The organism is Oceanobacillus sp. CFH 90083 (assembly GCF_009389585.1).
Lineage (GTDB): Bacteria > Bacillota > Bacilli > Bacillales > Amphibacillaceae > Oceanobacillus.
Genome location: NZ_VIYG01000007.1, coordinates 1 through 230,686, shown reverse-complemented (window position 1 = coordinate 230,686; position 230,686 = coordinate 1). Strand labels below are relative to the sequence as shown.

Below are 230,686 nucleotides of genomic sequence, written 5' to 3'. Positions count from 1 at the left end.
CAACTATAAGGTGGTAAGGAAAGTTATCCTCAGGCTGTATCTCCAGATGCACCTTATATCTCTCTGGGTCATTCTCTAAAAAGAAGGAGATGGGAACGGTAAAAATATGATCCACTTCATCAGGGTTGGGTGTAATGCTTTCTATGTTCTGAAGCTTTCCGATAAAAGGGTAAATAATCCTCCCTAAATCATTCACAATATAATCCAGAGGGATCGGTTCGGATATATCCTGTTCCGTAATGCCCAGTTCTTCAGCCGTTTCCCGGATAGCAGTATCATTTGGGCTTTTATCTTCCGGATCTACACGCCCTCCAGGAAAACAAACATCTCCTGGCTGGTTTCTTAACGTCATGGAGCGCACTTCAAAGAGTATATGTGTTTCCCCGCTTATTTCAACCAAAGGAATTAGAACAGAAGATCGTTTAAAGTGCTGATGTCCCATTAGTGCAGGAGTACGATCTTTTAATTCGTTTAGAATATTTTCTATCTGCATGCCGTATCCTCCCTTATAATCGTTCGTAACAAATGCTAATTCCATTCTAGTATGCTTTTGTCTTACTGTCATGTATATCGGCTGGAATCTATCATATATATATGTGTGCCAGTTGACACCTGTTCTGATACATAAGATGATAAAATGAAGAATAAAAAGAAAGGTGTGTATAAAAATGAAGCATGCTATTTATCAAATGGATATTATTCCTGGTGATCCGGAAAGTAATCGCAGGCGGATAAAGGAATGGCTGAAAAAGCAGGTGAAGGAAGACAAACCTGATATGATTGTTCTCCCGGAGATGTGGACGACATCCTACACCTTGGATCAATTAGATCAAATTGCCGATTTGAACGGAGAACCTACGAGAGGTTTTTTGAAAGAGTTGGCTAAAACCTATCATGTGCATATTATTGGCGGTTCATTTGCTAATAAAGTAGATGGTGCCATCTATAATACAGCACTGGTTGTTAATAACGAGGGGGAAGAGGTCTATGCGTATGATAAAATTCATCTGGTCCCCATGTTAAATGAACCGGCGTATTTAACAGGAGGAAAAGAGCAGGCGCGTGTCTTTGAAATAGATGGTATCAAAATGGGATTGTTTATTTGCTATGATCTGCGTTTCCCGGAGATAGCCCGGGAATTAGCTCTGGCCGGAGCAGAAGTGATTTACATTGTGGCAGAATGGCCTTCAGCACGTAAGGATCATTGGAAGGCACTTCAATTGGCGAGAGCGATTGAAAATCAATGCTACGTGATATCCAGTAATCGGGTAGGAGCTTATGATGGGGTGGAATTTTGCGGTACATCGTTAGTTGTTGATCCATGGGGAACAATTGTCAAAGAAGGATCAGAAAAGCAGGAAGAAACACTTGTTGAGACAATAACCACTTCAAACGTAGCACGCATACGCAAGGACGTTCCTGTATTTACAACCAGGGTGCCGGAAATGTATCGGGGCTGGAAATAAATAAGAAAACGTACAAGTCAAGTCTGAAAGGGGCGGATTGATTAACTTCATTAGGACTGGGACTGCGATTACTCGTCCCACCAAAGAGCTTTTGCGATTACTCGTCCCGCTGGAAATCATTGCGCTTATCCTTTTTAATGAAAAAAAGACTCCATTGTCAGTGTTACCCTCGAAAAGCCGATTTTCTTGCGGTTTTTCGAAGGGGCACCGTCGCAGGGAGTCTATTTTTTAATGAAGGGACTTATTAATATTTGGCGGTTCTTTTAATTCACCTGTACAAACATTTTCTGTAATATGCACTTGGGAAGTCTTTCCTTTGCTGTTAATAAATTTGAATACCCCATTATTAAAATCTGTACCAATTTCTTTGTAGAAAATTCCCTCGTACAGATTATGCTTGGATCGGGTGAATTTCAAACGATATTGTCCAGGTACTTCGCTGTCTTCTTGAATAAATGCACGTACTCCTTTTTCATAAATCGTATCATCTGCACTTTTCAATGTTCGATCAACGGAAACAATGTGAAGATCGATAAATGAAATCTCGCGCAGAAGTACGTTGACAAAAGAGCCTTTTGTAATCTCTTCCCAGCGATTTTGTGCACTTTGTCCGATAATGATTTGTGTAATATTATGCGTATGTGCTACTTCTTTAATAGCTTTTACAGAGCGTTTCTCATTATCACGAATAATAAATTCCTCTACATCTAATTCTTCACATAGCTCCTTCCAATGTTCGACAAAACCTGATTTATCTGCATCAAATTCATCATAAGGAAGGGCATCAACTGTTAAAACATATAATGGGCAATCCATGATTTGTGCTAATTTATGACCACGACGGATAAGGCGTTCACCGTTAGGGCCATAATAAACACATACTAAAATACTTTCGTCCATGCGACCTCTGATTTTTTTCATCGTATCTACCGCACCTTTCTTTTATAATCATTTACTTTTTATTCCACTTTTGAAGTATCTATAATTTATCCGAGTAGAAACCGAATTGTTTTTATTCTTAATCTAACCTAGAAGCAGGGAGGATAAACCTTCCTGCAACAGTTTTTTAGATAGTCATATCCTTTAAACCGTATCATTTTAACATGTATTTATAGATTCGTATAGTGCTAAATGAAAAATATTTAATATCATTATGAATGTACTAAAAAATGAATCTGTAAAGACCTTTATACTAGTATTTGTGAAAAGTTGCAAGTAAATATAGGGATTATATTTTTATTTGCTAAAAAGGCATGAGAATACTTCAAAATAAAATTTTATCAGGGTATCGCAACGTCATACATGCAAACGAAGATAAATTCTTGTATAATATCTATGTGTGATTATGTAGACTTCATGCTTTAGTGTGTGTGTTCCAATAAGATTTTTTAAGATACCCAGATGAAAGATGATGTAGCGCTGTGTTGTTTTTCAGACTCTTTGAATAACCATTTTAACACCTCATTACGCCTTTATTTTTTACTACAGGAAAGGCTTATCATTTTACCACGATTTACCGCAGTGTAACTGGCTGTAAGACTCCTGCTTCAAGAATAGTGGGAAATCGAAATTTCTAAGTGGGAGATATAAACAGCCAGTAACGGCCCGATTGGTTTAGGCCTGCAGGATGTAGTTTCACTTTATCACAGCATGAGTGTCCGTAAATTCCCCTATTTGGGTAAAGAAAGGCTTATAGATACGCTGAGGAAAAACGGTCACTGTATTTCCTGATTGCCTAAGGCTGGATTTAGTGGAGAAAAGTACCTCGCTAAATGAAGCTACGATTTATCAAAATAAGTTTATCCCTTTTTAATTGTATTGGTTCCACCATGTTACCGTCTTTGATTCGGTACAGTAATAATATACTGAAGGCGTTTTTCGTACATATGGATGTTACGACGAAAAAGCGTAGATAAGTGATTTTTACCAAAGTTTCTTAATAATAGTATGTTCTCTATTAATTAGATTAGCATTTTACGGACAAAATAACCATTGTATTTGCTGTAAATTTACAAATTATATCTGCGTTTTTTTATTCATCATAAGGGGTAGTTAGTAAATAACATACTTACCTGAAATAGAATATGTGCGAATTTTTTAGCATAATCACCAAAAAAGAAAATTAATGAAATGATAGGAGGTTCTCGTTTGTCGACTTTAGTACTTGCTATTTTTATCCCATTTTTAGCTGCTGCACTTATACCCTTCTTATATAAGTATTTGAAAAACATCCATGTTGGCTGGTTTGTCATCCTGGTGCCGACTGGTTTATTTATTTATCTTGCTTCACTTATTCCAACGATTTCCAGCGGTGAAGCTATTGTACAGACAATGAATTGGATTCCCAGCTATGGAATCGATATAACAGCTTATTTGGATGGACTCAGTTTGACATTTGCATTATTAATTTCCGGGGTTGGGGCACTTGTCATTCTTTATTCTATCTACTACCTTTCATCCAAAGAGCCAATAGGTACGTTCTATACATACCTGATGCTTTTTATGGGAGCAATGTTAGGTGTTGTGATGTCCGACAACATGCTTGTTTTGTATGTTTTTTGGGAATTGACAAGTATTTCTTCCTTCTTGTTAATCGCGTTTTGGTATCAAAGAAAACGCTCCAGAGAAGGGGCAAAGAAGTCATTGATTATTACCGTTTCCGGTGGTATCTCGATGCTGGTTGGTTTTATCATGGTTGGTACGATGGCAAACACATGGAGCATTCGTGAAGTAATTGCTAATGTAAGTGCGATTAGTGAGCACGCATTATTTATACCGGCAATGCTGCTTGTCCTGCTTGGGGCTTTTACGAAATCAGCACAATTTCCGTTTCATATCTGGCTTCCGGATGCAATGGAAGCACCAACGCCGGTCAGTGCTTATCTGCACTCAGCAACCATGGTAAAAGCGGGTATTTACCTGGTTGCCCGCTTTACACCTGTTTTTGGCGGTGAAGCGGTCTGGTTCTGGGCTGTCACAGGTGTTGGGATATTTACGCTCTTCTGGGGCTCCTTTAATGCTGTCCGTCAAACGGATTTAAAAGCATTGCTGGCTTATTCTACGATTAGTCAGCTTGGAATGATTATGAGTATGTTTGGGATGGGATCTGCTGCGCTTCACCTGGGATATTCCAATGAATCAATGGTATATACAGGGGCAACCTTTGCAGCATTATTCCATTTAGTGAATCATTCGACGTTTAAAGGCGCTTTGTTTATGGTTGTTGGTGTGGTGGATCACAGTGTAGGGACACGGGATATTCGCCGGCTGGGTGGATTAATTACCCTGATGCCGATTACGTTTACGATTGGCACAATTGGCAGTATGTCTATGGCCGGACTACCGCCATTTAATGGTTTCTTAAGTAAAGAAATGTTTTTTGTATCCACTTTAGAGATTACAGAAGCAAGTTTCTTTGGTCTGGGAACATGGGGAATTATCATTCCGATTATTGCTTGGGTAGCAAGTGTCTTTACATTTGTTTATTCAACAATATTTGTTGTGAAAACATTCCTTGGACCGTATAAAGAGGAGAAATTAGAGCATCCGGCACATGAACCAAAACCGGGCATGCTTGTTTCCCCGATTGTATTAGGCTTACTTGTTATTGCATTTTTCTTTATGCCGAATGTAGTTGGAAATCATTTGATTACGCCTGCTATGAGCGGAATTTTTCCTACATTCGCTGCGGGAGGCGCAGATTTTGGGACGTACATTCATGCCTGGCATGGTTTTGAGCCTGAATTATTTATGACCATCGGTGTTGTTCTGTTTGGGGTCTTCTTGTACTTTACAAGAAAATACTGGTCAGGTGTATATAATCTGTTTCCCGAGAAACGATCTATTAATGTATTTTATGGCTTTGTATTGGATCAGATTGAAGATAAATCAACCGTTGTTACAAATAAATATATGACACGTTATTTACGTGATTATATGGTGTACATTTTTGCTTTCTTTATTTTAGTAATCGGCGGGACTTTTATTCTTACAGGAGCGTATCGATTTACATTGCCGGAGAATGCACCTGTTTCCGGATTTGAATGGTTTGTTGTACTGGCTATGGCAGTAGCTGCGATAACGATTTTATTTGCAAAATCAAGGCTGACAGCAATTGTATTAAATAGTATTTTGGGCTTTGGTATTGTGATTCTGTTTGTTCTGTTCCGTGCGCCGGATTTGGCGTTAACACAAACAATTATTGAAGCAGTAACAACGGTCTTATTCCTTGTTGCTTATTATTTCCTGCCTGAGATGGAAAAAGAAGATGCACCGAAGAAACAGAAAAGTGTTAACCTGCTTATCGCGATTGGTGTAGGTGTCGTGTTTACTGCTGTAGCATTAGGAGTTCAGGGGAATAAAGTATTTGATACCATATCCACTTTCTTTGAAAATTCCTATGAACTTGCTGGAGGAAAAAATATGGTTAACGCTATCTTAGGTGATTTCCGGGCATTTGATACGATGCTGGAGGTTGTTGTTCTGTTAATTGCGGGTATTGGTGTCTACACGATGATTCGGGTGAAAGCGAAGAAGGAGAGTGATCAGGTTGAAGATAAATAATGTCATTCTTCGTACAGTAGCTAAGCTTGTTTTCTTTATCATTCTGACCCTGGCGGTATATTTATTCTTTGCAGGTCATAATAGTCCGGGCGGTGGATTCAGCGGCGGCCTGGTACTTGCATCTGCTCTGGTATTATTGTTTATTGTATTTGATATTGAAACCATACAAAAGGGGATACCTATTGATTTTAAATTAGTGGCTGCTTTTGGAGCATTTTTATCAGTAGGTACAGGGTTTGGAGCATTAGTATTTGGAGAAAACTTTTTAACACAAGCCTTTGATTACTTTAATCTACCCTTTTTTGGAGAAATAGAACTGACAACTGTGACGATCTTTGAAGCGGGCGTTGCCTTAGTCGTTGTCGGTGTTGTTGTAACAATCTTATTAAGTATTAGTGAGGATGAGTAATTATGGAAACGTTAGTAACCATCCTGGCAGGTGTATTAGTAACCGTAGCAACGTACCTTTTACTGTCAAAAAACTTAATTCGGGTTATTATTGGTACTGCAATTTTAACTCACGCTGCGCATCTTATCATTATGGTAGTTTCCGGATTAAAGACGGGGTCTGTACCGATTGTTGGTGAAGGAGATCCGGTAGATCCACTTCCGCAGGCGTTGATTTTAACTTCTATCGTTATCGGTTTTGCAGTAACTGCAGTTTCCCTCGTTCTTGCTTATCGAACGTATCAAGAAGTCGGGACAGATAAATTAGATGAGTTACGGGGGGATCCAGATGAATAATTTAATTGTTATGCCAATGGCACTCCCGGTCTTAATGGGGATCATCCTTTTATTTTTAAGGCCTTATGTGAAAGTGCAGCGGTCACTTTCATTACTGGTGTTCGTTGCAAATATTGGTATCAGTGTCTACCTGCTGCACTTGATTCAGCAAAATGGTGTGATACGTCTTGATTTTGGCGGTTGGGAGCCTCCGTTTGGAATCCTGTTTGTTGCAGATAGTTTTTCGATGCTGCTTGTGCTGGCTTCCAGTATCGTTGCTGCCGCATGTTTAATCTATTCCTTTTCTTCTGTGGAACCATCTTTTGAAAAGAACTTTTACTATTCCTTCGTACTGTTACTTATAGCAGGAGTAAATGGTTCCTTTCTGACCGGGGATATTTTTAACCTGTTTGTCTGTTTTGAAATTATGCTTCTTTCATCTTATGTGTTAATTACCTTTGGCGGAAAGAAGGGGCAGCTTCGTGAGTCCATAAAGTATGTGATTGTTAATGTTGTTTCTTCCTGGATTTTTCTTGTAGCTATCGCTTATTTATATGGAACAGTCGGTACTTTAAATATGGCACATATAGCAGATCGTATTGCAGAAAGTGGCCAGACACCGACATTGACCGTTATCAGTGTGGTATTTCTAACTGTATTTGCCTTAAAAGCAGGTCTGTTTTTATATTTCTGGCTGCCGGGCTCTTATTCTGTTCCGGTTACCCCGGTTGCAGCTATGTTTGGAGCGTTGCTGACAAAGGTCGGAATTTATGCGATGTTCCGCGTATTTACGTTAATGTTCTATCATGAACAACAAATCACGCATACGATTATTGGAATCTTGGCGGGCTTGACTTTAATTGGCGGAAGTATCGGAGCAGTTGCTTATAAGGATTTGAGAATGGTCGCTGCTTATAACGTAGTGATTGCAGTCGGTTTTATTCTGGTCGGTTTGGCTGTTGCGACACCAGCTGCTATAGAAGGGTCCATTTACTATTTGATTCACGATATTATTATAAAAGCATTACTCTTTTTACTTGCGGGTACAATGATTGCTGTGACTGGGCAAACGAAAATGGATGAAATAAGCGGACTTATTAAAAACCACCCGCTGCTTGGCTGGCTCTTTTTCTTAACAACATTGTCTTTAGCAGGGATACCGCCGCTAAGCGGTTTTATCGGCAAGGTGCTTATCGGTGAAGGGGCTGTAGGATCTGGATCTTATGTTTTATTAGCTCTTGCATTTATTTCCAGTATCTTTGTTCTTTACTCTCTCATGCGTATTTTCCTTACAAGCTTCTGGGGAGAAACGATTATCAGTAAGGATGAAGAAATACCAGCGAAGAAAGGCTGGATCGTTTCGACTTGTATTTTGGCTTTAGGAACAATTGCATTAGGGTTAGGTGCGGAGCCTATGTCTGTTTATATTCAGGATGCAGCAGAAACACTATTAAATCCGCAAATTTATATTGATGCAGTATTTGGAGATAATTAATCTGCTGTTTCATCGATATCATATTTTCGGCTTGTATAATCCAATAATATAAGTATCTTGCTTGAGGCGATTTTTCTAAGAAACAAAAGTAAGCATAAATTTCTAAAGTTTGGCACTGGACACGGCTATTCCTGAATAAGCTTGAATTCATGAAACTTTTTAAAACTTGCTTATCTAATAACAAGGTGGTGAACGCAGAATGCCGGCGCAGTTTTTATTAAATGTTTTTATTGCTGTATTATGGACGCTGATTAGCGATGAATCAGAACTTCGATTTACAACATTTGTAGCAGGTTATCTTGTTGGTATCGGTATCGTATTTTTAATGCATCGATTTTTTGGAGAACGTTTTTATTTATCACGCTTTTTTGCGTTAATAAAGCTTATCTTTATTTTTACAAGAGAGCTTATTTTATCTTCAAAGCTCGTTCTGGGGCAAATTTTAAAACCAAAGCTTAGTATTAAGCCGGGACTGTTTAAATACGAAACAGTGCTGCAGGGAGATTGGGAAATTACAGCATTAGCAATTTTATTAACATTGACTCCAGGTTCTGTTGTTATTGAAGTGACAGATGACGGAGATGCTTTTTACATTCATGCGATGGATGTGGAAGAGTCAAAAGATGTCCTGTTAAAGTCAATTGATACTTTTGAAAGAGCGATTATGGAGGTGACGCGCTAATGATTCAGGGAATGCTGACAGCCGCTTTAGTATTATATGGTATATCAATTTGTATCAGTGTTTTTCGGATTATTATTGGTCCAAGTCTGCCTGATCGCATTGTTGCATTAGATATGGTTGGTGTAATGCTTGTTTCTTCTATAGCTATTGTATCTGTTATGTTGACAACAACGGCATTTTTAGAGGTTATCTTGATTTTGGCTATTTTGGCTTTTATTAGTACGATTGCCTTCTCGAAATATATTGAGAGGGGGACTATTCTTGAGTATCGACGCGACGATTGAGTTTATTGCTGCTTTATTTATGCTTGGCGGAGCAATGATGGCGTTCATCAGTGCGATAGGAATCATTCGTCTGCCGGATGTTTTTACGCGATCTCACGCAGGTACGAAGAGTTCTACCCTTGCTGTTTTATTAACCCTTATGGGAGCATTTATTTATTTCGCTGCTAATCAGGGTTTCTACAGTGTCAGGCTGCTGCTCGGAATTGCTTTTGTATTCCTGACTGCTCCGGTTGCAGGACATGTGATTATACGTGCTGCTTACCGTGCAAATGTGAAAATGGCAGATACAACGGTGGAGGATGAACTAAAAGATGTAATGGACAAAGTCAGAGAAGAAGCGAAAAAAGAGCGCAGTGAATCTGGTGAAGTCATTATAGAAGATGAGAAAGTATCAGACAAAGAGCATTCTTAAATGAGAGTGCTCTTTGTTTTAGCATATAATAGGGTTAGATAGGTTTTTAAGTATGTCTTGAAGGGTATGATAGAGAAGTACATAGGGGGTTAGAAAATGGTAAAACCAATTGTACAAGATAAAGGAATAGATCATACAATAGATTTTTTAAGAGAGGGTTATTTTTATTTTTCGAAGCGAATGGATGAATACCATGAAGATATTGTCAGATCCCGTATATTCGGACGAAAGCTGGTGATGTTACGAGGGGATGAAGCATTAGATTTAGTAAAGGATACAGCAATGTTTCAAACTGAAAAGTATATTCCTGAACTGTCTACCAGTTTACTGGCGAAGGAAAATGGTGTATCTTATCTGGCTGATATAGATTATTTTCACAGGAAAGAGTGGTTTGCACAGACCTTCAACGCTGAAAAAAGAGAAGAATTAGAGTTGATTATCAGGCAGCGGTGGGAAGAAAGGATAGAGGCGTGGAAAACAAATCCTTCCATTCATTTTGTGGCTGAAATAGAAGAGATATGGGTTATTGTGGTCTGTAACTGGTTGGGAATACCGATTCGTGCGAGTAATCTGAAGCAGCGTACAACGGATATTCATGAATTTGTTCAATTATTTTCAAAGTATGGATTCAATCGCTGGAAAAGGAACCAGGCGAGAAATCGAATCGAGAAGTGGCTTGTATTTCTAATTCGCCAATTGAGAGCAGGGAGAGTGCAGGTTGATGAAGAGAAAATACTCTATAAGCTGTCTTGGCATGAGGATAAATCTGGCCAAATTTTACCGATTAAAACAGTAGTTCAGGAGTTATTATTACTCATCCGGACTTTTGTGGCATCGGGCAGATGGGTCGTCTTCAGCCAGTTAGCACTGCTGGAGAATCCAGAGTTAAAAGAACGGCTGCAAGCTGACCAGACATATGTCCATTGCTTTATTCTTGAGGTTATTCGTTATTATTCTATAATACCTTTTTCCATTGCAAAGACACAACAGCAATTTTTTTGGAAGGATATGCTCTTTGACAAGAATCAGCTTGTTTTGTTTGATATACATGGAACGAACCATCATTCTGAAAAGTGGACTCAGCCCGCATTATTTCAGCCTGATCGATTTTTGGATAGTATATATCAGTCCAAGAAAGCAATAGCGTCTGACTCTGTGATGCTGCAATTAATAAAGGTGAGTTTATCTTATCTTTTACGGACGGATTGGATTGTGCCAAAACAGGAACTGAGCTGTCCGGTTACGGAAATTCCTGCAAGACCAAAGAAGGGGATCCGCCTGGAGTTTTACCATGAAGATTTTCTTAAGGATATATAAAAGCATTCGCATGGATGAGGGGATTTGAAATATATAGAGACTCCTTAAGAGATTATTCTATTTCTTAAGGAGACTCTGTTCACTTATCTATTCACTCATTAATTCACCTACAATAGAGTAGGAGCGTAATCTTGCTTTGATATCATATATTTGTGAGGTGATAATAATCTCATCCGCATCTGTTTCTTTACGGAATGCTTCTAAACCTTTACGGACCGTTTCTTTAGTGCCGATAATCGTTGTTTTTGGATCTAAAGACTCTTGAACAGCAGCTTTTTCTGCTGGTGACCAGATAGCATCCATGCTGTCCACAGGCGGCTGCAGCTTGGACTCTTTACCTTTACGCAGATTTAAAAATTGCATCTGATGAGAGGTGGCCAGTCGAGTCGCTTCTTCATCCGTATCTGCGGCAATAACGTTGACTGCAACCATCGCATATGGTTTATCGAGTGCCTCAGATGGCTGGAAGCGGTCACGGTAGAGTTTCAGTGCCGGCACTGTATATGCAGGTGCAAAATGACTGGCAAATGAAAATGGCAAGCCTTTTTCAGCTGCTAATCGTGTACTGAAGTCGCTGGAGCCAAGCAGCCAAATCGGGATATCGAGTCCTTGACCAGGCACAGCTTTCACACGGGATACAGGGTTAGTTGAAAAGTAGTCCTGTAATTCATTGACCTGCATTGGAAATTCCTCCGGGCCGGCGTGCAGTGTGCGACGCAGAGCAAAAGCAGTTGCCTGATCGCTCCCTGGTGCACGGCCTAATCCTAAATCGATCCGATTGGGATATAGAGACTCCAGTGTACCGAATTGTTCTGCGATAACCAGGCTGGCATGGTTGGGCAGCATAATTCCGCCTGAACCTACACGGATCGAATTGGTATGCCCGGCAATATGTCCGATTAATAAAGAAGTGGCTGAGCTTGAGATTCCTTTCATATTATGGTGTTCTGCAAACCAATAACGGTGAAATCCCAGTTTCTCAACATGCTGTGCCAAGCGGACACTTTCCTGAAATGCCTGTCTGGCATCTCCGCCTTCAATGATTGGTGCGAGATCGAGAACAGATAAAGGTATATTTTGAAATGTTTTATATGATTGTGTAACCATTCAATCCCTCCTTCACTTAATGAAAATGATAAAGGTTTCTTACGATAGCGTCCAATGTTTGACCTTGTGATCTAAAAAAGAAGGTTAACCAGCTATTTAGGTGAATAGCTAAAAAAACTATGTGAAAACTATTTGCTAACCTTGCCTGAATCAAGTAATATAGGGAAAGTAGAAAACATGGAAATGAGGGTATATTGATGAGTCATTCATCTATCTACGGATTAACATATGAACAATTGAAGTTGTGGTTAATGGAACATGGTGAAAAACGATTTCGCGCTGATCAAGTGTGGAATTGGTTATATAAAAAGCGAATTGACCGCTTTGAAGATATGAATAATGTCAATCAGTCAACCATCAATCTGTTGAAGGAAAACTTTGTCCTGCATACAATGGGTGAAGAGATTCGCCAGGAATCAAAAGATGGCACAATTAAATTTTTATTCAAGCTGGCGGATGGTAATGTGATTGAAACAGTTCTTATGCGCTTTAATTACGGGCTGTCCGTCTGTGTTACGACACAAGTGGGATGTAACATCGGCTGTTCTTTTTGTGCGAGTGGACTATTGCGTAAAAGTCGTGATTTAAACAGTGGTGAAATCGTTGAGCAGATTATGAACGTACAAAAGCATTTGGACGAGCGCGGGGAAGAGGATCGCGTCAGCCATATTGTTGTTATGGGGATCGGTGAGCCTTTAGATAACTATAAGAACTTAATGGATTTCTTATACATCGTTAATGATGATGGCGGACTAAATATTGGCGCACGTCATATTACGGTTTCAACAAGTGGATTAGCACATAAAATGTATGAATTTGCTGATGAACCAATCCAGGTGAATCTTGCTATTTCTTTACATGCGCCGAATAATGAATTACGCACACAAATTATGAAGATTAATCGTGCCTTCCCAATTGAAAAACTGATGAAGGCTGTAGATTATTATTTAGAGAAAAAGAATCGCCGTATTACGTACGAATACATCATGCTTCATGATGTCAATGATCATAAGAAGGAAGCGCGTGAACTGGCTAAATTAATCAGTAATCACCGTCATTTAGCTTATGTGAACCTGATTCCTTATAATACGGTAGATGAGCATATTGCCTACCGCCGCAGCAGCTCAGAAAACATTCAAGCCTTCTATGAAACCTTAAAAGCAGAAGGTATTCAATGTGGTGTCCGCTGGGAAAACGGTGCAGATATCGATGCAGCCTGCGGTCAACTGCGCAGTAAGCAAATCAAAAAGGAAAAAGCAGTTTAATTTAAGCGATAAAAGGGGCTTGCTCAGGAATGAGTTAGCTTCTTTCTTTAGATAAGGGAGGGGTTTTTGTTGCATAAATCTGTCGTCATCAGAGAAATGGAAGCAAAGGATGATAAGGTAATAGAAGCCATCATTAAGCGTTCATTAGAAAAGCATCATTTAAATCATGAGGGAACAGCCTATACAGATCCCCAGCTCGCACAGCTTAGTACATACTATAACGGGCGGCCAAAGGATAAATATTGGGTTATCGAGATGAATGGAGAAGTAGTTGGTGGAATCGGTATAGGAGTGTATGACGAAAAGCACTCAATTTGTGAGCTGCAGAAGCTCTATTTAGCGCAAAAAGCACAAGGAAAGGGTTTATCCAGGGAATTGATGAAAACAGCTCTGGACTATGCTTCTATGCATTTTAAGCAGTGCTATTTAGAAACAAGACATGAATTGGAAGCAGCAGCGTACTTATATGAAGAATATGGCTTCCGTTTATTGGATAAACCATTGGAAGGAAGCGGACATACTGCGATGGACCGTTGGTATATGAAAGATTTGTCGAAGCAGCTGACATAGGATGGAATTCTAAAGCTTCATTTTGATAGTGGAATATAAAAAGAAAACTACGAATTCATAGATGATTTTAATGAATTCGTAGTTTTTTAGTATGCACCGTATATAAATAGCGATGCTTTACTGGTTATCCAGACTGCTATTGAATGAGATGATTTTATTCTTTCCGTCATGTTTCGCCTGCAGCAGCAATTCATCAGCTTTTAAATAAGCACCTTTAAGGTCTATTTGATTATTGTGATGAATATAGTACATTCCAAATGAAACGGTGTAGGGGATACTAACTGCTTTAGAACGAAATTCCGTTTGGACAGGATTATCCAGGATAGTATCTCTTAAGTTATCCATAAAATGTTGACATTCTTCATAGGCTTTGTTTCTCAGAATCATAGTAAATTCCTCTCCGCCAGTGCGGAATACGTAATCACTTGAATCTATATTTTCCTGCAGGAGCTGGGCAAATTGTTTAATCACATGATCACCGATAACATGATTAAATGTATCATTGATCGATTTAAAAGAATCAATATCGCCAATGATTAATGCAATATCTTCCCTATTCTGATTTAACTCCTGCATTACCTTATTCATATAGGTCCTATTATTAATATTTGTTAAAAAATCTGTATAGGCCATTTTTTTAAAGCGTTCACTCTCTTGCTTTTGCAATAAGAGCCTTGTGTGAAATAAACCTGCACGTCCAACGATATAGCTCAATAGAAAGATAGCGATAACTGCTTCCCATTGACCCATAGAGATAAAAATGAAAAGTAAGCCGTTTGTTAAAGCTGTTTTTAGTAGATCAAGAATACTTCTTCCAGTTATAAATTCAATGGCTTCCTGCTTTGAATTTATATTTTTAGTGATGAGCATGATGAATAGCAAAAAGCAGGATGAAATAGCATCCATAAAAATAATCAGGAAGAAAATGAGTAACCAGAGAGCGAAAGGCAGCTCTGCAATCATAGGATATATAAATTGAAAACAAAAGAATCCGATAGAATTGTAGAGGGTAGGGCTGCCAATGTTATAAAAAGTATGTAATAGCTCGTCTTCGTCTGCCGTCCCAGTCATTTTCCGATGGAAGAAAACATAAAATCGACTGACTATTTCAATAAGAAATAAACCCAATGGTCCTGTCAGTAAAACAAAGGAGAAACTATAAGAAATACTATAATCAATATTCATTGTTCCCGTTCTGACAAGTGTTCGTAAGTGTATAAACAGGATAGAAAAGAGTAAGTATAGTGAAAAAATCATGATATAAGTGTTTACATCAACAAGTAATGTCCCATATTTAATTGCTAACACAGCAGCTGCGGTAAAAATTAATAGGATAACTAAACGCAGGTATACCCGGACCATAAATAAGAACCTCCCCATTTTGAGAAACAATAACTAGAGCTTGCCATCTTCTATAAGTTTGAGTGAGAAGAACCTGATTCATTAGACCTAATGTCTGGCAAGTAAAATATAGCTGAACTGTCTATTTTAGTTTAGCAGTCACAGCCTTTTAGCAGAAAGTATATACATTTTAACTTTATAAGTACAGAAGTTTTATGGATCTGGCATAGGTATTGAAACCAAAAATTAACAAATTATAAGTTAGTAAGATATATATTTCAATCATAGTCTAAAGGAAGCTGTGGTATTTAACAAATATTTATTCTATACAAATTATGTATAAATGTAGTTTCCAGAAATATAAAGGTATATTTCATCATTCTGTGTCTTTTTTGGGTGAAATAGGGAGTTGTAATAATATGTCGGAAAAAGAAAATACCTGTTATGTACACAAGAAAACAATTATGTTTACAATAAACACATAATTGTTTTCTTGTGTACAAATACGTATAAACACTGTTAAATTAGTGTTTTTTAAAGTATACAAAAAAACAAACATGTAAACATTTTGTTGAAAGACTTGAGAAAATAAGTAAATACGTTTATTCTAGAAACATAGATTTTTTTATAATATATGCATTCTGTTAGAGATAGTTTGATAGAATGTTCATATTCGTGTCCTGTACTTTTAGGTGACACATGATAAGATCTTGATTTCGAAAGGAGTATGAAAATGACAAAGTCGAGAATTGCAGCAATTGATGTTGGAAATGATGCCTTAAAAGGTAATTTTGGTAAATTAGAAAATGAATACTACATACCTAATGTAGTAGCACCGGATTTAGAGGATAGACCTGTAATTGGAATTGAGGAGTTAGATACCAAGGAAGTGCTGGATAATATCCATATCCGTATCCACTCCCCTGCCCTATCTGAAAATAACATTATATATAGAGTAGGAAATCTGGCCACAAAAACAACAAACTCCCAGGAACTGGATCCGGGAAGCAGTAAATCAGAAGAGGACCAGACATTAGTGATGTTATTCGCTGCTTTAGCATTAGATACTGTATCGAGTGACGCATTCAAAGAGAAGAACGGCGTTTATGATGCGCTTTATACATTAGGAACCGGATTACCGCTCAGAGAAGTAAAAGAAGGAAAAGATGTAGGCTATCGTTCCAGGTTATTAGGATCTGTACATCAGGTAGAATTTTTAGTTACACCAAAACACCAGGGTAAGAAAGTAAATATAAAATTTGATGAGGTAAAAATATACCCGGAAGGATTTGCCGCTTACGTCAATTTAATTATGGATAATGACTTAAAAGTTATCAACAAGGAATTAATTGACAAACAAATTTTAATTCAGGATATTGGCGGATTATCCACAGATATTGCTGTTATCCGCAATAGAAATGTGGATGACGATAAGGCACAGGGATTTAATATCGGTGTTTCCGAATCATTGGAACAAATTCGTGAGGAAATAAGATCAAAGCATGGCGTAGAGCTGGACAGCAGAAGAGATGTCGTGGATATTATCACAAGAAAAAATGACCGTAATCACATTATGGTAAAAGGAAGCCGTACCAATGTCCATGATATAACAGATCATATTCTATTAGAGCTCGCCAAGAAAGAATACCGCTACTTGCGAAATGTGTGGAGCAGAAATTCACAGACAGAAATTTGCTATTTTGTCGGCGGGGGTTCTGCAGTTCTGAAGGATTATATCAAAGCTCTAAACAATAAATTAGACGGCTACAATATTGAATTCTTTGAGGATGAGAGTGAAAGCATCTGGATGATGGCCAATGCATATTATAAATTGATTACTGATTTTGTACAGAAGAATGAAAAGGCTGAGAAGAAGGAAGAGAAGACTACGAAAGCAAAGTAAGGTGATCCTATGGGAAAGAATATCGAAAGAGGACAAACAATTACATTTCGAATTCCTTCAGATACTCCTGAATACTTAATGAGACAGCTGCAGCAATTGAAGGATACCGAACGGAGGAACTTTTCAAGTAAAATTGCAAGTTTCGTGTTAAAAGGTGTCAATGATATGAGTGTGAAAGAAAGGGAAACTGTTACAATCCCTTTGCCCAGGCCACTTACAAAGGAACAAAAGAGCTGGTTGAAGCATGAGCACTCTGAAGCCCTGATTGGAACGATTTTATATCAATTATTAACTGATCCAATGCGTGCAACCGCACTTTTAACTTCCATGAATAACAGTACAGCTAATATATTCAAAGACATGGAAGAACCGAACAGCTATGCCTTAAAGCAAGAGCAGGAAGCCTCTCAAGATAATTGGAATATGGATGATTTAAATGCAGATGAACTGAACATTCATGGTTCCGCCGAAGATGATGAAGACGAGGAAGAGCTTGATCCACTAGGTGATTTCTTCTCAAGTATGAATAAATAATAAAAGAAAAGCAGCTCCAAGCGTTTCATTGGAGCTGCTTTTCTTTTATGATGAAATTATGGGAGTTTGTATTAATGTATTTGGGGATAATTCTGTGGAAATGTATTGAATAACTTTTTAATTATCCACGCAATATCCACAAGGATAATTGTGGATAAAAAAAGCTATTAAAAATCGTTTCTAAATACTTTTATTTCTATTAAATTAAGCTATAATGAGAACTTGAGTTGAAAAAAACAGAATGAAATTTTTCTTTCTTAAAATATAGTTAACCTGAATGATGGAATCTTCCTTCTATGCAAGTTTGTTCCATAGTATTAATCGCTGCAGTCAGCATATTGCATTTTGGAGCAGGTATTGGAAGATGCAATCTTTATTTCAACAACAATAAGTAAGATGTTTAAAAAGTGCCGAAATACTAAGCAGTGAATGAATCTTTATTAAAAACATCTACGTCGTGTGAGCAACACTGAAGTCCCCACAGCACGTGAAAGTCTTGTTGATGCAATTTTGGACACGTACGATAAAGTTAAATGTGTGAAAATAACCCCATTTTTTCATTCGGCCTGGATATAGTTAAAACAGACTATCTTGAATTTAAAATCTTGCGTAGTTGAATAATCTATGATAGTGTTTAATACAAGATATGGGCGAAAGTGAAAACTTGTAATACTACATATGGTGTCTTACCGAGGTAATATCATAATCGCTGAAATGGTGAAACCCAGTATGAATCTGGTGTGTTCCACCAACTGATTGTATATGAAATGGAGTAATCTACTACATATAGTATGGAGAGTAGATTTTAATATAATTCAGCCGGTTTGCCTTGCAGGACGCTTATTATTTTTGGGAAATGAGCAATAAAACCATGTGAATACAGGTATTTATATTAACTATTTATAAATGATTGATCTTATGAAGTTATAGATATATTTATTACAGGAGGCTTAAAAATGACCATTATTATTAATCCGACATCTATTCAAGAGAAAATTAATAATGCATCCAAAGGCTTGAAAGTAGATGCTGATGCTTGGTTTCAAAAAGCAGAGAAGCAGACACAGGGTGTTATTTCCAGCAAAAAGGTGAATGACACTATTATTCAGACAGCTCTGGAAAATATAGATGAGGCAAATCCAGATTGGACGTATGCAGCTGCACGGGTTTACGTGGAGAATTTATATAAAGAAGCTGCGGCAAATCGCGGCTACGACGAAAGTGAAAAATATGGCTCTTTTTATTATTTAATTAAAGCACTGACAGATGAAGGAATCTATACACCATCCTTTTTGGAAAAGTATACGAAAGAAGAAATTAACCAAATTGGCAGCCTGATTGTACCGGAAAGAGACTTATTATTTAATTATTTAGGTATTTATACAGTTGCAACGCGTTATTTAGCAACAGATCATCAGAAGCGTGTATTTGAGCTTCCTCAGGAACGCTGGTTAATTATTGCCATGCACTTAATGCAGGATGAACCAAAAAACAAACGAGTGGAATATATTCAAGAAGCATATTGGGCTTTAAGTAATTTATATATGACTGTGGCAACACCGACATTGACCAATGCCGGGAAAACACATGGCCAGCTTTCCAGCTGCTTTATCGATACGGTGGATGACAGCCTGCAGGCAATTTATGATAGTAATACCGATATTGCCAAATTGTCTAAAAATGGCGGCGGAATCGGTGTTTATATGGGCAAGATCCGTGCCAGAGGAAGCTCTATTAAAGGATTTAAAGGGATGTCCAGCGGGGTTGTCCCATGGATTAAGCAATTAAATAATACAGCGGTCAGTGTGGATCAGCTTGGTACTCGTAAAGGTGCGATCGCAATCTATTTAGATGTATGGCATCGTGATATTGAATCATTCCTGGATTTAAAGCTTAATAATGGGGATGACCGCATGCGTGCGCATGATATCTTTACGGGTGTATGTTTACCTGATTACTTTATGGAGCAGGTTGAAAATCGCGGGGACTGGTATTTATTCGATCCGCATGAAGTGCGTCAGGTAATGGGCTATTCGTTAGAGGATTTTTATGATGAAGAAAAAGGTAATGGGACATGGCGTCAGAAATATGAAGAGTGTGTAGCCAACGAAGACTTAACAAAAGAAACAGTCCCGGCAATTGAAATTATGAAGCGTCTGATGCGTTCACAATTGGAATCTGGAACACCATTCATGTTCTATCGTGATGAAGTAAACCGTCAAAATGCAAATTCACATGAAGGTATTATCTATTGCTCTAACTTATGTACTGAAATCACACAAAATCAGTCGCCAACTGCTTTTGTGGAAGAGTTTTTAGAAAGTGAAAATACCATTGTTAGAAAATATCAGGCCGGAGATTATGTGGTTTGTAATTTAAGCTCGATTAATCTTGGCAGAGCTGTTCCGAATGATGTATTAGAACGCCTTATCCCAATTCAGGTCAGAATGCTGGATAACGTGATTGACATTAACACATTGCCAATCATGCAAGCATCTCTGACAAACCAAAAATATCGTGCAATTGGACTCGGAACATTTGGATGGCATCATCTTTTAGCATTAAAAGGCATCAGCTGGGAGACAGAAGAGGCGGTGCAATATGCTGATGAGCTTTATGAAAAAGTTGCTTATTTAACGATTAAAAGCAGTATGGAGTTAAGTAAGGAAAAAGGATCTTATCCCGTTTACGAAGGCAGTAAATGGAGTACAGGAGCTTATTTCGATCAAAAGGGCTATACCGGTCCGGAGTGGACGGTATTAAAAGAAGAAGTGAAAGAGAATGGAATCCGTAATGGCTATTTAATGGCTGTTGCACCTAACTCTACAACAGCAATGATTGCCGGGTCTACAGCAAGTATCGACCCAATCTTCCAGGTATTTTATCATGAAGAGAAGAAAGACTTTAAAATACCTGTAACAGCTCCGGCATTGGATCATAATACGTATAATGTATATCGTCGTTCTGCGTATATTGTAGATCAGCGTTATTCTGTCAGCCAGAACGCAAAACGTCAGCGTCATATTGACCAGAGCTTATCATTTAACCTTTATGTTCCAAATACGATTCGCGCATCTGTATTACTGGACTTACACTTACAGGCATGGAGAGAAGGATTAAAGACAACATATTATGTCCGTTCCACTTCCAATGATGTCGAAGAGTGTGAGTGGTGTCAGAGTTGAGGGTACTCATCGCATATTTGAGTTATAGCGGTAATACAGAAGAAGTCGCTGCGTATATTGGAGACTATTTCAATAGAGAAGGGATAACTGTTGAGTGGCATCGTATCGGGATCGATGCCCTTAACGACCCTGCATATTACGATCTTATCTTTTTAGGAACATTCACTTGGGAGAGAGGATCTACACCAGATGAAGTAAAGGATTTTGTTTTAGAGGTAGGGTATAAGCCTGAAAATATGGCTATTTTCGGAACTGGTGACACACAATTTGGCGGAGATGATTTATTTTGCAGGGCTGCTGATAAATTAGCTAAATTTTACGGGAGCAGCTATCCAGTTCTTAAAATTGAACAGTCCCCACGAGGGTCACAGGAGAGTAAGATTGAACAGTGGCTAGAAGGAGTGCTAGATAATGCAAAAAGTTATGCTTGAACGGGCTAAAACATTAGAGCCGCGTTTTCCAAATAAATCAACAGGCCTTTTCGGAGGCAAATCCAGTGGAATTCTAAATTGGAATGATATTGCTTATCCACATTGGCATAAAATGTATAAAAGACTTGTCGGAAACTACTGGCAGGCAGATGAAATAAACATGTCCAGCGATGTAAAGCAATTCGCCTCACTAAGCAAAGAGGAGCAGGATGCTTATTTGAAGATAATTGGATTGTTATCCACATTGGATGCGCCGCAAACAAGAACAGCATTGTTAATTTCACTCTATGCAACAGATCCTTCTGTTCAATCTATTATGGCAGTTATTGCCCAGCAGGAAGCAGTGCATAATGAAAGCTATTCTTATGTATTGTCTTCTGTTGTTTCTTGGAATGAACAGAATAAATCCTTCCAATTAGGCAGAACAGATGAACTGTTGATGAAACGGAATGAACTGCTGACAGAGCAATACAATGCGTTTGTAGAAAATCCAACTATGGAAAACATTCTTAAAACGTTAGTATATACCTCTTTATTAGAAGGAATGTTTTTCTATTCTGGATTTGCTTTCTTCTATCATTTGGCCAGACAGAATAAAATGGTGGGAACATCAACTATGATCAGCTATATTAACCGTGATGAACTGGAGCATGGCCGTTTTATTACAGAACTGTTCCGGGCTGCACTGGCCGAGAATCCAGAATACAATAATAAAGAATTCATTCAGTGGATTTACGACCATTTCCGTCAGTCTGTTGATTTGGAAATAGAATGGTCACATTATGTTCTTGCAGGCATTGATGGGATTGATATGGAAGAGCTGGACGGATATGTTAAATACCGTGCCAATAAAATGCTGCGCATGATGGGATTAGAAGAACTTTATCCAGAACATGTGGATAATCCAATGAAATGGATTCGTGCCTATGTGGATAATGTGGATGGAACTAAAACAGATTTCTTTGAACAGAGATCACGTCAATATACGAAAACAAGTGATTTGAATGGTTTTGATGACTTGTAAAAGAAAAAAGCGCAGCTCGCGCTTTTTTTCTTTGTTTAAAGAATAAGAAAGTATAAAAAATGCTGGAGATAGCCGCTCCAACGGTTTTCATGGGGTGAGTAATCGCAACCCCAGAAATACACTCCGCTTTCCGTGGGCCCCGAGCTCATCTCCTCGAAAAAAAGAAGTGCACTTTTTTTCTGTNCCAACGGTTTTCATGGGGTGAGTAATCGCAACCCCAGAAATACACTCCGCTTTCCGTGGGCCCCGAGCTCATCTCCTCGAAAAAAAGAAGTGCACTTTTTTTCTGTGGAGGCATACAGGATGTATGTCAGTTCGGTGTTGCGACAGGACGTCGCGAACTTAACCGAACTTCCTTTTCGATTTTGCGCATTCCCACAGGAGTCTCCGTGTATTTCTTCTGGGACTGCGATTACTCGCCCCATCAAAAAGAGTCGCTAGAATTAGCTTCATATCTTTGTATAGAAAGCAAAAGAAACATATTTCTTCTAAGATGGGAGCGGATGTTGTCGACTCCTACGGGAAAAGCAACAGGTAGACCTGAGCAGGAAGTGGTCTTCTTCCGAGGAGGCTGAGGCGTTGCCCGTGGAAAGCGACTTCTCGTAGCGGACATCCCCTTGGCAAGAACGTTTAAGGTTTTAAAGACTAAGTGCTCTTCTTAGTTTTTCTTATATACATGTCATAGTTAATCTGAAATAATAGGATTCTTTGTGGATAAAGATAGCATTCACATATAAAATGCATAATTAATGTGGACGAGTTACCAGTTTATGCACAAGATTAACCATCTAATGTGGATAACTCCCCAGTGACAGCATCAACAGCATAAGCACCGCTCGTTACTTTTCCGTGTAGCTGATACATTTTCGTTTGCTGATCATAAACATACACAGGCTCTAATTCAATATATTCGTATAAACGCTCAGCGGCCGTTTCTGCATCTATTTTCACTGCTTCAGCCTCTGCAAAGAAATCAAAAGCTTCTAATAACGTTGTCTGATCCATATAATTATCAACCTTTAATGTCTCTGCGTGAATCCACAATATCAAGGATGGATAAAGAACCTTTGGTGTAGCTTTCGCAGGATCTAATTTTGCGACTAGATAGTCTTTCTCACGTTTTATAGCAGTTAAACGCCAAAGACCGCTGTCATTTGGGAACTCCCTCTGCAGCATATTCGTAATTTCTGCTACAGCCTGCTCTACTACATCATTCGAGATAGGCTTGTTATTATCCCATGTCACCCTGTTTTCAAAAACCTCTTTTTCTGTAAACGTAAATTGTAAATCAAGCTCCTTCTTCTTAAATTTCTCTGTAGAAGGCTTCTCCCAGGTTATAATAGTATCAAGAGACTGATAAGAAAGATTATTTTCTGCTTCATCGAAATAGATAATAGAATCGGGGTGTTGATTTGGAACAAGAAAGCTGGAGATGACATAATAGGGCTTCCAGGACTCAGTTGCTTCATCAGGCACTTCAATGACTTTACAATGCTGTTTTGCCAATGGATGTATAACTTCATCTACTAAATTAAAAGGCTCCCATTGAATTTGTGATTCATCAGCAAATTGCCCATGCGCAAAAAATCCTGCTAATCGCCCTTCTTTATTAAAAGAAATCGAGATCGCTCCCCCAGGAAAGAGCTTGATATTATCCACTGCTGCGTGAAAGATTATTTTTTCTTTTGTTTCGCTTACAAGCTTGAACTGTCTGCCGTATTCTAGTTGTATCTGATCCTCAATCCAATCAATAATGTCTTCCATGTTATCCACTTGTGGAAATAAATCAGCAGGTAGTTCATTTTTTTCATCTATAAAGATCAGATGGCTTAATTTTTTGTTATCGATATCCACGGCTATATCTACTGTCCCGGCTGGGAGTACATCATTATTTTTCATGGTTTCGTTCGGAAGCCAAGTCATATTTAAGTGAATCTGATTCTCATTGTGTGGAACTAAATCATAGCTTTCTAAATAAAAATTGTTGAGTTGAAATTTTTCACGTGTTATTTCCACTATTTCTTCTATCGTCGGATGCATGTCCATACCTCGCTTTTAACCTAAAGAATGATTAAAGTATAACATGTCGTATAATCTTTCTAAAGAAATGAAGTGTCTCCTCATTTCTGGTTCTTTTAAGTTTAAAAAGAAAAAAAGCTTCGTGTATGGTCCGAAGCTTTTTTTCTTTCATATTAATTACTTAAGTGATTAATAAGTCCATTAGTAATTGCACGGGCAACACTAGATTGATAGTCAGCTGTTTGTACGACCGTCAGATCATGCGGGTTTGTAATGTATCCAAGCTCGATCAATACAGATGGAGCATTTGTTTCCGCCAGCACTTTATATCCTGCCGGTTGTGTGCCTCTTGACGGCAAGGAAACGGTAGAAGACAGTGTGCTGTTAAGTGAGCCCGCCAAAGCAGCGTCTGCATTAGAATTATAATAAGTAGTCACACCGCTCACTGGTACAGCAGAGAAGCTGTCATAATGTAAACTGATAAAAGCATCTGTATTATAGCTATTACTAATTCGTACTCTTTCTTCTAATGAAACAAAATAATCTCCACTTCTAGTCATGATAACATTTGCTCCAGCTTCTTCCAGCTGTTGGACAACATAATTTGCTGTTGAGGTCACAACATCTTTTTCATAGACGTTATTTAATCCGATTGCTCCTGGATCTTTACCGCCGTGACCAGGATCAATGACGATATTGTATCCGGATAAAGAGCCGGAACTGCTGGATTGTGTTTGGGCAGCCTCTACAGTTGGAGCTGAATCCTCTGTAGTTTCTGCTGCATTGGCATTCCCATCCGTAGTCAGCCAAGCTGCAATCCAGCCTGTTCCTCCATCGCTTAAGGAAATTTTAAGCCAATCTCCGGAAGTAGAGACGACATCGAAGGAATCCCCTTTATATGCATAAGATACAATGGTGTCTTCTGTACTTGGACCGGAACGGACGTAGATGCTGTCGGCGGAAACAGTCACTGACCCGGAAGCCTCTCCAGCTGATTCCGCCGCTGGTGCTTCTGCTTGATTCGAATCCCCAGTTGGAATAAGATGATGCTTCGCTACCCAAACAGGTTCTCCGCCATAATAAGTCTGAACCCAACCATACTGTTCATTAAAAACACTCACTTTATCTCCTTTGGTAAACTGGCCGACAAGGGAAGCACTATTAGATGGTTCGCTCCGAATGTTTAAGACGGAAGAACTTACCTCATAGCTGTCACCATTTGCCAAGCTTACATTTGGCGAGAGAATAGTAATTATAAATAAAAGTGCTGCCAATAGACAAATCTTTTTTGTATTCTTCTCCATCAAATCCTCCTCTAGATGACTAAAATTAATTACATGACTGGATATTAATAGAATAGCCTAAATATAGAAGAGTTTAAACCTTGGACGGAAAAAATAATCAAAAAAGACTAGCATTTTTTAATTCTTTCAGGATAAACTAGTTATTTTGGGAAAATAGCAATAATTCTTGAACTTAGAATAATTTTAGAAATTAAATGCATTTTCTTTCTGACATATTATGAAGATGGTGCAACCATTAATCCTCTGGAGAAAGTAATGTCGAAGCGGATTTAAAAGCTCTCCTGTCATTTAATATATCTCCTGGTTTACTGGCTTTTCCAATAACATAGCCTGCAAAATGCATTTTATAAAAATCACATATATATTGAAATTGTTGAATAAGCGGGAGCCCTTTAATAAAGGGGTTATCACCGCCAACAATAATGACATATACTTTTTTTTGAGATAACTGTTCTCTGAAATCAGGATAATTCGAATCTCTTAAGACTTGCGACCAGCGATCAATAAACAGCTTCATGCGTGCAGACATACTATACCAATAAATAGGTGTAGCAAAAACAATCGTATCATGCGCTAAAAGCAGATCGATCAATGCTGTATGATCGTCGTTTACTGGCGTGAATCCATTTATGTCATGTCTTTGGTCGATGATTGGATGAATGGTATAGTCACGTAAATAAATGTGCGTGCCCTGATTTTTAGGCACAGCTTCATAGGTCAGCATTTCTGTGTTACTATTTTTGCGTGTTGATCCATGAAAAACAATAATGCTCATAAACATCCTCCTTCTATCATGAAGAAACGGGTGAGAGGGAATAAAAATAGCGGCTTGCGTCTGTCTAACATCTGCTCTAATTGAAAAATCAATATGATAAAGGATATGTACGCTGTTGGTCATGTATGCATGAACGTGAGCTGCTTACCACTTCGGTATACTTGGATTGAGCGAAGAAAAAGGGTAGAAACAAGTTGCTCTGTCTCTACCCCCGGTTCAAATTTATATACGAATCCATTTCCAAATTTCTTTCGGTGTTGCGTTTTTTCCATATAATAAAATGCCTACTTTAAAAATCTTTCCGGCAATCTTCATGAATATAAAGATACTTAGAACAATGACGACAAGTGAAATAACAATCTCTAACCATGGCCAGCTGTCTAAGAGGCTCAGCCGCATGAGCAATACAGAAGGTGCTGTAAATGGAATATATGTGCTCACAGTAGCGATAACTCCATCTGGATTGCTGATGACCGGTCCGGCAATGACGAATGGCACAAATGGAAGCATCATGACAAATCCTTGCAGATTACCGGCACTGGAAACATCAGACATGGTTGCCCCCACCCCTACGAAAATTGCTGCAAACATCAGATAACTCAACAGCGCGATAAATACGAACAAAATGGTTCTTGGAACAAACAGATATTCTAAGATCGGGATATCTGTCTGCCAAATAATAAAAGGCAGTAAGATAGTGACAAAGACAGCAACTTGAATCAGGCCTAACACAAAATAACCAATAATTTTTCCTTGCATCAGCTCGGAGGGGGTTAAAGAAGATAGAATAATTTCAGCAATTTTATCTTTTTTCTCCTGGGAAGCACTTTGAAAAATAGCCATCCCTGTAAAGGTGATGGAAAGTAAAATCACACCGGCGAAAATGCCTGGCAACAAGCTTTCCCAAGAATTTTCCAAAGCAGTAACCGTATTGTCTTCGCCTACAGCAGCTCCCTGATTCGTACCTTCCACAAAAACAATTGGCTCCATTAGCTGATTGATTTCATGTTCATTGAGACCAGAGCCTTTAGCTTTCAGCATTTGCAGGGGAGCAGTTAATGCCTGCAATTGCCCGGGAAATAATGGGTCTGATTCATCACTCGTGTAAGTGGCAATTCGATTCTCTTCCAAGGATTGTTCATTAATAAACAGGTAGGCTGTATAAGCTTCATTTACTTCTGTTACTTCGGTTTTTAGCACATCTGTAGAATGAAGGTCCCAGCCAAAGTCATATTCCGCGTTCAGCGCTTCAATTTCTTCAAATATTCCTAAGTCTTCATTTATATAGACAGTCATATTTTCCGTATCATCTGAATCTGACGAAAATAAGGAACTTAGAAAGAAAAACAAAATAAATAAAGCTGGTGTAATAAATAACCCGATCACAAAGGTTTTGTTTTTTAAATTACGTTTCATTTCCCATTTTGCTACCTTCAAGGAATTCTGCATCCTGTGAGCCTCCTTTCTGAGAAATAAGATGCTTATCCGTGGCAATATCAATAAAAATCTCATGAAGAGAGATACGGTTAATATGTAGCTCCTGTACATCTAATTCATCAGGCAGTTGCTTTAACCAATAATGCGGGATAACTCCTTTTGGCAGGTGGAGAATCGAGCGTGTTCCATTATATTCAATCCGGTCAACGTCAGGAATTTTTCTTAACAGAGCAGGTGGATTCTGGCCATGCAGAATGCACTTAAAGCTGGCATATTGCTTCTTTACATCATCCAATGTGCCATAAATTACTTTTTGACCATGCTGTATCATAAAAAGACGGTCACACATCTGTTCCACAAGATTCATTTGGTGTGACGAAAGCAGAATGGCAGTTCCGTTGGCTGCTAGAGAAGAGATCTCTTCTTTAAAAATTTCTTGACTGACCGGATCCAGGCCAGAAAAAGGCTCATCAAGAATAAGGAGCTCCGGTTCATGGAGGATAGCACCGATAAATTGAACTTTTTGGCTCATTCCTTTGGAGAGTTCTTCTACAGAGGTATTTTCCTTTCCTTCTAAATCAAACTTCTTTAAGTACATGAAGATACGTCGCTTTGCTTTATCTAAGGGATAATTTTTTAAGTCAGCCAGGTATAAAAGGATATCCATCACCTTTACATCTTTATAGAGGCCTCTTTCTTCGGGGAGATAACCAATTTTAGATTTGGGAATGCCTTCTCCTGACTGTTGATGAAAATGAACTTCCCCGCTGTCTGGATACATAATTCCCATAATATTGCGGATGGTCGTTGATTTTCCTGCTCCATTCGGCCCCAGGATAGCCATGATTTCCCCCCGGTATACTTCAAAGGAAATTCCTTTTAAAGCTTCTTTATCCTTAAAAGACTTCTTAAGGTTCTGAACCGTTAATAAAGTTTTCACGTAAACAGCTCCTTCATCATTCCATTAAAAACGGAAAATTCTTCTTATTTTATTGTACGAAAATACCGTTTATATGGTTTCAAAAAGTTTGATATATAAATTGAATTAAAGACTTAAAGCTACCGCATCAACGGTTTTTCATAGAGTGAGTAATCTTCGGCTCCGGAAAACGACGCTTTCCAACGGCCCTGACCCATCTCCTCGAAAAAAAGAAGTTCGCTTTTTTTCTGCGGGATCTTCTCACTGGGACTGGAGCTTCGATTACTCGTCTGCCAAAAAACGTCGCTAGTTACTGCATACAATCATCATTTAATCATTTTTATAATGATTAATAAGAAAATGTAATTTATTATTTCAACTTATATAAATCAATAAAATATGCTAAAGCTTTCAAAAAAGCTTTAGCAATCATACTAGCGCTCTATATTTCACAGTATCCAGTTATTCCCTTCAAACTTTGTTCAGGTTTTGTGAAATAATTCACAAAATATATTTACATATAATGATATGAATGGTATTATAAAAGTGTAATAAAGGATATCCTATATAAATAAATGTGAAATACTGAACAAATATTAAATAAATATATTAAATAAAGGAGAGATTAACATGATGAACTTTTTAAGAACGAACAAATACATTGCGGGGCTTTGGGTAATCCTTCGACTGTATCTTGGGTTTAGATGGTTAACATCTGGCTGGGGCAAAGTTGTAGGTGGAGAATTTGATGCAGGTGGTTATTTACAAGGCGCTATTGCACAAGCATCTGGGGAAAACCCGGCTGTACAAGGCTGGTGGGCAGCATTTCTGGAAGCTGTAGCAATTCCGAATGCCGGACTATTCTCAATTGTTGTGATGTGGGGAGAGGTACTTGTTGGACTTGGACTTATTTTAGGCATTTTTACAAATCTTGCTGCACTGATGGGTGTTGTGATGAACTTCTCTTTCTTACTAAGTGGAACATTCTCTACCAATCCCCAGATGGCTATTTTAGGAATTTTCCTTGCTATCGCAGGTGCGAATGCTGGAAGATACGGTTTAGACCGCTGGGTAATGCCTTACCTTAAAGAAACCTGGAACCAGCGTGTAAGAAAAGGAAAACAGAAAGCATCTATGGCTGCCTGAAACAGCTATTAAATATTTAGATAAAAAACAGGAGAGCGAAATAACCAGTTCTCCTGTTTCTTTGAATCATTGCCAGAAGTGTCTTATTCCGCCGTTTTATTCTTTGAACATCCTCTTTTACAAACAACCCTTCTAAATCCTTTTCATGTTATTTACTGAAAAACTCCTGTATAATAGCTTAGGAATGACAAAATGAAAGAAGGATGTATATTATGTCCGTTCAAGTACAGACAGAATCGCGGAATGATAAGATTTTTTCGCGAGATTTTCTATATATTTGGGTAGCAAACTTTTTTATCTTCTTAGGCTTTCAAATGACTATCCCTACAATACCGCTATTTGTGAAAGATCTCGGTGGCAGTGATCAAATGGTTGGAGTGATTGTAGGAATTTTTACTTTTTCCGCTCTGCTGATACGACCTTACGCCGGTCATGCCTTAGAAAGTAAGGGAAGGGGATTTGTTTATTTAATTGGATTAGGAATTTTTGTCCTCTCTGTAGGGGCATTTGCATTTACAGCAAGTATTTTATTTTTAATTATTATCCGAATTATTCAAGGTGTTGGCTGGGGATTCTCAACCACAGCCGGAGGAACTATAGCAACAGATTTAATTCCGCCCAGAAAAAGAGGAGAGGGGATGGGCTATTTCGGTTTATCCGGAAATATCGCCTTATCCTTTGGTCCGAGCTTGGGTTTAACCCTCGTTGTACTTATTTCTTATCAGCAGCTGTTCCTATTGAGTGCACTATGTGGTGTGCTGGCATTTCTTTTTGCCATGCGCATACGCTATAAAAAAGTAGATCCGGCGCATCAAACGAGAGTAGCACGCTTTGATGTATTGGAAAAAAGTGCATTGCAGCCATCGATTTTACTATTTTTTATTACGTTTGCTTTTGGAGGAATATCTACTTTTCTGCCCCTGCACGCCATTGAAAGGGGCGTAGAGGGCATTCAGCTCTATTTCTTTATTTTTGCCGTATTTATTATGGTTTCCCGGCTGTTTTCGGGCAGACTGTATGATAGAAAAGGTCATAAATTGATTTTCCTGCCGGCTGTTTCGCTTGTATTAATCTCGATGATTCTGTTAGCGTGGCTGCCAAACATGACCGTTTTGTTAACGGCGGCAGCTTTGTTTGGGCTCGGATTTGGAGCTGTCCAGCCGGCATTACAGGCTTGGGCTGTTAATCGGGCACCAGCTGACCGTAAAGGGATGGCGAATGCTACATTTTTTTCCAGCTTTGACCTGGGAGTTGGTATTGGTGCAATTCTGTTTGGGCAAATTGCAGCCGCACTTAACTATACATCGATTTATTTAACAGCAGCAGTGTCCATCGCTATTTCGATGCTGATTTATGTATTTACTATCCTTGGAAAATCATCTGACAACGTAAAGGTGGGTTAACAGGTTTGAAGCAAATAAAGGATATCAATATTAAAAATGCGTTTCCTGATAATTTTTATCGTCGTGGTTTAACTTATTTTAAAAATAATAAAGTACATGATCTGATGTATGATTATAATCATGTAACGTGGTCGGCAACCGTACAAGGAACAGAGGATTATTTAGTAGAAGTAAATACAAAGGATTTGCAGCAAGGTTCTATTGATACCCATTGTGATTGTCCTGCATTTGAGGTGTATGGTTATTGCAAACATATTGTAGCGACCTTGCTGGCGATTCAAAGCTATGAAAAGCAGGATGTACAGCCTAAGGTCAATCATTATCGTCTGAACCGGTTTATGGAAGCTATTCGGGGGACGAGAAATGTAATGGAAAATCCTGCTTACCAGCAGCCGGTAAAAGTAGAGTATATTTTAAGCTGGTCTTATTTGAAGTATCTGCAAATAGAACTAAAAGTTGGCGAGAAGCATTGTTATGTTGTCAAAAATGCAACGGAATTCTTAGAAAATTATTTTAGAAAACGAGATCATTATTTCTCTAAAAAATTTATGTTTCAAGCGGAGAAGCATGTTATAGATGAAGCAGATCAGGAGATTTTGGAGTTATTGTATCAAGTAAGCAAAAGTGCGGAGATGTATGATTCCTATAGTTACGCGGGAAAGAACAGTGACAGATATCTTCTGATTCCGCCAGTACTTGCCAAAAATTTATTATATAAATTAATGAAGCGGGAGATCTCTGTGAAAACAGGTCGTGAGGAATACAATGCGGTACAAATTGTGGAGGGGGAGCTGCCTTTTCAATTTGACGTTATGAAAAATGAACAGCACATTTCCCTCAGCCTGCAGCAGGGAAATGTAATGACTTTCTTCCCAAACTATGATTTATTGTTTTTAGATGGTGTTTTTTACTTTCCTGGAAAAGAACAAATTCCCGTTTTAAAGGAATTAGAAATGTTTCGTTTAGAGAATATTTACTTTGATGTTCCTGTGGAGCAGACAGATACTTTTCTCTCTGAGATTATGCCTGCACTGGAAACAGTTGGTGAGGTGCAGCTGGATGAACGTATTGCTGAGGAAATTATTAAGGAGCCTTTAAAAGCAAGATGTTACTTGGAACTACGGGAAGACCTGATCATTGGGCGTTTGGAATATCATTATGGGACGCATGTAATTGATCCATTTCAAGGGAAAAAGGGTTCTGATGGAATGCTGATTCGTGATGTGGATAAGGAGCGTCTTATTATGCAGCATATCGAAGAAGCAAACTTCCGCTATAATGGCAGAGAACTTTATATGTCTGTGGATGAAGAGGATTTATATTATTTCCTCTATAAGATTTTACCTTCCTTGGATCAGGATGTGGAATTGTTTTTATCTACGGAGTTTAAGCGGCTGTTTTTTGATTACGAACCGCAGCCAAGCACTAGTGTGCGGATGGAAGGACAAAATAATTTATTAGAGATTGGTTTTTCTATTGATGGCGTAGATGATAATGAAATTAATCGAGTACTTCAGGCAGTGATTGAAAAAAAACGTTATTTCCGCTTGAATTCCGGACAGATGATGAATTTGGATACAGAAGAATTTGCTTCTATTCAAAGGTTTTTTGATGGATTAGGAATGGATAAGGATGCCGTACAGGATGGGCAGGTGCAAATGCCGGTATACCGCGGTGCCCAGCTGGATGAGCTGCTTGATACGAAAAAACAGTATGATTCGAATTTCAGGGATTTATTAAGTCACTTGAAGTCACCGGAGGAACAGGTATATGAGCTTCCTGATCGACTCCAAGCATCTCTTCGTACGTATCAAAAGGTCGGTTATCAATGGTTTAAATCATTAAGTCAGTATCAGCTTGGCGGTATTTTGGCAGATGATATGGGGCTGGGAAAGACATTACAAGCAATAGCTTATATTACTTCTGAATCGGAAGGTAATCCAGTTGGACCGCATCTGATCATTGTGCCGTCGTCTGTTGTGTATAATTGGAAAAGTGAGCTGGAGAAATTTGCACCTCATTTAACTGCTGTTATTTTAACGGGACAGCCGGCTGAGCGACATGAGCGTATGAAGGATTCCTTGAATAAGGATGTCTGGATTACCTCTTATACTACCATGCGTCAGGATATTGACTATTATCAGGATATAACGTTTCAAACATTATTATTAGATGAGGCGCAATATATCAAGAACTACCAGACAAAAACATCGAAAGCCATTCGCATGCTCCAGGCTACACGCCGATTTGCTTTAAGCGGCACACCGATTGAAAATTCTATTGAAGAACTATGGTCTATTTTTCAGGTCGTTTTGCCTGGTCTGATGCCGGATCAGAAAACATTTAAACAGCTTGATTCAGGAAAGGTGGCGGCTATTACAAAACCATTCATTTTACGGCGTCTGAAGCGGGATGTGTTAAAAGAGCTTCCAGATAAAATTGAGTCTGTGCATATTTCTGAATTAACGAGTGACCAGAAAGATTTATATGTCGGTTATCTCAGAAGGCTGCAGGAGGAAGCAGCTATATCTATGCAAGAAGATGCTTTCCAGCAAAATAGAATGAAAATTTTAGCCGGCTTGACAAGGCTGCGTCAGATTTGCTGTCATCCTTCAACATTTGTGGAGAACTATGAAGGGAAATCCGGTAAACTGGAGCAATTGATGGAAACAGTAGAAGCTGCTATCAATAATGGAAAGAGACTGCTTATTTTTTCCCAGTTCACCAGTATGTTAGAAATCATTCGCAAGCGATTAGAGTCAGCTGATTATGAGTATTTTTACTTGCATGGAGAAACGCCTTCCAAAAGTCGTGTTGAAATGAGCGAGCGATTTAATCATGGAGAAAAAGGAATATTCCTTATTTCTTTAAAAGCCGGAGGGACTGGTCTCAATCTGACTGGAGCAGATACCGTTATTTTATATGATTTATGGTGGAACCCGGCTGTAGAAGATCAGGCTGCCGGAAGAGCACATCGATTTGGTCAAAAAAATGTTGTACAGGTGATCCGTCTGGTAACAGAAGGAACGATTGAAGAAAAAATATACGAGCTGCAGCAGAAGAAGAGAGAATTAATTGATCAGGTTATTCAGCCGGGTGAAACAATGCTTTCTTCGTTAAGTGAGGAAGATATTAAAGAATTGTTGAGCCTGTAGAATACAGCTTACGCCTAATAAAAAGACGGTTCTATTCCGTCTTTTTATTAGGCGTTTTTACTGGTTTTCCAAACGGGAAAGCGCACTTTTTTAGAGGTGGGAGTTGTCACTGATTTAAAATAAACAGCTTTCTGGGTCTCCCTTTGGAATAGGGACTTTCCTTCCCCGAAACTTTAATAATATCGCCAGACAGCAATTTTTTCACCGTCCGCTCGGCACTGCGCTTGCTGACCTGATAAAAGTTAGCTATATCATTCGATGAAAACGGCTCATTATTTCGCTCGATGATAAATTGAATAAAAAGATAAGATAATTCATTGTTCAGACGAGCTTGATGAACAAGGGTATGAAACAATTTATTCGTGTCAATATTTTTACGCTGACCGAGGGGGCCAATTTTTTCTTGACATTCATTAACCAGATAGCTGAGGCTGTTTTGATTACTTCGACAAGCTTCCAGGGCTATATAAGCATTGTTTTGGGAGGAAAGCGGATTCAGGCCAAGTCCAAATGCCAGACCAACCGGGCCGCCGGCAAGCTCTTCTACCTCACGAAGAAGTGGAAAGTCACGATAGGATGATTGAATGGCTTTCATCAGCTTGCTTGTTCCAATGATAAAATAATGATTATCTTTACTTGGCAAAAGAATGGCATCATATTTTTGACAAAAATCACTTAAATATTTTCTGATTTCTGTATGTATTTGATGATGTATATGGATAGGAAGGCTTTCCTTTAAAAATAAAATGCCTGTGACGACAGGATTCGTTGAATAATTCTTTACTTCCAGTGTTTGTACAGCTTTTTTTAATGCCTGGAAAATGCACTTATCCGAAATTGAAATACAATGGACGGGTAATCCTTCCTGTAAGAGTTTATGATAAACATATCTTCTGGAAGTTAAAATCAAATCTGTTTTTTTCTCAAAAAAATTTCTCTTATGAAAATCAATCAGCTTCTGTACGTCTATAGGCTCTTGCTGGTTATAGCTGGTTGAAATCAATGCGTATTCTGTCACCGCTATGTCATGTGTGAAATCAGCCTGCTTCAGAGCTTCCGGATAATCAATGGAGATGCATTTTTTCTTAGACAGCTTTGCGTTGTGTAGAATAGATGATAGCATACTGTATTCATCATATTCGATATAAACCATCGTTTGTCTGTACTTTTGCTTTAAAGCTTCCTGATAAGAACAATGATCGGTAAAAAGGAGTACATCACACATCATAGCTCCCTCTATTCGCTCGACTGCATTGTATGGCTCAGGCAATATAAAAGGGAGAAATTCGATAGATGGGAACTGTTTGGCTATTTCTTGTACGCGGTGAACGATTGTTTTTTCTCCTAAAACTCCTAATTTAATATTCATTTGTTTCCCCCTTGCCCAACTGATCTGAAATAAAAGTACGTTGTTTTATTCTTTTAAATATTGATAGATACGGGCCCCCGCTGCCTGATGAAATTGCTGTCCTTCTCCATTATTCGTCCAGCCTTCTGTAAGCATAACAGCTTTGAGCAGCTTGTCAGCTGTTTGAAATATAGCAGCATCATGCTCCGCTCCAGTCAGTTCCCCTGTTTTATGAAACGTCCTGATAGTGGAGTCATAGGCAGAAAAGGCAGTCAGTTTACTGTTAAATTGCTGGTTTTCCAGGATAGTTAGAATCTGGTCTTGACGATACGTCGGCAGAATGTTATTTTGTTCTGTAAATAAATTAAGCAGAAGCATCACATCGTAGCAGGTTGTCCTGTTTTCCAGCCCAAGCTTCATTGCTTCTTCATCCATCAGCTTTCTCTCTAATTTCGTATTGTTACAATGAATCTTTTGAATAAATGCATGAATGTTATCCAGGCCAATGAAATCAATAAGTTCGTTTGTTGCCGTATTATCAGAGACAATAATCATTAATTCAAGCAGCTGTTGATATGTGTACGTCTGCTTACCGGACAAATAGGCGATCACTCCGGCACCGCCTGCTATATTGGAAGAAGGGATACATATCTGCTTTGACAAATCAAGATTTCCTCTCTCTTCCTCATAATAGGCAGCTGCGAGAATAAATAGTTTTATAATGCTGGCAGAACGAAGCTGTTCCTGTTCATTAAAAGCAATCTGATTTTCCCCGGATTGAATAAGGTAACAAACCTTGACTGGCGGTAATGGTTTTATGGAATACATCGCCTGCTTTAGAGGTTTTAGTGACAACGTTTCATCACCTCGCTTAAAAGTGGATTATCCTAATCTTATGGAATATTCAAAAAGTAGTCAAGTAATACTATAGATAATGAAAGTTGGCATAAAAATGAGAATATCGTATGTTTTTATATTGTCTGACATACAGTTATAAAAGGAGTGTTAAAATAACTGAATTTTTATATATTTAAAAATGTAATCGCTGCCTATATTGTGAATAATTTGACGCTTTTGCCAATAATATTGTAAACTTAACTTCAAGAACGATACTTTTTTGGAAAAAGGGGGACTTTTAGATGAAAAAGAAATGGTTAAGCCCACTGGCACTTATTTTGGCATTATTGTTACTATTGGCAGCCTGTGGGGGAGACGATAACGGTGGAGATGCTGGCGGCGATACCAGTACGGATCCGGAGATGATTCAGATTGCTACTGGTGGAACAAGTGGAACGTACTATCCGCTTGGAGGAGAGATGGCATCTATTATATCGGCAAATACAGATGTGTCAGCTGATGCAATATCCTCTAACGCTTCAGCAGAAAATGTGATGTCTATTGAAAATGGTGATATAGATGTTGCTTTTGTACAAACAGATGTAGTGGCACATGCCGTAGAAGGAATTAATGCTTTTGATGAGCCTGTTGAACATGTTTTAGCATTAGGCTCTTTATACCCTGAGACAGTTCAAATCGTAACGACAGAGGGCTCCGGGATTGAGTCTGTAGAAGATCTTGAAGGACGAACGGTTTCAGTTGGTGCTCCTGGTTCAGGGACATATATTAACGCAGAACAAATTTTGGAAGTCCATGGCATGACGATGGATGATATTAATGCTCAAAACCTGGATTTCGGTGAATCTACCGGTGGTATTCAAGATGGTAATATTGATGCAGCATTTATAACAGCGGGAACACCAACAGGTGCTGTAGAAGGCCTGTCTGCAACGGTGGATGTTGCTATTGTGCCGATTACTCAAGATAAGATTGATGAGCTTGTTGAGGCGTATCCTTACTATGCCTCTGACACGGTGGAGGAAGGTACCTATGGATTGAGTGAAGATGTAGAAACGGTTGCTGTCTTAGCAATGCTGGCAGTGAGCGATTCCTTATCTGAAGACCTTGTCTACGATATGACTAAGGCTCTTTATGAAAATGCAGAAGGAATGGCACATGAAAAAGCTTCCTTTATTAGGTTGGAAAATGCTTTAGATGGTATCGGAATTGATTTACATCCAGGTGCAGAAAAGTATTTTAATGAAGAAGGAATTGAATTGGAGAATTAATCTGAATAAGCCGGCTCCACTCTGGTATACAGGGATAGGCTGCCGGCTTTTTTTACACTGTAAGAAAATATAAAGAATGGAAGGAATAAAGTAGGGCGGACACGATATTCCAGTATCGACGCCCGCCACTTGACGTGACCGTACTTCGTCGATGAAAGTGTAACGAAGGCAATCCTGCGCCTTTCAGGCTCGGCTTGCCAAATTTTCTTTAGAAAAGGATATTGATAGAAGATGAGCGACGGGGAAAGAGATACATATCTTTTATTAATATTTGTTAATTGGGTGATACCGTGATGAAAAGGAAGAAGAGAATGGTTCTCTGCTTATTAATTATTATTGTATTAGTAGGGATTGGTGTGAATTATCCGATTCAGACAGCTTTAATTTTTCATGATGGTGAATCTGGAGAGTTAACGGCTTTTTTACCTTTAAATAAAAATGATTCCTTTTCGATCACCTTCACGCATTCCATTCATTTATCGGATGTTGTGGAGAAATATAGAGTGACAGATGATTTACAGATTGAGCAATACGAGATTATTTATGAGGAATTTGGAATCGGTATGCCCCATAATGCTTTAGAGAATGAAGAATTTATCTATGAGGATGGTAAATATCATATTAGAAATATGGAGCATCAGTTTGGATCATTAAATATACGTAATGGAGAAGTTGTGTCCAATCATCGCTTGGCCTGGGATAATATCGACAGTGCTCAGACATACTGTGAAGTGCCCTTTAACGATTACTTTGAGCCTGGTACCTGGTATAAAGTAGAAGTAGATTGGATCACATTACTAGATTATTGGGAAGGGGAGAGGATTCATGAGTGAGAAAAATAATGAAAATCTCTCAGAAAAAGAGCAACAGGAGCTATTAGAAAAATATGATACAGAATCGAAAACAAGAAATTTAAAAGGGATTATTGCGGGCGTTGTCTTTCTCCTGCTCATTGCGTTTTCGATCTTTCAATTGTATACCGGTATTTTTGGACAATTTACAGCTTATATTCAGCGTACCGTGCACTTAGGCTTTGCGCTTGCTCTGATATTTTTATTATTTCCGGCTGCACGCGGAATAAAAAAAGATACAGTTCCATGGTATGATTATGTATTAATGGTGCTGGCAATTGCTGTCTGTGGCTACTGGCCGGTATATTATGATACACTTGTACAGCAATTTGGCGGGATTTCACCGATGCAAATGGTTATTGGCGGGTTAGCTATTTTGCTTGTACTTGAAGCAGCCAGGCGGGCGGTTGGACTTCCAATCATAATTATCGCACTGTTGTTTCTCGGCTATGCGCTGTTCGGACCATATATGCCCGGAGCATTTGCACACAGAGGGTTATCACTTGAGCAGTTAATTCAATCGATGTTCTTTACAACAGAAGGGATATTGGGAACACCATTACAAGTATCGTCAACAATTATCTTCTTGTTCCTTTTATTTGGTGCTTTCTTAGTGCAGACGGGTATTGGAAATTATTTTAATGATTTAGCCATCTCCATTGCGGGAAAAAGAGTCGGTGGACCTGCAAAGGTAGCTATCTTCTCCAGTGCTTTAAATGGAACGATTTCCGGAAGCTCTGTGGCGAATACGGTAACAACTGGATCATATACGATTCCGATGATGAAAAAGCTCGGTTATCGAAAGAACTTTGCCGGTGCTGTTGAGGCAGCCGCTTCAACTGGCGGGCAGATCATGCCGCCGATTATGGGTGCAGCCGCCTTTTTAATGATTGAGTTTGCCGGGGAAAGCTATTGGAATATTGCCAAGGCCGCTATTATTCCTGCCATTCTCTACTTTTCCGGGATTTGGATCATGACACACTTTGAAGCAAAACGGACCGGTTTAATTGGATTGCCGGATGAAGAAATACCTAGTAAACGTGCCGTAATGAAAAAAATCCATTTATTATTACCAATCCTGGCAATCGTTTATTTCTTATTTGCCGGAATGAGTGTAGAGCGTGCTGCTGTGTACGGTATCTTGTCTATTGTTCTTGTCAGTCTATTTCGAAAGGATACCAGGATTACACCAACAAAGTTTCTTGTAGCATTGGAGCAAGGAGCCAGAACTGCACTTGGGGTTGCGGCAGCGACAGCCTGTGCCGGGATTATTGTCGGCGTAGTTACGAAAACGGGGCTTGGATTGAAGCTTGGTAACAGCTTGGTCTCTATTGCAGGTACCATTGCAAGCTCACCTGAAATTCAGTTAATGCTGACACTTGTGTTTACCATGATTACATCAATTATTCTGGGTATGGGCTCTCCAACAACAGCGAATTATATTATTACATCTACTATTGCTTTGCCGGCTATTGTTGCACTTAATGGTCAGTTAGATGTAGCTATACCAATCCTGGCTGCACACATGTTTGTGTTCTACTTCGGTATTGTTGCCGATATTACACCGCCAGTAGCATTAGCTGCCTTTGCAGCAAGCGGTATATCCGGCGGGGAACCGATTCGTACAGGAGCAAATGCAACCAGGCTGGCCATCGCTGCATTTATCATTCCATATATGTTTGTGTTAAACCCGACATTGTTAATGATTGATTCGACTGCTTTTGAAGTCATTATTTCATTGATTACAGCGATGCTGGGGATGATTGCAATTGGTGCCGGAATGATTGGCTATTGGTATCGACATGTGAAGTGGTATGAACGGATTATAGCAATTATTGCCGGACTGCTATTAATCTATCCAGAAGGGTATTCTGATACAATCGGCTTTGTTATATTTGCTATTATGTTTGTTATCCAGTATATGTCGAGGGATAAAACGGATCGAAACAGTAGAATGCAAGCGAGCTGATAAAGAATTTTCCGAAAGGAGCACTTATTATGTCACTTGATAATGAGCGCTTCTTTCTTTTTTTGTGCCTTTCCCGTTATAATAAAATAATGAGCTAAGAAAAGAGCAGGAGTGCAAATAAATGGCTAAGAAATATGATTTTACAAAAGGCAGTATTGGGAAAAGTCTTTTTTATTTTTCAGGTCCCATTCTTCTGGCGAACCTGCTGCAAACATCGTATCAATTTGTAGACAGCTTGTGGGTCGGAAACCTGCTTGGTGCAAATGCTTTGGGTGCAGTCGCCATTTCCGGGAGCATCTTATTTGTGGTGCTCTCGTTTATTATCGGCTTAAATAATGCTGCCTTAACGATTTTGTCCCAGCAAAAAGGGAAGCAGAATGAAGAGGGGTTAAAGCGTTATTTGAATGCGTTTGTTGTCCTGATGACATGTATCGCATTACTTCTTGGAATTTCAGGTTATATGTTTGCCGAGGTGCTGTTGCATTTACTCGGAACGCCCGAAGCGATGGTGGCAGATGCGGCTATTTACTTACGGATTAACTTTATGGGGATTCTATTATTATTTGGTTATAATTTTATCAGTACAGTGCTGCGTTCGATTGGAGATAGTAAAACACCGCTTTATTTTGTGACAACAGCAGTTCTATTAAATGCTGTTCTGGATCCATTATTTATTGATGTTTTTGAATGGGGCATTACTGGTGCAGGGTATGCTACTGTAGTATCACAGGGTTTTTCCTTTTTTATCGGCTTCTTTTATATTTTGAAAAAGGATTTAGCTCCATTTACCATACCCAGTCTGCCTAAATGGCAGGAAATTAAATTAATTCTGCATATCGGTATCCCATCCAGCCTGCAAATGGCGGTTATCTCTGCTGGGGCAGCTGCCATTATTGGTGTTGTAGCCACGCAGGGAGAAGCAGTTGTTTCGGGATATAGTGCGGCACAGCGTTTAGACAGTTTATTGATGCTTCCTGCACATGCTTTAAGTATTGCTGTATCCAGTATGGCCGGTCAGAATATTGGTGCAGGGGATTGGGACAGGGTCAGGGCTGTTGCGAAATATGGTGTGATTTATAATTTTGTTATTATGTTTCTGATCGGTGTGATTGTCGCCATTTTTGCTGAATATGGTGTCAGATTATTTATTCAAGATGAAGCATCTGTCCGATTTGGAACGGTATATCTCCAGATTGTTGCACTTTGCTATCCATTTTTGGGGATTAATTTTATCTTGAATGGTGTTGTCCGTGCAGCAGGGGCGATGTATCCAATTCTTGTATTGAATATCATTTCCTTCTGGGTTCTGCGATATCCGCTGGCAGCATTGTTTTCCCGTCTGCTTGGTGAAATCGGTATTGCAGTTGGTGTAGGAGCAAGCTTCATCTTAAGCAGCGCTGTTGCTATTATGTATTATCGCTATGGAAAATGGCGGGAGAAGAAATTATTTGCAGATGCTTAGGATAGGGAGGATAGTAGATGCTGTTGCTGGTTGGTTTACTGTCAGGCTTTGTACTCGGAGGATTCTTCTATTTTTTTCAACAATGGACAGAAATACCTGTCTATACATTGCTGATGAATGTTGATTATTTTCCTGTGCTGGGTAGCATGTATTTACCGGGCTGGGTGGAATTTTCTTTGCATTTGCTTGTTTCAATAGGCATTGTATGGATTCTGTACCTTCTCCTCCAAAAGAAAAGTATGGAACAGAAGCTTATTCCTTACTTATTTTGCAATAGCCTCATTGGGCTGGTTATTTTTCCTGTTACAATGTTATCGGAGCGGACACCGGAAATAGACAATTCATGGGCGTGGCTTATCTGGCTGTCAGGGCATATGGTATATGGATTTTCGGTATGGGGGATGCTGAGGATAGGTGAAGGGATAAAGGAGAAAACATCATGAAACGAAAGACATGGAGACAGCTGAAAGATTTACTGAAATATTTAATCATTATTGGGGTAATATTTTTCTTTGGTTTAGCCTTCCTTTCCCTGGTAGTCAATTATATTGCCGAGGGGCCCGGGCAGGAATTTGAAGAGTCCACTCATGTTCCGGCGCTAAGCGAGCAAATCTGGGAATATAAGCCGCTTGTTGAAAAGTATGCAAAACAGCACGGGATAGAAGAGCAAACGAATACTATTCTGGCAATGATGATGCAGGAGTCTGGGGGACGCGGTCCGGACCCGATGCAATCCTCTGAAAGTCTGTGTGGGGAAAGGGGCTGTATTGATAATCCGGAGCATTCGATTGAGCAGGGGGTATCCTTTTTTGCACAGATTTATGAACAAGCGGAAGGAGATATAGATTTAGCTGTCCAGGCTTATAATTTTGGACCTGGCTTTATTGCCTATATACAGGAAACAGAAAAAAGATATTCGGAAGAGGCTGCCATTGCCTACTCACAATATATGTATGAACAGGCAGGAAAAGAAGATTCAATTTATGCCTGCCGGAGAGAAGAAGCGGAAGAATTAGATGCGTGTTATGGTGATATTTATTATGTATCCTCTGTCATGTCTTATAAGGAAGCAATAGAAATAGAGCTGGAAAACTGATATGATAACAGTATATGAATGAAATGCTCTTGATGAAGAGCAATTTCTGCATACTATGCTGTTGTCATATCTTTCTATGTCCGAAAGAGGCTTTTTTCTCCTGCAGTTTTTCGGAGAATTAACAGATGATTATGATAACATTATGTATTTAAAAATCAAGGTGGAGGATGATATTTTATGAAAGCAATTCAAACAAACAATGCACCAGCAGCAATTGGACCATATTCTCAAGCGATCGAGGCAGGAGATTTCCTGTACATTTCCGGACAAATTCCGATTGATCCGGCAACAGGTGAAGTGGTGGAAGGAATTGAAGCACAAACTAAACAAGTGTTGGCAAATTTACAAGCTATTTTAGAGGAAGCAGGTTTGAGCTTCGCAAATGCAGTAAAATTTACCATTTTTTTAAATTCCATGGAGGATTTTGCAACAGTCAATGAAATTTATGGTGCTGCATTGGAAGAGCCATATCCGGCACGTGCTTGTGTGGAAGTAAGCCGCTTACCGAAGGATGTGCTTGTGGAAATGGATATTGTTGCATACCGTAAAGGATAAGGAGGTATAATATGGAGAATTTTATCTTTCACAATCCAACGAAGCTCATATTTGGAAAAGGGCAAATCGAAAAGCTGTCTGGTGAAATTCAGCCTTATGGAAGCCGTATCCTGATTGTATATGGTGGAGGAAGTATTAAACGAAATGGCATTTACGATCGTGTACTGGAGGAATTGCAAAAAATCAATGCCGAGGTTTTTGAGCTTTCTGGAGTAGAGCCTAATCCACGCGTCTCTACAGTACGGGAGGGTGTCCGTATGTGCCGTGAGCAGAAAATTGATTTTATCTTAGCTGTAGGCGGAGGCAGTACGATTGATTGTACGAAAGCAATCGCTGTCGGTGCGGTAACGGATGCAGATATGTGGGATGTTGTGACGAAAAAGGAAAAGCCTGCAGGTGCACTGCCATTTGGGACTATACTTACTTTAGCTGCTACGGGTTCTGAGATGAATTCGGGCTCTGTGATTACCAACTGGGAAACGAATGAAAAGCATGGATGGGGTTCACCATTTACCTATCCAAAATTTTCTATCTTAGATCCTGTGCATACTTTTTCCGTTCCGCGCGACCAGACGATTTATGGACTGGTAGATATGATGTCGCATGTGCTGGAGCATTATTTTCATCATGAAGAAAATACACCGATCCAGGACAGATGGTGTGAAGGTATTCTGTTAACATTAATGGATGTGGGACCAAAGCTGTTAGCAGATCCTGAAAACTATGCATACAGGTCTACCGCAATGCTTGGTGGGACACTTGCCTTAAATAATATGTTAAATTTAGGGTATCGCGGCGACTGGGCAACACATAATTTGGAGCATGCTGTATCGGCTGTTCATGATATTCCGCATGGCGGCGGTTTAGCTATTTTGTTTCCTAACTGGATGAGGCATGTGTTGGATGAGAGCAATGTACATCGCTTTAAACAGTTGGCTGTCCGTGTCTTTGGAGTGGATACAAGAGGAAAATCAGATAAAGTCGTTGCCTTAGAAGGAATTGATCGCCTGCGCGAATTTTGGAATGAAATTGGAGCACCTTCCCGGCTGGCAGATTATGATATAGATAGATCCACTATGGAAGAAATGGCGGAGAAAACGGTTGTAGCGAATGCCACATTTGGTAATTATCGCACCTTAACTAAGAAAGACTCGCTGGAGATTTTTGAAGCAAGCTTATAATTTCCCGGGAAATATTGTCGGAATATGTAGAAGAGCTTGCAGTTATTCATAAACTGCAAGCTCTTCTTTAATTTGTAAACGTATTTTATCCAGACATTCTTCCGGTGTCTTTCCAAATACACGTTTGTTATTTACTAAGGCATATGGACGAACAGCACATAGCCCACAGAATGACAAGCATTCATTCATCAGAACCGCAACCTCAGGAAATTCTTTCTCCAGAATGGATTCTATATCTATTGTAGTGATGGCGTTTCCGTCACATATTTCTACGATGACAATACCCATTGCAATCACTTTCTTTCTATCAATGTTTGATACGTTAGCCCCCAACTTCAAATTTTTATTCGAAAATGAAGTGAAGGAAGTATTCATATCGATTTTTTATTTAATCTATAGCAAACTATCCTTGCTTCGTTAGTTTTAGCATAATTATCAAAACAAATCAATATTTTTACCTGAATCAGAAAGTATGTGAATGCGAATGTTTTGTGTTGGGCTCATGTTCATATCGTAGCCAGGTAATAAGCATCACAAAGCCGCAAAGAATGAGCAGCAGGCCTGTTGTTAAAAAGACTGCGGAGAATCCCCAGGTTGCTGCAATGGTACCGCCGAGCATTGGTCCGACAATATTGCCGAAAAAGCGTAAGCTGGTATCATAGCCAAGCACTTCCCCCTGGGTAGACAGAGGTGCTTCTTGGCGAATATAAGCAACACGAATTGGAATAATCCCGCCTAGAAATAGACCAAGTAAGAATCGTAAAATGACCAATTGCCAAATATCTGTAATGAACATACCCGGCAAGTATACCAAGCCGGATGCAAACAGCATGACAATCAATACTTTGGTATAGCCATGATTATCTCCAATGATTCCCCAGCGCCTGGTCATTAACAGGTTTCCAACTCCGGTCGCTGAAAAGGCTATCCCTGCAAAGAATGCGAGATTGACGGGTCCATGAATTTCTTCTACAAATAATGATAAAATTGGCTGGACACTGAAGTGTGCAATCTGTACAAGAGCAGACATCAATAAAACTATTAATAAGATTGGCTTATTTAGAATATATTGCAGCACTTCTTTTCTGGTGTAATTTTTGGTGTCTTCTTCTTTTGAAAATTTAACCTGCATTTCTTTTACACCAAATATAACAAGCAGTCCGGATATAAGGATCGTTACAGCAACCCATTTGAAGGTGCTGGAATAACCAAATGCATCTGCCAGCGCCCCTCCCAGCAGCGGTCCCATCAGTGAACCGGTAATCGTTCCGGTTTGCAGAGTCCCTAATACCTTTCCTGCAACTTCTTTAGGTGTCTGCGTTGCAATAAATGCTTGCGACATCGGGATAAAGCCTGTTACAATCCCCATTAAAAAGCGCAAAAGAAATAATTGCCATACGGTCGTGGCAAAGCCCATTAAAAATACGGAAATGCCAATCCCTAAGGCTGACATAACCATCAGACGTTTTCTTCCAAAGCGATCGCCGACTCTTCCCCAAATCGGTGCAAAAATAAATGCACTGATGAAAGTAACGGCAAAGGTTAACCCTGACCATGTTTGCACATAAGCTTCAGAGAAATTCCCCATTGACTGAATGTACAAGGAAATAAAAGGCACAACCATTGTCATGCTTCCGCTAATAAAGAAATTAGCCAGCCACATAATCACTAAGTTACGTTTTACTCCTGGATGTGTATGAATAACACTCAAACCTTCTTTCCATTTATTAAAAAAACTGCAGATTAAACTATTCATTTTTTATGGTATAAGCGCGCTCTGTTCATATGAAAAAGGCATAAGTTCCAATGACCCATACCTTCTCTACAACAATCTGCAGCCGTCCGTTTAGTTTCATGAATTTGTCGCACTATAACCATTTGTAAAATTCCTGTGATGGAGAGAAACAAAGTTGTCAGAACCCTTTTAGATTCTCCTGTTGTTTATTTCGCTACTCCAAATATACACAAACACGAACTAAATGAAAAGTTATTTGCTCAAGATCATTACATTTAAAAGAAGTGTTTCAAATGCGAAAATTTAATCTTTTTCGTCTTACCTTTTCTGTTAATTCTCGGTATACTAATTGATACAGGGAGGAACAGAGATGAAGTGGTCGTTAGAGAGAAAGTTTCCTTATTTATGGTTGTATACTTGTAACCGTTATCATGTTGATGGTTATGATCCTCTATATTATTTTTGAACGAGAGCAAACGAAACAGTTAATAGGGCAGCAAGCATTAACCACTGCAATCGCTGTGTCAGAAATTCCGGAGGTGCAGGCGGTTATCGCTGAAAAAGGCGATGCTCATGATCTTTGGGAATTGATTGAGCGGATACGACATCAATCAGGAGCCGAATTTATCGTAATTGGAGACAACGACTCTATTCGTTATACACATCCAGATCCAGATAAGATCGGTATGGAGATGGTTGGTGAAGATAATGAACAGGCATTAGTTCACGGTGAAAACTATGTTTCGGTTGCACAGGGAAGTTTAGGAGTTTCTGTTCGCGGTAAGTCGCCAATATTCAATGATAATGGTGAAATTATTGGCGTTGTCTCTGTAGGATTTATGGTTTCTTCTATTGATTCATTATTTGCACAGGGATTTATCGGATTCTTAATATGGTTGTCTTTAATTTTTATCATTGGCGTTGTTGGCAGCTATTTTCTGGCACGCAGTATTCGAAAAGATACCTTTGGCTTAGAGCCGTATCAGATTGCCCGTATGTATAAAGAACGGGGTGCCATTCTGGAATCAATAAACGAGGGGCTGATTGCAACAGATCAGTATGGACATATTACATTAATCAACCAATCTGCAAAGAATATTCTGCATATGCAGCAGAATGTGATTGGGAAATCGGTAAAAAAAGTATTGCCGCATACGGAGCTTGCCCATGTTTTGAGCGAAGAAAAGGCTGAAGGGTCATATGAGACAACCATTCATCAGCAAGTACTCTTGGTTCATTACAAACTTATTGATGATGATGGTCAGTATCGGGGGAAAGTCGCCAGTTTCCAAGTACGTTCAAATTTACAAGAGTTGATTCATACTTTGTCAGAGGTGCAGCAATATTCCCAGGATCTCCGTGCGCAGACACATGAGTATACGAACAAGCTTTATGCTATCTCAGGCTGGCTCCAGCTTGGTCATACAGAGAAGGCCCGAAAATTTATTCATGAAGAGATCGGTCAGCAACAGAGCTATGAGAAAGTGCTTTTTGATCAAGGAGCTGACCCTACTATTCAGGCTGTATTAATCGGAAAGCTCTCGAAGGCATCAGAGAAAAAGGTAGATTTTACATTAAATGAAGAGAGTTACGTGACCTATCGATGGCCGACACATTTGACTGCACATCTGGTGACAATCATTGGGAATATTATTGATAATGCCTTTGATGCAGTGGCTTTATCGGAAAAACCGAGAATAGATATTTTTTTGACCGATATGGGCAAGGACTTAGTCATTGAAGTTGCTGACAACGGCGAAGGTATTCAGCCGGATGATTATGATCGAATAATGGAGCAGGGATTCACTACAAAAGAAGGAGTACACCGCGGCTTTGGCTTGGCACTAGTACAAGCAGCATTAAAGGAAATGGGAGGTTCCTTTGAAATCGCATCGAATGATCCACAGGGAACGATATTTACCATTTATATTCCAAAAGAAGGAGGAATAGAATCATGAATATACTTGTTGCAGAGGATGATTATCGTGTGGCGGATATACATTGTCAATACTTAGAGGAATCCTTAGGAGTCAACCATATTGAACGGACTGCCAATGCAAAGGAAACGCTCGAAAAATTGAGAGAACGTCCATTTGATCTATTGTTATTAGATGTGTACTTACCAGATGAGCTTGGAACGAATATGATTGAAGTTTATAAGAAGGAAAATCCATCGTTACAAATCATTTTAATTACAGCAGCAACCGATAAGAAGATTTTGGAAAAAGCATATTTGTCTGGTGTTATAGATTATTTAGTTAAACCAATTGCATTAGAACGATTAGCCGAAGCTGTAAAAAATGCAATAGATAATATCAATTTGATTCAATCCAGTGAAGAAATTACCCAGCAGCTTGCTGATCAGTTGTTTCAATCCAAGCATAAGGGAAATGGAAAACAGCAGGAATACCCTAAAGGAATTGATGAATTGACATTGAAAAAGGTAAAAGATGTATTACAAAAATCATCGGAGGGAATGACTGCTGAAAAGGTAGGAAAAAAACTTGGTGTCTCCCGGACAACGGCAAGACGTTATCTGGAATATTTAATATCTGTAGAATATGTACGGGCAGAATTGGAATATGGTGTCGGACGACCAGAAAGAAAATATGTCATTTAAGTCATTCATTGAAAATGTCGACTGAGAAGAATGAGGGGATTATTCCTCTCTTTTTTTGATGAAAATGTTTTTTTAGCCAGATTTTGTTGAAGAATAGACAAGGTAGCTTATAATGCAGTCGGATAACAGAAAATCCCGTGAACAAAATGAACAAAACGAATAGAAGTTTTTTAATAAACATTAATTTGAAAACGGTTACAACAACTGAAAAATTAACTAAAATGAAAAAGTAATAAAAGAGGATGTTCAAAAAGTCCAATAAAAGTGACATGGCGTGAAAAGGAACTTCTACTAAGAACACCAACATCATGTGGGCAACGTGGCAATCACCATATTCTGCGGGAGTCCGTACGAAAAAATTTCGTCGCCTTGAACTTCTTGGTCCTTTTTATCGATTTTTTGAACAGGCACTAAAAAGGAGGCGTTTTCATTGTTAAAAAGAATTATATTGATCCTGATTTTACCTCTTTTTCTAATTGCGGGATGTTCCATGCCTGTGCAAAGCGGTTCGATCAATGAACAGGGGCAGTGGGTTCCTGACCGGTCTATTGAAATTATCGCTCCAGCTGCAGCAGGGGGAGGCTGGGATACAACTGCCCGTATGCTGGCAAGAACAATTGATGAAGAGGGATTAGCTGATCAAAGCTTTGGTGTTGTAAATAAGCCAGGTGGTGGTGGTGCGGTGGCATGGTCGTATATACATAAAAGAAATGATCCGCACAATATTTTTATAAGCTCTCCACCATTACATTTTGTGTATTTAAACGGACAATCTCCATTCGGTTATGAAGACTTTACACCAATAGCCAATTTGATTGCCGATTACGGAGCCTTTGCAGTTCGTGAGGATGCAGAGTGGAATTCGTTAGAAGATTTATTTACAGATATGCGGGAGGATCCAGAGAGTATCACAGTAGTTGGTGCGTCTTCTCCAGGAAGTATGGATCATATCCAGTTTATGATGTTTGCAGATAAAGCCGGAGTAGATATTACGAAGATTCGTTATATCTCTGATCAGGATAGTGGAGGAATGACCTCTGTTCTTAATGGGAGTGTCGATGTCATTTCTACAGGAGTAATGGATGCAGCAGATCAGGCACGTGCTGGAAAATTGAAAATTCTAGGTATTACAGCTCCAGAAAGGCTGGAGGGGGATGAATACTTAAGCACGCTTCCAACGGCAAAAGAACAAGGAATTGATGCGGAGTTCATCGTATGGCGAGGAATGTTTGGACCACCAGATATGACAGAAGAACAGCTTGCCTATTATGAGGATATATATAAAGAAGTATCTGAATCAGATGCCTTTGCAGAGGTTCGGGATATGTATGGCTGGGATGAACAGTTTATGGGCAGTGATGAGTTCAGGGAATTCTTAGATGAGCAATCTGATGATCTGGAGAACATATTAATAGAACTTGGTTTTATCGAGGAGGATGAAGATGAAAATATCGGTCAATAAAGGGTTGTCTATTGTATTAATAATAATTGCTGCCGGCTATTTAATCATGGCCTACCAGCTGCCGGAATACATTTTTGTCCCGGTCGATGCGGACTTGGTTCCTAAGCTGCTGGGATACGCACTGCTTATTCTATCTATTTTCTTCTTTTTTAGTAAAGATATTGACACGGACGAACAAAAAGCGAAAAGAGTCATTCCCAAGAATGATTTCTTCATACTGCTTGGGATTTTAGCAATGATATTACTGTATATAACCGTTTTGGAGGTCATTGGTTTTGTTATTATGACAGCTTTATTTATTATCGCCAGCTCCCGATTTTTAGGATACAAAAATTGGACTGTGTTACTTTTGACAAGTTTGCTGTTTGCTGGAAGTGCATACAGCTTATTCAATTATGGATTAGCCATTCGATTACCGGCAGGAATTCTGCCGTTTTAGGATACGGAAGGAGTGACAAATAGATGTTTGATGGAATTTTACAAGGTTTTCAAGTAGCTTTCAGCTGGGAAGCAATTATGTTTGTTTTTCTGGGAGTGTTGTTGGGAACAATCATTGGCATGATTCCGGGGTTAGGGCCGATCAGTGCGATAGCAATCATGATTCCAATAACCTATGGAATGGATCCGACAATTGCCCTAGTAATGATGGCAGGGGTGTATTATGGTTCCATGTATGGAGGGTCGACCTCTTCTATTTTGTTAAATGCACCAGGTGTAGCTGGAACAGTAGCAGCTTCCTTTGACGGTTACCCAATGGCACAGCAGGGGAAAGCTGGAAAAGCCTTGGCAATTTCGGCAATTGCTTCCTTTGTCGGCGGAACGGTTAGTGTTATTTTATTAATGTTATTTGCTCCGATGCTGGCCAGCGTTGCTATTCTGTTTGGACCACCAGAATATTTTGCATTAATGCTATTAGGATTGACTGCCATTGCCAGTTTATCCGAGGGTTCAACGATTAAGGCGCTTATATCTGCGGTATTAGGATTTATGATCGTTACGATAGGAATTGATTCACAAACTGGAACAAGCCGTTTTACCTTTGGGAGTGTAAATTTATTAGATGGCATTGATTTCTTAATTATAGCACTTGGAGTATTTGCGCTTGCAGAAGTATGCTTCTTAATTTTAAATCGAAAGCAAAAAATGAAAGGACTATCAAATATCGGAAGTCTGAAACTGTCTAAACAGGATATTAAGGAAATGAAAGGGCCATTAACCCGGCAATCCTTTCTTGGGTTCATTTTAGGGGTACTTCCGGGAGCAGGAGCAACGATATCTTCATTTGTGGCATATATTAGTGAAAAGAAACTTGCAAAAAATCCAGATGAATTTGGTAAAGGCTCTATCAAAGGACTGACCGGACCGGAAACAGCAAATAATGCAGCGACAAGTGGTGCATTTGTGCCTCTACTCAGCTTAGGTATTCCCGGGTCAGGTACTACAGCGGTTATGCTGGGGGCTTTTCTTGTTTTAGGTGTTCAGCCGGGCCCGTTACTGATGACAGAAAACCCTACTGTATTTTGGGGGGTTATCGCTAGTATGTATATAGGGAATATTTTCCTGTTAATTTTGAACCTTCCGTTAATTCCCTACTTTGTTAAAATACTAAAGGTACCACGTCCATTACTAATCTCATTAGTTATTGTTTCAAGCTTAGTGGGGGTATATGCGGTCAGCTTCAGCACCTTTGATTTATATTTACTCGTGATCTTTGGCATTTTGGGATATCTGATGCGGATCTTTGCGTTCCCGGCAGCACCTTTTATTCTGGCATTTATCCTGGGAGGAATGATGGAGCAGGCATTACGTCAATCTTTAACTATTTCCGGCGGCTCCTGGAGCATTTTTTATACGAGTCCGTTAACGATGTTCCTATTCATTATCATGATAATCGCATTAGTTGTACCTGCTTGGAGAGATCGTATACGACGTAAGAAAGAGGAGGCAAAAGTAAAGAAATACTAATCATTTTTCTACTTAAACATTTTTATAAGAGCAGTCCTGTTTATCTGAAAAGAAATCCGGGGAATAGCCGGCTCTAAAGAAAGAAAAAGATTTTCGTTTCGAAGCAAAAGAGATACGGAGGTCTTTTTTTTCATGCCAAGATTATAAATTAATTGTTTAAAAACATGTAATCATTTTTTCTTCAGGTTATAATAGATGACGATAGTTGCTCATCACAAATATCAAAAGTAAGAGGAGAGCTCTTGCGAAGAAAAGGAGTAAACAAAATGAATAAGAAGTTAGTATCCATGTTGAAATACGTTGCACTAAGCTGCATATTATTTTTCAGTATCTTATTGCCAGTTTCAGCAGCTTCTAATACAACGATTATCTATGGGGAAAAACTTAGTGACAGCCAGCGGGCAGAAGTCAAGGAGATGCTGGAGATATCAGATGATGACACATATGAGGAACATGATGTGACAGGACAGGACTACGCTGATTTTATAAATGGAAATCCAAATGCCAATATGTACTCCTCCGCAGGGATTACATTAGAGTCAAGTGGAACAGGACTGGACGTGAATATTTTAACACCGGATAATATAACGGAAGTAACACGGGAGATGTATATGAACGCTCTATTAACAGCAGGAGCGGAAAATGCAACAGTAGATGTTGTTTCCCCCGTCAAGGTATCGGGTCATTCTGCATTAACAGGAATTTATAAAGCCTATGATGTGGAAGGAGTAGAATTAGATCAGGACCGAATGGAATTAGCTAACGATGAGTTAGAACTGGCAACAGATTTAGCTGATAATGAAAATATTAGCGATGAAGATGTAAGTACGCTTTTAACAGAAATCAAAAAAATGATTGCTGAACAGAATCCAGTGACAAGAGAAGAAGTAGAGCAAATCGTTAATGAGCAACTAAACAATCTGGATATTCAGCTTAATGATGCTGATCGGCAAATGCTGATTGATTTAGTAAACAGAATGAGGGATTTAGAAATTGATTTTGGATCGATGAGAGATCAATTAGAGGATATTACAAACAACCTTGTCGAAAGAGCGGAAGATTTAGGCTTGGACAGAGGATTTTGGGAGAGAGTAGCGAATTTCTTTAGTGATATATTCCGTTCCATTGCAAACTTTTTTAGCAGCTAATTGAATACTGGCAAGCATTTGACAAAGGGTTCTCTATCAAAGAGAGCTCTTTTTTTATTATTACAAAGCCTCTTATTTGACGTTGATTTGTCATAAAACATGGACGACACCTCTCTACTATAACAATCATGTTACAAATGTAATAGTAGCTGAATGATATGTAATCATTGTAATTTACACTTAACTGTCCTGTAACTGTATTCTCTGGGATCCTGTGATAGGATAGTCATTGTGAAAAACAAAGGAGGTTATCAGATGAGAAAACTAGTAGCAGCATTATCTGCTGGATTTATTATTACCGGTGCAGCTGCAACAACAGTTTCCGCTGACGCAAATGAACACAAGGTCGAATTAGGAGAGAGCTTATGGGAGATTGCAGCCCAACATGATACAAGCGTACAAAACTTACTTGATATAAATAATCTTAAAACAACGGTAATCCATCCGAAAGATATTATTTTGGTAAGTGAACCTAATGAAAATGGTGAAGAAACACGATATACAATAGAAAAAGGTGACACCTTATCAGAGATAGCTAAGAAATTCGGTGTATCTATAAATGATATTAAAGAATGGAATAACCTTTCTTCTGATACAATCGTTATCGGATACCAATTATCAATAAATGGTGCAGCAGCTGAGCCTGCAGCAGAAACAGTAACAGAAGAACCAGCTGAAGAAGCAACAGAAGAGCAAGCAGAAGAAAGTGCTCCAGTTGAAGAGGAAAGCGAGCCCGCACAAGAAGAAGCTCCTGCAGAGCAAACTTCAAATGAAGAAGCATCTGCTTCTGAACCAGCAGAACAATCTTCAAACAACGATTCTCCACAAGGGGAAACAATTTCCGTAGAAGCAACTGCATATACAGCAGGATGTGATGGATGCTCCGGAGTTACTGCAACAGGTGTAGATTTAAATGCAAATCCTAATGCAAAAGTAATTGCAGTAGATCCTAGCGTTATTCCATTGGGAAGTAAAGTATACGTTGAGGGTTATGGCTATGCAACTGCTGCCGATACCGGCGGTGCAATCAATGGAAACAAAATCGACCTGCATGTACCAACTAAACAAGAAGCATTAAACTTTGGAAGACAACAAGTTAACGTAACAATCGTAGAGTAAATTTATAAAGATAGCTTAAGAGTCAATGAAACTCTTAAGCTATTTTTCTGCGCTTTAAAAAAGTACAAAGAATCTAAAGAAAAACTTGTTTTCTTTACAGATTTTCCGAACTAGAAAGCCCACTGCTTTAAATGTAGGAGTTGTCAAAATAAAAAAGGCACCATACTTCTAAAAAATAAGCATGAAACCTTATCAAACGATGCTATCTGGCTGTTTAACATTGTAGTTATGACGCAAAATGGTTCTTAAACATCTGCGTTTTATCTATAATCAATAATAAGCTGATTTTTCCTTCACATTTTTCAAAAAGACGAATAATAAATGATTATTTTATCTTTAACGGACTTTTTGAATATCCTTTTTAATTCTGAAATTCGGTAGTCGTGGAAGCCGGGCTTTGTTCAATTTCTTCATTATTATCGTTATGAGCACTTGAATAGCCTAAAGCTCCTACTGCGGCAATGACAAAAATGAACAAAGTAAGTAGAACTTTTCGCATGTTTCTTTTCAACCCTCCATTTTATTCTTCAATAATATTCAACTCTCTAAGTATAGGACATTGTAAGCCGCTTGGCTAGCAGGAAAAACAATAAATTTTCTTATATATTCGCTAATTCTGTAAATGACTGATATGGAAAATTTCTGTGTTATAATTGTAAGGGATTTCATAGATGACTATTTCAGGGAGGATGATATGTATGACAAGCCGAAATTTAGATCAGTTTTTAGAATCGAATATCGCTGATTTAAAGGAAAATGGTCTGTATAACGAAATTGATATCGTAGAAGGTGCGAATGGACCGGAGATTATGATTGAAGGGAAAAAGTTAATCAATCTTTCTTCCAACAACTATTTAGGTCTTGCAACGCACCCGGAACTAAAAGATGCGGCAAAACAAGCCATTGATTCTCATGGTGTTGGAGCCGGTGCCGTTCGTACGATTAATGGTACACTTGATTTGCATATGGAACTGGAAAAAAGAATTGCTGCATTTAAAGGCACCGAAGCAGCTATCGCTTACCAATCTGGATTTAACTGTAATATGGCAGCTATTTCAGCTGTAATGGATAAAAATGATGCTATTTTATCGGATGCGTTAAACCATGCCTCCATTATTGACGGCTGCCGTCTGTCAAAAGCGAAAATTATCCGGTTTGCGCATTCAGATATGGATGATTTACGTGCAAAAGCAAAAGAAGCGGCAGAGTCAGGCGAATATAACAAAATTATGGTTATTACTGATGGTGTGTTTTCAATGGATGGAGATATCGCCAAGCTGCCGGAGATTGTAAAAGTTGCCGAAGAATTTGATTTAATAACCTATGTAGATGATGCACATGGTTCTGGTGTAACGGGAGATGGGGCAGGTACGGTAAAACATTTTGGATTACAGGACAAAGTAGATTTTCAAATGGGTACGCTATCAAAAGCAATTGGTGTGATCGGTGGATATGTTGCCGGGAAACAAGCGCTGATTGATTGGCTGAAGGTCCGTTCCCGTCCATTCCTGTTTTCTACAGCTGTATCCCCGGCAGATGCGATAGCAAGTACAAGAGCTATTGAAATGTTAATGGAGAGTACCGAGCTGAATGAGAAGCTCTGGGAGAATGGCGATTACTTGAAAAAAGGGTTAAAAGATCTGGGCTTTGATATCGGAGAGAGTGAGACACCGATTACCCCTTGTATTATCGACGATGAAAAGCAGGCACAGACGTTCAGCAAAAGGTTGTATGAGGAAGGCGTTTATGCAAAAGCAATTGTGTTTCCAACTGTCCCAAGGGGTACTGGGCGTGTTCGGAATATGCCGACAGCAGCTCATACGAAAGAAATGCTGGATCATGCTATCCGTATCTATGAAAAAATTGGTAAAGAAATGAACTTGATTTAAAAAAGGAAGGGTTCATGTTCAAAAGGGTTGATAAAAATTCAAAATGTTATTTTTAGCGGACTTTTTGAACAGCCTTTAAGGGGTGTTTTCCGAGATGAAAAAAATTTTAGTGACCGGTGCATTAGGACAAATCGGGTCAGAATTAACGGAGAAGCTTCGTAGTACATACGGTGAGGAGAATATCATTGCTTCTGATATCCGGAGACCTGAGAGTCCGACAGGAATATTTGAAGAGATCGATGTGACGAAAGAAAAGGATATTTATGAGATTGCTAAAAAATATAATGTGGATACCATTATCCATTTAGCCGCGCTCTTATCAGCGAAGGCAGAGGCTTTTCCAAAAGTGGCATGGGAAATTAATATGGGCGGGCTGGTAAATGCTTTAGAAGCAGCGAAGGAGTTAAAATTAAAATTTTTTACACCCAGCTCGATTGGTGCATTTGGACCAAGTACACCAAAAGACAATACACCTCAGGATACACTGCAGCGGCCGACAACGATGTATGGGGTAAATAAAGTAGCAGGAGAATTACTATGTGATTACTATTATTCCAGATTTGGAGTCGATACCAGAGGGGTTCGCTTCCCCGGTTTAATTTCTTATGTAACAGCTCCGGGAGGCGGTACAACAGACTACGCAGTAGAAGTGTATTACGAAGCAATTCGAAAAGGAAGGTATACTTCCTATATTGCCCAGGGTACGCATATGGATATGATGTATATGCCGGATGCTTTAAATGCGATTATTCAGCTGATGGAAGCAGACCCTGATCGATTAAAGCACCGCAATGCCTTCAATATTACCGCAATGTCTGCAGCGCCGGAGCATTTTGCAGAAGCGATCGGCAGGCAGATTCCGGATTTTGAAATGAATTATCAGGTGGACCCTGTCAGACAGGGGATTGCAGAGAGCTGGCCAGATTCTATTAATGCAGACGCTGCGAAAGAAGAATGGGGTTTTGAGGCAGCACATGATATTGACAGTATGACAATAGATATGCTGGAAAAGATTCGGGAAAAAATAAAGCGAGATAGCGCTTGATAAATTGGAGAAAAAAGGCTTGGCAAGTCAGGCCTTAAAAGCACAGGTTCCTTTCGTTGGGGGTGAGATTACTCGCCCCATGAAAATCGTTGCACTTATATTATTGTCTTAAGGCTTTATAGGAAAGAAAGAGACTCTGATAAAGGATATACTTATCAGAGTCTCTATTTTATAGCCGGTAAGTCTGTATTATGCTGTTGTATACATTTCCTTCACTTGCTTTTGCAGCTTTTTATCCTGAACATATTCATCATAAGAGATTTCTTTATCAACAATACCGTTTGGCGTGATTTCGATAATGCGGTTCGCAATACTGTTGATAAATTCATGGTCATGTGATGTGAAGACAATCGATCCTTTGAATTTAACCAGACCATTATTTAATGCCTGAATTGATTCCAGGTCCAGATGGTTGGTGGGCTCGTCTAAAATAAGGACATTCGATTTGGAAAGCATCATTTTAGAAAGCATACAGCGGACCTTTTCTCCACCGGACAGGACATTTGCTTTTTTCTTCGCTTCTTCTCCGGAGAATAACATTCTTCCTAAGAAACCGCGTAAGAAGGTTTCTGTTTCATCCTCAGGGGAGTATTGACGCAGCCATTCCACCAAGGATAAGTCCACACCATCAAAGAACTCGGAATTATCTTTCGGGAAATAGGACTGTGATGTTGTAATTCCCCATTTATAAGAGCCTTCGTCCGGCTCTAATTCACCGGCCAGAATTTGCAATAAAGTAGTATTGGCAATATCATCTTTGCCGACCAATGCCACTTTATCATTCGAATTTAGTGTGAAGTTCACCTTATCCAATACTTTCACACCATTAATGGTTTTCGATAAATCCTTCACCTGTAATAAATCATTTCCAATTTCACGTTCAGGCGTAAAGGCGATATACGGATATTTTCTGGATGATGGCTTAATATCATCCAACGTAATGTTATCCAGCATTTTCTTACGCGACGTTGCCTGTTTGGACTTTGAAGCATTTGCGCTAAAACGGGCGATAAAGTCTTTTAACTCTTTAATTTTCTCTTCTTTTTTCTTATTCGATTCTTGAGCCATCCGGGAAGCAAGCTGACTGGACTCATACCAGAAATCATAGTTTCCGACATAGAGCTGAATTTTTCCGTAGTCGACATCCGCAATTTGCGTACAAACTTTATTTAAAAAGTGACGGTCATGGGATACAACGATAACGGTATTTTCAAATTGAATAAGGAATTCCTCCAGCCATTGAATTGCCTGAATATCCAATCCGTTTGTCGGCTCATCGAGAAGAAGAATATCCGGATTGCCGAATAATGCCTGGGCAAGTAATACTTTTACCTTCTGCTCTTCAGGAATCTCTGCCATTTTTAAATCATGAACAGATTCGTCCACGCCAAGCCCTTTAAGAAGTACAGCAGCGTCAGATTCTGCTTCCCAGCCATTCATCTCTGCGAATTCCCCTTCAAGCTCTGCAGCGCGGATTCCGTCTTCTTCGTTAAAGTCTGCCTTCATATAAATCGCGTCTTTTTCCTGTTTGACTTTGTATAAACGTTCATGACCCATTAATACAGTCTCCAGCACTGGATGCTCTTCATAAGCATAGTGATCCTGTTTTAAAACAGTCAGACGCTGTCCCGGTGTCAGGGACACATTGCCGGATTGCGGTTCGATTTCACCAGAAAGAATTTTCAGGAACGTAGATTTCCCTGCACCATTTGCGCCAATCACTCCGTAGCAGTTTCCCGGTGTAAATTTTAAGTTGACATCTTCAAAAAGCTTCTTATCACCATATCGTAAACTAACATTAGTTACTGTTAACATTTTATTAATTGCCTCCAATAAATCGTTATCAAAGTAAGCTTACGTTATTTGTGGCAACAATGCAAGATAAGACCGCTATATCTCTAAAAATATCTCGTCATCCAGGGAATTATCAGATTGTTTGCTTGTGGATAACTATTTGTAGCTAAACGGCCGCTTTGCGCTTTTGGTTCTTTCCAGTTCTATAAAGCTATAGACCGGAAGGCTTAGTTGAAAATATGACGCTGGGTTATTACGAATGAATAAACTAACCGCTAGAATAAAAGTAGCTTAAAAATAAAGCTGAAAAGAGCATGCTTCCTTATTATTTAATTTCTGAATCCAGCTATGAAGGAGGAATGTAAATGACACTAAAAATCTTTCCGCATATGAAGGATACCATTTCAGATAATGTTCATATAATGATAAATAAGAACGAGCTGAAGAAACGCTATGCTATGACAGTTTACTATATAAAGAAAAGCGAACAGGAAAAAGAAGAGATAAGAAAGTTAATGAAGATACAAGCTAAGCTTGGGGAAATATATCAGCAGGGGTATATAAATGCGCAAGAAAATGCAGAAATGCAATTTACACAAATGAAAATAGCTGAGCAGAAGTCGGAAAAAGAGGCATATGATTTTTCATATAGAGCGTACAAGGTATTTAAAAACCGGATGCAGAAAATGCAAATTTTAATGGAAGAAGCTTTGAAACAGCTGGGCTCATTGAAAAAGGTCTACCAGAATATGACCGATCAGTTACAGAAAATGCAAAGCATTCTGAACAAGCAGTTACACGATAATAAAAATAATGACAAATTAGAGGATACATTGAAACTTTTTGTCATTTAATACGTAAATAAATGGTATAACTGGACGAGATGGACCACCATTATCATACCCTTTTTAAGATAGAAGTGGAGCAGTGAAAAGGCAGTAAGGAATACAACTATCTATTTTTGCACCAGCTATTGTATATTAAAATACTTTTGTATATATTAATAAAAAAGGGTATGTCCGAAGAGGGGGAACAAGTAGATGAAAAGCAAGACGGTTTATTTGCTGTTTACTGATACAGGAAGCTATCTTTCACGATTGATTCATCTGTATACTCAGGAGCCTTTAAACCATGTTTCTATTGCTTTAGATAGAGAATTAACAGAAGTTTATAGCTTTGGGAGGAAACAGCCTAATAATCCATTTATTGGTGGGTTTGTAAAAGAGGATATTTTTTCGCCATACTTAAATCACTCTATGTGTGAAATTTATGCACTGAAAGTGACTGAAAAAGAATATGAATATATTAAATCCTTTATTCAAAATATAGAAATTGACAAAGAAAAATACCGTTATAACTTTATTGGGCTATTTGGAGTCATGATGAAAATCAAAATTACACGGCAGACAGCCTTTTTCTGTTCACAGTTTGTGGCAACCATTTTACAGGATGTAACGAGTCTTTCTTTAACAAAGGACCCTTACTTTACAACACCGGAGGATATTCGAACTGCTCCGGATTTAAAGCTTGTTTATGAAGGAGTATTGTTACATTATAAAGATGCAGATTCTTTATCAGCAGCAGAACAGCCATCATTATCTTATATTTCTAACGTATAAATGCTGGGGTGAAAATCTAATAATCTAAAATGGCATACTAATACAAGGTTTAAAATTTTTATTGAAAAAGCACAGAGCTTCGGACGAGGCTCTGTGCTTTTTGACAGGTTATTCAAATAGACTCTGCATTGCTTCCCGGGAGAGATCTTGAATTCCCAGTGTTTCATATGGTACAACGAGCTTCATGGTGATATTATTTGCTTCTAAATCCATATGCTGTACAGCCACATCAAAGTTTCCTTGTAAATTCATATCAGTCACAGCTACATAAATCTCTTGGCTGTCCGGGTCGATAGTCACCCAGTCAGGCATTGGCAGAAATCGATCCATATATTCCATGATTTTTTTGTTCGGCAGCTCTAGCAGCCCAACGGAGATTGACTTTTGCTGTAAAATAAGATCGCCATTAGCCTGTTCAATCGGTTCAAACCGGACGGATAGAGGCACGGTAGATGAGAAGACAGGCAGCTCTCCCATCAAATGCACATCATCCTCAAGTAAAATACGATAATGATGATCTGTTCCCTCAAGTAATTTTTCAACATATGCATTGATTAAATTATTTAAGTTTTGCTTGGTTGTCTGAATATAAAACTCAGAGCTTTCCTGTTCATTTATCACAGCGTTTTGAGGGAATGCATTATCAGAAACCGGCCAAAAAATCAATGCCAGCAAAAGGAGCAGAATTATCCCATTCAAAATAAGGAGACCAATAAAACCGGCTTTCCATTTATTATTTATTTTTAGTTGTCTGTTCTTTACTCTCATTATCGTTTTCATCCCAACTTAATTAAAATATTCCAGAATACGTTCAGCCATTAAATAGTATCCATCATAATTAGGATGGAAGTTATCTTCTGCAAATAAATTTACCGTTGTATCATTAAATAAATCATCAATAGGTACAAACGTGCTGTTTTCGTTTTGATGAACAACTTCTCTTCCTGTATCATTCCAATTATGGATAATTTGATCTAATTCTGGAATGTCTTCAAAATAATTTTTAAAAGGATTAAATACACCTAGTAGATAAATAGAAGCATCCGTATTTATAGAACGGATTTTATCAAATATCTCATGCAATCTTGCTTCATAAGAAGATTGTTCATCATTGAAATAGCTAATTTCTAAATCCATTATATTTTCCTTCAGCACCTGCATAATATCGTTTGCGCCGATGGTAATAATAATAATATCTGCTTCTTCTAAAGCCGCAGCTATTTCCGGCTCTTCATTCAGCCGATTAAGCAGCTGATCAGAGCGATTTCCCCGTTTTCCAAAATTATCAAAGTGGAAATTAGTATCAAGAATTTGAAGTGTTCTGTCCAATATCCCGACATAGCCTCCCTGGTTTGTATCATCCCCCACACCTTGAGTCAGTGAGTCACCGAGTGCTACAATATTTACGTCGTCCTCCGGGGTAAATTCAAACGTGTTTTCCAGTGTTTCGTTAACAGCCAAAGGTTCATTTTCCTGCTCCTCCGCATCACCCATGACCTCTTCGCTCTCATGATCTTCTGTATCTTCCTCATTCTCACCTGCTTTAGGCGTAATTTGTTCTCTCAGCGCTTCTTCTCTTTCCCGTTGTTCAGAGCTTAACTGAAAATAGGGCAGTTGTAAAATCGAAAAAACGGCTACAACGATAATAAGAAGGAAGCTAATGAGAATAAGCCATCTCTTTTTTGTCATCTTCATCACACCTACGTGTTCTTTTCTTCTAGTTTATGTTGGAACAAATAAAATTACCTAAGGATACGAAAGGAAATATTATTTGCTGCATTTATTTTTGTAAAATACACTGGTTCATTTTCATAGATAAATGTTTTTCTTTATAATCTTATTTTAATCAAGGTTAATACATAATAAACCAAGGATAATAAATAGTAAACAAATTAAATGAAAAACGTCTCCTAAATTTGTGTTAGAAGACGTAACAGACCTTTATTATATCATAAATGTACCCGTTTTTCTTTTCATAAAACATCAAATGTGCGATCAAAAGAAAAACGGGTCTGGGATTCTATTTTACAACGGGCGTTCAGAACTCCGCAGCTCAAGAGCATGCTCTGCTGGATGAAGGCCTGAAAGAATAAATACTTCAGAGGTTACCTCAGGATCTGTCTTTGTGAATAAAATGGTCCCTTGATAAGCAGTATTCTCTTCCGGTATCGGCTTCCCTTCCTGCAGCCAAACGGCATCAGCTCCTGTTAATAGATCTGTTGTAAGCTCATCTGTATCTGCTGTTGGAATAACCTCATAGCCTAATTTATACAGGGGAGCAATCGCTTCATCTGCAATGCCGACAGTGACAATCCGTTTTTTACGGACACCTTCACGGCGGTCAAATGGAGATTGCAGTAAGTTTCTTACCGCTATTTCTTCAGCGGATTTCTGATTGCTCTGTGATTTTCCAGTCGCCTGATAAATCGCCTGCTCCAAATCAGCCACAATATCATCAAATGCCTCCAGCCCGACAGATAAGCGAATCAATTCTTCTGTCGTTCCGCTTGTTGCTAATTCCTCAGCAGTTAATTGCTGATGGGTTGTCGAAGCAGGATGGATAATGAGTGATTTTGCATCCCCAACGTTGGCAACATGCGACCAAAGCTTTACATTATCAATTAATGTGCGCCCTGCCTCGCGTCCACCTTCAATACCAAACGTAATAACAGAGCCAAAACCACCTTTTAAGTATTTCTTAGCAAGTTGGTGGGGCGGATGTGACGCTAAGCCGGGATAATTAATCCATTCTACAGCAGGATGCTTTTCTAAATAAGCAGCCAGTTTTTCGGCATTTTCACTATGCTTCCTGATGCGTAAATGCAGGGTTTCCAAGCCCTGAAGTAATAGAAAGGCATTTTGTGGACTAAGAGCCGGCCCGATATCACGTAATAATTGGACGCGCAGCTTTGTAATAAAAGCAGCTGGGCCTAAGTCAGCATATTTTAAGCCGTTATAGCTTACATCCGGCTCAATAAAATCAGGGAATTTCGCGTTATTCCAGTCAAATCTTCCACTGTCAACAACAACACCGCCAATGGTTGTCCCATGTCCGCCAATCCATTTTGTGGCAGAATGAACAACAATATCCGCACCCCACGTCAGCGGTTTGGCAACATAAGGGGTAGCAAATGTATTATCAATAATTAAAGGGATGCCATGATTATGGGCAATATCAGCAACCGTTTCTACATCAAAAACATACAGGCTCGGATTCGTGATAATCTCACCAAAGATGGCTTTTGTTTTATCTGTAATCGCAGCTTCAATTGCTTTTGGATCTGTTCCGTCTACAAATTTCACATTAATTCCATAGCGGGGGAGTGTGTTGGCAAATAGATTATACGTACCGCCATATAAATTGCTGTCTGCGACAATTTCATCACCGGCGCGTGTAATATTTAAAATTGCCATAGTAATCGCAGCCATTCCTGATGATACACCTAAAGCACCAATACCATCTTCTAATTGCGCAATCCGCTGTTCAAACGTATCTACCGTGGGATTCATTATTCGTGTATAAATGTTTCCCGGCTCTGCCAGGCCGAATAAGTTTTGTGCATGCTCTGTGTCCCGGAATACATAAGAGGTAGTTTGATAGATTGGAACTGCACGTGATCCTGTTGCCGGATCTGGAGCCTGACCTCCGTGTAATAAGATCGTCTCGTCTTGCTGAACTGGATAATTTGACATTTTATTTCCTCCCTTTTTTTAAACACTCTCTTATCAAAAAGAGCTCCCTTCTTAAAAGAAGAGAGCCCTTATGACTGACCTGGAACTCTCTCTTATCTTTCAGATGATGTATCTGTAGGATTTAGCACCTGCATTTGCAGGTTGCCGGGCTTCGCAGGGCCTATTCCCTCCACCGCTCTTAATAAGAGATGCTGCTAAATATTTTGAAATTACTTGAGATTATAAAGTTATAGAGGTTAAAAGTCAAGTGTTTTACTGGGGATTGTCAAAGGAATAATTATTTGGGGTGGAGCGGGTGCTTTAAAGTATATTGTCTTAGTTTGATTATGCGCATAGAGAACAAAAAGCGGATATATTACATAGTGACATATCATTCAGGTGTTATCTAACATAATAATTGAACAACATGCTAATGTAGTAAAAATAAAAAATTCGCAAGTTACAACTCCACTTTCTAGTAAAACAATTGATTTAGTCTGCACTTATAAAATGGTCAGCAGAGACGCTATCAGAGAGATAATCTAAAATACCAGCCCTGATAGCGTCAAACTGCTGACTGTTTGATAACTTTAACCAATAAAATGGTTATAAGCTATGTTGCTATATTTTTTCTTCTCTTTCTCCGCGGTGTATCCCGATAAATACTAGCCATATAGATCACAAGAGCTATCCAGATTAATGCAAAAGTAATCATATGGTGCACCGTAAATGTCTCATTATATAAGAACACACCCAGGAAAAACATAATGGTCGGTGCGACATACTGTAAGAACCCAACCATTGCCAATGGAATCCGTTTGGCACCTGCAGCGAATAGCAGTAAAGGTACAGCAGTAACGACCCCGCTGCCAATCAGTAAAAGATTATCCGGTACAAATAAAGGAGAAAAAGTAAATGATTGTTCTGCCGGGACAAAGATTAGATATAAGAGTGCAACGGGTGCAATCACCAGCGTTTCAATCGTCAGTCCATACATGGCATGCAGGTTGAGTGTTTTTTTGATAAGTCCATAAAAACCGAAGCTCATCGCCAGTAAAAGAGAAATCCATGGAAACACGCCATAGCTCAGCGTTAAATAAAGCACACCGAAACCAGCGAGAATAAAGGATAAGATCTGTCCTTTGCTTGTCTTTTCTTTCAATACAAAGACCGCCAATAAAATGCTGATTAAAGGATTGATATAATATCCTAGGCTGGCCTGGAGCACATGCCCATGCTGTACCGAGAAAATAAACAAAAACCAGTTGATCGATATGACAATAGAAGCCGTAACCACAGCCAACGTTTTCTTTCTATCTTTCTTCAGTAAATGAACGGTCTCGATTAAATGCCGCCAATTGCCTGTAACCAATACTAAAACTATCATAAAGATTAAGCTCCAGACAATTCGATGAGCAAGGACTTCACCAGCCGGGATGTGTTCAAGAAGCTTCCAGTATATCGGAAATATCCCCCATAATAAATAAGCAATAAAGGTAATGACTGCCCCTTGCTGTATAGATTTATCCTCCATTTTTCATTCCTGCTTTCTGAAAATTAAACTAATAGTGTGTGTTCAAATCGCCACTTATCATATAGTGATTTTTTCGAACATCCTCTAATATTAAAACTTTATCAGAAAGGAAGCAATGGTTTTTCAAATTAATTAAAGTGCGTGTTAAAAAAGTTCGATGAAAAGGACTAAGAAGTTCAAGGCGGCGCAGCTTTGAGGGACGAGCTTCCACAGAGGGTGGTGATTTCTGTGTTTTCCCATACGGACGTGGACGGTCTTAATAGAAGTTCCTGTTCTCGATGTGTCACTTTTATTGGAACTTTTGAACATTCTCTTAAACAGAAACATTTCCAACAGCCCAGGAATACTTTATCATAGGGGTATAGACTCATCATAATTTATTAAAGATGGGAGAGGTATAAATGGGGAAAAAGTTTAAGCATATAGAAACCGAATTGATTCATAAGGGGTACGATTCGAAAGAATTGCTTGGCAGTTTAACACCGCCAATTTTTCAAACGACTACATTCACCTTTGAGACAGCGGAGCAGGGAGCGGCCCGTTTTGCTGGAGAAGAAGAGGGGCATGTCTATACCCGCATCAGCAACCCGACTGTGCAAGTTCTGGAGCAGAAGCTGGCGGCATTGGAAAAGGCGGAAAAGGGACTCGCATTTGCTTCAGGAATGGCGGCAATATCTGCCGTTTTAATTGCACTTACCAAAGCAAATGACCATATTATCTGCTCTTCCGGGTTATATGGCTGCACCTTTGGACTGTTGTCTATGATGGATGAAAAATATAATATCCAAACAGACTATGTAGCAATGACCGATGCTAAAAATATAGAGGATAAAATCAGGCCGGAAACAAAGGTTTTTTATATTGAAACACCGATTAATCCAACTATGGAAGTGATTGATCTTGAGCTGGTGAGCAGTATTGCTAAGAAGCATAATATTTTAGTTGTGGTAGATAATACATTTTCAACACCATATTTACAGCGACCGCTGGAACTGGGAGCGGATGTTGTTGTGCATAGTGCGACAAAATATTTAGGCGGGCATGGTGATGTGATTGCTGGAATAGCAGCGGGCAAAAAAGAATTAATGGAGCAAATCGCAGCAACCACGCAGAAGGATATTGGTGGTATTTTATCGCCCTTTGATGCCTGGCTTGTGATTCGTGGAATGAAGACATTACCGCTCAGAATGGATAAACATTCTGAAAATGCCTTACAGATTGCAGAAAAACTAAAACAGCATCCAAAGGTGAAGCACATATTCTATCCAGGAGATCCAGATGCTGGCGGGTATTCTATTATGAAAAAACAAATGAAATCTGGCGGAGGTACGCTTTCTTTTGAAATCGATGGAGGGAAGGAAGAGGTCCAGGAATTTCTAAATAAACTGCAATTCATAAAAATTGCTGTCAGCCTTGGTGATACTGAAACCTTGATTCAACATCCAGCTACTATGACACATGCAGTAGTTCCGTATGAACAGCGTCAAAAAATGGGAATAACAGACGCTTTGATCCGCTTATCTGTTGGGATAGAAGCATGGCAGGATATTTGGGAGGATTTGAATCAGGCTTTGGATCGTTTCAAATAGTTTCATCTGAGGGCTTTTTGAATATCCCCTGTAAAGTAGAACGGTTTTAATAGACCGGGTAATCGCAACGCTTTTGATGGGGCGAGTAGTCCCAGTTCCGGCGATGTGGTCAGATAAATATGATCGATACAATGGGAGTTGATGAGGAGGAATAATCATAACTCCAGTTAAGGCATTCAGTATCTTTTCAGACCTGGCTTGCTGCAATTGCTTTCAACATGCTGTGGTGAAACGAAACTCCATTCGTCTCCGCTGAATGAAGTTTCGTTTTGTGCTATGATAAAATCATAACTTCCTTTTTAGTGGAGAAGAACTGATAGGAGCAGGATATATGGGCATATATTCAATTATTATTGGATTAATTTTTGTTATAAATATTGCATTGGCTATATCGATTATTTTTCTGGAGCGGAAAGATCCGACTTCTTCCTGGGCATGGGTAATGGTTCTGTTGTTTATTCCTGTTTTAGGATTTATTCTTTATTTAATTTTTGGACGGCCTATCAGCAATCGCCGGATATTCAAATGGGATCAGCGGAGCAGAATGGATGTGCAAAAGGCTGTACAACAGCAGATAAATGCTATAGAGGATGACACATTCCAATTAAATCATGAGGACTTAAAAAAGCATCAGGATTTAGTTTATCTCCATCTGCGTAATGACGATTCCATTTATTCACAGAATAATGGCGTAGATATTTTTACGGACGGGCATAAGAAATTTGATGCACTTTTAGAAGACATCAGCCGGGCGAAACATCATATTCATGTGCAATATTATATTATGCGGAGTGACGGACTGGGAACCAGACTTGCCAACGCACTGATAAAAAAAGCAAGAGAAGGTGTATGTGTCAGGCTCTTGTATGATGATATGGGCTCCAGATCACTTAAGAAAAGCTACATAAAAAAATTAAAAGAAGCGGGCGTTTTTGTCGAAGCATTTTTCCCGTCGAATTTTATCATAAATTTTAAAATTAATTACCGGAACCATCGAAAGCTAGCGATTATTGATGGAGAAATTGGTTATATTGGCGGTTTCAATGTTGGAGATGAATATTTGGGGATGAAAAGTAAATTCGGTTATTGGCGTGATACGCATCTGCGGATAATTGGAGATGCTGTGCAAAGCATGCAGACACGCTTTGTATTGGACTGGAATCAAGCTTCTAAGCTGAAGATTTCTTATGAAGAGGAGCATTTCAAAACGATTTCTGGAGGTAATATAGGAATGCAGATTGTTTCCAGCGGTCCAGATTCAGAGTATGAGCAAATCAAAAATGGATACATTAAAATGATTATGGAAGCTGAAGAGTACATCTATATTCAGACACCCTATTTTATACCGGATGAAAGCTTGCGTGATGCCTTGCGTATTGCTGTGTTATCAGGAGTAGATGTAAAAATAATGATTCCTAATAAACCGGACCATCCCTTTGTTTATTGGGCGACCATGTATTATTGCGGTGACTTGCTGGGTGCCGGTGCAGAGATTTTTATTTACCAAAATGGCTTCTTGCATGCAAAAACAATTATTGTTGATGGAAGAATAGCTTCCGTTGGTACGGCAAATATTGATGTGAGAAGCTTCCGGCTTAATTTTGAGGTCAATGCCTTCTTATACGATATTGATGTGGTCGGCCGATTAATAGAAAAGTTCAGTCAGGATTTAATCCACTCTACGCAAATGACCAAAAAGCTCTATGATAAGCGTTCTATCGGAATTCGTTTAAAGGAGTCTGTTTCACGTTTAATTTCACCAGTTTTGTAATGGATGAACAAGTACCTAAAAGTAAACATACCAGGAGGAAATAAAGATGAATGCAAAACCTTGTTCCGCATCATTAGCTTTAAAAACAACACATGTACTTCCGCCAGATACCAATCATTATGGAACCTTATTTGGGGGACAATTGATGGCGCATCTTGATGATATTGGCGGCATTGCAGCAGTAAAGCATGCAAATAGCCCGGTTGTTACGGCATCAACGGATTCCGTTGATTTTTTAGCTCCTGTAAAAGTTGGGCAATATATTTCGATTGAAGCCTTTGTAACCTGGACACGCCATACCTCTATGGAGGTATTTATCCGGGCTATTACAGAAGATCTCCGGACGGGAGAAAGAACAGCATGTACCACAGCATTTATGACCTTTGTAGCGGTGGATGAAAACGGCAGACCAGTTGAAGTGCCGCCTGTTTATCCAGAGACAGAGGATGAAAAAATGCTTCATGAAAGTGCGCCGCTCCGTGCTAACCGCCGTGCAGAGCGGAGAAAGCAGTCTAAGCAGCTGGCAGAAACTTTTGGAACAGTCTATCGGACAGAAAAATAAGGCTATATTATATTAAAAAACCAGTTAAAATCGAAACAGTCGATTTTAACTGGTTTTTTAGGCAGATAAGGAAGTATAAAACGAAACTTCATTCAGTGGGAGTTTTTGACGCACAAATGTTTCCAGTGGAGCGAGTAATCGCAGTCCCATTCCCGGCCAGTTACACTGCGATAAATTTATTTTTACGCTTTATTTTGAGGCGGGAGTTTCACGGACAGTTCTCCGTGATAAATATATTTGCATCTAGATAGTAGGATTTATCTTATCATTTGTATTAGATTTCTATTTTATCCTTTATACCAAACTTGTAAAATTCCATAAAATATGAATTAGAATTGGACCATATAATGAGTCTGTTTTTTTATAAACGAAGCATGTGATAATACTTACCATAAATATAAAAAGTCTCTGCGGCAGAGGAACATTATGCATTAAAGCGAAAATTAGTGAAGTAATCATCATTCCCAGCCAAAACGGAAGATAAATGCGTGAAAAATCCAAAATGACTCGTTTCATGAATAACTCCTCCCAAACGGGAACAAATATACCAGTTGCTATTATAAACAAGATGATAATCGGTATAGAAGTGATCTGTACGGTTTCTACCTCATAATCCTGACTGTTGACAGGAAGATATGAAACTGCCCCCGACGAAACAGCTACGAGTAAATAACCCACAAAGACATAAATATAATTCTTTATACTTCGAAAAAAATCAAATCTCAGTTTCTCAGAAAAGAAAGCACGGTTTTGTTTTAATGATAAGAATATAATGATAAAGAAAAAACCGATGACGACTGAATCCCCAATATAATCGAGGATAATAGAATCAAATAAAGCTTGAAAAATAATAAATAGGAAAATAATGATAGTTAATAGCAAAGTACAAAAAATAAGACTCCACTGTTGTCTTTTCTCCATAGGCAGTTTAATCCCTTTCAATATATTAAAAATAAACATGGAACTATTATACCTCCATTTAGTAAGTTAGTCTATTAGCATCTGATTCTTTTGGCACATAAAATTAACATTTTTATATAGAAATAAATAATTAGACGTGGTATTGTTTGATTATAAGTTTTTCCTGATTTTACACATTACTTAAAAGGAGGTGAATACAATGTATAAAAAAATGACAGTACTTAATCTTCCAATCTTATTACTTTTAATTATTTTATTATTTAGCTTTTCAACAAACGTTTCCGCTGAAGAAAGCAATCAGAATACTTATGAAATTGAAGTGATTGATGAAAGCGTCCAACAAAATGAAAGTAATGAAGGCCCTAGCATAGCATGTGCTTCATGTAATCAATATAAGAGTAGCATAGTTTCTCAAACATTAATTTCAAGAAAATATACAGGCACAGTCACACTTTCAAGAAGCACAACTCTATCTATGAAACTTGAATTTAAGTATAAAGGTATTAACATTTCATTTGGTGGTAAGACGGTTAGCTCCTCTAGTAAAAAGTTTAAGGAATACAAAGTAACTAAAAATTATAAAATCCGAGTAAAAACTTATAACCCTATGGGGCGATTACTTTCAAATGAAGTGGTAACTAAAAAGATTACATCTACTGAAAGAGTTCCAATATAAAGTAAACATATAAAAACTCTGATTAAATGGCTTTTACGCTATATTTAATCAGAGTTTTTATGATGCCATAATTAGATGAAAGATTCTTTTTTCTATATCACCTTTCACCAAGTACCATTAATGGGTCATATCTCTCCCATTCCGCTTTCTAATGGTTTATGTCAGAGGAAGTTTTCTCCTGATAGGAATACCAGTCGGCAATGTAATAACTATCCATTGTACGAAGCTCCTTGATCACAAAATGCCGGCCACTGCCTTTATTTAAAATAGCGATATCCAGGGTAGCAAGGGACTGCTTTCGATGAAGCGGATGTTGTTTTTGTTGCAAAGCTTGAACTCTGCGATGCTGAATGATAGCTGTATCCTTGCTGAATATTCGTGCCTGAACAATTATTTGCTGTTCATCAATAATATATCCGGCTGATTTAAATGCGGTAAATCCTATAATTCCTGCAGCCAGCATAATAATGGCAGGTATCCAGATATAGGATAAAAAGAAGGTTCCCACCGCAATAACAGCCAGCAATGGAATACTCATAGAACGCCATAGGTAGTACGGTAATGCTTTTTTGGGTGGATGAACCAGGCTTTCTGTATGATAATTATACTCTGGCAGGAATTCGCCCAGAAAAGCTGTAAATTCTTTCTTACGCAATAGCGGGAAAATAATTGTATTTACTTCCTGGCTATTATTTGTCTCGCCACTGGCAATTTCAACATAAGGTCGGGCAAAGCCGAAAAGCTGATGAACAGGAGATTCCTTGATCCCGACTGCTTGTATTCTTTTTAGCGGAATGGTTGTTTGTTTTTTCTCCAATAAACCCCTTGTAATAAACAATTCCTTTTCATAACGTGTAATCGTGAAATTCCAATCCCTGATTACGGTGTAAAGAATACTAAATAACCATAAAAATAGGACAACGATTATTGCTAAAGCAATGATAATTTGCATCCCGAGAGATAGAATCCATCGGGTTGCATCATCGTAAAATTGATCCGGAATCAATGTTTCTACCTGTGAGAAGGCAACACCGAAAAGCCCAATTAAAATTCCGAAGCTTGCTGAAGTAGAGCCGGTAATTAGAAGAGCTTGAATCGTTATTTTCCGCTTAGGGACACTGCCTTCATCCGGTTCATCCCGTTCTGTGTTTGCTGCTTCTGCTGCTTCCAATTGCTCTGCTTCGGGCAGTTGTTTTTTATATTTCAATTCATCATGAAGCATGGTTCCATCCTGCATGATGACAGCAGACAATGCTGCATCCGTAGAGGAGTCATTTCCAGCTGTTTCAATAGCTACTTTAGTTAGACCAAAGATGCGGTGAATAACGTTCTGTGATAAATCAATCGATTGAATCCGATGCTTGGATAGGGTGCGTTTTTTTCGAATGAGAATACCCCGCTCAATCCGTAATTGGTCTTCTTCTAATTGATAGGTGAAACGAAACCATGATAAAAAACTGAATAAAAGAATCAATCCAATAATAATGGGGACAGCAATCATCACAATATAACCGAGACCACCGCTAATCAAAGCAATAGCAGCAGGTAAGATCCCGAGAATGGACTGCTTTAATGTCTGAATAATGTCAAATATAATTGCAGCAGGGTGTAATCGCTTCGGTTTAGACATCATCTTGTTCCACCCTCGCTAATTCAGAGATTTGGTCACGTAAATCGGATGCATCCTCTTCGGGTAGAGCAGGTATCTGATGGGTAGTTGCTGCAGTTGATATTTCCAGGGTTGCCAGCTTATATTTTTTCAAGATGGGACCCTGCTGTGTATCGACATGCTGGACACGAATCATTGGAACAATCGTCCGTGTTACAATCAGTATCCCATGCTGTATGTATATTTCCTGATCATACACCTGATAACGCCATCTGCGCCATCTTAATTTTGGAATAATAAAAGCTGTAATAATCCATTCTAACATGGTAAGGCCAGCTGCTATAAAAACAATCCAAATCGGCAGAAAATCGAAAATAATATAAGCTACAAATGCACCAATTGTAATAAGTAAAAAGATAAGACCATAAATATGTGCTGTGAGCTGCCACGCTTTGATCGCATCTGTGGCAATTTTGACATTAGGCTGTTCCCGCATGTATTTTCTCTCCTTGCATTTAACGGTAGCTCTATTATACAAAAATAGAGGAAGTTTAGAAAAGATTTAAGAAAATCCAAATATATCAGCAAGCCTAATATCCATATTTCATTATTCTTCTGAAGTATATATTAGGGTTTTACCATACATTTGGATTTTTCATCATGTCAAAGCTATCTTATTTCAGATGAAAGAGCGGGTTACTCTGCTTCTTTGCCATGGATGTCATCTGCTATGACATATTCTTCCGCCCAGCGCTGAATATCTTTAATAACAGGTTCAAGTGCTTTTCCTTTTTCTGATAATGTATACTCAATCCGAACTGGAAATTCCGAATAGATATTTCGCTCGACAATTCCTTCTTTTTCCAAAAGCTTCAAACGATCAGAAAGCAAGCGGCCGCTAATTGGGAGGTCTGCTTCCATCTCTGAAAAACGTTTTGCTCCCTTTAATAATTCAAATAAAATTAGACCGACCCAGCGTGTACTTAATAAGACCATTGCTTTTTCAAAGCGTGGACATAATTGATTCATGTTGCTACCTCCGTAGAATTAACCGTTATATTTGACGTGTGTAATATATGCATTAGTTACAAAAAGTAATCTAATTATAGCGTATCATAAATAGGGGGAGTAGTAAATGAACGCAAGGAGGATGGAAATGATAAAAAATTTTTTGGCAGTTAAGACAGCTTTCTTACTGCATAAGTGTAACGAAGGCGATTAATCCTGTGCCTTTCTGACTTGGCTTGCCAAGTTTTCTTTAGAAATATTTCGGGGAATATGGAATAATAATAAGGTGTGATACAAAGAACATTTAAATTTGTGAATATGGAGGTATACATCTATGGTTCAAATACAGGTACAAGAAAAGTATGCTGAATTAACACTGAAAAAAGGGGTAAATTTACAAAAAGGGCAAGCGCTAATGATTAATGCACCAATTGAAGGAGCAGAATTTACACGTATTGTAGCGCGTAAAGCCTACGAAATGGGGGCAAAGGATGTTCATATTAACTGGGTAGACGATGAGCTGACTTTGCTAAAATATGAGCATGCACCGGACGAGGTAATTGCAAGCTATCCGGAATGGAAAGTGAAATTACATGATACATTTGCCGAGGATGGAGCAGCAGTTGTAAACATTCGTTCCACAAATCCAGATTTGTTAAAAGATATTGCCCCATCGCGTGTAGCAAAAGCAAATAAAGCAGCTGCAGAAGCAATGGTGAATTTTCGTAAATATACGATGAATGACCGCATTCCCTGGACGATTATTTCTATCCCGTCAAAGGACTGGGCAAAAAAAATCTTCCCTGATAAATCCGAAGAGGATGCTGTTTCCAGCCTATGGGAAGCTATTTTAAAAATTGTCCGTGTTGACCAGGATGATCCTGTTGCGGCATGGGATAAACATAATGAAACGCTCAAAACAGCTAGAGAAGTGTTAAATAAGAAAAGCTATAAAAAGTTAATTTTCAAAGCACCTGGCACAGATTTGGAAATGGAGCTGCCGGAAGGACATATTTGGAAGGGGGGATCGGCAGTAGCAGAAACCGGTGTTACGTTTAATCCGAATATGCCGACAGAAGAAGTTTTCTCTGTACCGCATAAATATGGCATCAATGGAACGGTATCCAGTACAAAACCATTGAATTATGGAGGTAGCCTGATTGATAATTTCTCCTTAACCTTTGAAGATGGAAAGGTAGTTGATTTTCAGGCAGAGCAGGGAGAAGAGGTTTTAAAGCATTTACTTGATTCGGATGAAGGTGCCCGCCGCCTGGGAGAAATAGCTCTGGTACCAGATGAGTCTCCCGTATCACAATCAGGGCTTATTTTCTACAACACATTATTTGATGAGAATGCTTCCTGTCATATTGCCTTAGGGAAGGCTTATCCAACAAATTTAGAAGGTGGAGCTTCCATGGATTTAGACGAACTGAATAAACATGGTGTAAATGACAGCTTGGTTCATGTTGATTTTATGATCGGATCTGACAAAATGGATATTGACGGTATTACTGCAGATGGTAAATCAGAGCCGGTTTTCCGTAACGGAACGTGGGCACTGGATGTAAAGTGAAACTTAATGAATTGAGGGTTTTACAGCAAGTTATACTGATAAAGTGAACGATTTTAAAAAAACGGCAGCGAGACTATCTATGTCTTGCTGCCGTTTTTTTTATTTTTGAGGCAGGAACACATTTTTAGTCCGTGTTCTTGTTGAACATTCTTTCTATGAACTTTCCCTAACCACAAATTTATCATTTTTAACAAGCACAGCTTTAATTTTTCGATAGGTGTAGTCTTCCGGCAAAGCCTCTTTCAGCTCTTTTAATCCAGTTGCATCTGTTTCCTCATGCTTTGATAAAATGACATCCTCTTCCTGGCTATTAAAGAATAAGCTCCAATTAAGTGTATATCCTTTTTGGGAGGCCTGGAAGATATGTGCTTCGATCGTCTGCTCTTTTAAATCGCGGATAGAGGCAATTTCCCGAATCGTTTTCCCTTTTTGCAGAAGCTCATACGATTTTTGGTAAGATGGCCGGTCATCTGTATCTTTAGCTTTAGCTGATTTTTGATAATGAATAGCTGTAGGTGCTTTGTAATCCGGATTTTGTTCTTTCCATTCGGCAATAGCTTCCAGAAATGGTTCTCCATATAAATCATATTTCTTTTGTCCTATCCCTTTTAAGCGTAAGAATTCGTCCTTATCTTCCGGAAGGTAACGGGCCATTTCCTTTAATGTCATGTCTGAAAATAGCACATAAGGCGGCAGTCCCAGCTCTTGCGACATGGATCTTCTTAACTGTCGCAGTACTTCAAACAAATCTGTACTGTAGTCCGTTTCCTGAACGGTAGGGACATCCTGAATGAACATCGTTACATGTTCTTTCCCTGTCAGGATATCCATCGATTTTCGATTTAACTTTAAAGTAGGAAATTGCCCTTCTTCTGTTGATAGACAGGCTTCAGCAATTAAGAAGTAGATTCTTTCTGTAATTTCTTTCTCGGTATATTTTGACAGAATCCCGTAAGTCGATAATTTTGTTAAACCGAATTGAATCAGCTTTTTATCTTTTGAGCCTTTTAAGACTTTGGCTGTCATGGAAACACCAAAGCGTTCACGCATCCGCTTCACACAGGATAAAATCATCTGTGCTTCCTCAGTAATATCCTCCAATTCTCCCTGCTTCAGGCAATTACTACAACGACCGCAGGATGCAGAGGCAGATCCCATCTGAAAGTAGTTCAGAATATAACTGTTTAAGCAGCTCTGAGTACGGCAATAATTCACCATTTTATTTAATTTTTGATACTCACGCTGTACCCCTTCCTCATCCATCTCTGATTTCTCAATCAAGAACTTTTGTGTATGAATATCTTGAGGGGAAAATAGTAAAACGCAATTGCTCGGTTCGCCATCCCGGCCGGCTCTTCCAGCTTCCTGATAATATGATTCCATATTCATCGGGATCGCGTAATGGATAATAAAGCGGACATTTGATTTATCAATTCCCATTCCAAACGCAGTAGTAGCAACCATTAATTCTGTCTGATCAAAAATAAATGCTGTTTGTGCGGCTTGTCTTTCCTGCTCCGATAATCCGCCATGATATTTGGAGACAGCATAGCCTTTCTCTTTTAGGACATCATAGATATGCTCGACCTGTTTCCGTGTAGCTGCATAAATAATACCGACTTCTCCTCGATGCTTTTTTAAATAGGAAAAAATATAGTCTAATTTATTTACGCCTTTTTCGATAAAAAAGGATAGATTTTTTCGCTCAAAGCCTGTATGCACGGTATGTGCAGGAGTAATATGCAGAAGCTCCTGAATATCTTCAATTACTTCGGGGGTAGCTGTAGCCGTAAGTCCCATAATAATTGGATTGCCGCCAATCTCCTGCAGAATAGGAACAATTGAGCGGTAGCTGGGACGAAAATCATGCCCCCATTGGGAAATGCAATGCGCTTCATCAAAGGCAATCAATGAAATATTCGTTTGCTGTAAGGCATGAATAAAAGAACCCGATTCAAATCGCTCCGGAGCAACATAAACAAATTGATACCGGTTTTGCTGCATTGCTATCAGCCGCTGGCGCTGTTCAGCTGCAGAAATAGAGCTGTTAATACAGGTTGCAGCCACCCCAAGTGCGTGTAATCCGTCAACTTGATCCTTCATCAATGAAATAAGCGGTGAAATAATAATTGCTGTTCCATTCAATGCAAGTCCAGGAACTTGATAGCAGAGCGATTTTCCGCCACCGGTCGGCATGACAGCAAGGGCATTTTTACCTTGATCAATATGATTAATAACCTCAGCCTGTCCAGGACGGAAGCTGGCATAGCCGAAGTAATTCTGTAAAATATGTAAATGACTTTCCATAGATAAATCTCCCTTTTAGCAGTTGGTTGGAGCTGGAACGGCGCTTACTTAGCCTTTGTTCTTAGTCAGCGGGGGCTGAAAAGAAAAACCCTGCTGAATGAAGTTTCACTTTATATCCTAGAACGTTTTATCTGAAAAGTAAAGGGAAGGAAAATGAGAATTGATAACTGAAAATACCGGGAAAAAGCAAATATTGTATAGAGAAAGGTAATTTTTTCAGCAGATAACATCATATGAATTTACATTTTCCTGTTTCATCTATAAAATGTGCTATATCTTTTAGAAAAGGGGGAGGTATAGATGGTTCCTTCTTTGTTATTTGAATTAATGTTAATTGGTTTGTTAGGAGTCGCATCTCAATGGATTGCCTGGCGCTTTCGTATGCCGGCTATCGTTGTAATGGCGGCCACCGGACTGATGATTGGCCCTATTTTCGGATTAATTAACCCAGAACAGGATTTTGGGGACTTGTACAGCCCGCTTATCTCTGTTGCTGTAGCAATTATATTATTTGAAGGAAGTTTAAATTTAAGCTTTAAAGAATTACGTGGTGTCGGGAAGCCTATTTTTCGGATATCTACAGCAGGTGCATTGATTGCCTGGATTTTGGGGTCGCTGACAGCTCATTATATTGCCGGATTATCGTGGGCAGTTGCCTTTGTAATTGGCGGTTTATTTGTTGTGACAGGACCGACAGTGATTATGCCCCTCCTCCGTCAGGCCAAGTTAAAAGCACGGCCGGCGAAGGTTTTAAAATGGGAAGGAATTATTGTGGACCCTATCGGGGCATTGCTTGCTGTTTTTGCTTTTGAGATTATCACTTTTATGACAGCATCTGACCCGGAAGTAAGCCAGATTTTATTATTCTTTGCAGGCTCTATTTTTGCCGTTTTTTTAGGCTGGATTTTAGGACGCGGACTTGGGTGGATGTTCGAGATGGGGCATGTACCTGAATTTTTAAAATCTCCGACAGTTGTCGTTGTTGTCTTATTCTGCTTTACCATAGCAGATGTAGTCATGCATGAGACGGGTCTTTTATCTGTAACAGCAATGGGAATTACCCTGGCAAATATGGGGATTCGCTCTGTATCGGATATGCGTCATTTTAAGGAAAACATTTCCGTACTATTGATTTCAACGATTTTTATTATGCTGACTGCCTCGCTTGATGTGACAACAATTATGCAGATCTTTAATCCGCATATTATTGGCTATGTATTACTGATGATGTTTGCTGTCCGTCCGTTATCCATTTTCTTATCAACGATTGGAACCGGACTAAGTCTTAATGAAAAGGTGCTGATTGGCTGGATTGCACCGCGGGGAATTGTTGCATTAACCGTTTCTGGTTATTTTGCAGGGGTCTTAACAGATGCAGGTTATGAAGATGCTTCGATTTTAACCGCATTGACCTTTGCGTTGGTTATTTTTACTGTCATTGCGCACGGTTTTTCTATCGGCTGGCTTTCTAAAAAACTGAATCTGTCGAATAAAGGAAACCCTGGAGCGCTCATTGTCGGCAGCAATCCTTTTACGGTTCAATTAGCAAAGTCATTAAAAGAAGCAAATTATCCGTCTATACTTGTTGATTCTTCATGGGAAAATCTTGCTTTAGCCAGAAGAGAAGGACTGGAATCCTATCATGGAAGTATGTTGTCTGAACAAACGGAGCATCATTTGGATACCATTCCATATGAATATTTATTGTCATTAACACATGATAAGGCTTATAATTCACTGCTTTGCACAACATTCCTCCCTGAATATGGAAGAACAAATGTGTTTAAGGTCAGCCCCTATACCGTATTCAAGGATAATGGCTATTCAACAGGTATGGTATCGCAGGTTGGCGGACGTATTTTATTTGATAAAAAGTTCTCTTTGGAAGATTTAATTGATAAAGTGGAGAATGGTTTTACTGTTCGCCAGACAACACTGACAGATCAATTTACATTTGAAGATTATAAGCAGACAAAGGACCCGGAGACAGTGTTTTTATTCTTGATTAAACCTTCTGGACAGCTGAAATTTTTCTCTGAGGAGATGCGCACCATACCAGCGGCAGGAGACAAAATTGTCAGTTTAACCAGAGAAAAAGAAGCGGAGAGGGGTTCCTCTGAAGCTTTATTCCGTTAAGGGGTTCTTATCATCATCCCCCACGGACTATCAGGTGCACTGCGACTGCTGTAAATAATAAAAGAAAAAGCTGACTCATTGTGAGTCAGCTTTTAAAATCGCTAATTATATTGCTCCAATTCTTTTCTTACCTCAGCAATTTCCCCTTCCAAACGGATAAGCTGCTCTTCCGCAGAGGAGACACGTCCTTTAACGAACTCAAGCTTATCTAAATCACCTTGAATACGGACATAATCAGACTTTAATTCATCTAATTTTTGTTCCAATTCTGCTTTGGTTGCCAAGAAAATCCCTCCTAAATTAATGCATCATCCTTGTTTTTTCTGGAATCCACAAAGGTTTGATAAAAGTGGATAACAATGGTCCGAATTACTGCATACACAGGAATAGCGAATAAAATTCCTAAAAATCCGGCAATGCTTCCTGCAGCGAGAATAACAGTAATAACGGTTAATGGATGCAGACTCAGTGCCTGTCCCATGACATTTGGAGAAATAAAGGTACTTTCCAGCTGCTGTGCAGCAAACATGATAATTGCAACCCAGATGAGGTTCATCGGATCCTGGAATCCGCCAACCAACAGGGCCGGGGCTACAGCAATATAAGGCCCTAAGAACGGGATAACGTTCATCATCATACCGAATAATGCAAGTACAAAAGCATATTCCAAGCCTATAATTAAATAACCAATTAATAATAAGATACCGACAGCAAAGCTGACTAACAGCTGTCCCTGGATAAAGGAGGACAATACATTATCAATTTTACTTAAAAGGCTGTGAAGGTTGTCCGCTTTCTTTTTGCTGAAAAATTGCAGGATGAAAGGAATCAGCCTGTCTCCATCCTTTAGCATAAAGAAAAGGAAGAATGGAATTAATACAATTCCGGCTATAATACTCACCAGCTGACCAATAAAGCTTCCTAAAAATCCAAAAACATTATTCAGTACACTTTCAATATGTCCAGGAATATCATTGGCAAAATTATTGATTGCATCAATCACCTGGTCTGGAACTAAAGCAATATTTTCCTGCCAGTAATGAATAAAATCATCCACCATCTGAACCATTCCAGGAATGCTGTCCATTAACCGGTCAAACTGATCGCGGGCGATCGGCCAAATAAATACGATAAATAATGTTATTACACCGATAAGAACCAGAAATACAATAATAATCGCCAAAATCCGCGGTACTTTATATTTGACGAGCAGATTCATCAGCGGTCTGGTTAAATAATAAAGAATGCCTGCACCGATAATTGGAAGAGCCACCGCACCAATTAACTGCAAAACCGGTGTAAAGATAAAATGTGTTATCGAAATGAGAAAAATTAATGCAAATAGACAGATAAAAAAGATAAAAAATTGGAACCAGCGTTTCTGCGTCATTTAATCACACTACTTTCTTTCTATGGGTATGATATAATTTATTTTACATTAACCTAAGAGATAAAGCCATTAACTTCCTGAAAGATTTCAAAATCTGCTTTCCTATGCTTGTATCGCATAAAAAAATGAATAAATATTAAGTTATTGTAAAAGATATTGACAAAGGTCATAAAAAAGGTTTTAATAAGTAGTACTTAAATAAATGATTAATAAGGACATGCAGAAAAAATTGCTGCAGTCGCACATCATCATATTATAAAATTTAAATGAACATTTATTCCTAAAGGGGAGTAGCTGTACACGTAAAGTCGTCATTACGGGATAATCCTTATCTCCGGCTTTATGTGGCAACCAGAAAAGTTGTTAGCGAGACCTTTACCGATTGCAGGTAAAGGTCTATTTTTATGACCTTTTCTGCAAAATATATGTAGAAAAGGAGAAATCATCATGGGAACAGAGTTACTACTGGAGTATTTATGGGTCGTACTTGTGTTGGTTGCATTAGAGGGTTTGCTGGCAGCCGATAATGCACTTGTACTGGCTATCATGGTAAGACATCTTCCTGAAAAACAACGGAAGAGAGCATTATTTTATGGGTTAGCAGGAGCGTTTGTGATGCGCTTTGCCTCCTTATTTGTTATTTCGTTCTTAGTCGATTTTTGGATCGTACAGGCACTTGGAGCCGCATATCTTTTATTTATATCAGGTAAGAATTTGTACGACAGGATGAAGAAAAAAGAGCCGGATAAATCAGAAGATCCGGAGAGGATGGAGCAAACAGCTGGTGCGATAAGCAATCAGGAGCCTGAAGAAGTTTCGAAAAAGGATTTTTGGCTGACAGTTTTAAAGGTAGAATTTGCTGATTTAGCCTTTGCTGTAGATTCCATTTTAGCAGCTGTTGCCTTGGCAGTAGCGCTGCCTCCAACCGGTTTGGGGCAGATTGGAAGTCTGGATGCCGGTCAATTTGCAGTTGTGTTTGCCGGAGGAATGATTGGTATCATTATTATGCGATTTGCTGCTAATATATTTGTAGATCTCCTGCACAAACGCCCAACATTGGAAATTGCCGCATTTCTGATTGTCGGCTGGGTAGGGGTAAAACTGGCAGTAATGGTATTAGCAAATCCGGATTTAGCCGTTCTTCCAGAGCACTTCCCGCATTCCACAGCATGGAAGGCTTCCTTCTATATCATCCTTGTAGGTATTGCGGTTGCCGGCTGGTTTGCGTCTAGTCCGAAACTAAAAAGAAATAAAGAACAAGTAAGATAGACCGAAGTTTGATGTAATAACGGGATCTTGTAAAAATCGTGCTGATTTGAAAATAGTTAGCACGATTTTTCTAATGGAAAGACTTTATAATGCTATTTTTTGTAAAATGCTTTTCTATACGTCATAATTATGAGAAAAGAATATGGTAAGGAGTGATTTGAGTGGCATTACACCATTTTCATTTAGAAGCAGAATGGCCAGGCGGACGTAATAGTGAAGGGTATATAAGTGCAGGAAATTTACAAACAAAAATATCGATCCCGCCGGAAATGGATGGACCTGGGGTTGGTACGAATCCGGATGAAATGCTGCTTGGAGCAGCTGCAACATGCTATATTATTTCATTGGCAGCCATGTTTGAACGTGCAGAGCTTCCAGTTGCCAGGATAAGCATGACCTCAGAAGGAATGGTAGATGTAACGGAAGGAATTTTCACATACAAAAAAATCATCCATCGTCCGAATGTGGTATTAAAAAAAGAGGCAACAGATCAACAAATTCGTTTAACCGGCAAGCTGATTGAAAAGGCAGAGAAAACATGCATGATTTCAAAAGCAATCAGAGGAAATGTTGAATTAGGACTGGAACCAGCTTTACAAATAGCAGAATAAGAGTGAATAGCAGTCATATGAACAAGGAGAGTCTAAGCTTAAATTGTTTTCATATGACTTTTTAGTAATTATATTACATTTTTTCGGCTAACTAACAAATTGATTACAAAACGATAAAAATTCGGTTTTTTGCGAGATTTTTTTAATATAAGTAGGTAAAGTAGAATATGCGACTTTTAAATAAAGTGTATAAGAGGGATGAGCTATGGAGCGAAATGCATTTTTTGATAATGCGAAAGTATTTTTAATTTTTCTTGTTGTTTTCGGTCATATGATTCAGCCTTTTATCAGTGATTCGAAACCGACGGAAGCAATTTACATGTGGATATATACCTTCCATATGCCGGCATTTATTTTATTAGCCGGTTTTTTTGCAAAAGGTTCTGGAAACAAAAAATATATATGGAACTTAATGAAAAAGTTAATTATTCCTTATTTTATTTTTCAAACACTATATACGATGTATTATTTTTTTATAGGAAAAGCAGATTGGCAGACAGGAGTTTTCCATCCGCAATGGTCATTATGGTTTCTGTTCAGTTTGTTCAGCTGGCATATTCTGCTCGTATTATTTAAAAGAATACCAGCAGGCTGGAGTATTGCGTTATCTATATTTATAGGTGTCTTTGTAGGTTATTTTGGAGAAATTGGACATTCCTTCAGCTTATCGAGAACATTTGTATTCTTTCCATTCTTTTTAATTGGCTACTGGTTAACCGTAGATCAAATAATGCTGGTGAAAACGCGAAAAGTAAAGGCGGCATCTATTGCTGTGATGGTAACCTTGTTTGCATTAGCGTATACACTGCCCGCAGTGGATACTGGCTGGCTGCTCGCTTCACAGTCTTACAGTAATTTAGGTGTGGAGAGCTTTGGCGGCATTGTGCGGCTTCTTGTTTATGTGGTTGCAGCTGTAATGACAGTCAGTATATTAGCCTGGATTCCTAAAAGAAATCTGGGTTGGATATCGAAGCTTGGCACAAGAACATTATATGTTTATCTGTTACATGGTTTTATTGTGCAGTTCCTGCGCCAATTTGATTTATTATCCGTTAACCACTGGTTTGATGTAGTCGGGATTGCCGGACTGTCAGCGCTGATTGTCATTGTATTATCCAGTAAGCCGATTTTAACCATATCACAACCATTAATTGAAGGGCGTTTGGCAAAGGTTCCTTCTTTATTTAATCATCACCATAAAGGAACATCTTCTTAAAAGATGTTTAGACTTTCACCATAGTCATAAGTGCGGCGGTTTTGATGGGGCGAGTAATCGCAAAAGCTCTTCGGTGGGGCGAGTAATCGCAGTCCCAGTCCCAACTTTAGCTCTGTTTGCACTTGCTTGGCTTGCCAATCACTAAGTCATCTTTATCGTAGGGCGTGACGTGAAATCTCTAGAGCTTGGCGCTGGACGTAGCTGTTATTCTATAAATAGTTATCTCAACGCAAACAATTTGATAATTTCCTGACCATAAAAAATGGCGGAGCTCCTGAGAAGGGACTCCGCCATTTTTTACTGTAAGAAAGTATAAAGAATTTAAGGAAAAAGGTTAAAGTGCAACGCTTTACTTTGGGGTGAGTAATTGCAAAAGCACTTCGATGTAGCGAGTAATCACAGCCCCAGTCTCCAACTCAGGCAATCCTGCGCCCTTCAGGCTTGGATTGCCGGGTTTTCTTTAAAATAATATATGGGCAATGATAGTGATAATCGGTAGTGTAATAACAGTACGCAGTAAAAAGATAATAACTAAATGACGGAAGGATACCGGAATTTTCGTACCTAGAATCAGACCGCCGACCTCGGACATGAAAATAAGCTGTGTCACAGATAAAGCAGCAATAATAAAGCGTGTTATTTCTGCTTCTACACCAGTAATTAAAATAGCTGGCAGGAACATATCGGCGAAACCAATTAGCAATGTTTCAGAAGCTTCCTGGGCAAACGGGATTTGCATCAGCTCTAAAATAGGGACGAATGGCATCCCGAGCCATTGGAATAAAGGTGTGTATTCTGCAATAATGACAGCAGTTGTCCCAAACCCCATGACGACAGGTGTTACAGCGAACCACATATCAAGGATATTTTTTCCGCCATCTATAAAAAATGTACGGAAGCTGGTTTCTTTTTCAGCACGTTTTAAGGCATTTTTAAAACCATAGGTTAATGCATTTTCAGAATCAGGGATGACTTCAACATCCGCTCTTTCCTCTCCATTAACATAGGTGTCTGCCATTCTGGAAAGCGGAGGGATACGCGGCATAATGAAAGCGGCAGCCCCTCCCGCGATAAGAATGGTCAGGTAAAAAGGTAAAAACATATGCTCTAAATTTACTTGCTGTAAAATAACTAATGTGAATGTAATCGAAACGACGGAAAAGGTGGTACTGATGATAGCTGCTTCCCGTTTCGTATAATAGCCTTCTTCATATTGCTTATTTGTCAGCAGTACCCCAATAGTAGCATCTCCAACCCAGGAAGCTAAGCTATCAACAGAAGCTCTGCCGGGCAGCCGGAATAGCGGGCGCATCACATTTCTCATAATACCCCCAAAAAACTCCAGCAGACCAAAGTTTGTTAAGAAAGGTAAGAAGAGACCCGCAAACAGGAAGACAACAAACAATGTATGCAATAAGCTGTCAAGCAGCATTCCGCCTGTTTCTTCGTTATAAACAAATTCCGGTCCAATTTGAAAATAAACCATCACTGCAAAAACAGCTGCTAAAATACGGGTGATTGTCCAAAACCATGATGTATAAAATAATTGATGCAGAAAAGGAAATCTGCCAAAGACTGATTTATCAGCTATTCTGGCAAAAGTGGTAAAGATGGCAGTCAATGTAATAATCAGCATCATAATCAGAGATAGATTGCTTTCCATTGCATCTTGCAGTAATCCTGCTAAAAAAGCAATTGGGATGGTGAATCCTTCCTCTGTTGGTAATGGGTATAAGAACAGGAATAAACCTAATAAAGACGGGATAATAAATTTAATAATATTGCCTAAGGAATAAGGGCGCATTTATTTTCCTCCTAATCATAGACTAAAAAATGCAACTGTATGATTATACAATTAAATGGAATTTTATTCAATAGATAACCAGAAATAATGATTAATTATAGTATCTTGCGGGAATATAAAAATATAGCGGTTAAAATTGGCGCCAAAATGATTTACGTGACAGCAGGATATTTTATATAATAATATTGTAGAAAGCTTTATTTTATTCTCTCTACCCAAAAAATGTATAGCATAATCCTGTTTCACGTATTGTAAGGATGACAGGCTGCAAGGGTGAGGTTCATCCAATTTTAAACGAACCATCATACAGACTTACTATAGGAGGAAAAATGATGAGTGAATATTTACGTAAAGGATTTTTACTGGGGCTGGGTGCTGCAGTAAGCGGAAAAGAGAAATTTGAACAAAAAGTGAAGGAATTAGTGGAAAAGAATGAGTTGACACAGGAGCAGGCAAAAACTGTTTTAGATAATTTTATTGAAAAAGGCAGCAGTAAAAAAGATGAGTGGGATGAGAAAAGTAGAGAGAGAAAGAAAGACTGGGCCAGAGAATCTGGGCTGGCAACGACAGATGACATCGATGAGCTGCGTGCGAGAATAACTGTATTGGAAGAGAAATTAGGTGTCTCCTTAGAGGCAGAAGCTGAAGAGGAAACAGCAGAAGAAAATCAGGACTAATATTTAAGAGCAAGATACTTTCGATCGGATGAAGGTGTGTTGCTCTTTTTTTGCAGGAAGTAAAACAAGAGGAGAATGAAAAAAATGGTGACAGTTTACGGACCAGTTATTGATAACCAAACAAGGTGTAAGCATTATAAAACGCAAAAAGATATTATTGCGATTAAATTTAAATGCTGTCATAAATATTATCCATGCTATCGGTGTCATGAGGAATGTGAAGATCATCCAATCTCCGTGTGGGGAAAAGATGAATTTGATAAATTAGCAATTCTATGCGGTGTTTGCAAAACAGAACATACCATTAATCAATACTTGAATACGGATCAGTGTCTGAATTGCAGATCAGCATTTAATGAAGGCTGTCAAAAGCATTATCACCTATATTTTGATTATGCAGCTGTTTGTAAAAGGTCATAGTATTTCACTTTATTTTCATAAACACCTTGTAATTTACTGTTGTTTCTATTAGTATCTTATATAAGTATCAGGTACTAAAAACGAGAAAAGGAAGAGAACAACATGTATTATTTTGCTGCATACGCATTAAAGGTGATATTAAGTTTATTTGGGCGTGTAAAAGTATTTCAAAAAGAAAAACTGCCAGAATCAGGTGGATATATTATTGCATGTACACATACAGGGTGGGTTGATATTTTGTGGCTGGGCGTCAGCTTATTGCCCACGAAAATTCACTATATGGCAAAGAAGGAATTATTTCAATCTGGTCCTTTAAGATGGCTGATGAAAAACCTGAATGCCTTTCCTGTTGACAGAGATAATCCAGGTCCCAGCACGATTAAAGTACCTCGTAAGCTGTTAAAAGAAGAAAAGGTTATTGGTATTTTTCCTAGCGGCACAAGAACAACCAATCAGGTTCCATTAAAAAGAGGGGCTGTTACGATTGCTGCTTATAGCAAAGCGCCTATTGTTCCGGCAGCTTATATAGGACCTAATAATTTTAAGGAGCTCCTCAAGTTTAAAAAGCCGAAAATTATCTTTGGTGATCCTATCTATTTGCCGGAGAATACTTCCCGAAAAGAGGCAATGGATGAGATGATGAAAGTAATGAATGAGGAATTATATGCATTACAGTCAGCAATAGAAGAAAAATAAGCAATATCTGAATAAGAAAAAAGGATTTTCCTTGTATTTTTGAACATCCTCTTTTTAGGAATAAAGTACGACGGCACGAGGTCCCGGTAGCAACGTCTGCTACAATGTGACATGAAAGCTTAACTAAGGCAATCCGCCCCTTACAGGCAAGGATTGCCAAGTTTTCTTTAGCTTATCCAACAAGATAGATGAAAATCTATGTCGGGAAAAAATTTCATCGTGGTGAAATTTGCTGTAATAAATTAAATGATTGTTTTCTTTATTGAACAGAAAATTGAAAAATTCTCCTATTGAAGATAAAAATAGACAGTGCTATAATATTTTTATGTTTCAGTACACAGTATAGGGGGAGTTTTCGAGAATGAAAAGCTTTTTTCATCTATATCATCAAACTTCAACACAATTGGGAAGAGAACTGGAAGAATCTGAGGTTACGCTTTTGAAATGGATGTATGAGCGCTATACGGTGGAGGAAATATCTAGAAGAAAACTAAGTAAAAAGTATATATTACGTTAAAGAGCAGCGAGACGATACCGTCTAAAGCTCTTTTTTTATGCACTTGTTACGACTGGTTTATAGAGGATGTTCAAAATCGTCCCGTCCCAAACTGTTGCCTACTTTATGAACATCCTCTTATAGGAGTGATTTCTATGCTATAATGCATAGGGAATGTTATATAAAGGAGGGGTTACATGGCTGTAAGTAATGAGATCATCATCAATAAAATGATACGTGAGCTGGAAGAAGCCAAAAGAAAAGCCCATCAGCAAGAGCAAGTAAAAAAACATATGGAAAATATTCATTTATTAAGTGAGCTGTTTATCTCGGCAAGTCCCGATATAAATACAACTTTCGCTAATCAGGTGCAAGGGAATATAGAAGATACAGAAGAGCGTATTTCAGAAGCAGAGATGAAAGCGATGCTGGGCAAGCAGACCAGTGTCAAAGTAATTAATCCGGGGCAGAAAAAGCTAAATGACGAAGATGCTAATGGAGACTCTATTTTTGAATTTTAAGGATATATGGTCAGGGAGATTTTACCCGTTTTTAAATATGATTTTATATAAGGGTTAAGGATTGGAGTTGGAAAAGATGAAACTATTTTTAATAATTGGAGCTGTCCTTGGATTTTTTGCAGTCGCCCTGGGGGCATTTGGAGCACATGGGCTGGAAGGAAGATTATCGGAAAGAGCCCTGACAAATTGGGGGAAGGCAGTAGATTATCAGATGTTCCATACAGTAGCCATTGTTGCAGTAGCTCTGCTTTTAGGAAAGTTTGAAGGAAGTAATCTCTTTGCATCAAGCGGCTGGCTGTTTTTAGCTGGCATTATTTTGTTTTCAGGAAGTTTATATCTCTATGCTCTAACAGGTGTCAAAACACTTGCCATGATTACCCCGTTTGGTGGATTATCCTTTTTAGCTGGATGGGTATTGTTAGGTATTGGTGCGATGAAATTATTGTAAAAAGATACGTTTTAGCCTTTTGTATTTTGAAGGTTAAAACGTTTTTTTATTAAAGGTAAAAGAAAAGCGAAGTAAGGAATAAAAACAATAAAGCGGCCCGGATAACTTGTTTCAACGCCTCAGATGCTCTGCGTGTATGCAATAAAACCAAAGCATTGCAAATCAGGCTAAATATAAAAAGGTAGCAAGCAAAGAATAAAAAGAGCATCCAGCCTGATATCCAGGCAACGATTCCAATAAATAACCCGATTATGATTAAGAGCATTTCCATACGTATAAATTTTTCCAGAGGATGCCTCATTTTTAATCTCCTCACCATACAGTTATTCGTTGAAGTATGGAAAAGCGTAGACATCACTTCTGTCTACGCTTTATTCCGTGCTGAAAATTGCTTATCTGGGGTTGTAGGTGGATAACTGCTCCTGACTATCAAATGGATAAGAATAATTAATTCGCTCGTCAAATAATACATAATCTAAATAAACCATTAATAATAAGAAACGCCGTTCGGAGTCTTCCTCGCGAATTAAAATATGATCCCGTCCAGCCTCCTCAATATAGCCGCGAAATGACGTTGGCTGCTGACCTTCAAATGTCAGATAAAAGGTACCTAGCTTTCCACGGTTCAAGCGTAAAATGTTCTCGATATAGGATTGCTGGACAGGTAATTGACCGCCATTTCCGTTACTTGGCTGTGCGAACTGCCGATAGGAATAAGCTGGATAAAAGCTGCTGGCCGCTGAAGGATAATAATAGTATGGGTTAGCGTAAGAAACGGGATGATGTGCCATTGGCTGATTTTGATTCATTTGATCACTCATAATTTCACTCTCCTTATCGATAAAGAAATAAGCTATACATTAAATAAACATTTTTCTACCGATATACGGCAGGACATACATTTTCAGCTGGAGCGAAAAAGCAATGTGATTTGTATCTTCCTGTATTCCATTGCCCATACCACTGTGCAGGGCAGGGGCCTTCAGGCATAAAAAACCAAAGGGAATTAGAAGCGGGGTGCTGCATTTCACCTTGAAGCGCTCTTCTTGCAAGGCGCTTTTCTGATTCCCTTGCCCGTTGATAAAAGTAGCCTTTCTGCGTTGCTTCAAATCCTCCGGGACTTTGAAAAACCATATTCGATATTGTCCGGATATCTGTGAAATCTAAACAATCTGCAAGTACACGGTTGACCCCTGTATTACCTACCATCAGCATACCGAGATCGCCGTCTCCTTCTGCTTCAGCACGCATTAGCCGGGCGAGTAAATCAACGTCCGCTTCATTATGAGCAACAACTGCCATAGACCGACCTCATTTCTCGAAAAATCTTCAGTGTAAGCTCATTAATGATATGTATGTGGGAAAGTGTCTCTTCATGATAATTTCATGAAAAAAAAAGAGACTCTCAAGTCTCTTTTTAATAACCATGATTATAATGCAAGATAATCAGCCAATTTATCAGGTGCTAAATAATTACCCATGATGAAATCACCGAACTCTGCATATTTTGTTGTTACTTCGTCAAAGCGCATTTCATAAACGATTTTCTTAAATTGCAACGGGTCATGTGCAAATAGTGTTACGCCCCACTCCCATTCGTCAAGTCCAATCGATCCGGTAATGATTTCTTTCACTTTACCAGCGTATTTACGTCCGGTCATGCCGTGCTCATAAAGTAATCTTGTCCGTTCTTCTTTATCAATGGTAAACCAGTTTGCTTCCGGCTCACGGCGTCTTGCCATTGGATAGAAGCATGCATGCTCCCATTTTGGCATAGTTGGTCTTAAGCGTTCTTTGACGTATGGAGAAAGCTCACGGTCATTACCAGCCTTCATTGGATCATGCATCGTCATTTCGATGATAGATACATATGAGTAGGCAGGGATTAAGAAATCACCTAATACCGATTTATTGATAGCTGTTTTAATTTCCTCCAGTTCATCCATTGTTTCACGCAGAAAAATAAACATTAGATCTGCTTTATTTCCGACAACTTTGAATATACTATGACTGCCTTCTTTATTTTCTTCTACTGTTTCCCACTGTTTGATCAGTGCTTCAAACTCTTTGATTGCTTTATTTCGTTCGTCTTCAGAAATTGATTTCCAAGATGTCCAATCAAAATGACGAGTATCATGTAATGCGGACCAGCCATCTACAGTTACTACTGCTTCTGCCATCGTTCATACACTCCTTCATATAAATTAAATACTGATGCAATATTAACTATAGCATAACCAAAGGGCGGGAATCATATAAAAAGGGTACAAAATCATGTCATTTCAAGTATTGTCAAGGCTTTGTCAAAATTGGAAAGTACTGAGAAGCTGCTTGGCTAAAAAATTGCATTTTCCGTTACTGGCAAAAGGAGGGGATATTGCAATGAAAATAAAAACAGATGTAATCCTTTTCATTGATTTTACAGGGTCCAAGGCTTTATTTGTGCGGTTAAATGGTATATCATTAAAGAGAATTTGAAGGTAAAAGGAAGCTTTTTTCGAGCGAAAGTCACAACTATCATTTTCACGTGCTAACGATTTTAGGAGGTTTAATCATGGGTTTATTTGAACAATTAACAGAAAAAGTAAAGGGGAATGGAAAACGTATCGTATTTCCGGAAGGATTAGATGAACGGGTATTAAAAGCAGCAGTCCGCCTGGCTGAAGAAGCTGTTCTTACACCGGTTGTTATCGGTAATAAAGAAGAGGTAGAGAGTAAAGCAGCAGAGCTTGGTGTACAAGTATCTGAACTTGAAATTGTTGACCCTGCAAATTATGAAGGCTTCCAAGACATGGTGGATGCTTTTGTAGAACGAAGAAAAGGGAAGGCAACAGAAGAGGATGCCAAGAAAATTCTTTTAGATGAGAATTATTTTGGTACGATGCTCATTTATTTGAATAAAGCAGATGGCCTTGTAAGTGGTGCTGCTCACTCCACAGCAGATACAGTACGTCCGGCATTACAAATTATTAAAACAAAAGAAGGCGTGAAGAAAACCTCTGGCGTGTTCATTATGGTAAGAGATGAAGAAAAATATGTATTTGCTGATTGTGCAATCAATATTGCTCCGGACAGCAATGACTTAGCGGAAATTGCTGTAGAAAGTGCTAAAACAGGTGCATTATTTGATGTGGATCCGCGTGTTGCAATGCTCAGCTTTTCTACTGCCGGCTCTGCAAAATCTCCAGAAACAGAAAAGGTGACAGATGCTTTAACCATTGCAAAAGAAAAAGATCCTTCTCTTGTTATTGACGGCGAATTTCAATTTGATGCTGCATTCGTTCCAAGTGTTGCAGAGAAAAAAGCGCCTGACTCTGTCATTAAAGGAGATGCAAACGTCTTTGTATTCCCAAGCCTGGAAGCTGGAAATATCGGCTATAAAATTGCACAGCGTTTAGGCGGCTTTGAAGCTGTTGGTCCGATTCTTCAAGGGTTAAACAAACCGGTAAATGATTTATCCAGAGGCTGCAGCACGGAAGATGTGTACAATCTTGCGCTTATTACAGCAGCTCAAGCAGTGGCAGAATAATCGATAATGAAAAACAGCCTGACCATCATTAATCTGGTCAGGCTGTTTTCATGCTGTGTTATGCCATTTATATATTTTCATTCCGTTTTATCATTTGCTGATAACGTTTATCAAAAGTTTCCTGCTCAGAATTCTGAAGCGGAATGGAAATGATTTCCTCTGTTAATTCTTCTAAGGTATCCATAACACGCTGCTTCACCTCTTCAACAGTTAACGAGATCCCTAATAATTCAGAGAGAGAAGCCATGACATCAGGATTTACCTCGGGATAGGTGAAGGCTGTCTCTTCGTCATGTTTCGCAATATGATAAAATTCCCGGATTAAAGAAGCACGTGCTTTACTGTTTCCTTCGATGTCTAAATAAATTTGTACGGAAATACCGCTTTTTACGCGGCGCTGTGAAATACCTGCAAACTTTTTTCTGTTAATACTTAAATCATAATCTCCAGGACAGTAGGAACCGATAATTTCATAGGCTTCAATAGCATCCGTTATATCTGCAAACATTGCCTGAACAAAACGGACCATTGCTTCATAGCAATCATAGATAGATAAATGATTTGCTCCAGGGATAATGAGGGAAATATTCAGAACACCTTCGTCGAGAGCAACGGCAAGCCCGCCGGAATTACGGACAATGCCCTGATAATTCTTTTCTGCAAGAAATGCCATTCCGGCTTCAATATGGGGTAATCGCGAATCCGGGATGCCTAAAACAATGGTATCTGAGTGTACCCATAAACGGATTACAGGAGGAGAGACAGCTTCAATAACAGAAATAGCCAGCGCATCATCAATAGCAAAGGATGCAAGGGCTGTGTTAGGCTTGTCTGCAATCATATTCTCTGTGGAATGGTCTATATAACGAAATGTTTTATGGCGAATAATTTCTTTCCAATTTTTCATCGTGTTTATCCTAAACCTTTCATCAGCTGATTAACTATATTATAATATATTAAAAGCATATGTGGAAAAGAAGTTTACAGCACTTTATTAAAATAAACAGACGGAACCTTTTTTCTGAAAAGTATGCTGAAATTTTTCAGAAAGTACGGATGGAGACAAAGAAATGGCATATAAAGATGAACAATTAATAGAAGAGAAGGTATTTAAAGACCCGGTTCACCGATATATTCATGTCCGTGACCGGGCCGTTTGGGATTTGATTGCTACACCGGAATTTCAGAGACTGCGCCGGATAAAGCAACTGGGGACGACCAATCTGACTTTTCATGGTGCGGAACATAGCCGTTTTAACCATTCCTTAGGAGTTTATGAGATTGTAAGAAGGATTACAAATAATTTTGCAGACCGCGCAAGATGGGATAGAGAACAGCGGCTGCTGTGTCTTTGTGCGGCATTATTGCATGATTTGGGACACGGTCCATTCTCACATTCGTTTGAGAAAGTATTTAAGCTGGATCACGAGCAGTTTACACAAAAAATTATCCTGGGGGATACGAAGGTAAATCAGATTTTGAAGAAAGTCTCTGCCGATTTTCCTGAGAAGGTAGCGGATGTGATTGCCAAAACGTATTCGGACAAGCTTGTTGTCAGTCTGATATCCAGTCAAATTGATGCGGACCGAATGGACTATCTGCAGCGTGATGCTTATTTTACCGGAGTAAGCTACGGTCATTTTGATATGGAGCGTATTTTACGTGTTATGCGGCCGATGGATGATCAGGTTGTGATTAAATCAACCGGTATGCATGCGGTGGAGGACTATATTATGAGCCGTTATCAAATGTACTGGCAGGTTTATTTTCATCCTGTCACACGAAGTGCAGAGGTTATTTTATCCAAAATCTTTCAGCGGGCAAAAATGCTATATGAAGATGATTCGTATCAATTTCAGCTGGAGCCGACACACTTTGTTTCATTTTTTGAAGAGAAAGTAAAGCTGTCAGATTATTTAAAGCTGGATGACATGATTGTATACTATTATTTTCAGCAATGGCAGGAAGAAAAGGATGATATTTTAGCTGATTTAAGCTGCCGGTTTATTAACCGCCATTTATTTAAGTATGTGGAATACAATCCGGATCCGCAGATTAATGCGGGAATGGAGCTGTATCAGCTGTTTAAAGAAGCAGGTATTAATCCGGACTATTATTTAGTAGTGGATTCCTCCTCAGATTTGCCGTACGATTTTTATCGTCCGGGTGAAGAGGAAGAGCGCCTGCCGATACATCTTTTGATGCCCGATGGCGGTTTGAAGGAATTATCCCGTCACTCTGATATTGTTGAGGCAATTTCAGGTAAAAAACGGACCGATCATAAGCTGTATTTTCCTAGGGATCGTATTCAGCGAATAGAAGATCCGGATTTGAAGAAAAGAATTTTAGATATATTGTACGGGAAGGAATGACCATTTGTGCTAGACAACCATGCAAAACTGCTCTATTTTTTCTCTAAAGCCCAGCAAGTGCCTGGAAGAAAGAAATTACAAAAAATGATTTATATTTTACAGCAATGCCATGTTCCTTTTGAAGAAAAATACCAATTCCATTTTTATGGACCATATTCAGAGGAATTAACCTTACGCGTGGAGGAACTTTGTAACCTAAACTTTTTGACTGAAAAAAAAGAAGAGAAAAGTCATTATCATCAATACCGCTACGCCATCACAGAAAAAGGCATCACGTTTCTAAATCAATTTGAAGTAAATATGCCGGATATTGAAGATGGAATCCGTATTTTACAAGACTGCAGTGCCCGCTTTTTAGAGCTTGTTTCTACGGTGTTATATTTTTCTTATTTATCAAGAGAAGAAATAATTGACAAGGTGTATACCGTAAAGGCAAAGCTGAAATATACAGATGAGGAAATAGATGAAGCATTCCGATTTATTGATGAATTGCGGAATAGGTCTTCTCACTAAAAAAGCTTTTTAGAACGTGATAGAATAAGACAAAGGTCAGAATGAAAGCTGGGAGGGGAATACATTGACTGATGGAAATAAAAAGAAGAATACATTTACGATTATAAAAGATGACTCTACAGACGGTCATGGCGGTTATGGAGCAGGAACAATCAGCCTTGAAAATATGTCATCAATTATTGTAGATCCAAATGAAGGTAAAGCATATGTTGATATGGATGCAATGCATGCAAGAAGTGCTGTAGAACGCCGGGTGAAATGGATAAGGGACCGTGATGAAGTACAGGGCGGAAAGCTTTATTGGATTGTCTGGGTAACGGTGGAAAAAGGTGAAAACGGCCCTTACTATGCTGGTGTTGCCGGCAGTGAAATCCGTGTTAACCGGGAAATTAAACGAGCTTATAAATCCATGGCAGAGCATGTGAAGCATATGGAAAAATCATTGAAAGGCCAGATTATTGTGGAGCATATGGATGAGCCTTCCAAGAAATTATTAGGTGACTTCCTGAGAGAATTCAAGCCTGAAATGTGGGAAAATTCATCTTCAGAGCTGAAAGAGCAATTAGGAACCGGAAACTGAACTGTGACAAAAATGTGAATGAATTATGAACATAATTAGAAATTCTTGTACTTTTCTTAAATCCTTTGTAAACTATGAGTACATGGGCTAACTCATGTTTACTAGGACAAAAAAGCAGTCCGTATTGATTCTGTCGATACGGACTGCTTTTTTGTCCTGTTTTTCACCAGGAAAATATAATAATGCTAGCTCATGTCTTTCAGTAGAGTGAGTAAGTGCAGCAGGCTCCAGTCCTGTGAAGTTATTCGACATAGTAAAATGTTAAAGCATCAAGTATAAGAAAAACTGCCGATTCACTTATCCTTTAACGAATCGGCAGTTTTTCCAACTGGTCAAAATGAGCAATAAAATACATACAAATTCAAAATAATTCAGGTTAATTTTCAAAAAGTATTGAAATAGATGTCATATTCCTTTAAAATACACTAAAATGATATGAATTATCAAGTTAGTTTGAAAAGAGAGGATTAAGAATATAAATGGGATCACATGTTATTGATTTACGAATGCTTCAAAATAATTTTAGTACCGACGAAATGCGTCAAGTATGGAATGATGAAAATAGATTACAGAAAATTCTTGATGCAGAAGCTGCACTTGCGCTTTCCCAAAGTGAACTTGGAGTGATTCCTGATAAAGCAGGAAAAACCATAGCGGAAGCTGCAAAAATAGAGCATTTTCATGTAGAAGATATTGCCCAGGAGGCTGTGAAGTTAAAACATTCACTGATGGCTACGGTCAATCACCTGCAAAAGCTGTCTGGCGACTATGGGGAGTATGTTCATTTTGGTGTTACCACACAGGATATTACAGACACAGGAACCATTCTGCAATTAAAAGAGGCGCATCAGATTTTATATAGAGATATGAAAGAAACAGCTCAATTACTGATTAAGCTTTCGGATAAATACAAAGATACACCAATGGCTGCACGGACACACGGCATGCAGGGACTTCCTACAACGTTTGGATTTAAGCTGGCAGTAATCTTAAGTGAATTTGACCGTCACCTGCAGCGTTTGCAGGAAGTGGAATCACGAACATTTACAGGCGTTCTTGCAGGAGGAGTCGGAACATATGCAGCGCTTGGCAGTATTGGACCTGAAGTGGAGGCAAGGGCGCTGGATAAGCTGGGCTTAAATACACCGGATATTTGCTGGCATTCCTCTCGCGACCGTCTTTCCGAATATGGTTCTATTCTTGGACTGGTCAGCGGATCACTAGGTAAGCTGGGGAATGAATTTTATAACTTAATGCGAACAGAGATTGACGAGCTGGAAGAGCCATTTCAAGCCGGAAATGTAGGTTCAACAACCATGCCGCATAAACGGAACCCGGCTTTGTTTGAAGGGATTGCAAGCCTGACAAAACCTGTATTGCACAGTGTGAGCTTGCTCCATGAATCTTTAATTATGGATCATGAGCGGGATGCAAAGAGCTGGAGAAGTGAATGGGTAGCTTTGCCGGAAATTTGTTTATACTTATCTTCCCAGTTAAAAACAACCATTAACGTATTAAAAGGATTAATTGTGAAGCCGGAAAACATGCTTCGTAATCTGAATATGCAAGGCGGGCTGTTGTTATCAGAACGAATTATGTTTGCTTTATCAGAAAAAGTTGGAAAGCAGACAGCACATCATCTGGTATACGAATTAGCAATGAAATCCTATGAGAAAAATATTCCGTTTAAAACAACGCTGATAGAAAACGAAGAAGTAAGCAGCGTATTATCGGAAGAACAAATTGAACAACTACTGGACCCAAGTCAATATACAGGCCTGGCAAGTGCAAAAGTGGAAGAAGTAATTGCGCAATTTAAAAAGGGAGCTTTTTTCAATGAGTAATCTAACATTCTATCAAGCTACCGAGGATAATATATCAGAAATATTGGAGCTTACTTTAAAAGCTTATGCATCGATTCGCGAGCTTGGCATCCATTTTGCTGCTGCAACAGCGGATGAGGCGCTGGTTAAGAAAAATATAAATGAAAATATTTGTTTTTATATGAAAGATGGCGATATAACCGTGGCGACTGCATCGATTCGCATGCCCTGGAGTCCACATCATGGACCATATGAAATTCCGCATATTTGGTGGGTGGCAGTGGATCCGCAATATAAACGAAAAGGGTATGCATCGAAAATACTTGATTTTGTAGAACAAGATTATTTGGCTGATCAATTACATTGTCCATCGGTCAGTCTTGGAACAGCAAAAGAGCATCCCTGGCTGGCAGATATGTATATAAAGCGTGGTTATCAGCCGGTGGGAGAAGCTGATTTAGGAAAGGGTCATCAGACTGTTTATCTGGAAAAATTATTACTAAGCAAAGAATATAAACAAAGGTAGGAAAGCAGGTTATATAAAATGAAAAAGTTAGTATTACTTTTAGGAAGTATTGTTTTATTGACAGCTCTGGCTGCATGCGGAGGAGGGGCTGACGGTTCCACAGAAGAAGCAAATGGTGATAATAGAGTATTGCGGGCAGGATCAACCGCACAAAGCTATCCCAATGGATATGAAGAAGACGGGAAATTAGTTGGATATGATGTGGAAGTATTAGAAAAGGTTGCTGAAAATTTAGGCTATGAGGTCGAATGGGTAACGACGGATTTTTCGGGACTTATGGGTCAATTAGAAACAGGACGAATTGATACGGTTGCGAATTTTGTGGCTGTAACAGAGGAACGATCCGAAGCATATCATTTCTCGGTGCCATATGCCTATGCAGGTGCAACAATTGTGACACATGAGGACAATGATTTTACAGACTTGGAACAGTTTAAAGGAAGAACGGTTTCTGGTGTATTAGGTTCAAATAATATTAAAAATTTGGAAGAATTTGATCCGGAAATTGAAACAAGAACGTATGAAACACGTGATGGTGCGATGAATGATGCTATTAATAACCGTGTCGATGGATATGTGAACTCCAGATCCGCATTAATTGCGGAAATCGAATTAGGTGATTTGCCACTTAAATTTGTTGGAGATCCATTTGTATATGAAGATATTTCATTCCCATTTCAGCAAAATGAAGAAGGGGAAGCATTACGTGATGAATTTAACGAAGAAATAGAAAACCTGCGTGAAGACGGCACATTAAGAGAAATCTCAGAGAAGTACTTTGCCGGAGAAGATATAAGTGTGCAAGAATAACTTTCTTTGCCTGGCATAGAAACACTACCGCAGCAACGGTTTTGATGGGGCGAGTAACCGCAGTCCCAACGATCTTGATGGGGCGAGTAATCGCAGACCCCAACGATCTTGATGGGGCGAGTAATCGCAGTCCCCAACGATCTTGATGGGGCGAGTAATCGCAGTCCCCAACGATCTTGATGGGGCGAGTAATCGCAAGGCTTTTCGGTAAGTTTACTGGAAGGTAAATTTCCGAAACTTCGATTGTTCCCTTCGTTGAAGCTTGTTGCAGCGGCATCTTCTCGGCAATAATTTAGCTATTTTTAAGACCAAGTACTTTCTTGGCTGTTTGACTGGAGGATAACAGATGGATTTGAATATAGACTTTGGTTATTTAATAAGTTTAATTCCAGACTTATTACCGTTTATACCACTAACATTATTTTTAGCAATTGTTACTATGGTGATTGCAGTTGTTCTGGGAATGGGTATTGCCCTAGTATTGCGTTCCGGCTTACCTGTCCTTACACACTTAGCTTTTACCTATGTTTCTTTTTTCAGGGCAATTCCATCGCTGGTTCAGCTTTTTTTAATTTATTATGGATTGCCACAAATCTTTCCTGCTTTAAGTGGAATGACAGCAATTGCTGCTGCTATTCTTGGCTTAAGTTTGAAGCAGGCAGCATATTTAGCAGAGATATTTCGTGCTGCACTCGGCTCTGTTGATAAAGGTCAAATGGAAGCCTGCCTGTCTGTTGGAATGACAAGGGTCCAGGCTTTTCGCAGGGTTATTTTGCCCCAGGCGATCAGAAATGCAATTCCAGCTACAGGGAATCAGTTTATTGGATTGATTAAAGAAACATCTCTGGCATTTACATTAGGGGTTGTGGAGCTGTTCGCACAAGGGAGAATACTTGCCGCTTCCTCCCTGCGCTTTTTCGAGACGTATTTAGCACTGGCGCTCTTATATTGGGCGATGATTATTATTTATACATTTATTCAGCAGGCAATTGAAAAAAAGATCGAACGGCCATATCAGTCATAAGGGGTTACGAAAATGATTACGGTAAAAAACTTAAAGAAGCGATTTGGAGATAATGTCGTATTAGATGGGATTAATCTGGAAGTGAAAGAAGGAGAGGTTCTGGCTATTATAGGACCGTCCGGATCGGGAAAATCAACGTTGCTGCGCTGTTTGAATTTATTAGAGAAACCCGATGAAGGGGAGCTGATTATTGGTGATAAACAGCTGGATGTTCATAAGATGTCCTCAAAGAAGATCTATCAATTAAGACAACAAACAGCGATGGTTTTTCAGCATTATAATCTGTTTAAAAATAAGACTGCATTGGAAAATGTGACAGAAGCACTGATTATTGCGAAGAAAATAAAGAAGCCAGAAGCTGAGAAAATTGCAATGAAGATATTGAATCAAGTTGGTTTAGAAGATAAAGTGCATCAATATCCAGTAACATTGTCCGGGGGGCAGCAGCAGCGTGTAGGAATTGCACGTGCACTTGCCGTTAATCCGTATGCAATTCTATTTGATGAACCGACATCTGCGCTCGACCCGGAATGGGTTTCTGAAGTGCTTCAGGTTATTAAAAAAATTGCAGAGCAGAACTCAACGATGATTATTGTGACACATGAGATGCAATTTGCGGAGGAAGTAGCGGATCGCGTTATTTTTATGGCAGATGGAAATATTGTAGAGGAAAACACACCTAAAGAAATTTTCCATAATCCACAGTCACCAAGAACAAAACAATTTCTAAGAAGAGTAGGGTCAGGTGAAGAAGATGTTTAAAGTAACGGAAGAACTTGTGAATGATTTAATTGAAAAACGCAGATACTTACATCAGAATCCAGAGCTTGCGTTTGAAGAGTTTCATACAACATCTCATTTAAAACAATGGCTGGAGGATAATGAGATTACTATTCTTCCTTTTGATATACAGACAGGTGTAATTGCCGAAGTAAAAGGGGAGCACGATGGTCCGACGATTGCTATCCGCTCAGATATTGATGCTTTGCCGGTTAAAGAAGAGACAGATGTGCCTTTCAAATCCAAAGTGGATGGAAAAATGCATGCATGCGGACATGATTTCCATATGGTTTCTATTCTGGGTGCAGCGATTTTGTTGAATGAACAAAAGCATCAATTACAAGGGACCGTCCGTTTTATTTTTCAACCGGCAGAGGAAATCGCACAAGGCGCAAAATACTTCGTAGAACAAGGTGTCTTAGAAGGTGTTGATGCTATATTCGGCATGCATAATAAGCCTGATCTTCCAGTAGGAACAATTGGCGTAAAATCAGAAGGGCTAATGGCTAGTGTAGATAAGTTTGAAATTACGTTTAAAGGGGTTGGCGGACATGCAGGAATTCCGCATAATGCCATTGATCCAATTGTGATTGCATCGCAGTATGTAACGAATGTACAGTCGATTATTGCCAGAAGAATAGACCTTTTCCATAATGCGGTGATTAGCATTACGAGTATTAATGGAGGCAATACATGGAATGTGATACCGGATCAGGTAAAACTGCAAGGGACAGTCCGGACCTTTCAGCCGGAAGCACGTCAGGCAATCCCTGAATTTATGCAGCATTTAGCAGAAACAACTGCTCAAGGAAATGGCGGCGAAGTAGATTTCAAATGGGAAAGCTACCTGCCTGTAGTGAATAATGCTTCCCGATATGAACAAGTGGTGCGGGAAGCTGCGGCAGAAGCAGGCTATAAAGCTGTCGATGCTATACCAAGCTCTGGCGGAGAAGATTTTGCTTACTATCAAAATTATATTCCGGGATTCTTTGTTTGGGTGGGAGTAGATGGTCCAAAGGAATGGCATCATCCAGAGTTTGATTTGCAGGAGAATGCGATTGAAGTAGCGGCGGCCTTTTTTGCCACATTAGCTGTGAAGGTATTAAGAAATGAATAATATGACAAATGCCCTCGTTCAGAGGGTTTTTTCCGCTCCAAAATGGGAAGCTTTAAAAGCGGATACGAGAGAAAATTTACAAAAAGGCTTATTGGATTATCTCGTCTGCTGCTATACAACGGTTGCGTATGATACACATTTTCACCATGTCTGGAGTGCACGGTTATTTCCGGGTGTGACGGACGGGACTGCTCTGGTTATTGGCAGAAGTGAAAAAGTCCATCCCTATGATGCTTGTTTTTTGAATGGATATGCCGCGCATGCTTTAGATTTAGATGATGTTCATTCTGATATTCGAGGACATCCGTCTGCTGTTATTCTTAGCTTATTAATGGCATTATTGGAGCAAAAACAACATACTGCCCGTTTCTTTGAAGCCTACTTAATTGGTGTGGAAGTGATGACACGTGTTTCCAAAACGTTAGGGAAAGTACATTATGAAAAAGGATTTCATACAACAGCAACAGCAGGTCTGTATGGAGCTGTTGCAGCTGGAGCTTATTATATGACATTCCAGGAAGAGGAATATAATCAGGCGCTTGACTTATGTGTTTCGCAAATCAGCGGTTCCAGAAGTCATTTTGGAACACTTATCAAGCCATTACATGCAGGATTGACAGCGCAAAAAGCTTGGCAGATTTTGCATTTTGTAAAAAATAATGTGGTTGGTAATGCCAATACGCTGGCAGATGATAATGGGCTGTTATCGATGTTTGGAAATGAAGATAGCAGCTTAGAAGGTCTGCTGGATGGCTGGGGCTTGGAATGGGCTGTCGATAAACCGGGATTTTGGTTTAAGCTGTATCCTTGCTGCTCGGCGAATGCACATTCCATTGATGCAGTAAAAGAATTGATAGAAAATGATATGATTGATGCAAAACAGATTGCAGCTATTCAACTATATTTTCCAGAAAACGGAGATGCCGCGCTTATTTACAAAGATCCAATAAATGGAGAGCAGGGGCGCTTCAGTGCAGAATATTGTGTTGCCTTGCTGTTAACTGGCAGGGAGCTCTCCATGGATGCTTTTTTATTGGAAGAGATTCCTGAGGAGATAAAAGAGCTAATGGAAAAAACAACAAGGGTCTATGATGAGAATATTGAATTTGCATCCGTAAGTTATCCCGCAAACAGATATAGTATTGTAGAAATGACAATGCTTAATGGGGATAAAAAGCGAGCCCGCTGTGATATTCCGCACGGCTCGCCAGGTAATCCGTTAAATTGGGAAGACTTGCTGGAAAAAGCAAAAAATCTCTTGCATCAAGACGCTATTCCGCTGATAGAAATCTTTCAGCAAGGCAAAGCTGTTACATTAGAGAAGCTGATCAATCTGCTGGAAGCAGAAGCATAGGAAGTATAAACAGGAAAAGAACAGCTGTCAAAACATTTTTAGAGACCTTGACAGCTGTTCTTTTTTACGTGCTTAGAATAATAAGTCGAACCAACGCTCAAGAATTCCTGTATCCTCAAGGTCATCATCCCGATGGTCTATTTCATCGCTATGACAGTATCCGAGCGGCTCTGTGCCTTTTTCATAAAACATAATTCTGCTTTTTTCGCAGCTGGTATCTGCCCGTAATCCGCTGACAGGATCAATTGGCAGCCCGACAACCCCGGAAGGCATCGGAAAAACATTTTTTCCATCCTCATCAATTTTCTCCATATAATTTGCCCATATCTCCTTTGAAAAAGCTGTCTCGGCTACATTTGTCATTTCCCGATGGTCATCATATCCCACCCAGATACCGGTAGAGATAGCGGGTCTATACCCGATCATCCAGCTGTCAAAGTCTGTTGTACCGGATTTGCCGGCATAAATATCAGACAGTTGATTTTGCAGGCTTGCTCCAGTGACGCTGGTATAACTGTTTAAAGTTTCATCAAACATCCCGGTAAGCAGCTGTGTTAGAATAAAAGCTTTTTTTTCATCCAGAACCTGCTCCTCTTCTTGCGGGTGATGCGAGTATAGCGTTTTCCCATCAGCATCGGTAATTTTTTCAATAAGATACGGAGTGACCGATTTTCCGCTATTGGCAAGACGGGCATAGGCGCTTGTCAGTTCAATGACAGAAACAGAAGAAGTACCGAGTGCCAGCGAAGGGACGTTTTTTAAATCACTTTTAATCCCAAACTTTTCTGCTGTTTCAATGAATCGGTCTCCACCAACATAAAGCGCTGTTTTTACAGCATAAATATTATCTGATAAAGCAATTGCCTCTGCGAGAGTTATTGGCGCATCTGCATAATATCCATTAAAGTTACTTGGCTGGTATGTAGAACCATCTGCAAGCTCAAAGGTGGTTGCTTCACTGGTTAAAGTAGTACTGGCTGTATAACCGTTTTCCAGGGCAGCATAGTATAAGATCGGTTTAAAGGTCGAGCCGGGCATCCGTTTGGCATGGATAGCCCGGTTGTAGCTGCTTGTTTGATAATCGGTTCCACCTATCATTGCTGCTATTTCACCAGTTTGCGGCACAATGGAAATGCCGGCAGTCTCTAAGTCACTCGCTTCATTGATAACTTGGGCAGCTGCAGCCTCCATTTCCTGCTGATAATCCTTGTTTAATGTAGTATGCAGCTGGTAACCGCCGAGCTTGACCTCTTCTACATCCTTATTTAAAATCTGTGCAGCTTCCTTTAATGCCTGATCCTTAAAAAAGGATGCTTCCTCTTCAGTTGGAGCTTGCTGTTCGTAGGTTAACACTTCATTCAGCGCATCGGTATATTCTGTTTCGGTAATCATTTCTTTTTCGAGCATTCTTGTCAGAATAAGCTGTTGTCTATCGGTTGCATTTTCTAAATGATTCAGCGGTGAATAATAGGTTGGCCCCTTAGGAATTCCCGCCAGCATACTCGCTTCAGCCAAGGTCAATTGATGAGCTGATTTTCCAAAAAAATAATTGCTCGCTGCTTCAATACCGTGCGCTCCATGTCCATAATAAATGGTGTTCATATACCCTTCCAGGATTTCTTCCTTGGAATAAAACATTTCTAAACGAATCGCGTAGAAAGCTTCCTGAAGCTTACGCGACCAGGTTTTTTCCGGAGACAGGTAGAGATTTCGGGCATATTGTTGTGTAATAGTACTGGCTCCTTCTTTCAAAGATCCGGAAACAAAATTATTCCACAATGATTTGGCGATACGAAAGAAATCAAGCCCGCTATGATCAAAGAAACGATTGTCTTCAATAACCATAGTTGCCTGAATAGCAGAAGGATCTATATTTTCTAAAGGGACCCATTCATAAGAATCCCCAAACGTATCTTCAATTATTTCTCCTTCCCGATCATAGAAGACGGCAGGGGATTGATTACTGAGACTTGGAGGTCCCATGAGATAAGCCAGTAAATAGATAGCTAATATTCCGGTTATCATCAGCAAAATTATACTGCCAATCAGTTTATGCGTTAAACGCAGCTCTTTAAATGGTTTCATTCTTTATCGTCTCCAAAAAATAAATATGTCGATTCTAAGAGTGGTGCTACTGGAGTGGTTTGTATATCCTTTATATTTATTATGGAAAAAGAACAGTGTTTATAAACGTATAAAGTTTTCTGCTGTTAAGAGTATTGCTTATCATGGGGTTTTATAGATATAATAAATACACTGTAAATATAAATTTGTAAACAAGATTAAAGGAGTGCCTATGCAACAAAATTCCGAGCAGGTCCATATTACATTGAAAACAGTGATTGATGATTTAGATTCAGGCGAGCAGGAGACGCAGGAACAATCCTTTACGGGAGAATGGATGAAGAAAGGCAGCATCGATGTACTCAAATACGAGGAAGTGATGGAAGAAGCCGGAAAGATTCAAAATATCATTATGATTCGTCCAGAGCGTGTTTCCATTAAGCGGACAGGTGCCATCCAAATGAATCAGCAATTTCAATCAGGGCAAAAAACAGAAAACATTTATCAGCATATGCATGGTAATATTCATATGGAAACATATTCTGAATCTATTACCTTTACAGAGGATATAATGCCGCGTGTGCTTGAGATCAATTATACAATGAAGCTGAATGAACAAATGGAACGCAAGCATCAGCTGAAGCTTCAATTTTCAACAAAATAAGCAAGGATTCTCCCACCTTCAAGGAGTGCAAAGCAAGTAAGTGGGGGAGGAATTGCCAAAAGTAAAGCCAAGGCAGGAGGGGCGGAACGTTAGTGGTATCCCCTTCTGGCATGAGAGCAATCCACCTATATTGTCGTGTTCCTTAAACTACCTATGGGGATTGAAACAAGGAGGAAGTAAGAAATGAATGTATTAGCACAAACAGAAGAAACGTTAAAGGAGCAAATTCATACAGCGGTCATTGCTGCTGAACTTGCAACAGAGGATACCATTCCCGATATTATTTTGGAAAAACCGAAAGATAAAGCACATGGCGATTTTGCGACAAATATTGCCATGCAGCTGGCCCGGATTGCCAAAAAAGCCCCGCGTCAAATTGCAGAGGCTATTGCAGCAAAATTAGATAAGCAGAAAGCATCTGTTGAAAAAGTAGATATCGCTGGACCCGGGTTTATTAACTTTTATATGAGGCAGGATTTCTTAGGGGAAGTCATAGAAACGGTACTTGAGGCAGGTGATGCTTATGGAACTTCACAAGACGGTAACGGGGAAAAGGTTCAAGTCGAATTTGTTTCTGTCAATCCAACTGGCGATCTTCACTTAGGTCACGCACGAAATGCTGCATTTGGCGATGTATTATGTAATCTCTTTGCAGCTGCCGGCTATGAAGTGGAGAGAGAATACTATATTAATGATGCAGGCAACCAGATTAACAATCTCGGCTTATCCGTTGAGGCACGTTATTTACAAGAATTAGGGCAGTCTGTAAGCATGCCGGAAGACGGTTATCATGGGCAGGCAATCATTGATATTGCGAAGACACTTGTGAAAGAGGAAGGAGATACCTGGGGAGAAAAATCACATGAAGAACGTCTTGATTATTTTAAAGAATACGGCTTAAAGGCTTCTTTACGTAATATTGAACATGACTTAAAGGATTTTCGAGTCGAATTTGACAGCTGGTTCTCCGAGCGTTCTCTGTTTAAAGACAATCAGATTGATGATGCTTTAAAGGTGCTGGAGGACGGCGGCTATACGTATGAAAAAGACGGAGCTTTATGGTTTAAGACAACCGCATTTGGAGATGATAAGGACCGTGTACTTATCAAACAGGACGGAGCGTATACGTATCTGACACCAGATATTGCTTACCATAAAAATAAATTAGACCGCGGCTTTGACCAGATTATTAATGTATGGGGCGCAGATCACCATGGATATATTCCAAGAATGCGTGCGGCTCTTCAGGCTTTAGGCTATCCAGTTGATAAATTCTCCGTGAAAATAATTCAAATGGTCAATCTGTTTGAAGGCGGCGAAAAGGTGAAAATGAGTAAGCGTACCGGTAAAGCTGTCTCGTTAAGAGAGCTGATGGATGAGGTAGGGATTGATGCGGTGCGGTATTATTTCGTAGCACGTTCCAATGATTCGCAGTTAGACTTTGATATGGACCTTGCCAAATCACAATCCAATGATAACCCGGTTTACTATGTACAGTATGCACACGCGCGTATTTGCACGATGCTCGAACAGGCGAAGAATAAAGGGTTTGCAACAGATGAAGCTTTTGATGCATCTTTATTAAAAGCTGAAAAAGAGCTGGATCTCCTTAAAAAAGTAGGCGAGCTGCCTCAAGTGATTGCGGAAGCGGCAGATAAACAAATGCCGCATAAAGTAACCCAGTATGTATTTGACCTTGCATCGACCCTGCACAGCTTCTACAATGCAGAAAAGGTATTGGATGGAGATGATCTGCAGCGTACCGGCGCACGTATTGCTTTAATGAAAGCAGTGCGTCAAACATTGGCGAATGGCTTAGGTATTTTAGGTGTGGCTGCGCCAGAAAGAATGTAAGATAGGAAATGATATAAAATCCTGCAGAGAGACGGTTTGATCGCTTTGCGGGATTTTTTAATATATAATACTTTCGATCTGCAATGGTTTATTCTAATTGTTTCATTTTTGTTAGAATACAATGATGTGCTGCTTTATAAAGTAAAATGGTATAATACATGTTTTTTGTAGCTAAATTGAATGAAAGATTTAAAGCTGCTCTTACACTTTTGGGATACGCACTATCAGGTTGATTGCAAATATAGAGTACGATTTTTTATTGAGTATGAACATTTGAACAAGTAAAAGCAATGTTGATACACCCCTGAAAATTATTATTTCTCCCAAATTGGTTGACTGAATGCTCATTCATGTTTTAAAGTAGAAGCATAGTTATTTTTAAAATAAATATGAAAACGCTAACAACATATATTATAATAATTAAAGAGGGGGAAGTCGTTTTGGATACATTTCTGATTATTAATTGGATCTTATTTTTAGCTGTGACCGGCTACGCACTGTTTCTATTTGCCAAAGTCATCGCAACAAGGGTGGCCTATATCAAACTGGGGAAAAAATCAGAGTTTGACGGCGAGATAAAGCTGCGAATCCAGCGCATTATAAAGAATGTATTTGGGCAATCAAAGCTGTTAAAGGATAAAAAGTCCGGTACTATTCACGTCATGATGTTTTATGGCTTTATTCTGGTGCAATTTGGAGCAATTGATATGTTTATCAAAGGGCTCTCGCCGGGGAATCACTTGCCATTTGGTATATTCTACCCTGGATTTGTTTTTTTTCAGGAGCTCGTTACATTAATGATTTTAGTAGCTGTTGTATGGGCATTTTATCGCCGTTATATGGAGAAGCTTGTCCGTTTGAAAAGAGGTCTGAAAGCTGGTCTTGTTCTTATTTTTATCGGAACGTTAATGATTTCAGTGCTGTTTGGAAATGGAATGGCTCTTGTCTGGCATGGACATGAATTAACATGGACAGAGCCGGTTGCCAGTGTTTTTGCCGGATTATTTGGCGGCATTTCAGCAAGTGCAGCAATGGTATTATTCTACATTGCGTGGTGGGTACATACCTTAACATTGCTTACTTTCTTAGTGTATGTGCCACAGTCCAAACACGCACATTTAATTGCTGCACCAATCAATGTTTTCTTAACGAAAAAAGTGCCTGGTAAATTAGAAAAGATAGATTTTGAATTAGAAGATATGGACGAAGAAAGTGAAGAAGAAATCGCTTTTGGTGTCGGCAAGGTAGAGGATTTTAAACAGCATCAGATGGTTGATTTCTATGCCTGTGTAGAATGCGGTCGCTGTACGGATGTATGTCCGGCAGCCGGAACCGGAAAAATGCTTTCGCCAATGGATATTATGGTGAAGGTCCGGGACCATCTGACTGAAAAAGGGGCAGCGGTTACCGGCAGGTCTGCGTGGGTTCCTTCTTATGCATTTTCTGGAACTGCCGGCAATCAAGCTTCTGCAAATAAGGAAGCAGCTGCTTCTATTCAAAGTATGAGCTTGATTGGTGATGTGATTACAGAGGAAGAATTATCTGGATGTACAACCTGCCGGAATTGTGAGGATGCCTGCCCGGTAAATAATGAGCATGTCGGTACCATTATTGATATGCGTCGTTATCTGGTCATGACAGAGGGAAAGATGGATTCTGAAATTCAGCGTGCTGTCATGAATATTGAACGTCAGGGGAATCCGTGGGGATTATCAAAGAAGGACCGGATCAAATGGCGTGATGAGGATGAATCTGTTTATATCCCGACAGTGAAAGAGCTGAAGAAGGAGGATAAATCCTTTGAGTATTTATTCTGGGTCAGCTCGATGGGCTCCTTTGACAGCCGCAGCCAAAAAATTGCGCTCAGTTTTGCGAAGTTAATGAATCAGGCTGGCATCAGTTTTGCAATTTTAGGAAATACCGAAGCGAACTCCGGTGATACGGCAAGACGGATTGGAAATGAATTTTTATTCCAGGAAATCGCCGAGAAAAATATCAAGCAATTTACCAAGAATGACGTCACAAAAATTGTCACGATTGATCCGCACGCGTACAATATATTTAAGAATGAATATCCTGACTTTGGGTTCGAGGCAGAGGTATATCACCATACGCAGCTGCTCTATGATCTTGTTATGTCAGGGAAGCTGAAGCCGCAGAAGGCGATTAATGAAAGGTTAACCTATCATGATTCCTGTTATCTGGGAAGGTATAACGGTGTGTATGATCCACCGAGGGAAATTTTGAAGGCTATCCCGGGTCTGGAGCTGGTGGAAATGGATCGCAGCCGCGAGAATGGAATGTGCTGTGGTGCAGGCGGCGGCTTAATGTGGACAGAAGAAACTACCGGAAACCGGATTAATGTTGCGCGTACAGAACAGGCATTACAGGTGCAGCCATCAATGATCTCCAGTGCATGCCCATATTGCTTAACGATGCTGAGTGACGGAACAAAAGCAAAAGAAGTAGAAGAAGATATTAGTACAATGGATGTTGCTGAAATCTTGGCATTATCTGTTCTAGAACAAAATGAGGAAAAAACAGCATAAGCGTATAGAGAGGTAAACTCCCTCTCTATATTTTCTACTGTTCATTGAACGAGCGTTCGTTCAAATTATAAAGGGAGGCTATTATAATGAGGAAGTCTGTTATTGTTTCAGGGGCACGGACCCCATTCGGGAAATTTGGAGGGTCATTAACTCCTTTGACAGCAGTAAATTTGGGAGCAAAAGCGATTAAAGCCGCATTAGAGCGGGCAAACCTTGCCGGTACAGATGTAGATGAAGTAATTATGGGAACTGTTCTGCAAGGCGGTCAAGGACAAATCCCATCAAGGCAGGCAGCAGTAGAAGCTGGTATTCCCTGGGAGGTAAAAACAGAAACCATTAACAAGGTCTGTGCCTCTGGAATGCGCAGTGTTACGCTGGCAGATCAATTAATCCGGCTAGGGGAAGAGGATATTATTGTTGCCGGCGGTATGGAAAGCATGAGCAATGCGCCTTATATCCTTCCTGATGCGAGATGGGGAAATCGTATGGGCGATAAATCAGTTCAGGATTTAATGATTCATGATGGCCTCACCTGTACATTTACAGGCAATCACATGGGGAACTACGGTAATAACACAGCGTATTCCTTTAAAATAACTCGTGAGCGTCAAGATGAATGGGCAGCAAGAAGTCAGAAATTGGCGGTTGATGCAATCGAATCAGGAAGGTTTGCAGATGAGATCGTACCAGTAGAAGTTCAAGTTCGTAAAGGAGATCCAATAGTGGTTAGCCAGGATGAAGCGCCAAGAAAAGGAACATCTGTTGAAAAACTGGCTGCATTACGACCTGCGTTTGATAAGGATGGCACCATTACAGCAGGAAATGCTCCCGGCGTCAATGATGGAGCGAGTGCTGTTGTCGTGATGTCAGATGAAAAAGCGAAGGAACTAAATAAAACACCACTGGCAACGATTTTAGGTCATGCGGAGGTAGCAGTGGAAGCAAAAGATTTCCCGCAAACACCAGGCTTGGTGATTAATCGTCTGCTGGAAAAAACAGGTGTATCGAAGGAAGAAATCGACCTTTATGAAATCAATGAAGCCTTTGCTGTTGTGGCACTGGCAAGCGGACAAATTGCAGACATTGATGAGGAAAAAATAAATGTTAATGGCGGAGCAGTTGCGCTTGGCCATCCAATTGGTGCGAGCGGTAACCGTATTATTCTGACATTAATCCATGAATTAAAACGCCGCGGCGGCGGAAAGGGTATTGCAGCAATTTGCAGCGGTGGAGGTCAAGGAGACGCTATTTTAATTGAAGTACCGGCAAACTAAACGTATGTGTGAAAACAACTTCTCAGGAGGAGCGTGTGATCATGACTGTAAAAGAAGTAATGGTTATCGGGGCAGGACAAATGGGTGCAGGAATTGCGCTCGTTTTTGCCCGTTCCGGCTATCAGGTGAAAATGTACGATGCAGATATAGAGGCGTTGAAACGAGGAAAGCAGTATATTGAAAAGATATTCGAAAGGGATGTTGCTAAAGGTAAAATGGAAGCGGATACAAAAAAAGAGTCGCTAAACCGTCTTCAGCTTGTTGTTGATTTGGAAGCCGATCCAATTACAGCCGATTTTATTATTGAAGCAGTAGTGGAAAGGCTGGAGGTAAAAAAGGAAGTATTCCAAAGGCTGGATGAACTCGCACCGGAGCATACCGTTTTTGCAACCAATACATCCTCACTGCCGATTACGGAAATTGCAGCTGTTACTGGCAGGGCCGGGCAATTTATCGGCATGCATTTTATGAATCCTGTTCCTGTCATGAAGCTGGTGGAGATTATTCGGGGGCTGGAAACAAGTGAAGCGACGTATCAAACAGTAAAAGAACTGACAGAGGCTTTAGGAAAGCAAGATGTTGAAGTGAAAGATTTTCCGGGCTTTGTTTCCAATCGTATTTTGATGCCAATGATTAACGAAGCAGTTTATACCGTCTTTGAAGGGATTGCCAGTATAGAAGATGTGGATCAGGTGATGAAGCTGGGGATGAATCATCCGATGGGCCCGTTGCAGCTTGCCGATTTTATTGGGCTGGATACCTGCTTATCGATTATGGAAATTCTTCATGAAGGTTTTGGAGACAGTAAGTACCGCCCATGCCCGCTTCTGAGGCAATATGTGCAGGCAGGAAGACTGGGCAAGAAGACTGGCAGAGGCTTTTACACATATAGTGAATAAAAAGAAGGCGTATTGAAAGGGGTTAGTACGTTGATTGTTACACAAACGGAAGAACAAAAAATGTTAGTCAAAATGGTTCAAGATTTTGCCCGTGATGAGATTGCAGCAGAAGTCGGGCGAATGGAGGAAGAAGATCGTTTTCCGAAAGAAATTATCAAGAAAATGGGTGAGCTTGGCTTAATGGGTATCCCGATACCGGAAGAATACGGGGGAGCCGGGATGGATTTCAGCTCCTATATCCGGGTTATTCACGAACTGTCAAAGGTCAGTGCAACCATCGGCGTTATTTTATCTGTCCACACTTCGGTCGGCACAAATCCGATTCTATATTTTGGAACAGAGGAGCAGAAAAAGAAATTTATCCCCAAGCTTGCTTCTGGAGAATATTTAGGCGCCTTTGCTTTAACGGAAGCAAATTCAGGGTCGGATGCGAGCGGGTTAAAAACAACTGCCAAACTGGTGGATGATATGTATGTACTGAATGGATCAAAGGTATTTATTACGAACGGGGAGTATGCTGATACCTTTATTACATTTGCCAGAACAAGCGAGGACAAAGACGGAATAAGTGCTTTTATTGTCGAAAAAGACAGTCCCGGTCTGGTGATTGGAAAGAATGAAAAGAAAATGGGATTAAAGGGTTCGAGCACAGTGGAATTAACCTTTGAGCAATGCCGTATTCCTAAGGAGAATCTGCTTGGTCAGGAAGGGCAGGGCTTTAAAATTGCGATGGCTAACTTAAATATCGGAAGAATTGGTATTGCAGCTCAGGGGCTTGGTATTGCAGAGGCGGCGTTAGATTATTCCGTTGCCTATGCGAAGGAAAGGGAGCAATTTGGCAAGCCGATTGCGGCGAATCAGGGAATTTCTTTTAAGCTGGCTGAAATGGCAACGAATGTGGAGGCTGCAAAGCTATTAACCTATCAGGCTGCCAAACGGATCGAAATGAAGCAATCCTGTATAAAGGAAACATCGATGGCTAAGCTGACAGCGACGAAAACAGCGATGCAAAATGCGATTGAGGCTGTCCAGATTTATGGTGGTTATGGCTATACAAAGGAATATCCTGTAGAAAGGCTGTTTCGTGATGCGAAAGTAACAGAAATCTATGAAGGAACGAATGAAATCCAGCATATTGTGATATCCAAAGAGCTTTTGAAGGAGAGATAAGAATGGATTTTAAATTAACGGAAGAACAGGAAATGCTGCGGAAAATGGTCAGAGATTTTGCCGAAAATGAGGTAGAACCGACAGCGGCAGAAAGAGATGAAGAAGAGCGGTTTGACAGAGCAATTTTTGATCAGATGGCAGAGCTGGGGTTAACGGGTATCCCTTGGCCGGAGGAATATGGCGGAATCGGCTCTGATTATGTAAGCTATGTAATTGCGGTTGAGGAATTATCGCGTGTCTGTGCTTCTACGGGAGTGACACTTTCAGCACATCTATCTTTGGCGAGCTGGCCAATTTATAAATATGGAAATGAAGCGCAAAAACAAACCTTTTTACGACGTCTTGCAACCGGAGAAGCATTGGGAGCTTATGCCTTATCCGAGCCGGGGGCGGGAAGTGATGTTGTTTCCATGAAAACAACCGCTAAAAAAGCTGGCTCCGATTATATATTGAATGGAAGTAAGGTGTGGATTACCAATGGCGGTGTGGCAGATATTTATATCGTATTTGCGAAAACAGATACGGACCAAAAACATAAAGGTATTACCGCTTTTATCGTTGAAAAAGGAACAGAAGGCTTCACATTCGGTAAAAAAGAAAAGAAGCTTGGCATTCGTTCATCTCCAACCACTGAGTTAATTTTTGAGAATTGCCGAATCCCGGCAGAAAATGTACTGGGTGAAGAAGGAGAAGGCTTTAAAATTGCCATGACTACTTTAGATGGCGGCAGAAATGGCATTGCTGCACAAGCATTAGGAATAGCGCAAGGCGCACTGGATGCTGCTGCAGCGTATGCAAAGGAAAGAGAACAATTTGGCAAACCGATTGCAGCAAATCAGGGCATCTCCTTCAAACTGGCAGATATGGCAACAGATATTGAAGCAGCCCGTCTGTTAACTTATCAGGCTGCATGGCTGGAATCAGCAGGAAAGCCATACGGAAAAGCGTCTGCTATGTCGAAATTATTCGCTGGTGATGCAGCGATGCGCATTACAGTTGAAGCGGTTCAAATTTTTGGCGGCTATGGATATACAAAGGATTATCCAGTGGAACGCTACATGCGTGATGCCAAAATTACACAAATCTATGAGGGAACCAATGAAATTCAGCGGCTGGTTATCGGCAGAATGGTAACGAAATAAAGAGAGTATTAAAATGCGCACAATCTTTTTTGGAAAAGGAGGCTGACAAATGAGTGAAGACCAGATCCGTTCATCCGTGAAAGATCAAGAGTTAGTGATGCGGCGCAGGAAGCAAATTATTGAAGGAGCCATGCGGCTTTTTAAGGAGAAAGGCTTTCATCGTACAACGACAAGAGAAATTGCGAAAGAATCTGGGTTCAGTATTGGAACGTTATACGAATATATCAGAACCAAAGAAGATGTGCTTTTTCTTGTGTGCGAATTCGTGCATGATCAAGTGCGCGACCAGCTTACAGCAACCATTTCTGTAGAAAATTCGACAGAGGAAAGCCTGCGTCAGGCCATTCGGCAATATCTTTATTTTATGGACACCATACAGCCGGAAATTTTAATGCTGTATCAAGAAACAAAATCATTAAATAAAGAAAAACGCAAATTTGTCCTGGACCAGGAGCAGAAGGTCGTCGGAATGATGGAGGAGCTGTTGACAGTCTGCTTAAAAGAAAGGCTGAGCGCAAAGGAAATATATTTTTTGGCAAATAATATTGTTGTCAGCGGACATATGTGGTGCTTCCGCCGCTGGCTCATCCAAAAAGAATTTACCATTGATGAATACGTAGAATTACAAATGAAACAAGTTGATGTTTGGCTGTGAATATATGAATAATCAGAGGTTTTGTAAATTCAAAAATTTATCGGAATTGGGGGATTAAGCATGACAGAAGAACGTTATTCGCCAAAGCATCCCATCCGTTTTGTGACAGCATCCAGTCTGTTTGACGGGCATGATGCTTCAATAAATATTATGCGGCGTATTTTGCAAGCTAGCGGTGCAGAGGTTGTTCACCTTGGACATAATCGTTCTGTAGAAGAAGTTGTTTATGCAGCCATTCAGGAGGATGCGCAAGGAATTGCCATTTCATCTTATCAGGGCGGGCATGTGGAATATTTTAAATATATGATTGACCTGCTAAAAAGACTGGATGCCGCACATATTCAAGTGTTAGGCGGAGGAGGAGGAACCATTCTTCCTCGGGAAATTAAAGAACTTCATGATTACGGTGTAGCCTGGCTGTTTTCTCCGGAGGATGGGAGAAAATATGGTTTGCAAGGGATGATTGACCGTATGCTGGAAAAATGCGATTTTCTTCCGCCCATCGATCTGGAAAAAGATTTGGAGCGATTAAGAGAAGGAAACAGGTTAGCGGTCGGCAAATTTATCACCTTGATGGAAAATGGAGAAGAAGAAACAAAGAAATACGTGTTAGAAAAAATTTCTGCGCATCAAAAAAAGAAAATTCCCGTTCTTGGCATTACAGGAACAGGTGGAGCAGGGAAAAGCTCGTTGACTGATGAACTGATCCGCAGGTTTTTAAATGAAATTCCAGAGCGGAAGGTAGCTATTTTATCTATTGACCCATCAAAGCGAAAAACGGGCGGTGCTTTACTTGGTGATCGTATCCGCATGAATGCTATTTTTTCGGATCGGGTTTATATGCGTTCTCTGGCTACCAGAAATTCAGGTACAGAGCTTTCTGAATCGATTCAAGATGCGATCGAGGTAGTTCGTGCATCAGGTTATGACCTGATTATTGTGGAGACAAGCGGAATTGGGCAGGGGGATGCAGCGGTTACAGATATTACGGATTTATCCATGTATGTCATGACAGCGGAATATGGTGCACCAACGCAATTAGAAAAAATTGATATGATTGATTTTGCTGATTTTATCGTCATAAATAAATTTGAGCAAAAAGGTTCAGAGGATGCACTGAATCAAGTCAGGAAACAATATGAGCGCAGCCATATGTTATTCCATGAGGATAAAACCAAATTCCCTGTGTTCGGAACGATAGCGAGTCAATTTAATGATGCAGGAACGAATGCTTTATTTGCTTCGTTCATTGATCGGATAAATGAAGATTACCACTGGGAAGAAGAGACGTCATTTGAACGTCATGTCGTTTCCGAAAAGCAAAATCAAATTATTACCAATGAACGCAGGCATTATCTGCGGGAGATCGCTTCCTATGTTCGTAATTATGATAAGCGTGCGGAAAAACAGCGGTTCATTGCTTCAAAGCTCTATCGGTTAAAAGGAGCCAGAGAGGATGTTGGTGAAGAAGCGGCAGCTGCACTGGATCAGGCGGTTAGATTAGCTGAACAGCAATTAGATGGCGATGCCAGACAGCTGCTGGATAATTGGGAGACATTAAAGATGAGCTATCTGGGGGATACATTTACATTTAAAGTGAGAGATAAAGAGATTACGATCGACTTAACGACAGAATCTCTAGCCGGCTTAAAAATTCCGAAAGTGGCTTTGCCGAAATATCAGGATTGGGGAGACCGTCTTTATTGGTTAATGCGGGAAAATGTCCCCGGCTCTTTTCCTTATACAGCAGGTGTGTTTCCGTTTAAAAGAAAAGGGGAGGATCCGACAAGACAATTTGCCGGTGAAGGAACGCCGGAGCGGACGAATCGCCGCTTTCATTATCTATCTAAAGGGGAAGCAGCGAAACGGCTTTCAACGGCATTTGACTCAGTCACTTTATACGGGGAAGACCCTGCTGAACGACCGGATATTTACGGGAAGGTTGGCAACAGCGGTGTAAATATTTGTACATTAGATGATATGAAAAAGCTTTACAGCGGCTTTGATTTAACAGATCCGTTAACCTCTGTTTCGATGACAATTAATGGTCCGGCGCCAATTATTTTAGCGATGTATTTTAATACGGCCATCGACCAGCAGGTAGATAAGTTCACGGAAGAAAATGGACGCCCGCCGACAGGGGAGGAATTCACTCAGATTCAGGCAGATACGGTTTCTGTCATCAGGGGTACCGTGCAGGCGGATATTTTAAAAGAGGATCAGGGGCAGAATACATGCATTTTTTCGACCGAATTTGCCCTGCGTATGATGGGAGATATTCAAGCATATTTTATCGATCATAAAGTACGCAATTATTATTCTGTCTCCATATCCGGCTACCATATTGCAGAAGCAGGGGCGAATCCGATTACCCAGCTTGCGTTTACATTAGCAAACGGATTTACCTATGTAGAATATTATTTAAGCCGGGGCATGGATATTGATAAATTTGCACCGAACCTGTCCTTTTTCTTCTCAAACGGCTTAGATCCGGAGTATACCGTCATTGGCAGAGTAGCCAGAAGGATTTGGGCAATTACCATGAAGGAAAAGTACGGTGCAAATGAACGCAGTCAAAAGCTGAAATATCATGTGCAAACATCCGGCAGGTCCCTGCACGCACAGGAGATTGATTTTAATGATATCCGTACAACATTGCAGGCGTTATTAGCTATTCAGGATAATACTAATTCCTTGCATACCAATGCTTATGATGAGGCGATTACGACACCGACAGAAGAATCTGTCCGCCGGGCAATGGCGATTCAAATGATTATTAATAAAGAATTTGGACTGACGAAAAATGAAAATTCCTTACAGGGAGCCTTCATTGTGGAAGAATTAACAGACCTTGTGCAGGAAGCGGTTTTACAGGAATTTGAACAGATGAATGACCGCGGCGGAGTGCTGGGAGCAATGGAACGTCAATACCAGCGCGGAAAAATTCAGGAGGAGTCCCTTTATTATGAAGGAAAGAAACATTCCGGGGAACTTCCTATTGTCGGCGTGAATACGTATTTAAACCCGAATCCGCCATCAGAGGAAGACATTGATTCGATGGAGCTTGCCCGGGCGACAGAAGAAGAAAAAATGCATCAAATCACAGAACTGCGCCGGTTTCAAGCAGAAAATAAAGATCATGTTGAGGAAGCCCTGCAGCGGTTAAAACAAACAGCTGTAACAGGAGGAAACATCTTTTCAGAATTACTGCACACTGTTCGCCACGCAAGCCTTGGAGAAATCACAAAAGCGCTCTACGAAGTCGGAGGACAATACCGGCGGAATATGTAAATAATTTAAAAATATATCAAGCTATGAAAACCATGCTCACGTTCTTGTTTATCATAATAAAGATGATTAAGTTAGGATTGTATACAGTAGTAACTAGCGTCGGTTTTCGATAGAGACGAGGAACTGTAGCAATGTTGTCAGGTTAGTGTAAATTAAATATAGATGGTAATGAAACTATCTAACGGAGGAAAAACACGGAGACTCCTACGGGAAAGCGCAAAAGCTCTTCGGTGGGGCGAGTAATCGCAGTCCCAGTGGGAAGACCCCGCAGAGAAAAAGCGGTTTTCTTTTTATCGAGGAGGCTGAGCGCAAGCCCGTGGAAAGCGTAGTGTTTTTCCGGAGTGATCGCTATTCAGCTTATTTAAGAAGACAGAACGGTAAACTTTTAGTGGATAATTGCATTCAAATATGTTTATAATGTAAAATAGATTTATTGTGACGAAATAGCAGGTATAATAATCATTTATAGCATAGATAGGTATGATTATATTTTTAAAAGGAGTGCATGAACGTGAGCGTGAAAGAACTGACACAAGAACAAATTGATGATCTATCCATGATTGAATTAGGTTCTATTATTTTAAAGGAAGAAAATAAAGCCATCTCTTTTCAGGATTTGTTTTCTAAAATAGCAGATTTAAAGAACTTCTCTGAAAAACAGAAAGAAGATTTAATTGCGCAATTCTACACAGATATGAATGTTGATGGACGCTACTTAACATTAGGCTCCGGCATGTGGGGATTAAAGAGCTGGTATCCGGTAGAGCAAGCCGAGGAAGAAATCACAGAGGAACCAAAAAAACGTAAGAAAAAGAAGAAAAAAGCAGTATTGGATGAATCAGAAGAAATTGATGATGATTTAGATATAACAGATGAAGACATCGATGATATGCTGGATGATTTCGATGATGTAGAGGATGCCGACTTAGAAGAAATTGAAGATGAAGTCGATGACGTTATCGGAAAAGATGATATGGACGAATTAGACTACGATGATGAGGACGATCGTTAATCATCTGCAAAAAATGTATTCAAAAAAAAGCTGGACCTGGTTGGATAGTAATTCAACCTGCTCCAGCTTTTTTGCACTTTAAGAAATAAGGTAGTATGGCCAGGACGATCCTGCACTTTTCAGGTATGGCTTGCCGGAGCATGACCGTATAATGAAAATATCATCCAAAAGGTGACTTCTACCGTAAAACATTGTAAAATAGTCTTAAAGAGAATGTTCAACACGTAAGGACCATTACATAAAAATAAAAATAGGTGATTTTTAAAAATCGTAAAGGGAAGTTGGTGCAATTCCAACGCGGTCCCGCCACTGTAATTGCGAGCGAGCAGAGCTAGCCACTGTACAAAGCTGTATGGGAAGGATCTGTGAGTGATGACCAAAAGCCAGGATACCTGCCTATTTTTAGCTCAAAGCCAATCTACGAGGATAGTAAGGTGAAGCATTTTTCTGAATCTTTCTGACATCTTCATGTGCGCCGTGGAGATGTTTTTTTAATAGTTTTACAGTGGGCAGAAGAAATCAGGTAAAAACAATCGACGTCTGTTCGTTGTACAAAGCTGTTTGATTCAGCTGGATGAAGTTTCTGTGAAAACAGATTCACTCACCTTCTTTTCTGATGTTTTCCAGGCGGAATGGCTGGGCATGTAAAAAAACAAAATCAAGGGGGAAGTTAAAGTGAAAAAGTTTTTACACGTACTGCTGGTGACATTATTAGCAGGTATCTTAATTGGGTGCAGTAATAATGACAATACCGATGATGCAGCACCAGACGAAGATTCATCAAATGAAGAAGCAGCTTCTGAAGAAACAAATGGAGATGATTCTGTTTATCCGTTAACAATTACAGATGCAATCGACAATGAGGTAACACTGGAGGAAGAGCCCGAGCGTATTGTCTCGTTAATGCCGAGTAACACGGAAATTGCATTTGCTTTAGGACAGGGAGATAAGGTTGTTGGCGTGTCTGAAAATGATACGTATCCAGATGAAGTTTTGGATATTGATACAGTCGGCGGCATGGAATTTAATGTGGAAGTAATTATTAGCCTGGACCCGGATGTGGTTTTAGCCCATGCATCTCAGGTCGCTTCATCACAGGAAGCATTAGAACAGCTGGAGGATGCTGACATTGATGTATTTACCGTGGCCGATGCAACAGATGTTGATACAACATATGAAACAATTGAAAATATTGGACAAGTTGTTGGTGCGGAAGAAGAGGCAGAACAATTAGTTACAGATATGCAAGCTGACTTTGCTGAATTGGAGGAAATAACTTCGGAAGTAGCGGAGGACGAGCGTCAATCCGTTTTCTTTGAAATCTCGCCGTCACCAGATATCTTTACAGTAGGACAGAATACATTCCTTGATGAGTTACTGCAAATTATAAATGCAGATAATGCAGCCGGTGATCAGGAGGGGTGGGTTGAGATAGACCCGGAAGCAATTATCGAGCTGAATCCAGAGGTTATTATTTCGACATATGGCTCTTATGTAGAGGATCCAATTGGTGAAGTGAGTTCCAGAGCTGGTTTTGATGCGGTAGATGCTGTAGCAAATGAGCGGATTTATGATGTTGATTCGGATACAGTCTCCCGCCCGGGCCCGCGTCTTGTTGATGGTGCCAGAGAAATTGCAGAAGCAGTTTATCCGGAGCTTTTTGATGAAGAGTAATCTGGTGAAATATACGCTATCCTTAGCGTTTTTAGTCAGTACCATGCTGATAGCTGTTTCAGTTGGCAGTGTAGCTGTCCCGATACCTGAAATCATTAAAATAATTGGATCAGAATTATTCCGTCTGCCTGTTGCTGCGGATGTTGATTCGATGTATATCAGTATTGTATATGATATTCGCTTGCCACGGGTTATTCTGGCAGGACTTGTGGGGGCCTCTCTTGCGATTGCAGGAGCGGCCTTCCAAGGTTTATTGCGAAATCCTTTAGCTGATCCATATATTCTTGGTGTGTCCTCCGGTGCATCCGTCGGAGCAGTATCTACGCTGTTTTTTAATATATCTATTCCTTTTCTTAGGATGTATACGTTGCCAATTTTAAGTATTATAGCAGCACTGGCAACTATTATGATCGTTCTCTTTTTCGCAAAAAAAGTTGACAAAACGATGCGTGTCGAATCGATTATTCTTACCGGGATTATTTTCAGTTCCTTTTTAGGGTCTATTATTTCTTTAATTATTGCTTTAACAGGGGAAGAACTGCAGCAAATTATGAGCTGGCTTTTAGGAAGTGTATCGATGCGCGGCTGGAGATATGTCGGGATCATTTTACCGTTTTTAATTATCGGCTGTTTCCTTTTGCTGATGAATTCACGGGAATTGAATGCCATGTCTTTTGGAGAAGAGCGGGCGCAGTATTTAGGAGTAAACGTAGAAAAAAGAAAAATGCTTATCCTGGCATCTGGCTCTATTTTAACAGGTGCAGCAGTGGCTGTTTCCGGCACAATTGGCTTTGTCGGCCTCGTTATCCCGCATTTAGCCAGAAAGCTTTGGGGACCGGATCATATGCATCTTTTACCGCTGTCTATGATTACAGGAGCCGGATTTCTGATCTTAACGGATTTATTATCCCGGACGATTATCTCGCCGCAGGTTTTGCCTGTAGGCGTCATTACAGCATTAGTCGGAGCCCCTGTGTTTGCCGTGATTTTAATTAAACAGAAAAGAAAGGCGGCGAGATAAAAAAGATGCTTAACGTAGAAAACGTATCTGGCGGTTATGATGGTGAAAAAATTGTAAAAAACATTCATTTTTCTGTTGGAAAAGGAGAATTTTTCGGTATTCTGGGACCAAATGGAAGCGGGAAAACCACACTGCTCAAGCTGTTGAGCGGTTTATTGGAATTGCAGCAGGGAATGGTGAAGATTAGTAATATAAGCATTACGGATTTAACCAAAAAACAGCTTGCCAAAAAAGTAGCTGTTTTACCACAATTATCACCGCAGGCTTTTCCTTATACTGTAAAGGAAACTGTTTCGCTTGGCAGGTATGCCCATCATCGCGGTTTTTTTCAGACATGGACAGAAGCAGATGAAAAAATTGTACAGGAGGTAATGAAGCAAACAAATATTAGTCAGTTTCAGGATAATTCGGTTATGGAGCATTCCGGCGGGGAACAGCAGAGAATTTTTTTGGCACAGGCATTGGTGCAGCAGCCGGAAATTCTGCTCCTGGATGAACCGACAAATCATCTGGATTTAGCTTATCAAAAGGAATTACTGGATTTACTGAGAACACGTGCCAGACAGGAAGAATTAACAGTTGTTGCTATTTTACATGACTTGAATCTTGCCAGTCTTTATTGTGACCGGATTTTACTGATGGAACAAGGAGAGGCAAGGGCGATTGCAAACCCTGATGATGTGCTGTCAGAAGAGCTGATTAACCGTGTCTATCATACAGAAGTAATCAAACAGCTGCATGCCCAAATTGCAAAACCGCAGCTTCATCTCATGCCGGGGAAAAAGAACGAAAAAGAGGGAGCAAAGGTGAAAATTGATGAAGCCTTGTTGTCGTTTAGTTCAGAGCGCATTGTATTACAGGCAAAGCAGCCATTGAAAACCTTATCCTCCGGTGTGATCGGGGCGGGATTCGGCTGGTATAGCAGCTTTGTAAACAGGCATGTAGATGCCAATTATAATTGTACAAATCACCGTGAGGAAATGCAGGAATATTTAAGCCGGTATGATTTTCCTGTTTCGCAAACAGTTGGAATGATGACAGCTGTTGCGCTGGAGGATCATAGTTACGGTATGTATGAGGGAGATGGCTTTTCTATCATGATTGTTGTAACTGCTGGTGTGGGAAATGCAGTAGACAGTACACGCATGGATTCACCTGTAGCTGGTCCGGTCAAGCCGGGTACGATTAATACCTGGATTTTTATTAATGGGAAGCTGATGGATGAAGCTTATATCCAGGCGATTATTACTGCAACAGAAGCCAAAGCACAGGTGCTGCGTGATTGTAACGTTCGGGATGCTGTTACGAAAAAGCAGGCTACTGGAACATCAACAGACAGCATATTAGTCGCAGCAACACAGCAGGGAAAAGAAATTGATTATGCAGGTACAGCTACGGAGCTTGGTTATTTAATTGGTCGCGGTGTTTATCAGGAAATGAAGCAGTCCATCCAGAATTATTTTAAAAGGAAAGAAATGCATGATCATCTATCACTTAATTAGTATCACACTCGCAGTAATTCTTGATCGTATGATTGGCGACCCGCCGCAATGGCCGCATCCGGTTCGTTGGATGGGAAATTTTATTGCTATGCTTAATCAGCGTTTAAATCACGGGAAGCATCGGAAGCAGAGAGGGGGGCTCCTGCTTTTGCTGGTGGTAATAACAGTTCTTTCAATCAGCCTGCTAATAAGCTGGGGAGCATACCAGCTTCATGCTGCTGCCGGGATTATTGTTGAGGCATGCCTGATTGTGACAACCATTGCGCAAAAGGATTTAGGAGCTGCTGCATTACGTGTTTATGAACCATTGACTGCCGGAGATATAAAGTGTGCCCGTTACCAGGTTTCCATGATTGTCGGCAGAGATACAGATGAGCTGGATGAAAAAGAGGTAACACGTGCTGCTGTAGAAACGGTTGCTGAAAGTATTGGCGATGGAATTACCTCCCCGCTTTTCTGGGCCTTTATTGGCGGTGCTCCGCTGGCAATTTTGTACCGGGCTGTGAACACCTGTGATTCCATGATCGGTCATAAAAATGAACGCTACCGGGATTTTGGCCGGGCAGCTGCAAAGCTTGATGATATGTTGAATTGGATTCCCAGCAGAATAACCAGCTTTTTGATGATGCTGACCAATCGTACGCCGCATTTAAAGAGAAAGGCTGCTTTTTACCGCTGGCTTACCGATGCGAAAAAGCATCCAAGCCCCAACAGTGGTTATTTTGAAGCAGCTATTGCGTTATTCCTTAGTGTTCAGCTCGGCGGGGTTAATTATTACGGAGGCATCAAATCAGAGCGGGCTCATATGGGAATCAATATGCGGGAGCTGGAAAAAAAGGATATTTTACATGCCATTAAAATCATGGAGCGGACAGTCACTGCTTTTGTGATGATGTTATGGATTGGAGGTGGTATCGTTGCAGCTGCCGGAACATGGCTCTAACGCCCATTATGTATATGGGGCATTAAACATGATAATGCCTGAAAAGGTGATTGACTTCAGTGTGAATATTAACCCATTAGGTGCACCGGGCGTTTTACAGGAAAAATGGGGAGGCTGGTTTACAGCGATTAATGATTATCCTGACCCTCATGTCAGTGCACTTATGGCAGAGCTTGCAGCACAGGAAAATATTCCTGCTTCCCATTTACTTGCGGGAAATGGAGCTGCGGAGGTCATCGCTTTGGTTGCCAGATATTTAGCCGGAAGTAAGATAGCCGTGATTCATCCAGCTTTTTCAGAATATGCAGCCGCCTGCAGGAATGAAGGCTGTGAAGTTGTGGAGATGGTACTTGCTGCTCCGGAATGGAATTTAGAGGTACCAGCATTAGCAGATAAGCTTCAAGAAGTAAAAGCAGTCTTTCTGTGTAATCCCAATAATCCTACGGGAGTTCATTACAGTCCGGAAAAGGTGGAAATCCTGATGGAAATATGTAAAAAAACGGATACACTTTGTATTATTGATGAAGCTTTTTATGACTTTTTACCGGAGCCCGTCACCTATATAGAAACAGTACTGCACCAGGAGCATATACTCATCATCCGCTCGCTGACAAAAATGTACAGTATTGCCGGTCTGCGTCTCGGTTTTCTTGCCGGGAGCCCTGCATTGCTTCAAGAGATTGGCAGGACAAAGCCGCATTGGAGTGTAAATGCGCTGGCAATGAAAGCAGGTGTTGCCTGTTTACAGGACCGATCACACGCTGCGAAAACGAGAATGTTTATGGAAGCAGAACGAATGGCAATTTTTCAGGAGCTGAAGAAGCTTGGATTTGAACATAGTTCATCGCAGCTGAATTTTTATTTATTGAGGGATACTGCATTGACAACACAGGAAAAGCTATTTCGTTACCTGCTGAAACAAGGGCTTGTACTGCGTCATACTGAAAATTTCCCGGGGATTGAAGGACAATGGCTTCGTGTTGCTGTAAAGCAGCCGGAAGCGAATAAAAAACTGCTGGAGGCGTTAGCTGTATGGACACAGGAAAATTGATATTTATCACGGGCGGCGTACGCAGCGGCAAAAGTGCTTTTGCAGAACGATTAGCTGTCAAACATGCCCGGGAGGCAGACACCAGCCTTCACTATATTGCCTGTGGTATTCCATCAGATACTGAAATGCAGGAACGGGTTAAACGCCATCAAAGGGACCGGGAAAAATCCGGCTTTACGTGGAGAACCTGGGAGCAGCCAGTTCATCTATCGCATATTGCCCACCAGTTTACAGGGCAGGATGTGATTTTATTAGATTGTGTGACCACACTTTTAAATAACTATCTATTTCAAGAAGAAACAACGGATACAAAGATAGTTGCAGACCTGGTTCAAGAGGACATAACAGCGCTTTGCAGCCGGGCGGACGAGATTATCATTGTTTCCAATGAAGTGCTGCAGGACATCCCTTATGAGGATAAACTTACACTGAATTATCAGAAGGTATTAGGGCATGTGCATCAGAAAATAGTAAAGAGAGCGAATCTGGCAATTTTAGTAGAAAGCGGGATACCGCTCGTGAAGAAGGGAAGATTGGAATGAAGGGAGTTATGCTCCAGGGAACAGCCTCTCATGTCGGAAAAAGTATTCTCGTGACAGCTCTTTGCCGGATGCTCACAAAGCAAGGATTCCAAATTTCCCCCTTCAAAGCGCAGAATATGTCGAGCCATAGTGTTGTACTTGATACGGGCGGCGAGATTGCCGTTTCACAATACGAACAGGCAGAAGCTGCCGGGCGCAACGCAGAGGCCTGGATGAATCCTGTCCTGCTGAAGCCTTTGGAAAATATGCGTACAGAAGTATTTTTAACAGGGAAATCACAGGGAATTATTACAGGTGCATCCTTTAAAGATCTTTATTACCAAAGAGCACTTCAAGCAATAAAAGAAGGTCTGGCGCATGCTGAAAATAGCGGTGATTTTGTGATTATTGAAGGTGCAGGAAGTCCTGTGGAGATGAACCTGAAAGAACGTGACCTGGCAAATATGGGAGTTGCCGGGCTTGCCGATGTCCCTGTGCTTTTAGTAGCTGATATTGAAAGAGGCGGTGTTTTCGCCAGTATTGCCGGCACGCTTGCTTTGCTTACAGAACAAGAACGCTCGCGTGTAAAAGGAATTCTGATTAATAAATTTTCCGGTAATCCTTCGCTTTTTACGGATGGGATAGAGTGGCTGGAAAGCTATACAAAGCTTCCTGTGCTGGGTGTCATTCCCTATATGCCGCATCAGCTTGATGAAGAGGACAGCCTGTATGGAACAAGCTTCCCTTTTCAGCCGGATTCAGCAAGTAAAGAAGCGGATTATGAGAAGCTTGCAGACAATCTTGAGGCAAATATAAATGCAAAAAAACTGATAAATATCATGGAAGGAGTGTCCTGATGCTATACAAGATCCGTTTATTTTTGACAGGAATTCTTGTTAATTTGCAGTTTTTCACGAGTATTCCGATAAATGCATCACTCTCCCTTGATCAAAATCAGTTGAAATATGCGCTCCGGACATTCCCGCTATTAGGGCTGATCCAGGGCGGCATCTATGCAGCTTTTTTATTTGGACTGCAAAGCTTCACACCGCTGACAGATTTAATGATGGCGCTGTTTCTCTGGCTGTTATTGATTATTCTTTCAGGCGGCATTCATCTGGATGGCTGGATAGACACCAGTGATGCTTACTTCTCCTATAAAGATCCTGAAAAAAGATTAGCAATTATGAAGGACCCGAGAGTAGGCGCATTTGGCGTCCTATCGGTAATTGTTTTCTTGTTTACAAGATTTATCGTTCTGTATGAATTAATCCAAGCTGCACATCTTAATGCCCTCCTTTTTATCATATTCATTCCATTTCTGGGGAAAATGCTGCTTGGTGTGTTACTGCAACTGCTTCCTCCTGCCCGGACAGACGGAATGGCAAGCTTTTTTCAGCAAGGTAAAAGCAGCAGCCTTTTCGGGGTATATGCTATTTACCTTGTGCTTATTGGTGCATGCGTTACCTGGCTTCAAATAAGCTGCCTGCCTGCTTATGTCCTATTTATTGGAGTGACACTCATTACTGGTTTTTTTATCGCTAAATTTATTACAAAAAATTTTATTGGCCTTACCGGAGATACATTAGGAGCAAGCTCAGAGGGGATGGAATTATTACTATGGCTGACACTATTGCTGTTACACTCCTGCGCCATGGTATAACAAAGGCGAATCAGGAAAAAAGATATATAGGCTGGACAGATATGCCGCTTGTACCGGAAGAAATAGAAAGATTACAATCCGTGCAGGGCTTTGGCAGACAATTTGACCTGTGTATAACAAGTGATCTATTACGGGCCAGACAAACGGCTGCCCTGCTTTGTCCGCTGCTGGAGCAGATAGAAATCAAAGACTTTCGGGAAATGCATTTCGGAGCATGGGAAATGAAAACGTATGAGGATTTAAAAAAAGACGTGCGTTACCAGGAATGGATTGCTGCACCTGAAAAATTTACACCGCCAGGCGGGGAAAGCTTTCAGGCTATGAAACAGCGGGTGGATGCCAGCTTTCAGAAATTAAGACAGGAAGCATTTGAACGGCAAAGTAAAAATATTTTGCTGGTTGCACATGGAGGAGCTATTCGTTATCTATTAACAAAATTAACAAAAAAACAAAAGACATTATTTGATTGGGAAATATCACATGACGCAGGAATCCGCCTAATTTGGAAAACAGATGATTGGAAGGATGTGCAAAAATGCATTTCGTTACAGGAGGTGCCTTTAACGGCAAAGGAAAATGGGTAAGGCAGCAATATCCAGAGGATACAGCATGGTTTTCAGCCACCGAATATGATACATGGCCTGCTCCAGATGAAGCCCTGAATTCCATTGTGATTTTAGAAGGACTGGAAGCGTGGATACAGAGAGAACTAGATAGATCGTTATCCACTAATATACTTTTAGACAGAAATATGAACAAGGCAGAAGCATGGCTGGAATGGGAGCAAAATAAGGATAACCGCAAGCTTGTCCTAATTGGAACAGATATTTCAAAGGGAATTGTGCCGGTAGAAAAAGAAAGTCGTCTGCAGCGTGATATTACCGGCTGGCTCTACCAAAGATTAGCTGCACATGCAGAACGGGTTGACCTGATTTGGTATGGCATTTCTGAAACATTAAAAAAGTAAAGGAGCGGTTAGAATGAGACTTTATACACGAACAGGTGACAAAGGAGAGACAGCATTAATTGGCGGAAAAGCAAGCAAGGATGACGTACGTGTAGAAGCATATGGCTCAATCGATGAAGTGAATTCCTTTGTCGGGTGGGCAATTTCTTGCCTGAATCAAGAAGGATTTGAAGACATTGTGCAAGATTTGGAGAAAATACAGCATGAGTTATTTGACTGCGGTACAGAGCTTGCAAACGTCTCTAAGAAGGAACGTCCTTATGAGCTGTCGGAAGCTATCGTTACTTATTTAGAAGAGCGTATGGACAGCTTCATCGATGAAGCGCCGGAGCTGGAACGATTTATCCTGCCGGGCGGGTCACAGGTAGCTTCTGCACTCCATGTTGCCAGAACAGTGGCTAGAAGAGCAGAAAGACAAATGGTAACACTTTATCGTGAAGTCGGGAAAATCAACCCCATCCCATTAAAATATATGAACCGCCTTTCCGATTACTTTTTTGCAGCAGCCCGTGTGGTAAATGCACGCCTGGAAGTAGCTGATGTGGAATATGAGCGGAGTGCCAGAGTATTCCGTGGCAGCCACAAGAAAAAGGAGAAGTAACGGATAATGACAAATGCGATTTTATTACCGCTTGAAGCGGAGATGGAGTTGGTGATTACTACCGATAACAGTGGAGCGATTGGGGAAAAGGAAGATGATATGGTGAAAGTCTCTAATCAAATAGTCGGGAAGTTCGCCTGCCGTGTTGTGCTTATGGAAGCTTTGGCAGAATATGCAGAACCGCTTGTTGTAATTATGCAAAACTTTACATCTGATCCAGCCTGGCAAGATTATGAATCGGGAGTTCGTGAAGAGCTTGCTGAAGCAGGATTTGAAGGACTGCCCGTAACAGGCAGTACAGAAAGTAATTTTCAAACCCGGCAATCTGGGCTGGGTTTAACATTGATTGGGAAAAGAAAAAAGAGAAACAAGTATCAGTGGACAGGTCAGGAAAGCTTTGCGGTGATAGGGGCTCCATATGCTGGAAATGCGGTTCTTGAGAATAACGGGCGAATCCCAAGCGTTTCGCTTCTTCATAAATTTGTTCATACAGCTGGAATCAGAGCGATTATGCCAGTCGGTTCTAAAGGAATTACTAAAACATTTCAGCAGTGGACAGGACAAGAGGCAGAACTTGAGGCAGCGGTTGATTTAGAGGCAACAGCAGGTCCTGCAACCTGTTTTCTTATAACTTTTGATCAAGAGAGCGAAGCAGAAGCAGAACAGCTCGCGGGAAAACTTTTCCATCCGTTAAAGATGCGCAATGGTTGAAAAAATAGCATATTTATTTCACTGCTTGACATTTGCATGGACTAACAGTAGAATCTTTATTGGGCTCTTTGAAATATAACTACAAAGCGTTTCCCCTGAGAAATGAGAGGGGGAAACGCTTTTCTTATTAGATATAGAAATAAAGTTAAACAATCCTGACATGATAGCTTTTACTATCTATGTAAAAGCTAATGACGGGGCGAACATTCCAAAGAACGACCAACTTCATTAATCCATACACAACATAAAAAATAAAGAAAGAAGGATGAGGACAAGTGACAAAGTATATTTTTGTAACTGGTGGCGTAGTATCATCGCTTGGAAAAGGAATTACAGCAGCATCATTGGGACGTTTATTAAAAAATCGCGGATTAAAAGTAACCATTCAAAAATTTGATCCATACATCAACGTGGATCCGGGTACAATGAGTCCTTATCAGCACGGGGAAGTATTCGTGACAGAAGACGGTGCCGAAACAGATTTGGATCTTGGGCACTATGAGCGCTTTATTGATATTAACCTGAATAAATACAGCAATATTACAACAGGGAAAGTGTACTCCAGTGTTATCCGTAAAGAACGTCATGGAGACTATCTTGGCGGAACTGTACAGGTTATTCCGCATATTACAAATGAAATTAAAGACCAGGTATTCCGTGCAGGAGAAGCAACGGGTGCAGATGTCGTAATTACAGAGATAGGCGGAACTGTCGGTGATATTGAATCATTACCATTCCTGGAAGCAATCCGTCAAATTAAAAGTGATGTAGGCCGCGGCAGCGTAATGTACGTACATTGTACGCTTGTTCCTTATATTAAAGCTGCGGGAGAAGTGAAAACAAAGCCGACACAGCATAGTGTAAAAGAATTACGTTCTTTGGGAATCCAGCCGGATGTCATTGTTTTACGTACAGAAATGGCAATCACGAAGGAAATGAAAGAAAAGATTGCGCTATTCTGTGACATTAATGAAAAATCCGTTATTGAAATGCTGGACGCAGATACGTTATATCATGTTCCAATCGCATTACAGGAACAGAATATGGATCAGATTGTTTGTGATCATTTTGGGTTAAATTGCAAGGATGCAGATATGGATGATTGGAAAGAGCTGATTAAAAAGGTCCGCAACCTGTCTAAAACAGTAGATATTGCTTTAGTTGGTAAATATGTAGAACTTCCAGATGCTTATCTTTCTGTTGTTGAATCGCTGAAGCATGCGGGTTATGATTTTGATGCTAATGTAAATATTCATTGGGTAAACTCTGAATTATTATCAGAAGCAGAAATCGAAGCGGAATTGTCCAAAGCTGATGGTGTTATCGTTCCTGGCGGGTTTGGAGATCGCGGTATTGATGGGAAAATTCATGCGATTCGTTACGCACGTGAAAACAATATTCCGTTCTTTGGGATCTGCCTTGGTATGCAATTAGCTACGGTTGAATTTGCAAGAAATGTTGTAGGGTTAGAAGGTGCACATTCAGCGGAAATTAATCCGGGCACACCATATCCAATTATTGATCTTTTGCCAGAGCAAAAGGATATTGAAGATTTAGGCGGTACATTGCGTCTGGGCTTGTATCCGTGTCATTTAACAGAAGGTACGAAAACAAAAGAGGCTTATGCCGGGGCAGATGTGATTGAAGAAAGACATCGTCACCGCTATGAATTCAATAATGTGTATCGTGAACAAATGGCAGAAAAAGGACTTATTTTCTCAGGTACAAGTCCAGACGGGCGTCTTGTAGAAACGATAGAATTGAAAGACCATCCTTGGTTTATTGCATGTCAATTCCATCCTGAGTTTACATCTCGTCCAACCAGATCTCAAGGGCTGTTTAAAGGATTTATTGGAGCAGCTGTTGAAAATCAAAAATAATAATCATAAAAGCGGGGATATTCATCTGTAGCAGGTGAATATCTCTTTTTACATTTTAGAGGCCGAATCGTTTCAGATAAATACAGTATAGATAGTTGAGAATATAGCGTTGGTTAAGATTTTATATAGCCTGTGTTCCCAATTTATAAAATCCTTTGTTTTCAGCCGTTTTAAGAGTGCTTATCATCTGGAATATAAATATCTTCGTTCACTTATGCAAGTAAGTATGCTAATATAACATACAAATATTGCAATAAATGAACGTTTTTATAAGTTTGTACGCATTTGAAGCTTTCTGCACTGAAAAGCCAATGCCAGATGGGCGCGTAACTTTAGTGAGAAGCTGATTCAAAATCATAAAATCTGGATTAGTGATTATCAACATACTGGAAACGAGATGGAACAGATCGCCCCGGAATTGTTGGGCAAAATGTATACTTCTTATCAAAAATAATAGGAGATAACACACAGGTCTAGTCTTTTGAATTACTGGGTGATACAAATAATCTGGAACATTTCAGATAATCTGGTGAAATAAAATAGTGAAGAGGCAGTGAGAAAACTGTCTCTTTTTGTTGGTTTTTAGAGAAATATATTGAAATATCAGCAGGAATGTGGAAATAGGAGGAAAGCTGTCACAGGGCTGTAATGAATCTTTTTATGGCAAAACCTGCGCGCAATCAGTGGGTCAAAAGGTATATAGTGAACATAGGTGTCCTGAAGAAATCCGAATCCAAAAATAGGTGAACAATAATTGTGACATATGCTAAAGTATGGATGAGGTGTACCAGTAAAAAGGCTGCTTCCGCAAAGGATCAAGACTTTAGTCACGGGTGTTTTAGTCTGAAAGGAAGGAGTGAATAATGATTCAATATGAATAAGCAGGATTTTTAATAAATACTATCGAATTTTAAAAAATAAGCAAAAAATTAAATATATCGGAGGGCCAGTATAATATGACTCAATCAATCCTAATTGTTGATGACCAAATAGGAATTCGTATGTTGCTACAAGAAGTTTTTCAGACAGCAGGCTATAGTACTTCTCTTGCGCAGGACGGAAAAGAAGCGATTGAACATTTATCAGAATCTCCCTGCGATTTAGTGATATTAGATTATCATATTCCGATTTATAACGGCAGTATAGTTATGCAAAAGATAAAGAAAATGGGAATAGATACAAAAACTATCATTATTACTGGATTGCCGGAAGTGGCAAAGCAGGAATTGGGAGAAAATTTGCCTGAGGAAATTATTTCTAAACCTTTTAATGTCGCAAAGCTATGTCACACAGTTGAAGAAATTTTAGGGAAAAAGGAATGAATCGCTGCTACTTTGTTGCGATAAAGTCATGAAATTGGTATTCTTATATTGTAATGAATATTGTCAGAAGTTCATGCAGATAAATTGAAGGAGGAACTTGGTATGCCTTTAGTATCAATGAAGGAAATGCTTGAAAAAGGAAAAGAGAATGGATATGCTGTAGGTCAGTTCAATATTAACAACCTGGAATATATCCAAGCTATTCTCCAAGCAGCTCAAGAAGAAAAGTCACCAGTAATTCTTGGTGTTTCTGAGGGTGCTGGAAAATATATGGGCGGCTATAATGTTGTAGTTGCTATGGTTAAATCTTTAATGGATTCTTATGGGACAACTGTGCCTGTTGCAATCCACTTAGATCACGGGTCCAGCTTTAAAAGCTGTGCAGAAGCTATCCATGCAGGATTCACTTCTGTTATGATTGATGGCTCTCATTCACCGATTGAAGAGAATATTGCAGTAACACAGAAAGTGGTTGAGCTTGCGCATATCCATGGCGTATCTGTTGAGGCAGAAGTTGGTACTGTAGGTGGAGAAGAAGATGGTGTTATCGGCGGAATCAACTATGCAGATAAAGATGAATGTGATCGTCTTGTTAAAGAAGCAAAGGTTGACTGCTTAGCTCCAGCTCTAGGCTCTGTTCATGGTCCATACCAAGGGGAGCCGAACTTAGGATTCACGGAAATGAAGGAAATCTTAGATTTAGTAAACGTACCATTGGTGCTTCACGGCGGTACGGGGATTCCTACCAAAGATATTCAAAAAGCAATTTCATTGGGAACTGCTAAAATAAATGTAAATACGGAAAACCAAATTTCTCAGACAAAAGCTGTTCGTGAAACATTAGCAGCAAAACCTGATTTATACGATCCACGTAAATATTTAGGACCAGGTACAGCAGCGATTAAAGAAACAGTAATCGGTAAAATGCGTGAGTTTGGTTCATCTAATCAAGCGTAAGTGATGTAATTATAAGATATATTCGGCAAAAGCTGTACCAGTGGTGCAGCTTTTGCTACAACATCTCAGGGAGGTATTCATTATGAAATTTTTCATCGACACAGCTAATATTGAAGACATTAAAGAAGCAAATAAGCTTGGGATTTTGGCAGGGGTTACAACGAATCCAAGTCTAGTAGCAAAAGAAGGTGTTTCTTTTCATGACCGTTTGCGTGAAATTACAGAAGAGGTTTCCGGATCTGTCAGTGCAGAGGTTATTTCTGAAGACGCAGAGGGGATGATTGAGGAAGGAAAAGAGCTTGCAGCGATTGCCCCCAATATTACTGTAAAGGTTCCGATGACTCTTGAAGGATTGAAAGCGGTTAAGGCATTCAGTGAATTAAACATCAAAACAAATGTAACCTTAATCTTTAATGCGAATCAGGCATTGCTTGCAGCAAGAGCAGGAGCAACATATGTATCTCCGTTTTTAGGAAGACTGGATGATATTGGGCAAGATGGCATGGAGTTGATCGCAAATGTTGCTGCAATTTTTGACCGTCATTCTATTCAGACAGAAATTATTGCTGCATCTATCCGTAATCCAATCCATGTAACAGATGCTGCATTAAATGGTGCGCACATTGCAACGATTCCATTCAACGTTCTATCATCATTAGTAAAGCATCCATTAACGGATCAGGGAATTGAAAAATTCTTGGCAGATTGGAATAAACAAAAATAATTGCATAGAGTTGGAAAAAAGGCAGACAATAAGACAAGGGTTAGAAGTGAAAGGTAACGCAGCTGAATCAACAAACAAACTTGTGGAGTATAACTTCCATAGGAACGAGGTTTTTACATGCAAAAGTTATTAATTGAGGGTGGGCATGAACTGTCTGGAGAAGTTCATATCAGTGGTGCAAAAAATAGCGCAGTAGCACTATTGCCTGCAGCTATTCTTGCCGATTCGACAGTGACTATTGAAGGGTTGCCGAATATTTCTGATGTAGACACATTAGGTGCGCTGCTGGAGGAAATTGGCGGAACGGTGTCTCGGAGTGGTCAGGATATGACGATTCATCCAGAGAAGATGATTGCCATGCCATTACCAAATGGAAGAGTCAAAAAATTACGTGCATCCTATTATTTTATGGGTGCCATGCTTGGAAAATTTAATAAAGCAGTCATTGGTTTACCTGGAGGGTGTTACTTAGGTCCACGCCCAATCGACCAGCATATTAAAGGCTTTGAAGCGCTGGGGGCAGAAGTTACAAATGAGCAGGGTGCGATTTATTTGCGTGCCAAGGAGCTTCGCGGTGCCCGCATTTATCTTGATGTCGTCAGTGTTGGTGCTACCATCAATATTATGCTTGCAGCAGTAAAAGCAAAAGGACAAACAATCATTGAAAATGCTGCAAAAGAACCCGAAATTATTGATGTTGCAACTTTATTAACGAATATGGGTGCCCAGATTAAAGGTGTTGGAACAGATGTCATTCGTATTGATGGCGTTTCTTCACTACATGGTTGTACGCACACGATTATTCCTGATCGTATTGAGGCTGGGACCTATGCGATTGCAGCCGCAGCAATGGGAAAAGAGGTTGTCATTGACAATGTTATCCCGCAGCACATGGAGTCTTTAATTGCAAAACTGCGGGAAATGAATGTAAATATTGAATCGCACAACGATCAATTATATGTTGCCAAAACAAATGCTTTAGGCAGTGTCGATATTAAAACACTGGTTTATCCAGGTTTTCCGACGGATTTGCAGCAGCCATTTACGACACTGTTAACACAAGCAGGTCATTCGGGTGTTATCATTGATACAATTTATTCTGCACGTTTAAAGCATATTGATGAGCTGCGCCGAATGAATGCAGAAATTAAGGTGGAAGGTGGGTCTGTCATTGTTTCTGGACCTACGCAATTAGAAGGTGCTAAAGTAAAGGCTAGTGACCTCCGTGCTGGAGCATCATTAGTAATAGCAGGTTTACTTGCAAATGGAGTGACTGAAATTACTGGTTTGGATCATATTGATCGAGGTTATGAGAATTTAACGGACAAACTTTCTTCACTTGGCGCTACAATTTGGAGAGAAGAAATGTCCGAATCAGAAATTTATCAGGATCAGAATACGTAAATGGCGTGTTCAAAAAATACGATAAAAGGCTGCATCAAATTTTTCAACGCTTAAATGTTGTCATCGGAGCGAGTAATCCAAGCTTGAGAATACCTGAGTTTTAGTCAGCCTGACCTCACAGAGCGCAGCTATATAATAAAAGAGAAGACCTTTCCTTCTCTTTTATTATATAGGATTTTTGAGTGAGGACATGCAGTGGTCACCAAATATTTTTTACCTTGGATTTATCCTTATTCTGTATCCTTTTCAACCTTTTGATAGAATAAGATGTACTTTCATCTGTCCTCAAATAACTACGATAGATTTGGAAAGCCGGTGTGCTGGGTATGTTTTCTCATAACTCCAAATGATGTCCGAAAGTCATTGACAACATGATATAAAACGAAACTTCCACCAGTGGGAGTTTTACGGACGACTATCTGTGATAAAATTCCTCTATTTTTGACAAAAAAGTCTATTGAATCTTTATTCGTAAAAGAGTATGATAATAATTGTTTAATAAAATAAATCAATTTGATAAAATGCTGACAGTGAAATAGGGCAAAATCATTTTATAGAGATGCTGCATCCTGCAAGAAATGAATCTCTAATGGTACGTGTTCAAAAAGGTCCGACAGTTTTCAATGGAGCGAGTAATCCCATTCCCTGTCCTATCGGAAAAAACACGTTAACTAAAGAGTCCCTTGCTTATCATTTGAGCGCTTTTTGAACAGCCTTTAATGATTTGCTTTGCAGAAAGCTCTGTCCGTTCAATAAGTAACATGGGGCAGTGACTGTTATTCAAAGACTGCTGCAGTATGATAATAGCTTCTAATTGCCTCTGGTAAACAGAGCAAGTCTTCTTCGTACTCCTTCCATATACAGGACAATCAGTTTTGAATACCGTGATTAAAGTGGTACTTTTATAGTCAAGACTTTGTATAGATGAAAAAAGGAAGTTAATGAGATTTTCACCCAATACCAGATACATATCATTTCTAAAACAAAAACGAATGATAAACTGTTAAATAATCAGAAATACCGTTCTCTAACTGTATTTTGATTGGAATTTTTAATGAATAAAAGCTTAGTGAAGCGTATACAAGGTTAAGAAGATAGGTGCAGGGATGAGAAGAAGGTAGTGATATGTAAACAGCCTATTTGCTGTTTGAAAATGTAAAGGTTGGTAGCCAATCAAATTGTTTTTTTAAATACAGTAATTGTATGGATTACTTTATGGGACAATCCTTATTCGTCTCATTAAAAATATAAAAGAACCTAGAACAGGCGTGGTGATTTAATGGCAACACTAACAATCTCTAGTTTAGAGACAATGACGTTAAAAGAGATTTATGCACTTGCAAAGGATTATAAAATTTCTTACTATGCAAAGCTGACAAAGAAAGAGCTAATTTTTGCAATATTAAAAGCGCAGGCGGAAAAAGACGGCTTTTTATTTATGGATGGAATCTTAGAAATTATTCCTTCAGAGGGCTTTGGATTCTTGCGTCCGATTAACTATTCTCCAAGTGCAGAGGATATCTACATCTCTGCATCGCAAATTCGCCGTTTTGATTTAAGAAATGGGGATAAAGTATCTGGGAAGGTGCGTCCTCCAAAAGAAAATGAACGCTATTACGGTCTGTTGCATGTAGATGCTGTCAATGATGAGGACCCGGATTCTTCCAAGGACCGTGTGCATTTTCCAGCACTGACCGCACTTTATCCAAACCGGCCAATTAAATTAGAAACAGAAACAAATCAATTATCAACACGTATTATGGATTTAATGACACCAGTCGGATTTGGACAGCGCGGTTTAATTGTTGCGCCTCCAAAAGCTGGTAAGACGATGCTGATTAAAGAGATTGCAAACAGCATTTCTCAAAACCATCCGCATGCCAAGCTGATTATTTTGCTGGTGGATGAGCGTCCGGAGGAAGTAACAGATATTGAACGTTCTGTGGGTCCGGATGTAGATGTCGTTTCTTCTACATTTGACGAAGTGCCGGAAAGTCATATTAAAGTATCTGAGCTTGTTTTAGAGCGAGCGATGCGGCTGGTAGAGCATAAGCGTGACGTCATTGTTTTGATGGACAGCATTACCCGTTTAGCCCGTGCGTATAACCTGGTTATTCCTCCAAGCGGGCGCACATTATCCGGTGGTATCGATCCGGCAGCCTTTCACCGTCCGAAGCGTTTCTTTGGAGCGGCGAGAAATATTGAAGAAGGCGGCAGCTTTACTATCTTAGCTACGGCATTAGTAGACACAGGCTCACGAATGGACGATGTCATTTATGAGGAGTTTAAAGGGACAGGGAACATGGAATTGCACTTAAATCGTCATCTTGCTGATCGCCGGATCTTCCCGGCAATTGATATCCTGCGTTCAGGAACCCGAAAAGAAGAGCTTTTAGTTGATAAAGCACATTTAGAGAAAATGTGGTTACTGCGTAAAACGATGCAAGATTCCAATGATTTCTTAGACCGCTTCTTAAAACGTATGAAAAATTCTAAGAATAACGAAGAATTTCTGCAGTTAATGGACGATGAAATGAAGCGAAAAGGAATGAACCGTCAATAAAAAAGCTTTGACTTTTCTGTTGGGAAAACAGTGCTTATTCAAATGAAAGAAGTCTCACTTTTTCTTTTGTTAATAACTTCTATTGCATTTCATTCTATACACTGTTATAATCTTTCTATGTGAGTTTAGGTAGGGTGCTTTATATTGCATCACGAACGACTCTTAGAATAACTCTGTTTCCAAGGGACTCAGGGCAAAAAGGAGTAGAAGAACATGAAAAAGGATATCCATCCAGAGTATAGAAAAGTAGTTTTTCTAGATACTAGCACGAATTACAAGTTCTTAAGCGGATCAACAAAAGAATCAGATGAGACTATTGAGTGGGAAGACGGTAACACATACCCTCTACTAAAAGTTGAAATCAGCTCTGATTCACATCCATTCTACACTGGTAAGCAAAAAGCTGACAAAGTCGGTGGCCGTGTGGATCGCTTTAAGAAAAAATATAACCTTAACTAATTATCTGATAGACCGGAAAAATCCCGGCTCATACAGGTTTTGTAAGGAATTGAATCTTAAAGGACAGGCAAAATGTCTAATTTTGCCTGTTTTTTTACTTTTTCTTGAGGTATAGTATGAAAAATCGTATTTTTCATTTTTGATAAAACAGCAGACCTAAATTAGAGTAAAACATATATAGTGTGTGTTCAAAAAGTAGTTAAATTAGAAGCAAGAAAGTCAAGGAGACGTGGCTTTTACGAACGGGCTTTCACAGGATATGATGACTTCTGTGTTATCCACTAGACGTGGACGGTCTTAACAGAAGTTCCTCTATGCTTTGAAATACGTGAGTAACGCTCTTGGTGGGACGAGTAATCGCAAAGCTCTTCGGTGGGACGAGTAATCGCAGTCCCAGTCCAATCGGAAAAGACGCGTCAACGCATAGATTCGCCGCTTATCATTTGGGTACTTTTTGAATATCCTCATATATTACTTTTTTAATGAGATGCATTGATGCGGTCTTATTTAAAAGAGCTTTCATCTGAATATACTTAGATACTTTTATTCGCGAGAGGGGTTTCTCCAAATGCATATAATGAAGCGGAACGGCTGGGTAGAGTTAATTTGCGGGAGTATGTTTTCCGGAAAATCAGAAGAGTTAATACGTCGTGTCAGAAGAGCAACGTATGCACATTTGAAGGTATGTGTATTTAAACCGGCGATAGATAATCGTTATAATGAAACAGCAGTTGTTTCTCACGACGGCAGAACAACCATTGCAAAATCAATTCAGGATGCAGCAGAAATTTTAGAGGAAATAGAGCCAGGTGCAGATATAGTCGCAATAGACGAGGTGCAATTTTTTGATAATAATGTCATCGATGTGATAGAGGAGCTTGTCAAGAGGGATATTCGCGTGATTGTCGCAGGCCTGGATATGGATTTTCGGGGAGTTCCTTTTGAACCGGTGCCACAGCTGATGGCTTTATCTGAATCCGTCACAAAATTAAATGCAATCTGCCCGCTCTGTGGATCGCCGGCAAGCAGAACGCAGCGGCTGATTGACGGTAAGCCGGCATCCTATGATGACCCTGTTATTTTGGTGGGAGCTTCAGAGTCCTATGAGCCGCGCTGCCGGCACCATCATGAAGTGCCCAATCGTCCGGAAGTGAATATAACAAGCAATACAGTAAAGCAAACAAATCGTTAATATAATGACTGCCGATTCTATATGTTCGGCAGTTTTTTATGGTCTAGTAAAATTATAAAATTGTTTGCTTGTGGATAACTATTTGCAGATAAATGGCTGCGTCCAGCTCCAAGCGCCAAACTTTAGAGCTAACACGAGCCGCCCTACGATAAAGAAGACTTAGCGATTGGCAAGCCGACAGGCGCAGACAGAAGCATAGTTGGGGTTGCGATTACTCACCCCATAAAAACCGTTGCACTTATGCCCTGCGGGTGAAAGTCAACAGCGGTTTAAAGTAAAAAGGAAGGCCGACTAAAAGCAGGCTGAAGCCTAACGTCGGCATACCCCTAAAGGGACATGTTTCCTTTATCTCATAAGGTAAAGGAAGTTCGACTAAAGTCGAACCACCCCCAAAGAATGGGGGCGCAATCTCTACGTTTTTCAACGAACACGACGTGCTAGTGCAGGCGTCGCGACACGACGTCGCGTTCTTAGTCTGTAAGGGCGCTTTGCGCTTTTGGTTCCGAGATCATTTTTATACATGTATAATAGAAGTTTGGATAGTATTTATTAGGTGAATTTATAGCTGCCTTTTTCACAAAGTACTCACGAATACATGCGGTTTTCTTTATAGTAAAAAGAGAAGGATTGAAAAAAATATCAAGTATCTATAGATATGTCATGTATAAAATCGTGCAGAGTCTATAGATATTTTTATATTTAACGGCAACTACTATGCATTTCCTTCTTATCAGACGTGCAATTGACCCAGGTGCTCCCTTATAATATAATAAGACTGTTATAGAGAAAGAGGTGTATTCTTGTGTTAGATCGGTTACAGGCACTGGAAGATCGGTATAATAAATTAAATGAAATGTTAAGTGATCCGGAAATTATTAGTGATACACAAAAGTTGCGTGAGTATTCGAAAGAACAGGCTGGACTGGAGAACGTTGTTCAGGCTTACCGTGAGTATACAGAAGTTACATCACAATTGGCAGACGCGAAAGAAATGCTGGAAGACGATTCAGACGCCGAGATGCTGGAAATGGCAAAAATGGAAGTATCTGAATTATCCTCCAGAAAGGAAGAATTAGAAGCCGAGATGAAGATTCTCCTGCTTCCGAAAGATCCAAATGATGATAAGAACGTTATTATGGAGATTCGCGGTGCTGCCGGCGGGGATGAAGCTGCTTTATTTGCAGGCGACTTATATCGGATGTATTCACGCTATGCAGAGAATCAGGGCTGGAAAATTGAAGTGATGGAAGCAAGCTCCACAGGCGTTGGCGGTTATAAAGAGATTATCTTTATGATCAATGGTGCAGATGTCTTTTCTAAACTGAAGTATGAAAATGGTGCACATCGCGTACAACGTGTTCCGGAAACAGAATCCGGCGGACGGATTCATACCTCGACTGCAACGGTTGCGGTACTCCCTGAAGCGGAAGAAGTAGAGATAGACGTGCATGAAAAGGATATCCGCGTTGATACCTTTGCTTCCAGCGGACCGGGCGGACAAAGTGTAAATACAACGATGTCAGCGGTACGTTTAACGCATGAGCCTACGGGGATTGTCGTTTCCATTCAGGATGAAAAATCACAGATTAAAAATAAAGAAAAAGCGATGAAGGTATTACGCGCCCGAATTTATGATAAATTCCAGCAGGAAGCGCAGGCAGAATATGATGAAAACCGTAAATCGGCGGTTGGTACAGGAGATCGTTCGGAGCGTATCCGTACGTATAACTACCCGCAAAACCGTGTGACGGATCATCGCATCGGCTTAACGATTCAAAAGCTGGATCAGATTATGCAGGGCAAGCTGGATGAATTTATCGATGCGCTTGTTATGGAAGAGCAGGCTAAAAAATTAGAGCAGATTGGTGAATAACTGATGACCCAAACGAAAATTTATGAAGCCCTTAACTGGGCTTCTCTTTTTTTAGAAGAAGCAAATAGAGAACCAAAGGTCGCTGAGATTTTAATCAGGTATCATTTAGGATTATCCAGGCAGGAATGGCTGCTTTCTTTACGTGAACCAATACCGGAAGATAAGCTTACGCAGATCAAAGCAGCTATAATAGAACATGTGGAAACCGGGGTTCCCGTCCAGCATTTGACCGGCTATGAAGAGTTTTACGGCCGCTCCTTTCAGGTAAGTAAGGATGTTTTAATTCCCCGGCCGGAAACAGAGGAGCTTGTTCTTGCTGTGAAGGAATATCTCGCTTTGAAACAAGCGCCTGTCCGGATTGCTGATATAGGAACAGGCAGCGGAATTATAGCTGTTACACTGGCTTTGGAACTAGGTAATGCATCGGTATTTGCTACGGATATTTCAGACAAAGCGCTAAAGATTGCTGAGCAGAATGCAAAACAATTAAAAGCCGATATTTCCTTTCTTAAAGGAAATTTTTTGACTCCGCTTATGAATGAAACAATGCCATTTGATGTGATTGTTTCCAATCCGCCTTATATTGCAAAATCAGAAGCGCCGGAGCTTAGTGATACCGTCCGTGATTTTGATCCGGACCTAGCTCTTTTTGCAGAAGAGGATGGAATGGCGGCATACTATAAGATAATAGAACAATTGAGGCAGATGCCTTTAAAAGAAGATACGCTGCTGGCATTTGAAATTGGCTATACGCAGGGTGAGCTTGTGAAGGAACAGATTTGGCAAGTTTTTCCCGACAGTCATGTGGAAATAAAGAAGGATATTAATGGAAAAGACCGGATTGTATTTGCAACACATCTATTCTGATACGCGCATGTCCAAAACAGGGTGAAAATATACCCGGATTTTGAATATATATTTCTATGAAACTTGTATAAGCAGAAATCTCCTTGTCCACACTATCTCATAGATAGGTGGAAGGGAGATTTTTTTATGAAAAAGTTATGGGCAGCAGCAGGACTTTTATTTTTATTATTATCAATTATTCCTGTCATTAGCGCAGCAAAAGAGCTGCAAAATAAAGAGCTTGACTATCAGGTTATTCCTGATGAAGCAATCAGATTGCGTATTTTGGCAAACAGTGACAGTGAGCAGGACCAGAATATAAAACACAAGGTTCGTGATGAAGTCAATAAAGTCATCACAGAATGGGTCGAGGATATTGAAGATATTGAAGAGGCCAGAACATTAATTAATGACCGGCTTCCGGAGCTGGAAGAAGTAGTTAAAAACACACTGGTAAATGAAAATAGCGAACAGGATTTTGAGTTGGAATATGGAGAAAATGTATCTTTTCCGGCGAAATTATATGGAAACTATCTATATCCGGCAGGAGAATATGAAGCAATTTTAGTAACGCTGGGAGAAGGATCAGGCGCTAACTGGTGGTGTGTGTTATTCCCGCCATTATGCTTTTTAGATTTCTTTAACGGCACCTCTGTAGCTGGCGATGATGCAGCAGAACCAGAGGAGGAAGAGGTAGAAGTAGAATTCTTTCTATTTAAATGGCTGGGCTTGTCATAGTTTCGTTCATAGAGGCATATGCTTATAGTAGAATGAGGTTGCTTTAAAGGGGTGGTTCCCTTAATTAATCAAAAGGATGGAGGATAGGAAAATGCAAATCTACCAAGTCAAAGAAGCGAAAATAGAGCTGATAGAGGAATTTATTCATAAGAATGAAAAGCCTTTTGGTAAAAGGCTGACAAGCGAAAGCTATGTGGTAGAGATAAACGGAAGTATTGAAGGATGTTTTAACCTGGATGCAGTAGATGAATCAACATATTGGCTGAAGCAATTGTATATAACGAAGGAGCATGTTCAAAAGTTATTTGTTATTTTCGAGTCGGTTCTCGTAATTTCCCGAAAAAACGACATAAAATGTGTATATGTGCATAATCAGAGCCCAGTTGTGGATATCCTTTTAGAGTCTTTACAATTCAAAAGAGAAAGCGATGTCAGATTTAAGAATGTATATTCAGAAAAAACAGGAAATTGGTGGGCGTATCAGGTTTCTTAGTTAAATAAAAATGAAAAATGCTTGATATCACTTAAATAGCTTTATTTTCAATTTGTCAAGAGGAAATTATGCACACTATTCACAACAGGTTGTGCATAAATAGAAAATATATGTTAGTAATCATCAGTATGTGGATAAAAACTGTGAATAATGTGCATAAGTTTTAGGTAATTCCCCTTCTTTGCGTTTCTGTCGTGTATCGACTAAAATAAGTACGTAGAAAAGAGGGAATATGATGCACACGAAAGTATGGAAAATACATTCAAAAAATAGATTAGACAAAGAGATCCAAGGGGCAGCTGATATGCTGAAAGCAGGAGAGGTTGTTGCCTTTCCGACAGAAACGGTATATGGACTCGGTGCAGACGCCACCAATGCAGCAGCTGTCCGTAAAATATTTGAAGCAAAAGGTCGGCCGCAGGATAATCCATTAATCGCCCATGTTGCATCTGTAGAGCAACTAAACACGCTTGTTACATTTATCCCGGACTATGTGTATCGATTAATCGATGCTTTTTCACCAGGTCCTTTAACATATATTTTACCAGCGAGCGATTTTTGTGCGGATAATGTAAGAGCTGGGTTATCCACAATTGGCGTACGCATTCCAAGTCATCCGATTGCACTGGCTTTGATTCAAGCAGCTGGTAGGCCGGTTGCGGCTCCAAGTGCGAATGTATCCGGAAAACCAAGCCCGACTGCAGCAGCGCATGTGTTTGAGGACTTGAACGGAAGGATTAGTGGTTTGATTGACGGCGGTCAGACTGGTGTCGGCTTAGAATCCACTGTTATTGACTGTACTGGAGAAATCCCGATAATTTTACGTCCCGGCGGAATTACCAAAGAACAATTAGAGCTGGAGGCAGGTACGGTTATGATGGATCCGGGTCTTGTTACATCATCGGAAGACCGTCCGAAAGCTCCTGGCATGAAGTATAAGCATTATGCACCGGAGGTCCCGCTTTATTTATTTGCAGGCACTGACCGGGCATTCCGAGATTTTGTGGATAAAGAAAAACAAGCAGGAAACAGAATTGGTGTTCTTGTATCAGATCAAACAGCTGACATATTCGCAGAGGATACAAATATTCACAGGCTGGGAGAGACAATCGAAGAAATTGCGTCTTCCTTATACGACGGTTTACGATTCTTTAAGCAGGCAAATGTGGATAAAATTATGTGTGAGACATTTTCGGAGCAGGGAATTGGCCAAGCTGTTATGAATCGTCTGAGAAAAGCAGCAGATCGTGTGATAGAGGAATAGATATATAACATTCATATTATCCGCCTATGAAGCATAAAGTGTACAAGCATGCTTCAAGAGGATGTTCAAAGGGGGACGTATGGATGTTTTTTTCTACCGAATTACTTTCGTTAGCTTTGCTCGCAGTTGGTTTGAGCATGGACGCATTTTCCATCAGCTTAGGCTTGGGAATGAATAAAATGCGCTTGAAACGGATTGCTTTAATTGGTCTGGTAATCGGCTGCTTCCATATGATCTTCCCAATGGCAGGTATGCTGCTTGGACATGCTTTATCTGAGCAGATTGGACAATGGACAGCACTGGCATCAGGAGTCCTGCTGTTCTTTATCGGTGCACATATGTTTTTCGCAGCCTTTCATACATCTGCTCAGTACAGGTGGCAGCCTGTCGGTTTTGGACTATGGATGCTGGCATTCAGCGTCAGTCTCGATAGTTTTACGGTGGGATTTAGCCTTGGTATTTCTGGAGTAACCATTATTATTACGCTCCTTATTTTTGGAATAGTGAGCTGTTTGTTCACATGGATAGGTTTACTATTAGGAAGACGGCTGCAAAGCTTTTTTGGAATCTATAGCGAAATTTTTGGAGGGATTATTCTTTCGGGCTTTGGGATATATATGTTATTTAGTTGAATATGGAAATCGGCAGTATGCAGGCGGTACATCTGTGCTCTAAATCATACAAAAGGGCTTATTTCCTCAGAAACAAGCCCAATCAGCTATTATTTTTATTGGATGGATTTCCGTAGCATTTCCAGGCGTGGTGACACACCATCTGCCGCTTCTATATCATACTCGTATTGAATAATCAGCACATTATCATCTATTTGATACAAGTAATATCCTTCAGGTGAATCAGAAACATGCTGGGTGACGCCATCATAAGGATTTTCGTCTGACGGTACGGTTTCAGGACCTGCAGCATCGTTAAAGTTGTGGTCATACATTTGTTGTACTTCTGGAACAATTTCATCTATTGTTGCAGCTTCAGCTACACGCAGGTGAATCTCTGCATTTTCTGCGTCACTGTAATAACGCACCTCATCCTCCGCTGTTTCATAGTTAGAAAGAAATTCTTCTATTTGAAACTGGATATCATATGGTTCTATGATAAAGTTATAGACGGTTACCTCTTCTTCCATCCCTTCAAGTAAGATAGTAGCAGTTTCTGTTCCGTTTTCTTCAATAGAAAAGGCAGGAGTGTTTTCTGCTGTCTTGTTATGTTCATCTTGCTCCGCTTCAATGGTTGTAGAATCTTGTTCTTGATCAGATTGGATACTTTCTTCTTCCGTATCCGGAGCGGTAACAGAATCATTATCAATCATTTGAAAAAGAAATACGCCGCATAGAATGATAACTGCTGCTGTGGATAACCAGATGAACCCATGCTTTATCTTTGACTTCCGCTGCTCCTGTCTCCGCCTTTTCTCAGCGTGTTGGTTTACAGCCATTTTCATGCTCTCCTTTTTCTCCGCATCTAAAGAACGGTTTATTTTCAATTTATTTAACTCCTTTATAAAATCTTTATCATGATGATTCATAATGAACCTCCTTTACTTCTGACTTCAGCATCTTTAAGGCTCTATGAAAGGTAACTCTTACTTTTGACTCGGTCCATTTTAGCACTTGTGCTGTTTCTGTAACAGATAATTCTTCAATGCCTCTTAAAATAACAACTGAACGATAATCGTCTTTTAATTTTTCTATTGCCTGATGCAGGGCAAGCTTTCTTTCTTCGATTATCTGCTGATCTTCCGGAGATCGTTCTGTATGAAATGAATGCATCTTAATCAGCTTACGCCAGTCTTTTCGTTTTTGTCTGCGGGCTTCATCGATTGCCAGGTTGCGTGCGATAGAGATAAGCCAGGTTTTCGGGCTGGAATCTCCTTTAAATGATGGATATCGGTCAATCGCCCTCATAAACACTTCCTGGACAAGGTCTTCTACATCTGGTGTAGACATGTAATACATTAAAAAACGATAAACATCGTCCGAATAATCATCAAACCAGTCTGAAATTAATTCTTTATCCATGCTAAAACCTCCTCGTGAAGTCTGACATCGTTTGGCTTATTTTAATATTAGACGATATCAGGACAGAAATGTTACAAAAAAATCAGGAATTCGGATCGGTTTGTTACCCCGCTGCGTTTTCTTTCTCTCAGTTATGCTACGCTCATATCTGAGATGTTAACAGGACTTCTGTGTTTTTGGTTTAATCATGATATGATAGAGAAAGTTAATATTATCATTAAGATAAAACAGGAGGATTTATGAATGAATGTACTATTCGTATGTACAGGGAATACATGCCGCAGTCCGATGGCGGAAGCGTTATTAAAGCATCGGGCACAAGCAGATATTCAGGTTAAATCTTGCGGAATTACGGCTATGCCGGGAGCTCCTGTAAGCAGCCGGACGGCAGAGGTGTTAAAGCAGGAAGGTATTACAATCAACCACCAGGCTTCCTCCATTAGTGAAGAATTGGTTCAGTGGGCAGATGTCATCCTGACAATGACAGCTTCACATAAGGAAATGGTCTGGTCGAATTACCCAGAAGAAAGAAAAAAGACATATACTCTTAAAGAATTTGCACTACATGCCGATATAGAAATATGGAATCAATTAGAAAAAGCCTATACAGATTTGGAAGAAAAAAGAAAGCATTGTTTAGAACAGCACGATTTGGAAACGGACCCGATAAAACAAAGCGAGCTTTTGTACGAAGCATGTCATGAACAAATTGAAGCGATCCAGTATTTAAAAAGACAGCTGACACATTCTGATATTGCCGATCCGTTTGGCGGGTCAATAGAGGATTATTTGAAAACGAAACAAGAAATTGAATCGTGTCTGGATCAATGGTTATCTCCTTAAGGTTATAAACGTTAAGGGGATATATTATTGCATTATATGCAGCACCGTGGCATCTTTCCAAGGATAAAGCATGGATGCAGGAGCTTTCCCATGCATTGGCTGACGCGTTTTTTTCTGAAATTTCTCTGTTTAGAGCTGAAGTCTGATAAAGTGAAACTTCATTCAGCAGGGGTTTCCTTTCCATTGCTGACTAAGGAACAAAGGCTAAGTACGCGCCATCCTTTGGCAACGCTTTTGTGACCTGCAGCCAGTTATACTGTGATAAATATCAGCAGTGAAAATTTCATAGAGGGAGCGGAAATGTAATGAGGAACAAGTATCGGTTTAGTCTGAGGTTAAAGCTTGTTGTATTTACCACTGTTTTAGCGTTTGTTACATACTCAACAAGTGCATTTTATATTTATGTTTTATACGATTATATCCAGGCCTGGATCAATATATCACAGCAGATGTTTGTTATTATTACGCTGTTGGCCGGGGTGATATGGTCCGGCATCCTTGCTTTTTTTGCGGCAGGCTGGATTACGAAGCCATTGCAGAAATTAGAGAAAATTGCAGGAGAAGCTGCCAAAGGTAACTTGAGGATGCGAGTCGAGATTCCCAAATCAGATGACGAAATTAGATCCTTATCTGTTGCTGTAAACAGTATGCTGCAAAGCTTAAATCGAATGGTAACAAACATTGACCAGCATTTTGAAGAAACCAATACAACTGTCCATCAGTTGAAGGAAGCATCGCATACAGCTGCAAATCACTCTGCTGCAATTGGTGACTCTATTCATGAAATCTCAGAGGGAGCAGAGAATGCATCACGTGCCACCCAAGAAACGGTAGGATCGATTGAAATGGCAACAGAACTAGCCAATGAAGTACAGGGCAAGGCAGAGACATCCCAAAGGCAGTCTCGTGCGATGATTCATATGCTGGAAGAGGGACAAAATGTGGTGAAGCAATTAGTTGACGGAATAGAGTGTATTGCTGTGGAGCAGGAAGTTTCTCTGAAAGATGTGAATCATTTACGTCAAAGTACGATGGAAGTGGAAGGGATTATCACTTTAGTCGGTGAGATTGCAGAACAAACGAACTTGCTGGCATTAAATGCTTCCATTGAAGCTGCCAGAGCGGGTGAACATGGAAAAGGCTTTGCTGTGGTTGCTGAGGAGGTACGGAAGCTGGCAGATCAAAGCGGAAAGGCAGTGAATAATATTTCTAAGCTGCTGCTCTCTATTCAAGCAGATGTAAACCAGCTTGCAGAAAAAATTAATACCAATGTGACTGCTGCCCGTGAGCAAGTCCATCGCGGAGAAAACACGAATCGTACCATTACGGAAATGGGAACAACGGTTACGGAGACAGCTGTACAAGTTGATGCGATTTATGCATTGGTGGAACAGCAGCTGCAATCGATTCAAAATACAGCAAATCAATCTCAGGAAGTGGCAGCTATTGCCGAAGAAACATCTGCCGGAACACAAGAGGTTAATGCTGCTGTTCAAGAACAAATTGTAACCATGGAGCAAGTGGATCGATTAGCCGGGCAGATGGAAGAGCATGCAGGGAGTTTAAAAGAACAGATTAAGCAATTTAACGTGAAGCAAGTGACTGAATCTGCCAGTGTTATGTCAATTCAGCTTCTAAATAATGATAAAGAATCCTTAGAAGAAAACAAGCATCAGGAGGTATCGTAATTTTGAAAAAATCGTGGTATGCTATAAATGAATCTATTATTTGTTGTGTCGAATGAATAAACAGAAGGATGATAAGTGCGTGTTCGAACAGGCTGATAATGAAGTAAGGGTGTGTCATGATGATAACAAAAGATTTAAAACAAGTTATTAATCAATGGCTGGAGATGCGTATCCTGCGAAAAGATGAGATTGTTGTTATTGGTTGTTCTACAAGTGAAGTAGCTGGAAAGCCAATTGGAACAAACGGAAGCATGGAAATCGCCAAAAGTCTTTATGAGCAGATGCTTGTTTTGCAACAGGAAACGGGTGTCCATCTTGCTTTTCAATGCTGCGAGCATTTGAATCGCTCTCTTGTCGTAGATAGACAGACAGTGGTGCAATATGATCTGGAGGAAGTAGCTGTTGTACCTGTTCCAGAGGCTGGGGGATCAATGGCAACATATGCTTACAAGCAAATGAAACATCCTGCTGTGGTTGAAAGTATAAGTGCCGACGCCGGGATAGACATTGGTGAAACAATGATTGGTATGCATTTAAAGCCGGTAGCTGTTCCGCTGAAATTGGAGCAGCGTACAATTGGTCATGCCAGAGTCAGAGCAGCCCGGACCCGCCCCAAATTAATTGGTGGTCATCGGGCATATTACGGAGAAAATCCATCTAGATAATATATTCTTTTTTATTTGAACAACAAATAATAATACATTTTCACCCAATATTAGGAGGCTGTGCAGTAATGATGGAATATGTTAAACAAGCAGATAATGAAGTTTTTCAGGCGATGTTGCAAGAGAAGGATCGTCAGCAAAATAAAATTGAACTGATTGCTTCAGAAAACTTTGTATCCAACGCAGTGATGGATGCAATGGGATCCATACTTACGAATAAATATGCGGAAGGCTACCCGGATAAACGCTATTATGGCGGCTGTGAGTATGTGGATATTGTAGAGGACCTTGCCAGAGAACGTGCCAAAGAAATATTCGGAGCTGATCATGCCAATGTACAGCCTCACTCCGGTTCCCAGGCGAATATGGCAGTTTATTTTACTTTTCTTGAACCTGGAGATACGGTGTTGGGAATGAATTTAAACCATGGCGGACATTTAACGCATGGAAGCCCGGTTAACTTCAGTGGCGGTTTGTACAACTTTGTTGACTATGGTGTAGATAAAGAGACAGAACAACTGGATTATGATGCTGTCCTTGAAAAAGCGAAAGAAGTAAAACCAAAACTGATTGTGGCTGGTGCAAGTGCGTATTCACGAAGCATTGATTTTAAAAAGTTTAGAGAGATTGCGGATGCTGTCGGTGCTTATCTGATGGTTGACATGGCACACATCGCCGGCTTGGTTGCGACAGGTCACCATGAGAACCCGGTTCCATATGCTGATTTTGTGACAACAACAACGCATAAAACATTACGCGGACCTCGCGGAGGTATGATTCTTTGTAAAGAAGAATATGCTAAGAAAATTGATAAAGCGATCTTTCCGGGAATTCAGGGCGGGCCGTTAATGCATATTATTGCAGCAAAGGCTGTTTCCTTCAAGGAAGTCTTATCCGATGATTTTAAAGCATATTCCGGCAATATTGTCGATAATGCCAAAGCGCTTGGAGAAGCGTTACAAAAAGAAGGAATCCGTATCGTGTCAGGAGGAACAGACAATCATTTACTATTGCTGGATGTAACACCATTGAATTTGACTGGAAAAGTAGCAGAAAAAGCTTTAGATGATGTTGGTGTAACAACAAACAAAAATACCATTCCTTTTGATACAGAAAGCCCGTTTGTTACAAGTGGTGTCCGGATTGGAACAGCAGCAGTAACAACGCGTGGATTTGGTATCGAAGAAATGAAAGAAATAGCAGCAATCATCTCACTTACGCTGAAAAATTATGAAGATGAAGAAAAATTAAACGAAGCAAAAGAACGTGTACAAGCACTGACAGAAAAATTCCCGCTGTATAAATAAGTTATCCCCAGTGTGGATAATAATATTAGAGCGGAGCAATAAAAATCCACAGAGTGTTCCGTATTACTCTGTGGGTTTTTATGTATATAAACATGAAGCCAGCTTGATTTCTCCACAAATCAAAGCGATAATAAAAAGGAAATTATAATTTTTCCAATAAACTATTATTACCGTAACAATGAAGATTAACTTGAAAGCATACATGATTTTCAGTACAATTTGAACGATATATAAATTTAAGGAGTGATCTAACGTGAGTAATGTGTTTGTATTTGATCATCCGTTAATTCAACATAAATTAACGTATATTCGTGATAAAAATACGGGAACAAAAGAATTTCGCGAGCTTGTGGATGAAGTTGCTATGTTAATGGCATTTGAAATTACAAGAGACTTGCCAACATCTGATGTAAAAGTGGAAACACCGGTAACGACATCCAATTCAAAAGTATTGGCTGGTAAAAAGCTTGGACTGGTACCTATTCTTCGTGCAGGTTTAGGGATGGTAGACGGTGTACGGAAATTGATTCCGGCAGCAAAAGTGGGACATGTAGGCTTATACCGTGATCCGGAAACGTTAAAGCCGGTAGAATACTATGTCAAATTACCAACTGATATTGAAGAGCGCGAACTGATTGTTATTGATCCAATGCTGGCAACTGGCGGGTCGGCAATTGATGCGATTGGCGCTGTCAAACAACGCGGTGCCAAAAATATTCGTTTAATGTGTCTTATCGCTGCACCAGAAGGCGTCAAAGCAGTACAGGAAGAACACCCGGATGTAGATATTTACTTAGCAGCACTGGACGAGCGTCTGGATGACCATGGCTATATTATTCCTGGTCTTGGCGATGCGGGAGACCGTTTATTTGGAACAAAATAAAAGAATGAAAAGCAGATTGGATACGATATTCAATCTGTTTTTTTGTATAAAAACACATCTGCCCACGAAAACTATTCCATAAAGTGCGTGTTCATAAAGGTGGAGATGTTATGTGGAAGAAGATGCTGCGTTTCCTGGCAGTTTTAATGATTTTTATGCAAATACTAACTGTAAACACTTATCAAGCCGGTCAGCTCAAGCAAACGCTTATTATAGAAGTGGACAGCGATCCTTATCAAGTAAAAGAAGAAATAGAAGCTTATCATCCATTCATTGAGGTTGTAGCTGTGTACGATATTGTGTTTGAAGGGCTGGCTGTGGAAGGAAAAGCAGAGCAATTAGCCAAACTTGGTTCCATTGAACAAGTGAAAGCACTGCATCAGGTGCAAACGTATCAAACAATGCCTCAGCAGGCAGACAATGCTGATGTGATTGAAAAAATGGATTCTTCCGAGCCGGAGCCATATGACTTAAATACAACAGCACTTACAGGGAGAAATGTAAAGGTAGGTGTGATTGACACAGGGATTGATTATAATCATCCGGATTTACAAAAAAATTATCAGGGCGGCTATGATTTTGTTGATTTTGATGAGGATCCAATGGAAACGACACCGGAAGAAGGGCATCCTACTACGCATGGAACCCATGTAGCAGGAATCATCGCAGGGAATGGCGATATAAGAGGAATCGCACCGGATGCAGAAATTTATGCGTATCGTGCATTGGGACCAGGCGGAACCGGCTCCTCTGTTCAAGTATTAGCAGCTATTGAAAAAGCAATAGAGGATGAGATGGATATTATCAATCTGTCGTTAGGCAATGATGTGAATGTTCCGGATTATCCGACGAGCAGGGCTGTAAATCGTGCCAGTGAGCTTGGGATTATTGTTGTCATTGCCAATGGGAACAGCGGTCCTGATGCATGGACAGTCGGATCACCGGCAACAGCAGATCAATCCGTTTCGGTAGGGGCATCAACAACACCACAGAAAGAGCCGGTGCTCGCAGATACATTTGCAGAAAAGGAAATTCCTTTACTGGAAGCGCTGGGAGCTGAACGGTGGGAGCTGGAAGATTCCTATCAGCTGGTGGATATGGATAATATGGAGCCGGGACAATCGCTGCAAGGAAAAATAGCTCTTGCCAAACGAAAGGAAATCCCTTTTTTTGAAATGGCGTTACAGGCGGAAAATATGGGGGCAGAAGCATTAATCATTTATAATTCGGAACCGGGACCGCTGCAGGCATCTGTGGACAATAATCGGCAGCCTGTAACTATCCCGGTTGCCTCTATTCAAATGGAAGAAGGAGAATGGCTGCAGTCGCAAATACGTCAAGGTATTTATTTTATAGATGCTGTTCAAAAAGAGTCTTTATTAACCATTGCTCCCTTTAGTTCCAGAGGCCCTGTTGCTGTTCAGTGGGCTATTAAGCCGGACGTCTCAGCGCCAGGATCTGCTATTTGGAGTACGGTTCCAGGCGGCTATCAGGCAATGAATGGAACAAGCATGGCATCTCCTCATGTGGCAGGAGCTTTTGCAGTTTTGAAGGAGGCACATCCAGACTGGACAAATAAACAGCTGATTGGAGCATTGAAGACAACAGCACAGCCTTTTGAAGAACAGGAAACACGCTTACCTGCTACAACGCAGGGGATGGGACTTATCCAGCTGGATGAAGCAATGGATACTCCGGCAATTATCTATGATCCACAGCTGGAGTTTGGAAAGCTGAATGGTTATCAGGAAGAGTTTACAGAGACAGTAACGATTGAAAATAAAACAGCTGAAGCACAAACATATTATTTTGACATGCCGGAGCGAAAGGACGGCTTAGTCTGGAGCATTCCCCAATCCTTCACCATCCAGCCGGAGGAACAAAAAGAAATAACCGTAAAGCTGTCGATGAACCGGGAGCGGTTGGAAGAAGGGGTTCATGAAGGGTGGCTGACACTTAAAGAAGGGAAACGAAGCTATGCCTTGCCATATATTATTGTTAATCAGGAGGCAGATCAGCCTAAGACGGCAGGCTTTGAATTTTACCTGGAGCCCTTTGAAAACGCGGATTATACGTATCAATTTCACTTAACAGAATTTGTGAAAAGCTTTAATGTCAGTTTATATCATCCGGAGACTTTATTATTTGAAAGGAAACTGCTGGAAGAAGAAGAATTGGAAGCAGGAACGCACGAAGGAGTTCTCCGTAAAGAAGAAGCGGGAGCATCTGGATATTACTTGGCATTGATCACGGCAGAACTTGAAAATGGAGAAATAGAACAAGTAGAAACAATGATTTTTATTGAATAAAAAAGCATGTTCACAAAACTGTCAAATTGGACTGGAAGCATTTGTGAATCCCATACTGAAAAAAGGGATTCACAAATGCTTATTTAATAAGCAAAAAGGTTGATTTGAAGCGCTTTATTACAGTTGTAAAAATACCTTATATATTGCATGGTACACGTTGACAACTCTTGCAGGCGTATTGTACACTTATTGAGTGTGGAGAAAAAGGGAGAGCGGACAAAAGCCCATTTAAATTTGAATGCTTTCTATTAGTATGTGAAACGCATTTCTCTGCCTTCTATTTACATAGATGCAAACAGTATGTAACACCTCCGCATCTAAGACTACAAGAAGTATTGCCTAGCAAGAAATTCCCCAACTTGATTGAAAACGGATGCAAGTCTATGTTTCTAAACAGTAATGTATCTGGTTGACGGGCAGCATTAGGAGTGAAATAGCAATGATGTCTAATTTTGATAGTATGGTTACCCGTCAACGAAAATGGATGCTTTATTGGTTAGCGATTTTAGTACTTTGTGCTGGATTTCTACCCTATACCCGAATTTTTTTCGGATTAATCCTAGGTAGTAGTGTTAGTCTTTATAACTTGTGGTTACTGCAATACAAGTCAGAAAAACTTGGCAAAACCGTTGCAGCAGGAGAAAAAGCTAGAAGCGGATTAGGTACATTCTCAAGGATGGCTACTGCTGTCCTGGCGGTTCTCATCGCTATGCGTTTTGAAGAGCATTTTCATCTGTATGCTGTAATTTTTGGGATTGTTTCTTCTTACTTGATCATGGTGATAGATTTTATATTCTATCAATTTACCATGCGTAACCAGAAAGAAGACTAATCCTTCCAGTATTCCATTTTTACTTATAAATAGTTTTAGTAAAGGGGTGATAATTTTGGATCACGAAAGTCCAATAGTACATGATATCTTTGGAATACCGGGTGCAAATCTAAACCTTTCCAATCTTCTAATGACCTTTATTGTGTCACTTATTGTTTTTGTTTTTTGTGTATGGGGAAGCAAAAAGCTGCAAATGAAGCCAAAGGGCATGCAGAACTTTATGGAATGGGCAGTAGAGTTTGTCCGAGGCATCATAAAAGACAATATGGATTGGAAAACAGGAAAATTATTTCTTCCGCTTGGATTAACACTCATTTTTTATATCCTGGTGGGTAACCTTGTCGGTGTCGCTACTGTTGGGGTAGTTGGACACGATTTATGGTGGAAATCACCGACGGCAGATGCAGTGATGACATTGACACTATCTGTCATGGTTATTTTATTAACGCATTATTATGGTATAAAAATCCGGGGCACCAAAGCATACTTAAAAACATTCGTAAGTCCCGTACCGTTTATGTTGCCATTTAAAATTGTCGAAGAATTCACAAACACCTTAACATTAGGCCTTCGTTTATTTGGTAATATCTATGCAGGTGAAATCTTATTAGGTCTACTTATTGGACTGGCAACATCATCTGTCTTCGGCTTTTTCGGAGCAGCAATTCCAACACTAGCGTGGATGGGCTTTAAACTCTTTATCGGTACAATTCAAGTTTATGTATTTGTTATGTTAACAATGGTGTATATGTCTCATAAAGTGAGCGAAGACCATTAAATAAAAATCATCATTAATTTGTTTAAACATAAGAAGGAGGAAATTATTCATGGGAGCTTTAGCAGCAGCAATTGCAATTGGACTGGCAGCATTAGGTGCAGGTCTAGGTAACGGTATGATCGTAAGTAAAACAGTAGAGGGGATCGCTCGTCAGCCAGAATTAAGAGGTCCACTTCAAGGAACAATGTTTATCGGGGTAGCACTTGTTGAGGCGATTCCGATTATCGCAGCGGTTATCGCGTTTATGGTAATTGGTTCCTAATTTTTCAGAAGTATAATGGCGAAGTTTATCTCAGAGAGAATCTTCGCCTTTCCTTTATGCAGGAAAAAATGAGATGATATTCATATAATATAATTAAAAACATGATGTTATATGTAATAAATCGATTAGAGGAAGAATGCTGTACTAGGTGACAGCAGGATATTCTTTATCTCCAAGGTAACGTCTTAGCGAAAGGAGTGGAATTTGTGCATTCATACATTGATTCATTGACAATCGGAGCAGCTGTCGGCGGTCTGCAATGGGTAGATATGCTGGTTCAGCTATTCTTCTTCCTTGTACTCCTTGCATTATTGAAAAAATTTGCCTGGGGTCCATTGATGAATATGATGGAAAAGCGTGAGCAATACGTAGCAAATGAAATCGAAGAAGCTGAAAAAAGCAGAGCCGAGGCTGAACAAGCTTCTAAAGATGCAGCTGAGCAGCTCAATCAGGTAAGAGCAGAAGCTCAAAAAATGATTGAAGATGCAAAAGCAGCAGGCGCAAAGCAAGAGGAACAGATTATAGCATCTGCAAAGAAAGAAGCAGAACGTTTGAAAGAAGCTGCCCAGGCAGATATTCAAAACGAAAAAGAAAGAGCTATTCAAGCATTGCAGGATAAAGTGGCTTCTCTATCTGTATTAATTGCAAGCAAAGTTATTGAGAAAGAATTAAGTGAGCAGGATCAAGAAAAACTGATCAACGAATACATTAAAGAGGTAGGAGAAGAGCGATGAGTAATGTAGTAGTTGCTAAACGATACGCAGATGCTCTTTTCAGACTTGGAGTGGAACAGCAAAAATTAGAACAGCTTGCAGCAGATTTAAAAGTCGTGCAGCCTGTTTTTCAAAATGATAAGAAATTAGCTAAATTCCTGACGCATCCAAAGATTGATAATGCAAAAAAGAAACAGCTTGTAGTTGAAGCATTCAGGGGAACTGACCCAGTTGTTTTGAATACACTTCAATTACTGGTGGATCGCCATAGAACATCGATCATTCCAATCATTATCGACGAATTTATTTCTTTAGTAAATGATGCAAAAGGAGTGGCAGATGCTACAGTTTATTCGACAAGAAATTTATCGGATGATGAAAAGAGTCATTTAGAACGTTCTTTTGCTGTCCGGTTAGGAAAAAGTGCAGTTCAACTGACCAATATCGTTGATCCGTCCATCCTTGGCGGAATAAGAATCAGAGTCGGAAACACGATTTATGACGGTACGGTAAAAGGGAAGCTGGATCGAATCTCCCGTAGTATTGTGTCTGCTAATAAATGAAGATAGGGGTGAATTGGTATGAGCATTAATGCTGAAGAAATTAGTACGCTGATAAAACAGCAAATTGAAAATTTTGATTCAGACATAGAAGTTACTGATGTTGGAACAGTTATTGAAGTCGGGGATGGTATTGCGCGTGCGCATGGACTTGATAATGCAATGGCTGGAGAGTTACTTGAGTTTGCAGGTGGGGTCATGGGCCTGGCTCAAAACTTAGAGGAAAGCAATGTGGGTATCGTTATTCTTGGACCTTACCAAGGTATTAAAGAAGGTGACGAAGTTCGTCGTACAGGTCGTATCATGCAAGTACCGGCAGGAGAGGAACTTTTAGGCCGCGTGGTGAACCCATTAGGTCAGCCAATTGATGGACAAGGTGCGATTGAAACATCTAAGTCACGTCCAATCGAAGCACAAGCGCCGGGAGTAATGGATCGTAAATCGGTTGATGAGCCATTACAAACAGGTATTAAAGCGATTGACGCACTGGTACCAATTGGACGCGGACAGCGTGAATTAATTATTGGTGACCGTCAAACTGGTAAAACAACGGTAGCTGTGGATACGATTTTAAATCAAAGCGATCAGGATATGATTTGTATCTACGTCGCTATTGGTCAAAAAGAATCAACAGTCCGTTCTACAGTAGAAACATTCCGTAAGCACGGTGCATTAGATTACACGATTGTTGTATCTGCAGGTGCATCTGATCCGGCGCCATTACTATACTTAGCGCCGTATGCTGGTGTAGCAATGGGAGAAGAATTCATGTATAACGGCAAGCACGTGCTTGTTGTTTATGATGACTTATCTAAACAAGCGGTAGCTTACCGTGAACTTTCCCTGTTACTTCGCCGTCCGCCAGGCCGTGAAGCATTTCCAGGGGACGTATTCTATCTGCATTCACGTTTATTAGAGCGTGCAGCTAAATTAAGTGACGCAAGAGGCGGCGGATCTTTAACAGCTCTGCCTTTTGTTGAAACACAAGCAGGTGATATCGCAGCGTATATCCCTACGAACGTTATTTCTATTACAGATGGTCAGATTTTCTTACAATCCGACTTATTCTTCTCAGGAGTACGTCCAGCGATTAACGCCGGTTTATCTGTATCTCGTGTAGGTGGATCCGCACAGATCAAAGCAATGAAAAAAGTTGCTGGTACACTTCGTCTTGACTTGGCATCATTCCGTGAGCTGGAGGCATTCTCACAATTTGGTTCTGATCTTGACAAAGCGACACAAGCGAAACTTAATCGTGGACAACGTACAGTAGAAGTATTGAAGCAGGGACTTCATAAACCAATGGCTGTTGAAAAACAGGTTGCAATTATTTATGCCTTAACTAGAGGATTTTTAGATGATATTCCTGTTGAAGATATTCAGCGTTTTGAGGAAGAAATGAATATCTGGATCGAGCATAACCAAAATGATATTTTCACAACAATCCGTGAAACAGGCAACCTTCCAGATGAAAAAGAATTCAGCGGAGCAATTGAAAGCTTCAAGAAAACATTCTTGCCATCTAATCAATAAGATGCCTGTGAATAAAAATAGAAAGGGCCGGTAAAAAATATTCGGCCCGCATTCCTTATAGGAAAGTGTGGTGAAAAGCTTGGCATCACTTAGAGATTTAAAAGCGAGAATCGACTCTACAAAGAAAACGAAACAAATCACGGGGGCAATGGAGCTGGTATCTGCATCTAAAATGTCGAAAGCAGAACAAAATGCCCGCGGCTTTGTTCCTTATGCAGATAAGCTGCAGGAAGTAGTAAGCAGCATTGCTAATGCGAATACCGATACACAGCATCCAATGCTTATGAAACGTGAAGTGAAGAAAACAGGCTACCTGATTGTCACTTCTGACCGTGGTTTGGTGGGAGCTTATAATAGTCATATTTTGAAAAATCTTGTCAATAAGATCGAAAACAACCACTCTTCTAAGGATGAGTATACGATTATCGTTATTGGAAGAAAGGGTTATGATTTCTGTCGCAAGCGCGGTCTTCCGGTTGCTCAAAGTATATTAGGGATGTCAGATCATCCTAAATTTGCAGAGGTAAAGGAGCTGGCATCAGAGGCAGTACAAATGTATGCTGATGGGGAAATTGATGAACTTCATATTATTTATAACCATTATGTAAGTGCCATTTCTCAGGTAGTCACAAACAAACAGCTGTTGCCAATTGCTGATTTAGGTGAGCAAAAAGCTCCTGCATCTGATTATGAATTTGATCCAAACCAGGAGGAAATTCTGGAAGTGCTTTTACCTCAGTATGCAGAAAGCTTGATTTTTGGTGCCTTGTTGGATGGAAAAGCAAGTGAGCATGCTGCGAGTATGACGGCAATGCGCAGTGCAACAGATAATGCAAATGAACTGATTGGTGATTTAGAACTTTCATATAACCGTGCACGTCAGGCAGCTATTACACAAGAAATCACAGAGATTGTCGGTGGCGTAGCAGCGCTTGAATAGTTACACAGGTAAGCTAAGTTAGGAGGGAAACAGATGACGAAAGGACGCGTAACACAGCTGATGGGACCGGTCGTTGACGTACGTTTTGAAGATGGTCAGCTCCCAGCTGTAAACAATGCACTAGTAGTACGCAGTGAAAGACCAGGTGAAGAATTAACGCTGGAAGTAGCACTTCATCTTGGTGATAATAGTGTTCGTACCATTGCTATGTCCTCAACAGATGGTTTCCAGCGTGGAGCAGAAGTAGAAGATTTAGGTCGACCAATTTCTGTACCGGTTGGAGATGTTACATTAGGACGGGTATTTAACGTTTTAGGTGAAAAAATTGATTTAGATGAGCCGCTTCCGGCAGGTGTCCGTTTAGATCCGATTCACCGTGAAGCACCAGATTTTGAGAATCTGTCTACAGAAACGGAAATTTTGGAGACTGGTATTAAGGTTGTAGACTTACTTGCACCATACATCAAAGGTGGTAAAATTGGTCTGTTTGGTGGAGCCGGTGTAGGTAAAACAGTATTAATTCAGGAATTAATCAATAACATTGCCCAGGAGCATGGCGGTATTTCTGTATTCGCGGGTGTAGGTGAACGTACTCGTGAAGGAAATGATCTTTACTATGAAATGAGTGATTCTGGCGTTATTGCAAAAACAGCGATGGTATTCGGCCAGATGAACGAGCCGCCTGGTGCACGTATGCGTGTAGCATTAACAGGTCTTACAATGGCTGAATATTTCCGTGATGAGCAGGGACAGGATGTATTATTGTTTATCGATAATATTTTCCGTTTCACACAAGCAGGTTCTGAGGTATCCGCACTTCTTGGACGTATGCCGTCAGCCGTTGGTTATCAGCCGACACTTGCAACAGAAATGGGACAATTACAGGAGCGTATCACTTCAACGGATAAAGGTTCTGTAACATCTATTCAGGCAATCTATGTACCTGCCGATGACTATACCGATCCAGCGCCGGCAACTACTTTCGCTCACTTAGATGCAACGACAAACTTAGATCGTAAGCTTTCTGAGCAAGGTATCTACCCTGCCGTGGATCCATTAGCATCTACTTCCCGTGCACTTGACCCGGAAGTAGTAGGAGAAGAACATTACCAAGTTGCAACAGGTGTACAGCAAACACTTCAAAAATACCGTGAATTGCAGGATATTATCGCAATCCTTGGTATGGATGAGTTAAGTGATGAGGACAAGCTCGTTGTTTCTCGCGCTCGTCGTATCCAATTCTTCTTATCACAAAACTTCCACGTTGCTGAACAGTTCACTGGGCAGCCCGGTTCATATGTTCCGGTAAAAGAAACGGTTCAAGGCTTTAAAGAAATTCTTGAAGGAAAGTATGATGACCTTCCAGAGGATGCCTTCCGCCTTGTTGGACGTATTGAAGAAGTAGTTGAAAAAGCAAAAGCTTCGGAATAATAGACAGCCGGGATGATTCAAACCAAAAGCGCAGAGCGCCGGTTTAAAAACGTAGAGACATGAGCCCCCGTTCTTTTTGAGGGGTCGACTTTAGTCGAACTTCATTCCCCTTTGAGTCGATGTTGACTTATTGTAGGGCGTGACGTGAAATCTCTAAAGTTTAGCGCCCGGAGCTGGAAGTGGCTATTTTGAATAAGAATTAAATCATGGGACTGCAGTTACTCGTCCCATCGAAACCATTTGCAAAATTTTATACTTTCTTATTTCATAATAATGCATCATCCTCAGCTGTTAGGAGGGGTAAACATTGAGTACATTAGCAGTAAGTGTCGTCACTCCTGAGGGTCCGATTCTGGAAGATAGCTTTGATATGGTTGTCTGTAAAGCAGAAACAGGGGAAATTGGTATCCTGCCAAAGCATATTCCGCTTGTTTCTCCATTACAGATTAGTATCGCACGTCTGAAAAAGGGCAGTGATATCAAGCAAGTTGCCATCAGCGGAGGTTTTATGGAAGTACAGCCTGATAAAGTTACTATTTTGGCGCAATCTGCTGAAACTGCGGATCATATTGACGTTTTGCGGGCAAAGGAAGCAAAAGACCGCGCAGAGAAACGTCTTCAGGATAAAAGCGATACAATAGACAGAGTTCGTGCGGAGCTTGCCTTAAAACGGGCAATGAATCGTCTGGAAATCGCAAATTCATAAAATGAAACTTGATTTAGTGGCGTGTGCTTATCCACTAAAAGAATAAAGAATACAAGCTAATGTCTTCGATGGGACTGTGATATTCGCTCCATCGAATGCATTTGCGAAAATGCTTGTGTGACCCAACATCCCGGGGTTGCGATTACTTAACCCATTAAAACCGTTGTTGGCTCGAGCTAATCCAGGAAATGAAGCCTGTTTTTCCACATGATGACGATATATTTCCTTTATATACAATAGGGGAAATTACGGACGCTCATGCTGTGATTAGAGAAAAGCTGAAATAAACTCCCTGCCCAAATGGATAGGGAGTTTATTTTTAGCATACCGAAACAATTTTATTTATTGGGAAGAATAACTGTAGTCCAAGCTCCAAACCGTACATAATTCTCTTAGTGCTTGAATTTTATTTTGTAAATTAAATTCAATAAATAAACTTTTCGGCAAAAAGTTAGTATAATATAACACGAATATGTATTCAAAAGCGTCTCTCGATAAAAAATATAACGAAATATGATATAATTTCCCGGGAAATGATGTCTTGACCGTTATTATTTCAGAATATAAGACAAAAAATATAATTATTGAATGATTCATTGTATTTATACGGAAAGGAGTCTTCATGTTTTCAGCAGGACAATTAGCTATCATCAGCATCTTTTCACATATCATGTTTATTTATCTGGCATGGAAGGTAGTCACAGCAATTCGTATTGAAACCATATTTAAAAAAGGAAGGTCTGCCGAAGCGAGGGTTTTTCTTCTGTTTATTACGATTGTTATCGGTACAGGAGTTAGTAAGTTCTTTCTTGATATATTACAGTGGTCTGGCGATTTAATATATCTTTTTTCTTCTATACATGTATGGTTATAAACACTTCTGTCAAAACTGAGATTAATAGATTTGATAGGAGGTTTTTTTTATGTTTTATAGAATTCTGTTCTGTTCTAAATCCCCTGTTATGCAAAGAAAATCCCTTGATACCTTTCACAGCCCTGTCCAGTTTAACAGACAGGTTTTTTGCTTATTACTTGCAATCAGCTTTTTAGTCAACCAGGCTTTTAGTCAGCCTTATCAAACAGATGAAATGCAGGATTTAGGCGCATTTGCAGAAGCGTACAATCTGAACATCCATTTTTGGGAGGTTACAATGAAAGAACAGATGAAGGCAGAGCAGGCAGAGACACTTGTTCAAAGCCTGGAAGCGAAGTATCCATTACATGAGGAACAGGATGAAAACCGCATAAAGTATACTTTTCAGGATAGTAACAAGAACAAGCCTTTTTACGTATTATATAACGTGATTCTGCCTTTGGATAGGAATGAGCCAGCAGAAGTCATTGTTGTTTTTCATGGAACTGACTGGGACAAACAAATAAGTCAAAAGTATCAAAAAGAAAAAGCATCTATACTAAAGACTTATTTAACAAAAGAGTCACAATTATATACTTGTCTATCGGTACAAGGTAGTGATATAATAAATCACGATGTATTTTTAAATAAAGCAAAGATGTATTTTAATATAAAGCATATATCGACTAACTATGACAATATAGAAAATTCAAGGATTGAAAAAAGTACATACGGGTATACAAAAACATGGGAGCAGTTTTATTTCATGGAAGATAACCCAAAAAATGTGCAGATTGCCGCTGTTGCAGATCGTCAAGGGGAAAAGCGTTTTATGATAGGAACACCTATCCTAATCAATGAATATTAATAATAGGGAAATTAGATTCTGAAGGGGATTTATGACATGGAAAAAATCATCGTTGGTGGCGGACGAAAGTTAGAAGGCACAGTACGTGTAGAAGGTGCTAAAAACGCAGTCCTGCCTGTACTTGCTGCTAGCTTGATTGCTAGTGAAGGAAAAAGCGTTATTAAAGAAGTACCAGTATTAGCAGATGTATACACAATTAATGAAGTGCTTCGCAACTTAAATGCCAATGTGGAATTTGATTCAACAGAAAACACAGTAATAATTGATGCTTCTGCCAAATTAGAGACAGAAGCCCCGTTTGAATATGTTAGAAAAATGCGTGCATCCGTGCTTGTATTGGGACCGTTATTAGCCCGCTATGGACACGCAAAGGTGGCTATGCCTGGCGGATGTGCAATTGGTTCACGCCCAATTGATTTACATTTAAAAGGCTTCGAAGCAATGGGAGCTGACATTCATGTCGGTAATGGTTTTGTAGAAGTAAAATCAGATGGTCGCCTGCAAGGTGCGAAAATATATTTAGATATGCCAAGTGTAGGAGCTACAGAAAACATTATGATGGCAGCTGCATTAGCAGAAGGAAAAACAGTCATTGAAAATGCAGCAAAAGAGCCTGAAATTGTTGACTTGGCTAACTATTTAAACCAAATGGGTGCAAGAATTGTTGGAGCGGGTACAGAAACAATTCGTATTATTGGTGTGGAAAAGCTTCATGGAACAGAGCATGTAATGATTCCAGATCGTATCGAAGCCGGAACATTTATGGTTGCAGCAGCGATTACAAAAGGAAATATCTTAATAGAAAATGCTGTGCGTGAACATTTAAGTTCTGTGGTTTCAAAATTAGAGGAAATGAACGTACAGGTTATTGATGAAGATGGCGGTTTACGGGTTATCGGTTCTGAAGCTATTCAATCAACAGACATCAAGACGTTACCTCATCCTGGTTTTCCAACGGATATGCAGTCACAAATGATGGCATTGATGTTATGTGCTAAAGGAACAAGTGTGATAACAGAAACGGTATTTGAGAATCGTTTCATGCATGTAGAGGAATTTCGCCGGATGAATGCAAATATTAAAATTGAAGGCCGAAGTGTGATTATCGAAGGTCTTTCTGAACTACAAGGTGCAGAAGTAGCGGCTACAGATTTACGTGCGGCGGCAGCACTTATTTTAGCAGGTCTTGTAAGTGATGGTTATACACGGGTTACCGAGCTAAAACACTTAGATCGCGGCTATGTAGATATTGTATCAAAATTAGCAAATCTTGGTGCAGACATTAAACGCGTTGATGAAAATGGTGTCGTTATTCAGCCATTAGGCGTGCAGGAAAATGTCGAATTAAGCGAATTTGTTACTGAATAATTTCATATTTTATTAAAATCAAAAAAGATGTACCTTAGCTTAGGTGCATTTTTTTTGATTTTATTTAGTAAATGCTTCAGCACGAATAAGACGATAGCATAACATAAAAAGTGTGCTTTCCAGGCAGTGAATAGAAGTGCAGACACATATAGGTATAAAGAATGATTTTTAAATCCGTATTAAAAAGATGTGATTAATAAAATGTCATGCTTAGAATCGCAGTCTATTCGTTTTTCTAAATAATTTATTAGAAGGATTAAATGAATAATGATTCATTCTCTTTTCACAAATTGCTTCTCACTTTATGAAAAACATGCTATATTTGAGAAAATTACTAATATTGCGATTGGATGATGGAAATGAAAATTTATATGTCTGTGGATATGGAAGGAATTACAGGTCTTCCAGATGCTACATTTGTAGATTGGAGAAAGCATAACTATGAAAGGTCCCGAAAAATCATGACAGACGAAGCGAATTATATTATTCAAGCTGCCTTTGATTATGGCGTGGAAGAGGTTTTAGTGAATGACAGTCACTCCAAGATGAATAATTTACTAATTGATCAACTGCATCCGGATGCGCTTTTAATAACTGGAGAATCGAAACCGTTTTCAATGATGCAGGGCTTGAATGCTACATATAGCGGTGTTTTTTTTGCAGGTTATCACGCAAGGGCCGGGCAGCGTGGAGTGATGACACACTCCATGATACATGCGATAAGAAACATATATATTAATGACCATTGTGTTGGTGAGATGGGGATGAATGCCTATCTTGCAGGTTATTTTGGAGTTCCTGTTTTGCTTGTATCAGGAGATGATCAAGCGGCAATGGAAGCAGAGAAGTTAATACCCTATATCACTACTGCTGTAGTAAAAGAGACGATCTCCAGAGCGTCTGTAAAAAGCTTAACACCAAAGAAAGCGGGGCAGCTGCTTGCGGAGAAAGTGAAGCTTGCTTTAGATCGAAAACAGCTTGTAGCACCATTAGTACCTCCGGAAGCTCCAGAGCTGACGATGGAGTTTAATAACAGCGGTCAGGCAGAGTGGGCAGATTTAATGCCAGGAACAATATGGATTCCCGGCACAACCAAGGTACGTTTTCAGGCAAAGGATATGAAAGAAGCCTATCAGGCAATGCTGGTTATGACGGAGCTTGCTGTGCAGACAACATTTTCTTAAAGTACGTGTTCACAAAGTACGAATAAATTTGCCATGCCCTTTACATTGTACTTTCGACACAACCTCTTAAAGTGTAATGAATACAAAAAACAAACATAATTATCATTAATAACATAACAAGCTGGTTCATTCTTTTATTATACAGATTCATTTTCTTTTTATTAAGTGAAAGATAGTGGGGTGAAACGTATGCTGAAGTATATTTTAAAACGATTATTAATTATGATTATTACACTATGGGTTATTATTACGCTTACCTTCGTATTAATGGTAAATATACCCGGTTCTCCTTTTAACACGGATCAAGCCTCTAATGAGACAGTACAGGCTAACCTGGAGGCTCATTATAATTTAGACCAGCCTTATTACATACAATATTTGCTCTATATTAAATCAATCGCTACCTTCGAATTTGGACCTTCAATTAAACAGCCTAACCAGACGGTAAATGATCTTTTATCACGAGGGTTTCCGATTTCCTTTGAGTTGGGAATTATCACGATTGCTTTAGCCGTTGTTTCCGGAGTGTTAGTTGGAATTATTGCAGCGCTCAGACATAATGGTTTCCTGGATTATTTAACAATGGGAATCGCTGTTTTAGGTATTTCGATACCCAACTTTATTTTAGCAACAATTCTTATTCAGCAGTTAGCAGTAAACTTAGAAATATTTCCAACGGCAACCTGGCGAAGTCCGGCTCATATGGTGCTTCCCGTACTTGCGCTGGCGACAGGGCCGATGGCAATTATTGCCCGGCTGACCCGCTCCACGATGCTGGAGGTGCTGACGCAGGATTATATTAAAATGGCGAAAGCAAAGGGACTCTCTCCATGGAAGGTTGTTTTCAAGCATGCACTCAGAAACGCATTGATGCCTGTTGTCACCATTATGGGAACGCTCTTTGCCGGTATTTTAACAGGAACCTTTGTCATTGAACAGATTTTTGCAATACCAGGGATGGGAAGATACTTTGTAGAAAGTATCAATCAGCGGGACTACCCGGTTATTATGGGTACAACTGTTTTCTACAGCGCCTTCTTAATTATCATGCTTTTTATTGTGGATATCGTCTACGGTATACTCGATCCACGGATTAAAGTACATCAGAAAGGGGGCAAATAAAGATGAAATCAGAGAAAGAACTCAAGAATTTCAAGACGCCCTCCACTATCCCTGATGAATGGTTTTCGTGGAAAGAACGGGATACAGAGAAGATGGAAGAAGTATCACGGCCATCTCTCTCGTATTGGCAGGATGCCTGGCGGCGCTTAGTAAAAAATAAGATGGCGATGCTCGGGCTGATCTTTTTAGTATTATTGACGATAATGGCGATTATCGGTCCGATGATCTCTCCTTATGAAGTAAATAGACAGAACCTTCCAAATCAATATCAGCCGCCGTCGATGGCCCATTGGTTCGGTACAGACAGTGCAGGCAGAGATGTGTTTACACGTACCTGGTACGGTGCCCGTATTTCTTTATTTGTCGGGCTGGTAGCGGCTTTAATTGACGTAACCATCGGCATTATCTGGGGAGGAATCTCCGGTTATAAGGGTGGTCGTACGGATAATGTGATGATGCGTATTATTGAAGTTTTATATGGATTGCCTTACTTATTAGTTGTTATTTTACTTTTAGTTGTGCTCGGTCCGAGTCTTGGAACGATTATTCTGGCCTTAACCATTACGGGCTGGGTAGGAATGGCCCGAATTGTGCGGGGACAGGTATTGCAAATTAAGAACTATGAATTTGTCCTCGCCTCGAAATCATTCGGTACCAAAACGTCCCGGATTATCCGGAAAAACCTTCTCCCGAATACGATGGGCCCTATTATCGTTCAAATGACATTAACGATTCCATCTGCCATATTTGCTGAAGCATTCCTGAGTTTTATCGGCTTGGGAATCCAGGCTCCTTTTGCCAGCTGGGGAGTGATGGCAAATGACTCATTAGGAGCTATTTTATCCGGAAACTGGTGGACCCTGTTCTTCCCGGCATTTTTTATCTCTTTTACGATGTTTGCCTTTAATGTTCTGGGAGACGGCCTTCAGGATGCGCTTGATCCGAAATTAAGAAAGTAGGTGGACAACTTGGAAAGAATACTCGAAGTAAATGATCTGCATGTTACATTTACAACTTATGGCGGAACAGTCCAGGCTGTCAGAGGGGTAAATTTTCATTTAGATAAAGGTGAGACCTTAGCGATTGTCGGGGAATCCGGCTGTGGAAAAAGTGTCACCTCCAATGCAATTATGCGGCTGATCCCAAGTCCTCCGGGGAAAATCACACAGGGCTCGATTATTTTTAAAGGACAGAATTTAGCAGCCTATTCCGAGAAAAAAATGCGGTCTATCCGCGGTGTTGATATTTCGATGATTTTTCAGGACCCGATGACAGCGTTGAATCCGACCCTAACCATTGGTACACAGCTGGTGGAAGGACTGAAGGAGCATCGAAAAATTACTGCTGCACAGGCAAAGGAAAAAGCAATCGAGATGATGGAGCTGGTTGGCATTCCAAATCCTGAGGAGCGTTTGAAGCAATATCCGCACCAATTTAGCGGAGGGATGCGTCAACGGATCGTGATTGCGATTGCTCTTATTTGTGATCCGGATTTATTAATTGCCGATGAGCCGACAACGGCACTTGATGTAACGATTCAAGCACAAATACTGGAGTTATTTGCAACGATCCAGAAGCGGACGGGGGTATCGATTATTTTGATTACTCATGACTTAGGTGTCGTTGCCAAGATAGCAGACCGCATTGTTGTCATGTATGCCGGAAAAATTATTGAATCGGGGAGTAAACGGGAAATATTCTATGAATCGAAGCATCCGTACACACAGGGGCTGCTCGATTCTGTTCCCCGATTAGATGAAAAAGGCGAATTAAAACCAATTGTTGGCACACCACCTGATTTATTCTCACCTCCAAAAGGATGTCCGTTTACTGCACGGTGTCCTTTTGCGATGGAGGTGTGTGATAAAGTTTACCCTGCTCCAGAAAAAATCAGCGATACACATTATGTGGATTGCTGGCTGCAAGATGAGCGGGCGAAGCGGCTGTTAGCTGCAAAAACCTTACAAACTTAAAGAGGGGGCAAAACAATGAGTAGGAAACAGCTTTTATGGATTCTCATGGCTTTGTTAACAGCATTTATTCTCGCTGCATGCACAGCGGGAGAGGATGCTGGGGAAGCACCGGAGGATACAGACACAGCAGAAGGGGATAATAGCGGAGAGGAAGATGATGGAGCTGCAGCAGAAACACCAGACTTGGATGGAAAGACATTATATATTAATAATGGTCAGGAACCGACATCTTTTGACCCGTCTGTTGGATTTGATCAGGTATCCTGGGATCCTTTGAATAACCTGATGGAAGGTTTAACGCGTTTAGATGAAAATTCCGAAGCAGCAGAAGGTGTGGCTGAAAGCTGGGATATTTCTGAGGATGGATTAACCTATACTTTCCATTTACGAGAAGATGCTAACTGGTCCAATGGAGATCCGGTAGTAGCGGAAGATTTTGTCTTTGCCTGGAAACACATGCTGGACCCTGATACAGCTTCCCCAGCTGCCTTTTTAGCTTACTATATTGAAGGAGGAGAAGAATATAACAGCGGAGAAGGATCAGCGGATGATGTCAATGTAACAGCTGTTGATGACAAGACGTTGGAAGTTGTCCTAATACAGCCGACAGGATTTTTCTTGGATTTGCTTACCAATCCGGCATTTTTCCCAATTAACCATCAGGTTGCTGAGGAAACACCAGATTGGTATGCTGAAGCAGATACTTTTGTAGCAAATGGCCCATTCATGCTGGAGTCCTGGGAACATGACAGTGAAATGATTTTTGCGAAGAATCCAGAATACTGGGATGCAGATGCAGTTAATTTAGATTATGTACACTTTTCCATGGTAAATAACTCGAATACGCAATATCAAATGTTCCAAACTGGAGAACTGGATACAGCGAGTATTCCTCCAGAAATGTCAGATGAATTAATTGATGGTGACGATGTATTTATTGGTGAATCAGGCGGATTAGAATTTTACCGTTTTAATATTACAGAAGAACCATTTCAAAATAAGAAAATCAGACAGGCAATTTCTTACGCGATTAATCGGGCAGATATTGCAGATTATGTAGTAAAACAGGGCGTTGAGCCGGCCTATGGTTTTGTATCGCCAGGATTTAATACACCAGATGGAAGAGATTTCCGTGAAGAGAACGGCGATTTAGTATCATTTGATCCGGATCTTGCACAGGAGCTGTTAGAAGAAGGAATGCAGGAAGAAGGTTATGATGAGCTGCCACCAATTGTTTTATCCTATAATACGAGTGATACAAACCAGGCTGTAGCAGAAACCATCCAGGATATGCTAAGTGAAAACCTGGGTGTAGATGTGACACTGGAGAATCAAGAGTGGAATGTGTTTGCAGAAGCACAGCAGAACCTGGAATTACAGTTCTCCAGAAGCTCATTTCTCAATGATTATGCTGATCCGGTCAACTTTTTAGAAAGCTTCACCACAGATTCTTATATGAACCGGACTGGTTTTTCAAGTGAAGAATACGATGAGCTGATTCAGAACGGGAAAAGTGAAACAGATGAAGAGCGGCGTTATGAATATTTATATGAAGCAGAAAGAATGCTGGCAGAAGAAATGATTGCGACACCAATCCGTTACTACAATGTAGTAGTTTTGGAGGCGGAGGGTGTAGAGGGAATCCTGCGTCATCCAGTAGGCTATTTTGATCTGAAGTATGCAGATAAGGCAGAGTAAGATAGACGAACAAGATAGGCTCATCTACCAATGGGCCTATCTCTATTTCCAAAATAGGAGGTCACATACATGCTTTCTAACCGCTTAAAGCCTGGAGATACCATTGGGATGATTGCTCCAGCAGGTCCGACAGATAAAGAAAAATTAGAAAAATCATTTGCTTTCTTTGAAAATCTTGGTTTACAGATAAAGCTTGGAGAACATGTATATGATCAATATGGCTATCTGGCAGGCAAAGATACCAATAGGCTGTCAGACTTTCATCAGATGATTGCGGATAGGAGCATAAAAGCAGTTATTTTTGCAAGAGGCGGCTATGGAACAGGACGCATCGTTGATAAAATAGATATGAAATTAATCAAAAGGAATCCTAAAATTATCTGGGGCTACAGCGATATTACATTTTTACATACAGCTATCCGCCAAGCAACAGGCTTAGTTACTTTTCATGGTCCCATGCCGGCGTCGGATATTGCCAAAGCAGATTTTGACCCGCTTTCCGGTCAATTATTTAAGCAGCTGCTGGAGCCGACAAATCTAGTCTATTCTGAAAGTATTTCCCCACTGACCGTTTATCGGCATGGAGAAGCGGAAGGGAAAATCGTTGGAGGAAATCTTTCTCTTCTTGTGCAAACTCTTGGAACTCCCTATGAAATTTGTACAAAGGATAATCTATTATTGATTGAGGATATTGGAGAAGAGCCTTACCGGGTTGATGGAATGATGAATCAGCTGCGTTTATCCGGCAAACTGAAGGACGCTGCAGGAATTATTATCGGCGACTTTGCTGAAGCAGAACCTAAAGTAAATCCAAGTCTAAGCCTGGAAGAGGTTTGGAAGCATTATTTTAGAAATTATAAAAAGCCGGTAATTGCCGGTTTTCGTATCGGTCACTGCTTTCCACATTTCTCAGTTCCTTTAGGAGTAAAAGCAACGTTATCCAGCAGGACGAAGACACTTCAGTTGTCCCCGGGAGTCCGCTGATTTAAGAGGATGTTCAATAAAATTTCTTTTTGAACATAGACTGTAATTCCGATTTAGAAAGGGCTGTTCAACATGAAAATAGTTGATTTAGAACTTTACCATAGCTCGATTCCTTTACACACACCTTTTAAAACAGCATTGCGTACGGTGACCATTGCGGAAAGCGTTTTTGTGAAAATAACCTGCGACAATGGCATCATAGGCTGGGGAGAAGCTCCGCCGACGCATGTGATTACAGGAGATAGTCTGGCGAGTATTCACTATGCAATAAATAAAGTTATCCGTCCAGTATTAACAGGTGCAGATTTAACCTCCAGCGCCAGTGTTTTTACCCGGTTAGAGAAGGCAATTGTCCGTAATACCAGTGCCAAGGCCGCAGTGGATATGGCTTTATATGATTGTTTATCGCAAGCAGCAAATCAGCCCTTGTATCAATATTTAGGAGGGTATCGCTCTCAGCTTGAAAATGATTATACAGTCAGTGTAAATGAAATAGAACAAATGCATAAAGATGCTAAATTATATAAAGAAAAAGGCTTTCGTGTGTTGAAGGTAAAAGTAGGCAAAGACGCAGCTGAAAAAGATATTGAACGCGTTTCTGCTGTTCGTCAGGCTGTGGGAGATGACGTTCTCATCCGTCTAGATGCCAATCAGGGCTGGACAGCAAAAGAGGCTGTTAAAGCCATTATAAGGATGGAAGATCTGGGATTGAATATTGAATTGGTAGAGCAGCCAGTTGCAGCACATGATCTAAAAGGGCTTAAATATATTACCGATCACACAACAACACCGATTATGGCTGATGAGGCAGTGTTCTCCGCTCAGGATGCACGACGTATGTTAGAAATGGGTGCTGCGGATTTAATCAATATTAAATTAATGAAGGCTGGAGGAATTTATCAGGCAATAAAAATCGCAAATCTTTCTCAAATTTTTGGTGTTTCCTGTATGGTTGGAAGCATGATAGAGACAAAGCTGGGGATTACAGCAGCCGCGCATTTCGCAGCCAGTCATCCCGCAGTGACCCGATTTGATTTTGATGCGCCGCTGATGTTGTCAGATGATATTTTAGAAGGCGGCATTCATTATGAAGGAAATGGGAATCAAATCACGTTTTTAAATCAACCCGGACTGGGAATAAAAGCAGTGAAGGAAGCTTATCTGGAAGTAATCAAAAGGGACAGGAGCTGGTAAAATGCAGGAAATGTTTGAGAAGCTGCCGGAGAAGTTCTATGTTACGAATGTGCAGGTGGCAACCATCTGGACCAATCCACAGGCTGCAAGAGCAGAGGATCAGGATGGCATCACAAACCCGACGGATATCTTAAAATGGGTGAACAGCTTAACATATGAACAAGGGCTGGCGTTGTGTAATGAAAATCTGGTGCAGTCGCAAACCTTATATGGAGAGCCGGTTATTGTTTTAGGGGAAGAAGAAGGCTGGGCGCATGTGATTGCGCCGTTTCAGCCGTCTAAAAAAGATGCAAGAGGCTATCCGGGCTATATTCCAATCAGACAACTAACACCGGTTACCAAAGAAGCATGGCTTCAGGATAGATACAGTGTCGTTATCACAGACGATGCCAGGCTGGAAGCTCCGGAAAAAGAAACAAACATGCCATTAAGTTATTTAACTATCCTCCCGTATTCAGGTGAGAGTCATACACATGTATATGTGCAGACACCAGCAGGAAGGCAGCAAATTGTTAAAGAAAAAACAGTCACCGTAGCTAAAGAGACCGGTCTTACACCCGGCAGCGGAACAGATATAGTAAATGCCGGGCTCCCCTTTATTGGATTAGCTTATTTTTGGGGCGGTATGAGCTCCTTTGGCTATGATTGTTCCGGTCTGGCATATGCAGTGCATAAAGCAAATGGTTATTGGATTGCCCGGGATGCAGGAGATCAGGCAGCTGCAGGCAAGGAGGTATCCATTGATGCGATAGAGCCGGGAGATTTGCTTTTCTTTGCTTATCAGGAAGGAAAAGGGGATATCCATCACGTTGGTATCTATAAAGGAGATGGAGAGATGCTGCATTCGCCGCAAACGGGAAAAGGAATTGAAATTACCCCTTTAAAAGCAACCAAATATGAAAAGGAGTTATGTGCAGCCAGAAGGTATTGGAGGTAAGGGAATGGAAGATAAAATACTGGAAGTAAAGAACCTGATTAAATATTTTGATGTCGGAAGAAGTGATATTTTAAAAGCAGTCAATGATGTATCTTTTCATATTTATAAAGGGGAAACCTACGGACTTGTTGGAGAATCCGGCTGCGGAAAATCAACCATTGGCCGCACGATTCTTGGATTATATGATAAAACGGGCGGAGATGTCTGGTTTAATTACGAAAATGTGCATGGATTAAGCGGGAAGGAACAATTTGCGCTTTACCGGAAGATGCAGATGATTTTTCAGGATCCTTATGCTTCTTTAAACCCCCGTTCTACAATCAGAGAAATTATTTCTGAGCCTTTAGAGGTCCATGGTATTTTTAAAAAGAAAAAAGATCTGATGAACCGTGTATATGAGCTCCTGGAAGAGGTCGGGCTGAGCCGGGATCATGTCAATCGCTATCCGCATGAATTCAGCGGCGGACAGCGGCAGCGGATCGGAATTGCCAGAGCACTCGCACTGAATCCAGACTTTATCATTGCCGATGAGCCTATTTCTGCGTTGGATGTTTCCGTGCAGGCACAGGTAGTGAATCTGATGAAGCGGCTGCAGAAGGAAAAAGGATTGACATTTTTATTTATTGCGCATGATTTATCGATGGTGAAGCAATTTTCAGATCGGATTGGCGTGATGTATTTAGGAAATCTGGTAGAGGAGACAAACGGAGAAACGCTCTATGAAAACCCGCTGCATCCATATACAAAAGCGCTTCTATCAGCCATCCCCATTCCGGATCCGGATATAGAGGAAAAAAGAGAGCGGATTATTTTAGAGGGAGAATTACCAAGTCCAATAAACCCGCCATCCGGCTGTGTATTCAGAACAAGATGCCCGATGGCGATGGAAATATGCAAAGACGTGAAGCCTGTATGGCAGGAGATCGAACCTGGACACCGTGTTGCCTGCCACCTCTATGATAAGAAATATCAAGACAGTCCGACAACTGGACCACAGCGGACGAAGGAAGTTCTTGAACAGGAAATACAGCCGTAAATTACGTGCTCAAAAAGTGCCTTAGGGCAATATGATTTTTACAAACGGGCTTCTCGCGTATTGTGGTGATTTCTGTGTTGTCTACAACGCGAAAGGTCTTAACAAAAGTTCCCCTATGCTTTTAAATACGTGAGTAACGCTTTTGGATGGACCGAGTATTCCAGCCCGGGTTCCGTCGGAAAAATCGTATTAACTAAAGAATTCGCTGGTTATTAATAGTGGATTTTTTGAACATTTTCTTAAAACAGAAAACCATAGAAGCCCCTATGAAAAAGAGAGCTTCTATGGTTTTTTACATGCTCCTCGATTTTTTCTTAAGATAAGGTCTATTTTGCCAATGAAATGTATAGATTTAATAGTAGGCATGCTAGATAAGCAATTTGTAAGTTTTGAGAAAAGGAGGAGAACTGTGCAGAACAAAAAGTATAAACCGTACAACGCAAAATTTCATAAGAGAATGAAGCAGTTGAAGCAGAAAAACAAATTATCGAACCAGCCACTGCGGAAAATTGTCCCTTTTTCTAATCGAAAATCACTGTATTATAAACATCAGCGCCCATCTCCTTGGAAGCAGATAGTCATCGGTGTTTTTATGGTTATGATCACTTTTATTCTTGCTGTTCCAACAATTATTGTCCAAATTTCTAAGGCAGATAATCACATTAGAACTGGTGCAGAGATTGTAGAAAATGATACAGAAAATCTGGAAGAGGAAAACGGGGCAGAAGAGGCGATGGCAGGTAATGAAGCGGTAGAAGTCGGGGCTTCTCCATTCAATGTCTCTGTCATGCGTGTGAGTAATGAAGAGGTGGAAAATGTTCCAGTAGAGCAATATGTAGCTGGTGTGGTTTCCTCAGAGATGCCGGCAGAGTTTGAAATAGAGGCATTGAAAGCTCAGGCAGTTGCTGCCAGAACATTTACAGTCAACTTTTTATTAAATGGTGAGAAAAGTGATAATTATGATTTAACCGATACGACACAGCATCAAGTATATAAAAGTGAACAAGAACTTCAGGAACAGTGGGGAACGGAATATCAAGAAAAAATGAACAAAATCAATCAAGCGGTAAAAGAAACAGAAGGGCAGATTATTACTTACAATCAAGCTCCAATTACTGCGTCCTTCTTCTCAACAAGTAATGGCTATACAGAAAATTCGGAGGATTATTGGGAAGGGGAGGTTGCCTACTTGCGCAGTGTAGAGAGCCCATGGGATGAAGCATCACCAGAATTTTCTGAGCAAACAACGATGCCTGTAGCAGAAGTTTCTGAAGCGCTGGAAATTCCGCTTCAGGATGATAAGGCAATTCCGATGGAAATTAGCCATACAGACAGCGGCAGGGTAGCAGAAATAACCGTGGCAGGAAATGCTTTTACTGGTCCGGAATTCCGCGATAAATTGGCCCTTAGATCAAGCGACTTTACCATTGAACAGAATGGGAAACATCTGATTTTTACGACCCGGGGGTATGGACACGGCGTTGGCATGAGCCAGTACGGAGCAAATGGCATGGCAGCAGAAGGGAAAAGCTACGAAGAAATTATTCACCACTACTATACAGATGTGGAAATCAGTCAAATAAGCGACATAGCACCAACCCTCGTTTCTAACTGAAACGGGGGTTTTTTATGCGGAACGTAATGGTTATATTGTAAAGGTTCAACAGCAAAATCAGTAATTGATCTGATTAATTACGCTGCTAAATGCAGTATAATTCGGGGATAGATTACGAGTGCGGCCAAAGTTTCACAATGACCGCTGAAAAGCTCTTTTCTCTATCTTTATACATATAAATGGAGCTCATATCTGATCTACCAAAACTTCTATAAGAAACTACTTATTATGAAAATCAAAAATTTTTTTCATAGTCATGTATATAATTCTCTTTTTCTGCTCACAATGGTTGCAGAGGTGATGAAAATGAAAGAGGAATTCAAAGGCCCAAAAAATAAATGGAGCCAAATTTTCCGCAAGAAATGGTTTTTCCCAGCATTGTATTTAAGTATCGCAGCTGTTTTATTAGCGTCCGTCATTTGGTATCAAAATGCAGGATCTGATGTTTCAGAGCCGGCTGATCAAAGAGATACAGAGGATCACTATCTTCCAGTAATGAATGATGAAGATGCTGTTCCGGTAGTTGATCAGCAGGAATTGGTAGGAATGCCGCTTGAAAACACAGATGAAGCAGAAATCGTAACTAAATTTTTTGATTACAACGCAGAGCAAGAAGACAGGGAAAATGCACTTGTACTTTACAACAATCGCTACTATCAAAGTACAGGAGTAGACATTGCAGCAGCAGATGCAGAAACATTTGATGTCCTGGCTTCCATCAGTGGAACAGTAGAAGAAGTGAAAGAAGATCCGTTACTGGGCAACGTAGTTGTTTTGTCTCATGGTGAAGACCTGAAAACGTATTATGCTAGTCTTGAAGATGTAGCTGTTACAGTCAGTGATCAGGTTGCACAAGGAGATAAGCTGGGAACAGCAGGTAAAAATCTGTTTGGTAAAGATAATGGAACACACTTGCATTTTGAAATCCGCAAAGAGGGCAAAGAAGTAAATCCTGAAAGCTACTTTGAGCAGCCGGTATCCAGCATTTCTGTAGAGGAAAGTGCGGCTGAGGATGAGGCGGTAAGTGATGAACCAACTTCATCAGACGAGGTTGTAGAGCCTGAAGAAGATGCAGAAGACACAGAAGATATGGAACAAGAAGAAGTACCAAGTGAAGATGAAGAAATAGATCAAGACATTGATGTTGAGTTAGACGATACAGAAGAATAATAGAAACCTGCTTGGGAAAACCAAACAATCTGGTGATGAATCATACATTGCCAGATTTTTTTGGTTGCACTTTTAGAAGGATAAAGAATCTAAGGAAAAAAAGTATAAGCGCAACTTGGCAATCGCCGAAAGGCTTGGAGAATGCCAAGTTTTCTTTATAAAAATACATCTTGTCCCTTTGATTATTTGTACAAATCTTAAGCATAAAGAAACACTTTTTTTAATATGATGATAATACAAACCATGCAATCGAACTGTCTGAGGTGAAAAGACCTGTGATTAAGAAGTATCCTTCATCTTAAAGTGGAACTCTTTACTTTTATAGAGAATGTTCAAAAAGTCCAATAAAAATGACTTGGCGGGAAAAGGAACTTCTACTACGAAAGCCGACATTGTGTGGACAATGTAGAAGTCGTCACATCCCGCGAAATCACATTGCCTTAAACTTGCTGGACCTTTTTGAACACACACTTATATAACAATGACTACATAAAAAATAGTCGATCGCTTATTTATAAGTCCTGTCCCAAAACATACACCCTGTCCAAACGACACCTCGGAATTACAACTTAGGGGGGCGAACGGTGTGCATGATTACATCAAAGAAAGGACAATTAAAATAGGGAGGCATGTTGTAGAAACAAGAAAAACAGTCCGAACCATTGCAAAGGAATTTGGCGTATCAAAAAGTACTGTCCATAAAGATTTGACAGAAAGACTGCCTGAAATTAATCCCAAACTGGCATTGGAAGTAAAGGAAATATTAGAGTATCACAAGGCAATCCGCCATTTGCGCGGAGGAGAGGCAACAAGAAAAAAATATAAAACGAAGGAGCCTGAAGAGTCATTAAAGGAAACAAAAATCACACAAAAATTTCTATCTTCTCCGAATAGATCCAAGGCATAAAGGGAAGGATATGATGCGAAAGCAATCCGATTTTAATAGAAAATGGGGTTGCTTTTTTTTTTTTTTTTGCCAATAAAAACCAGTCCACACTTTAAAATTACTAAATAAATCAACGATGTTGGCATTAATATGAATTCAGTAAAGATTTTATCTAGATGAAATTATCAAATAATTTATTGACTGAACGATTGTTAGGTAATATAATGATCTAACAATCGTTAGGTGGTGATGAATTGCAAAAAAAATTAATTGATGCAGCGCTGAAACAGTATGCTTTACATGGGTATCATGGTGCAACAATGAGGAAAATAGCTAAAGAGGTGGGAATTAAGCCGGCATCCATTTATTTTTTCTATAAGAATAAAGAAGATTTATTTACGGTGGCATTTAAGCAGTTTTTGGACAATCATTTTAATAAAATGAAGAGCATTTTGAATGAGAAAAGAGATGAGCCAGTTCAGGACATTTTTTCTGCTATGTTTGAAGGAATTTCAGATCACCATCGGAGAGATATGCAGGGAACAGATGCTTATATTTCGTTAGTTACTTCTCCGATACCTAAAATTTCACAGTATTTATATGATCATATGCAGCGATACAATGACTGGCTGGTTGAATCATTAGATTCGATCCTGGTAAATAGTTATCCAGAGATGCCGGCAGGAGAAATTAACCGAATCATCAAGCAATTTGTTTTGATTGGTAATGGTGTCTTTTGGGGGATTAAATTATATGATGGGACGGACTTTGAGGAGCAGGTTATACTTGCCGGTCAATTGATGCATTCATTACTAGATGAATTACATCAGAAATATGTGTAGATAGTGAATTTCTTTAAATAAGTTAATATAACAAATTGGCTGAACCAATGGGATATTTTGAAAAGTATATTTCTTTTCTGAAAGCTACTTTCCCCATACAGAACAGCATGAAAAAACATAGGAGGAATGAAAAATGGGGAATAAAACTAATATTGGAGATGACTACTCATTGTCCAGAGTGCCATTGTCGGCAAGACAGTCTCTTTGGAGTATCACGATTATTAGAGTAGGGGCATTAGCAACAATTTCCCAATTTATTTTAGGTGCTTCTTTAGGATATGGGATGACGTTTTGGCAGGCTTTTTGGGCAACCATGCTTGGAAGTGTCATTTTACAAGTTATCAGCTTCCTTTTAGGATATGCGGGTGCCAGGGAAGGTCTTTCAACCAGCTTACTTTCGCGATGGACAGGATTTGGGCGGTATGGATCAAGCATTATTGGAGGTGTGATTGCCATTTCCTGTATCGGCTGGTTTGGAGTTCAAAACTCTGTATTTGCTGATGGCTTGGTGCAGGCAACAGGAGGAAAACTGCCTCATGCAGTTGCTGCAACGATTACAGGTCTAAGTGTTACAGTTTTGGTGATATTTGGATTTAAACTATTAAGTATCACGGCTTCCATTACTGTACCTTTGTTTTTATTAGCAATGGCTGTCGGGGTGTATTATGTATTTAGTGAATATTCCATTAGTGGACTATTTTCTGCTGCTCCGGCTGGAGACCCTTTGACAATGGGGGCAGCGGCCACGATGGTTGCAGGAGGGTTTATTATTGGTGCGGTAATTACGCCCGATTTTACCCGATTTGCTAAAAGCGGGCGAGATGTATTCTGGATGGCTACGATTGGTGTTCTAATTGGGGAACTTGGAATTAATATGATTGCTGTATTAATGGCATTGGCTGCCAGAACAAATGATGTTGTGAGTATCATGGTACAAGCTTCCGGGTGGCTTGGAGCAATCGTTGTTGTTTTGTCTACAGTTAAAATTAATAATCTGAATCTTTATTCTTCTTCTCTTGGTTTTACAAATATTTTTGATTCTGTATTTAAAATAAAGTTAAATCGCGGGAAGGTTACTTTAGTGATTGGTGTGATTGGGACGGTGCTTTCCGTTTTGGGGATGCTGGATTATTTTGTTGATTTTCTTGTATTCCTGGGTGTCCTTGTTCCTCCAATTGCGGGGATTATGGTTGTTGAGTATTTTATTTTAAAAACACATCGGAAAAGTCTGGATCAAACAAGGAAAGAAGGGACCTTGCCAGCACATGTTGAAAAAATGCACCCTGTTACACTGATTGCTTGGGCGGCAGGATTTGCGGCAGGTTATCTGATTACAATTGGTATCCCTTCAATCAACTCTTTGCTGGTTAGTGGCATTGTCTACTATGTCGGCTCATTAATTTTTCGGAAGAAAAAGTAATGAGAAATGAAAACATATCTTTTTTGAAAAAGTGGAGGCTTGAAAAATGAGAAAAATAGGTAAACAGGAAATTGAAGATATTGCTGTTGGCGCAGCATTACTTGGAACAGGAGGGGGCGGTGACCCTTATATTGGAAAGTTGATGGCACTGCAAGCGATTGAAGAGAATGGTCCGGTGACTTTATTGGATATAGATGAAGTTCCAGAGGAGGCTTTGGTTGTTCCTTCGTCTATGATGGGAGCACCTACTGTAATGCTTGAGAAAGTTCCCAGCGGTGAAGAAGCCATTGAAGTTTTCAGTAAGCTGGAAGAGTTTCTTGGAGAAGAAATTTATGCAACATTTCCAATTGAAGCCGGTGGAGTAAACTCCATGCTTCCATTTGCGCTTGCTGCAAGAAGGGGGCTGCCTGTTATCGATGCAGATGGGATGGGAAGAGCATTTCCAGAGCTGCAAATGGTAACTTTTTATTTAGATGGCATTTCAGCGACACCAGCAGTAATTGGTGATGAAAAAGGGAACACAGCTCTTTTATCAACAATTGATAATGTTTGGACAGAGCGTATTGCACGTGCATCTGCTATCCAAATGGGTGGATCTGTCATGAATGCGATGTATTCGATGACAGGGAAAAATCTTAAGGAAAGCGGTATTGCCGGTATTTTAAAGCTGGAAGAAGAAATCGGTAAAACAATTCGCCTTGCAAAGGATAATAATGTCAATGCGATTCAGGAAGTATTGAAAACGGTAGGCGGGTTTGAATTATTTCATGGAAAAGTAACAGATATTAATCGGAAAACCGAAACAGGCTTTGCAAGAGGAACAGCATCCTTTGAAGGTATCGGCGATTATAAGAATGAAACACTTCAGCTTCGTTTCCAGAATGAACACCTGCTTGCGCAAACGGATAAGCGTCTGCTTTGTGTCACTCCAGATTTGATTGCAGTACTTGACGCAGAAACAGGGCTGCCAATTACAACAGAAGGAATTCGTTATGGCTCAAGATGTATTGTTATTGGTATACCATGCCATGAAAAATGGAGAACAGAAAAAGGAATTGAAACAGTCGGACCCAAATATTTTGGATATGATGTGGATTATACACCAGTGGAAGAATTAGTTCGTAAAGGAGAGACAGAGTAATGCGTACGTATCGTATTGGAATCGATGTTGGCGGCACACATACAGATGCAGTTTTGCTGGATCGGGATAATAAAGTAATTTCTGAAACAAAATCATCAACAACAGAGGACGTGGCAACAGGAATTTATACTGCTATGCATGAAATAATTACAAAAGCGAACATTTCCCGCGAGGATATCCGTTATGCCATGCTTGGTACGACTCACTGTACCAATGCTATCGTGGAAAGAAAAGGATTAAATAAAGTTGCAGCTGTTCGAATTGGTGCTCCTGCGACTTTGGCAGTAAAACCGCTTGTTGGTGTACCGGATGATCTTCGTGAAGCACTTGGAAAACATGTGTATCTTGTCCGTGGAGGGCATGAATTTGATGGCAGAGAAATAGTAGATTTAGATGAAAAACACTTGTATAAAATTGCTGAAGAAATAAAAGGAGAAGTAGACTCCATTGCGATTACTTCTGTCTTCTCACCTGTATCTTCAGATCACGAGGAGAGAGCAAAAGAAATATTCCAAGAGGTATTAGGAAAAGATATTGCGATTTCTTTATCTGCTGAAATAGGTTCGGTAGGTTTATTGGAGAGAGAAAATGCAACGATTCTCAATGCCTCGGTAATTCGTGTAGCAAAGACAGCGGCAGATGGATTTATTAATGCATTAAAAAACGAAAAAATTGATGCAAAAGTATTTTTTGGACAAAATGACGGTACATTAATGTCAGTGGATTACGCAGTTCGTTATCCGATATTTACAGTTGCTTGTGGTCCGACAAATTCATTACGAGGTGCTTCTTATTTAGGAGACTTATCCGATGCAATTGTCGTGGATGTTGGCGGTACAACATCAGATGTAGGTGTATTGATTAATTCCTTTCCGCGTGAATCTTCTTTAGAAGTAGAAATAGGAGGAGCAAGGACGAATTTTCGGATGCCTGATTTAGTTTCAATCGGGCTCGGTGGAGGAACAATAATCCGGGTAAAAGAAACTGGAGAATTCACCATTGGTCCAGACAGCGTTGGTTATCGTTTACCTGAAAAAGCCTTGATTTTTGGCGGGGATACACTGACAACAACCGATGTGGCTGTAGCTCTGGGTAAGGTCGAGCTTGGTGATGCGTCAAAGGTTGCTCACCTGGATAAAGTACTGCTGAATAAGATCTATGAAAAAATGGTCGAGCTTGTAGAAGAAGCTGTTGATAAAATGAAAACAACAGCAGAGCCGATTCCAGTTATCCTTGTCGGCGGGGGAAGCATTTTGTTACCAAAGGAATTAAAAGGAGCTTCAGAGGTTATCCTTCCAGAACATTCTGGTGTTGCCAATGCAATTGGTTCTGCGATTTCACAAGTCAGTGGACAGGTGGAACGAATTTATTTACTGGATGAAGTAGGTAGAGAAAACGCACTGGAATCTGCCAAGTCAGAGGCGAAATCAGAAGCTGTTCATGCAGGTGCAGATCCAGAAAGTCTTGTGATCGTCGATGTAGAAGATGTCCCTCTGGCTTATTTACCGGGAAATGCAACACGAGTAAGAGTAAAAGCTGCTGGAGAACTAAAGAGAAACGTAAAGTAGGAAATACACATAATAGGAAAACAGAGAAGAAATCGGGGCGGGTTTACCCCGATTTTTTCTTTGATTGATATTAAGTGGTAAAAATCATTGGCATCCAGTCATATACATGAACAATCCAAAAAGAAATCAGCTTACACTTTATTTCAGCTAATCTCATCTGCATTTTATCATCATTTTTAATTAAAAAATAAAAAAATCTTATTTTCATACAGTTAATTACCGTATTTTGTGGTAAAATAGTATACTAGTAGCATTTTGTCTTAGGACGGTGCAAGATAGTAACGCTAGGGGGATTTAGATTCATGTTTTCCAGAGATATTGGGATTGATCTTGGTACCGCAAATGTATTGATACATGTAAAAGGTAAAGGAATAGTTTTAAATGAACCATCTGTCGTTGCCATGGATCGGAATACGAACCGTGTGCTGGAGGTTGGAGAGGAAGCCCGCCGTATGGTTGGACGTACACCGGGTAATATAGAGGCATTACGCCCGTTAAAGGACGGCGTTATCGCTGATTTTGATGTGACTGAAGCAATGTTAAGATATTTTATAAATAAAATTAACGTTAAAGGTGTTTTATCGAAGCCAAGAATGCTGATTTGTTGCCCGACAAACATTACAAAAGTGGAGCAAAAAGCAATTAAAGAAGCAGCAGAAAAATCTGGCGGGAAGCGCGTATACTTAGAAGAAGAGCCGAAAGTAGCTGCCGTTGGTGCCGGAATGGATATTTATCAGCCGAGTGGAAATATGGTTGTTGATATCGGTGGCGGTACGACAGATGTAGCTGTATTGTCAATGGGCGGTATAGTAACCTCTCAGTCCATAAAAATGGCTGGAGATAAATTTGATTGGGATATTCTTCAATATATTAAAAAACAATATAAACTGCTTATCGGGGAACGTACTGCAGAAAATATTAAAATAAATGTAGCTACGGTATTCCCTGGCTCACGTAAAGAGTCCATGGATATCAGAGGCCGTGATATGGTATCCGGGTTGCCAAGAACAATAACGGTTGAATCAGAGGAAATTCAGCAGGCATTAATGGAATCTGTGGCACTTATTGTTCAAGCTGCCAAACAGGTTCTTGAGCACACCCCCCCAGAGCTGTCAGCAGATATTATCGACAGAGGTGTTATTCTAACTGGCGGTGGTGCACTGTTACACGGAATTGATCAATTATTAGCAGAAGAGTTAAAGGTTCCTATCTTTATTGCGGAAGATCCAATGGATTGTGTAGCTAAAGGAACAGGAATCATGCTTGAAAATATTGATAAGCTTGAAAAACGGAGTATAAACTAAATCATTAGGATGCTGGCAGAATGACTACCTTTCTTGATACTGCCAGCTCTAATCTTTGGGTAGTTCTATGACGGAGGAGGAAGCTTTGTGTTAAGAGGGTTATATACAGCAGCAAGTGGTATGATAACACAGCAGCGCCAGCAGGAAGCATTGTCCAATAATATTGCCAATGCAAATACTCCAGGATATAAGGCCGATCAAACAGCAATTCGTGCTTTTCCGGAATTATTGATTCAACAAAGCGGTCATGTAAATACGATTCCGACAACGCAAGGAGGATTCAATATTCCTTTATCCCGTCAATTAGGCGGGATGAATACAGGCGTATATGTTCAGGAAACCATTCCCGACTTTGCCCAGGGAGATATCGTTGAATCTGGATTGCCGACAGATGTTGCGATTCATCAAAGAGAGGTCCCTGATGAAAATGGTGCAGTTTTTTTCATGGTTCAAAATGAGGATGGAGATGTTCGCTATACCCGGAACGGAAATTTTACGATTGATGCAGATGGTTATCTTGTGACGAATCAAGGGTATTATGTTTTAGATGAAGATAGTAATAATATTCAAACAGACGGAACCATTGAGCATATCACACCGGAAGGAGTCATCCCGACAGCAGGCGGAGAGGTTACGCTAGGTATACAGTATGTAGCTGATGTGAATGCGTTGGTAAAAGAAGGAAATGATCTTTTTCAAGGGGATGCAGAGGCTGTACCGGCAGATGTTGAATATGCTTTGCAGCAGGGCGCATTAGAGCAGTCGAATGTAAATACTGCTCAAGCAATGTCGGATATGATGAACGCTTACCGGTTATTTGAGAGTAATCAGCGTGTTTTACGGGTGTATGATGAGAGCCTTGGAAAAGCTGTTACAGAAGTCGGGCGATTAGGTTAAGGAGGAATCTGACATGTCACGTATTATGAATCAGGCAGCAGTAACAATGAATCAAATCCAGAGCAAGCTTGATGTCATCGGGAATAATATTTCCAATACCAATACCGCTGGGTATAAAAGCAGACAGGTGGAGTTTTCTTCCTTACTAAGCCAACAAATAAATAATTTAAATGCTCCAGAAAATGCAGAAGGCAGATTGACCCCGGACGGCATTCGTGTCGGAGCAGGGGCGGGCTTAGGTGCCATTCATTTAAACCCGCTGCAAGGAAGTATGATGGAGACAGGTCGTGCATTAGATGCTGCGTTAACGGAAGAGAATATATTTTTTCAAGTGAACCGGATCGAAAATGGACAGGAAGAAACGGTCTATACAAGGGACGGCTCTTTTTTCCTTTCCCCAGTTGCGGGAGACATGCTTGCCTTGACAACTTCCGATGGTCACCCTATTATCGGACAAGAGGGACCGATTGAAATTCAAGATGGATTTGATGCCATTGAATGGAATGATCGAGGTCAATTAATTGTAACAAGAGGCGATGAACAGGCGGCAGAAGCTGAGTTGGCCATTGTTGAAGCTGTACGGCCAAGTGCTTTGGAAGCGGAAGGAGATAATTTCTTCGCAGTCGCAGCAGAAGCGGATATGGATGAAATTATTCAGGCATATGCCGGGGAAGATGCTGTGATTAACCCGCAGGCATTGGAGCAATCAAATGTAGACTTGTCACAGGCAATGACTGATATGCTTGCAGCACAACGACTCTACCAATTTAATTCACGATCCATTACCATGGGTGATCAGATGCTTGGATTAGTAAATACCATCCGTTCTTAAATTTTATCTATTGCTAATGCTTTATCAGCAGAAGCAGATAGAGGCTATATATCGTTAGAGTTCAAGAAGTATGCTTTATTTTATCAAGCTTTTTTGGACAGCCACTTGTAAGGAGTTACAGAAATGACGAAAAATCCATCTTTGCAAAATTCCTCACACAAAGCTGAGCATGAATCAGCAACTGATGAGGGACAAGCAGTACAACAAGAAATTTCCAGAAAGACGGAAAAGCTAGCCAAACAGAGGCATAAACGCAAGCGAAAATTGAGCAGACCACGACTACGTATTTTTCCAATCTGGCTACGTATTATTGTTGTCTCGATATTTGCTGCAGCCGCCTTTATTATTGGGTTAATGATTGGGTTTGCCGTGCTTGGCGATGGTTCTCCGTTAGATGTTCTGCGTTTAGAAACGTGGCAGCATATTGTCGATATTGTAAATAAAGTTGATTAAAACATATTCGATGATGGACGAATATGTTTTTGCTGCTTTTTAAGTACGTACTTTTAAGATATTATAAAAATATACATAAAAGAGGATGTTCAAAAAGGAGTCGAAAAAATCATGGATATTCAACAAATTAAAGAAGTGCTTCCACATCGTTATCCGTTTTTATTAGTAGATCAAGTGAAGGAAATAGAAGAGGGAAAGAAAGTTACTGCCATTAAAAATGTAACAGCAAACGAGCCCTTTTTTCCCGGTCATTTTCCTGATTATCCGGTTATGCCGGGTGTTCTTATTGTAGAAGCCCTTGCACAAACAGGTGCTATTGCTGTTTTAGGTATTGAAGAAAATAAAGGCAAAATTGGCTTTTTAGCAGGAGTAGATAAATGTCGCTTCAAACGTCAAGTAAAGCCGGGAGATCAGCTGGAGCTGGTAGTTGAGATTATTCGTATGAAGGGACCCATCGGCAAAGGGAAAGGTGTAGCAACAGTAAATGGCGAAGTTGCATGCGAGGCAGAAATCACATTTGCGATAAAATAAAAATGCGATAAATTTCCTGAATGAATATGAATAAAAAATGTATGATTCCTCTTTTCTGGGTTAACCTAATTTCGAGCAATAGGTTAATTTAGAAGGGAGGAATTTTTGATGAAAAAGGTATTATTAAAAGTTGGTGCTTCTGCCTTAGCTCTTACATTGATGACCGGATGTGGTACAACAAATGATGATGGGCCGGTAGATGATAACCCGACCATTGATCATGAGGAAAGAGAAGATGAATTTAATGAAAGAAACAATGATCCGATGGATGAAAATAACTTCGATGAGAGAGAAGAAGTCCCACGTAACAACGGCTAGTCATCCCTAAAGTAAGAAAGAAGAAGGCAATGACTTCCACTCATCCATTACCTTCTTCTTGTTTTTTCGCTTAAAAGAAAATGCTATGCCATGATAGTGCTTAATAGACATATTCCTTACTTTCACTAACATCATCTGCGGTAAGTCCAGATAATACATGAACACGTAAAATATAACCGACCAGCTTTTGCTCTTCATTCACAACAGCTAAAGGAAAACTGGATTCCAGTGCCTTTGGAATTAAATCATTGATATATTCTTCTTCAGTTACAACGGTAATATCTTCCCGTATCAGGTCGCTTAACGGTTTATTCTCTTTAATTCCCTGAATCGCATCATCAATGGTCACAATTCCTTGAAGACGTCTCGACCTGTCAACAACAAACACACTGGAAATCCCGTTCTCACGCATCTCCTTTACAGCCACATTTAAACCATCCTTGATAGAAACAAGCGCATTTGGCTTTGTCATGATATGACTCGCCTGAAATACTTTTGAACGGTCAATATCTTTAATAAACTCAGAAATATAATCATTGGCGGGACTTGCAATAATCTCTTCCGGGGTTCCGACCTGTTCTACATGCCCATCTTTCATTACAGCTACACGGTCGCCAATACGAAAAGCTTCATTCACATCATGTGTAATAAAGATAATCGTTTTTTGCAGCCGTTCCTGAATGTCTAACAGCTCAAGCTGCATTTCCCGGCGAATTAAAGGGTCAAGTGCACTGAAAGGCTCGTCCATTAATAAAATATCTGGATCATTGGTGAGTGCGCGGGCTAAGCCGACACGCTGCTGCATTCCACCGGATAATTCATCTGGATATTTATCCTCATAGCCTTTTAGGCCAACCGTTTCAATATTCTGCATCGCAATTTCCCGGCGTTTTTCTTTTGGTACATTTCGAATTTCCAGACCGTACTCCACATTTGCCAAAATAGTCCGGTGGCTGAATAAACCAAAATGCTGGAAAACCATCGCAATTTTTTCTTGCCGTACTTTTTTTAATTCGTCCCGACTGCACTTGGTAATATCCTGCCCATCCAGGAAAATAGAGCCGTCCGTCGGTTTATTTAATAAATTAAAGCAGCGAATTAATGTGGATTTCCCGCTCCCTGAAAGTCCCATAATAACGAAAACCTCGCCCTTGTGAATATCAAAGGTAGCATTATAAACACCGACTGTATGATTGGTTTTCTTTAAAATTTCTTCCTTAGACAATCCCTTTTTAACCAGAGGAATAGCGGATTTTGGTTTGGAACCAAATATTTTTGATACATTTTGCACTTGAATTTGTACGGTCATTATTGATTACCTCCACGACGTTGTACTTTTTCAGCGATTCCATTGGTGATACGGTCAATAATAATCGCTAAGAATACGATACTGATACCAGCTTCAAAACCAAGAGCAATATCAATCCGGTTAATCGATACCAGCACTTGCTCTCCGAGACCGGAAGCTCCAACCATCGATGCGATAACAACCATAGCCAATGCCATCATGGTAGTCTGGTTAACCCCGGCCATAATAGTCGGCAATGCTTGCGGTAGCTGAACTTTTGACAGAGTTTGCCATCTGGAAGAGCCGAAAGAATGTGCTGACTCAACAACCTCTTTATCAACACCCCGGATAGCTAAGTCTGTTAAACGGATAACCGGCGGCAATGAATAGATCAATGTTGCAAAAATAGCAGAAACATTCCCTAAGCCAAAGAAGAAAATAGCTGGAATTAAATAAACAAAACTGGGCATTGTCTGCATAGCGTCAAGAATAGGGCGCAATATCATCGAAACCCATTTATTAAAGGCCATCGCCACACCAAGCGGAATCCCGATGATTAAGCAAATAATAACTGCTGTTAAAATAATGGAAATCGTAATCATCATTTCTTCCCAAAGTCCAAAGGTTCCGATGAGGAATATAAATATGCCATATAATACACCGGAGAAAAGCGATTTAAAATACCAGCCAAGTAAGAAGATGATAATAATAAACAGCCACCATGGAATAATCATCAGAAAATCCGTCAATCCGTTGATAGATCTGGATGTTATAAAAAATATGAAATCAAATAGAGCTGACAGGTTATCGGCAAGAAAGCTGACAAAATCATCAATATACTTTCCTGCTTCGAAACTAATATCTGGAAAACTAATCATAAGCATTATAGCTGCAAAAAAAGCAGTATGTACCTCTCCTTCTGTAATATATTTTGTTTACGTGCTGGCAGCATGTCTGACGGTAACCTCAGAGCTGATTAATCAGGAAATGACAGCTGCTCATGTTGAAAAACAAGAAGCAGCTAGCCTGATGGCAAGCTACTCCATGGTTTTTATATGAAATTATTCAAGCGAGTCAAGTACATCCTGGGCGATATCTTCTGGAAGCCAGGCGCTCCAAATGTCTTTATGCTCCTGCATCCACCATAAAGCAGCTTCTTCAGTAGACGCCCCACTTTCTTCCATGTACTCCAATGCTTCTTCTGTTAATACACTGCTCGTTTCATATTGCTCTAAGAATTCCACAACCTCGGGAGCCTGTTCAGGAAAATCTGCATGTACGGAAATAACCACATCATTTGGCGGGAATTCTGTCCCTCTTGACTCTTCCCAGACTGCTTCGTCATAAGGTGCTTCTTCCAATAAAATTAAATCATATTGCGCTGTAATTGCAGTAGGTGACCAATAATAGCCAACCCAGCCTTCTCCAGCTTCATAGGCACGGGCTAAATCGGTAATAATAGCTGAATCAGAGCCCGGACTGAAGTTGTTAAATTCCTCACCCAGTCCATAAAAATCAAATTTTTGATTGATTGCTTCCTCTACAGCCCATCCGCTGGGAGCATTAATCAAACGACCTTTTCCAAGATCTTCAGGATCTTCAAATACTTCTGGATAATTTTTTAAATCTTCCACCGTTTGTAAATCTGGTGCGAGAGGTTCGATTCCTCTATCCGGGTCACCTTCAATTACATACGCTGGAACGTAAATTCCTTGATCATTATCATCAAAGTTAACAGACAGGGTTTCGATATCTCCCGATTCAATTGCATCTTCATAAGATTCTCGGATATTATCTGTCCATACTTCCATGTATACATGGATATCCCCATCACGCAATCCTTGAAAGGTAGCTGGTGTGGAGCCAGTTGTAATATCTGTATCATATCCATATCCTTCCTCAAGGATTTTTGCTGCAATATGATTGTGTACATTGATGCTGTCCCAGCCGGCATCAGCAAAAATAATGGTATCGATTTCTCCATCTGACGAGTCGCCGCAAGCAGCTAAAACAAGAATACATGCAGCTATCAAAGTAATTAATAATTTTTTCATTGTTTTCCGTCTCCTTCTTATTTTGACAATTTTCAGGTATATATGTTGATAAGAATGAAGCAAACTAAAATTTAGAAAAATGTACAGTAATAAAATTAAGCTTATTAATCGTGAATGGAGTGAGGATGAATGCAGTTATATAGAAGTTAGCCAGGATTCGATTCTTAATTATACCTTATACGGATCAAAATAAACAAAGCGCTTAAAAGTGTATAAATGTGCATATTTCTATGTATAGCAGAGATAAAATAGGTTTAGGTGTATTTTTCTTTATAATTGTCGGGAATACTCTAAAATACGTTCCCTTTGTCAAAGAGAGTGAAAAAATCTGTCGAATATGATCGAAATGATAGAGAAATAGAATCATTTAAAGGGGAGGGCAATATACTTCTTTGAAAATACGATCCATTCTTTAATGAAATGAAACTTGCGCCTGACGCAGCATGATAAGATACATTTGAATCAAGTTATTGCTGTTTCCCAATCGACCAAGATGAGGTTTGCGAGGGTATTTTAAAAGGGATATACTAAATTTTAGGAAGCAATGTACAATAAGGCGGTTACATAATGGAAGGCTATTCTCATTTTGCAGGTGGATCAATAGATAGACCTGAAGACTTAGGCGAAAATACAGCGTTGGGTTATTACAGACCGATAACAAAACAGCTAATATATAAAGTAAGCGAAGAAAGAAAACGTCTTACTTTATTCATTATCTTAATGAAAAGAGGTGCAAATGACTTTAAAAAATGTTACACAGGCAGCAGTCGCCAGTTCAAATTATTTTCATCGATGAAGGCGCTTTTGAAACAAATTGTATGTCACTTTCGTACTACATAAAGAAATAAAAGGCATAAAAAACGAGCGCTATATAAATTGAACTTTCTCGTATCATTATAGCAATGAGTAAGTCAGGATTATATGCAGCAACTGACGGCGATTCTTTCGGGGACTGGTCTAAGTATGCCCCCGATGAAAACCTTTGGAGTGGCAGCTCAGCTTTGAATACATCATTCAATTTATATAGTAAGATCTGGATAAAATATGGAAGGGGAAAATACACAACCATGAAAAAAAGTATTGGAGCAATGGGATTGATTTTTATGCTGCTTGTGTTAGCAGCATGCACAGGTGAAAATAGTGAATCCGCTCAAGAAAATGAAGAGGTAGGAGTGATTTCTGTACAAACAGATGAGGTAGAAGAAGGGAATTTAACCCGGGAAAGAACCTTTAACGCCCGGCTTGAACCCTCGCAAATGACCCCGATTATGATAGAGCAGCCTTTAGAAGTAGACACATTAGAAGTAAATGTTGGAGATACGGTAGAAGAAAATGACACCGTTGCTACATTGACTTTTGATGGCAATACGCAATCTGTGGATGCACCTGAAGCAGGTGAAGTCATTCAAATTCAGACGACGGAAGGAGATAACATTGATCCGGAAGAGCCTTTTATGCTGCTTGCTGATACGGATCAATGGAGGGCAACAGGCAGTGTGCCAGAAGGTGTATTAAGATTATTGAATATGGATGATGAACTGACAGTAACAGCAGGCGGCGAAGAAAGGACGGCAACGGTTACCAATATGAACTGGGTTCCTGACGATACAGGGCTATATTCTGTTACTTTAACCTTTGAAGCGGGAGATGCATCCTTTGTTTCTGGATCTGTTGCTAAAGTTATTGTAAACGAAACGGTTGAATCAGATACGCTGATCGTGCCGACAGAAACGATTGTAGAAAATGAAGGAGAATCCTTTGTATTTGTTGTAACTGCAGATGAGACGGTAGAACAGCGCGAAATTGCTGTCATTACAATGCAGTCGCAGCAAACAGCAATAGAGGGCGATCTCGAAGCAGGGGAAGAAATCGTGATAACAGGACAATCCGGATTAGAAGATGGCGATGCTGTCGAAGTAGTGAAAGGGGAATAGATTTTGAAACAGCTTATAAAAACTTCTGTAAAACGACCAATTGGCGTCATAATGATTGTATTAGCTGTTCTTGCCTTGGGATTCATGTCATTGCGCAATCTTGCGGTCGATCTTTTCCCTGAAATAGATTTACCGGTAGCTGTTGTTGCAACCAATTATCAAGATGCAGCACCTGAAGATATACAGAATTTAATCAGCAGACCACTTGAATCAGCAGTAAGTGCAGTAGAAGGAATAGATACCGTTCAGTCGCAATCACAGCCTGGTGCGTCCATGGTCATGATGATGTTTCAAAATGGAACAGATTTAGACCAGGCTTTACTGGATGTGAGAGAACAAGTCGATCAGGTGAAGGGCTTTTTACCTGAAGGAGCAGGAGAACCGAATATCCTCCGCTTCAGCCCTGATTCACTTCCGGTCATGTATTTAGGATTAACGGGTGATGACTTAGCTGAGTTAACAGAGCTGGCAGATCAGCAAATTGTACCTTTCTTTGAGAGACAGGAAGGTGTAGCCTCGGTCACCATTGAAGGAGGCTTGGAAAGAGAAATTCAAATTGAATTAGATGAAGCAAGCTTAGAGCAATATGGCATATCACCTCAAAATGTGATGGATACACTTCGAAGTGCCAACAGCTCTTCTTCTATTGGTACCGTAGAGCAGGGAAATCAAGATTTACAGATTCGTGTTATCGGTGAATTTAATCATATAGAAGATATTGAAAATACACAAATTCTATCAGAATCAGGCGGCATTGTCCGTGTCTCTGATATTGCAACGGTGCATGATGATTTTAAAGAGGCTTCCTCGGAAACGATGGTAAACGGCGAGCATGCGCTTGTCCTGTCTGTGATGAAGCAGACAGATGCGAATACGGTAGAGGTTGCAACAAATATTACAGATGCGATGCCGGGAATTGTGGAGGATTTGCCAGAGGGTCTGGATTTAAAAACAATCATTGATACCTCTGAATTTATCGAGATGTCGATTGACTCTGTCATCAATAATATTTTAATTGGTGGAGCAATTGCCTTTTTTATCCTGCTCTTATTCTTAAAAAGTATCCGTGCTACCATTGTTATTGGATTATCGATTCCAATTGCGATTATTGCAACTTTTGCACTGATGTACTTTACCGGTCAGACACTCAATGTCCTTTCGCTGGGCGGATTGGCTCTCGGAATTGGTATGATGCTCGATTGTTCGATTATTATCTTGGAAAATATCTTTTCATACCGGAGAAGAGGCTATAGTCTCTTTGAAGCAGCGACGAAAGGATCCATTGAACTGGCACCAGCAGTTATTGCTTCAACAACAACAACATTAGTCGTATTTCTGCCAATTGTTTTTGTAGAAGGAATGTCATCGGATTTGTTTACACCGCTGGCACTTGCGGTATCCTTTTCTTTAGTGGCATCCTTAGTCGTTGCTGTTACCCTTGTTCCCATGCTCTCTTCCAAGCTATTAGCGAATGTCATGGAAGGGTCGGGAAAAAGGTATTGGTTTGATCGATTCTTAACTTGGTTAAAAAATCGTTATGGAAAAGGCCTGGAAAAGGTCTTGAAATTTAGAAAAACAACAGTACTGGTAACGATTTTAGCCATTGCGGGAAGTCTTTTCCTAATTCCGCGCATCGGGATGGAATTTATGCCGTCAGCAGATCAGGGGCAGGCGCAGATTATGGTGGAAACGCCGCCGGGAAGCAGCTTAGATTATACGATTGGTATTACAGAGCAGGTAGATGAAATTTTAGCAGATTATGATGAATATATGGAGGTCAGCTATGTAACCATTGGTTCAGCCGGATTTACAGGAAGTGTGAACCAGTCAACCTATACCCTGCAATTGACGCCTGCTGCCGAGCGTGACCGTTCAACCGGAGAAATTATGGTAGAAATTGATGAACGTGTACAGCATATTGCAGGTGCAGACATTGCAGCTTCTGCCATGGACGGCGGCATGGAAATGGGAGATCCAATTACGATTCAATTAAATGGTCCGGAAAATGAGACGCTTATTGATTTATCTGAACAGGTGTTAGAGGAGATACAAGAGGTACCAGGGGTAACCAATACATCCTCCACAGCAGAAGATGGAATCCCGCAAATGGAGCTTCGTGTAGATGAGGACCTTGCAGCGGGCTATGGCCTTTCAGGAGCACAGATCACCAGCCAGCTGGAAATGAAATTTTCCGGGCAGGTAGTCGGCCAATATCGGGAAGAAGGGCAGGAAATTGATATTACGATATCTTACCCGGAAGATACACGTACAAGTATGGAAGACCTGTTAGATAGCAGCATTCAATCACCATCAGGAGCGACGATTCCGGTAGATGAGCTTGTAGAAATCGAACAGGCAGAGGGACCGCAAACCCTTTTGCGGGAAAATCAGCAGGCGCAAATGAATGTGAGCTCCGGTGTAGTTGACCGTGATTTAGGAAGTGTTGTAGCGGATATCGAAACGAAGCTTAGTCAAATGAACTTCCCTGAAGGTTATACGTATAACATTGGCGGACAGGCGGAAGATATGGAAGAAGCCTTTATGGAGCTTGGAGTGGCGCTGATCTTTTCGATTTTCTTAGTGTATATCGTACTTGCTGTCCAGTTTGAAAATCTGTTGCAGCCTTTTATCATTATGTTTGCATTGCCAACAACCATTATTGGTGTTATCGGCGGATTATTTATGACCAATATATCTCTTAGTGTTGCCGGGTTTATTGGCATCATTATGCTCGCCGGTATTGTTGTCAATAATTCCATTGTTTTGGTAGACTATATCAATATTCTGCGCAGACGCGGCATGGATCAGCTGGAAGCAATCATTGAAGCAGGACGATCCAGACTGCGCCCGATTCTAATGACCTCGCTGACAACCATTTTGGCGATGATTCCATTAGGATTAGGGATTGGTGAAGGAGCAGAGCTGCAGCAGCCATTAGCAGTTACGATTATCTTTGGGCTCACTGTCTCCAGTATCTTTACGCTATTCTTTGTTCCTGTTATTTATCTGATCTTTGATAATATGACAAAGAAGGTAACAGGGAGAAGGAAGCGAAAGAAAGCAGTCCAAAAGTGATTTTGTGTCAGCTCTCTTGCTATTGAGGTAAACTCGCATTTGTAAAGCTGTTTTTTTGAACACCCTAAATTAAAAAAATGTTGGTTTTCATCGAAAATCAAGTATGATAGAAGAAAAACGAAGGAAGGTAGATAACATGGCAATAGCTCAAATTATGCAGCTGCTAACAGGGATATTTGAAGGGCTTTTGGGGATTCCGCTCTTTGGCGGTCTCTATATTATGGGTTCCGGATACACGCCATTATTTGTTATGCTGGTTCTCCATATTATTACATTATTTCTTGCCAGCCGTAATGGAAGATGGATAGCGGGCAGCGTTTTAGGGATTGTGACGAGCATTATCGGATTTATCCCGATTGTTGGTATGGTGATGCACTGGATTACAAGTATTGTATTAATTTTTTCTGTATTTCAATCAAGAAAATATTAGTAACAAAAGCGTATGCAATAATATGAAAAAAACCATCCTGTCGCTGGAAGCAGGATGGTTTTTTATTGGATAAATCAAGCTTATTCTGGCCACCAGTGAAAGCCGTCTCTTTCAAGCAATTCATTCGCAGCTTTTGGTCCCATAGAGCCGGATTCGTAATTTGGGAAGTCCGCTTTTTTATTAGACCAGCTTGCTAAAATACGATCAACAAATTCCCAGGACAATGCTACCTCATCCCAATGTGTAAAGTTCGTTGCATCGCCAAGCATACTGTCATAGAGCAGCTTTTCATATGCTTCCGGTGTATTGATGCCGGATTCTGAATCTTGATGATAAGCAAGCTGAATCGGCTCTGTTAAGTTGCCATTCCCTGTTTTTTTCGCATTCAGGTGCAGGGTAATCCCTTCATTCGGCTGAATGTTGATTACAAGCAGGTTCGGATTACGCAAATCATCTTTTTTATAATAAAGGTTCATTGGGATATCCTTAAATTCTACAACGATTTTGGTTGATTTTTCTTTCATCCGTTTTCCGGTACGAATATAGAATGGGACACCCGCCCAGCGATAGTTATCGATTACCAGCTTTCCGGCAACAAAGGTTTCTGTTGCAGAGTCTTTTAATTCCTCTGCTTCATCCTGATAGCCAATAACTTCCTGCCCGTTTATCTTTCCAGCGCCGTATTGCCCGCGGACAAAATACTCACTGACTTTTTCTTCTTTAATGGTACGTAAAGCACGCAGTACCTTGATTTTTTCTGATCGAATTTCTTCTGTGCTTAAATTAATCGGCGGCTCCATCGCAAGCAAGGCAACCATTTGCAGCATATGATTTTGGATCATATCCCGGGTCGCTCCCGATGTATCGTAGTAGTGGGCACGCTCTTCTACACCAAGTGTTTCACTGCTTGTTACCTGAATATTATTAATAAACCGATTATTCCATAAATGCTCAAAGATTCCATTGGCAAAACGGATCACTTCAATATTCTGAACCATCTCTTTTCCAAGGTAATGGTCGATACGGTAGATCTGATTTTCATCAAAAGCAGCTTGAAGCTCTTTGTTCAGTTTTTTAGCAGATGCCAAGTCATGTCCGAACGGTTTTTCAATAACTAACCGTGTCCAGCCGGATGTTTCTTTCAGACCATGGTTTTTCAGCTGATTGGCAATCGTTCCAAAAAAGTCAGGAGCCATTGCTAAATAGAACAGACGGTTACCATCCGTGTGATAATCCTGCTCAAGAGACTCTACCATATATTTTAAATCCTTATATGAATCTGTAGAAGTGACGTCGAATGATTTATAGTAAAAGTGAGATATGAATTCAGATACGTCTTCATCCTCGGGAATGAGCCCCTGAATAGATTTCTCTACTTTTTCACGTATAATATCATTATTCCATCCACGACGGGCCAGCCCGATAACAGAAAAATTCTCATCTAATTTACCACTTTTATAAAGACGGTAGATGGATGGATACAATTTACGGTTTGCCAAATCTCCGGTTGCTCCAAAAATCACGATAGTTGCTTTTGGTTGTATAGTTTCACTCATGATTAGGTTCCTCAATTCTTTAGTTTCTGTAAAGATGTTAAAAATGCGTATGAACTTCCTTTGAAAATGCTGAGTCAAAAGCTGATAAAAATGTCCTGCAGGCTAAATCCATAAAGGCTTTGACTGCCCCCACTTTTACTAAAGTATTGATTTTTCAGTGAAGCTTTTGAACACGTGCAAAAACATTAAAAATTCCCTAAAGATAGAAGGGGATTAATCATTAACTTTACAGAATGAACAGTGGCTTTGTCAATATATTTACCTCTAAAAAGGTGTTAATAAATTAATTTTTCTGAATTCAAATAAGGTATCTTGTAAATAGTGGAATTAATATTGAATAAGGCGATACCAATAAAATAAATAATGTATGATCAAATGAGGAGAAAATGTGAAGCGAGTTCAGGTGAAATTCGAGTTTCTGCGGATGATCAGCCGAATGCAGATTAACCCGGCCAAAATGGAATTCTTGTATGGCTTTTTTGAGAACTATTTGAAACTAAACAAAAGGAGGAAACCCCAATGATGGAGAGAATCGAGAACTTGCCGGAGGAGGAGAAAGAAGAAGTGCTTCAGCTGCCAAATTCATATTTGGATAAAGGAAAACAAGAAGGAATAGAAGAGGGAATAAAGAAGGGCATAGAGGAAGGTATAAGAAAGCGGGATAAGGAAATAGTTTTGGAATTAACAGCAAAAGGAATGTCAATCAGTCAAATAGCAGAAATCGCAAAATTAAGCAAAGACGAAATTGAAAAACTTACCAGTGAGTAATTAAATAACATAAGTCATCAGCTTTCATTAGACAGGAAAGGGAACCAGTTTTAAATCTAAAACGGTTCCCTTTTTAACGTTGAAATATAGTGAAACTTCACTCAGCGGGAGATTGCTATGAAGAAACTCCCAACCAAATTACAGCTTCGCCTTATGCAGTTTCAACATCATTTGGTTAATAACTTGGGAAAACATCAAACCTATAGCAATACCTCCAGCCAGCAGCATTACCTGAGCAGAGAGCTGAATAGCGGTATTATAATCATTTTCAACAAAATTCCGCATCGCATTAAATGCAACACCGCCAGGAACAAGCGGTATAATACCAGATACAGTGAATATAATAATTGGACGTTTAAGAATACGTGAACAAAGTTGACTGAGAATCGAGACAAGGATAGCAGCAAATGTAGTTGCTGCAACGATATCAACATGAAAGTCCCTGAGTGTATAAAAGAAAATCCAGCCAGCCATCCCGACAAGACCGCATGGAATTAATGATTTTTTTGGCGCATTGAATAATATGCCAAAACCTGCCGAAGCAATAAAGCTTGCAGCAAGCTGAATGATTATTTCTAGCATCTCACGCAATCCTCCATTCAAAATGTAACTATTAAGGTATGAACAACCTCTTAAACCGGAAAGAATCCATAGACCATTGCAATACCGGCTCCAATCGCCACAGCAGTAAGTAATGACTCAATCCCTTTAGAAACGCCGGAGACAAGGTGACCGGCCATTAGATCACGGATGGCATTGGTAATAGGAAGTCCGGGAACGAGTGGCATAACAGCACCGATAATAATCATTTCCAGACTGGCACCGAAGCCGAGCAGAAAACAGGATGCAGCAGTTAAACCAATGAATGATGCACCGATAAACTCTGCCAGAAAACGAATTTCAATCATTTTATCAAAAAGAATCATCATCAGGTACCCGATACATCCAGCAAAACAGGCCGGTAAAAAGTCTGGCCAGGTACCACCAAACATTAATGAAAAACATCCACTGACCAGCGTTGCTGCAAGGATTTGGAAACGTAGGGAAAAAGATAAACTATTTTTCTCCAACATCTCCATTTTATGATAAGCTGCTTCTAAAGGAATTTGATTAGCAACAATTTCCCTTGAAAGCTGATTTACGTCATCGATTTTATGTAGATCTGTTGCTCGCTTGGTGATCCGTAAGAAATAACTGCTTGATGTATAATCGAGCGAGAAATGCAGGCCGGTTAAAGTAGCATAACTTTGCGGATTTTCTACACCATATGATTTTGCGATTCGATCCATGGTATCCTCGACCCGATAGGTTTCCGCTCCAGAAGCCAGCATGATTTTTCCAGCTAATAAACAAATTTTTTCTACTGTCACAGATGACTTTTTCAAACCTTAACACCTACTTCCGATTCAAAACAATAACATTTTATATTATAAGTAAATGAAGCCGGGAAATAAAGCTGTAAACCTAATTTTCTGAGAGAAGTGGAAAAAGCCTGAGTGCATGAATGGCACAGCATATATTTGGCTGTCAGCTATTTTTAACCCTTGAAATGACATTTTTCCATATTTAAAACATGAAGAAATAGATGCAAAAACATAGTAAGATTAAATAACTGACAACAGTATAAAAACAATTGCCATAAAAGGAATTGCATTTGCAAAAGCCAAGGTAAGGAATATCAACATTTGGATACGCTGCTTCATATCTTGTTCAACGTTACCGGCAGGAGAGCGTTGAGAGAAAATATAAAACATACTAAAAGTAATGAAAATAACAATGATAGCAATAGGAATGTAAGCATCAGACATGACCAGCTGTTCTTCTGATGAAAAAACGAAGCCAAGTATCAGCATAGCAATAGGTAAAACCTCGACCAAAGCAATCTTCATAAAAAAGTCAGACATATACTTCGGAAGCTTTTCAGGCTCCGTAAGCATATTATCCAAGGTCGAACGGAATATACGGATGGTTCCCAATGTAGCAATAACAGCGGCTAGTACAAAGATATACAAGTGCATAGGAAAGCATCTCCTTTTCAAACATTTATTTAATAATGAATGTATCATAACCCCAACATGAATAAAAGTCTTATTTAACCTGTATCTCATCAGCGGAAACCCTGTTATGAAAGTTTCCAAAAGAATAATCGGATAAATCATTGCGCAATCTATGAAGAGTCCTATATAATTTAAAGAAACCGACAGTAAATAATGTCGAAACTAGGGAGATATTATGGAAATAGAATGAGCGAGTCACCCTATTTGCCTTACTGCTTCTGATCGAGCGGGAGCTGAAATTTTTAGAGTATGTGAATTGTAATTTTTAGGAGAATACTATGCTTAACTATGTAGATTTAACGATAGCCTTTTTTATTTCTGCTATTACAGCATTACTGGTTACGTTCCCGGTGAAAAAGCTGGCAGTGAAAATAGGAGCAATGGATAAACCGAATCATCGGAAAATACATCAAAATGTCACACCAAGATTGGGCGGGCTGGCCATCTTTGCCGGTGCTCTATTAGGTATGCTTTATTTGCAGCCGAGACATATCTTTATAGACGAAATTCTGATCGGCTCGCTTATTATTTTAATTACCGGAGCATTGGATGATAAATATACGATCCGTCCACTTATTAAATTATCCGGCCAAATTGTTGCTGCAAGCTTGCTTATTTATGCAGGCTTAGTAATCGAACGCATTACAATTCCGCTCTTGGGTGTCGTTGAACTTGGTTTTTTAGGACCGATACTTACCTTCTTTTGGATTATTGGGATTACCAATGCGATCAATCTAATTGATGGATTAGACGGGTTGGCCACCGGGGTAACAACGATTGCCATGATCAGTATCTTTGCGATGGCGATTGTGGACACGCAAGTGCTGGTTGCTTACTTATGTATTACCTTTATTGGCGCAAATATTGGTTTTTTATATCATAATTTTTACCCCGCCAAGATATATATGGGCGACACCGGGTCGAATCTGCTGGGGTATATCATTGCCATTATTTCTATCTTAGGTTTGTTTAAAAACATTACCTTCTTTAGCTTTATTATTCCCATTGTGATTCTTGCAGTGCCTATTTTTGATACGCTGGTGGCGATGATTCGCCGCTTATATAATAAGGAAAGTATCATGACAGCAGACCGCCGCCATATTCATTATCAATTAATTGATTCCGGCTACAGTCACCGAAAAACAGTTGTCATTATTTACCTGTTCAGTGCACTGTTTGGGGTGATAGGAATTCTCTTTTCTGAAGCGGATCTGGCAATTTCGCTTGTCTTTACAGCTGTGATGATCGTTCTGCTGCATATATTTGCTGAACTCGCCGGGCTTGTGATGGGTGGGAAAAGGCCTATTGTAACCATGCTCCGGCGGATAAAGGCATTTATCTTTAGGCCGTTTAAGAGAAGAAAGAAATCAAGAAAAAGCAGTGACTGAGTTGTGCATGTCACTGCTTTTTTTTATTATAAGTTTTTGTATTATAAACTCCAGTAATTAAACCCTTCTGCTTCTAAAGCTTCTCTGCCGTAAGCGCCTTTGATATCAATAAATACTTTATCCTCTGTTCTGTACATCGGCAGGAAGTCGCTTGGACCGTATTTACTGTATTCCTGATGCGGGACAGCTAACACAACTGCATCCAGATCTTTTAGTTCATTATCTTGAACCAATTCGAATCCGAAAACTTCCTTAACTTCTTCAGGCTCTGCCTTTGGATCGTGGACAAGCACATTTACACCATATTCTGTCAGCTCATTGACAATATCATTGACCTTCGTATTACGCACATCCGCCACATTTTCTTTAAACGTCAGTCCAAGAATGGCAACACGCGCACCATCCACCTGAAGCTTTGACTTAATCATTTTCTTAATGATACTGCTGGCAATGTATCTGCCCATATCATCATTGATTTTTCTGCCTGCTAAAATAATCTGTGAATGATAACCGAGCTGTTCTGCCTTATAAGTGAAATAATAAGGATCTACACCGATACAGTGTCCACCAACCAAGCCGGGAGTAAACTTTAAAAAGTTCCATTTTGTTCCGGCCGCTTCGAGAACGTCCTTCGTATCAATATCCATCTTATTAAAGACCATCGAAAGCTCATTCATAAAAGCGATATTAATATCACGCTGTGAATTTTCAATTACCTTGGCAGCCTCTGCAACCTTAATAGATTTTGCTTCAAAGACACCGGCTTGAATGATCGAACCATATAAAGCAGAGATTTCTTTTAATGCTTCTTCGTCCGAGCCAGAGACAATTTTTTGAATTGTGACAAGTGTATTCACCTTATCACCCGGGTTAATCCGTTCTGGAGAATAACCCACTTTGAAATCCTTCCCGAATTCCAAGTTAGATTTCTCCTCCAAAATAGGAATACAAACTTCTTCCGTTGTCCCGGGATATACAGTTGATTCATAAACGACAATAGAATCTTTAGAAAGGTGTTGTCCAACTGTTTCGCTTGCTGAAATCACAGGTTTTAAGTTCGGTGTTTTATCGGAATTAATCGGTGTCGGCACAGCGACAATATGAAATGTACAATCACTGATATCACTTGGCGCACTTGTAAATACTAAGGAGGTTTCCTTTAAAGCCTCACTGCCGACTTCCTCTGTAACATCAATCCCATTTATATATTGCTGTACCTTTGCTTCATTAAGATCAAAACCGACCACATCATATTTTTTTGCTAACTCCACGGCAAGGGGCAGTCCTACATAACCCAGACCAATGACGGAAATTTTTGCTTGTTTATCTTGAATTTGTTGAAATAGATTCATTTATTTAGCCTGCCTTTTTCAAATGTAAATGCATGTCATGTATTGTATATTACATATTATACAATACATTTTATATTTCATAATATACAATGTATTACTTGTTCCATATTATACATTTATCTATTTTAGATGTATAGTAATTGGTAGCCAGCCTTATTGTAACGATGCCATTTATATCAACAAAACACACTGGAGGCGAACGATATGACAGTCAAAAAAGCAATTATTCCCGCAGCAGGTCTGGGAACCAGATTTTTACCGGCGACAAAGGCGCAGCCAAAGGAAATGCTTCCAATTGTAGATAAACCGACGATTCAATATATTATTGAGGAAGCAGTGGCCTCAGGAATAGAAGATATCATGATTATTTCCGGGAGAGGCAAGCGTGCCATAGAGGATCATTTTGATAAATCATATGAACTGGAAGAAAAATTAGAGCAGAAACAGGATCTGAAAACATTAGAAGAGGTCAGAAGCATCTCTAAACTAGCAAACATTCATTATATCCGCCAAAAAGAACCGCTTGGTCTCGGGCATGCGATTGGCTGTGCAAGTACATTTATTGGAAATGATCCGTTTGCTGTCTTACTTGGTGATGATATTGTTGTATCAGAAAAGCCATGTTTAAAGCAGCTGATTGATGTTTATGAGGAGCACCACACAGCTGTAATTGGAGCTCATTCCGTTCCATGGGAAAATGTATCAAAATACGGAATCATTGATCCTGAAAACAAGGATGAAATGGCAGGCAGAACCAGTTTTGTACATGATCTTGTTGAAAAACCGAACGCAGGAGAGGCCCCGTCCAACCTGGCTATTATGGGCAGATATATTTTGACACCGGAAATCTTCCCGATTTTAGAAACACTTGCACCTGGCAAGGATAATGAAATTCAACTGACAGATGCATTAAAGCAACTTAATCAGACGCAGGAGATTGTTGCATATAACTTTGAAGGCAAGCGTTACGACGTAGGCAACAAATTTGGCTTTATTGAAGCAACGATTGACTTTGCCCTGGAAAGACCGGATTTAAAAGCGAGTGTGCTGAAGTATATGAAAGCGAAAATAGAGGAAGAACAATAAGAAGAGGAGGCAGACTGGACAGAGGTCTGCATTCTTGTTTGAAAATCAAAAAAATGAGTGATTAATCAAGTTAGATTAACCATTGAAAATAAAGTTAAGAACAATAGATCTAAATTTACAAACTCCATAAGCCATCACTTCTAATGAAACAAAGCCCTTCATTCCTTTGTTTCATTTTTATTATTTCAACAAGCGCCAGCAAGCTTTTTTTCATAAAATAGTCACTGTCGAAAATTTATTTATCCTTACCCCTATGTTATAATGCTTCTGGGTAAAATATCGACAAATTACTTTGCAGAGGAATGAAAATCATGGGGGAGAAGAAAAAAATATTTTTCTTTATATATCAGCTGGGGTCTGGCGGTGCGGCGAGAACGATGCTCAATCTATTAAATAACATCGATTTAGAGCAGTTTGAGCCGACATTAATTACTTTGAATTATGATGGAGATTATGAAAAATACTTAAAAAAAGAAATCTCCTTTATCAAGCTGCCGACCAGAAGACTGCGCTCGGGGATTATCCCCTTTTCCAAAATAATTAAAAAGGAAAAGCCCGACATTATATTCAGTACCATCCCTAACTATAACCTCATTGCGATTGCAGCAAGACTGTTATCCGGTCATAACGCGAAAAATATTGTTCGGGAAGCAGCGTTATTAGGAACAGAAGGAAAGTTTAATGCAAAATTGAAATTATATGGATTAGCTTATCGATTCTCTAAAAAAGTCGTTGCCCTGTCTGAAGGAGTAAGACAAAATATCATTCACAACTACAAAGTAAATCCCAAAAAAATAGAGGTTATCTATAACCCGGTCGATGTAGGAAATATAGAAGCGATGAAGAAGCAAGGCAAAATTGCCGAGGAGCATCAATCTATATTTACCCCCGGAAAAAAAGTGATTATTACAGCAGGGCGTCTGGTAGATGATAAAGACCAGGCGACGTTAATCAGTGCTTTTGCGAAATTAAACAAGAACATCCCGGCCAACCTTGTTATTCTTGGTGAGGGAGAGCTTGAACAAAAGCTGAAAAAACAAGTAAAAGCATTAAATTTAGAGGGAAATGTATTTTTTGTAGGCTTTCAGGAAAATCCATATGCTTATTTTAATAAGGCGGACATTTTCGTATTATCCTCAAAAAGAGAAGGATTTGGGCATGTGCTGACAGAGGCGCTAGCCACCAGAATTCCTATTATCTCCACTGATGCCAGACCGGGTGCTGCAGAAGTTCTGGACAACGGTAAATATGGTGTGGTGACACCAGTTGGAGACCCAGATGCACTTGCTGCACGAATGGAAGATGTCCTAAATTGGGATGACGAAAAAAGAAGCCAGGTAACGGAAAAAGGATGGGAGCGAGCCGTATCCTTCCGTGCAGATAAGATCGTCAAAGAATATGAGAAGCTCTTTAATCAAACGATTGACCAATAATGATGAATAATAAATAGAGAGGACAGCTCCGATGAATGAAAAAAAACGTGTTGTTCATTTAACAACAGTGCATCATCCTCATGATCCGAGAATTTATCATAAGGAATGTAAATCATTAAAAAAAGCTGGATTCGACGTATACCTGATTGCCAAGGAAACGGAAGCGGGTATAGATAAGGAAAGTGGCATTAAGCATATTGTCATCAAGGATTATACAAGCAGATGGGAGCGCATGACCAAGGGTGCCTGGACGCTTTATAAACAGGCAAAAAAACTAAATGCCGATGTGTATCATTTTCATGACCCGGAACTGCTGCCAATCGGATGGCTGCTTAAAAACAGCCGGAATCATGTGATTTATGATATTCATGAAGACTACATCACAAGCATGCTGCAAAAAGAATATTTACCGCAACCTATCCGAAGATTGGTTGCGAAGGCATATAAGAAAATGGAACAGTTTTTCGCAAAAAGGATGGAATTAATCCTTGCTGAGAAATATTACAAGGATATTTATCCGGATGGAGAATGCATTTTAAATTATCCAATGGTAAATACCGCATTTTTAGAGCATCAGCGTGAAGGGATAATAGAAGATAAATTAATTTATACAGGCAATGTAACAGATGTGCGTGGTGCATTTCTGCATGCAAAATTGCCTTTAATAGATGAGAATATTACGATGAATTATATCGGTAAATGCTCAACGGAATTTGCAGATGAAATTTATCGGATTGCCAAAGAGCAATCAGACCGGGTTCATATTAAAGGTGTGAATCAATATATTCCCAAGGAAGAAATTGAACAGGCTTATTTGAATCATAATTGGTTAGCAGGGGTTGCGATTTTTCCGGAAACAGAGCATTATATGAAGAAAGAATTAACGAAGTTCTTTGAGTATATGAATGCCGGTATTCCAATTATTTGTTCGAATTTTCCTGTCTGGAAGAACTTTATTGATAAGCATCAATGTGGTATCACCGTAGACCCGCATAATGATCAGGAAATAAAGCAGGCATTGGATTATTTAAGAAATAACCCGGAAGCTGCCAGACAAATGGGCGAAAACGGGAAAAAAGCTGTCCAGAAACAACTGAATTGGGGAACAGAAGAAGAAAAACTGATTACTATTTATCAGCGCTTATTGAATGAATAGGACGAAATGAAGTAGGTGAATGATTTGGGAGATAAAAAACCGACAATCTCTGTAATTACGCCAACCTATAACTCCGAACGATTTATTGCTGAAACGATCGAATCGGTACAGGCACAGACTTTTTCGGAGTGGGAAATGATTATTGTTGATGACTGCTCGACAGATCGTACGGCAGAAATTGTAAAAAGCTATGCCGAAAAAGATGGTCGTATTCACTTAACGGTTTTGGAAGAAAATCAAGGATCGGCAATAACACGTAACACAGCAATGAATCAGTCTAAGGGGCGCTATCTTGCCTTTTTAGACAGCGACGATCTATGGCTGCCCGAAAAATTAGAAAAACAACTTGCATTTATGCAGGATAATGGGGTCGCCTTTTCCTTCACACAATATGTACGTATGAATGAAGACGGTACAGATACCGGTGCAATCAGCACAGCTCCTGCAACCGTAATGTATGAAGATTTAATGAAGCGCTGTGTCATCGGATGCCTGACGGTGATGCTGGATCGTGAAAGAATAGGCGAACGGCGGATGGTAAATATCCGTACCAGACAGGACTATGCTTTCTGGCTGGAAATCACCAGACATGGTCATTTTGCTTATGGGCTACCAGAAGTATTAGCAAGATATCGATTAGTCGGCAACTCGATTTCCAGCAATAAATGGAAAGCAGCAAAAAGAAATTGGGATGTATTCCGGGAAGTAGAGCAGCAAAACCTTCCCAAAGCAGTATATTATTTCTCGCATTACGTAACCCGTTCTCTCGGGGACTTATTAAAATGGAATGCGAAGAAGTAGGGGATATTAAATATATATTATAAAACAGATTAAAAAAGTTGATATTTCAGGATAGATAGTAAAAGCATTCACTAGCGTAGTGTTTTGCCAGAGCGGTTGCCGGAAAGCTACATGACTCCTTGCACAAACAGAATAAGTGAAATCCTTTAATTCAACTTATACTATTTTTATAAAACAACATTATTTTAGTGTATAATAGCAACTAAGCTCAGGAAACCTTTTAATAAGGAAGCCGGAGCAAGATAGGATTGAAAAAATCACTTTCCCGAAAGGACAATCATAAGTATGTCCACGATAGAAAGTGTTGAAATAATTAGGCGGTGTCAAATTATAATGAAAAACTATATACAAGAGATTTTACGGAGAAAGGATTTACTGTTCTATCTCGTGAAATCCGGACTCAAGGCGGAGCACCGAAACAGCTATCTCGGTTATTTCTGGTGGCTGCTTGATCCGCTACTAAACGTACTCGTATTTTATTTCTTAGTCGTTATTATCTTACAGCGTGGAGAAGAGAATTATGGATTATTCCTAGTTATTGGTTTAGTTGTTTGGAGATGGGTATCGACAAGCATGAATTCCTCATCCAAATCAATTTTAAGATACAGTTCGATAATTAATCAGGTATACCTGCCAAAATCATTATTTCCAATATCTTTTACGATGACGCAATTATTTAATTTTGGATTTGGCTTAATTGTTATTGCGCTGTTTTTGTTAGCTTACGGCGTTTTTCCGGATTGGCATGTTATCTATTTACCGGCTCTTATTTTAATACAGCTGACGTTCCAATTGATGCTGGGTCTTGTATTAGGCTATATTACAGTATTCGTTCGTGATATTGATAATTTACTCAGCTATGTGACAAGGCTCTTTTTCTACGCATCACCAATTATTTGGGAAGGCGGCCGTTTACCGCCTGAATATAGCTTCTTTGTTGATGTTAACCCGATAGCTATTATGGTAACATCCTACCGTGATATTCTAATGTATCATAAAACACCAGACTTTCTCGGGTTAGGCATTATTTTCGTTGCCAGCTTAGCAATCAGTGTCTATATGATTTATTATTATAGTAAAAATGAGCATAAGATTATTAAAGCATTATAATCCATCACGCACAGTATGATGGAATGAATTAAGCATATAGCTCATTATAATGCTGTCCTCTGATTTTTAGGGAGGGGCTTTCACAAAATGCTGAAGCATGTTCTGCAGGCTTCAGCTGATGAGCTATCGTGCGATAAAAGAGGTTTTATTATGTCAAATCATGATAATGAAAAAATCGAAAAACAGTCTAAAGAAGAGGTTGTCGTTTCGAAAAATGTAGCCGTATCCTTTCATGATAACCGGCATGCGGATGATTTAAAATCAACCATCATTAACCTTTTCCGGAAGAAGGAAAAGCGGAAAAAAGCAGAAAAAGTATGGCCGTTAAAGGATATTACTTTTTCTGGCTATCAGGGTGAGATTTTAGGGATTATCGGCTCGAATGGCGCCGGGAAAACGACGTTGAGCAAGATTATTACCGGCATTCTTGAACAGGATCAGGGAACAATGCACGTCGATGGTAATGTCACGGCACTTTTCTCCTTTGGGATGGGCTTTAATAAAGAGCTGACAGGAAGAGAAAATGTCTATTTAAATGGAATGATGCTTGGCATTAATAAGCAGCTTATTCATGATTACATTGAGGATATTCATGCATTCTCGGAAATTGGCCAGTTCTTTGATCAGCCGATGAAATATTATTCCAGCGGGATGAAGGCGCGGCTTGGCTTCAGTGTCGCATCACATCTGCAGCCGGAAGTTCTTATTTTGGATGAAGCGTTGAATACAGGAGATGTGAAATTTGGGCGTAAAGCGGCAGAGAAGCTGAAGCAGCTGGTTGCCAATGCCAAGATTGTTATTATCGTCACGCATAGTTTACGCTATGCTCAGAAAAACTGTGACCGGTTAATCTGGCTGGACAATGGTCATGTTAAAGAAATTGGCGACCCCAAGACAGTTATTGAGCATTATAAAGAAACGGTTCCACCAGTTGCACGGCAAAAACGGCAGAAGCGCAGTTTAAATGTCACCAAGACAGAAACAAACGTTGGTAAAAAATCGATTGTAACAGCAGAGAATGTCGGCGTCTCATTTAAACTTCAAAATAAAAAAGAGGATTACTGGGCATTAAGAAATGTCAGCTTTGATATTAAAGAAGGAGAAGTTGTCGGGATTATCGGGCATAATGGTGCGGGTAAAAGTACACTCTGTAAAGCCATTACAAATATATTGAAGCCAGATGAAGGAACCCTTACAGTAAATGGTCAGACATCTTCTTTGCTAGGCTATGGAACAGGCTTCAACGCGCAATTAACGGGAACAGACAATATCTATCTAAATGCGATGCTGTTAGGGATTCCCAAGGAACGTGTTGATGAAAAATATGATGAGATTATTGAATTCTCCGGTATAAAAAAAGCAATTGATAAGCCGGTAAAGCACTATTCAGCAGGGATGAAATCACGGCTTGGCTTTAGTATTGCAGCCATTTTAAAGCCGGATGTCTTTATTGTCGACGAGGCACTGTCAACAGGAGATCTTGCCTTTCAGGAAAAAGCAAGTGTCCGTATTCAAGAGATGATGGATCACGCTAAAGCAGTAATCATCGTTTCGCATAGTATGGGATTTGTTGAAAAAGTATGTACCAGAGGCATCTGGATGGAGCAGGGACAGGTTAAATTTGATGGGACCGCCGAAGAGGCAGTTGCAAAATATCGTGAAGCAATGGGCGTCCAGAAAAAAACGGTAAAGAAAAACACTGGAATAGTAAATGCAAAACAGCCGGTTAAAGCGAATGCGGCAAAAATAAAAAACGTAGAACAAAAATAAAGCAGCCAATAATTTGATAAAGTAATTCTTTTAATAATGTAAAATAATACGTAACTAGAAACGATAACCAGCGTAGTGTTTTTCCATAGTGATGGCAAGAAGTGCCTTAATATGAATTAAATCTTCAACGTATTGAGAAAAAATGGTGGTGTCATAATGGCAGGAGTTATCAAAAAAATAGTGGCAGAACCGGTAGATTGGTTTATCTACTCGGTCTTGGGTGAAAAACAGCGGAAATATCTCTTAAATATATTAAGCACCCGGCAAAAGGATACGATTAAACGTATTTTGCTCGGAAAGAAGGAAGCAGAGAGACAGTGTCTGAAACAAATAAAGTACCATTTATATAATCTGGGCTTTATTGAAAAAGGATTAGCAGATTTAGAAGCCTATATAGAGGAGACAAATGATCCGTCCTTAAAAAGAACAGCAGCCTGGGAAAAGGTGCTTTGGCATGCGAATCAATATAATGAAAAGGATGCTGCCATTGCTTTGAAGTATCTTCCGCTTGCAGAAGAGGGAGAAGTCCAGCCTGATCAGCAGCGCCGGATTGCGATTATCAAAGCGGAACTTCTTGCTGAGATCGGCGAGCGTGAAAAAGCCGGACAAGTTTTACAGCATGCTTTAAAAGCAGCAGAGCACGCAGATATTTACCTTGCATTAGCAAATCTGGAAGCAGATATCAAGGATCGATTTGTCTATATCAATAAAGCTTTTTCTCTCTACCACCTGGATCACATTGCCACTGATGAAACAGGTCAATATGACGGACTCCATACGATAAAAACACATGAAGATATTAAGGATGGACCGCTTATCTCTGTAATTATTCCTGCCTATAATGCCGGGGATGGGATCAGGGTAGCGGTTGAATCGATTCTGGAACAGACATGGCAGAACATCGAATTGATTATTGTTGATGACCATAGTCCGGACAATACTTTAGAAATTGTGCAGGAATATGCAGCACAGGACAGCCGGATAAAAGTATTGCAGACACCGCAAAACAGCGGGCCGTATATTGCACGGAATATTGCCTTAGAGGCAGCGGCTGGAGAATTTGTTACAGTCAATGATTCCGATGACTGGTCGCATGCTTCCAAATTAGAGATTCAGGTGCAGCATCTATTAGCGCATAAAGATGTCATTGCCAACACCTCTGAGCATGCAAGGATCACTGAAGATATGAAGCTTTACCGCCGGGGAACACCAGGGAAGTATATTTTCCCGAATATGTCCTCCATTATGTTCCGCAGACAGCCTGTCCTGGAAAAAGTCGGGTTCTGGGATAGTGTGAGGTTTGCAGCAGATGGTGAGTTTAAACGCCGTTTGTTAAAAACCTTTGGCGCACGGGCTTACGTCGATCTAGCCTCTGGCCCTTTATCCCTGCCGAGACAAGCCGTCACATCCTTAACAGGAAGCTCGGCATTTGGCTATAATGGCTTTTTTATGGGCGTGCGTAAAGAGTATGTTGAATCATTAGAGAACCATCACCTGAGGGGCGAGGATGTCCGTTATGCTTATCCGATGACAGTACGGCCATATCCAGTACCGGAACCAATGTGGCCGGTCAAGGAAGAAAAAGCTGACGGTGTCCGGAATTTTGATCTGGTCATTGCCAGTGATTTTCGTGCTTTTAATGAAGCAGATTGGCAAGTATGGAATGATTGCCTGCAAACACAAGCACAACGAATTGGACTGCTGCAAATCAACGCGTATGATTTTACGTCGCCGAAAAAAATAGAGGAAGATATTCGTCAAAAATTAGATGGGGATCGTCTGCAAATGCTTGTGTACGGAGAAAAAATTGCTGCTGAAAAGACAGTCTGTATCAAGCCGACCGTTTATCAGTACCAACAAAAGTATGTGCCCAATTTGACGACGAAGCAGCTGACAGTTGTGCTGACAGAAATACCGGACAGCCAGGCAGATCTAAACAACGCAGCAAAGCATATCGACAATTATTTTGATCAGCTGGGCGTATGGGTTGTTGCTAATGAACAGATACAACAGCAAATCGAAAATACGATTTCGGCATCTAATATAGAGCAAGCATACGTAAACCGTCTATGGGAAAAGAGTTGTCTTGAACATGAAACAACCAATTAATAAAACGGAGCTTCATACACGTCTTCAGCACGTAGAAGAAGAGCTCACTGCAAAAAGAAAAGAAGCAGCAGCATTAAAGGAGACTTATAGCAGCTATAAGTCTGCCTTTTTATATGCTGAAGCATTGAAGCAGAAAGCAGCCAGCTGGAAAAAAAGCAGTATTTCGTTGGCGAAAGCGATTCCTTCCTATGCTGCGGGGCGAAGAAATATAAAAAAACTCTATAGTACATCTTATAAACAAAAGGATGCCAGCAATCAGTTAAAGCAAATTAAAAATTATTTATATGATCTCGGTTTTGAAGAACGTGCCTTAAGCGATTTACAGGATATCTTATACCATTCCAATAATAAATATCTTATCAAGGCAGCTGCATGGGAGCTAGGGCTTTGGTTTGCCAATAAACAGACGCCAAACAGTGCAGAACAGGCGATTATTTATTTAGAAATGGCACTGGATGAGGAGCAAAATATAGATTTGCGCCGTCGCATGATTATTCTGCTTGCCGAAGCTTATAAAGTATTGGGACGTCATGCAGAAGGGATGCAGCTGATTAAAGAAGCGCTCAAACAAGAGCAGCACGCTGATTTATTGCTGGCACTTGCCAACCTGTGTCCAGAGCAGGATGACCGTCTGTTTTGGATCAATGAGGTGCTGCATGCTTATCAGCTGGAGCCGCTTTATGTCAATGATGCAATTACTGGCATGCATCTTTATGATAAATTAGACACCAACCCGATTCAGATAAAAAAGGAGCAGAATGAACAGCCGAAAATAACGGTTATCATTCCGGCATACAATTCGGAATCGGGCATTTCTGTTGCATTAAGATCGTTAACAAAACAGACCTGGTCAAACCTTGAAATCATTGTTGTAGATGATTGCAGCCCTGATCATACGGCAGCAGTTGTCAAAGAATGGATACAGCAGGATGACCGGATTAAGCTGCTGCAAGCAGAAACGAACGCTGGACCATATGTAGCCAGAAATATAGCACTTAACCAGGCAACGGGAGAATTTGTGACTATTAACGATGCCGATGACTGGTCCCACCCGCAAAAAATAGAAATCCAGGCACGCCATCTAATCGACAATCCATCCGTTATCGCCAATACATCGGAGCATGCAAGGCTGACAGAGGATTTATATTTGTACCGCAGAGGAATGCCCGGGAAATATATTTTTTCCAATATGTCGTCCATTATGTTTCGTAGACTCCCAGTTTTAGAGAAGGTCGGTTTTTGGGATGAGGTACGTTTTGCTGCAGATAGTGAATTTAAAAAACGGCTGGCACTTACCTTTGGCAGAGAACTGGTGAAGGATTTACCGACAGGACCACTTTCCTTCCCGATGCAATCGTCAGGGTCATTAACGGGCAATTCCTCCTTTGGCTATAATGGCTTTCTCATGGGAGCACGTAAGGAATATGCAGAGGCGCATAACCGAATGCATCAGCAGGCAGGCAATTTATACTTTCCATATCAGCAAGAGCGCAGATTTCCTGTGCCAAAGCCGATGCTCGAAAAAAATTCCCTGCATTCGGTCGATGTAGCTTATATAGCAGATTTTCGTCAATATGACAGTGGGATATGGAAGGAAATCAAATTGTTGAAGGAAGAAGGGCTGACCATTGGTCTGATTCAGCGGGGGATATATGATTTAAAACAATCCAAGCTTATTCACCAGAAAGTAAGAGATCATCTGGATGGGGAGTATGTAAAGATGCTTGTCTATGGAGAGAAAGCAGAAGCACAGCTCACCATTATTAAAAACCCGCTTATCTTCCAAGATAAGCAGCGCTACCTGCCGGAATTGCGTACAACCGCAGCAAAGGTAATTATAAATAAAGTACCGAAAAAACAGAATCAAGCCTACAACATGCGCCAATGTGCCATGAGACTGCATCGCTATATAGGAACAGCAGCAGTCTGGTATCCTGCAAATCCTGAAATCAGGGAGCAATTAATTGAAGAACAAAGCCATACCATCCGTTATTATTCCGTGGCAGCATCCAATTGGACCAATAAGGAGCAGCCATTTATCCATATGCTAAAAGACAATTTTGTTATCAAAAGCAGACGTGAGGAAGGAGGATATGAAGATGCCAGAGGATAAAACTTATGAAAAATTAATTGATCAGCTGATTGAAAAAGAAGCGCAATTAGATTATACAAAGGCAAGTATTGCAAAAACAGATAAACAAATGAAAAAAATTATCAAAAGCAATACGTACAAAAAGACAGCCTCTATTCGTAAGCTCCTTCCTACCGGGAAAGAAAAAGACAATTATATCGATTATTTAGAGGAGCAGCTCCTGCACTGCCAATCAGAAAATGTTTTGTTAAAGGAACAGTTATTTGAAGCAGAGAAGGCCTTGGAACAATTTGATTATGATACGCTTTGGAGATATATCAGGGAGAAGAAGGATACAGGCAAAATCATTGCAGAGCTGGATAAACGCATCGCGCAAAAGAAAGCAGCAGACCATAATTTTCGAAATTTGCTTGAGGCAGCTGCACGTCAATTCGGACAGGAAGAACCAGCATTCAAGCAGCGGGTTTTCACCAAAGTATTAGCTGGTGCAAAAGAACATGCTTCAGAGTTTATGATCCGGGCAGGACTCACAGAAGAGCCTGTCAGCCTGGCAGATGTTGCTTCCTATCGCATCTGCATGAATATGCGTATCAGACAATATCAGCTTTTAGGAACCCTTCCAGAATACGAATTAGATGATAAGCAAACAGCCTATCGATTTATGGAAAAGCAAGCGATACGGATCCCTGGAAGCTCCGAGGCCGTATATACGATAGAAACATTGCCGGAGCAAGAAAATATCGTTATCAAGCCTGTGGATGGTGCTGGTGGACGTGGAGTTTACATTGTCTATGCATCTAATGATATAATAAGCGTTAAGACAGGAGAACAGTTATCTGGCTGGTCTTTATTAAAGCATCGCATGGAGAAAGATTTGCAGGAAAATAAAGTCGGGCAGGATGCTTGGCACATCGAGGAATTAATCCTGGAGGATACCGCCAATAAAGTTTCGGCACGCGATGTGAAATTTTACTGTTTTTATGGCAAAGTAGGCGTGATACTGGAAATTATCCGAACCCCGGAGATAAAATACTGCTGGTGGAATGAATGGGGAGAACGGATACAGACAGGAAAATATGATGATAAAGCCTTTCAAGGAAAAGGTGTCTCCAAGGAAGAAATTGAAATGGCAGAGAGAATCAGCAGTCTGATTCCCAGTCCATTTATGCGAATCGATTTTTTACGATCTGAAGAAGGGCTTATTTTTGGAGAATTTACGCCAAAACCAGGAAACTATGACGAATTTAATGATGATATAGATACGTATTTAGGAAATTTATTTATCGAGGCTCAGGGGAAATTAGATAAAGACTTGCTTCAAGGGAAATCTTTTGAGATATTTAAAGAAGCATAAAATAACGAACTAAAATGGGCAATCAGGAGGAACAGGCATGAGTGAGAATAATGCTGAGTGGCTATCGCATTTGTCATCAGAAGTTATTTCTGATGTACACGGAAGTTTATTGGATGCATACGTAATTGCGCTGGAAGGCTGGCGCAGAGGTCTGAAATTAAGATGGCACGTCGAAAATTCAGAGAAATTCAGTGAAATGGTTACATGGTTTACAGACAGACCTGGACAATTATTTTCATTAAGTTCAGATAGCAGGACGCATTATTTCTTCCGTTCCAGAGGAGATAAGGTAACCAATGAAGCTGTCTTTATTGGAAAAGATAAAGGGAATACGAAACAGCATTTAAGTGAACATGATATAGCAGTACCACATGGAAAAGTATTTACCGCTGAAAATGAAAAAGAAGAAATTATAGAATATGGGAAAAAGCTTGGCTTTCCAGTGGTACTGAAGCCAAAAGACGGCAGCTTTGGCCGCGGCGTTTTTGTAAATATTACAAGTACGGAAGAATTAGAAGTATGCTATGACTATATAAAAGAGCTGGGAACAGCAGATGACATTATTATGGAGCAATATCTGAAAGGCAAAGATTATCGTCTGTATGTTGTGGATGATGAAGTTGTCGGAGCAATGCACCGCCAGCCGCCGAATGTGGTGGGCGACGGTGTACATACGATTGAACAGCTGATTGAATTAAAAAATGCAGAGCGGGAAAAAAATCCGCGTTTAGTGAGCTGTCCAATTATTGTAGACGATGAATTAACAGACTTTATTGGCAAAGATGGGCATACACTTTCATCTGTTCCTGAAAAAGAGGAACACATTCTTTTAAATTTCAAAGGAAACATCTCACTTGGCGGTGATCCCATTGATGTTTTAGACAGCCTGTCACAAGAAGTAAAAGATACAGCCGTGAAGGCTTTACGCTCTATCGAAGGTCTGACACATGGAGCAGTTGATATAATGATCAATGAGACCGATAATAAAGCCTATGTATTAGAGCTGAACCCTACGGCACAGCTGGGCGGATTGTTATATCCAATGAAGGGAAAATCAAGAGATATTCCTAAAGCAATCATTGATTTTTATTTCCCGGAAACAAAAGGGAATGATGTTGCGCAAATTAATACGTTCTTTGACTTTCATGATGTTCTGGACCCGCTTCAAAATCGGGATGCAACCGTAACGACCGTCACACCATGTCCGCAGCAAAAGATCTATATGAAGAAATATATTGTCATTGGGGATGTATTAGATCTTGGCTATCATCGCGGGCTTCGCAAGCAGGCATTCGAACGTGAATTACATGGATATATCATGACAAAGGAAATCGGCGATATTGAAATCGTTGTTGGCGGCACAGATTCAGAAATGGTAGAGGATTTTAAAAACGGTATTTGGGAAGATGAAGAACGAGCAACCGTGATGGAAGTTTTAGAAGAAGATGTGGACGAGGCAATTAAGGTCGGCTTTGAAATAAAAACGGATTTAAAAACCCAGGTGGAAGAATTAAAATGGTACAAGCGTGAATTAGAAGAAACAGAACTGGCATTAAAAAAAGCAGAAGTAAGGCGGAGAAAGTACTACAAAAGCCTTTCTTGGAGGGTAACTTCACCAATCCGGGGAGTGGGCTCTATCTTCAAGAAGTTTAAGGGATAATGATGCGATGAAAGAAGCTAACAGGAGGATATGAATATGAAAGACAATCAGTTAGGGATAAGTCTTCCACATCTGAATAATGACATTGTAAGAAATGCGAGGAAGACACGTCTGGATGCATTTGCTGTTGCATTAGAAGGATGGCGAAGAGGTCTCAAGCTAAAATGGTACACGAAGGATTCCGAGTACTTTAAGAATATGATTATTTTTGGAGTGAACCCGCCTGGACGTTTATTTTCATTGACTTCAGAGAAGCAGACACATTACTTCTTTCGAACAAGAGGAGACCTCGTTTCCAGTGAAGCAGTAGAAATCGGATCAGAGAAAGACGATACCAAAATCTATCTCAGCAATGCAGGTGTACCTGTACCTAAAGGAAAAGGCTTTGAAGCAGATGCAACAAATGAAGAGATTATAGCCTTTGCAGATACAATCGGTTTCCCGTTAGTTTTAAAACCAACCAATGCCAGCTTGGGAAATGGTGTAGTAACCAATATTAAAAACCATGAACAATTACTAAAGGCGATTCATTATGTACGCCGGGAATTAGAATATGAAGAAGTTGTGTTAGAGCAATATGTAAGCGGGAAGGAATATCGTGTTTATGTGGTGGGCGATGAGGTTATTGCAGCGTATAACCGTGTGCCGGCGAACATTATGGGCGATGGTGAGCATACTATTGAGGAATTAATCGATATCAAGAACGCTGTCCGCAGAAAGAACGCACGTCTTAACAGCTGTCTGATTCATATGGATGTCGAGATTCTTGAATTTATTCAGGAAGCAGGCTATACGCTGGAGAGCATTCCAGAAAAGGGAAAAGTGATCTACTTAAGGGAAAAAACGAATGTTTCCTCAGGCGGCGACCCTGTTGATGTAACAGATACATTACCGGAAGAGTATAAGAAAATCGCTATTGATGCTTTAAAAGCAGTAGACAACTTCCCGCATGGCGGAGTAGATATTATTGTCAATGACCGCAGTGATGTAAAAGGCGAAGCAGTTGTAATTGAGTTGAACCCAACTGCCCAAATTGGCGGAGCTCTGTTCCCGATTGAAGGGAAAGCAAGAGATATACCAAAAGCGATTGTAGATTATTATTTCCCGGAAACGAAAGGACGCGTCGATACAACAAAATCAAGAGTTTCCTTTGATTTAATCAATGTTTTAGAGCCTCTCGAAAACAGAGCAGCACTGGAAGTAGAGGTTGCTCCGGCACCAATTGGAAAGCTCTATATCCACAAATATATCGTAAATGGAAATGTGCAGCGATACAACTATCATAAGTGGTTGAAGAAACAAGCTCTTGCTAACAACCTGCATGGTTATGTGAAGAGTGTTGTATTTGATGAAATTGAAGTCGTTGTTGCCGGAACGGACCATAAAACAGTAGAAGATTTTAAAGAAACCATCAAAGGCTACCCGCAAGGATCAGAAGTAACCCGGATCAAGGAAGAGGAATATGAAGGGTTTGTCACGGTAGGATTTGAAATTGCCGAACAGTATAATACCAATAACGTGAAATCTGTGCAGCATGCTTTAAAACGGATGGATAAAGACTTAACAGCTCTTAGAAAGAAAAAAGATAGAGCGGAGAAGGATGTAAAGCATATCTTGAATAGTACTTCTTGGAAGGTTACGGAGTCTGTAAGGAAGATTGGGGCAAGGGTGAAGGATAAATAGTAATTAGCAGATAATTTAGTATAAATTATGTCAAAATCATTTGAGTAAGAAAGATATTTAGACTAATTTGATTTTTGATATTTAAATATGATTCAAAAAATCTTTAAATAATAGCAGTAATTTAGATTAATGAGTTATAATAAATCTATCATTTCGTTTAAATAAAAGGAGAATTATTATTTATGGATAACAAGGTTGTTTTTCTTCCAAATATAGATATGAATGTAGCATCAGATATAAGTGGCTTTAGATTATGCTCGTATTTAATAGCTTTAGAAGGTTGGAGAAGGGGCCTAAAGTTAAAGTGGTATAAAGATGAGTCTAATGCTTGTAAACTGCAAAAAGTTAGTGGCGGGTCTAATGGGGTTGTCTTTTCATTGAGTGATGGACAACATACCCATTTCTTTTTTAGATCTAGAGGAGATAAAGTAGCAAACGAAGCAGTAAAGATATGTGGAAATAAAGAAAAAACTAAAAATTATTTAAGAAATAATAATGTTCCTACTCCACTTGGAGAAGTAATAAGTAACGATGAAGAAATTTTAGCATATGCTCAAGAAGTCGGTTTTCCAGTTATTATAAAACCGATAAATGGAAGTATGGGAAGAGGCGTATATACTAATATTAATAGTAAAAAGGAATTGGAAGGAATTTTAAAAGAATTAAGGTCTCAATTTAAATATAAGGAGTACTTGGTTGAAAAGCATTACTATGGAAAAGAGTATAGAATTTATGTAGTGGGAGATCAAGTGATTGGAGCTACTTATCGTGTCCCAGCTAATATTATTGGCGATGGGATTAATACTATTGAGAAGCTAATTGAAATAAAGAACGAACAAAGAAAGTCCAATCCTTATTTGAAAATCAAACCTATCAAAGTAGATTATGAAGTTAAATATATGATTGATAGAGAGGGGTATGACCTTCAAAGTGTTCCAGAAAAAGGGAAACAAGTATTTTTAAGAGAGAAGAGTAACTTATCTTCAGGCGGGGACCCTTTGGATGCAACAGACGAGTTATCACCAGAAGTAAAAGAAATTGCCGTAAACGCTTTTAAAGCTTTGCCTTCAATTCCCCATGGTGGAGTAGATATCATTGTTAATCCTGAAGATAATAGTAAGGGAGTCGTATTAGAAATTAATGCTACTGCGGAAATAGGATTCCATTTTTATCCTTTGGAAGGCAAAGGGAGAGACATTGGAAAAGCAGTAATTGATTATTATTTTCCAAAATCAAAACTAAATGAGAAATCTTTGTTATATTTTGACTATGAAAGCATTTTGGAGCCGCTAGCGAGCGGGGCTGTAGATGATTTGGTAATTGCTGATGCTCCATTAAATGAATTATTTACTAAAAAATATGTAGTTAGTGGCAAAGTTAGAAAAGTAGGCTATGTTACTTATATACGGAAGCAAGCATTACGTTTAAATTTAATTGGTTCTGTCGAATTAGTAAACAATCGGAAAGTTGAGATTACTGTAGTAAGTGATAACCGTAGTAAATTAGATGATTTTGTGAAGTATGTTAAAAGAGGATCTAAAAAATCTATTGTAAAAGAGGTATATGAAGAATCTATTCAAAAAAATGAAGTTCCAATTAAGCTTGGTTTTCATATTAATTCTTGAAGTCCATAAAAGCCAACAAACAAGAAAAATTCTTCAAAGAACCGACAACCATCGGTTCTTTGAAGAATTTTCTACTAAATTATTAATACAAGTACCATTAAGTAGCATAGCAGGAGGAAGGATACATGTTAGTAGGATATATGCGGAATTTTAGAAGTCCTAAATTTATGGCAAATATTATTCGAGCAGTTGCTAAATCAAAAAATATAGATCTTTTATATTTTAATGCAAAAGATGTTAATATTGAAAAAAATCAAATCAGAGGGCTAGTATATATAGATAATAAATGGAAAAGAATAGATAGTCGGATCCCTGATGTTATTGATGTTAGTGCGAGTTGCTTAAAACATAAAGAAGTTATTAATTATTTATCTGAAAAAGCATATTTAACGGAAAATGGAAGTAAAAGACTTTCTAAAGATTATCTGCAAGAAGAACTAGTTAAAGATAACAAACTAAAGAAATATGTGATCCCGTCTAGTAATTGTAATAGTTTACAAATTATTGATAAGTACTTGTCTTTATATGATGAGGTGGTTATTAAACCAGTCTATAGTGAACGTGGGAAAGGGATTTATAAAATTAAGCAAAACGATAATGGAAGTTACTTAATTGGACATAACAAAAAGCAGCAGAAAATATCTAGTTCAGAGCTGAAAGATTTATATACAAATACAATAAGTAAAAGAAAGCATGTTATTCAGAAATGTATTCAATCTAAAACACTTCAGGGAGATCCGTTTGATTGTAGAATCCATTTGGAAAAGAATGGTTTGGGTAATTGGGAGATCGCTAAAAGTTATATACGAATTGGAATAGGCCAACAAGTTATTTCAAATGTTAATCAGGGCGGAGGGCTTTCAAATACTCCAGTATTTTTAAAATCGAATTATCCAGATTCATATGAAAACCTTTTAAGAAAAATAAACGAAGCAGGTATAGAAATCGCAGAAAAGATTGAACAATTAAGAGGTATTGAACTAGCAACGCTAGGTTTAGATGTAGGTATTACTTCAGATGAAAATCTGTATGTCTTTGAAGCAAACAGTGCTCCGGACCCTTCATTTTTAAAAGCAGAAGTAGCAATGTTACGTACAGATTACTATCAGTTTTTATTAAAACACAGAAATGGTTATAGACAAAAATAAAATGAAAGATGATATTTGTTGTTACATTAGTAAATAACACTATCATCTATTTAATAAGCTAACGAATCAATCCTATACCATATGTCTTTTTTCCCGCATATAATATAAAGTCCTTTCGCTTCACCTAAATGGACAATCAATTTAAAAACCTCCTGTTTACTTTGTTTTGAGACAAGTTTACAGGAGGTGTGCTTATATAGCTACTTGGTTATTTGATCTTACAATGGGTTAATACTAGAAGATAAGACAATTCTTTATTTGGAACTTCACAGTAACATTTATGAATTTTATTATTTAACCATCTTTAAGTGGCAAAAATACGGAGATGTATTTTAACACTGAAGATTTATAAAGTTGATAAGTAAGGCTGTGAGATTCCTTATTGTTTGTATAATTGTTTCTAAAAAACTAATTGATAAAATGAAAGCTCGGCAGTTGGATTTGCTTTTTTAGAAGGTTATCTAGGGAATGCTAATTGGAACTTAAAGCTTTTTGAATAGCTTCTATATAATTATAAAATTCTTCTGTTTGGTTTTCCCGATTTTTAGATGAGAAATCATCATTCTCAAAAAAAGCTTTCCTTTGAGCAGTGCTTATTTCAAATTGAACTCCTTTTTTTTGTTTATTTTTATTAACAATATTCTCCTTTGTTTTTCCATTAATTCTTTTAGGTGCATCACTTACTGAAAAACCAGCATTTTTTAGTTCTTTCTTAATTGAATTGGATAAAGTTTCATCTAGTCCTCCTATATATGTGTGTTTCTTCTCTTCATTCCCGTACCCATGGAAAGATAGTGTATATATGCTGTTGGACACCATGTTTAAAGCTTTTGGCTCATCGAAATTAGTTGAAGTAATATGCAGATCCATATTATTTGTTACTTTTATTCCTTGGAAAGAATAGAAGGAATATTCGCCTGCTAAACTTAAGTGTTCAGCTAATTCGGTTGTCCCAGGTTCTATTCCTCCACCATGAATTGCTATTAATACAATATCAGGATTACCTTTTTCTAAACTAATACTATAATCCTCGTCTTGACGCTCATTTTGACGAAGCTCTTTAAAATTTTTGTACTTATCATTTTCGTTAGTTCCAGTGGCTAGCAGTGTTGTTATAATTACAATGGCTAATCCTAGCGCCATAAAAATAAAATTATACTTTTTCATCGTTGTTACCTCTATATTTCATTATGTTACAAAGAAACTATAAGGGACAATCATCTAATTACAAAAATGTTTTACTCAGCTTTATAATTGACTCCTTCCTTTTATTAATAGGCTTAATTTTTACTCCAGTAACCGTATGTTGATGCACCTAAGTCATTATAATTGAACTACTTGAGATGAATTCAACTGCTTTAAAAGTTTCTATATAAGTCGAATTTATAATTTTAACCTAACTCTTACACAAAACTGGTCATAATCATATCTTTGCACTAATTAATATCATCAATGAATTCTCTGACCTTGAACGCAACTTTTCGATTATGTACAGAAATGCCCCCGAGATTCTCGTACTAAATCTCTAGGGCATTTCAATTCATCAGCCTTTCAACTTATAATATCCCACATATACAATAAATGCTATTTTATGAACACTCATGATGAATCTTAATTTTGGAAATAGAATTTAATTATTAGAACTGGTCTTGTTTTGATAATAAATACTTATAATAATCAGTTCGCAGTAAAACTACATCGGATCTCAGTCTTGTTGTACCGGGTGCACTATTTACTTCAAAAATATATAAATCACCGTTTGTGTCCATGCCAACATCTAATCCCATTGTCATTAGTTCCGTAGATCTTAACTTTTCTATTTTTGCTGCAATATCATATCCTAATTGTTCTAACTGTCCAAGTATATCATCAGTTAATTCTTTATAGTATGTCTGGAAGAAAATATTGGCATCTGAACTTCCGCCACCTTGGCTGATATTGGAAGTTACTTTTTGACCAAGACCAATACGTACAAACATTTTTGGGATGGTCCATTCTCCCTTATTATTTTTTTCAAGGTGTACTCGAATATCAAAAGGGCTGCCATCAGGTGTTGTAGAGCTAATAAATTTTTGAACTAAATGCTTTTTCCCGGTACTTATAATATCTTGATTAAAAAATTCATTTAATTCTTTTAAAGAAACAATTTTCTTAGATTGCTGATAACTAAGCTCATATTGATTTTCGTTTTGTTTATTTACTTTATAAATTCCTTGTCCCTTTTGACCGCTAACTGGTTTAATAATAACTGTATTATATAAATTTAAATATTCTTCTACTACTGAAAATGAAGAACAATCTTGGGATGGAATAATATATTTTTTAAAATGATCATCCTCGAGTAATCTTTTTTGGAGAGTAGCTTTAGTCATTCGCTTTTTTCCATTTTCCGTTAAAACAGAACGTTTATTTAAATATGCGATTTCTTCTTTATGTTTTAAAGAGAAAGCAGAAACATCAATAACTTTTGGGATATTAGTAGTTATATTCACCCATTCATTATCAATTAAGATTTTCCCGTTAATTTTATGGTTTTCTTGATCAATATCTCCTACTTGGAAGTAAATAATATCGATACCTTTAGCTTTTGCTACTAAAGAAATAAATTTAGACATAAATGTTGGTTGTTTGAAAAGTCTAAGCAGGCCAACTTCCATTTGTAACATCGCTCCTTAAAAAGTTTTGAATATGAGTTTTAAAATTATTGAATCTTCTTATGAAATAAATCAGATAAGCTTTTTCTATAAAAATTAACGCTTATTATTGAAAAGAAATTTATAATAATCTGACCTTAGCATTGCAATTTCAGCAGATAATAAACTAGGAGCTGGTGCACTACTAATATTGGATACAAATAAATTTTCATTTTCATCTATGTCTACGTCAATCCCAAGGGTTGCTAGCTCAATTCCTCTTATTTTTTCAACTTTCTTTGCAAATGTTAATCCTAACTGTTTTAATTTCTGATTTATTTCCTCAGCTTTATCTGGGTAATTAGCTTGAAAAAATACTTTCTCTTCAGCAATTCCTGTCCCTTTTTTTACATTTGCGATAGCATCTTCTCCTAATCCAATACGAATGTAATTTTTAGCAATTCGCCATTTCCCCTGTCCATCTTTTTCTAAATGCACTCTGCAATCAAATGGATCGCCATTATTTGTTTTTGAATACATTCTTTCTTTTGAAAAGTGTTTTCTTAACTCTTGGTCTTTTTGTAAACTAGTATAAATAAATTCTTTTGAACGGTTCTTTCCATTGTCTGTTAAGTAAGCATGCTTCGCTAAATGAGCAATTTCTGGCTCATGTTTTAAAGCAAAAGCATTAACATCAATAATAGAAGGTATTTTTATTTCTGTTTTTCTCCATCTATCTCCTACTAATATAGAGCCAGTAATCTTATCACTATTTAAGTCAATATCACCTGAATTGAAATAAACTACATTTATACCCTTTGCTTTAGCAACAAATGATATAATCTTTACTAAAGATGTAGGTTTATTATAGTTATGCATATAACCAATTAGCATGTATATTCCTCCGATTTGATAAATTATTATTATATATTTAGAAGTTCAAAAAATAACCGCATAATAGCGAAGCAGTAATGACACTTTAGTTAAAAGTACTTTTTGCGTGTAGGTGACCTAGGAGTATATCTATTCTGTAAAAAATACGTTATATGTGTGAAAAGAGTAACAACAGTCTTAAGATTACCTAGGTTCAGCTCAGTACTTCTAATTAGGTAACTTTTAAATATACACTTATAGAGTAATTGTAGCATAAGTACAGTAGAGTATGTATATTAAGAAGTTATATACTTTAGGAATCGAACGTTATCCATTTGCTTCCAATTGGATGTCATACATCTCAATAAACACTTCCAAGTAGAATAGAGTTGTAGCCTGTTTTAATTAAAACATAAATATAGTTCAGCATATAGCTTTGAAAATTTATTAGATAGTATAGATGTTCAAAAAGTCTCCAATTGATAAGTGGCTAATTAATGGATCTTTGTCAAGAAATACATGGAAACTATTTCTTAGGAATCACAATGTCCTATAATTTCCTAATCGGTCATTCATCTGTGATGGCTTTTTTGTCTTTTTGCTGTTTATTTCAGACTTTATTCACCATCTTTCATTTCTGTACAAACTTTCAAGAGTAAGCCTTTAGACGAATAATTTAGAATAAAAGACTCTGACCCGTGAGGAGAGCCTCCTCTCGGGTCAGAGTCTTACACAAAGGAATAATTATAATTCAATTAATAGTTATAGTCTTTTCATAGAGTGAAGCTATGTTTATAAAAAATAATTAAATAAATGAATAGTTATTGCCGATAGATAAATAGAAAGATACAAT

The 230,686-nt window shown here is 39.6% G+C and carries 204 protein-coding genes and 2 riboswitches (1 of these 206 cut by a window edge); of the genes, 159 read left to right on the top strand and 45 right to left on the bottom strand.

What is annotated here, in order from left to right:
• Positions 1–493, bottom strand: partial view of an NUDIX hydrolase gene (locus tag FLK20_RS12925; protein ID WP_152656991.1) — the 5' portion only. It extends 137 nt beyond the left edge of the window; 493 of the gene's 630 nt are visible here — the first part of the coding sequence; the start codon lies at positions 491–493; its stop codon lies off the left edge, out of view.
• 175 nt (positions 494–668) lie between these two features.
• On the opposite strand from FLK20_RS12925, the gene FLK20_RS12920 reads away from it, so the two are divergent.
• On the top strand, positions 669–1,466 hold the full coding sequence (locus FLK20_RS12920; RefSeq protein ID WP_152656990.1) for a carbon-nitrogen family hydrolase: 798 nt from the start codon (positions 669–671) through the stop codon (positions 1,464–1,466).
• Between the two features lie 228 nt (positions 1,467–1,694).
• On the opposite strand, the gene FLK20_RS12915 is transcribed toward FLK20_RS12920, so the two are convergent.
• Positions 1,695–2,387 (bottom strand): adenine nucleotide alpha hydrolase family protein, encoded by a 693-nt coding sequence (locus tag FLK20_RS12915; RefSeq protein WP_152656989.1) that lies wholly within the window; start codon positions 2,385–2,387, stop codon positions 1,695–1,697.
• Between the two features lie 1,227 nt (positions 2,388–3,614).
• Here FLK20_RS12915 and FLK20_RS12910 point away from each other — a divergent pair.
• From FLK20_RS12910 to FLK20_RS12875, 8 genes are all read left to right on the top strand, one after another.
• On the top strand, positions 3,615–6,029 hold the full coding sequence (locus FLK20_RS12910) for a Na+/H+ antiporter subunit A (protein WP_152656988.1): 2,415 nt from the start codon (positions 3,615–3,617) through the stop codon (positions 6,027–6,029).
• Complete coding sequence (locus FLK20_RS12905) at positions 6,016–6,438, top strand: Na(+)/H(+) antiporter subunit B (protein ID WP_152656987.1); 423 nt, start codon at positions 6,016–6,018, stop codon at positions 6,436–6,438. Before FLK20_RS12910 ends, FLK20_RS12905 begins: the two co-directional genes overlap by 14 nt.
• A 2-nt stretch (positions 6,439–6,440) precedes the next feature.
• On the top strand, positions 6,441–6,773 hold the full coding sequence (locus FLK20_RS12900) for a Na(+)/H(+) antiporter subunit C (protein ID WP_152656986.1): 333 nt from the start codon (positions 6,441–6,443) through the stop codon (positions 6,771–6,773).
• Complete coding sequence (locus FLK20_RS12895) at positions 6,766–8,247, top strand: Na+/H+ antiporter subunit D (protein WP_152656985.1); 1,482 nt, start codon at positions 6,766–6,768, stop codon at positions 8,245–8,247. Before FLK20_RS12900 ends, FLK20_RS12895 begins: the two co-directional genes overlap by 8 nt.
• Positions 8,248–8,446: 199 nt before the next feature.
• Complete coding sequence (locus FLK20_RS12890; RefSeq protein WP_152656984.1) at positions 8,447–8,929, top strand: Na+/H+ antiporter subunit E; 483 nt, start codon at positions 8,447–8,449, stop codon at positions 8,927–8,929.
• A complete protein-coding gene (locus FLK20_RS12885) occupies positions 8,929–9,213 on the top strand; it encodes a Na(+)/H(+) antiporter subunit F1 (RefSeq protein ID WP_152656983.1) in 285 nt (94 codons plus the stop codon). Before FLK20_RS12890 ends, FLK20_RS12885 begins: the two co-directional genes overlap by 1 nt.
• Complete coding sequence (locus FLK20_RS12880) at positions 9,191–9,625, top strand: Na+/H+ antiporter subunit G (RefSeq protein ID WP_152656982.1); 435 nt, start codon at positions 9,191–9,193, stop codon at positions 9,623–9,625. Before FLK20_RS12885 ends, FLK20_RS12880 begins: the two co-directional genes overlap by 23 nt.
• 96 nt (positions 9,626–9,721) lie before the next feature.
• Complete coding sequence (locus FLK20_RS12875; protein ID WP_152656981.1) at positions 9,722–10,942, top strand: cytochrome P450; 1,221 nt, start codon at positions 9,722–9,724, stop codon at positions 10,940–10,942.
• An 87-nt stretch (positions 10,943–11,029) separates the two neighbouring features.
• Here the strand turns inward: FLK20_RS12875 and FLK20_RS12870 are convergent, their stop codons facing one another.
• On the bottom strand, positions 11,030–12,049 hold the full coding sequence (locus tag FLK20_RS12870; protein ID WP_152656980.1) for an LLM class flavin-dependent oxidoreductase: 1,020 nt from the start codon (positions 12,047–12,049) through the stop codon (positions 11,030–11,032).
• A 197-nt stretch (positions 12,050–12,246) separates the two neighbouring features.
• Here FLK20_RS12870 and rlmN point away from each other — a divergent pair, with 197 nt between their 5' ends.
• Both rlmN and FLK20_RS12860 read left to right on the top strand, forming a co-directional pair.
• Positions 12,247–13,314, top strand: a complete 1,068-nt coding sequence (gene rlmN, locus FLK20_RS12865; RefSeq protein ID WP_152656979.1) for a dual-specificity RNA methyltransferase RlmN — start codon at positions 12,247–12,249, stop codon at positions 13,312–13,314.
• A 96-nt stretch (positions 13,315–13,410) separates the two neighbouring features.
• Positions 13,411–13,884, top strand: coding sequence for a GNAT family N-acetyltransferase (locus FLK20_RS12860; protein WP_152657055.1), 474 nt, complete (start codon positions 13,411–13,413; stop codon positions 13,882–13,884).
• A gap of 117 nt (positions 13,885–14,001) precedes the next feature.
• On the opposite strand, the gene FLK20_RS12855 is transcribed toward FLK20_RS12860, so the two are convergent.
• Positions 14,002–15,246 carry a GGDEF domain-containing protein gene (locus FLK20_RS12855; RefSeq protein ID WP_194165619.1) on the bottom strand — a complete coding sequence of 415 codons (1,245 nt, stop codon included), beginning with the start codon at positions 15,244–15,246 and terminating at the stop codon, positions 14,002–14,004.
• Between the two features lie 712 nt (positions 15,247–15,958).
• Between FLK20_RS12855 and FLK20_RS12850 the strand changes: the two genes are divergently transcribed.
• The 5 genes from FLK20_RS12850 to FLK20_RS12830 all read left to right on the top strand — a co-directional run bounded on the left by FLK20_RS12850 (position 15,959) and on the right by FLK20_RS12830 (position 22,302).
• The gene (locus tag FLK20_RS12850) at positions 15,959–17,128 is read left to right on the top strand and encodes a ParM/StbA family protein (RefSeq protein ID WP_152656977.1); all 1,170 of its coding nucleotides are present in this window, start codon (positions 15,959–15,961) and stop codon (positions 17,126–17,128) included.
• 9 nt (positions 17,129–17,137) lie between these two features.
• A complete protein-coding gene (locus tag FLK20_RS12845) occupies positions 17,138–17,662 on the top strand; it encodes a hypothetical protein (RefSeq protein ID WP_152656976.1) in 525 nt (174 codons plus the stop codon).
• 956 nt (positions 17,663–18,618) lie between these two features.
• Positions 18,619–20,847, top strand: a complete 2,229-nt coding sequence (locus FLK20_RS12840) for a ribonucleoside-diphosphate reductase subunit alpha (protein ID WP_152656975.1) — start codon at positions 18,619–18,621, stop codon at positions 20,845–20,847.
• Entirely contained in the window at positions 20,832–21,278 is a 447-nt protein-coding gene (locus FLK20_RS12835; protein WP_152656974.1) for a flavodoxin, read from the top strand. The genes FLK20_RS12840 and FLK20_RS12835 overlap by 16 nt, the downstream gene beginning before the upstream one ends.
• Positions 21,259–22,302, top strand: a complete 1,044-nt coding sequence (locus FLK20_RS12830; protein ID WP_152656973.1) for a ribonucleotide-diphosphate reductase subunit beta — start codon at positions 21,259–21,261, stop codon at positions 22,300–22,302. The genes FLK20_RS12835 and FLK20_RS12830 overlap by 20 nt, the downstream gene beginning before the upstream one ends.
• A 780-nt stretch (positions 22,303–23,082) precedes the next feature.
• On the opposite strand, the gene FLK20_RS12825 is transcribed toward FLK20_RS12830, so the two are convergent.
• The 5 genes from FLK20_RS12825 to FLK20_RS12805 all read right to left on the bottom strand — a co-directional run bounded on the left by FLK20_RS12825 (position 23,083) and on the right by FLK20_RS12805 (position 28,777).
• Entirely contained in the window at positions 23,083–24,342 is a 1,260-nt protein-coding gene (locus FLK20_RS12825; protein WP_152656972.1) for a hypothetical protein, read from the bottom strand.
• 152 nt (positions 24,343–24,494) lie between these two features.
• Entirely contained in the window at positions 24,495–25,625 is a 1,131-nt protein-coding gene (locus FLK20_RS12820; protein ID WP_152656971.1) for an N-acetylmuramoyl-L-alanine amidase family protein, read from the bottom strand.
• A gap of 235 nt (positions 25,626–25,860) precedes the next feature.
• Positions 25,861–26,400: a flavodoxin family protein gene (locus FLK20_RS12815; protein ID WP_152656970.1), complete on the bottom strand. Its 540-nt coding sequence runs from the start codon at positions 26,398–26,400 to the stop codon at positions 25,861–25,863.
• Positions 26,401–26,622: 222 nt separating this feature from the next.
• The gene (locus tag FLK20_RS12810; RefSeq protein WP_152656969.1) at positions 26,623–27,849 is read right to left on the bottom strand and encodes an ABC transporter permease; all 1,227 of its coding nucleotides are present in this window, start codon (positions 27,847–27,849) and stop codon (positions 26,623–26,625) included.
• Positions 27,806–28,777: an ABC transporter ATP-binding protein gene (locus tag FLK20_RS12805; RefSeq protein WP_152656968.1), complete on the bottom strand. Its 972-nt coding sequence runs from the start codon at positions 28,775–28,777 to the stop codon at positions 27,806–27,808. The genes FLK20_RS12810 and FLK20_RS12805 overlap by 44 nt, the downstream gene beginning before the upstream one ends.
• Before the next feature lie 609 nt (positions 28,778–29,386).
• On the opposite strand from FLK20_RS12805, the gene FLK20_RS12800 reads away from it, so the two are divergent.
• The 3 genes from FLK20_RS12800 to FLK20_RS12790 all read left to right on the top strand — a co-directional run bounded on the left by FLK20_RS12800 (position 29,387) and on the right by FLK20_RS12790 (position 34,460).
• Positions 29,387–29,902, top strand: a complete 516-nt coding sequence (locus FLK20_RS12800; protein WP_152656967.1) for a DoxX family protein — start codon at positions 29,387–29,389, stop codon at positions 29,900–29,902.
• 212 nt (positions 29,903–30,114) lie between these two features.
• Entirely contained in the window at positions 30,115–31,305 is a 1,191-nt protein-coding gene (locus FLK20_RS12795) for an MFS transporter (RefSeq protein WP_152656966.1), read from the top strand.
• Positions 31,306–31,310: 5 nt separating this feature from the next.
• Positions 31,311–34,460, top strand: a complete 3,150-nt coding sequence (locus tag FLK20_RS12790) for a DEAD/DEAH box helicase (RefSeq protein ID WP_152656965.1) — start codon at positions 31,311–31,313, stop codon at positions 34,458–34,460.
• 106 nt (positions 34,461–34,566) lie between these two features.
• Here the strand turns inward: FLK20_RS12790 and FLK20_RS12785 are convergent, their stop codons facing one another.
• Both FLK20_RS12785 and FLK20_RS12780 read right to left on the bottom strand, forming a co-directional pair.
• Positions 34,567–35,829 (bottom strand): hypothetical protein, encoded by a 1,263-nt coding sequence (locus tag FLK20_RS12785; protein WP_152656964.1) that lies wholly within the window; start codon positions 35,827–35,829, stop codon positions 34,567–34,569.
• A 45-nt stretch (positions 35,830–35,874) separates the two neighbouring features.
• Positions 35,875–36,663, bottom strand: coding sequence for a serine hydrolase (locus FLK20_RS12780; RefSeq protein WP_152656963.1), 789 nt, complete (start codon positions 36,661–36,663; stop codon positions 35,875–35,877).
• A gap of 284 nt (positions 36,664–36,947) precedes the next feature.
• Between FLK20_RS12780 and FLK20_RS12775 the strand changes: the two genes are divergently transcribed.
• The 8 genes from FLK20_RS12775 (at position 36,948) to FLK20_RS12740 (ending at position 45,048) form a co-directional block, all read left to right on the top strand.
• Complete coding sequence (locus FLK20_RS12775; RefSeq protein ID WP_152656962.1) at positions 36,948–37,934, top strand: TAXI family TRAP transporter solute-binding subunit; 987 nt, start codon at positions 36,948–36,950, stop codon at positions 37,932–37,934.
• A gap of 293 nt (positions 37,935–38,227) precedes the next feature.
• On the top strand, positions 38,228–38,767 hold the full coding sequence (locus tag FLK20_RS12770) for a DUF1850 domain-containing protein (protein ID WP_152656961.1): 540 nt from the start codon (positions 38,228–38,230) through the stop codon (positions 38,765–38,767).
• A complete protein-coding gene (locus tag FLK20_RS12765) occupies positions 38,760–40,754 on the top strand; it encodes a TRAP transporter permease (RefSeq protein WP_152656960.1) in 1,995 nt (664 codons plus the stop codon). Before FLK20_RS12770 ends, FLK20_RS12765 begins: the two co-directional genes overlap by 8 nt.
• A gap of 121 nt (positions 40,755–40,875) precedes the next feature.
• Entirely contained in the window at positions 40,876–42,216 is a 1,341-nt protein-coding gene (locus FLK20_RS12760; RefSeq protein ID WP_152656959.1) for an MATE family efflux transporter, read from the top strand.
• Between the two features lie 17 nt (positions 42,217–42,233).
• Complete coding sequence (locus tag FLK20_RS12755; RefSeq protein ID WP_152656958.1) at positions 42,234–42,659, top strand: hypothetical protein; 426 nt, start codon at positions 42,234–42,236, stop codon at positions 42,657–42,659.
• Entirely contained in the window at positions 42,656–43,312 is a 657-nt protein-coding gene (locus FLK20_RS12750) for a lysozyme family protein (RefSeq protein ID WP_152656957.1), read from the top strand. Before FLK20_RS12755 ends, FLK20_RS12750 begins: the two co-directional genes overlap by 4 nt.
• Positions 43,313–43,489: 177 nt before the next feature.
• Complete coding sequence (locus FLK20_RS12745) at positions 43,490–43,867, top strand: RidA family protein (protein ID WP_152656956.1); 378 nt, start codon at positions 43,490–43,492, stop codon at positions 43,865–43,867.
• Positions 43,868–43,878: 11 nt separating this feature from the next.
• Positions 43,879–45,048, top strand: coding sequence for an iron-containing alcohol dehydrogenase (locus FLK20_RS12740; protein WP_152656955.1), 1,170 nt, complete (start codon positions 43,879–43,881; stop codon positions 45,046–45,048).
• Between the two features lie 42 nt (positions 45,049–45,090).
• On the opposite strand, the gene FLK20_RS12735 is transcribed toward FLK20_RS12740, so the two are convergent.
• Both FLK20_RS12735 and FLK20_RS12730 read right to left on the bottom strand, forming a co-directional pair.
• The gene (locus FLK20_RS12735) at positions 45,091–45,336 is read right to left on the bottom strand and encodes a YuzB family protein (protein ID WP_152656954.1); all 246 of its coding nucleotides are present in this window, start codon (positions 45,334–45,336) and stop codon (positions 45,091–45,093) included.
• A 175-nt stretch (positions 45,337–45,511) separates the two neighbouring features.
• Complete coding sequence (locus FLK20_RS12730) at positions 45,512–46,711, bottom strand: MFS transporter (RefSeq protein ID WP_152657054.1); 1,200 nt, start codon at positions 46,709–46,711, stop codon at positions 45,512–45,514.
• Between the two features lie 515 nt (positions 46,712–47,226).
• On the opposite strand from FLK20_RS12730, the gene FLK20_RS12725 reads away from it, so the two are divergent.
• From FLK20_RS12725 to FLK20_RS12695, 7 genes are all read left to right on the top strand, one after another.
• Complete coding sequence (locus FLK20_RS12725) at positions 47,227–48,741, top strand: ATP-binding protein (protein ID WP_227995028.1); 1,515 nt, start codon at positions 47,227–47,229, stop codon at positions 48,739–48,741.
• Positions 48,738–49,403: a response regulator gene (locus tag FLK20_RS12720; RefSeq protein WP_152656952.1), complete on the top strand. Its 666-nt coding sequence runs from the start codon at positions 48,738–48,740 to the stop codon at positions 49,401–49,403. The genes FLK20_RS12725 and FLK20_RS12720 overlap by 4 nt, the downstream gene beginning before the upstream one ends.
• A 490-nt stretch (positions 49,404–49,893) precedes the next feature.
• Positions 49,894–50,865: a tripartite tricarboxylate transporter substrate binding protein gene (locus FLK20_RS12715; protein ID WP_152657052.1), complete on the top strand. Its 972-nt coding sequence runs from the start codon at positions 49,894–49,896 to the stop codon at positions 50,863–50,865.
• Positions 50,846–51,304, top strand: coding sequence for a tripartite tricarboxylate transporter TctB family protein (locus tag FLK20_RS12710; protein WP_152656951.1), 459 nt, complete (start codon positions 50,846–50,848; stop codon positions 51,302–51,304). The genes FLK20_RS12715 and FLK20_RS12710 overlap by 20 nt, the downstream gene beginning before the upstream one ends.
• A 23-nt stretch (positions 51,305–51,327) precedes the next feature.
• The gene (locus tag FLK20_RS12705; protein ID WP_152656950.1) at positions 51,328–52,830 is read left to right on the top strand and encodes a tripartite tricarboxylate transporter permease; all 1,503 of its coding nucleotides are present in this window, start codon (positions 51,328–51,330) and stop codon (positions 52,828–52,830) included.
• Between the two features lie 266 nt (positions 52,831–53,096).
• Entirely contained in the window at positions 53,097–53,978 is an 882-nt protein-coding gene (locus FLK20_RS12700; protein WP_152656949.1) for a DUF1002 domain-containing protein, read from the top strand.
• Between the two features lie 255 nt (positions 53,979–54,233).
• Positions 54,234–55,097, top strand: a complete 864-nt coding sequence (locus FLK20_RS12695; RefSeq protein ID WP_152656948.1) for a 3D domain-containing protein — start codon at positions 54,234–54,236, stop codon at positions 55,095–55,097.
• 361 nt (positions 55,098–55,458) lie between these two features.
• Here the strand turns inward: FLK20_RS12695 and FLK20_RS21645 are convergent, their stop codons facing one another.
• Positions 55,459–55,596, bottom strand: a complete 138-nt coding sequence (locus FLK20_RS21645) for a hypothetical protein (RefSeq protein WP_194165616.1) — start codon at positions 55,594–55,596, stop codon at positions 55,459–55,461.
• A 199-nt stretch (positions 55,597–55,795) separates the two neighbouring features.
• Between FLK20_RS21645 and FLK20_RS12690 the strand changes: the two genes are divergently transcribed.
• Positions 55,796–56,986 carry a glycine C-acetyltransferase gene (locus tag FLK20_RS12690; protein WP_152656947.1) on the top strand — a complete coding sequence of 397 codons (1,191 nt, stop codon included), beginning with the start codon at positions 55,796–55,798 and terminating at the stop codon, positions 56,984–56,986.
• 94 nt (positions 56,987–57,080) lie between these two features.
• Positions 57,081–58,031, top strand: a complete 951-nt coding sequence (locus tag FLK20_RS12685; protein ID WP_152656946.1) for an L-threonine 3-dehydrogenase — start codon at positions 57,081–57,083, stop codon at positions 58,029–58,031.
• Positions 58,032–58,220: 189 nt separating this feature from the next.
• On the opposite strand, the gene FLK20_RS12680 is transcribed toward FLK20_RS12685, so the two are convergent.
• Positions 58,221–59,846 (bottom strand): ABC-F family ATP-binding cassette domain-containing protein, encoded by a 1,626-nt coding sequence (locus tag FLK20_RS12680; RefSeq protein ID WP_152656945.1) that lies wholly within the window; start codon positions 59,844–59,846, stop codon positions 58,221–58,223.
• A gap of 344 nt (positions 59,847–60,190) precedes the next feature.
• On the opposite strand from FLK20_RS12680, the gene FLK20_RS12675 reads away from it, so the two are divergent.
• Together FLK20_RS12675 and FLK20_RS12670 are read left to right on the top strand one after the other, a co-directional pair.
• Complete coding sequence (locus tag FLK20_RS12675; RefSeq protein WP_152656944.1) at positions 60,191–60,679, top strand: hypothetical protein; 489 nt, start codon at positions 60,191–60,193, stop codon at positions 60,677–60,679.
• Positions 60,680–60,865: 186 nt separating this feature from the next.
• A complete protein-coding gene (locus FLK20_RS12670; protein WP_194165615.1) occupies positions 60,866–61,444 on the top strand; it encodes a hypothetical protein in 579 nt (192 codons plus the stop codon).
• A 108-nt stretch (positions 61,445–61,552) separates the two neighbouring features.
• On the opposite strand, the gene FLK20_RS12665 is transcribed toward FLK20_RS12670, so the two are convergent.
• The 4 genes from FLK20_RS12665 to rarD form a co-directional block, all read right to left on the bottom strand.
• Entirely contained in the window at positions 61,553–62,212 is a 660-nt protein-coding gene (locus FLK20_RS12665; RefSeq protein WP_152656943.1) for a YpmS family protein, read from the bottom strand.
• An 18-nt stretch (positions 62,213–62,230) separates the two neighbouring features.
• Positions 62,231–63,133, bottom strand: coding sequence for an SGNH/GDSL hydrolase family protein (locus FLK20_RS12660; RefSeq protein ID WP_227995027.1), 903 nt, complete (start codon positions 63,131–63,133; stop codon positions 62,231–62,233).
• A gap of 336 nt (positions 63,134–63,469) precedes the next feature.
• On the bottom strand, positions 63,470–65,137 hold the full coding sequence (locus tag FLK20_RS12655; protein ID WP_152656942.1) for an O-acetylhomoserine aminocarboxypropyltransferase/cysteine synthase family protein: 1,668 nt from the start codon (positions 65,135–65,137) through the stop codon (positions 63,470–63,472).
• Positions 65,138–65,226: 89 nt separating this feature from the next.
• Positions 65,227–65,325, bottom strand: a riboswitch (SAM riboswitch).
• A gap of 404 nt (positions 65,326–65,729) precedes the next feature.
• Entirely contained in the window at positions 65,730–66,650 is a 921-nt protein-coding gene (gene rarD / locus FLK20_RS12650) for an EamA family transporter RarD (protein ID WP_152656941.1), read from the bottom strand.
• A 401-nt stretch (positions 66,651–67,051) separates the two neighbouring features.
• On the opposite strand from rarD, the gene megL reads away from it, so the two are divergent.
• From megL to FLK20_RS12635, 3 genes are all read left to right on the top strand, one after another.
• Positions 67,052–68,239, top strand: a complete 1,188-nt coding sequence (gene megL / locus FLK20_RS12645) for a methionine gamma-lyase (RefSeq protein ID WP_152656940.1) — start codon at positions 67,052–67,054, stop codon at positions 68,237–68,239.
• Positions 68,240–68,570: 331 nt separating this feature from the next.
• Positions 68,571–70,010 (top strand): cardiolipin synthase, encoded by a 1,440-nt coding sequence (gene cls / locus FLK20_RS12640; RefSeq protein ID WP_152656939.1) that lies wholly within the window; start codon positions 68,571–68,573, stop codon positions 70,008–70,010.
• A 46-nt stretch (positions 70,011–70,056) separates the two neighbouring features.
• Positions 70,057–70,572: an acyl-CoA thioesterase gene (locus FLK20_RS12635; protein ID WP_152656938.1), complete on the top strand. Its 516-nt coding sequence runs from the start codon at positions 70,057–70,059 to the stop codon at positions 70,570–70,572.
• A gap of 294 nt (positions 70,573–70,866) precedes the next feature.
• Here the strand turns inward: FLK20_RS12635 and FLK20_RS12630 are convergent, their stop codons facing one another.
• Positions 70,867–71,532: a CPBP family intramembrane glutamic endopeptidase gene (locus tag FLK20_RS12630; protein WP_152656937.1), complete on the bottom strand. Its 666-nt coding sequence runs from the start codon at positions 71,530–71,532 to the stop codon at positions 70,867–70,869.
• Between the two features lie 160 nt (positions 71,533–71,692).
• On the opposite strand from FLK20_RS12630, the gene FLK20_RS12625 reads away from it, so the two are divergent.
• Entirely contained in the window at positions 71,693–72,169 is a 477-nt protein-coding gene (locus tag FLK20_RS12625) for an LMxysn_1693 family intestinal colonization protein (protein ID WP_152656936.1), read from the top strand.
• Positions 72,170–72,317: 148 nt separating this feature from the next.
• On the opposite strand, the gene FLK20_RS12620 is transcribed toward FLK20_RS12625, so the two are convergent.
• From FLK20_RS12620 to FLK20_RS12610, 3 genes are all read right to left on the bottom strand, one after another.
• Positions 72,318–73,799: a PH domain-containing protein gene (locus FLK20_RS12620; RefSeq protein WP_227995025.1), complete on the bottom strand. Its 1,482-nt coding sequence runs from the start codon at positions 73,797–73,799 to the stop codon at positions 72,318–72,320.
• Complete coding sequence (locus FLK20_RS12615; RefSeq protein ID WP_152656934.1) at positions 73,792–74,274, bottom strand: PH domain-containing protein; 483 nt, start codon at positions 74,272–74,274, stop codon at positions 73,792–73,794. The genes FLK20_RS12620 and FLK20_RS12615 overlap by 8 nt, the downstream gene beginning before the upstream one ends.
• 200 nt (positions 74,275–74,474) lie before the next feature.
• Entirely contained in the window at positions 74,475–74,807 is a 333-nt protein-coding gene (locus FLK20_RS12610; protein WP_152656933.1) for a winged helix-turn-helix transcriptional regulator, read from the bottom strand.
• A gap of 313 nt (positions 74,808–75,120) precedes the next feature.
• Here FLK20_RS12610 and FLK20_RS12605 point away from each other — a divergent pair, with 313 nt between their 5' ends.
• On the top strand, positions 75,121–76,359 hold the full coding sequence (locus FLK20_RS12605; protein WP_152656932.1) for an aminopeptidase: 1,239 nt from the start codon (positions 75,121–75,123) through the stop codon (positions 76,357–76,359).
• Positions 76,360–76,512: 153 nt separating this feature from the next.
• Here the strand turns inward: FLK20_RS12605 and recQ are convergent, their stop codons facing one another.
• On the bottom strand, positions 76,513–78,666 hold the full coding sequence (recQ, locus tag FLK20_RS12600) for a DNA helicase RecQ (protein WP_152656931.1): 2,154 nt from the start codon (positions 78,664–78,666) through the stop codon (positions 76,513–76,515).
• A gap of 300 nt (positions 78,667–78,966) precedes the next feature.
• Here recQ and FLK20_RS12595 point away from each other — a divergent pair, with 300 nt between their 5' ends.
• Positions 78,967–80,802, top strand: a complete 1,836-nt coding sequence (locus FLK20_RS12595) for a cation:proton antiporter (RefSeq protein ID WP_152656930.1) — start codon at positions 78,967–78,969, stop codon at positions 80,800–80,802.
• Positions 80,803–80,903: 101 nt separating this feature from the next.
• On the opposite strand, the gene FLK20_RS12590 is transcribed toward FLK20_RS12595, so the two are convergent.
• Together FLK20_RS12590 and FLK20_RS12585 are read right to left on the bottom strand one after the other, a co-directional pair.
• Complete coding sequence (locus tag FLK20_RS12590) at positions 80,904–81,086, bottom strand: SE1832 family protein (protein ID WP_152656929.1); 183 nt, start codon at positions 81,084–81,086, stop codon at positions 80,904–80,906.
• A gap of 11 nt (positions 81,087–81,097) precedes the next feature.
• Positions 81,098–82,192 carry an AI-2E family transporter gene (locus FLK20_RS12585; protein WP_152656928.1) on the bottom strand — a complete coding sequence of 365 codons (1,095 nt, stop codon included), beginning with the start codon at positions 82,190–82,192 and terminating at the stop codon, positions 81,098–81,100.
• A gap of 447 nt (positions 82,193–82,639) precedes the next feature.
• Here FLK20_RS12585 and FLK20_RS12580 point away from each other — a divergent pair, with 447 nt between their 5' ends.
• The 3 genes from FLK20_RS12580 to FLK20_RS12570 all read left to right on the top strand — a co-directional run bounded on the left by FLK20_RS12580 (position 82,640) and on the right by FLK20_RS12570 (position 85,288).
• Positions 82,640–83,461 carry a TerC family protein gene (locus tag FLK20_RS12580; protein WP_152656927.1) on the top strand — a complete coding sequence of 274 codons (822 nt, stop codon included), beginning with the start codon at positions 82,640–82,642 and terminating at the stop codon, positions 83,459–83,461.
• Between the two features lie 161 nt (positions 83,462–83,622).
• Entirely contained in the window at positions 83,623–84,072 is a 450-nt protein-coding gene (locus FLK20_RS12575; RefSeq protein ID WP_152656926.1) for an OsmC family protein, read from the top strand.
• A gap of 205 nt (positions 84,073–84,277) precedes the next feature.
• Positions 84,278–85,288, top strand: a complete 1,011-nt coding sequence (locus tag FLK20_RS12570) for an acyltransferase family protein (protein WP_152656925.1) — start codon at positions 84,278–84,280, stop codon at positions 85,286–85,288.
• Positions 85,289–85,748: 460 nt separating this feature from the next.
• On the opposite strand, the gene FLK20_RS12565 is transcribed toward FLK20_RS12570, so the two are convergent.
• Positions 85,749–87,092, bottom strand: coding sequence for a YjiH family protein (locus tag FLK20_RS12565; protein WP_152656924.1), 1,344 nt, complete (start codon positions 87,090–87,092; stop codon positions 85,749–85,751).
• A 332-nt stretch (positions 87,093–87,424) separates the two neighbouring features.
• Between FLK20_RS12565 and FLK20_RS12560 the strand changes: the two genes are divergently transcribed.
• The 6 genes from FLK20_RS12560 to FLK20_RS12540 all read left to right on the top strand — a co-directional run bounded on the left by FLK20_RS12560 (position 87,425) and on the right by FLK20_RS12540 (position 90,350).
• Positions 87,425–87,769 (top strand): phasin family protein, encoded by a 345-nt coding sequence (locus FLK20_RS12560; RefSeq protein WP_152656923.1) that lies wholly within the window; start codon positions 87,425–87,427, stop codon positions 87,767–87,769.
• Between the two features lie 84 nt (positions 87,770–87,853).
• The gene (locus tag FLK20_RS12555; RefSeq protein ID WP_152656922.1) at positions 87,854–88,189 is read left to right on the top strand and encodes a CHY zinc finger protein; all 336 of its coding nucleotides are present in this window, start codon (positions 87,854–87,856) and stop codon (positions 88,187–88,189) included.
• 102 nt (positions 88,190–88,291) lie between these two features.
• The gene (locus FLK20_RS12550; RefSeq protein ID WP_152656921.1) at positions 88,292–88,885 is read left to right on the top strand and encodes a lysophospholipid acyltransferase family protein; all 594 of its coding nucleotides are present in this window, start codon (positions 88,292–88,294) and stop codon (positions 88,883–88,885) included.
• A 361-nt stretch (positions 88,886–89,246) separates the two neighbouring features.
• Complete coding sequence (locus FLK20_RS21640) at positions 89,247–89,402, top strand: hypothetical protein (protein WP_194165614.1); 156 nt, start codon at positions 89,247–89,249, stop codon at positions 89,400–89,402.
• Positions 89,403–89,578: 176 nt separating this feature from the next.
• A complete protein-coding gene (locus FLK20_RS12545; protein ID WP_152656920.1) occupies positions 89,579–89,902 on the top strand; it encodes a YwdI family protein in 324 nt (107 codons plus the stop codon).
• Between the two features lie 76 nt (positions 89,903–89,978).
• Positions 89,979–90,350 (top strand): DUF423 domain-containing protein, encoded by a 372-nt coding sequence (locus FLK20_RS12540; RefSeq protein WP_152656919.1) that lies wholly within the window; start codon positions 89,979–89,981, stop codon positions 90,348–90,350.
• 392 nt (positions 90,351–90,742) lie between these two features.
• On the opposite strand, the gene gerQ is transcribed toward FLK20_RS12540, so the two are convergent.
• From gerQ to hemQ, 3 genes are all read right to left on the bottom strand, one after another.
• Complete coding sequence (gene gerQ, locus FLK20_RS12530) at positions 90,743–91,171, bottom strand: spore coat protein GerQ (protein WP_152656917.1); 429 nt, start codon at positions 91,169–91,171, stop codon at positions 90,743–90,745.
• A 55-nt stretch (positions 91,172–91,226) separates the two neighbouring features.
• Entirely contained in the window at positions 91,227–91,652 is a 426-nt protein-coding gene (locus FLK20_RS12525; RefSeq protein ID WP_152656916.1) for a cell wall hydrolase, read from the bottom strand.
• A gap of 128 nt (positions 91,653–91,780) precedes the next feature.
• On the bottom strand, positions 91,781–92,530 hold the full coding sequence (gene hemQ / locus FLK20_RS12520) for a hydrogen peroxide-dependent heme synthase (protein ID WP_152656915.1): 750 nt from the start codon (positions 92,528–92,530) through the stop codon (positions 91,781–91,783).
• Positions 92,531–92,904: 374 nt separating this feature from the next.
• On the opposite strand from hemQ, the gene pta reads away from it, so the two are divergent.
• Entirely contained in the window at positions 92,905–93,879 is a 975-nt protein-coding gene (pta, locus tag FLK20_RS12515; RefSeq protein WP_152656914.1) for a phosphate acetyltransferase, read from the top strand.
• A 67-nt stretch (positions 93,880–93,946) separates the two neighbouring features.
• Here the strand turns inward: pta and FLK20_RS12510 are convergent, their stop codons facing one another.
• Positions 93,947–94,786, bottom strand: coding sequence for a lipoate--protein ligase family protein (locus FLK20_RS12510; RefSeq protein WP_152656913.1), 840 nt, complete (start codon positions 94,784–94,786; stop codon positions 93,947–93,949).
• A 163-nt stretch (positions 94,787–94,949) separates the two neighbouring features.
• On the opposite strand from FLK20_RS12510, the gene FLK20_RS12505 reads away from it, so the two are divergent.
• The 10 genes from FLK20_RS12505 to FLK20_RS12460 all read left to right on the top strand — a co-directional run bounded on the left by FLK20_RS12505 (position 94,950) and on the right by FLK20_RS12460 (position 104,778).
• On the top strand, positions 94,950–96,251 hold the full coding sequence (locus tag FLK20_RS12505) for an HD domain-containing protein (RefSeq protein ID WP_152656912.1): 1,302 nt from the start codon (positions 94,950–94,952) through the stop codon (positions 96,249–96,251).
• A gap of 6 nt (positions 96,252–96,257) precedes the next feature.
• Entirely contained in the window at positions 96,258–96,764 is a 507-nt protein-coding gene (locus FLK20_RS12500) for a YwgA family protein (RefSeq protein ID WP_152656911.1), read from the top strand.
• Positions 96,765–96,828: 64 nt separating this feature from the next.
• A complete protein-coding gene (locus tag FLK20_RS12495; RefSeq protein ID WP_152656910.1) occupies positions 96,829–97,344 on the top strand; it encodes a YwhD family protein in 516 nt (171 codons plus the stop codon).
• Between the two features lie 479 nt (positions 97,345–97,823).
• Positions 97,824–99,188: an adenylosuccinate lyase gene (purB, locus tag FLK20_RS12490; protein ID WP_152656909.1), complete on the top strand. Its 1,365-nt coding sequence runs from the start codon at positions 97,824–97,826 to the stop codon at positions 99,186–99,188.
• Entirely contained in the window at positions 99,181–99,693 is a 513-nt protein-coding gene (locus tag FLK20_RS12485; protein WP_152656908.1) for a GNAT family N-acetyltransferase, read from the top strand. Before purB ends, FLK20_RS12485 begins: the two co-directional genes overlap by 8 nt.
• 18 nt (positions 99,694–99,711) lie before the next feature.
• The gene (locus FLK20_RS12480; RefSeq protein ID WP_152656907.1) at positions 99,712–100,503 is read left to right on the top strand and encodes a transporter substrate-binding domain-containing protein; all 792 of its coding nucleotides are present in this window, start codon (positions 99,712–99,714) and stop codon (positions 100,501–100,503) included.
• A 346-nt stretch (positions 100,504–100,849) separates the two neighbouring features.
• Complete coding sequence (locus FLK20_RS12475; RefSeq protein WP_370453192.1) at positions 100,850–101,527, top strand: amino acid ABC transporter permease; 678 nt, start codon at positions 100,850–100,852, stop codon at positions 101,525–101,527.
• A gap of 12 nt (positions 101,528–101,539) precedes the next feature.
• Positions 101,540–102,289 (top strand): amino acid ABC transporter ATP-binding protein, encoded by a 750-nt coding sequence (locus FLK20_RS12470; protein ID WP_152656906.1) that lies wholly within the window; start codon positions 101,540–101,542, stop codon positions 102,287–102,289.
• Positions 102,282–103,424: an amidohydrolase gene (locus FLK20_RS12465; RefSeq protein ID WP_152657049.1), complete on the top strand. Its 1,143-nt coding sequence runs from the start codon at positions 102,282–102,284 to the stop codon at positions 103,422–103,424. Before FLK20_RS12470 ends, FLK20_RS12465 begins: the two co-directional genes overlap by 8 nt.
• Entirely contained in the window at positions 103,417–104,778 is a 1,362-nt protein-coding gene (locus tag FLK20_RS12460; protein WP_152656905.1) for an MmgE/PrpD family protein, read from the top strand. Before FLK20_RS12465 ends, FLK20_RS12460 begins: the two co-directional genes overlap by 8 nt.
• Before the next feature lie 72 nt (positions 104,779–104,850).
• On the opposite strand, the gene FLK20_RS12455 is transcribed toward FLK20_RS12460, so the two are convergent.
• A complete protein-coding gene (locus FLK20_RS12455) occupies positions 104,851–106,863 on the bottom strand; it encodes a transglycosylase domain-containing protein (RefSeq protein WP_152656904.1) in 2,013 nt (670 codons plus the stop codon).
• Between the two features lie 211 nt (positions 106,864–107,074).
• Here FLK20_RS12455 and FLK20_RS12450 point away from each other — a divergent pair, with 211 nt between their 5' ends.
• From FLK20_RS12450 to FLK20_RS12275, 36 genes are all read left to right on the top strand, one after another.
• Complete coding sequence (locus FLK20_RS12450; RefSeq protein ID WP_152656903.1) at positions 107,075–107,506, top strand: YwiB family protein; 432 nt, start codon at positions 107,075–107,077, stop codon at positions 107,504–107,506.
• Between the two features lie 183 nt (positions 107,507–107,689).
• Positions 107,690–109,360 carry an arginine--tRNA ligase gene (gene argS / locus FLK20_RS12445; protein ID WP_152656902.1) on the top strand — a complete coding sequence of 557 codons (1,671 nt, stop codon included), beginning with the start codon at positions 107,690–107,692 and terminating at the stop codon, positions 109,358–109,360.
• Positions 109,361–109,800: 440 nt separating this feature from the next.
• Entirely contained in the window at positions 109,801–111,909 is a 2,109-nt protein-coding gene (locus tag FLK20_RS12440) for a heterodisulfide reductase-related iron-sulfur binding cluster (protein ID WP_152656901.1), read from the top strand.
• Positions 111,910–111,995: 86 nt separating this feature from the next.
• Positions 111,996–113,183 carry an acetyl-CoA C-acetyltransferase gene (locus tag FLK20_RS12435; RefSeq protein ID WP_152656900.1) on the top strand — a complete coding sequence of 396 codons (1,188 nt, stop codon included), beginning with the start codon at positions 111,996–111,998 and terminating at the stop codon, positions 113,181–113,183.
• A gap of 41 nt (positions 113,184–113,224) precedes the next feature.
• The gene (locus FLK20_RS12430) at positions 113,225–114,082 is read left to right on the top strand and encodes a 3-hydroxybutyryl-CoA dehydrogenase (protein WP_152656899.1); all 858 of its coding nucleotides are present in this window, start codon (positions 113,225–113,227) and stop codon (positions 114,080–114,082) included.
• Positions 114,083–114,112: 30 nt separating this feature from the next.
• A complete protein-coding gene (locus FLK20_RS12425; RefSeq protein WP_255473828.1) occupies positions 114,113–115,252 on the top strand; it encodes an acyl-CoA dehydrogenase in 1,140 nt (379 codons plus the stop codon).
• A 2-nt stretch (positions 115,253–115,254) separates the two neighbouring features.
• Entirely contained in the window at positions 115,255–116,394 is a 1,140-nt protein-coding gene (locus FLK20_RS12420; protein WP_152656898.1) for an acyl-CoA dehydrogenase, read from the top strand.
• 49 nt (positions 116,395–116,443) lie between these two features.
• The gene (locus FLK20_RS12415) at positions 116,444–117,049 is read left to right on the top strand and encodes a TetR/AcrR family transcriptional regulator (protein ID WP_152656897.1); all 606 of its coding nucleotides are present in this window, start codon (positions 116,444–116,446) and stop codon (positions 117,047–117,049) included.
• A gap of 60 nt (positions 117,050–117,109) precedes the next feature.
• The gene (gene icmF / locus FLK20_RS12410; RefSeq protein ID WP_152656896.1) at positions 117,110–120,340 is read left to right on the top strand and encodes a fused isobutyryl-CoA mutase/GTPase IcmF; all 3,231 of its coding nucleotides are present in this window, start codon (positions 117,110–117,112) and stop codon (positions 120,338–120,340) included.
• Between the two features lie 511 nt (positions 120,341–120,851).
• Complete coding sequence (rpoE, locus tag FLK20_RS12405; RefSeq protein WP_152656895.1) at positions 120,852–121,352, top strand: DNA-directed RNA polymerase subunit delta; 501 nt, start codon at positions 120,852–120,854, stop codon at positions 121,350–121,352.
• Positions 121,353–121,587: 235 nt separating this feature from the next.
• Positions 121,588–121,766, top strand: a riboswitch (cobalamin riboswitch).
• A gap of 261 nt (positions 121,767–122,027) precedes the next feature.
• Entirely contained in the window at positions 122,028–123,026 is a 999-nt protein-coding gene (locus tag FLK20_RS12400) for an ABC transporter substrate-binding protein (RefSeq protein WP_152656894.1), read from the top strand.
• Entirely contained in the window at positions 122,986–124,047 is a 1,062-nt protein-coding gene (locus FLK20_RS12395; protein WP_152656893.1) for a FecCD family ABC transporter permease, read from the top strand. Before FLK20_RS12400 ends, FLK20_RS12395 begins: the two co-directional genes overlap by 41 nt.
• A gap of 5 nt (positions 124,048–124,052) precedes the next feature.
• Positions 124,053–125,549 (top strand): adenosylcobinamide amidohydrolase, encoded by a 1,497-nt coding sequence (locus FLK20_RS12390; protein ID WP_152656892.1) that lies wholly within the window; start codon positions 124,053–124,055, stop codon positions 125,547–125,549.
• Positions 125,527–126,492 (top strand): adenosylcobinamide-phosphate synthase CbiB, encoded by a 966-nt coding sequence (gene cbiB, locus FLK20_RS12385; protein ID WP_152656891.1) that lies wholly within the window; start codon positions 125,527–125,529, stop codon positions 126,490–126,492. The genes FLK20_RS12390 and cbiB overlap by 23 nt, the downstream gene beginning before the upstream one ends.
• Positions 126,467–127,543, top strand: a complete 1,077-nt coding sequence (gene cobD / locus FLK20_RS12380) for a threonine-phosphate decarboxylase CobD (protein WP_152656890.1) — start codon at positions 126,467–126,469, stop codon at positions 127,541–127,543. The genes cbiB and cobD overlap by 26 nt, the downstream gene beginning before the upstream one ends.
• Positions 127,525–128,085, top strand: coding sequence for a bifunctional adenosylcobinamide kinase/adenosylcobinamide-phosphate guanylyltransferase (locus FLK20_RS12375; RefSeq protein WP_152656889.1), 561 nt, complete (start codon positions 127,525–127,527; stop codon positions 128,083–128,085). Before cobD ends, FLK20_RS12375 begins: the two co-directional genes overlap by 19 nt.
• Positions 128,082–128,921 (top strand): cobyric acid synthase, encoded by an 840-nt coding sequence (locus tag FLK20_RS12370; protein ID WP_152656888.1) that lies wholly within the window; start codon positions 128,082–128,084, stop codon positions 128,919–128,921. The genes FLK20_RS12375 and FLK20_RS12370 overlap by 4 nt, the downstream gene beginning before the upstream one ends.
• Complete coding sequence (gene cobS, locus FLK20_RS12365; protein WP_152656887.1) at positions 128,921–129,727, top strand: adenosylcobinamide-GDP ribazoletransferase; 807 nt, start codon at positions 128,921–128,923, stop codon at positions 129,725–129,727. Before FLK20_RS12370 ends, cobS begins: the two co-directional genes overlap by 1 nt.
• Complete coding sequence (locus FLK20_RS12360; protein WP_152656886.1) at positions 129,685–130,311, top strand: histidine phosphatase family protein; 627 nt, start codon at positions 129,685–129,687, stop codon at positions 130,309–130,311. The genes cobS and FLK20_RS12360 overlap by 43 nt, the downstream gene beginning before the upstream one ends.
• On the top strand, positions 130,263–130,694 hold the full coding sequence (locus FLK20_RS12355) for a bifunctional adenosylcobinamide kinase/adenosylcobinamide-phosphate guanylyltransferase (protein WP_152656885.1): 432 nt from the start codon (positions 130,263–130,265) through the stop codon (positions 130,692–130,694). Before FLK20_RS12360 ends, FLK20_RS12355 begins: the two co-directional genes overlap by 49 nt.
• Before the next feature lie 13 nt (positions 130,695–130,707).
• The gene (locus FLK20_RS12350; protein ID WP_152656884.1) at positions 130,708–131,295 is read left to right on the top strand and encodes a cob(I)yrinic acid a,c-diamide adenosyltransferase; all 588 of its coding nucleotides are present in this window, start codon (positions 130,708–130,710) and stop codon (positions 131,293–131,295) included.
• A 6-nt stretch (positions 131,296–131,301) separates the two neighbouring features.
• Positions 131,302–132,006 (top strand): hypothetical protein, encoded by a 705-nt coding sequence (locus FLK20_RS12345; protein WP_152656883.1) that lies wholly within the window; start codon positions 131,302–131,304, stop codon positions 132,004–132,006.
• A gap of 275 nt (positions 132,007–132,281) precedes the next feature.
• Positions 132,282–133,886 carry a CTP synthase gene (locus FLK20_RS12340; RefSeq protein WP_152656882.1) on the top strand — a complete coding sequence of 535 codons (1,605 nt, stop codon included), beginning with the start codon at positions 132,282–132,284 and terminating at the stop codon, positions 133,884–133,886.
• Between the two features lie 956 nt (positions 133,887–134,842).
• Positions 134,843–135,208 carry a response regulator gene (locus FLK20_RS12335; RefSeq protein WP_152656881.1) on the top strand — a complete coding sequence of 122 codons (366 nt, stop codon included), beginning with the start codon at positions 134,843–134,845 and terminating at the stop codon, positions 135,206–135,208.
• Positions 135,209–135,310: 102 nt separating this feature from the next.
• A complete protein-coding gene (fba, locus tag FLK20_RS12330; protein WP_152656880.1) occupies positions 135,311–136,165 on the top strand; it encodes a class II fructose-1,6-bisphosphate aldolase in 855 nt (284 codons plus the stop codon).
• Positions 136,166–136,247: 82 nt separating this feature from the next.
• On the top strand, positions 136,248–136,889 hold the full coding sequence (fsa, locus tag FLK20_RS12325; RefSeq protein WP_152656879.1) for a fructose-6-phosphate aldolase: 642 nt from the start codon (positions 136,248–136,250) through the stop codon (positions 136,887–136,889).
• A gap of 117 nt (positions 136,890–137,006) precedes the next feature.
• Positions 137,007–138,293 carry a UDP-N-acetylglucosamine 1-carboxyvinyltransferase gene (locus tag FLK20_RS12320; protein WP_152656878.1) on the top strand — a complete coding sequence of 429 codons (1,287 nt, stop codon included), beginning with the start codon at positions 137,007–137,009 and terminating at the stop codon, positions 138,291–138,293.
• A gap of 1,279 nt (positions 138,294–139,572) precedes the next feature.
• On the top strand, positions 139,573–140,856 hold the full coding sequence (gene rho, locus FLK20_RS12315) for a transcription termination factor Rho (RefSeq protein WP_152656877.1): 1,284 nt from the start codon (positions 139,573–139,575) through the stop codon (positions 140,854–140,856).
• Positions 140,857–141,069: 213 nt separating this feature from the next.
• Positions 141,070–141,315, top strand: coding sequence for a type B 50S ribosomal protein L31 (locus FLK20_RS12310; protein ID WP_152656876.1), 246 nt, complete (start codon positions 141,070–141,072; stop codon positions 141,313–141,315).
• Between the two features lie 568 nt (positions 141,316–141,883).
• Positions 141,884–142,507: a thymidine kinase gene (locus FLK20_RS12305; protein ID WP_152656875.1), complete on the top strand. Its 624-nt coding sequence runs from the start codon at positions 141,884–141,886 to the stop codon at positions 142,505–142,507.
• An 802-nt stretch (positions 142,508–143,309) separates the two neighbouring features.
• Positions 143,310–144,380 carry a peptide chain release factor 1 gene (gene prfA / locus FLK20_RS12300; RefSeq protein WP_152656874.1) on the top strand — a complete coding sequence of 357 codons (1,071 nt, stop codon included), beginning with the start codon at positions 143,310–143,312 and terminating at the stop codon, positions 144,378–144,380.
• A gap of 3 nt (positions 144,381–144,383) precedes the next feature.
• Positions 144,384–145,247 carry a peptide chain release factor N(5)-glutamine methyltransferase gene (gene prmC, locus FLK20_RS12295; RefSeq protein ID WP_152656873.1) on the top strand — a complete coding sequence of 288 codons (864 nt, stop codon included), beginning with the start codon at positions 144,384–144,386 and terminating at the stop codon, positions 145,245–145,247.
• Positions 145,248–145,373: 126 nt separating this feature from the next.
• A complete protein-coding gene (spoIIR, locus tag FLK20_RS12290) occupies positions 145,374–145,964 on the top strand; it encodes a stage II sporulation protein R (RefSeq protein WP_152656872.1) in 591 nt (196 codons plus the stop codon).
• Between the two features lie 91 nt (positions 145,965–146,055).
• Positions 146,056–146,457, top strand: coding sequence for a hypothetical protein (locus FLK20_RS12285; RefSeq protein WP_152656871.1), 402 nt, complete (start codon positions 146,056–146,058; stop codon positions 146,455–146,457).
• 235 nt (positions 146,458–146,692) lie between these two features.
• Entirely contained in the window at positions 146,693–147,721 is a 1,029-nt protein-coding gene (locus FLK20_RS12280; protein ID WP_152656870.1) for an L-threonylcarbamoyladenylate synthase, read from the top strand.
• Positions 147,722–147,804: 83 nt separating this feature from the next.
• A complete protein-coding gene (locus FLK20_RS12275; protein ID WP_152656869.1) occupies positions 147,805–148,353 on the top strand; it encodes a manganese efflux pump MntP in 549 nt (182 codons plus the stop codon).
• 95 nt (positions 148,354–148,448) lie between these two features.
• Here FLK20_RS12275 and FLK20_RS12270 read toward each other — a convergent pair whose 3' ends face one another.
• On the bottom strand, positions 148,449–149,261 hold the full coding sequence (locus tag FLK20_RS12270; protein WP_152656868.1) for a hypothetical protein: 813 nt from the start codon (positions 149,259–149,261) through the stop codon (positions 148,449–148,451).
• A complete protein-coding gene (locus FLK20_RS12265; protein ID WP_152656867.1) occupies positions 149,248–149,754 on the bottom strand; it encodes an RNA polymerase sigma factor in 507 nt (168 codons plus the stop codon). Before FLK20_RS12265 ends, FLK20_RS12270 begins: the two co-directional genes overlap by 14 nt.
• A gap of 243 nt (positions 149,755–149,997) precedes the next feature.
• On the opposite strand from FLK20_RS12265, the gene FLK20_RS12260 reads away from it, so the two are divergent.
• From FLK20_RS12260 to FLK20_RS12065, 40 genes are all read left to right on the top strand, one after another.
• Positions 149,998–150,597, top strand: coding sequence for a low molecular weight protein arginine phosphatase (locus FLK20_RS12260; protein WP_152656866.1), 600 nt, complete (start codon positions 149,998–150,000; stop codon positions 150,595–150,597).
• Between the two features lie 305 nt (positions 150,598–150,902).
• Entirely contained in the window at positions 150,903–152,285 is a 1,383-nt protein-coding gene (locus tag FLK20_RS12255) for a methyl-accepting chemotaxis protein (RefSeq protein ID WP_152656865.1), read from the top strand.
• A 119-nt stretch (positions 152,286–152,404) separates the two neighbouring features.
• Positions 152,405–152,950 (top strand): TIGR01440 family protein, encoded by a 546-nt coding sequence (locus FLK20_RS12250; RefSeq protein WP_227995024.1) that lies wholly within the window; start codon positions 152,405–152,407, stop codon positions 152,948–152,950.
• A gap of 71 nt (positions 152,951–153,021) precedes the next feature.
• Positions 153,022–154,257, top strand: coding sequence for a serine hydroxymethyltransferase (locus FLK20_RS12245; RefSeq protein WP_152657047.1), 1,236 nt, complete (start codon positions 153,022–153,024; stop codon positions 154,255–154,257).
• A 253-nt stretch (positions 154,258–154,510) separates the two neighbouring features.
• The gene (gene upp / locus FLK20_RS12240) at positions 154,511–155,140 is read left to right on the top strand and encodes a uracil phosphoribosyltransferase (protein ID WP_152656863.1); all 630 of its coding nucleotides are present in this window, start codon (positions 154,511–154,513) and stop codon (positions 155,138–155,140) included.
• 110 nt (positions 155,141–155,250) lie between these two features.
• Positions 155,251–157,449: a S8 family serine peptidase gene (locus FLK20_RS12235; protein WP_305080941.1), complete on the top strand. Its 2,199-nt coding sequence runs from the start codon at positions 155,251–155,253 to the stop codon at positions 157,447–157,449.
• 439 nt (positions 157,450–157,888) lie between these two features.
• Complete coding sequence (locus FLK20_RS12230; RefSeq protein ID WP_370453190.1) at positions 157,889–158,281, top strand: ATP synthase subunit I; 393 nt, start codon at positions 157,889–157,891, stop codon at positions 158,279–158,281.
• Between the two features lie 55 nt (positions 158,282–158,336).
• Positions 158,337–159,059, top strand: a complete 723-nt coding sequence (gene atpB, locus FLK20_RS12225; RefSeq protein WP_152656862.1) for a F0F1 ATP synthase subunit A — start codon at positions 158,337–158,339, stop codon at positions 159,057–159,059.
• A 49-nt stretch (positions 159,060–159,108) separates the two neighbouring features.
• Positions 159,109–159,321 carry a F0F1 ATP synthase subunit C gene (gene atpE, locus FLK20_RS12220; RefSeq protein ID WP_152656861.1) on the top strand — a complete coding sequence of 71 codons (213 nt, stop codon included), beginning with the start codon at positions 159,109–159,111 and terminating at the stop codon, positions 159,319–159,321.
• Positions 159,322–159,527: 206 nt separating this feature from the next.
• Positions 159,528–160,055, top strand: coding sequence for a F0F1 ATP synthase subunit B (locus FLK20_RS12215; protein WP_152656860.1), 528 nt, complete (start codon positions 159,528–159,530; stop codon positions 160,053–160,055).
• Positions 160,052–160,597 carry a F0F1 ATP synthase subunit delta gene (locus tag FLK20_RS12210; protein WP_152656859.1) on the top strand — a complete coding sequence of 182 codons (546 nt, stop codon included), beginning with the start codon at positions 160,052–160,054 and terminating at the stop codon, positions 160,595–160,597. The genes FLK20_RS12215 and FLK20_RS12210 overlap by 4 nt, the downstream gene beginning before the upstream one ends.
• Before the next feature lie 18 nt (positions 160,598–160,615).
• Positions 160,616–162,127 carry a F0F1 ATP synthase subunit alpha gene (gene atpA / locus FLK20_RS12205; RefSeq protein WP_152656858.1) on the top strand — a complete coding sequence of 504 codons (1,512 nt, stop codon included), beginning with the start codon at positions 160,616–160,618 and terminating at the stop codon, positions 162,125–162,127.
• A 79-nt stretch (positions 162,128–162,206) separates the two neighbouring features.
• Positions 162,207–163,067: an ATP synthase F1 subunit gamma gene (atpG, locus tag FLK20_RS12200; protein WP_152656857.1), complete on the top strand. Its 861-nt coding sequence runs from the start codon at positions 162,207–162,209 to the stop codon at positions 163,065–163,067.
• A gap of 33 nt (positions 163,068–163,100) precedes the next feature.
• On the top strand, positions 163,101–164,498 hold the full coding sequence (gene atpD / locus FLK20_RS12195) for a F0F1 ATP synthase subunit beta (protein ID WP_152656856.1): 1,398 nt from the start codon (positions 163,101–163,103) through the stop codon (positions 164,496–164,498).
• A 307-nt stretch (positions 164,499–164,805) separates the two neighbouring features.
• Complete coding sequence (locus tag FLK20_RS12190) at positions 164,806–165,204, top strand: F0F1 ATP synthase subunit epsilon (protein WP_152656855.1); 399 nt, start codon at positions 164,806–164,808, stop codon at positions 165,202–165,204.
• 622 nt (positions 165,205–165,826) lie between these two features.
• A complete protein-coding gene (locus tag FLK20_RS12185; protein ID WP_152656854.1) occupies positions 165,827–166,078 on the top strand; it encodes a DUF1146 family protein in 252 nt (83 codons plus the stop codon).
• 49 nt (positions 166,079–166,127) lie between these two features.
• On the top strand, positions 166,128–166,925 hold the full coding sequence (locus tag FLK20_RS12180; protein ID WP_152656853.1) for a YwmB family TATA-box binding protein: 798 nt from the start codon (positions 166,128–166,130) through the stop codon (positions 166,923–166,925).
• A 36-nt stretch (positions 166,926–166,961) separates the two neighbouring features.
• A complete protein-coding gene (murA, locus tag FLK20_RS12175) occupies positions 166,962–168,293 on the top strand; it encodes a UDP-N-acetylglucosamine 1-carboxyvinyltransferase (RefSeq protein ID WP_152656852.1) in 1,332 nt (443 codons plus the stop codon).
• Between the two features lie 359 nt (positions 168,294–168,652).
• Positions 168,653–169,477, top strand: coding sequence for a M55 family metallopeptidase (locus FLK20_RS12170; RefSeq protein ID WP_152656851.1), 825 nt, complete (start codon positions 168,653–168,655; stop codon positions 169,475–169,477).
• Between the two features lie 189 nt (positions 169,478–169,666).
• Entirely contained in the window at positions 169,667–170,599 is a 933-nt protein-coding gene (locus FLK20_RS12165; protein ID WP_152656850.1) for an ABC transporter permease, read from the top strand.
• Between the two features lie 2 nt (positions 170,600–170,601).
• Positions 170,602–171,558: an ABC transporter permease gene (locus FLK20_RS12160; RefSeq protein ID WP_152656849.1), complete on the top strand. Its 957-nt coding sequence runs from the start codon at positions 170,602–170,604 to the stop codon at positions 171,556–171,558.
• Positions 171,559–171,567: 9 nt separating this feature from the next.
• On the top strand, positions 171,568–172,572 hold the full coding sequence (locus FLK20_RS12155) for an ABC transporter ATP-binding protein (protein ID WP_152656848.1): 1,005 nt from the start codon (positions 171,568–171,570) through the stop codon (positions 172,570–172,572).
• Between the two features lie 15 nt (positions 172,573–172,587).
• Entirely contained in the window at positions 172,588–174,270 is a 1,683-nt protein-coding gene (locus FLK20_RS12150; protein ID WP_152656847.1) for a peptide ABC transporter substrate-binding protein, read from the top strand.
• A gap of 69 nt (positions 174,271–174,339) precedes the next feature.
• Positions 174,340–175,254, top strand: coding sequence for a S66 peptidase family protein (locus FLK20_RS12145; protein ID WP_152656846.1), 915 nt, complete (start codon positions 174,340–174,342; stop codon positions 175,252–175,254).
• A 72-nt stretch (positions 175,255–175,326) separates the two neighbouring features.
• The gene (locus FLK20_RS12140; RefSeq protein WP_152656845.1) at positions 175,327–176,448 is read left to right on the top strand and encodes a mandelate racemase/muconate lactonizing enzyme family protein; all 1,122 of its coding nucleotides are present in this window, start codon (positions 175,327–175,329) and stop codon (positions 176,446–176,448) included.
• A 1-nt stretch (position 176,449) separates the two neighbouring features.
• On the top strand, positions 176,450–177,385 hold the full coding sequence (locus tag FLK20_RS12135) for a C40 family peptidase (RefSeq protein ID WP_152656844.1): 936 nt from the start codon (positions 176,450–176,452) through the stop codon (positions 177,383–177,385).
• A 4-nt stretch (positions 177,386–177,389) separates the two neighbouring features.
• Complete coding sequence (locus tag FLK20_RS12130) at positions 177,390–178,421, top strand: ABC transporter ATP-binding protein (RefSeq protein WP_152656843.1); 1,032 nt, start codon at positions 177,390–177,392, stop codon at positions 178,419–178,421.
• A 409-nt stretch (positions 178,422–178,830) separates the two neighbouring features.
• Positions 178,831–180,036 (top strand): stage II sporulation protein D, encoded by a 1,206-nt coding sequence (gene spoIID, locus FLK20_RS12125; RefSeq protein ID WP_227995023.1) that lies wholly within the window; start codon positions 178,831–178,833, stop codon positions 180,034–180,036.
• A 306-nt stretch (positions 180,037–180,342) separates the two neighbouring features.
• Positions 180,343–181,206: a stage II sporulation protein SpoIIQ gene (gene spoIIQ / locus FLK20_RS12120; RefSeq protein WP_152656842.1), complete on the top strand. Its 864-nt coding sequence runs from the start codon at positions 180,343–180,345 to the stop codon at positions 181,204–181,206.
• Positions 181,207–181,792: 586 nt separating this feature from the next.
• Complete coding sequence (spoIIID, locus tag FLK20_RS12115; RefSeq protein ID WP_152656841.1) at positions 181,793–182,113, top strand: sporulation transcriptional regulator SpoIIID; 321 nt, start codon at positions 181,793–181,795, stop codon at positions 182,111–182,113.
• A 233-nt stretch (positions 182,114–182,346) separates the two neighbouring features.
• Entirely contained in the window at positions 182,347–182,934 is a 588-nt protein-coding gene (locus FLK20_RS12110; protein WP_152656840.1) for a TetR/AcrR family transcriptional regulator, read from the top strand.
• A 133-nt stretch (positions 182,935–183,067) separates the two neighbouring features.
• The gene (locus tag FLK20_RS12105; RefSeq protein WP_152656839.1) at positions 183,068–184,354 is read left to right on the top strand and encodes a purine-cytosine permease family protein; all 1,287 of its coding nucleotides are present in this window, start codon (positions 183,068–183,070) and stop codon (positions 184,352–184,354) included.
• Between the two features lie 46 nt (positions 184,355–184,400).
• Positions 184,401–185,495 carry an S-methyl thiohydantoin desulfurase family protein gene (locus tag FLK20_RS12100; RefSeq protein ID WP_152656838.1) on the top strand — a complete coding sequence of 365 codons (1,095 nt, stop codon included), beginning with the start codon at positions 184,401–184,403 and terminating at the stop codon, positions 185,493–185,495.
• Complete coding sequence (locus FLK20_RS12095) at positions 185,495–187,063, top strand: hydantoinase/oxoprolinase N-terminal domain-containing protein (RefSeq protein ID WP_152656837.1); 1,569 nt, start codon at positions 185,495–185,497, stop codon at positions 187,061–187,063. Before FLK20_RS12100 ends, FLK20_RS12095 begins: the two co-directional genes overlap by 1 nt.
• A gap of 302 nt (positions 187,064–187,365) precedes the next feature.
• Positions 187,366–188,367, top strand: a complete 1,002-nt coding sequence (gene mreB / locus FLK20_RS12090) for a rod shape-determining protein (protein WP_152656836.1) — start codon at positions 187,366–187,368, stop codon at positions 188,365–188,367.
• Positions 188,368–188,454: 87 nt separating this feature from the next.
• Positions 188,455–189,264: a flagellar hook-basal body protein gene (locus tag FLK20_RS12085; RefSeq protein ID WP_152656835.1), complete on the top strand. Its 810-nt coding sequence runs from the start codon at positions 188,455–188,457 to the stop codon at positions 189,262–189,264.
• Positions 189,265–189,277: 13 nt separating this feature from the next.
• On the top strand, positions 189,278–190,096 hold the full coding sequence (locus FLK20_RS12080; RefSeq protein ID WP_152656834.1) for a flagellar hook-basal body protein: 819 nt from the start codon (positions 189,278–189,280) through the stop codon (positions 190,094–190,096).
• 123 nt (positions 190,097–190,219) lie between these two features.
• On the top strand, positions 190,220–190,549 hold the full coding sequence (locus FLK20_RS12075) for a DNA-directed RNA polymerase subunit beta (RefSeq protein WP_152656833.1): 330 nt from the start codon (positions 190,220–190,222) through the stop codon (positions 190,547–190,549).
• Positions 190,550–190,657: 108 nt separating this feature from the next.
• Positions 190,658–191,080: a 3-hydroxyacyl-ACP dehydratase FabZ gene (gene fabZ, locus FLK20_RS12070; RefSeq protein WP_152656832.1), complete on the top strand. Its 423-nt coding sequence runs from the start codon at positions 190,658–190,660 to the stop codon at positions 191,078–191,080.
• A gap of 108 nt (positions 191,081–191,188) precedes the next feature.
• Positions 191,189–191,398, top strand: coding sequence for a hypothetical protein (locus FLK20_RS12065; protein ID WP_152656831.1), 210 nt, complete (start codon positions 191,189–191,191; stop codon positions 191,396–191,398).
• Between the two features lie 100 nt (positions 191,399–191,498).
• Here FLK20_RS12065 and FLK20_RS12060 read toward each other — a convergent pair whose 3' ends face one another.
• The 3 genes from FLK20_RS12060 to FLK20_RS12050 form a co-directional block, all read right to left on the bottom strand.
• Complete coding sequence (locus tag FLK20_RS12060; protein WP_152656830.1) at positions 191,499–192,707, bottom strand: quaternary amine ABC transporter ATP-binding protein; 1,209 nt, start codon at positions 192,705–192,707, stop codon at positions 191,499–191,501.
• Entirely contained in the window at positions 192,707–193,564 is an 858-nt protein-coding gene (locus FLK20_RS12055; protein WP_152656829.1) for an ABC transporter permease, read from the bottom strand. Before FLK20_RS12055 ends, FLK20_RS12060 begins: the two co-directional genes overlap by 1 nt.
• A 183-nt stretch (positions 193,565–193,747) precedes the next feature.
• Complete coding sequence (locus FLK20_RS12050; protein ID WP_152656828.1) at positions 193,748–194,740, bottom strand: ABC transporter substrate-binding protein; 993 nt, start codon at positions 194,738–194,740, stop codon at positions 193,748–193,750.
• Between the two features lie 567 nt (positions 194,741–195,307).
• On the opposite strand from FLK20_RS12050, the gene FLK20_RS12045 reads away from it, so the two are divergent.
• From FLK20_RS12045 to FLK20_RS12030, 4 genes are all read left to right on the top strand, one after another.
• Complete coding sequence (locus FLK20_RS12045) at positions 195,308–195,580, top strand: hypothetical protein (RefSeq protein ID WP_152656827.1); 273 nt, start codon at positions 195,308–195,310, stop codon at positions 195,578–195,580.
• 227 nt (positions 195,581–195,807) lie between these two features.
• Positions 195,808–196,674, top strand: coding sequence for an efflux RND transporter periplasmic adaptor subunit (locus FLK20_RS12040; RefSeq protein WP_194165613.1), 867 nt, complete (start codon positions 195,808–195,810; stop codon positions 196,672–196,674).
• Between the two features lie 3 nt (positions 196,675–196,677).
• The gene (locus FLK20_RS12035; protein ID WP_227995022.1) at positions 196,678–199,749 is read left to right on the top strand and encodes an efflux RND transporter permease subunit; all 3,072 of its coding nucleotides are present in this window, start codon (positions 196,678–196,680) and stop codon (positions 199,747–199,749) included.
• A 136-nt stretch (positions 199,750–199,885) separates the two neighbouring features.
• Entirely contained in the window at positions 199,886–200,179 is a 294-nt protein-coding gene (locus FLK20_RS12030; RefSeq protein WP_152656825.1) for a hypothetical protein, read from the top strand.
• An 80-nt stretch (positions 200,180–200,259) separates the two neighbouring features.
• On the opposite strand, the gene zwf is transcribed toward FLK20_RS12030, so the two are convergent.
• Complete coding sequence (gene zwf / locus FLK20_RS12025; protein ID WP_152656824.1) at positions 200,260–201,735, bottom strand: glucose-6-phosphate dehydrogenase; 1,476 nt, start codon at positions 201,733–201,735, stop codon at positions 200,260–200,262.
• Between the two features lie 519 nt (positions 201,736–202,254).
• On the opposite strand from zwf, the gene FLK20_RS12020 reads away from it, so the two are divergent.
• Positions 202,255–202,503, top strand: coding sequence for a hypothetical protein (locus tag FLK20_RS12020; RefSeq protein WP_152656823.1), 249 nt, complete (start codon positions 202,255–202,257; stop codon positions 202,501–202,503).
• 138 nt (positions 202,504–202,641) lie between these two features.
• Here the strand turns inward: FLK20_RS12020 and FLK20_RS12015 are convergent, their stop codons facing one another.
• The 3 genes from FLK20_RS12015 to FLK20_RS12005 all read right to left on the bottom strand — a co-directional run bounded on the left by FLK20_RS12015 (position 202,642) and on the right by FLK20_RS12005 (position 204,521).
• Positions 202,642–203,085 (bottom strand): threonine/serine exporter family protein, encoded by a 444-nt coding sequence (locus FLK20_RS12015; protein ID WP_152656822.1) that lies wholly within the window; start codon positions 203,083–203,085, stop codon positions 202,642–202,644.
• A 50-nt stretch (positions 203,086–203,135) separates the two neighbouring features.
• Positions 203,136–203,888, bottom strand: a complete 753-nt coding sequence (locus FLK20_RS12010; protein WP_152656821.1) for a threonine/serine exporter family protein — start codon at positions 203,886–203,888, stop codon at positions 203,136–203,138.
• Positions 203,889–204,107: 219 nt separating this feature from the next.
• On the bottom strand, positions 204,108–204,521 hold the full coding sequence (locus FLK20_RS12005; RefSeq protein WP_152656820.1) for a hypothetical protein: 414 nt from the start codon (positions 204,519–204,521) through the stop codon (positions 204,108–204,110).
• 317 nt (positions 204,522–204,838) lie between these two features.
• Here FLK20_RS12005 and FLK20_RS12000 point away from each other — a divergent pair, with 317 nt between their 5' ends.
• A complete protein-coding gene (locus FLK20_RS12000) occupies positions 204,839–205,948 on the top strand; it encodes a glycosyltransferase family 4 protein (protein WP_152656819.1) in 1,110 nt (369 codons plus the stop codon).
• Between the two features lie 41 nt (positions 205,949–205,989).
• On the opposite strand, the gene FLK20_RS11995 is transcribed toward FLK20_RS12000, so the two are convergent.
• On the bottom strand, positions 205,990–207,300 hold the full coding sequence (locus FLK20_RS11995) for a nucleotide sugar dehydrogenase (RefSeq protein ID WP_152656818.1): 1,311 nt from the start codon (positions 207,298–207,300) through the stop codon (positions 205,990–205,992).
• A 204-nt stretch (positions 207,301–207,504) separates the two neighbouring features.
• Between FLK20_RS11995 and galU the strand changes: the two genes are divergently transcribed.
• The 13 genes from galU to FLK20_RS11930 all read left to right on the top strand — a co-directional run bounded on the left by galU (position 207,505) and on the right by FLK20_RS11930 (position 226,327).
• The gene (gene galU, locus FLK20_RS11990; RefSeq protein ID WP_152656817.1) at positions 207,505–208,386 is read left to right on the top strand and encodes a UTP--glucose-1-phosphate uridylyltransferase GalU; all 882 of its coding nucleotides are present in this window, start codon (positions 207,505–207,507) and stop codon (positions 208,384–208,386) included.
• Positions 208,387–208,697: 311 nt separating this feature from the next.
• Positions 208,698–209,819: a glycosyltransferase gene (locus FLK20_RS11985; RefSeq protein WP_152656816.1), complete on the top strand. Its 1,122-nt coding sequence runs from the start codon at positions 208,698–208,700 to the stop codon at positions 209,817–209,819.
• Between the two features lie 31 nt (positions 209,820–209,850).
• The gene (locus FLK20_RS11980) at positions 209,851–210,975 is read left to right on the top strand and encodes a glycosyltransferase (RefSeq protein ID WP_152656815.1); all 1,125 of its coding nucleotides are present in this window, start codon (positions 209,851–209,853) and stop codon (positions 210,973–210,975) included.
• 24 nt (positions 210,976–210,999) lie between these two features.
• Complete coding sequence (locus FLK20_RS11975; protein WP_152656814.1) at positions 211,000–211,776, top strand: glycosyltransferase family 2 protein; 777 nt, start codon at positions 211,000–211,002, stop codon at positions 211,774–211,776.
• Positions 211,777–212,109: 333 nt separating this feature from the next.
• A complete protein-coding gene (locus tag FLK20_RS11970) occupies positions 212,110–212,886 on the top strand; it encodes an ABC transporter permease (RefSeq protein ID WP_152656813.1) in 777 nt (258 codons plus the stop codon).
• A 150-nt stretch (positions 212,887–213,036) separates the two neighbouring features.
• The gene (locus FLK20_RS11965; RefSeq protein WP_152657042.1) at positions 213,037–214,656 is read left to right on the top strand and encodes an ABC transporter ATP-binding protein; all 1,620 of its coding nucleotides are present in this window, start codon (positions 213,037–213,039) and stop codon (positions 214,654–214,656) included.
• Between the two features lie 156 nt (positions 214,657–214,812).
• The gene (locus FLK20_RS11960) at positions 214,813–216,765 is read left to right on the top strand and encodes a glycosyltransferase family 2 protein (protein WP_152656812.1); all 1,953 of its coding nucleotides are present in this window, start codon (positions 214,813–214,815) and stop codon (positions 216,763–216,765) included.
• Positions 216,749–218,878 carry a glycosyltransferase family 2 protein gene (locus FLK20_RS11955; RefSeq protein WP_152656811.1) on the top strand — a complete coding sequence of 710 codons (2,130 nt, stop codon included), beginning with the start codon at positions 216,749–216,751 and terminating at the stop codon, positions 218,876–218,878. Before FLK20_RS11960 ends, FLK20_RS11955 begins: the two co-directional genes overlap by 17 nt.
• Complete coding sequence (locus FLK20_RS11950; RefSeq protein ID WP_227995021.1) at positions 218,865–220,211, top strand: ATP-grasp fold amidoligase family protein; 1,347 nt, start codon at positions 218,865–218,867, stop codon at positions 220,209–220,211. The genes FLK20_RS11955 and FLK20_RS11950 overlap by 14 nt, the downstream gene beginning before the upstream one ends.
• 37 nt (positions 220,212–220,248) lie before the next feature.
• Positions 220,249–221,871 (top strand): acylphosphatase, encoded by a 1,623-nt coding sequence (locus tag FLK20_RS11945; RefSeq protein WP_152656809.1) that lies wholly within the window; start codon positions 220,249–220,251, stop codon positions 221,869–221,871.
• Positions 221,872–221,907: 36 nt separating this feature from the next.
• Positions 221,908–223,554 (top strand): acylphosphatase, encoded by a 1,647-nt coding sequence (locus FLK20_RS11940; protein ID WP_152656808.1) that lies wholly within the window; start codon positions 221,908–221,910, stop codon positions 223,552–223,554.
• A 182-nt stretch (positions 223,555–223,736) separates the two neighbouring features.
• Positions 223,737–225,179, top strand: a complete 1,443-nt coding sequence (locus FLK20_RS11935; protein ID WP_152656807.1) for an acylphosphatase — start codon at positions 223,737–223,739, stop codon at positions 225,177–225,179.
• 125 nt (positions 225,180–225,304) lie between these two features.
• A complete protein-coding gene (locus tag FLK20_RS11930) occupies positions 225,305–226,327 on the top strand; it encodes a YheC/YheD family protein (RefSeq protein WP_152656806.1) in 1,023 nt (340 codons plus the stop codon).
• A gap of 471 nt (positions 226,328–226,798) precedes the next feature.
• Here FLK20_RS11930 and FLK20_RS11925 read toward each other — a convergent pair whose 3' ends face one another.
• From FLK20_RS11925 to FLK20_RS11915, 3 genes are all read right to left on the bottom strand, one after another.
• Positions 226,799–227,494 (bottom strand): poly-gamma-glutamate hydrolase family protein, encoded by a 696-nt coding sequence (locus FLK20_RS11925; protein ID WP_152656805.1) that lies wholly within the window; start codon positions 227,492–227,494, stop codon positions 226,799–226,801.
• Positions 227,495–227,964: 470 nt separating this feature from the next.
• Entirely contained in the window at positions 227,965–228,984 is a 1,020-nt protein-coding gene (locus FLK20_RS11920) for a YheC/YheD family protein (RefSeq protein ID WP_194165612.1), read from the bottom strand.
• A gap of 93 nt (positions 228,985–229,077) precedes the next feature.
• Positions 229,078–229,854, bottom strand: coding sequence for a YheC/YheD family protein (locus tag FLK20_RS11915; protein WP_152656803.1), 777 nt, complete (start codon positions 229,852–229,854; stop codon positions 229,078–229,080).
• Positions 229,855–230,686: the final 832 nt, after the last annotated feature.

Excerpts from the sequence above, each read along its gene's own strand:
- FLK20_RS12920 (WP_152656990.1), top strand. The coding sequence starts at position 669 with ATGAAGCATGCTATTTATCAAATGGATATTATTCCTGGTGATCCGGAA.
- FLK20_RS12915 (WP_152656989.1), bottom strand. The coding sequence starts at position 2,387 with ATGAAAAAAATCAGAGGTCGCATGGACGAAAGTATTTTAGTATGTGTT.
- FLK20_RS12900 (WP_152656986.1), top strand. The coding sequence starts at position 6,441 with ATGGAAACGTTAGTAACCATCCTGGCAGGTGTATTAGTAACCGTAGCA.
- FLK20_RS12895 (WP_152656985.1), top strand. The coding sequence starts at position 6,766 with ATGAATAATTTAATTGTTATGCCAATGGCACTCCCGGTCTTAATGGGG.
- FLK20_RS12890 (WP_152656984.1), top strand. The coding sequence starts at position 8,447 with ATGCCGGCGCAGTTTTTATTAAATGTTTTTATTGCTGTATTATGGACG.
- FLK20_RS12885 (WP_152656983.1), top strand. The coding sequence starts at position 8,929 with ATGATTCAGGGAATGCTGACAGCCGCTTTAGTATTATATGGTATATCA.
- FLK20_RS12875 (WP_152656981.1), top strand. The coding sequence starts at position 9,722 with ATGGTAAAACCAATTGTACAAGATAAAGGAATAGATCATACAATAGAT.
- FLK20_RS12870 (WP_152656980.1), bottom strand. The coding sequence starts at position 12,049 with ATGGTTACACAATCATATAAAACATTTCAAAATATACCTTTATCTGTT.
- rlmN (WP_152656979.1), top strand. The coding sequence starts at position 12,247 with ATGAGTCATTCATCTATCTACGGATTAACATATGAACAATTGAAGTTG.
- FLK20_RS12860 (WP_152657055.1), top strand. The coding sequence starts at position 13,411 with ATGGAAGCAAAGGATGATAAGGTAATAGAAGCCATCATTAAGCGTTCA.
- FLK20_RS12855 (WP_194165619.1), bottom strand. The coding sequence starts at position 15,246 with ATGGTCCGGGTATACCTGCGTTTAGTTATCCTATTAATTTTTACCGCA.
- FLK20_RS12850 (WP_152656977.1), top strand. The coding sequence starts at position 15,959 with ATGACAAAGTCGAGAATTGCAGCAATTGATGTTGGAAATGATGCCTTA.
- FLK20_RS12845 (WP_152656976.1), top strand. The coding sequence starts at position 17,138 with ATGGGAAAGAATATCGAAAGAGGACAAACAATTACATTTCGAATTCCT.
- FLK20_RS12840 (WP_152656975.1), top strand. The coding sequence starts at position 18,619 with ATGACCATTATTATTAATCCGACATCTATTCAAGAGAAAATTAATAAT.
- FLK20_RS12830 (WP_152656973.1), top strand. The coding sequence starts at position 21,259 with ATGCAAAAAGTTATGCTTGAACGGGCTAAAACATTAGAGCCGCGTTTT.
- FLK20_RS12825 (WP_152656972.1), bottom strand. The coding sequence starts at position 24,342 with ATGCATCCGACGATAGAAGAAATAGTGGAAATAACACGTGAAAAATTT.
- FLK20_RS12820 (WP_152656971.1), bottom strand. The coding sequence starts at position 25,625 with ATGGAGAAGAATACAAAAAAGATTTGTCTATTGGCAGCACTTTTATTT.
- FLK20_RS12815 (WP_152656970.1), bottom strand. The coding sequence starts at position 26,400 with ATGAGCATTATTGTTTTTCATGGATCAACACGCAAAAATAGTAACACA.
- FLK20_RS12810 (WP_152656969.1), bottom strand. The coding sequence starts at position 27,849 with ATGCAGAATTCCTTGAAGGTAGCAAAATGGGAAATGAAACGTAATTTA.
- FLK20_RS12800 (WP_152656967.1), top strand. The coding sequence starts at position 29,387 with ATGATGAACTTTTTAAGAACGAACAAATACATTGCGGGGCTTTGGGTA.
- FLK20_RS12795 (WP_152656966.1), top strand. The coding sequence starts at position 30,115 with ATGTCCGTTCAAGTACAGACAGAATCGCGGAATGATAAGATTTTTTCG.
- FLK20_RS12785 (WP_152656964.1), bottom strand. The coding sequence starts at position 35,829 with ATGAATATTAAATTAGGAGTTTTAGGAGAAAAAACAATCGTTCACCGC.
- FLK20_RS12775 (WP_152656962.1), top strand. The coding sequence starts at position 36,948 with ATGAAAAAGAAATGGTTAAGCCCACTGGCACTTATTTTGGCATTATTG.
- FLK20_RS12770 (WP_152656961.1), top strand. The coding sequence starts at position 38,228 with ATGAAAAGGAAGAAGAGAATGGTTCTCTGCTTATTAATTATTATTGTA.
- FLK20_RS12765 (WP_152656960.1), top strand. The coding sequence starts at position 38,760 with ATGAGTGAGAAAAATAATGAAAATCTCTCAGAAAAAGAGCAACAGGAG.
- FLK20_RS12760 (WP_152656959.1), top strand. The coding sequence starts at position 40,876 with ATGGCTAAGAAATATGATTTTACAAAAGGCAGTATTGGGAAAAGTCTT.
- FLK20_RS12755 (WP_152656958.1), top strand. The coding sequence starts at position 42,234 with ATGCTGTTGCTGGTTGGTTTACTGTCAGGCTTTGTACTCGGAGGATTC.
- FLK20_RS12750 (WP_152656957.1), top strand. The coding sequence starts at position 42,656 with ATGAAACGAAAGACATGGAGACAGCTGAAAGATTTACTGAAATATTTA.
- FLK20_RS12745 (WP_152656956.1), top strand. The coding sequence starts at position 43,490 with ATGAAAGCAATTCAAACAAACAATGCACCAGCAGCAATTGGACCATAT.
- FLK20_RS12740 (WP_152656955.1), top strand. The coding sequence starts at position 43,879 with ATGGAGAATTTTATCTTTCACAATCCAACGAAGCTCATATTTGGAAAA.
- FLK20_RS12735 (WP_152656954.1), bottom strand. The coding sequence starts at position 45,336 with ATGGGTATTGTCATCGTAGAAATATGTGACGGAAACGCCATCACTACA.
- FLK20_RS12730 (WP_152657054.1), bottom strand. The coding sequence starts at position 46,711 with ATGTGGCTGGCTAATTTCTTTATTAGCGGAAGCATGACAATGGTTGTG.
- FLK20_RS12725 (WP_227995028.1), top strand. The coding sequence starts at position 47,227 with ATGATCCTCTATATTATTTTTGAACGAGAGCAAACGAAACAGTTAATA.
- FLK20_RS12720 (WP_152656952.1), top strand. The coding sequence starts at position 48,738 with ATGAATATACTTGTTGCAGAGGATGATTATCGTGTGGCGGATATACAT.
- FLK20_RS12715 (WP_152657052.1), top strand. The coding sequence starts at position 49,894 with ATGCCTGTGCAAAGCGGTTCGATCAATGAACAGGGGCAGTGGGTTCCT.
- FLK20_RS12710 (WP_152656951.1), top strand. The coding sequence starts at position 50,846 with ATGAAAATATCGGTCAATAAAGGGTTGTCTATTGTATTAATAATAATT.
- FLK20_RS12705 (WP_152656950.1), top strand. The coding sequence starts at position 51,328 with ATGTTTGATGGAATTTTACAAGGTTTTCAAGTAGCTTTCAGCTGGGAA.
- FLK20_RS12700 (WP_152656949.1), top strand. The coding sequence starts at position 53,097 with ATGAATAAGAAGTTAGTATCCATGTTGAAATACGTTGCACTAAGCTGC.
- FLK20_RS12695 (WP_152656948.1), top strand. The coding sequence starts at position 54,234 with ATGAGAAAACTAGTAGCAGCATTATCTGCTGGATTTATTATTACCGGT.
- FLK20_RS21645 (WP_194165616.1), bottom strand. The coding sequence starts at position 55,596 with ATGCGAAAAGTTCTACTTACTTTGTTCATTTTTGTCATTGCCGCAGTA.
- FLK20_RS12690 (WP_152656947.1), top strand. The coding sequence starts at position 55,796 with ATGACAAGCCGAAATTTAGATCAGTTTTTAGAATCGAATATCGCTGAT.
- FLK20_RS12685 (WP_152656946.1), top strand. The coding sequence starts at position 57,081 with ATGAAAAAAATTTTAGTGACCGGTGCATTAGGACAAATCGGGTCAGAA.
- FLK20_RS12680 (WP_152656945.1), bottom strand. The coding sequence starts at position 59,846 with ATGTTAACAGTAACTAATGTTAGTTTACGATATGGTGATAAGAAGCTT.
- FLK20_RS12675 (WP_152656944.1), top strand. The coding sequence starts at position 60,191 with ATGACACTAAAAATCTTTCCGCATATGAAGGATACCATTTCAGATAAT.
- FLK20_RS12670 (WP_194165615.1), top strand. The coding sequence starts at position 60,866 with ATGAAAAGCAAGACGGTTTATTTGCTGTTTACTGATACAGGAAGCTAT.
- FLK20_RS12665 (WP_152656943.1), bottom strand. The coding sequence starts at position 62,212 with ATGAGAGTAAAGAACAGACAACTAAAAATAAATAATAAATGGAAAGCC.
- FLK20_RS12660 (WP_227995027.1), bottom strand. The coding sequence starts at position 63,133 with ATGACAAAAAAGAGATGGCTTATTCTCATTAGCTTCCTTCTTATTATC.
- FLK20_RS12655 (WP_152656942.1), bottom strand. The coding sequence starts at position 65,137 with ATGTCAAATTATCCAGTTCAGCAAGACGAGACGATCTTATTACACGGA.
- rarD (WP_152656941.1), bottom strand. The coding sequence starts at position 66,650 with ATGGAGGATAAATCTATACAGCAAGGGGCAGTCATTACCTTTATTGCT.
- megL (WP_152656940.1), top strand. The coding sequence starts at position 67,052 with ATGGGGAAAAAGTTTAAGCATATAGAAACCGAATTGATTCATAAGGGG.
- cls (WP_152656939.1), top strand. The coding sequence starts at position 68,571 with ATGGGCATATATTCAATTATTATTGGATTAATTTTTGTTATAAATATT.
- FLK20_RS12635 (WP_152656938.1), top strand. The coding sequence starts at position 70,057 with ATGAATGCAAAACCTTGTTCCGCATCATTAGCTTTAAAAACAACACAT.
- FLK20_RS12630 (WP_152656937.1), bottom strand. The coding sequence starts at position 71,532 with ATGTTTATTTTTAATATATTGAAAGGGATTAAACTGCCTATGGAGAAA.
- FLK20_RS12625 (WP_152656936.1), top strand. The coding sequence starts at position 71,693 with ATGTATAAAAAAATGACAGTACTTAATCTTCCAATCTTATTACTTTTA.
- FLK20_RS12620 (WP_227995025.1), bottom strand. The coding sequence starts at position 73,799 with ATGTCTAAACCGAAGCGATTACACCCTGCTGCAATTATATTTGACATT.
- FLK20_RS12615 (WP_152656934.1), bottom strand. The coding sequence starts at position 74,274 with ATGCGGGAACAGCCTAATGTCAAAATTGCCACAGATGCGATCAAAGCG.
- FLK20_RS12610 (WP_152656933.1), bottom strand. The coding sequence starts at position 74,807 with ATGAATCAATTATGTCCACGCTTTGAAAAAGCAATGGTCTTATTAAGT.
- FLK20_RS12605 (WP_152656932.1), top strand. The coding sequence starts at position 75,121 with ATGGTTCAAATACAGGTACAAGAAAAGTATGCTGAATTAACACTGAAA.
- recQ (WP_152656931.1), bottom strand. The coding sequence starts at position 78,666 with ATGGAAAGTCATTTACATATTTTACAGAATTACTTCGGCTATGCCAGC.
- FLK20_RS12595 (WP_152656930.1), top strand. The coding sequence starts at position 78,967 with ATGGTTCCTTCTTTGTTATTTGAATTAATGTTAATTGGTTTGTTAGGA.
- FLK20_RS12585 (WP_152656928.1), bottom strand. The coding sequence starts at position 82,192 with ATGACGCAGAAACGCTGGTTCCAATTTTTTATCTTTTTTATCTGTCTA.
- FLK20_RS12580 (WP_152656927.1), top strand. The coding sequence starts at position 82,640 with ATGGGAACAGAGTTACTACTGGAGTATTTATGGGTCGTACTTGTGTTG.
- FLK20_RS12570 (WP_152656925.1), top strand. The coding sequence starts at position 84,278 with ATGGAGCGAAATGCATTTTTTGATAATGCGAAAGTATTTTTAATTTTT.
- FLK20_RS12565 (WP_152656924.1), bottom strand. The coding sequence starts at position 87,092 with ATGCGCCCTTATTCCTTAGGCAATATTATTAAATTTATTATCCCGTCT.
- FLK20_RS12560 (WP_152656923.1), top strand. The coding sequence starts at position 87,425 with ATGAGTGAATATTTACGTAAAGGATTTTTACTGGGGCTGGGTGCTGCA.
- FLK20_RS12555 (WP_152656922.1), top strand. The coding sequence starts at position 87,854 with ATGGTGACAGTTTACGGACCAGTTATTGATAACCAAACAAGGTGTAAG.
- FLK20_RS12550 (WP_152656921.1), top strand. The coding sequence starts at position 88,292 with ATGTATTATTTTGCTGCATACGCATTAAAGGTGATATTAAGTTTATTT.
- FLK20_RS21640 (WP_194165614.1), top strand. The coding sequence starts at position 89,247 with ATGAAAAGCTTTTTTCATCTATATCATCAAACTTCAACACAATTGGGA.
- FLK20_RS12545 (WP_152656920.1), top strand. The coding sequence starts at position 89,579 with ATGGCTGTAAGTAATGAGATCATCATCAATAAAATGATACGTGAGCTG.
- FLK20_RS12540 (WP_152656919.1), top strand. The coding sequence starts at position 89,979 with ATGAAACTATTTTTAATAATTGGAGCTGTCCTTGGATTTTTTGCAGTC.
- gerQ (WP_152656917.1), bottom strand. The coding sequence starts at position 91,171 with ATGAGTGATCAAATGAATCAAAATCAGCCAATGGCACATCATCCCGTT.
- FLK20_RS12525 (WP_152656916.1), bottom strand. The coding sequence starts at position 91,652 with ATGGCAGTTGTTGCTCATAATGAAGCGGACGTTGATTTACTCGCCCGG.
- hemQ (WP_152656915.1), bottom strand. The coding sequence starts at position 92,530 with ATGGCAGAAGCAGTAGTAACTGTAGATGGCTGGTCCGCATTACATGAT.
- pta (WP_152656914.1), top strand. The coding sequence starts at position 92,905 with ATGGGTTTATTTGAACAATTAACAGAAAAAGTAAAGGGGAATGGAAAA.
- FLK20_RS12510 (WP_152656913.1), bottom strand. The coding sequence starts at position 94,786 with ATGAAAAATTGGAAAGAAATTATTCGCCATAAAACATTTCGTTATATA.
- FLK20_RS12505 (WP_152656912.1), top strand. The coding sequence starts at position 94,950 with ATGGCATATAAAGATGAACAATTAATAGAAGAGAAGGTATTTAAAGAC.
- purB (WP_152656909.1), top strand. The coding sequence starts at position 97,824 with ATGGGATCACATGTTATTGATTTACGAATGCTTCAAAATAATTTTAGT.
- FLK20_RS12485 (WP_152656908.1), top strand. The coding sequence starts at position 99,181 with ATGAGTAATCTAACATTCTATCAAGCTACCGAGGATAATATATCAGAA.
- FLK20_RS12480 (WP_152656907.1), top strand. The coding sequence starts at position 99,712 with ATGAAAAAGTTAGTATTACTTTTAGGAAGTATTGTTTTATTGACAGCT.
- FLK20_RS12475 (WP_370453192.1), top strand. The coding sequence starts at position 100,850 with ATGGATTTGAATATAGACTTTGGTTATTTAATAAGTTTAATTCCAGAC.
- FLK20_RS12470 (WP_152656906.1), top strand. The coding sequence starts at position 101,540 with ATGATTACGGTAAAAAACTTAAAGAAGCGATTTGGAGATAATGTCGTA.
- FLK20_RS12465 (WP_152657049.1), top strand. The coding sequence starts at position 102,282 with ATGTTTAAAGTAACGGAAGAACTTGTGAATGATTTAATTGAAAAACGC.
- FLK20_RS12460 (WP_152656905.1), top strand. The coding sequence starts at position 103,417 with ATGAATAATATGACAAATGCCCTCGTTCAGAGGGTTTTTTCCGCTCCA.
- FLK20_RS12455 (WP_152656904.1), bottom strand. The coding sequence starts at position 106,863 with ATGAAACCATTTAAAGAGCTGCGTTTAACGCATAAACTGATTGGCAGT.
- FLK20_RS12450 (WP_152656903.1), top strand. The coding sequence starts at position 107,075 with ATGCAACAAAATTCCGAGCAGGTCCATATTACATTGAAAACAGTGATT.
- argS (WP_152656902.1), top strand. The coding sequence starts at position 107,690 with ATGAATGTATTAGCACAAACAGAAGAAACGTTAAAGGAGCAAATTCAT.
- FLK20_RS12435 (WP_152656900.1), top strand. The coding sequence starts at position 111,996 with ATGAGGAAGTCTGTTATTGTTTCAGGGGCACGGACCCCATTCGGGAAA.
- FLK20_RS12430 (WP_152656899.1), top strand. The coding sequence starts at position 113,225 with ATGACTGTAAAAGAAGTAATGGTTATCGGGGCAGGACAAATGGGTGCA.
- FLK20_RS12420 (WP_152656898.1), top strand. The coding sequence starts at position 115,255 with ATGGATTTTAAATTAACGGAAGAACAGGAAATGCTGCGGAAAATGGTC.
- FLK20_RS12415 (WP_152656897.1), top strand. The coding sequence starts at position 116,444 with ATGAGTGAAGACCAGATCCGTTCATCCGTGAAAGATCAAGAGTTAGTG.
- icmF (WP_152656896.1), top strand. The coding sequence starts at position 117,110 with ATGACAGAAGAACGTTATTCGCCAAAGCATCCCATCCGTTTTGTGACA.
- FLK20_RS12390 (WP_152656892.1), top strand. The coding sequence starts at position 124,053 with ATGCTTAACGTAGAAAACGTATCTGGCGGTTATGATGGTGAAAAAATT.
- cbiB (WP_152656891.1), top strand. The coding sequence starts at position 125,527 with ATGATCATCTATCACTTAATTAGTATCACACTCGCAGTAATTCTTGAT.
- FLK20_RS12375 (WP_152656889.1), top strand. The coding sequence starts at position 127,525 with ATGGACACAGGAAAATTGATATTTATCACGGGCGGCGTACGCAGCGGC.
- FLK20_RS12370 (WP_152656888.1), top strand. The coding sequence starts at position 128,082 with ATGAAGGGAGTTATGCTCCAGGGAACAGCCTCTCATGTCGGAAAAAGT.
- cobS (WP_152656887.1), top strand. The coding sequence starts at position 128,921 with ATGCTATACAAGATCCGTTTATTTTTGACAGGAATTCTTGTTAATTTG.
- FLK20_RS12360 (WP_152656886.1), top strand. The coding sequence starts at position 129,685 with ATGGCTGACACTATTGCTGTTACACTCCTGCGCCATGGTATAACAAAG.
- FLK20_RS12355 (WP_152656885.1), top strand. The coding sequence starts at position 130,263 with ATGCATTTCGTTACAGGAGGTGCCTTTAACGGCAAAGGAAAATGGGTA.
- FLK20_RS12350 (WP_152656884.1), top strand. The coding sequence starts at position 130,708 with ATGAGACTTTATACACGAACAGGTGACAAAGGAGAGACAGCATTAATT.
- FLK20_RS12345 (WP_152656883.1), top strand. The coding sequence starts at position 131,302 with ATGACAAATGCGATTTTATTACCGCTTGAAGCGGAGATGGAGTTGGTG.
- FLK20_RS12335 (WP_152656881.1), top strand. The coding sequence starts at position 134,843 with ATGACTCAATCAATCCTAATTGTTGATGACCAAATAGGAATTCGTATG.
- fba (WP_152656880.1), top strand. The coding sequence starts at position 135,311 with ATGCCTTTAGTATCAATGAAGGAAATGCTTGAAAAAGGAAAAGAGAAT.
- fsa (WP_152656879.1), top strand. The coding sequence starts at position 136,248 with ATGAAATTTTTCATCGACACAGCTAATATTGAAGACATTAAAGAAGCA.
- FLK20_RS12320 (WP_152656878.1), top strand. The coding sequence starts at position 137,007 with ATGCAAAAGTTATTAATTGAGGGTGGGCATGAACTGTCTGGAGAAGTT.
- rho (WP_152656877.1), top strand. The coding sequence starts at position 139,573 with ATGGCAACACTAACAATCTCTAGTTTAGAGACAATGACGTTAAAAGAG.
- FLK20_RS12310 (WP_152656876.1), top strand. The coding sequence starts at position 141,070 with ATGAAAAAGGATATCCATCCAGAGTATAGAAAAGTAGTTTTTCTAGAT.
- FLK20_RS12305 (WP_152656875.1), top strand. The coding sequence starts at position 141,884 with ATGCATATAATGAAGCGGAACGGCTGGGTAGAGTTAATTTGCGGGAGT.
- prmC (WP_152656873.1), top strand. The coding sequence starts at position 144,384 with ATGACCCAAACGAAAATTTATGAAGCCCTTAACTGGGCTTCTCTTTTT.
- spoIIR (WP_152656872.1), top strand. The coding sequence starts at position 145,374 with ATGAAAAAGTTATGGGCAGCAGCAGGACTTTTATTTTTATTATTATCA.
- FLK20_RS12285 (WP_152656871.1), top strand. The coding sequence starts at position 146,056 with ATGCAAATCTACCAAGTCAAAGAAGCGAAAATAGAGCTGATAGAGGAA.
- FLK20_RS12280 (WP_152656870.1), top strand. The coding sequence starts at position 146,693 with ATGCACACGAAAGTATGGAAAATACATTCAAAAAATAGATTAGACAAA.
- FLK20_RS12275 (WP_152656869.1), top strand. The coding sequence starts at position 147,805 with ATGTTTTTTTCTACCGAATTACTTTCGTTAGCTTTGCTCGCAGTTGGT.
- FLK20_RS12270 (WP_152656868.1), bottom strand. The coding sequence starts at position 149,261 with ATGAATCATCATGATAAAGATTTTATAAAGGAGTTAAATAAATTGAAA.
- FLK20_RS12265 (WP_152656867.1), bottom strand. The coding sequence starts at position 149,754 with ATGGATAAAGAATTAATTTCAGACTGGTTTGATGATTATTCGGACGAT.
- FLK20_RS12260 (WP_152656866.1), top strand. The coding sequence starts at position 149,998 with ATGAATGTACTATTCGTATGTACAGGGAATACATGCCGCAGTCCGATG.
- FLK20_RS12255 (WP_152656865.1), top strand. The coding sequence starts at position 150,903 with ATGAGGAACAAGTATCGGTTTAGTCTGAGGTTAAAGCTTGTTGTATTT.
- FLK20_RS12250 (WP_227995024.1), top strand. The coding sequence starts at position 152,405 with ATGATAACAAAAGATTTAAAACAAGTTATTAATCAATGGCTGGAGATG.
- FLK20_RS12245 (WP_152657047.1), top strand. The coding sequence starts at position 153,022 with ATGGAATATGTTAAACAAGCAGATAATGAAGTTTTTCAGGCGATGTTG.
- FLK20_RS12235 (WP_305080941.1), top strand. The coding sequence starts at position 155,251 with ATGTGGAAGAAGATGCTGCGTTTCCTGGCAGTTTTAATGATTTTTATG.
- FLK20_RS12230 (WP_370453190.1), top strand. The coding sequence starts at position 157,889 with ATGATGTCTAATTTTGATAGTATGGTTACCCGTCAACGAAAATGGATG.
- atpE (WP_152656861.1), top strand. The coding sequence starts at position 159,109 with ATGGGAGCTTTAGCAGCAGCAATTGCAATTGGACTGGCAGCATTAGGT.
- FLK20_RS12210 (WP_152656859.1), top strand. The coding sequence starts at position 160,052 with ATGAGTAATGTAGTAGTTGCTAAACGATACGCAGATGCTCTTTTCAGA.
- atpA (WP_152656858.1), top strand. The coding sequence starts at position 160,616 with ATGAGCATTAATGCTGAAGAAATTAGTACGCTGATAAAACAGCAAATT.
- atpD (WP_152656856.1), top strand. The coding sequence starts at position 163,101 with ATGACGAAAGGACGCGTAACACAGCTGATGGGACCGGTCGTTGACGTA.
- FLK20_RS12185 (WP_152656854.1), top strand. The coding sequence starts at position 165,827 with ATGTTTTCAGCAGGACAATTAGCTATCATCAGCATCTTTTCACATATC.
- FLK20_RS12180 (WP_152656853.1), top strand. The coding sequence starts at position 166,128 with ATGTTTTATAGAATTCTGTTCTGTTCTAAATCCCCTGTTATGCAAAGA.
- murA (WP_152656852.1), top strand. The coding sequence starts at position 166,962 with ATGGAAAAAATCATCGTTGGTGGCGGACGAAAGTTAGAAGGCACAGTA.
- FLK20_RS12170 (WP_152656851.1), top strand. The coding sequence starts at position 168,653 with ATGAAAATTTATATGTCTGTGGATATGGAAGGAATTACAGGTCTTCCA.
- FLK20_RS12165 (WP_152656850.1), top strand. The coding sequence starts at position 169,667 with ATGCTGAAGTATATTTTAAAACGATTATTAATTATGATTATTACACTA.
- FLK20_RS12160 (WP_152656849.1), top strand. The coding sequence starts at position 170,602 with ATGAAATCAGAGAAAGAACTCAAGAATTTCAAGACGCCCTCCACTATC.
- FLK20_RS12150 (WP_152656847.1), top strand. The coding sequence starts at position 172,588 with ATGAGTAGGAAACAGCTTTTATGGATTCTCATGGCTTTGTTAACAGCA.
- FLK20_RS12145 (WP_152656846.1), top strand. The coding sequence starts at position 174,340 with ATGCTTTCTAACCGCTTAAAGCCTGGAGATACCATTGGGATGATTGCT.
- FLK20_RS12140 (WP_152656845.1), top strand. The coding sequence starts at position 175,327 with ATGAAAATAGTTGATTTAGAACTTTACCATAGCTCGATTCCTTTACAC.
- FLK20_RS12135 (WP_152656844.1), top strand. The coding sequence starts at position 176,450 with ATGCAGGAAATGTTTGAGAAGCTGCCGGAGAAGTTCTATGTTACGAAT.
- FLK20_RS12130 (WP_152656843.1), top strand. The coding sequence starts at position 177,390 with ATGGAAGATAAAATACTGGAAGTAAAGAACCTGATTAAATATTTTGAT.
- spoIIQ (WP_152656842.1), top strand. The coding sequence starts at position 180,343 with ATGAAAGAGGAATTCAAAGGCCCAAAAAATAAATGGAGCCAAATTTTC.
- FLK20_RS12105 (WP_152656839.1), top strand. The coding sequence starts at position 183,068 with ATGGGGAATAAAACTAATATTGGAGATGACTACTCATTGTCCAGAGTG.
- FLK20_RS12100 (WP_152656838.1), top strand. The coding sequence starts at position 184,401 with ATGAGAAAAATAGGTAAACAGGAAATTGAAGATATTGCTGTTGGCGCA.
- FLK20_RS12095 (WP_152656837.1), top strand. The coding sequence starts at position 185,495 with ATGCGTACGTATCGTATTGGAATCGATGTTGGCGGCACACATACAGAT.
- mreB (WP_152656836.1), top strand. The coding sequence starts at position 187,366 with ATGTTTTCCAGAGATATTGGGATTGATCTTGGTACCGCAAATGTATTG.
- FLK20_RS12080 (WP_152656834.1), top strand. The coding sequence starts at position 189,278 with ATGTCACGTATTATGAATCAGGCAGCAGTAACAATGAATCAAATCCAG.
- FLK20_RS12075 (WP_152656833.1), top strand. The coding sequence starts at position 190,220 with ATGACGAAAAATCCATCTTTGCAAAATTCCTCACACAAAGCTGAGCAT.
- FLK20_RS12065 (WP_152656831.1), top strand. The coding sequence starts at position 191,189 with ATGAAAAAGGTATTATTAAAAGTTGGTGCTTCTGCCTTAGCTCTTACA.
- FLK20_RS12060 (WP_152656830.1), bottom strand. The coding sequence starts at position 192,707 with ATGACCGTACAAATTCAAGTGCAAAATGTATCAAAAATATTTGGTTCC.
- FLK20_RS12055 (WP_152656829.1), bottom strand. The coding sequence starts at position 193,564 with ATGATTAGTTTTCCAGATATTAGTTTCGAAGCAGGAAAGTATATTGAT.
- FLK20_RS12050 (WP_152656828.1), bottom strand. The coding sequence starts at position 194,740 with ATGAAAAAATTATTAATTACTTTGATAGCTGCATGTATTCTTGTTTTA.
- FLK20_RS12045 (WP_152656827.1), top strand. The coding sequence starts at position 195,308 with ATGGAAGGCTATTCTCATTTTGCAGGTGGATCAATAGATAGACCTGAA.
- FLK20_RS12040 (WP_194165613.1), top strand. The coding sequence starts at position 195,808 with ATGAAAAAAAGTATTGGAGCAATGGGATTGATTTTTATGCTGCTTGTG.
- FLK20_RS12030 (WP_152656825.1), top strand. The coding sequence starts at position 199,886 with ATGGCAATAGCTCAAATTATGCAGCTGCTAACAGGGATATTTGAAGGG.
- zwf (WP_152656824.1), bottom strand. The coding sequence starts at position 201,735 with ATGAGTGAAACTATACAACCAAAAGCAACTATCGTGATTTTTGGAGCA.
- FLK20_RS12020 (WP_152656823.1), top strand. The coding sequence starts at position 202,255 with ATGATGGAGAGAATCGAGAACTTGCCGGAGGAGGAGAAAGAAGAAGTG.
- FLK20_RS12015 (WP_152656822.1), bottom strand. The coding sequence starts at position 203,085 with ATGCTAGAAATAATCATTCAGCTTGCTGCAAGCTTTATTGCTTCGGCA.
- FLK20_RS12005 (WP_152656820.1), bottom strand. The coding sequence starts at position 204,521 with ATGCACTTGTATATCTTTGTACTAGCCGCTGTTATTGCTACATTGGGA.
- FLK20_RS12000 (WP_152656819.1), top strand. The coding sequence starts at position 204,839 with ATGCTTAACTATGTAGATTTAACGATAGCCTTTTTTATTTCTGCTATT.
- FLK20_RS11995 (WP_152656818.1), bottom strand. The coding sequence starts at position 207,300 with ATGAATCTATTTCAACAAATTCAAGATAAACAAGCAAAAATTTCCGTC.
- galU (WP_152656817.1), top strand. The coding sequence starts at position 207,505 with ATGACAGTCAAAAAAGCAATTATTCCCGCAGCAGGTCTGGGAACCAGA.
- FLK20_RS11985 (WP_152656816.1), top strand. The coding sequence starts at position 208,698 with ATGGGGGAGAAGAAAAAAATATTTTTCTTTATATATCAGCTGGGGTCT.
- FLK20_RS11980 (WP_152656815.1), top strand. The coding sequence starts at position 209,851 with ATGAATGAAAAAAAACGTGTTGTTCATTTAACAACAGTGCATCATCCT.
- FLK20_RS11970 (WP_152656813.1), top strand. The coding sequence starts at position 212,110 with ATGAAAAACTATATACAAGAGATTTTACGGAGAAAGGATTTACTGTTC.
- FLK20_RS11965 (WP_152657042.1), top strand. The coding sequence starts at position 213,037 with ATGTCAAATCATGATAATGAAAAAATCGAAAAACAGTCTAAAGAAGAG.
- FLK20_RS11960 (WP_152656812.1), top strand. The coding sequence starts at position 214,813 with ATGGCAGGAGTTATCAAAAAAATAGTGGCAGAACCGGTAGATTGGTTT.
- FLK20_RS11955 (WP_152656811.1), top strand. The coding sequence starts at position 216,749 with ATGAAACAACCAATTAATAAAACGGAGCTTCATACACGTCTTCAGCAC.
- FLK20_RS11950 (WP_227995021.1), top strand. The coding sequence starts at position 218,865 with ATGCCAGAGGATAAAACTTATGAAAAATTAATTGATCAGCTGATTGAA.
- FLK20_RS11945 (WP_152656809.1), top strand. The coding sequence starts at position 220,249 with ATGAGTGAGAATAATGCTGAGTGGCTATCGCATTTGTCATCAGAAGTT.
- FLK20_RS11940 (WP_152656808.1), top strand. The coding sequence starts at position 221,908 with ATGAAAGACAATCAGTTAGGGATAAGTCTTCCACATCTGAATAATGAC.
- FLK20_RS11935 (WP_152656807.1), top strand. The coding sequence starts at position 223,737 with ATGGATAACAAGGTTGTTTTTCTTCCAAATATAGATATGAATGTAGCA.
- FLK20_RS11930 (WP_152656806.1), top strand. The coding sequence starts at position 225,305 with ATGTTAGTAGGATATATGCGGAATTTTAGAAGTCCTAAATTTATGGCA.
- FLK20_RS11925 (WP_152656805.1), bottom strand. The coding sequence starts at position 227,494 with ATGAAAAAGTATAATTTTATTTTTATGGCGCTAGGATTAGCCATTGTA.
- FLK20_RS11920 (WP_194165612.1), bottom strand. The coding sequence starts at position 228,984 with ATGGAAGTTGGCCTGCTTAGACTTTTCAAACAACCAACATTTATGTCT.
- FLK20_RS11915 (WP_152656803.1), bottom strand. The coding sequence starts at position 229,854 with ATGCTAATTGGTTATATGCATAACTATAATAAACCTACATCTTTAGTA.